Consider the following 181,740-nt stretch of genomic DNA (forward strand, 5'->3'; position numbering starts at 1 on the left):
TGATCTTTTTCGACAAACAGCACCGATTTGGCGTGACGGGACAGAGCTTCGAAACCCAATCCACCACTGCCGGCAAAGCCATCCAGGCAACAGCAGTCCGTCACATGGGGGGCCAGCCAGTTGAACAGGGTTTCCCTGGTGCGGTCCGTAGTGGGTCTGAGGCCCTCAAGATCCAGCACCGGCAGTTTTCTGCCCCGCCATCGTCCGGCAATGATCCGAATCGAACCCATGGCTGCGGGGCGGCTTTTTACGGCTCGCTTCATTTGTCAATTCAAGAGATGCTATGATTGCGCACAGTCTAATCGGCTTGATCCGATAACCCAACGATTTTCAAAGGATTCCCAATACCCATGTCAAAGTTTTTCGGCTGGTTCAGCAAAGACAAATCTGCACCAGAGCGTGACAGAGAATCAAATGACACCGAGCAGCCTACCGAATCCCCGCAGGAAAACAGTCAGGATTCCAACGAATCAGAACAGCGTACAGCGCCCTCCCCAAAAAATACTGAACAGATTGGGGAAGTTCTGACAACAGAGCCAGAACCAGAGCCAGAGCCAGAGCCAGAGCCAGAGCCAGAGCCAGAGCCAGAGCCAGAGCCAGAGCCAGAGCCAGAGCCAGAGCCAGAGCCAGAGCCAATCAGTAAAACCGGTTTCTTTACCCGGCTCAAGGAGAGTCTTTCCCGCACCAGTTCCAATATTGGTTCAGGCATCACCAGCCTGTTCAAGGGTAAAAAAATAGACGAGGAACTGTTCGAGGAACTTGAAACCCAGTTGCTGGTAGCCGACGTGGGAATCAATACCACAGGCAAAATCATCGGTCAGTTGACCGACGTCGCTAACCGCAGCCAGCTTAAAGATGGCGAAGCCCTTTATGAGCTGCTGAAGAAACAAATGAGCGACATGCTGGCCAGGGTCAGTGAACCATTGCAGGTCGGTACCAGCCATGGCCCCTTCGTCATCCTGATGGTGGGGGTAAATGGGGTGGGCAAGACCACCACCATCGGCAAGCTGGCAAGGCAACTCCAGCAGCAGGGCAAGTCTGTGATGCTGGCTGCAGGGGATACGTTCCGGGCCGCCGCGGTGGAACAGTTACAGACCTGGGGTGAGCGCAACAGAATACCCGTCATCGCCCAGCATACCGGGGCCGACAGCGCCTCTGTTATTTACGATGCATTGCAGTCAGCCAAGTCCCGCGGGGTGGACGTGCTGATCGCAGATACTGCCGGACGCCTGCAGAATAAAGAGCATCTTATGGAAGAGCTGAAAAAAATTGTCCGGGTCATGAAAAAACTGGATGAAAATGCACCCCATGAAGTGCTGCTGACGCTGGATGCCGGCACGGGGCAAAATGCTATCAGCCAGACCCGTCTGTTCCAGCAGGCAGTGGGAGTGACCGGTCTGTGCCTGACTAAACTGGATGGTACAGCAAAGGGCGGGGTTATATTTGCCCTGGCCGATCAATTTGCTCTGCCAATCCGCTATATCGGTGTGGGTGAAGCCATAGAAGATCTGCGGCCTTTCGACGGACCGCAGTTTGTCGAGGCCTTGTTTGCCGAGCCGGAAACGGCATGATCCGCTTCGAGCAGGTAAGCAAGACCTACCCGGGCGGCCAGCAGGCCCTCAGGCAGGTCAGCTTTCATATCACGCCGGGAGAGATGGCCTTTCTGACCGGCCATTCCGGTGCCGGCAAGAGTACTTTGCTTAAGCTCATCAGCATCATGGAGCGTCCCACGGTTGGCAAGGTGCTGATCAACGGCCACGATCTCAACCATATCCAGCGGCGGCAGATCCCCTACATACGACGGGACATTGGCATGATATTCCAGAGTCACCAGTTGCTGATGGATAAATCCGTTTTCGACAATGTGGCCTTACCACTGATTATAGAAGGGTACTCCCACAAGGAGATTGGCAAGCGGGTCAGCACTGTTTTGGAGCGCGTGGGCCTGGCCGACAAGGCCAGAAGCCTGCCCATCGCCCTGTCCGGCGGGGAACAGCAACGGGTCGGCATTGCCCGGGCTGTGGTCAATAAGCCGCCATTGTTATTGGCTGACGAGCCCACCGGCAACCTGGATCCTAAACTGTCCATGGAAATCATTAAACTGTTTGAAGACTTCAATCAGGCAGGGGTTGCCGTGCTGATCGCTACCCACGACTTGGGACTGATAGCCAGGATGCGCTATCGCACCCTGACCCTTAAAAAAGGACAGATGATCACGGATGGACTGACTGAAGACTGGCCTGGAGATCTGGATGAGCCTGTTATTTAAAGGGCGCAGCCAGGGAGCTGAGCGCACCAGCATTTCCGCCACCCAGCGTCTGATGATGTTTTTTGTCAGTCATGTTCGCCAGGCGCTTGCCAGCCTCGGAGAACTGTGGCGTAGCCCCGGCGCTTCGATGATGACCATCGCTGTGCTGGGCCTGAGCATCACCCTGCCAAGCACCCTGTATATCCTGCTCAAAAACACAGAGCGGGTCAGTGCCGGTTGGGAGCAGGCCTCTGAAATCACCCTGTTTCTGCATCGAGATACCCAACCTGCCGATATTCAGCAACTGGTAACCCGGCTGAGTGTGTGGCCGGAGATCGACAGCCTGACACATATCGATAAGAACCAGGCGATGCAGGAGTTCAAGGAGATTTCCGGCTTTGGCGATGCACTCAACTATCTGGATCAGAATCCTCTGCCGGATGTCATATTGGTGACTCCCACCAGCAAGCACACCTCACCGACTGCGGCCGGCGTTCTGCTGGACAAACTGCGCAATGAGCGGGAAGTCGAGGTGGGACAACTGGACATCCAATGGCTGGAGCGCCTGCATGGTCTGGTCGCCATCGCCAAGGAACTGGTCACTGTGGTAGCCCTGTTGCTGTTCCTGGCCGTGGTCCTCATCATAGGCAATACCATCAGGCTGAACATCCTTAACAAAAGGGATGAGATTCTGGTGATGAAGCTGGTCGGTGCCACCGACGCGTTTATCCAGCGTCCTTTTTTGTATACCGGCTTCTGGTATGGACTGCTCGGCGGATTGATGGCCTGGGTGACCGTCGCCCTGCTGCTCTGGTGGATGGAGGACAGTATCAATCAGGTAGCCCAGCTTTATCAGACCCAGTTCAACCTCAGCGGCCTGCAGGGCGAGGCCCTGCTGATCATGCTGGCGTTGTCGGTATGCCTGGGTCTGGCCGGCTCGCTGCTATCCGTCTATAAGCATATTCGTGCCATCGAGCCGAAATAGTCCATCGGTTCTCATGGGCCACAGACTGCGGTGCGCTGACGTGGCCCAGCCCGCTGACGAGGTCGGTCCGCCTTACCTTTTCTCATTATTCCCGGAAGGCATCCGGGGTCAGGTGATGCTTGTCCAGCAGCTTGTAAAACTCCGTGCGATTGCGTCCGGCAATCCTGGCTGCCTGGGTCACATTCCCCTGGGTGGCCTTGAGCAGATCCGCCAGGTAGCGCCGCTCAAACTCATCCCTCGCCCTGGCAAAGGAGGGCAGCGCACTGGGTTTGTCACGCAAGGCCTTTTGCACCAGTTCTGCGGGGATAAGGGGGCCGTTGCACAGCGCTACCGTTTGTTCCACCACATTCTGTAACTGGCGGACATTGCCCGGCCAGGGGGCGGCAATCAACAACTCCATGCCCTCATCAGAATACCCTGTGACCTGCTTGCGACTCCTTGCCTGGATTTGGCTGAGGAAGTGATTCACCAGCAACGGAATATCCTCCCGCCGCTCTGACAAGGGGGGAAGCCTGAGTTCGACCACATTCAGCCGGTAATACAAATCCTCCCTGAACTCCCCCTCGGGAATGGCTTTTTCCAGGTCCCTGTGGGTGGCACTGATAATTCTCACGTCGATGGGAATGGGCTGGGTAGCCCCCACCGGCCTGACTTCACGCTCCTGCAGGGCCCGCAACAGCTTGACCTGGAAAGCGACCGGCATATCACCCACTTCATCCAGAAACAGGGTGCCGCCGTTGGCCGCCTGAAACAGGCCGACATGCTCCCGGTTGGCGCCCGTAAAGGCTCCTTTGGTATGACCAAAGAGTTCCGATTCGAATAAGGTTTCAGGGATGGCGGCGCAATTCACCGCAATAAAAGGACCGTCCTTCCTGTCACTGACCAGGTGGATAGCCTTGGCCAGCAACTCCTTACCTGTGCCGCTCTGGCTGTGGATCAGAATGCTGACGTCGCTGTCAGCCACCTGGTGGGCCTGCTGCAAAAGCTCCTCCATCTTGGCGCTGCGGCTGATGATCGCTTCACGCCAGTCACTGTCCTTTTTGTCTGCCTTGTCATTACCGGTGGTCGGATGCAGACGGATAGCATCGGCCACAGTGGTCAGTAATTGCTGGCTGTCAAAGGGCTTGGTCAGATAAGAGAAGACCCCTTTTTTGGTGGCTTCGATGGCATCGGGTATCGTGCCGTGGGCGGTCAGTATAATGACGGGTAAACCCGGATATCTTTCCCGTGTAGCGGCAAACAACGCCATGCCGTCCATGCCTTCCATACGCAGGTCACTGATCAGTAGATGCGGATTGAAGGTCTCCAGTATGCCCAACGCCTGCTTCCCACTGTCGGCGTTCTCCACCTGATAACCCGCGCCGGTCAGGCGCATGCTGATCAGTTTGAGTAAAGAAGGGTCATCATCGACCACCAATACGCGTTTTGCCCCTGCTTCAGTTGCCATTGCCTACCACTTCCCTCTTTAAGATATTCTGTTCAATTGCCTTAAGCTGCTGCAATTGTTGTTCCAATGCGTTTATTTGTTCCTTCAGGGACAGATTGTCGTGCTTCTGTTCCTTCAACTGCTGGGTTTGCTGCTGAAGCCTGGATTGCAAGTCGGCCAGTTGCTGTTGCAACCCCATTCGGGCTTCCAGTTGATCCATCAGCAGTTTCAGCAGTCCGGCCAGTTGGATTTCGCCATCTTGAGACAGGGCTCTCAATGCCTTTCTCGCCAGCGCCGGGTCACCAACCGCCGACTCCGGAAGGCTATAAAGTAATGCCAGATGCAGTCGGGCCGCCGACCCACCCTGAGCCTGCAGCTTCTGCTGGTTAGCCACCTCATCCCGCAAGCTTTGCTCATCCATTGACTGTATTGCCAGATAATACGCCTGCCAGCCTTCGGTGCTGTCCGTCATTCCGTCGATCACAGGCGCCCGTTCACCCAACGGCAAAGTCTTACATCCTGATAGCAGCATCAGGGCCAGAAGGACAAGGGTCAAACATCCCTGCTTACACATCGTTATTTGGCTCCACTGAGTCGGCGGGCAGGCGAATCTCAAAGGTACATCCTGTGCCGTTTTGCAATAAATGAATTTGGCCCTGGTACTTCTGCACCAACTCCCGGGTAATGGTCAGTCCCAGGCCACTTCCTTTGACTTTGGCTTCAGCTTTCAGGCTACCCTGGAAGAATGGCTCAAATACCTTTCCCTGTTGCTGCTGTGGAATGCCCGGCCCCTGATCAGAAATGGTCAGGATCCAGATGTCATCCACATAAGCGGCCCGCACTTCAATCTGTCCGTCGGCAGGCGAGAACTTGAAAGCATTGGACAACAGATTGTCAAGTATGACCCGAAAATGCTCTGGATGCATTGCCAGTTTGCAGTCCCGCTCCGGCAACTCCAGGGCCAACCCCTTGGATTGTATTTCCAGCCGTCTTTCACCAAGCACTTTATTGATGGTCTCAAGCAAGCCACAACTCTGGGGTGCCAGAGCCTGAGAATTGTCCAGTACCATATTGAAGTTAAGCAAATCTTCTATCAGTTGCTGCAGGCGGCTGACGCTGTCACGGATAATGCCACTGACTTCTTTTTGCGCCTGGTTCAGTTGGCCTGTGGTGCCATCATAGAGCAGCTCCGTGCCCTCGCGGATTGCGGCAAGAGGCGTTTTCAGCTCATGAGAAATATGGCGGATAAAAGTGGTTTTCTGCATTTCCAGCTCCAAAAGCTGCAAACGCATGGCATCCAGAATTCTACCCACCTCCTCAATGTCCTTTGCGCCGCTGACAGAGACCTTCTGGTTGAAATCCCCTTCCTGCAACTTCCTGATCTGGGGCTTCAGTTGATTGATGGAGCGGGTAATCAGGCGGACAAACAGAAGGGCGATCATCAACGAAATGGGTATGACCAAAGCGGATTGCATCACCGCCCTGCGCAACTCATCCGCACTGGCTTTGATAGCCTGAACTTCATTATCGATAACCTGCCGGTTAAGGCGAAACAACTCATTACTATGGTCGTAGAGTTGACTGTATGCCCGCTGCAGCGCGCTGATTTCAAGAGAGTCCGGGCTGGAAGAAAGTCTTTGATGAATGCTCTGTTCCATATCAAACATGACCTTGACCTGGTTGGATATCATGGTGTTTTCCGGCATGGAAAATTCGGGAGCCAGGGCCTTAAAGTCACTGCGTAGAGTCAGATAGCTCTTCCATAAGCCAGGGTCTTTGAGGACCAGAAATTGACTGGCGCTACGCTCCATATTGTTGAGTATCTGGTTAGCCTGACGACTGACATAGACCAATTGGGAGACCTGCTGGACCGCATCGGCTCCCTGGTTGGAGAGGCGGTCCGTCCTCGCCAGTGCCATCCCAAGCGCCAACATCAGGGGCAGACTGACCATGGCAAAGCCCATCAGCGTCAATGTTCGCAATGACAATGGCTTGAGTCTGGGCAACGGCGCTTCCTTAGTGCAACTGAGAATCACAATCTTCTAATAATGCCCCAAAACGCCCTCATCGCTAAGCCCAAAGTGCCCAAGAACCGCACCTATTTATCGCTGTCTTAAATACACGACAATCTTACTTTCCTGCAAGGAACCGTCATATACCCTTGTATTTAGTGTATTTTATTATAATTCCTGGCCTGTCCCAGGCAACTCATCCCACCTCCCGGGCAACTATTGTCGCTTTTTTGAGACAGAATTTGACCCGAAATTTGTGTTTTTCAGATTAATAATCCCCTTTTCTCCAATTAAAACGCGGATCTAGCTAACTGGCATGATATCCGCTTGTGTCCGTCGCTGACGCCAGGAAGGTGTGGGTAAGCTCCCTAGTTAGTCAAGATGATATCCATGGGATCCAAGTCATCTTGAGGGACCATCATCAGGAGAGAGGCAGAAATCCTGATGAGTTTAAGCAAACTGACTTGCAGCTCGGAACCTACTGAGTAAGAATGAACATGTTGTGGGTTCAGGTGTCACTGCAAGTGGCAGCAAACCTGAAAGATATTACCGCTACCAGGTTCAGGCACGTCAATGTATTCCCCCCGGCTGGAGGCCGACAGCCCTTCGAGTGACACCGCCAGGTTCAGTGAAGAACCTTAAGCGTTTCGTTTGGCAGTACTCGTTGTAGGCATTTGTTACCTGACATTTTTTTTAATCTTTGGGGACTTCCCACACTCTTTCTATGGGGGAAAGATGAAAAATAATACCAACCGCTTTATCAAAGTGGGCCGCTGGATTTTCGAAGTCAAGATGGTGCGCGCTATCAGAGTCGAAGAATATGGCGAACCATACGACGCCGTTGCGCATATGACCTTCAATGGTGATGAGGTCTATGTAGACAGCCAGCTCAGCAGTTGCCAGGAGAATCTGAATCGTGAAGATCTGGATGCCTTCCTGGATTTTTCCAAAATGATGAAAGCCAACAGCTTTCGCTACGACAGATTCCAAAACGGACAACGCAGAGCCAGGAGTATCAGTCTGGCCGAGAATGTTACCGATCAGGTTGAAAACACCGAAGTCCGTCCCAATATCAGGCTCGTGAAGTAGCGGAACTAATAACAATACAAACTGGTCAAAAGAGCGTAATGAAGCAGGTCTGGTGATCAATATGGCCTGATGCTAAACTGATTCGCACTTTTGAATTGTGAGGTAAAGGATGAGCAACAACGTGCATTCGATGGCATTAAGCGTTCCTCAGTCAGGTAGTCTCGACGCCTACATGCAGGCCGTCAGCTCTATTAATATGCTGACTGCTGAAGAAGAACGTGAACTGGCTGAACGCCTTTATCAGGAAGGGGACCTGGAGGCAGCTCGTAAGCTGATCATGTCGCACCTTCGTTTTGTTGTACATATTGCCAAATCCTACTCCGGCTATGGTCTGCCACAGGCCGATCTCATTCAGGAAGGCAACATCGGCCTGATGAAGGCCGTCAAGCGCTTCGACCCGAATGTGGGTGTGCGCCTGGTGTCTTTCGCTGTTCACTGGATCAAGGCCGAAATCCATGAGTTTGTATTGCGTAACTGGCGCATTGTCAAAGTGGCGACCACCAAGGCCCAAAGAAAACTGTTCTTCAACCTGCGTAAAGCCAAGAAACGTCTTGGCTGGTTCAGTCATGAAGAGGTACAGCAGGTAGCCGATGAGCTGGGCGTCAGCACCAAAGAAGTATTGCAGATGGAAGCCCGCATGAGCAGCCAGGATCAGGCATTTGATCTGGCCGCTGACGACGATGAAACAGGCAACTTTGCGCCTGTCCAGTATCTGGAAGACAAAAGCGCCGATGTTGAAACCGAAGTGATGGATGCGGACTGGGATGAGTCTGCCACACAGCGTCTGTATTCAGCCATCAAGACGCTGGATGAGCGCAGCCAGCATATTATTCAGTGCCGCTGGCTGACCGACGACAAGACCACTTTGCAGGACTTGGCCGACAAATATCAGGTGTCTGCCGAACGGGTACGTCAGATAGAAAAGAACGCCATCAGAAAACTTCAGGCTGCCATGGTCTGAGAATAGAAAGACAGAATAAAGGCGCCGTTGGCGCCTTTATTGTTTCTGCACGTCATTCTCGGAGCTGGCGGGAAGCAACCAGTAAACGCCCTTGAATTCCGCCACGGGCTGTTGTCCGTCATGGATATCCACCTGCAACCTGAATGGACTCTTCTTGCCTTTACCCAATAACTCGAACCGGCCGTTCACCGACTCAATATTGCAGATGGCCCTCGGCTGCATGCTGATAGGCTTGTGATAATGGATATCCGCGTCACCCAGGACGATCTCCCCCGCCAGCCCTTTTTCTTTCAATAACAGAAACAGCATACCCCACCCTGTCAGCGTGGCCAGGGAAAAAATGCTGCCGGCAAACATAGTGCCATGCAGGTTGATGTTCCTGTTCAGGGATGCCCTGACTTCCAGGGTTCGGCCACTGAATTGGTGCAGTTTGATTCCCATTTGTTCACTGATGGGGATCGTTTCGTACCAGGTATCCTGCAGCTGTTTACACCATTTGGGATGCAGCATCACCGCATTGAGCTCTGTGAGCTTCTTGACCATCTGCTCCCGTTTGAGGTGACCGAGCTCGGTGGTCGCTTCGCCGACCACTTCAAACCCACAACTCTTGAAAAAGGGTGTTGAGAGTTCACGGCTGTTGGTCACGATACGTTCAATACCTTCACTGCGCGCCACGGCTTCCAGGGCAGAGACAATCAGCTTGCCCAGGCCCTTGCCATGATGGTCAGGGTGCACGGCAATATGGCGAATCTGCGCCTCTTCAGGAGTATTGAAATGCAGTCGGCCTATAGCAATCACCTGCCCCTGGCCATTGCGCACCATCTTATGAATGCCCACCTGCTCGTACTCGTCTTTTTCTGACCCCGGCGGATAATTCCAGGGCTTTCGCAGCATCAGCCAGCGAAAATGGAAATACTGCTCGAAATCTTCATCCGTGCTTGGCGTATCGACTTTATACATTTAACTTATCCACAGCTTGTTGTCCTCGAACAGCCCCACGGCCGTTTTTTATCTGGCTCATTCCGGGTCGGCAGCAGTATATTAACCCAACCACTCATTACTCTATGACGCTATCAGGAGCGACTCTGTTCCATCTGCAAAATGAACTTCGAGGCGGCTCAATGCTTTACTGGCATGCAGACCAGCAACTCACCGTCCATCAGAATAACAGATACCGCTGGCTCAACCTGGGTCAGACCGTACAGACGGTAATGGACCTCGGCAATCCCGCCAGGCCCGTGCTGCCCCACCTGCACGCCATGCTGATGGCCTTGTACCTGCGTCCTGAGCCACGCTCCGTGCTGGAGTTGGGTCTGGGAGGCGGCGCCCTTTGTCGCTGGTTTGCCCACCAGCCAGAACCGCCAGCTTATCATTGCATAGAATACAGCGACCCCATCATTCACTGCTTCCATGAATATTTCAATCCCGACGCCTTAGCGCCCCATCTGCAGAAGGCGGATGCCAAACTGGCGATCAGGCAACACCAGCATCAGGATCTGCTGCTGGTGGATCTGTTTGGAGAGGGCAGACAGCCAGAATTCCTGTCCCGCAGTGAGTTTTATCATCACTGCCTGGAAAGCCTCTCACCGGATGGCGTCCTGGTGGTCAATCTTCTCAGTCATTCCCAGTTGCAGATTAACCACATCCGCCAGAAACTGGCGATCCTGTCCGGCCAGGCCGTGCAGCTTATTCATGTGCCCGGCTATCACAATCATCTGCTATTGGCGTCTCCTGCAGGCTTACCTCCATTGCGCTACTGCTCCGAGCTGGAAGACTTTGCCGCGCAACATGGCCTGAACCTGGAAGCCTTGCGGGTAATTGACTGAAAGGTTACAGACCTGTCCGGAGTCGGTCAGAAGCAATCAGGTCTGAAGCCAGAACGTGACCGGGCCATCATTGGTCAGGCTGACCTGCATGTCCGCACCAAACTGACCGGTTTCACACACCACACCACTGTCCCGCACCTGTCCTACAAAATACTCATAGAGCTGTTCACCCATCTCAGGTGACGCACCGTTTGAAAAGCTTGGCCGGTTTCCCCTGCCCGTGTCGGCCACCAGGGTAAACTGCGAAACCACCAGCAAAGCGCCGCCGGCCTGACGGACGTTCAGGTTCATCTTGCCTTGCTGGTCAGCAAACAGGCGATAATTCAGTACCCGTTCACACAGCCGTCTGGCTCTTGCCAGACAGTCATCTTTCTCCACCCCCAGAAAAACCAGTACGCCCCGGTCAATCCGTCCAGCGACGCCTCCCTCAATGGTCACTCTGGCTTCACTCACTCTTTGTAACAATGCAATCAAGTAAAAATCCCCGTCAGGGCTGTTTCATCCCCCAGATTGTGACAAAGTTTGCTAGGCTAACCAACTGAATTACATTAGTCTTTACAGGCATTCCAAGCAGATAAAGGAGAGTTTCATGCCAGGTCAGGGGTCAGGCGGTAATGTACTTGCCGCCATATGCAGTTTCTTTATTCCGGGTTTGGGCCAGTTGGTACAAGGTCGTATTCTGGCCGCGCTGATCTTTGCCATTATCGCCTTTGGTGGCTATGCCCTGTGGTTTCTGGTCATCCCGGCCATCATCGGCGGGCTTGCCCATTTGTGGTCAATCATCGACGCGGCAAGATTCCGCGGGGTGGGGCCATGAAAAGGCTGGCTGCCTGCTTCGCCGGAATCCTGCTGCTGTCGGGTTGTCAGTCAGCCTACTATTCGGCAATGGAAAAGGTCGGCATTGAGAAACGCGAAATCCTGGTGGACAGGGTCGAGGAGGCCAAGGATGCTCAGGAGGACGCCCAGCAGCAGTTCAGTTCTGCTCTGGAGAGATTCAGCCAGTTGATTCAGTTTGACGGCGGCGAATTGCAATCGGTGTACGATGATTTGCGCGACCAGTACGAGGCCAGTGAAACATCGGCGAAGCGGGTCAGTGACAGAATAGACAAGGTCGAAGACGTTGCCGGCGCCCTGTTTGAAGAGTGGCAGGATGAACTGGAACAGTACAGCAATGACAACCTGCGTCGCGACAGCAAACGCAAACTGCTGGAAACCCAGCGCCGCTACCGGGATCTCCTCGGCTCCATGCGAAGGGCAGAGTCAAAGATGGCACCCGTCCTGTCTGCCCTGCAGGATAATGTGCTGTATTTGAAGCATAACCTTAATGCCAGTGCGATTGGCGCCCTGCAGGGGGAGTTTGGCAATATCAAACGGGATATCAATCAGCTGCTGGAAGAAATGAATGCCGCGATTAAGCAATCCAACGAGTTTATCGCCAGTATGAACTGAGCCGGGACACAGACAGGCCCGGTCAGTTCGCCGGGCTGTTTTTGTCCTGCTCAGGCGGGCCTTCTTCGTCCTCCACCAACAACGACTCCACCTGCACAGTAAACTCGGCGCCAAGCAGTACAACAATCCAGGACAGGTAAATCCATACAAACAGAATGGGTACTGCTGCCAGAGCGCCGTAGATGACCTGATAGGAAGGAAAACTGCTCACATAGAGAGCAAAACCCTTCTTGCTCAATTCAAACAGGCAGGTTGCCAGAAATGCCCCCGCCAGTGCGTTCCTGGCCCGGACAGTCTTGTTGGGCACTACCATATAGAGAATAAAAAAGGCCCCCAAGGACGTTAAAAACGGCACCATCTGCAGCAACAGGGTGGTGATACCCGGGGTATATTCTTCGGCAAACTCAGCCAGACCCACCAGGTAAGAACTGATAGCCAATCCCGTCCCCATCAGCAGCGGGCCCAGCGTCAGCACCATCCAGTAGATGGCGAAGGTAAAGATCGGCCTTCGCTCACTGGACGTGCGGAAAATGTGATTTAGGGTTTTATCCACGTTGGAAATCAACAAAAGCGCCACCACCACCAGGAAAACAATGCTGATGGCACTCATCTCTGAGGCATTGGCCACAAACTGTGACACATACTTCTGCACTGTTCCGCCGGCGTGGGGGACAAAATTGTCAAAGATAAAGGACTCCAGCTTGGCCCTGGCCGAGCCAAAAGCGGGGAAGGCCGATAAGATGGTGAAAAACACCATGATAAAGGGTACCAGGGACAACAGTGAGACATAGGCAAGATGCCCCGCCGTGACAGTGATCCTGTCCTCGGCACAACGGCTTAGCATGCCGCCGGCAAAACGCCTTATGGAATCGAATGAAATGTTTCCCAGCTTTTTCAGCCACTTGTTGACCAACACCCAGGCGTCCTTCCACTTTATATCTGACAATCAGTCTAACCTAGAGTGCCGGATGGATAAATCATGTACACCAGCGGAGGCTGAAATTTTTCCAGGCAATGCAGGTCATTTTACGGGTCTAGTGGGACTAAACCCTACAATGCCTGGAGCAGGCGGGGAAAATTTCACCCCCCCCACTTGGAAGCCGCCTTAAACTAGCCCATTCTGCGTGGTGACTGCTTGAAAGATAGCCGATATTCCTGCGCAGCCGAGTCCTGACTGGGCGAACTTCAGGCAGCGGTCATGACTTATCCTTTTGCCACTCTTTAGGTGGCCCGCAATCCCAACATATGACAGATGGCGTAGCTGAGTTCGCAACGATTCAGGGTGTAAAAATGAAAGTTGCGCACCCCTTCCTTGGCCAGTATTCGCGTCATATCCATGGCGATACTCGCACCAAGCAGATTTCGGGTGGTCTGATCATTGTCGGCCAGCCCATCATACATCCTGTGCAACCAGCCGGGGACATTGACATTGGTCATGCCGGCAAATCTGACCAGGGTATTGTAATTGGTGACCGGCAGGATACCGGGAATGATCTCCAGATCGATACCGGCTGCTGCAGCCCTGTCCCGGAAACGCAGAAAGACTTCGGCATCAAAGAAGAACTGGGTAATGGCCGCGGAGGCCCCGGCTTCGGCCTTGCGCTTCAGATTGAGCAAATCGAACTGGCCGTTGGGGGCTTCAGGATGGATTTCCGGATAAGCGGCAACGGCGATATCAAAGTCGGCTACCTCTTTGAGCAACGCCACCAGATCCGCGGCGTACAGATCCGTTTTTGCCACCCCTGCGGGCAAGTCACCCCGTAATGCGACGATTTTGCGGATGCCCGCCTGCCAGTAATCCCGGGCAATCTGCACCAGTTCATCACGAGTGGCATCCACACAGGTCAGATGCGGCGCTGCAGCGACCCCTGTTTCAGCCTGGATACGTTTGACCACATCATGGGTCCTGTCCCGCTCGCCACTATTGGCACCATAAGTGACTGACATATAGGCTGGTTTCAGCGGAGCCAGGCGCTGTACTGAATTCCACAGGGTCGTTTCCATCTGCTCGGTACGGGGCGGAAAAAATTCGAAAGATACATTGATGTTGCGCAACTCTGACAATGAGTTGTTCAGTGCATCGATACCTTGCGCATAAGACTGCATAGAGACTCCTGGGAACTGAAATCGAACATTTTAGCCGTTTAGACGTCCAAATCTAACCGGATTTACACTGGACATCAAGATGTTTGGACATCCCTGATTGACTGGATGCCGGTAACGGTTAGAATTTTGCCATCTAACTTACAATAAAATGAGCAACCAAATGGCTAAATGGAACGGCGATTACATTCATCCCTACGCCGAGCACGGCAAGAAAAGCGAGCAGGTAAAGAAGATTACCGTGTCCATTCCCCTGCGGGTTTTGAAGGTGCTGACCGATGAACGCACCCGTAGACAGGTCAAGAACCTTCGCCATGCCACTAATTCCGAACTGTTATGTGAGGCGTTTCTGCACGCTTTTACCGGCCAGCCCCTGCCCAACGACAAAGACCTGCAAAAGGACAATCCCTACCGGATCCCTGCAGAAGCCAGGGCTATCATGGAGAAGATGGGCATCGACGTCGACGAAGTGGAAGCCCAGGAAGACTGAAAACAGGTTGGGCGGGCCAACCTGCCCAATTATTCGGCTGCCTTGACCTCCAGCACGCCCACTGCCACCCGAACCACTTCCACTTCCTGATTGGCAGCCAGGTCCTGGCTGCTTCTGACCTGCCAGAGAATGCCAGAATAACGAAAGGGGATGCTACTGCCCGAATTCAGATCTTCGGGCAGGTTAAAGCGGTAACCGACCATATCATTGGTGACATCCTTCTTCTCCACATAGCCCTGGTAACGCTTCATGGGCCGCCACAACAGCATGGCCAGCACAGCACTGAGGATCGCTACATTACCAATGGCGCTGAACAGGCTGATGGGAAGCCAATCCATATTCATCATGCCCCCCACCACCAACGCCGAGAGGCCGATGTATAGAAGGACAAAAGTCGAAAAACCCAATACCAGGATTTCGATGGCCAACAGCAGCAGGCCAAGGATCATCAGCGCTTCGGGCAGGTGTGATGCCATATCGTCCATCAGGAAGCTCTCTCTTTATTCAGGCTTTGGATAATGCTGGTGGCTTGGGCCACGATGGACGCAGCGTCAGTGCCATTATCCGGCAGCAACACCACGGAGGACTCCCTGGCAATAGCATGCTTGGCTTCAATGGCCTTGGTAGCCAGATCCAACTGGATGGCCTTCTGGCCCTGTTCTGTGTTCGCCGCGTCTCCCACCATGCGCAGGGCACCGGCCTGGGCTTCGGCCACCGCCAGAATAGCCTTGGCTTCACCCTCGGCCCGCAGGACTTTCTCTGCCTTGTCGGCCTCTGCGGCCAGCACTACGGACTGTTTTTCACCTTCTGCCCTATTAATGGCTGCCTGCCTGTCCCCCTCGGATTCCAGAATCTGTGCCCGCTTGACCCGTTCGGCTTTCATTTGCGCTTCCATGGCTTCCATCACCGAATGGGGCGGCACGATATCCTTGATTTCGTAACGCATTACCTGAATGCCCCAGGGACCGGCTGCCTCATTGATGGCGGTGACAATATTGGTATTGAGCAGATCCCGCTCTTCAAAGGTCTTGTCCAGTTCCATTTTGCCCAGTTCTGAGCGCATGGTGGTTTGGGCCAATTGGGTCACGGCAAAAACATAGTCGTCCACTCCATAGCTCGCTTTGTAGGGGTCCAGGACACGGAAATAGAGCACGCCGTCCACTTTAAGAGAGATATTATCCCGGGTAATGGCGCTCTGTTCGGGTACATCCACTGCCTGCTCTTTTAAGGAACGGTCGGCCGCCACCCGATCGATGAAAGGCATCAGGAAATTCAGGCCTGCTTCCCGGGTGGACTGGTACTTGCCGAATCGCTCGATCAGATAGGCACGATTCTGTGGTACAAACAAAATGGCGGATTTAAGCAGTACCACCACAAAAATCAGCAGGAAGGTTTCGATTCTCAGTACATAGTCAAACAGGATATCCATATACATCTCCGGGAATATGAGGAACTTACCTTAAGACAAGCGGGGGGACCCGACAACAGAAATTTACCGTTATACTTTTATCCGTTGATTCAACCGGCAAAAGGAGCGCAGCTTGCAGTCATTGATAGAAAAATTCGATCTCAAACCCCACCCGGAAGGCGGATATTACCGGGAAGTCTACCGCGGAAAACTGCAGATTGACTCGCCGGTGACCGGCGACCCCAGGCAAACCCTCACCCATATCTATTTTCTGCTGACGGCGGGGGATGTCAGCCGCTTCCACCGGGTGTTGCATGACGAGGTGTGGAATCATTATGCCGGCGCCCCACTGCGCCTGATCGATCTGCACGAGGGCAAAGTCAAAGAGATCCTGCTTGGCCCTCAACAGAGTGAGTTTACCCATGTGATCCGCGGTGGACATTACCAGGCCGCCGAGAGCCAGGGAGACTACAGCTTGCTCGGCTGTACCGTGGCGCCGGGATTTGATTTTGCCGATTTCAACTTTATCGAGCCGGGTAGCGACCTGGCCCGGTTTATCCGGGAAAAACAGGCCGATTTACGCAAGTTTCTCTGACAAGCCGTCTGCTGAGAGCTAAAAAGTGCTCAATCGAGACGCAAGTAACGCCGTTCATCTCAACAAGTCGGGAGCAACCCTGAGTAAGCGTTCTTTGGCTTCAACCCTTCGGGCTGGCACTATTTCGTCACCCACCCGCGTCATCCGTCGCTTATTTAGCCCCACTAAACCGCGCTTCTTCTTCCTTGCCGGGCAAGGCAATGGCCTGCAGCAGAGCTGTCAATATGAAAGACAAACAGGTACTAGGAAGCCAATGGCAGGCTGACGCTGACGGTGACGCCGGTACCGTCGGGCTGGTTCTGCAACCTGATACCGCCCTGGTGAAACTCCGTGATCAGCCTGGCAATGTATAAACCCAGCCCCAGATGAGGCTGGCTGCCTGTTTGACCAGAGTGCCTGACCGACACCATAGAGTCGAACAGACGCTCCTGCATCTGTTGCGGCAAGAGGGGACCCTGATTGCTGATATGCAAGGTTAACCGACGGCCCTCACGCAACAGCCGGATCCTCACCGGGCTGTCAGGGGAGGAAAATTCCACCCCATTGGCCACCAGTTTGTCCAGTAACTGGGCGCATAGCTCGGGGGCACCGTTGATGCGCAGTGGCTGCTCACTGATGTCCAGGGAAAACTGCTGGTGGGGATAGGCCATTTTATAGCCCTCTACACAACCTTCCACCACCTGCGCCAGATCAAAGATCTGCCGCTCGGCGCTTTGCAGGCTCTGTTCCAGCCGGGTGGCCTCGCTCATATTGGTCAGTATGGTGGAGAGCCGGTTCAAGCCCTCCTGGGCCCGTTGCATGTACACGGACTGGGCGAGCTGCTCTTCTTCCATGGCCAGGGTTTCCAGGGAGCTTCGCACCACCGCTACCGGGGTGCGCAACTCATGGGACAGGCGAGAGGACATGTTCTCCAGATAGTGGTGGTATTGACCCAGGCGCTGGACCATCTCGGCAAAACTGCGCGACAGATCGCCAATCTCGTCATTCACAGTGGAGGCCTTTATCTCGCCACAGATACGTCCCTGCTCATCAATGGCCTGCTCTGTCTGGTCTCTTAGGCGGCGGATACGGCTGGAAATCCTTGAGGCCAGCAACAGCAGGGCCAGCGTACCCAGCAACATCACCCCGAGCATCAGGGTAAAGAGTTTTTCCAGGGCCAGGTTGCGCAGACTGCGTATGCCATTGGTGGTCTCCTCTGCTATCACCGCTCCCATTACCTGTTCGTCGATGAAAATGGGATAAGCGGCGGCCAGAACCACTGCCTTATTGTCAGGGGTCAGCCGCCAACTCGAACCGGGCTGACCGCTAAGGGCTTGTTCGATATGGCTGCCCTGCAGGTTGGCCACATCGTACAACTCGTCGATAAAGTCCTTTGGGGGACGGGTCAGAAACTGATAGTAGAGCGGGTGCAGCCAATCGCGCTGGATTGCCCCCCACCAACCACTGTCCTTTTCGCCCTCTACTGTGCGGCTCCAGATACCGTCGGAGTTTTTGATGTCGCCAGAACGGGCCAGCACACGCTGATGCTGATCCACCACCCAGATCCGCGAGTTGGTATGACCAAGACCTTTGATAATCTGCTCAATCTCGGGAGAGGGCACCAGGACGGTGCCCAGCTTCTCCACATCCCAGACATCTGAGGTGCCGATGGTCGCCAGGGGTGGCTGACCGGCCCGGTCCACATCGGTAATGGCAAAACTCAGTTTGCTGCCCAGTAACTCCAGGGGGATGCGCAGCTCTACGTTATATCCCCGGGACGTTTCCCGCCAGGCCCCCTGGATTCGGCTTTCTGGTCGTAGCGGCTTGTTTTGCTGCAGGGCCTCTATATCCATTTCATAGGGCGTGAGCCAGCCAGGTTCGGCGGTGGTGATCAGATAACGACGGAAATCGCCGGCCGGCGTGGTAAAGGCAATCTGCAGATAGTCGTTCAGGTCCACCCTTAAGCTGTTCGGTGGCCGATAGACAACCTGATCGTCGAAGACCTCAAAATAGGCGTACAGATAATTGCGAAACTTGCCGACCAGATGATTGAAGCTCAGGGTGACGGGGCGATCATCCTGCCTGCCCTGTATGAGGTGAGTCTGGTCATAATGCAGGGCATGGTGTTGCTGGCGCCAGTCACCCAGGTTTCCATCCAGCCGGATAGGGTCGACGATGGGATAAGCATAAAGATCCCGGCCTTTTTCCACGCTTAGGTAGCTGGCCTGCTCATCGAATAGCTTGGGCCTTTCATGCAGGGCGGTGGCTACCGCGCGCACCGTGCCCAGCAGGGTTTTTTCCTGGCCGGCACGCAGGTATTTTTCCATCTCCCACACGTATTCATAACCCAGCCAGGGAATACTGAACAAAAAAACCGACAGCAGCAACAGCTTGAAGCGCAGGCCAAAACGTAAAGGGGAACGGGTCAATTAACAGTCCTTATCCGCCGTCCAGCGATAACCCATGCCATACACGGTGTCGATACAGTCAAATCCCCCGTCCAGTTGAATAAATTTCTTCCGGATCCGCTTGATATGGGAAGTGATGGTACTGTCGTCCACCACTACCCTGGCGTCCTGCATCAGATGCTGACGGCTCTTCACGTGCCCGGAAAAGCGTGCCAGGGCATGCACCATCCAGAATTCGGTGACCGTCAGATCAACGGACTGCGCCTTCCAGCGGGCCTGCATACGCGCCAGATCCAATTCCAGGCTGCCACAGAGCACTTTCTGTTCTCTGTCCTCCGGTTGTGCCAGGGCTTCCATGCGCCTGAACAAGGCCGAAATACGCGCTGTCATATGCGGCATGCTGATGTCTTTGGTCAGGTAGTCGTCGGCCCCCATACGCAGGCCAGACACTGTGTCCAGATCCGAATCCCGGGCGGTCAGGAATATAATGGGCAGGGTGGGCGACATACCGCGCAATGACTGGCAAAGGAGAAACCCGCCGTCGATTTCATCCTCCAGGCCGATATCAATAATGGCCAGATCCGGCAGGCGCTGGTCAAAGCCCGCCATGGCCTGCCTGCGGTTGCTGTAGGTGGCCACCTGGTAGCCCTGACGGCGCAATACAGCCGCATAGTTCTCACGCAGGGCGGCTTCATCTTCAACTATGGCAATGCGACGACTCATGGCAAACCTGTGAACTCCTCAATCTGTGGCGACTATACCCCAACTATTTACTGAAACTAGTTCAGCAGGGCAAATGCCATCTTTTCGCCACAATTGATCGGCGGATTGCCCTTTTTGTTCCCCTTTTGCGCCAAACCGGAGCGCTTTAATCGGTAGTGTTGAAAACAAACCACTTCCCATCAGGAGAACCAAGATGAAAAAACACATTATTACGTCCAGTCTGATTCTGGCCTTGTCCAGCCCCGTTGCCCTGGCTGAAGAACAGGACATCAAGAATGCGCAAAATATCGGCCTTGGCTCAGGCTTTGTGCTGGGTGCCCTGGCCGGCGGCCCTTTGGGCGCCATGATCGGCGCCGTTAGTGGCATTTTTGTCGGTCACTCGGTGGCGGCAGACAAGGAAATGACCGAGATGGAAACGGCCCTGGCCAGAAATGAGGCGGAGATCAATCAGTTGCTGGCCTCAAACCAGCAACTGCTGACCCGTCTGCGCAGCAGTGAACAACAGATGCAGTTGCAAACCGTATCTGCGCACGATGATGAACTGGCCACCGACAAAGGCCTGAGTATGAACGTGCAATTCAGGAGCGGTTCAAGCGAACTGGAGTCCATTTATCAGCAACAACTCAGTGAACTGGCCCAGGCGGTAAAGCGCAACAAGGCGCTGCGTATCGAATTGTCCGGTCATGCCGACCGCCGGGGCGACGAACACAGCAATCAACAGTTGTCGTTGGAACGGATCAACGCGGTCCGGCAGCTACTGACCCGACAAGGGATTGGCGAAGGCCGTATCAGTGCCCGCGCTCACGGTGAAGCCATGCCACTGGATCGGGCGCCCTCGCTGGACGGGGACGCATTCGATCGCCGGGTATCCATCAGGTTGACCAACGAAGGTCCCCAGACCGCACAGAACCAATGAGGAGCAGCTTGTCCGGCCAGGCCCCTTATGGGGTCTGGTTAGGCGCCGACCCGGCCAAGGTAGTCCAGCTTACCCAGCTCCACACCTACATGTCTGAGAATGGCGTAAGCCGTGGTCACATGAAAATAAAAGTTCGGCAATACGAACTGGGTCAGATAGTCCCGGCCATTGAAATTCAAGGTGATACTGGGAAAATTTAACTGAATGGCTCTCTCTTCGCTGCCAGCGAACTGTTGCTCTTCCAGCTTTTGCAGGAAGGTGAGGGTCTTCTCCACCCGGCCTTTCAGTTCGCTCAGCGTCTTCTCGTCATCTTCAAAGCGTGGATTATCTATTCCCGTCAGGCGAGCCCCACAGCCCTTGGCGGTGTCACAGGCGATTTGCACTTGTTTGATCAACGGCAGCATATCGATGGCCAACCTGCTGTTGACCAGCGTTTCAGAAGCAATCTTCTTCTGCTCTGCAAAAGATTCCGCCTTGCTCAGTATACCAAGCAGGTTATTCAGGGAATGGGTCAGCAAGGGGATAGAGGCCTGATACATGGAAAGTGACATGGGATGCTCCTGTGTATTGTTGCAATCTGATGCCCTGATTTTATTGCAGGGACCTAAGTTGTTGTTGTAACCATTGTTGGAACTGGCTTTTCGGTAAGGCGCCCGACAAGCGGGTCTGTTCCTTGCCCTGATAAAATAGTGCCAGAGTCGGAATTGAGCGAATCTGCAACCTCGCAGCCGTATGGGAATTGGCCTGGGTATCCAGCTTGAAAAAACGCACCGGCGTCGGCCAGTTCGCCGCCACCTGTTCGAATACCGGCGCAAAGCTCAGGCAGGGTCCGCACCAGGGTGCCCAGAAATCCACCACCACCGGCAGCTCAGAATGCTGAATATGCCGATCAAAATTCTGATCCGTCACCTGGACCGGTTTTGCAGGCAACAGCTCTGCTCTGCACTTACCGCAGAGGGGAGTTTGTTGCAGCCTGTCTGCGGGAATTCTGTTGATGGCGACACATATTGGACATGTGAGTTGGATAACATCGGCCATAAAAATCTCGGCATGACACTTTCCCCTTATGTTGGCGCTGATTGGTGTCTTTCAAGTCACCCGGCTGGAATTAATCGGCATTATTATCTTGCAGGCAAAGACCTGGCTTGCTAATTAGGAACTGAGACCCAACTGCAGATGGAGAATATGGCGCAACCCAACAGACCCGACAGTGCTGCCGGAACAAGAGGCGGCGCCTTTTTGCGCCGGCTGAAAAGACTCAGCCCCTACGCCCTGCTCACCCTGGTCATGCTGCTGATTGCCCTGTTGCTGGGAGGTTATGCGGATCACCTGAACAACCAGCGCGCCCTGCAGACCAGCCGGACCAATGTCTCCGATCAACTGGGCATGCTGCGGGCCAGGCTGGAAGGGGTGCTGAACAGCAACCTGCAAATCATCCAGGGCCTGATCGCCGTGATCCGCACAGAGCCGGATATGGATCAGGCCCGCTTCACCGCCATTGCCGAACATCTGTTCGGTGAAACCAGTCAGCTACGTAATATCGGTGCCGCACCGGATATGGTGATCCGCATGATCTACCCATTGCAGGGCAATGAGAAGGCCCTGGGGCTGGACTTCCTGCAACGGCCGGAGCAACGCGAAAATGCGTTACTGGCCAGGGATACCGGACAGATGACCCTGGCTGGTCCCATCGAACTGGTACAGGGCGGCCAGGGCTTTGTCAGCCGGATTCCGGTCTACCTGCCCGATGAACAGGATAAAAACTTCTGGGGCCTGATATCCGCCGTGATCGATGTGGAACGTCTTTATCAGGCAGCCGGTTTTCTTAATCCACAACTGGAACTGAACATTGCTTTGCGCCGGGTGAATGACTCAGGACAGGCTGAGGTGTTCTTTGGCGATCCCGCCTTGTTCGACAATCAACCGGTCATGCAAAGTATCCAGCTGCCGGCCGTTGAGTGGCAGATAGCCGCCATCCCCCGTCAGGGCTGGCCACCGGTAGCAGACAATGCCCCGCTGTTCAGGACCATTGTGGTGGCCCTGGCGGCCCTGTTCCTGGCACCTGTGCTGATGCTGGTCAGCACCGCCAGAAAACGCCGTGACAACGAGCGACGTCTGAAAGGCCTGTTCCACCTCTCCCCGGTAGGAATTGCCCTGAATGATTTTGAAACCGGCCGTTTTCTCGACGCCAACGAGGCACTGCTCAGGGTTACCGGCTTCAGCAAGCAGGAACTGAAAGAGCTGGACTACTGGCGTCTCACGCCGCGCAGCTATCAGAAACAGGAACAACAGCAACTGGAAAAATTGCACGAAACCGGCCAGTACGGACCCTACGAAAAGGAATATATCCGTAAGGACGGCAGTCGATTTCCGGTATTACTCAACGGGATGCTAATTCATGACAGCCAGGAAAGGCCGCTGATCTGGTCCATTATCGAAGATATTTCCGAACGTAAACAAACCGAGAAGACGCTGCAGGAACAGCGCCAGCAACTGGAGTTGGTACTGGAGAGCACGGCGGTGGGGATCTGGGACTGGAATATTCCCTCTGGAGAAATACGTTTCAACGAGCGCTGGGCCGATATCGTGGGCTACAGACTGGACGAGTTGCAACCAATAAGTATCAACACCTGGCTGTCGCTGGTGCATCCGGACGATCTGGTCGAGTCCGATGCGCAAATGGAAAAGCACTGGCGGGGGGAGGCGGACTACTACATCTGCGAGTCCAGGATGAAACACAAGGATGGCCACTGGGTTTGGATACTGGACACCGGCAAAGTCGTGGAGTGGACCGACGATGGCAAGCCCAAACGCATGGTGGGGACCCACCTGGACATCAGTGTACAGAAACTGGGCCGGTTGGAACTGGAAAAATCCCAGCGGGAGCTGCAGAATTTCTTCGATTTATCCAGCAACCTGCTGTGTATCGCCAACACGCGGGGGTATTTCGAACGCATAAACAAAGCCTTTATCAGGGTGCTGGGTTTCAGCGAGGCAGAAATGCTGACCCTGCCCTTTGTCGAATTTGTCCATCCAGACGATGTCCAGGACACCCTGAACGAAATGCGCCAACTGAATGCGGGTAAGACCACAGACTCCTTTACCAACCGTTATCGCTGCCGGGACGGCAGTTATGTCTTCCTGCGCTGGAACACCACCCCTGATCAACGTACCGGCAAGCTTTATGCCTCGGCGGTGGATGTCAGTGAGCAAATACGTCAGGAGCAGGAGCTGACCCGCCAGCGGGAACTGCTGGAAAACATGAGTCATCAGGGCAGGATTGGCGCCTGGGAAGCGGATCTGAATGAAAATAACGTTATCTGGTCCAGAACCACCCGGGAGATACACGAGGTACCCGAGAGCTTTGAACCCGATCTGGAGAACAGTATCGCTTTCTACAAGGAAGGCAGCAGCAGGGAGCGTATGCAAAGTGCCCTCAACCGGGCCATTGAGAAAGGCACCCCCTGGGATATGGAGCTGCAACTGCATACGTTCAGAGGCCGTGAAATCTGGGTACACGCCACAGGCCAGGCGGAGCTCAGGGAGGGTAAATGCGTTCGTCTGTTCGGCTCATTTCAGGATATCGACGTCAGAAAACGTGCAGAGCTGGCCGATCAGAGTATTGCCAGGCACAATCAGGTGCTGGCCCGGTTAACGGTGCATCCGGCCATTCTGCAGGGGGAAATGAACAGCGCCAAACATACCCTGGTCGAACAACTGAGTCTGGCCTTACAGGTGGAACGGACCAGCCTGTGGCTCTTTTCACCGGATCGGGCTGTGCTGTATTGCATCGCCATGTACCAGCGTTCAACGGGTCGGTTCAGCCAGGGACAGGAACTGAAGCGCTCAGACTATCCAAAGTACTTTGCCGCCTTATATCTGGACTCCCATATTACCGCTCACGATGCCCGTCAGGATCCCAGAACCGAAGAGTTCACCGACGCATACCTCAAACCCAACAATATCTGCTCGATGCTGGACACGGTTATCACCAGCGGTGACAGCATCATCGGCGTACTTTGCGCCGAACATACCGGGGAAATACGCCAGTGGGGTAAGGCCGAGGAGACACTGATCGGCTCCCTTGCCACCCTGGCCGGCAATGTCTATGCCTCTGAGCAACGGAAGAAGGCCGAACGCCAGTTGATTGCGGCGAAGGAAGCGGCCGAGAAGGCCGCCAGGGCCAAGAGCGAATTCCTGGCCGTCATGAGCCACGAAATCCGTACGCCCATGAATGGGGTACTGGGTATGCTGGATCTGATGCAGGACAGCAAGATGCCGGAGGATCAGCAACGACGGGCCGCCATTGCCAAGCGCAGCGCCGAATCCCTGCTCAACCTGCTCAATGACATTCTGGATTTCTCCAAGGTGGATGCGGGCAAGCTGGAGCTGGATGAGATTGAATTCGATCTGTTCGAATTCCTGTCCAGCGTGGCGGAGAACAAAGCCTACCAGGCCAAGCACCAGGGACTGGATCTGGTGCTGGATCTCACCGGTGTGAGGCACCGTTTTCTCAGGGGCGATCCGGATCGGCTGCGTCAGATCCTGGTGAATCTGCTCGGCAATGCCCTGAAATTTACCAGGCAGGGACACATATGTATTCGCTGTCAGACGCAAAAGCAGCAGGACGCTGTTCAGCTACTGGTGGACATTGAAGATACCGGTATCGGCATTCCCCTGGACAGGCAAACAGAGCTTTTTACCCCCTTCACCCAGGTCGACGCCTCAACCACCCGACACTACGGCGGCACAGGGCTGGGCCTGGCCATCTGCAAAAAACTCTGCGAGATGATGCGAGGCAGTATCCAGGTGCAGAGTGAACCCGGACAGGGCAGTTGCTTCTCCTTTAACGTCAGCTTGCTGCCAGAGCACGGCAGACAGCCCTGTGACTGGCCACCACTACTGCCTGAACAGCGGGTGCTGATTGCCGAGAGCCAGGCATTGCACAGAGAGGTTTTGCAGAGCCAGTTGCAAGACTGGGGGGCTGAGGTGGCAAGCACGGATACCCTGGCGCAGATCGGCTCCCTGCTCCTGAAGCAGGCTCCCCATAAGGTACTGGTGGAGACCCGGCTGCTGGACGACCCTGACAAGCTCAAGGAACTGGTGGACTGGGCCCGAGGTGAAGGCCGCGATATGGTTGGCTTAATCGATGTCAGTCAGTCCCATGCCGACGAGCTTGCGCGGGGTCTGACCGCCACGCTCAGCAAACCTGTCTCGCCGTTAGATCTGGCCCGGCTGTTCAGGACGGAACATCATTACCCCCCATTACCACCCGGCCCCCTGCAAGCCGGGGATGCCGCCCCCGGGTCCCATGGCACCAGCACAGACAGGGTGCTGTTGGTAGAAGACAATATGATTAATCAGGAAGTGGCCAAATCCATGCTGTCACGGTTGGGCCTGAGTGTGGAGGTGGCCGAAAACGGCATCGAGGCATTGGAAAAGCTCAGGCAACAAAGTGGACAACCTCCCTTCCGGCTAGTCCTGATGGACTGCCAGATGCCCCAGATGGACGGCTACGAAGCTACCCGCCGGATCCGTCTGGGTCAGGCCGGGGACCAGCATCGGAACATTCCCATTCTGGCCATGACCGCCAATGCCATGCAGGGCGATGAGGAGGCTTGTCTGGCAGCCGGTATGAACCGCTATCTGAGTAAACCCATCAACCTGCAAAAACTGCAGGCCTGTGTGAGGGAGCTACTGCCTGAACTACCGCTCAACCTGCCCTGAATCAAAACTGGCGTACTCCCTGACCAGGGACTCTGCGGCGCGGGCGATGATTTTTTCTCCGGCTTCCACGCTGGCCTGGGCAGGATCCGAGCCGATGCGCCCGTCTGCGAAGCGCTCCCGGTAGGCATGGGCGTGGCTGATTCTGCCGGTGGGCGCAATTCTCGGCGACATGCTGACCTGCTTCTGGGCCTGGGGATAAGCCGCATAGGTGACCGCCACTTCAGACGCCGTGGCATGCATGCCGTCCCCCTGGGGATAAATTTCCCGGCACAGCTCTGCCACCCCAGGTAATTGCCACCAGTTCTGCAGTTTAAGTTCCAGGGGGGCGGGGGGCTCGGCGGAAAAGCTTATTCCGGCATAGATCTCGGCAAACGCCGCCTGGATGGTCGCCACATTGCCGCCATGGCCATTGAGAAAATAGAGTCGCTCGAACCCATGACGCCGGAGCGAAGCCACCCAGTCCACCAGCGACTGGATCATGGTGGAGGGTCTCAGTGTAATGGTCCCGGCAAAACCCAGATGATGCTGGGCACAGCCCACCGAAAAGGTCGGTCCAATCAGCATGGGCGTGAGGCTTTCTGCCTCACCGGCAATGATTTCAGGACACAGGGCATCAGTTCCCAACAGACCGTTGGGTCCATGCTGCTCAATGGAACCTATGGGGATCAAGATACTTTTTGACTGTGTGAGGTAACTGTCGATTTCCATCCAACTGGCGGTAACAAGTTTCATTCTGTCGGCTCTCCCGGATTGCAGACGCTTCGTATGTAAATTTTTTCAGATTCCACTATAATTCGCGCCCTTTTGTAAAAACAGAGTGGTCCTGTCGTGGCAGAGAAAAAATTCATCACCTCCCAGGCGTTGCTGCAGGATGCATTTCGTCTTGCCTCTATCGTTTTTGAAGACGGGTTTCGCCCCGACTACATAGTGGGTATCTGGCGTGGCGGCGCTCCCATAGGCATTGCGGTACAGGAATTTTTTGAGTTTAAGGAAGTCAGGACAGACCATATTGCCGTGCGCACTTCTTCCTACTATGGCATTGGCAAGCAGTCCAAGGAGATAAAGGTCCACGGTCTGCATTACCTGATTGAGAATGCCAATGCCGACGATAAGCTGTTGATTGTCGACGATGTCTTTGACTCGGGACGCAGTATCGAGGCCCTGCTGCTACAGATTCGCAAGCTGTCCAGACTCAATACCCCCGGGGATATCCGTATCGCCTGCCCCTGGTACAAACCGGCCAACAGCAAGGTTGATATCGTGCCTGACTATTTTGTCAACCAGAGTGACGAGTGGCTGGTGTTTCCCCACGAACTGTCCGGTCTGACTCCCCAGGAACTGGCCGAAGGCAAGACCGAGCTGGCTGAAATTATGGACATTCTGGTCAGATAGCCTGCCGGCTACCGTAAAACAGGCTGTTCAGCCAGGAAAAGCCGGTTAAGGCTGTGGCAAACGGCGATGCAGCTGCATTTCCTTTTCGGCGCGGAGCATATCGGGATCGGCAACGGCCTTCACCGCGGCAATGAAATCGATCTGTCGTTGCGGCAGATTATTTTCCATTGCCCCGCTAAGGACATGCTGCACATACCAGGCGAAGGGCAGCAGGTTGTCATCGGTACGGCTGGCAATAAAGCTCTGTACCTCCAGACGCTGATGCTTTTTATACACGGCCAGGGTGCGTCGCTGGTAGCCGTCCCCTTCAATTTCATCCAGTTTAGCCAGGCCATCTTCCGGCAGTTCATAGATAACCCCCCAGATCACATCCCGTTCATTGCCGGTTCTTCTGGCGTTGGCCTTGGCCGACCCGTCCTGGCCCACCTTATTGAAAATCAGTTCGTAGCCTATCAACTCGGCCGTGCCAATTTTAAGCGCCTGGGGAAGTCGACTGCGCAGTCGCGCCGATGACATATTGGATCCATAGGCAAAATAAAGCCTGTCACTGTGCATGTGGCCTCCTGTTCAACCTGTGACTATAGCTAAAGATCCTGTCCCTCGCCTGTCCATGGGGAACGCTGCCAGCCAAGCTTCACCCGCAACGGTCCGGAAGCCTGAGGCATATTTATCCGCCCATGTCGATGGAAGCGCCCCTTAGACGACTAATAATGCAGTGCAATAAATGGATTTCATTTATTGTCTTGACCTGAATGAAGCTTGAGGTTTTATCCTCCCGACTCGTTTCATAGTAATGGCAATGGAGAGAAAAATATGAACAATGGCCAGTATCTTAAGTCCGATCCGTCGTTGGATCGGCCCTTCAATCACGGGCAGTGGCCCACCAGCGCTCAGGGAGGGCATATGCAGCCAGTTATCAGTGTCAGGCATTTGGACAAGGCTTACACCTCGGGCCACCAGGCTCTCAAAGATATCAATCTGGAGATCCGTCGTGGCGAGATCTTCGCCCTGCTTGGCCCAAACGGCGCCGGCAAGACCACCCTGATCAGCATTATCTGCGGCATTGTCAGCCCCACTGGCGGCGAAGTGATGGTCGACGGACATAATATTCTCAGCGACTATCGCGCCGCCCGGGCGCAGATAGGACTGGTGCCACAAGAGCTGTTTACCAACACCTTTGAAAGTGTGTGGGCCACGGTCGCATTCAGCCGGGGTTTGTTCGGCAAGCCCAAGAATCCGGCTTATCTGGAACAGGTATTGCGTAGCCTGTCCCTGTGGGACAAGAAAGACGCCAAGATCATGGCCCTGTCCGGCGGCATGAAACGCCGGGTGCTCATCGCCAAGGCCCTTGCCCACGAGCCCAATATCCTGTTTCTGGACGAACCTACTGCCGGAGTGGATGTGGATCTTCGCCGCGATATGTGGGAGCTGGTACGTCGACTCAGGGAGCAGGGCGTAACCATTATCCTTACCACCCACTATATCGAAGAAGCCGAAGAGATGGCTGACCGGGTCGGCGTGATCAGCAAGGGGGAACTGATCCTGGTGGAGGACAAAGCGACCCTGATGAACAAGCTTGGCAAGAAGCAGCTCAAGCTGCAGTTGCAGACTCCCCTGTCCGAATTGCCCGGCGGCTTGACCGCATTCCAACTGGAGCTTTGCGACAACGGCCACCAACTGGTTTACACCTATGACACCCACGCCGAGCAGACCGGCATTGCCGAGCTGCTCAGAGCCCTGAGCGGGCATCAGATAGACTTCAAGGACCTGCAGTCTTCGCAAAGCTCCCTGGAGGAAATATTCGTCAACCTGGTGAGGGAAAAAGCATGACCATCAACCTCTACGCCATTCGCGCCATCTACCAGTTCGAAATGGCCCGCACCTGGCGCACCCTGCTGCAGAGCATCGCCTCGCCGGTTATTTCCACCTCCCTGTACTTCGTGGTATTCGGCTCGGCCATCGGTTCGCGCATGGTGGAAATCGACGGCATCAGTTACGGCGCTTTTATCGTTCCCGGCCTGATAATGCTGTCCCTGCTGACCGAAAGCATTTCCAATGCCTCCTTCGGTATCCATATGCCTAAGTTTACCGGCACTATCTATGAGGTGTTGTCGGCGCCGGTGTCGCCCCTGGAGATCGTCACCGGCTTTGTCGGCGCGGCAGCCAGTAAATCGATTATCCTGGGCATTCTGATCCTGGCCACCGCCAGATTGTTTGTGCCCTTTGAGATCGTCCATCCCCTGTGGATGCTGGCGTTTCTGGTCCTGACCGCCCTGACGTTCAGCTTGTTTGGTTTTATTATCGGCGTCTGGGCCGACGGTTTCGATAAGCTGCAAATCATTCCGGCCATGATCATTACACCACTGACCTTTCTGGGCGGCAGCTTCTATTCCATCAATATGCTGCCGCCCCTGTGGCAACAAATCACCCTGTTCAATCCGGTTGTCTACCTGATCAGCGGTTTTCGCTGGGCTTTCTACGGGGTGTCTGATGTGAGTGTCGGCATCAGTCTGGCAATGACACTGGCGTTCCTGCTGGTCTGCCTGCTCGGTGTGTGGTGGATATTCAAGACGGGTTACCGGCTGAAAAGCTGAACCTCCCATAGCCGGCCCTTGGCACCAGGCCGGCAGCCTCGTCTGTTCACGCCAGGCAAAATGCGCTAGCTTGGTCCGCTTCAGCCAGATTGAGAAGCGAAGATGAGAATACCCCCGATTATAGGTATTGCCCTTTTTGGCATACTGTTAAGTTTACCGGCCGGAGCCAAGCAGGCCGGCGAACAGTTCCGGCAATTGCTGGCCACCCACTGGCAACAGGCCCGGCAGGAACAGATTTTCTTTCGCAAGGATCCTGATACGTTTCGCCTGAACGGGCAGTTACCCGATGTCTCCCCTGCCGGTCGGGAAAGGCGCGCCGCCTTCAATCAAAAAATACTGGATCAGTTGGCAAAGATAGAGATCAATCAACTCAGTCCGGCCGACCAGTTAAGTTACCGCCTGTTCAGGTATGAGCGCCTGACTGAGGCGGCCAGCCACCAGCAGTTCGATCATCTGTTTCCCATGCACTATTACAGCGGCTATCACAGTTACTTTGCCGCCGCCCCGGAGAATATGTCGTTTTTGACCAGGAGGGACTACGAGAACTATCTGGTCAGCCTGGCGGATTTCCCCCGATACAACCAGCAGCATATCAGCAACCTCAGGGCAGCCATCGAAAAAGGCTATACCCACTACTGCCAAAGCTTTGCCGGTTATGAAAAGTCCATCAGTCAACATCTGGTCAGGAATGTGCAGGACTCGGCCTTGTATGCGCCATTTGCGCAGATGCCGGAGCGCCTGAGCCAGGCGGATAAGGACAGATTCCGGACAGAAGGCCAACGGCTGATAAAAGAAAAGGTCATCCCTGAATACCAGATGTTGTATGACTTCTTTACCAGGGAATACATGCCGAATTGCCGCACAGTGGTAGGCATTACTCAGCTTGAAGACGGCAAGGCGTATTATCAGTACCTGATCCGTTTTTACACCACCACCGATCTGAATGCACAGCAGATACATCAAATGGGTCTGGAGGAGGTTCAGCGGATTCGTCAGCAGATGGAGCAAATTATCCGTCAGGTGGGTTTTGACGGCAGCTTCAGAGAGTTTATCCAGTTCCTGCGCACGGACAAGCAGTTCTATGCGCAATCCGAACAGCAGTTACTGGAGCGGGCCAGCTATATCACCCGTAAAATGGCCGGTCAGTTACCCAAGTGGTTCAGAACCCTGCCTCGTACACCTTTTGATGTGAAGGCCAGTGCCAACGGCGGATCCTATTATGTGGCCTCCGGCGGCAGCGGCACCACCTCCGGCACCTATTTTCTCGGTACCAGTGACTTACAGGCGGCCCCCTTGTACAACCTCGAAGCCCTGACCTTTCATGAGGCAGAACCCGGGCATCACCTGCAATCCGCCCTGGCGGCTGAAATGGACATGCCTGAATTCAGAAAGACGCTGTATCACTCTGCCTACGGCGAAGGATGGGGCCTGTATGCAGAAAGCCTGGGCAAGGAAATGGGCTTTTACCAGGATCCCTACAGTGACTTCGGCCGGTTGACTTATGAAGCCTGGCGAGCCTGTCGTCTGGTGGTGGATACCGGAATGCACGCCCTGGGCTGGTCGCGCCAGCAGGCCATTGACTACCTGGCAGCCAATACCGCCCTGACGTTACCCGAGGTAACGGCTCAGATAGACCGCTATATCACCTGGCCCGCCCAGGCCCTGTCATACAAGATAGGTGAAATGAAGATCCTGGCGCTGAGAAAGCTCGCCGAGCAGCGCCTGGGTGAAAAATTCGATATTCGCGCATTCCACGAGCAGATACTGAAGACCGGCAGCCTGCCCCTGGATTTACTCGGGGAACTGACCCTCGAGTGGATCGAGGGCCAGCGCTGAGCGTATTATACCAATCGGATTACTGCCGGTTAAGGCAGGGACGCCTGGCATAGGGCTTGGAGGTCAGACTCTGTTCTGGCGCTTCAAGGTGATAATACAGGGATTGGATCGCCCAACCGTTTTCCCCCCGGTACCACTGGATGCTGTTGATGCCGGTAAAATCGGGCTCCGGTTGCAAGGGATCGGTACGGGATTCCACAATACTGACCACGGCGGCAAATCGGTCAAACACTTCGGCCTGCCGACTCACTTCGCATTCGTAGAACCCATATTGTTTTTCCCTGTCCTGGCTGTGAATAAAGTCACTGGCACTGGTTTGACTGAACAACGGCTGACCATCCCGGTAGCGGCCGCCCATTACCTGCGCCTTTTCGCCAAACAGGCTGCGCAGGGTACTGATATCTGGTTTCTTGCCCGGCTGATTGGGCAGACTGTTCCACAAGGCATCATTGGCCCTGTCAAGTGTCTGTTGGTCGGCTGCCGCCGACAGACTCAGCATTCCCAACAGCATCAGGCGGAGACTTAGTGGCATGATTTTCCCTGGCTTTAGTGAAAGCTGCAGCCTAGTCAAATTCAAAGGGGGTCACCAGAAGTTTCAGACCAGCTTACCGCATTTTGCGACTGTCAGGACGCGTCCCCTGTACCGGCCAGATAGTCCTGCAACGCGAGGGTCTGCGCCTGGTCAAATTGCAGGCCCAGCTTGGTGCGCCGCCATAATATATCCTCTGTGGAGCGCGCCCATTCCTGTTCACAAAGATAATCCACTTCCCGCTGGTAGAGTCCATGGCCGAAATGCCTTCCCAGGTCCGGCACCGAACGGCAGTCCTGCAACACCCCCTGGGTCAGGGTGCCATACTGGCGCGCCAAACGGGCCACCAGGTCACCTGGGAGCCAGGGATAGTCTTGTTGTAGCTGGCAAATGAGGATCGGTAAGTCACTGAAGTCCCCTCCGGGCAGCAGACTGTCTGCCGTCCAGGGCCTGCCCATACCGGGAAACAAGCCAACCAGATGATTAACGGCGGCCTGGGCCAGCCGCCGGTAGGTGGTAATCTTACCGCCGAAAACGGTCAGTAAGGCAGCCTGATCGTCGCCATGACTGAGTTCCACCCTGTAATCCCGGCTGACCTGGCGGGCTTCTAGCCGATTATCCTCAAGCAAAGGCCGGATACCTGAATAGCTGTGCACCAGATCAGAAGGGGCCAGCTGGGCGCAAAAGTAGTCATTGACTGTATCAAGCAGATAGCGGATTTCAGGGTCGCTAATGCTGACCTTGCCAGGCTCTCCATCAAACTCCACTTCTGTGGTGCCAATCAGGGAATATGCCTGCTCATAGGGAATCACAAATACGATCCGCCCATCCCGGTGTTGCAGGATATAGGCATAGCCGTCGTCCTTGATTCTGGGCACCAGAATGTGACTGCCTTTGACCAGCCTGATCCGGTTCTGACTTTGCAGCTTCAGATCGTCTTTAAAAAAACGGCCCACCCAGGGGCCGGCCGCATTAGCCAGCACCCTGGTCTGCACCTGCCTGACCCGTCCTGTGCCGGCATCCTGCAAGGTCACCCGCCAATAATCCTGATGGCGCTGTGCACCGGTGCAACGGGTGTGGGGGAGAATACTGGCGCCGTGGTTCCGGGCCTGTCTGGCGACCAGGATGACCAGCCGCGCATCATCCACCCAGCCGTCAGAGTACTCGAAGCACTCCCTGATATCCGCCTTTAAGGGGCTGCCCGGTGCCATTCTGACTCTGGCAGAGGGAGGCAGGCTGACACGCCGGGCCAGGTGATCATACAAAAACAGGCCGGTGCGAATCAGCCAGGCAGGACGCAGGTGGGCACGGTGGGGCAGCCGAAACCGTAACGGCCGGATAATATGCGGGGCATTTTTCAGCAACACTTCCCGTTCCGCCAGTGCCTGATGCACCAGCCGGAATTCATACTGCTCCAGATAACGCAGTCCACCATGGATCAGCTTGCTGCTGCTCGATGAGGTGGCCCAACCCAGATCCTGTTGCTCACACAGCAGTACGGACAACCCCCGACCGGCCGCATCGGCGGCGATGCCCACCCCGTTGATGCCCCCTCCCACTACCAGCAGATCCACTTTATCGGTCATATACCACAATCCCGGTCACAGCCTTGAGTTGAATTTAGTCCTGTGTACCCGACCTGTCAGGCGGGTCGCAAAAATTCCTTTGCTGGAATATGGTTATACCAATTGGATTAATCTTTAGTGCAATCCGATTGGTATTAGAAGCATATTCCAGCCGGAGCATTGTTATGAGCCGTTACCTCCTCGCCATCGATCAGGGCACCACCAGCTCCAAGGTGCTGCTGGTAAACAGACTGGGCCGTATCGAAGATATGGTTCAGCACGACTTCATGCAGCATTACCCCCACCCGGGGTGGGTGGAGCACAATCCGGATGACTTATGGCAGACGGTGCTCAGCGGTTGTCGTCAATTAATGCAGGAGCACCAGCTCAACGCCAGCGATATCATTGGTATCGGCATTACCAACCAGCGGGAGACCAGTCTGGTATGGGACAGGCAGTCCGGTGAGCCCGTTTACAAAGCCATTGTCTGGCAGGACAGACGCACCGCCGATTACTGCCAGCAACTGGCGCATCAGGACCCCACCCTGGAAGCCCAACTGCAAGCCAGAACCGGCCTGCTGCTGGATCCCTATTTTTCGGCCAGCAAGATCCGCTGGTTGCTGGATAATGTTGAGCATGCCAGAAACCGGGCCGAAGCGGGCGAGTTGTTGTTCGGCACAGTGGACAGCTATCTGTTATGGAAACTGACCGGCGGCAGACGTCACGCCACCGACGCCACCAATGCCTCCCGCACTTTGCTGTTTAACATTCACGACCAGCAGTGGGATCCCTTCCTGCTGCGCCTGTTTGGCATACCGCCGGACATGCTTCCACAGGTGCTGGATTGCGCAGCCGATTTTGGTACAACGCAGCCCAATTGGCTGGGTGGCGAGATCCCCATTCTGGCCATGGCCGGTGACCAGCAGGCTGCGTTGGTTGGACAGGGCTGTTTTAAGTCCGGCATGGCTAAAAGCACCTATGGCACAGGCTGCTTTCTAATGCTCAATACCGGCAACCGGGCCCTTAATTCACGCCATCGTCTGCTGACCACTCTCGCTTACCGGTTGAATGGACAGGTCACTTTCGCCCTGGAGGGCAGCATCTTTATGGCCGGAGCGACCATCCAGTGGCTGCGCGACGGCGTACACTTTATCCAGCAGGCTGATGAATCAGAGCAACTGGCCTGTATCGTCCCCATCGACCATGGCGTGACGCTGGTGCCCGCCTTTACCGGCCTGGGTGCGCCTTACTGGGATCCGGATGCCCGGGGCGCCATTCTGGGCCTGACCCGGGACACCGGCATTGGTGAAATCGTCAGCGCCGCCCTGCAGTCCGTCTGTTATCAGACCAAGGATCTGCAAAAAGCCATGGAGGCGGACGGCGTCCGTCCGGTGGCGCTGCGGGTCGACGGTGGCATGGTGGTCAACAACTGGCTGATGCAGTTTCTGGCCGATATGCTGGGCGCCCCTGTGCAGCGCAGCCAGCACAAGGAAACCACGGCCTTGGGCATAGCCTACCTGGCTGGTCTGCAGGCTGGCGTATTCGACTCACTGGAGCACATCGACAAACTCTGGCAGTCGGATCGGGAGTTCAGGCCCCTCTTACCTAAACAAGAACGGGACAAGCTTTACCAGAAATGGCAAGAGGCAGTTAAACGCGTACAAACATAATCCTCTGGCCTTAGGGCGTGCTTATCTTTCATATTGACGCTCTGCTGGAGGCCATTTGTTTTTCCAGCAAGGAAGAAGGAGTGCGGTTTAGTGGGCCTAAATAATCGACTGACCAATGGGAATGGAACCCATTGGAACAGCGAAGCTGGCCGCGAAGCGGTGAAATATAGGGATATATTTCATATCACGCAGTTGGACGAAGAAATGGCCCCAGCCCGAAGGGTTGAGGCCAATATGAAAGATAAACACACCCTAGATTTTTACAGTGGATTAGCGGGTCATTGCCAGTAAATCCAGAAACCGACAATATATAAGCGCATCAACAATGGAAACCTGGAGTAAATAAGATGGATCTAAGGCAGGCACAACAGGATATGCGTCACGGTTACCTCAGCGGCTATCCCGGCCTGGCGATTTCGGGGCTGGTCTGGTTGGCAGCAGGTTTTGCCGGCTGGTCTTTCTCACTCCAAACAGGTGCTTTGACCCTGTTTTTCGGCGGCATGGCGATTCACCCCTTAAGTGGGTTAGTTGCCAGGTTATCAGGCCGGCCTGGCACCCATAGCAAAGAAAATCCGCTGGCGGCCCTGGCGCTGGAGTGCACTATCCTGCTGTTTATCGGTCTTTTTATCGCCTATTCCGTGTTTCAGTTAACACCCGCCTGGTTTTTCCCCATCATGCTGATGACAATTGGTGGCCGTTATCTGGTGTTTTCCACCTTGTACGGCATGCGGATTTACTGGGCAATCGGCGCCGTTTTGGCCTTGCTTGGTATGAGCTTTATCCAGCTTGGTCTTAACCCACTGTGGGCGACAGTGTCGGGGGGAGGTATTGAATTACTGGGAGCCGTCCTTGTCTTCTTGCTGACCAGGAAAGAACCGGCTCCACTGAGCAATACGGCAGATTGACGCATTCATAGACGAGGCTGAATTGAAAAACCTGATGCTAAGCGATGACAAACGCCTGCTGGACAGACCCAGAATCCATCAGTTCCTGACTAGGGATAGCTCCTGGGCCCGGGGCATAGACCGGGCAACAGTGGATCGTTCCATTGAGCATTCTGTGTGCATTGGAGCTTATTTTGGCGAGATACAGGTGGGATTTGCGCGAATTGTTACTGACAGAGCCACTTTCGCCAACCTGGTCGATGTGATTGTCTGGCCCGAATTCCGTGGCCAGGGCATCTCCAGGCAGTTGATGGAGGCGGTGTTGGCACATGCCTCGGTCAAAGGCATACGCCGCTTTACCCTGGCTACGTCAGACGCCCATGGTTTGTACAGTAAGTTTGGATTTACGGCCCTTAACAAGCCGACCACCTTTATGGAACGCTATGAGCCAAACATATATCGTGCTGCTAAGTAGCGGTTGAGTTTAGCCAATTTAAGCGGCCTGGCACCGGCATCCGCTGCCTGGCTGCATCAGGTGGGCATCGATTCTGTCGACAAACTGCACCTAACCTGTGCCCTGCCGGCCTTCATCCGGCTGCAACAAGCCGGACTGAAACCCAGCCTTAATTTCCTCTATGCCCTGGTGGCCGCGACAGAGGGCCGTAACTGGCAAGAGGTGGCGGCTAACGACAAAGGCGCTTTGTTGATTGCACGGGAAGGCCACCGGGAAAATCAATCCAGCGCAGACCAACAGTCTCCTCACTCTTCCTGACGCCTGTCAGTTTGATTCCCCGCCCTCCCCTGACTATGGTCAATAGTTCCCTTGGCAACTAATGCAGGAGTGACGCACCATGCTGGTATTTGGCAACCAACCTGAGACCCTGCCGGTCAGCGTCCAACAGGACGCCACCACCGGCCTGCCGCTGCTAAGCGAGCGGGATTCCATCATGCAGGTGATTCTCGCCTACCTGGCCCTGCCGTACTCGGTCGTCGCTTATGGCTGTGGTAAAAAGACCAGTCTGATTATCGACCAGCTCATTGGCATGGGTATTCCACCCTATGCCATCTCCCGGGGGCTGGTGCTGGAATACGATATGTCGCCAAACGCCCTGGAACAACAGGATTACCGGCAGCGGCCGCACTCGCTGGTGGTGAAAAATCCGCTCCATCAGTTGGGCCAGACCCGCGACCCGGTGCTGCGGGACATGCTCAGGCAAAATTGCCGGGATGCGGAAGTACTTGAGGACAACAGCGTCAAGTTGGGCCGCTTTATTCTGCGCACCGAAGCCGAGGTTCAGCTCGGTATCACCCGCTCCCATGTGTTTGCCCGTCTGACGTTCTGGGATGAACAACAAGCCCGCGTTGTCGAGCAGGTCATAGATCCCGGCCTGAATGCCAGCGAAGGCTTTGCGGTGGAAAAGATTCGCGACTATCTGCATGCCCCCCAGGGACTGATTTTTGAGGCCCCGCTACTGGCCAACTTTCATCTGGATGCCCGTTACCTGACCGGGACCCAGCAACAGGCGGTTGAATCTCTTCTTGGCGACCAGCCACTGGCGGACCTCAGCCTGGAGCAACACGCCAGGCTGGTGCAGGGACTGACCGGGGCCGAGCCAGGATCCCTTGGCGATCCGCTGACCTGGACCTATGCCAATAACCTGCCGGCCAAAGAGGAATATAGCCAGGCCGACAAGGATCACTTTCAGCAGCAGAAATATTACACCGGTCGCGGCGACGGGCTGTTTAGCGCCCGCCGGCAACTGTGTAACGCCAGGGAGCAGCGCAGCGGCGACGCACCAATCATCCTGGCACAACTGCGTGATATTATCGAAAACTCGGATGCCAGGCGCATTGCCAAGAAAGACGCCCGCTGGTCCCTCCGGCAACTGGTCCCCCTGGCCGACGCCGCCACAGTCTTTGTTTACTACCATTCGCTGAAGAAGATGGCCGGTTGCCTCAGGCAAAAGGGTAACCTGCTGGACTTTCTGCATGACCCGCAAAGCCTGCAGGACATGCGGGGGATTGGGGCCCGGTTGCGTCGTCGCATTGACTGGCTGGGCAGGGTGTCCCGTGAGGAAGACGGCCGCATCGATGCCCGCGCCCTGACTCCCGGCTTTACCCGCGCCACCATTGAAACCATCCGCCAGATTAATGTGGCGGGGCTGGAGGCTTTTATCGACAAGGTAGGGAATGTGCACGGGCTGCTGCTGAGTGAGTCACAGCGCAAGGCCCTCAGCCGGGGGGAAGTGAGACTGGCGGATCTGACCGCCAATGGCATCTGTCACGGCTCGCATATCGATACGGTCAATGATGCCGGCAAGTTTGACGGTCGTCTGGGCGTGTTGTCTGGCCTGGAGACCCTGCACGTGCTTGAAGATCTCAGGCGCTACTTTGACTTACCCTGGGAAGCCGACGGCGGTGTCTGTGCTTATATGTCCGCCTTTATCGGTGAGGAGATGACCTTCACCGGCGAAGGGGTCTCCATGCCCGGCAGCGCCGCCGTGGCAGGGCGGGGTGATCCACAGGCCATCCACAGAATGCGCAATCAGGAAGGACAGCGCTGGGGCGAGTGTCTGCAGCGCATGCTGCAAAGCCTCAAAGCCGCGCAATCGGCGGGTGATATCCGCTTGTTCAACCGACTCGACAAGGCCGAAGACGATGGGTTGGTCCAGGCCTGTTCCGACCCTCAGGATTTCTACAGCCGCCACAGCTACGAGCGGCACATAGAGCAGGGGCCCCTGCTGGACAGAGCCAATGTACCCATTGTGCAGGTGGGCACCATCATGGGTATCTACCAGGAGGACTTCAGTTTTGAAGGGGACCTGGCCGAAGCCGCTGCACTGGAGCTGAACCGGCAACTGCGTCGCCTCACCCGCCAGGATCAGTTCAATGATGTCAGGATCACCGTCGGTATCCTGCAGGGTGAAGGTGAACCCAACAGCCTGGAAAATGTTTATCCGGCACTGCGCTGGACACTCAATGGTGAGATGAATCACGCCGGAGCCACCCCCACACCGGACCGCCGGGATCCAGGGGTAGCCGCGGCGCGCCTGGTGAGAGAGTTTCTCGACTGGTTCGATAAAGTCATCCGGCCCGGCGAGCGCTTCAGTGGGGTCAAGCCGGTGGTGGGCAATATCCGTCTCACCCCTGGGTGTAATCGCAACGTCATTCCGGGGTCCGCCAGTGTCACTACGGCCCTGACCTGTGAAAATCAGGCTGTACGGGGACTCATAGATGAACTGACCCGCGAGGATCTGGCGCAAACCCTGGAGGGCTATGTTATTGGCTCGCTGGCCAGGCAGGTGGTCGGCGGAGGTGAAGGCATACGCCTTTGCCGGGTAGACCCTGTCAGCTACGTGAGCACGTACAGACGGGCAATAATGAGTATTGATCTGCGCTCTGACGAACAAGAGATTACCGACCGGTTCAGGACAGAAATTGACAGGATCCTCAAAGGAATCAGTGAGCGCTACGGGGTAAGCGTGCGCGGTGAGCTGCAACAGAAGCTGCCCCCTTCGTTGCTGAGAGAGTCGGGCCAGGCGCTGTTGATGGAGCGCAGCTATGGGGGCAGCCATAACCCCAGGGAAACCGAGCTGCTCAGCGACATCGTGCGCGGCAGCCTGCTGCAGGTGCATGTGACCCGCCAGGTATTGAACCGCCCGGATCTGCATGGCTTCAACCTGTTTGAACAGCTCGAGCGGACCATGCCCGGTGTCTGGCGTGACAAGATGGACAAATTCACCAGTGGCGCCCTGCATGACACCTGCAATATTGCCGCCCGGGCCAGGGAAAGTTGACACATCTCCACCCGGTCGGCGGGGGCGGTTAATTTCCACTGCACAAAGGGTTCAGGCTGATGATATCCTGCCCTGTCATCGGGTTGAGAATCACATAAAAGGGAGTTGATAACATGAAAAAATATCTTTGCCTCTTGCTGCTGGGACTGAATCTACAGGTTCTGGCCGCTGGTGAGCCAGAATCCCATGACGGCGCTCGTGGGTGGCTGAAACTGGTCGACAGCGGGGACTATGCCCAAAGCTGGCAGCAGTCGGCCGATTATTTCCAGAAACAAATCTCAGCAGACAAATGGCAGGCTGTGGTGTCTGATGTGCGGGATCCCCTCGGTCCCCTGGTGTCCAGAAACCTGATCAGCGAATCCTACCGTGATCAGATGCCCGGCGCCCCGGACGGACAATACAAGATCCTGGAGTTTGAATCCTCTTTCCTCAAGAAGGCCCGCGCCCAGGAAACTCTGGTGATGATCAAGAAAGATAAAGACTGGCGTGTGGTGGGTTACTTTATCAAGTAGCTCCCTTGGTTTTCGTCCACAACCATCGTCAGGAGGGAAGCATCATGATCACCAACATACTGCTGGGCAGCAATGACCTGAAGAAGGCTGAGCGTTTCTATGATGCGTTGCTGACCGAGTTTGGCGCCAGGCAGGTGATGAAAAACGACCGTTCGATTCTGTGGAAAACGCCGGATAGTCCGGTTGGCATCGCCCTGTGTGTCCCCTTCGATGGTCAGCCCGCTTCCAGCGGTAATGGGACCATGATTGGACTGAAGGGCAAATCCCCACGAAATGTCACGGATATTTACAATAAGGCCCTGGCCATGGGCGCGAGCTGCGAGGGCCCGCCCGGGGAGCGGCGGCCGGGGGTGTATGCCGCCTATTTTCGTGACCCCGACGGCAACAAGTTCGGCATTTTTCATACTGCTACCTGACCTCCTGCCAGCAGTTTTGCTATTTTAAGAATGTCTGAGAGCAGCAAGGAGAGAAAATCATGAATGAAGCCACCATGGCCGCATTGGTTCTGTTTCTTGGCGGGGCACTGCCGGCCTATCTGTTTGCTTATGCCATAGGGGTCAGGCAAGCAGTGCATCTGATCGCCGGCTGGCACGAAAACAAGGTCACGAATGCCAAAGCCTATGCCCAGGTGATAGGGGCCAGTCTGTTTGTGATGGCAATCGGCATGACCCTGGCAGCATTGCTGCTGTGGGCACAGATGATTTCCGGCAACGAACTGCTGGTGTTGCTGTTAAGTGCCTCTACCCTGCCGGTTATCGGTGCGGTATACGGTTGGCTGAAGTACCGTCCGCGCAATTAGCTCCAAGTTAGGGGCCCGGACGCGGGCTTTTCCGGCCTGACAGCTATGGCCCCATGGACGGGCTTGGCTTGAAACTGATATAAGTTTGACTCCGCCACCCTGAGAGAGCCCCTATGCAACTCGAGTCCCCCTTGGTCAGCACCGATTGGCTGGCCGCACATTTACGTGAACCGGATTTGATCATTCTGGATGCCAGTATGGCGCCACCCGGGGAACAGCTGAGCCCGGACCTGGCCTGTATTCCCGGTGCCCGGCGTTTCGATATGGATCGGCAGGTTTGCGCCCCTCACAGCCCCTTGCCCCATACCCTGCCCTCACCTGAGCACTTCGCAGCACTGGTGGAAGATATGGGGATAAGCAACCACAGCCAGATAGTGGTCTATGACCAAGCAGGTCTCTACTCCGCACCACGCGCCTGGTGGATGTTCAAAATCATGGGTCATGACCGCATCCATATCTTGGACGGCGGGCTACCCCTCTGGCAGGAACAGGGCCACTACACAGCCCCCACCCATGGCCTGAGTAAGGAAAAGGGCCATTTCCGGCCAAACTTCAGGGGCCATTTAGTGGTGTGTGCCGAAGACCTGCTGGCAGCCGCTCAAACGGGTTCGCCAAAGATCGTTGATGCCCGTTCCCGGCCGCGATTCTGCGGGACACAGGCAGAGCCGAGACCAGGTCTGCGCGGCGGCCATATTCCCGGCTCATTGAACCTGCCCTTCAGTGAGCTGATTCAGGCAGGGCGGCTGTTGGATCAACCCGGTTTGCAACAGGTATTCACCGCGTTGAATCTGCATAAAGATCAAGCCCTGGCCTTCAGTTGCGGGTCAGGGGTCACAGCCTGTATTCCCCTGTTGGCGGCCTATATCTGCGGCTTTCACAGACTGGCTTTGTATGACGGTTCCTGGGCCGAGTGGGGGGCCAGAAGCGAATTGCCCGTCCAGACAGATTGAGCAAGAATTATCAAGTCAGCCCCACAGGTTAGGTGCTAGTCTGCTCCCCTGACTCATCACTGGCTCCTGCCATGCAGTTACAACGCGTGCTTGAATACATTGCCGGCCACCTGGACGACGACCTCTCCCTGCAGGTGCTCAGTCGGGTTGCCTGTGCTTCCCCCTATCATTTTCACCGTCAGTTTTCCGCCCATACAGGTGTGGGTACAGGGGCCTACATCCGGGCTTTGCGGCTTAAACGGGCGGCCCAGAAACTGGCTTTTCGACCGCAACAGTCCGTCACTGACCTGGCCCTGGAAGCCGGCTACAGCAGTGTCGAAGCGTTCAGCCGGGCCTTTAGGCAATTATTTGGCGAATCACCCAGTGCCTTTAGGAACGAGCCTGATTGGCAGGCATGGTATGGACAGCTTTTACAACACAACTCAGGGAGCATTAACATGGCTTTACAAACCGTCAGCGTAGTGAACTTTCCAGCCACTTCCATTGCCCTGCTGGTCCATACCGGGCCGATGCAACAGTTGGGGATGTCCCTGCAGCGCTTTATTGCCTGGCGCAAGGCCTTCGGCAGCCCACCTGACCGCAGCGCCACCTTCAACCTGTTATACGACGATCCCCACCAGGTGGAGCCGGGGGCATTCCGTTTTGGTATCGCCTCAGCCCATCAGGAGGTGGCGCCAAATGAGCAGGGCGTGGTGCCGTCGACTCTGCCGTCCGGGCCGTGCGCCAGGCTCGAGCATCAGGGCACGGATACAGAACTGTTTGCAAAGGTTGAATGGCTGTACGCAAAGTGGTTGCCGCAAAGCGGTCATTCCCTGCGTGATTTTCCCGCTTTTTTGCACCGCCGTACTTTTTTTCCTGACGTGCCGGAAAACCAGGCCAGGACAGATATTTACCTGCCACTCAATTCCATCACCCAACCTCAGGGTGAAGGCCTATAGCCGAGAGGCGCCGGTAGACAGGGCAAAAATGCCCGGGATTATTTACGAGTTGAAATATTCCTGGGTACCATGGGCTTCCAGTGCCTGACCGATGCGCTGAAGAGCCAGCACATAGGCGGCATTGCGCAGGCTGCAATCCAGTTCTGCTGCCTTGTCCCAGACCTGCTCAAAAGCGTTTTGCATTCTGTCGTTCAGCCGATCCCGCACGGTGGTTTCCTGCCAGCGGTAGCCCTGGCGGTTCTGTGCCCATTCAAAATAGCTGACTGTCACGCCGCCCGCATTGGCCAGGACATCCGGGACTATGATGCAGTCCCGCTCCCGCAGGATCCCATCGGCTTTGGACGTGATGGGACCATTGGCCACCTCCACGATGTGGCCGGCCCGGACGCGCCCGGCATTTTCCTCTGTTATTACGCCTTCCAGGGCAGCGGGAATCAAGATATCCACCTCCAGCTCCAGCAGCTCTTCATTAGTGATCTTGTCATGCTCTACCTGCTCGCAGACTGACTGATCACAATAGACCGCTTGCAGCTTTCTGGAACGCTGTTTTTCCTGGTAGATGCTTTCCACATCGAAACCGCCCTGGCAATAGATGCCGCCTTTGGAGTCGCTGATGGCCACCACCTTGAAGCCTGCCTGGAATAACAGTCTGGCCACCACAGCGCCGGCGCTGCCAAACCCCTGCACGGCCACTGTGGTCTTTTCCGGCTCAAGATCCTGCCTGTTCGCCAGGGCCCGGGTACAGAGATATGCCCCGCGTCCGGTGGCATCTTCCCGACCCAGGCTTCCCCCCAGGCTGACCGGCTTGCCGGTAATGACCCCGGGCGCCTTGAGGCGATGAATCGCTTCGTACTCATCGGCCATCCAGCCCATGATCCTTGCGTTGGTGTACACGTCCGGGGCGGGAATGTCTGTCTTGGGCCCGATAAAGTCAGCCATGCTGCGGATATAGGTACGGGCCAGGCGCTCCAGCTCCATGGGGGACAGCTTCTTGGGATCGACGCGCACTCCCCCCTTGGCCCCGCCAAACGGAATATCCAGCACGGCGCACTTGATGGTCATCCACAGGGCCAATGCCTGAATTTCATCGCGGCTCACATCCGGATGAAAGCGAATCCCGCCTTTAGTGGGTCCCAGCTTGTTGTTGTAATGACATCGATAGCCGGTAAAGTAACGTGTCGAGCCATCACCCATACGCACCTGCAATGAGGTAGTCAGGGTCGATTCCGGCTGCATCAGATTGTCGATGACCTCTTTGGACACGCCGGATTGCTCCGCACAGCAGCGGATCTGCTCCAGGGCGTCTTCAAGAATGCTTCCTGACATATTGGCCTCCGTTATCGCTGTTGCTCTTACTATTTAGGGCGTGTTTATCTTTCATATTGGCCTCTGTTGAGAGCTAAAAACCACTCAATCAAGGCGCGAGTAACGCCGTTTAGCCATCTAAACAAGTTGGGAGCAACGCTGAGTGAGGGATTTTTAGCCTCAACCCTTCGGGCTGGGGCCATTTTTCCGTCCAGCAGCGTGATATGAAATTATATCCCTATATTTCACCGCTTCGCGGCCAGCTTCGCTGTTCCAATGGGTTCCATTCCCATTGGTCAGTCGATTATTTAGGCCCACTAAACCGCACTCCTTCTTCCTTGCTGGGCAAAAAAATGGCCTCCAGCAGAGTGTCAATATGAAAGATAAACACACCCTAGTCCCGCCAGTCTATAAGGATCATTTTCATCACGCTTCCAACTGCATCAGGTGGACGCTGAACAATCCCTCGTCGTCCTGCCAGCAGTGCAGGGCCTTCCACCCCGCCTGGCCCGCCAGTTGCTGAAAATCTGCCACCCGGTATTTATGCGAGTCCTCCGTATGGATGGCCTCGTCGGCTTCGAAGTGAAATCTGTTGCCATTGATACGAACCGTCTGCGGCTTGGTACTGATCAGATGCATTTGCACACACTGGTTCTGATCATTCCAGGTGGCGCGATGCTCGAAGGCATTGAGATCGAAATTGCCTCCCAGCTCGTTATTGATGCGTCTGAGCAGATTCTTGTTAAAGGCGGCGGTAATCCCCTGGCCGTCGTCATAGGCATTTTCAAGCAGTTGGCTGTCCTTGACCAGGTCCACTCCGATCAGCAGATAATCTTTGGCGTGCAGGCTTTCGGCAAAAGATGACAGCAGGTTGCAAGCCTCATCGGGACAGAAGTTACCTATGGTGGAACCCGGGAAGTACATCAGATTAGCGCCACTGGGCGGCAGCTTCAGGTCCAGGCCATCCAGTTGAGTAAAGTCACCGACCCGGGTCTGCACACAGAGCCTTGGATACTCACTTTGCAAACGCCGGGCGGACTGCTTCAGGATCTCACCCGAGATATCCACCAGTGTCAGGCTGGCAGGCTGATTGAGATTGTCCAGCAGGATGCGTATTTTCTCTCCGGCGCCGGACCCGGGTTCGACCAGATTGGCCTGCTCACCCACCTCTTCAGCCACTTGTGGCGCCAGTTGCTGCAACATGTGGGTTTCGGTTCGGGTGATGTAGTACTCCTCCAGTTCACAAATCCGGGTAAACAGGATCGAGCCTTGTTCGTCATAGAAATACTTGCAGGGAATCGCCTTGTCTTCCCGGGACAATCCTTTGATGACATCGTCGAAAAAGACGTTGTTTTTCATTGCCAATGCTCCTTATGCTGATTTGGCCAGTCTGATACCACAGAACTGCCAGGCCTGATGGGGATAGAAAAAGTTCCGGTAGCTGATTCTGAAGTGGCTGGCGGGCGTCACACAGGCACCGCCCCTCAGCACCAGTTGATTGCACATGAACTTGCCGTTGTACTCGGCCGCCTCACCCTCAAAAGGCTTAAAGCCGGGATAGGGCCCGTAGGCGCTTTGGGTCCACTGCCAGACGGAGCCAGACAATGGGCTATCCCGTCCAACTCTGGTGATGGGGTGAAGATGATTAAGATCGAGAAACTGTCCGCCGGCTGCAGTGTCAGTGGCGGCGGCTTCCCATTCGGCTTCGAAGGGCAACCGGCAGCCCGCCCACTGGGCGAAGGCCTGGGCCTCATAATAGGTCAGATGCACCAGTGGCCTGTTGTCCTCCAGGGGCTGGCACCCATGCAGGGTAAATTCCTGCCAGCCCTGCTCCGTCTGCAACCAATACAGGGGGGTGGTACGCCCGCTCCGCTGGCGCCAGGCCCAGCCATCCGACAACCACAGCAGGGGATTGTCGTAGCCGCCGTCCCGGATAAACTGGCGGTACTCGCCGTTGGTCACCAGTCGGGAAGCCAGCTTGAATGTTTGCAGGTACTGCTGGTGTCGCGGCTGTTCATTGTCAAAAGCAAAGCCATTGCCGTCATGGCCGATGGAATACAGGCCTTCGTCAACGTCCAGCCAGCGCAGCTCTGACTGGGGTGCGGGTTCGGGCAGCGCCCTAATACTGTATGCGGGATACAGGGGGTTGTGGAAAAAAGCGTGCTTGATATCCATCAGCAACAGCTCCTGGTGTTGCTGTTCATGATGGATGCCCAGCTCGATAATCGGTGCCAGTTGGACGCCCTGATCGCCACTGAGGACCCCGGCCATGTGACAATCCACATGCCGGCGATACTGCAGAATCTCCTCCAGCGAAGGACGGGACAGCAGGCCCCGTTGCGGCCTGGCGTACTGGGCGCCGATCCCCTGGTAATAGGAATTAAACAAGTAATTAAACTGAGGATGGAAGGGACGGTAGCCTGGCTGTCTGGCCAGCACCAGGGTCTCGAAGAACCAACTGGTATGGGCCAGATGCCACTTGGCGGGGCTGGCATCCTCCATGGACTGGATCTGGGCATCGGCTTCGGACAGCCCGCTGACCAGTTCTTCGCTCAGCGCTCTGGTATGCTGATACGCCTTCTGCAATGGGGTTTCAGACATGGCCTCTCCCTTTATCGGTCATTTTCTTCTCCCTGATCCCGGGAACAGATAAACACCAAGTATAATACAAGGGAAAAAATGTCATCCCGGTGACAAGGCGAACAAGAAGGAAAGGACCCATGCTAAAAACAACCCTGGGACAGTGGCGGATGTTCCGCGCCGTAGTGGAGCATGGCGGCTTCAGTCAGGCGGGGGACGCCATCCATAAAAGCCAGTCCACCATTCACCATGCGGTGCAGAAACTGGAAGATGCCCTGGGTATCAAGCTGCTCAGGGTCCAGGGGCGGCGGGTCAGGCTGACTGAAGCGGGGGAGTTGATGTTACGGCGAGCCAACTACCTGCTGGACGAGGCGGCCAAACTGGAAGCGGTGGCGACCGGTTTGGGTGCCGGAACGGAGACCCAGTTGAAGATAGCCGTAGACGAAGTCTTCCCCCAGGAACTGCTCTACAAAGTACTGGATACCGTCTCTTCCCAGTTTCCCTTACTGCGTATCGAGCTGATGGAAACGGTGCTCAGTGGCGCCAGGGAACTGCTGGAAAGCGCCCGGGTGGATATAGCCATTTCCCCCCTGGAGCTCAGCAACGGCTTTAATGAGGAACTCTGCAATATTGAGTTCCTGGCGGTTGCGCACCCTTCCCATGCACTGCACCAACAGGAGCATGCGCTGACCTTTGAGGATCTTAAATCACACCGCCAAATTGTCGTGCGGGATTCAGCCAATGACCATCGTAAGGATGAAGGCTGGTTGGGCGCCAACCAACGCTGGACGGTCAGCCATATGCGCACCTCCATCGATATGATCAGCAAAGGCTTCGGCTACGCCTGGCTGCCTACCCCCGGCATTGCCGGACAGCTCCGGCAGGAGACGCTCAGGGCCCTTCCACTGGAACAAGGCGGTAAGCGCACGGCCAGGTTGTTCCTGTCTTTTGCCGATGGCGACAGACTGGGCCCGGCGGCCAGAACCTTTATTGGTGAGCTTCGTTATCGATCCCAGCACTTGCCTACTGCAGAGGATTTAATTCGATAAAAAAGAACATGAAGCGGGAATATATCTAATTTTAATTCGAATATGTCTTTTCTATAGTTGCCCTGTTCAGTATCAGACTTAATCAGGAGCACATCATGGACTATATCCGACATGCACAATCCCGTGGCCGGGCCAACTTTGGCTGGCTGGACAGTCGTCACAGCTTTTCGTTCGGCCAGTACTACGATCCCGCCCATATGGGTCTGTCCGCCCTGCGGGTGATCAACGACGACCGGGTGCGGGGCGGCGCCGGCTTTGACACTCATGGCCACCGGGATATGGAAATCATTTCCTATGTACTGGAAGGAGCCCTTGAGCATAAAGACAGCACAGGCAATGAGTTCATCATTCCGGCCGGCGATGTGCAGTTGATGAGCGCCGGCAGCGGCATCATGCATTCGGAGTACAATGCGTCCAGAACGGACCCGGTGCATTTCCTGCAGATCTGGATCCAGCCCAATGTCCGGGGCGTCAAACCCGGCTACCAGCAGGCCACCATCGAACAGACAGGCAGCCTCACCGAGCTGGTCACACCGGACGGCCGCAATGGGACGCTGTCAATTCGCCAGGATGCGGTCTTGTCCAGGCTGGCCCTTGTGCCCGGCGAAGAAATCCGGTTGGAAGTAGGCAGTCGCAACGGATACCTGCACCTACTCAGCGGCAAGATCCAGGTGGCGGACCAGACCTTTGAGGGCGGCGATGGGATAGGCCTGACCCGGGCTGAGGGGCTGGAGCTGACAGCTATCGAGGCGGTGCAGGCTCTGTGGTTCGATCTGCCCGGACAGGGCGCCTGAGCAGACTGTGTGGACCCCGGATCCGCTCAGCCTGGGCATCTGGCTGCGTAACCTTATCGAGCCGGGGCGCTTTCTGACCGCGCTGCATGGGCTGTTGTTCATCATGGGAGTCAAATTGCTAATGGGCTAGCCATGCTTGACTATGGCTAGCCTTTGCGCCGAATTGATATAAGATTCAGTCAGTAACCCGGAGCTAACATGACAGAACAACAACCGCAGACAGACAGTTCCCCCTTGTCGGCCTATGACGAGGCGGCCAAGACCAATGCCCTGATCGCTTATTGTTTAATGGCTGCCGGGCTGTTTACCGGTATTTTCTGGTTTATCGGCGTCTTCTGGGCCATGGTCAAGCGCGCGGAGGCCAGACAAAGCCGGTTTGCCGATCACTACGAGAATATCACCACCACCTTCTGGTGGGCGCTTGGCCTTGGCATTGTGGGCTTAGTGCTGGCCATAGTCCTGGTGGGCTATGCCGTTCTGTTTGCCGTCTGGCTGTGGGTTATCTACCGGATCGTCAAGGGCCTGGCCAGGCTGACGTCGAACAAGCCCTACAACGACGCAGAGGTGTTGTGAGCAGTCTTTGGCTATGGATGCTGGGCGGCCTGGGCCTGATCGGCCTGCTGTACTGGCTGGGCCCGGTGAACCGGATAGGTCCGCATCCCTACTATGCCGGACAGGGCTTTGAGGTCATTGCCCACGGGGCGGGTCAGGGCCTGCGGCCCAAAAATACCCTTGAGGCCGCCCAGTTTTCCGCCACGCTCGGCGCCGACGCCATTGAGCTGGATATCCATGCCACCAGTGAAGGCATTCTGGTGGTCCGCCACGATGACACGGTAGATGCCACCACCAACGGCTCCGGCCAGATCCGCCTGCTGACCCTGGAAGAACTCAAGCGTCTGGATGCCGGGTACTGGCACAGTCAGGGTGAGGCCTATCCATTCCGGGAACAGGGCATCCGCATTCCAGCCCTGGAGGAACTCTTTACCGCACTGCCAGATGCCCGGTTCCTGATCGAGATTAAACCGGATTCGGAACGGATCGCCGGCGACCTCTGTGCGTTGATCAATCAGTTCGGGCTGCAAAGCCAGGTGATGGTGGCCTCTTTTCATGACAAGGCGCTCAAGGCCTTCCGCCAGACCTGTCCGCAGGTGGCCAGCGCCATGACCAAAAGTGAAATTACCTGGTTTGTGTTACTGGATAAAATAGGCCTGTCACACCTGCTGCCGGTCCACGGCCTGGCGATGCAGGTGCCGGTGCACTCAGGGGCAATTGACGTGGTCACGCCCTCGCTGGTCAAGGCGGCCCACCGGCGTGGCATCCGGGTCCAGGTCTGGACCATCAATGAAACGGATGAGATGGCAGAGCTGATAGAGATAGGCGTGGACGGCATCGTCACCGACTTTCCTGATCGCCTTATCCGCCTCAAAGGCCGGGTGTCAGGGTAGCAGGATGGCCGAACCGGTGAGTTCCCTGCCTTCCAGATCCCGGTGCGCCTGCTGGATATCAGACAGGGCATAACGCCGGCCTACCTGCGCCTCGAGGCCGCCGCTGAGTAATTGCTCAAACAGCAGGCCGCTGAGGGCATTCAAGGCCTCCCGGCTGGCCACATAATCGAACAGCCGGGGGCGGGTGACAAACAAAGAGCCCCTTTTACTCAGATCGAGCAGGGAAAAATCCTCCACTGCCCCGGAGGCGTTACCGAAGGAAACCATCAGCCCCAACGGCGCCAGACAGTCCAGTGATCCGGTGAAGGTGGCCTTGCCGACACTGTCATATACCACGGGTACGCCCTGTCCGTCAGTCAGTTCACGCACACGGCTGACAAAATTCTGGGCATTGTAATTGATCACTTCCCAGCAGCCATGCTCCCGGGCCATGGCCACCTTCTTCTCCGAACCGGCGGTGCCGATCATCTTCACCCCCAGGGCCCTGGCCCACTGACAGGCAATCAGGCCAACCCCGCCGGCGGCGGCATGGAAAACCATGGTCTGGCCAGGTTTGAGCGCATAGGTGCGGTGAAACAGATAAGCCACCGTCAGTCCCTTTAGCATCACTGCAGCAGCGGTTTCAAAATCGATGGCATCCGGCAGCCTGACCAGCACAGAGGCGGGAATGAGGCGGTAGGTAGCGTAGGCACCGGTGGGGCCGCCGGCATAGGCCACTCTGTCCCCAGCCTGGAATTCGCGCACATTGTCCCCGACCGCCTCAACAATACCCGCTCCTTCCAGCCCCAGCCCGCCGGGCAGTGCCTGGGGATACAGTCCGGTGCGAAAATACACATCGATATAGTTAAGGCCAACGGCATACTGGCGCAGCAGCACCTGATCAGGCCCGGGCCGCTGCGGCTCATCCTGTATCAGTTGCATCACCTCTGGCCCGCCTGTGGTGTTTATCCGGACTCGCTGATTCATTTGTCGCTCCCTGATTGCTGACTAACAGACCTAGTCTAGTCGAGGTTCCAGTTCCAGATCTGGCAGGTGGTAATACCGGTATCGCGAATGGCATGGCGATCCTTCTCGGCCTCGCGCTTGCGCTCATAGGGACCGAGGATGACCCGGTACCAGCGGCCGTTGCTGCCGTCGCTGGGACGAACCTGGGATTCCAGGCCGACAAAAGCAATCCTGGCACGCATTTCCTCCGCCTGGCTGGGATTTCTGAACGAACCGCACTGCATCAGCCAGCGGATACCGTCATCCTGAGCGTCGGGCACGTCCACCTCCACAGTCTGATTGGGCAGTACTTCGATAAATTCCCACTTTTCTTCCGGCGGTTTGGGCAGCGGTTGAGGCTTGCCGGAGGGTTGTTGCTGGGCTGCCCCCTGGGGATCGGCCGACTCCGCACTGTCCTTAATGGTCCAGAGGAAGAAGGCAAACCCACCCAGCAATGCCAGGGTGATAATAATTCGAAGCCAGGGTAAGGGAGGCTTGGGTGGCGGAGCCTTGGGGGCCCGGCCGCGGGAAACATAGTCTTTCTGTGCCATAAGTCAGCGCTCTGATTAGATGAATGCACGATGCTCTTAGCGTATTGCCCTTCAGCGGGCTGTTGTTGTCGGCATCGGAACGACAGATTCTACCTATTGTGCTGGTAAGGACAATGGATTCAGGTGAAATCCTGCGGATCCAGGTCCAACGACCAGCGCACCTTGCCTGCCAGGGGCAGTTTCTCGATCTGACTCATCAGGCCATGCAGATGCTGCTGGATGCCGGTGCGATGTTCCGACTGCAGCAGCAACTGCATCCGGTAGCGCCCCTGGCGTTTTTCCATCAGGGCCGGCAGCGGGCCTATGCTGGTCAGGCCCTGCCTGCCGGCAAGGAGGCCTTTGACTTGCATCAGGAATTCATGGGCCTGTCTGGCCTCGTTGGCCTCGCTGCGAAACAGTGCCTGGTAGCTGAACGGAGGCAGGGCGGCGAAGCGGCGTTCCTGCAGGGCAAGCCGTGCAAAATGCTGATAGCCGTTATGCAGCAGATCCTGCAACAGGGGATGCTGGGGATGATGAGTCTGCAACCAGAGTTCTCCCTGGATATGGGCCCGGCCTGCCCGGCCGGCCACCTGAGTGATCAACTGGGCCAGTTTCTCCGCCGCTCTGTAATCAGCGCTGTACAGGGCGCCATCCACATCCAGTATCACCACCAGCGATACATTGGGAAAATGATGGCCCTTGGCCAGGATCTGGGTGCCAATCAGCAACTGATGGGCGCCCTGGTTAATCTCATCCAGCAGGCTGTGCAGTTTGTCCTTACCTCTGGCCGAGTCGCTGTCGATGCGCACTGTGCTGATACCGGGAAACAGGCTGCTCAATCCCTGTTCCAGTTGCTCGGTGCCCAGGCCCACGGGTTGCAGGCCCACATGACCGCATTGGGTACAGTGGGGCGGCACTGTTTTAGCGTCGCCACAGTGATGACACTGTAACTTGTTCAGGCTGCGGTGCAGGGTATAGCTTCGGTCACAGCGACGACATTCCTCCACATGGCCGCACTGATGACAAATCAGGGCAGGCGCATAGCCGCGCCGGTTGATAAACAGCATGACCTGGTGTCCGGCCTGAAGGTGCTGGCGGATCCGTTGCTGCATGGCCGTCGCCAGACCAAATTCCAGCTTCTGACCCTTTAGATCCAATAGCTGATGACGCACGGCCTGGGCCCCCCCGGCGCGGCTTTTCAGGCTCAGATGCTGGTATTTTCCACTCAGGGCATTGTTCAGGCTTTCCAGTGAGGGGGTGGCACTGCCCAGCAGCAGGGGAATGCCTTCAAGCCTGGCGCGCACCACGGCCATGTCCCGGGCGTGGTAGCGCCAGCCGTCCTGCTGCTTGTAGGAACTGTCGTGTTCTTCATCCACTATGATCATGCCGGGGGATTGCAGCGGCGTAAAAATTGCCGAGCGGGTACCGATGATGATGCCCAGTTCCCCCTCCCTGGCCTGCTGCCAGACCAGCATGCGCTCATTGTCGGTCAGGCCCGAGTGCAGCACCCCCACGGGCAGGCCAAATCTGAGTTCGAAACGCTGCACCGTCTGCGGGGTCAGGCCGATCTCCGGCACCAGGATCAGTACCTGTTTGCCTTCGGCCAGCAGCGGCTCAATGGCCTGCAGATAGACTTCCGTCTTACCGGATCCCGTTACCCCTTCAAGCAGAAAACAACTGTACCTGTCACTGCCATGGGCAATGGCCGTCACCGCCAGGGACTGCTCCAGATTAGACTTAGGTTTGTCCGCAAGCTCAATCCGGGCCGGCCAGTCCGGGTCCGGGAGGTGTTCGAGGTATGTCTCTTCCACCAGGCCTTTTTCGGTCAGTTTCTTTATCAGGGAGGAGGTAAAATCCTGTAACAACAGGGCATGTGGCTGGGGAGCGCTGGCCAGTCTTTCCAGCAGAGCTCTTTGCCGGGGGGATCGATTCAGGCTGGCAGGTTCGGTGTCGCGCCCAGCATCAGTCAGTTGCCAGGCCTTTTGCTGGCGTACCGCGGGTTGCCCCTTACGCAGGCTGACCGGCAATGCCGTATGGATGACCTCCCCAAGGGGATGTTGATAGTACTGACTGGCCCAGTTCAGCCATTCCAGGGTGAGATCGCTCAGCACACAAGCATCATCCAGCAGAGTTTCCAGCGTCTTGATCTTTTCTGCGGCCAGCTCAGTGTCAGGGCTCAACCCCAGCACCACCCCCACCAGCTTGCGCCGGCCGAAGGGCACCAACACCCGCATCCCCAGGGCAATACTGCACTGCAGGGAGGACGGCACCTGATAATCAAACAGGCTGCGCATGGGAACGGGCAGTGCAACTTGGGCAAACAACTGATTCATCTGACCTTTTCGGATTTATGCAGGGTGCGGATGTCGGGTTTCTGGTGAATAATTCGGCAAACACTGCTTGAATCGCCAGGGGGGATACATTAATATGCGCGCCTCCCGGCGGCAAGCCGCCATTATTAGTAATTCACGTATGGTGCCAGTCGAGGCCAGCAAGGCTTTGGATTGGAGAGCGATACGGCCTGTTGATGAGGTAACCCATGAAACAAGGTATCCACCCAGACTACCAGGAAGTGACAGCCACCTGCTCTTGCGGCAACAAAATTGCTGTTCGCTCCACCCTGAAAAAAGACATCTTCCTGGACGTATGTTCAGAGTGTCACCCTTTCTACACCGGTAAGCAGCGTAACGTTGACACCGGCGGCCGTGTTGATCGCTTCAACAAGCGTTTCGGCGTACTGGCCAAGAAATAAGCAGCAATGCTTGTTTGAGAAAAGGCGCTACGGCGCCTTTTTTGTGTCTGTTTTCTGCCGCTGCGACTCCAGGCCACTGAACAGTTTCTCAGGCTTAGGCGCAGAGAAAGATCTTTAGGTGAGACAATGCCTTCCGATCATTCCTCAACACGTTAAACCCTTCGGCTTTGCATTTAGACCACCTGGAAAGCGGTGGCTCATGAAAGTTCGCTCTTCACCTTATGACAGGTGAGAGACAGGAAATCGGCCGGGCGCCAGAAGCAGTTACTTTCCGCAGAGCCGCGATTGGCAATCCTTGCTTGTTTATACTTATGGCATTTAACGCCCGTCATACCGGCAACTTGTTGCGAGTCGAGCGCCAAAGGCGCAGTGCACTGGCATTTGTTAGCCGTCATTACGGCTGCTCCGCTATAACACCTTGTATCCATTTTTGATAATGACTTAACCGAACATTACAAGTGACTTGGCCGTATCGCCCTGGCGTTCTGTTGGTACTTTGCAGATCCGTCCAAGAAGTCAAACCAGCTAACAGCCATCCCGTTTTATCCTCAATCAAAACTGGTCCACCACTATCGCCATTTCCCGATCCTCCTTCAAGAGGTAAGGCATCCACCGAGTTGTCAAACAGATAGCAGAGCCATCGGCCATCCGCGCTCGTAACCTTATTGTAAGCACGACGAAGTTCTGTACGATGGGGATCGCTGAATCCATAACCACTCGCACCATTGCCTGTAGCGCCTTTTCCGATAACCTTAACGGTTTGTCCAAATTCGCGATTACCACTAAAAACAGACACAGGTGCGACATCGGGGATGGGCTTAGCTAATTTCACCAGAGCGATATCATCCGACGATGCGAGCAGAACCCTGAAAAGCGTCCAATCCCAGGTCGCCAGCGCTTGCTCGAGTAGCTGTTTCGGCGGCGCTTTATAACCGGGATGTATCTCAATACGCTCAACAGCTCTGGATGTACCGCCTACCATAATTTGTTTGATTTCATCTTGCCATGTGACCGCATGAGCAGCAGTAACAACCCATTGCGGCGCAATTAATACGCCATGCCCCTCACCAGGCATGTCAGCAAGTGCCGGAAACTCTGTAGTCTGAATTCGATACTTTGAATCGTTAACGTCATGTCGAATGACGATGGCGCTTACGCTGAAAGAGAGTACCAACAGGGTGCAAAGCAAAACTCGGGGCATTTATCTTTCCTTTGACCCTCTTCACAAGGGCCGGTTAATCTTCCTTGTTGGGCCGCCGCTAGCGGGCTATGGGGATCCGATTGCGTGGATTGGCAATACTATGCCCCGGTTGGCGGTAGGCTGCAATCTTCTGATAGCTTGTGGTGGTCGCCATCGGTTATTTCAGGTGGCAGAACAGGTGCAGAGACAAGTTTCAGCAGCCGTCTTCCCAAGCAGGCCATCTGCCTGCAAACCACTTACTTACAGGTAGAGAAAAGGATGTCGGAGTGAAGCCTCCATGGAAGGATGCATGACGTGTCTTCGAAGGCCGATCCGGCGCTGCCTTTTATCTTCTTTATTTGATTCCACATACCTCTGGGCGCTTTAATCAGAGATCCTGAAATACGGCCAGGATAAAAATCGCCATTCAAAGAAAATTCCTTCAACTGCATGATTACCCAGACGGTTTATCCCCAATTTGTCTGATTAATTCAGCCTTGGCCAGCTTGCCGCCGGATAGACTTTCGGCCATCTTGCATAATTACTCACCTACCCTAAGCCCTTATTCAGACTGGTTTTTTTATAGAGCAAATTGGCGCTGCACCGGGCACTTCTGATCTGATATGTTAGGCTTATGGGCCGTGTTACATTGCCCGCCCAAAATAACAAGAATCCCGGCCAGGGATCATAATAACCAGAACCCGTTACCCGTACCCAACTCAATCAGAGGCAATCATGGCCGATTTTCGTCAAAAAGCACTGGACTACCACGCCAAACCCGTCCCCGGGAAGATCAGTATCGAACTCACCAAGCCGGCCGAAAGCGTCGGCGATCTGGCCCTGGCCTACAGCCCCGGCGTGGCCGAACCCGTCAAGGAGATTGCCGCCAACCCTGATGCGGCTTATCTGTACACCGGCAAAGGCAATATGGTAGCGGTGATTTCCAACGGCACCGCCATCCTCGGCCTGGGTAATCTCGGCCCACTGGCCTCCAAGCCCGTGATGGAAGGCAAGGCCTTACTGTTTAAGCGCTTCGCCGGCCTGGACGCCATCGATATCGAGGTGAAGCACCGCACCACAGAGGACTTTATCACCACGGTGGCCAATATCGCCGACACCTTCGGCGGTATCAACCTGGAAGATATCAAAGCTCCCGAGTGTTTTGAGATAGAGCAGGAACTGATCAAGCGCTGCAAAGTACCGGTCTTCCATGACGACCAGCATGGCACCGCCATCGTCACCGCTGCCGGCATGCTTAATGCGCTGGAAATCCAGGGTAAGAAACTGCACGACGTCACCATCGTCTGTATGGGCGCCGGTGCCGCTGCCGTGGCCTGTATGGAGCTCTTGATTAAATGCGGCGCTCAGCGTGAGCGCATCTATATGCTGGACCGCAAAGGGGTGATTCATACACGTCGCGACGATCTGACTCCCCATAAACAGTTGTTTGCCAATAACACCGACAAGCGCACCCTGGAAGATGTGATGGAGGAAGCGGATGTGTTTGTCGGCGTCTCCGGCCCGGACGTGCTGCCGCCGGAAGCCCTGAAGCTGATGGCGCCCAATCCTGTGGTCTTCGCCTGCTCCAATCCGGATCCGGAAATCCGTCCCGAGTTGGCCCATGCGGTACGCGACGATCTGATTATGGCTACCGGTCGTTCCGACTACCCCAATCAGGTCAACAATGTACTCTGTTTCCCCTTTATCTTCCGCGGCGCGCTGGATGTGAGGGCCTCGGCCATCAATGATGAGATGAAAGTGGCGGCGGTGGATGCCATCCGTAATATCGCCAGGGAGCCCGTACCGGACACCGTGCTCCGGGCCGCCGATGTCAAGGAGCTGAACTTCGGCCGTGAGTATATTATCCCCAAACCCATGGATCCCCGCCTGTGCCAGCGGGTGGCCAGGGCTGTGGCCCAGGCCGCCATCGATTCAGGGGTGGCGGCACTGGAAGAGCTGCCGCCCGGGTATATGGAGTGATCTGAGTAAGGGTTGAGGGACTTTGTTACTTGTCCCTCGTCACTTGTCACGAGTTACCTGTCACTTATGCAGCTTCATATAATCCAGTGTCAGGTTAGTCAGCAGCTTCACCCCCAGTTTCATCCCTGACTCGTCAATTTTGAAGTCAGGGGTATGGTGGGGTGGGGCTTCTTCCTTGGGCAGGTCCAGGGGCTTACCACCGACAAACAGATACAGACCCGGCACTTCCTTCTGGAAGAAAGAGAAATCCTCGGCGCCGGTCACCGCCTTCACTTCCTCCACGTTTTCCTCACCAGCGGTACGCTTCAGGGTTGGCAACATCTTGTCCATCAGGGCAGGATCGTTGTACGTCACAGGGTAACTGTAATCCAGCGGCAAAGTCACTTCGGCTTCGGCACGCATACTGTCGGCAATGCCCTTGGCTTTACGGTGTACCGCGGCATGCAGATCTTCACGCATGTCTTCGTCCAGGGTACGTATGGTGCCCACCAGTTCCACTTCGCTGGGAATGATATTGGAACGGTTACCGCCATGGATAGAGCCCACCGTAATCACCGCCGCATCATCCACCAGCGGCAGCTCACGGCTGACGATGGTCTGCAGGCCCATGATTACCTGGGCCGCAGTGGTGACAGGATCCACGCTCAGCCAGGGGTAGGCGCCGTGGGCCTGTTTGCCCTTAATAACGATCTTGAAGGGATCGACCGCAGCCATAATGCCGCCATGACGGTATTCCACTACACCGACGTCCGTATCCGAGCTGATATGCAGGCCGAAGACGGTGTCCACGCCCTTCATGACTCCTTCCTGTACCATGACTTCGGCCCCGCCTGTCTCACCGGCTGGAGCCCCTTCCTCGGCCGGCTGGAAGATAAACTTGACCTTGCCGGTCAGCTCTGACTTCATGTCGGTTAGGATTTTGGCAGCCCCCATCAGCATGGCCATATGGGTATCGTGACCGCAGGCATGCATGACCGGCACTTCATTACCATTGTATTCCCCCTTTGCCCTGGAGCGAAATGGCAGGTCGTTCTGCTCGGGCACCGGCAAGCCATCCATATCCGCCCGCAGTGCCACCACCGGGCCCGGCTTGCCCGAATCCAACACCGCTACCACCCCGGTACGGGCAATACCGGTTTGCACCTCAAGCCCCAGGCCTCGCAGGTACTTTTCAATATATTTGGCAGTTTCGAATTCGCGGTTGGACAGCTCGGGATGTTGATGGAAATGGCGTCGCCATTCGATGACCTTTGGTTCGATCTGATCGGCCATCTGGCTCACTGTCTGGCCATTGACCGGACCGGCGATAATGCCGCTCAGTCCGAGCAAACTTATGAGGGTTAAGGCTTTTTTCATTGTTTTTTTACCTGGCGAAAGAATGTGCTACCACTCTAGGGCTAAGTCCAGTGCAGCGTCAATGTCACTGGACCGGATTATTGGCTAATACCGACCGATAGAAAAACTAATCGGCTTGGACCTTGATTCCTCTCCGATCATCCCTAACCCTTATATGGGAAGGCAATCAATAAGAAACGGGAATAAGATGTCGCAGAAACAGGAAAACAAACCTCCCAGTTTCGCAGTCGTGGCCGAAGGCGGAGGCCAGAAAGGGATATTTACCGCAGGCGTACTGGACGCCTTTATCGAGCAACAATTCTGGCCGTTCGAGCTGAAGGTGGGGGTCTCGGCCGGAGCCCAGAATCTGGCTGCTTACTGCACCAGGTCCGGGCAGTATGCCAGTCAGGCTATCCAGAAACTGACCACCACCCAAACCTTTTTCCGGCCGGCCAAGTTCTTTACCGGAGGCAATGTTATCGATCTGGACTGGTATTTTGATCAGGTACAGGAAACCGGTTCCCTGAGATTTCCTTCAGATTTACGCTATCTGGATGCCAATGCCAACTTTCATGCGGTGGCCACTGATGCGGACAGCCTGGATCCCATCTACCTGCCTACCGACAAACAAAACCTGTTTCTGCACCTGAAGGCCTCCAGCGCCATTCCTTTCCTGTACCGCCCGGGGGTGAAAATCGGCGGACGGCATCTGATCGATGGCGGGGTAGCCGATCCCTTGCCGGTCCGTTGGGCCTACGCCCAGGGTGCGCGCAGGATCCTGGTCATCCGCACCATGGAAGCGCATTTCAACGGCCAGTCCCCGCTTCTTGAGCGGCTCAGACCTTTGCTGAGGCGGATTCGTCAGTCCCCCCGAATGTATGAAATGTACCTGCATTACCAGCAACGTTATGCCGAAGCCATCGAATTCATCCGCCAACCTCCTGACGATCTGGAGGTACTGGAGATTGCGCCACCGGAGAACCTGCACAGTATGGTGCTGGGCTCACCGCCCCACGTACTCAGGCACGACTACCTCCTCGGCATGCGGGAAGGACGTAAGTTCCTCCGTCACTGGCACCGCAGTCAACGCCGCCTGGCCTGACGCGGTGAAACCGATGCGGTCATCAAGATCGGCAGAGTGCAGTACATAGGGCGCCCAGTAGTATGGGTTGCGGTATCTGGGATTGGCTCTGAGCTTCAGTTGCGCGTCTCTGAGCGCCTCCCCGGCTGAGCCTTGTTGCAACAGACTGGCATAGAAATACTCCATGAACTGCGCCGATGCGCGGTCAGCCACCGGCCACAGAGTCGACAGCACCTGCCTGGCTCCCTGGGCCAGGAAGCCTCTCACCAATCCGACCATCCCCTCGCCAGCCTGCTGCTTGCCCATGGCCGTATCACAGCCGTTGATGACGACCAGTTGGTTGGCAAAGGGATAAGCAAACAACTCAGGTAAGGTAACAAAACCAGCGATGGGCTGTCCGGTCTCGTCCACACCGGCCAGTTGCAAGCCCATGTTGTCGGGCTGGTCAGGGTTGAAATAACCATGGGTGGCAAAATGCAGCACCCGGGCCTGTCGAACCTGTTCCAGGTGCAGGTTGCGCCGATTCGCCCGGGTACCGGTGAAGCTCAGTACCTGACCGGCCGGGAAGAGGCTTTCAATCCGCTGTGCTTCTATGCCGGTATAGTCCAGGGGACGAAGTGTCTGTGCCCAGGTACGAACCGTTTCCTGTCCCTGAATGGATTGACCACCCGGGCTATTGAAGGTGGGGTCGGCGAAAATCACCAACTCACTGCCATGCAGGGAGGCTTGCCCTGACTTGGCCATCAACAGGGTATTGATGGAGGGGGCCCCCCGGAGTTTGAATCGCTCGACAAGCGCTGTACCGGCGTCGTCTATCGGCAAGGCTGCAAACGGCAACTGATGCAGGCTGCGATGTGCGATCAAGATCAATTCATCGAACTGCCCATTGGCCAGAAGCGGCCTGGGCAGCAAAGATGCCAGACTGGCCAGATCTTTCCTGCCGGGGGCTTTTCCGTCCACCAGCGTTTTTCGTAACCGCTCTGCCCTGTCCTGCAATGTTGCCGCAGTCATCGGGATGGCCTGAATATCTATATCTTGCTGACTGATGGCCAGCAGAATCAGTCTTTGATCCAATACCAGATAGTTGAGAATAAGCTGATTGCTGCCAAGACTGGCCTGTATCTCTTGCACGTTCAGGAGATCGGGGGCCGGTTGCCGGATATCCTTAAAATATCTGCCGGACTGCAGCGTCTGGATGAGGTAGTAGCTGAGTGGCAGGCCTTGCTGCTGTTGACCTGCGGATTGATTGGCCAACTGGCTGATCTGCTCAAGTTGTTCCAGATCCAGATCGTCCTGCGGATCACGCTCCGGCCGCGACAGATGCTGGCGAAGGCTGACTGAACGCATCCGCTCACTTAAGTCCAACAGGGCCACCTTGATATCTTCGGGCTTTTCCGCCTCTTGCCAGAGCGCTTCTGCCAGTTCACGATAGATGCGATTGGTCAGATTGCTCCAGGCGGGGCCATACCGCTGGGCTTCCAGATGCTGGTGCATGGTTTCAATCCGGGAAATAGCTTCAAAGCCCTTTTTAATGGCCAATGATAACTTACCTTGCCTGACAGCCAATTGCATAGCCTGGTGCAAAACTTCCACTTCGATCGTGGGATCTCTGGTGGTGAGGGCCGCGGCCTCTGCCGCTCGCATAGCTTCTGCAGATTGCTGCCAATCGGCCCGTTGGGACTGATCACTTGCCAAAGCCAGATATAGACGGGTTGTAAGATCGGGATCCCGCAAACGGGGTAGCTGATCCAGTGCTTTGTGCAGGTAGTCATGTGGGGAGGGCGCCGTGTGCATAAGACCAATACTGGCAGCAACAATCAGCTCTGCATCATCCAGTTGCACACCGGTATCAAGACATGCCTGAAAATAGCTCTGTGCCTCCAGAACACGTTGCTGCTTATGAAAGTTCTTTGCCAGCCGGCATCGAATCAGGGCGCTTTCCCGTCGGTTATCCTCATTGGTTATCCTTAATGCCGACAGCAGAAAACTGGCAGCCTTATTGTGATCTCCCAGAGACAAGTTAACCGTACCAAGATTACGCAGCAGCAATAGATTGAATTCAGGGTCATCCATTTGACTGACAATAGCTAGTGCCCGGGTGTAATAGTCAAGCGCTGCGCGCAGTGCGCGGTGCCGTTCATTGACGTAGCCGAGATTGTTGAGGATCTTCGCCAGCGTCCGACGGTCCAGCGCCAGTTCCGCCAGAGCTGCGGCTTTTTCTTCCAGGAGAAGCGAACGGCCAAGAGCTCTGTTCTGTTCAGCCTCAGATGAACCACGACTTTGAAGAATCTCCACAAAACTGCGATTGCTGTTGATCAATGCCAACAGACGGTTGTCTCCTGATGCATGCTTCTCAGCCTTACCCAACCATACTTGCCCTTCGGTCAAATTTAAATCCAGCAACTCAATCAGACCAGCAAGAGTAAATAGTTCCGCCATTTCCAGAGGTAGCTGGCCGGACTGTGCTGCCTCGATCGCCTTGAGAATCTGCTTGCGTGCCGCATCAAGATTGCCCTGCTCCATCTCGATCTTGGCCCGGGCACCTAGCAGCAAGTGGCGGTAGGGTGTCCACCGGTCCTCTGATAGGGATATATCTGCAAGGAGAGCTTTGGCTGCGGAAAAGCTGTATCTGAAGACATTGGCCAGAATGGCCGAGGAGAGTGCCATCTCTTGTATACCTGGTAAGGTTGAAGAGGCTCTGGCCAGTCCTTGATAGAGTTCAATGGCCCTGAGGCGGGATGGCGCGTTGTCCCTATTCCAATGTTTGCCGGCATCCGAGATCCACTGGGCATCCTGCATCTGAGCGTCAGTAATCAAAGTATGTTCAATAAATTCCCAGGAACCCAGAGCACCATTGGCATAATAGGGGTATAAACAGGCCAGAGCTCCTTTCGCGGATGCAGGTAGATAGGCATACTCGCTGCCACTTCTTCCCAGAGGTTGATTGACGATGAACGCCGTGTCGCCGGAATGGATTTGCACCAGCAAATCCATATCGTGCTGTTGCCATTCCAAAAGTCTGGCAGCGGAAGAAGCTCCGATATGATATTGCTGAAGAAGCGGCTTACCCTCTAGTTCTAGAGGGCAATCAGTCAGAGCAAAGGCGGTGGATGTGAATAGAAGAAAGTAAGTGGCCGAAAATCGGCCACAAAGGATACTTATCAGTCCGGACCACACTTCCAGGAGCCCAGTTCGCCATCGGACCATAACAGATAATGATTCATGTGATATCTGGTTGAGGTCCATTCTACTACTTCTGTGAACGAGAGTCCCGGTTGCACTTCAATTGGTGTGGATACCAGCCGGTTACCCACCAAGAAATAGTAGGCTTCCGCTAAGGCAGAATTAACGCTCGGGTCACTTGATTCAATCTTAGCTACCCAGCGCCCCTGATGCTCTACCTTACTGATACTGGTAATGGTGCCTTTTGCGGGATAATAAGGCTCCTTACCGGGGTCGCTGGTATCAGGTAAATCCCCGAAGGCCTTAAACTGTCCGCAGAATTCCTCAAGTCTTGCTTCGACGCTCATAATGGCTCCTGTCAGTTGTTGTTATATCTCACTCGTCACTTGTTTCTGGTTACTTATCATTCCTGCTTCAATAAATCGGCAATCCGGTAGGTCGGGCGGTTAAAGAACCTGCCGCTTCTGGGCAGAAACGGAAAGTCCTCTGGAACAGAGTCGAACAGCACCGAAGGACGGCTCTGGATGGCGAGGGCGTGGAATACTTCCACCACAATCAAACTGCCCAGCGGACCCAGTCTTACGCCTTTTCCTATGACGTCGGCCTCTGCCAGCAGGTAGTACCATAGCGGTGTTTTATGGCCGAATCCGTGGTGGGGAAAGTGCCTGCCCACCTCGTCCAGCAGGCCGATATGGTTACCGTGGTCGTCACGCAGGATGGCCGGATTCAATTCATCCGGGGTCAGTTCGCGTAAACCGATCTGTTCAGCCAAAGGAGCGTGATTCTGCAACAGGTGACGGACCACAGCCTGTCCATGAGGGAGACCCACCTCATTGCTGCGTAACAGGTTAAGCACGGCCAGGTTGATCTGGTCGTCATCCTCCTCCGACAGGCGGATATCCACCGATGGATCCATGGCCAGGGCAAAATTGAAGAAGCGGGGCAGCGGTTTGTCCGCCTGCTTGAAGAACAGCGACCAGTCCACCAGGAATTCGGCGGGCAGGTAGGGGCGGCCGCCAAAGCCGCCCTTGCCGGTCATCTGCAACATTTCCTGCAGGCTGGTGGCCTTGTCACGCTTGTCATTGATAGTGTAACGGAAACGCACCATGGAATGGCCGAACCTGTAGGCGGCGACGGAAAACTCCACTGGAATACGGGGCTCCTCGGCAGCCACGGGATACAAGAGACCGTGACTCTTATCCAGCATGACGGCCTGCAGAACCCTGGCATCGGTCAGGGTGGGTAAAAAATCGTATAACACGGCTTCCTGATAACACAGGGTCAGGGCATGTCTGGCCATCTGATACCAGGCACGGGCTTTTTTGCAGGGGAACGCCTCCCGGTAATGACCGATCAGACGGTTGTGCAGCTTGAGAAACTGCAGGTGAAGCTGGGCTACAATCAGGTTCTCGTCATTCCTGTCATCGCCTATCAACGGCCTTTTGCTGGCCTCTTCCCTCGGCAGATCCAGGCCTGGAATCAGCCGTCCATCACTGTCCATGCAATAGCCGAGCATCATCTCACCGGTATTGCGATCCAGGGGGATTTCGGCATCATCGAAGCCCAATCCATACAGGGCATCCATATCCATGGCAGGGGTGCGCATCTGCACCAGTTGATCCAGCGGCACCTGTTTGTCACCGGCAGGCTCCACGCCCCGTCTCAGGCGGGTAATGTCATGATCGAGAAACTGGCCGAAATACACATAACCGGCCTCGACTTTTTGTTCCCGGCCGGCGGGGGAAGCCTCCTTCATGGCCCGTCCCAGGGCAATCAGTGCGGCCTTCTGGTAACGGGTCGCCGGTAGCCCGAACAGGGAATAGAAACTGCCGTGAAGTGCCTGACCATGTTTTGATTCCATCATTTTCCCTTTCTGCTGGTTGTAAACTTGGGTCAGGCTACGCAGACAGGGATTATCCCTTATCTGCGATCCTGACAGTATATCTCTGCCACTCGCCCTGCCCGTCCAGCGGTCTGATACCCAGCAGGTAATCGCCGTTGGTCAGTGTCGCAGTGGGGATGGAAAGTGTCAGTTCACCATCGCGAATCCTGGCCGGCGGGAACGACACTTCCTTGCCAATCTGTTCAATGGAACGAAATACCACCTCGAATTCATCGCTCTTATACTCCCGGGGTTGGATGGACAACACCAGTTGCTGCTGGGCTTCGCTCATGTCCACCAGGATCAGATCCGGCTCCTCGCCGCGTGTGGGCTCAATGTAAATGATCTGCACATTGGCCAGTCCCTGAGGGGGCGTCGGGGCCAGCACAAATTGCCAGGAGAATCCAAATACCAGGCTGCAAGCCGCCAGGGTGACCAGGCTGGCGCGGGTCGGCGTTTTAAACCAATGCTGCATGCCTCTCCTGATTAGCGAAAGTCTGGGCTGCTTTTGCCTTAAACCTTCCATCATCAGTTGATCCAGAGCCAAGGTTTCAATCACCTGTGGTTTATCCATAACCCAGGCTTCAAACCGCGCGGCGTCCTGCTCAGACAGCTCTCCACGCAGATACTGATTGATGGTTTCCTGGTTGGCAAAGTCCATTGTCTGCATATTTCTCTCCTCACTCTTTCCCTTGTGACGTGGCATTGGCGTCTGCTTCCTCTGCGCTTGTCGCCACCTGACTGACGGCCCCGTAAAAGGGTGTGTCAGTGACAAAGTGCCGGGTTGAAGTGCTTTCTCGCACCTGAGTCGAAAATTTATGCAGATTATTTAATTCAGGGGTCAACAGGGGACTAAGCAACAACGCCATCAGCAGCAGGCTCTGCAGCTCTTTGCCTGAATCAAGCGGATCTTGCTCCGCCAAGGCTTGCACCACCAGTTGCCTTAGCCGTTGGCGGGCCCGGGACAATACCCGATCAAAATTGTCAGGACTCAGCGCAAGTCTCCGGCACAGCTCTGTCTTGGATTGATTTTGCAGGAAATACCCTTTGAGTAATTCCCGATCCCGCTTTACGGACAATTCATTCATCAGGGTCGTGACCAGAATTAACGCACGCTCACCGTGCAACTGAATCAGGATTTCCGGACCGGTATCCGGTGCCTCGAACACGACCTCCGAGGCCTCAGTTCTGCGTCGGCGTTCCTTACGATAATGTGCACTAAGCAGGTTCACACCGGTCTGGCGAATGTAGGCGGATAATGCCTGCGGATTAGTGATCAGATTCTGCCTGGCCTTTTCCAGGCAGATCAGCAGGGCATCCTGGGCCAGGTCGGCGGCCAGCTCAGGATCCTGACATTGTCTCAACAATATATACCTCAAGCCCCTGGCATAGCGTGTCACCAGTTCCTGCTCTGCGCTTTTACTGCCTGTGGCAATGCGCTGCAACAGTTCAGCAGAAAGTGTGGTGTCGTCAGTATCAGCCATGGGAGACGTCTTTCATTTGATTCTGTTCAACCCTTTACCGGATTACTCAATCGATCTTCAACCAATCTGAGCATACGGGATCCGTCCACCTCGATGCAGATTTTCTGCACAGGAAGATCGTCCCACCCAGCATAGGGAAACTTTCTGTCACCTGGTGCAAAGGTGGTCTGGCCGGCAGCCAGTCCTTCCGTAATCACACGCAGCCGGCCCTCGGCCATGCCCAACAAGGAAGGATCCAGCAGGTACGCAATATTGGTTGGGTCATGCAGCATGCAACCGCGCTCCCCCAGAATGGGCTGATAAAAATCCATGTAGAAATTGCAGGCTTTTTGCAGCAACTCACCCTGTGCAGGATTGGCTTTGGCGACCCGCTCCATCAGATCCGGTTTGAGGATCACCTTGCTGGTCACATCCAGGCCGACCATCACCACCGGCCAGTTGGCGGTCATCACCATATCGGCCGCATGAGGGTCACCCATGATATTGGCTTCCGCCACCGGCGACACGTTGCCATTGGTATAGACGGCACCGCCCATCAGCACGACTTCGGCCACTTTGCCGGCTATATCGGGAGCCTTCTCCAGTGCCCGGGCAATATTGGTGAGGGGGCCCAGGGGCACCAGGGTAATCTCGCCCGGGTGCTGGCGAATCTGCTCAATAATAAAGTCCACCGCCGACTGGGACTGGGCCTGCTTGTCGGAGGCCGGCCAGTCTATATTGCCGAAACCGTCATCCCCATGCACGAAATCAGCGTAGGGGGCGGGCGTTCTGACCATGGGCACAGACTCGCCCTGATAAACCGGAATAGGGTAGCTGGCCATATCCGCCAGGATCAGTGCGTTATGGGTGGCCTGCTTAACCGACACATTACCGAAGATAGTTGTCAGTCCGATAACGTCCAGCTCCGGAGAGTTCATTGCCAGGGCAATGGCCAGGGCGTCATCTACGCCGGGATCCGTGTCGATAATAATCTTTTTGCTCATGCTTGTTCCTTGTTTAAATGCTGTCTTTTAACCGGCCTGACCAAGCAGAAACTGCTCGGCTTCCTGGCGGGTGGGAATGGCGGGGATGGCGCCGGGCCGGCTGACACATAGTGCTGCGGCAGCACCGGCCAGCTTCAGTGAATCGCTGATGGCCGCGCCCTGGACCCGGCTGGCAAGGAAAAAACCGATAAAGGTATCACCCGCAGCCGTGGTATCCACTGCCTGTACGGGACAGGCTGAAACCTGTTCACGTTGTTGAGGGTCCTGGTAGCAGGCGCCTTTGGCTCCCAGAGTCACCAGTACGGCCAGCTCAGGCGCCTGTTGGCGAATCTGGACAAGGGCCGTTTCCAGCTCGTCTGTACCGGTCAGATCCTGCAGCTCCACCTCATTGACGATCAGCAGGTCCAGCTTTTCCAGCAGGGCCAGGGTCAGATCTTTATCCATGGGCGCCGGATTAAAGGCCACCTTCAGGCCCCGTTTGCGGGCCAGTGCGGCCGTTTCCCGGATAAGGTTGGTTTCGTTCTGCATCAGCAGCCAGTCGCCGCTGACGGCAGTGGCCAGTTGCCTGTCGATCCAGTCTGCGCTCAGGGCGCGGTTGGTCCCGGGGTGCAGGATGATGGCATTTTCGCCATCCTGATTGATCTGGATAATGGCGTGGCCGGTGGCATCGACGGCAAGCTCGTTAATGCCGCCTGTATCTATACCAATCTCCTTCATCAGGCTGAGAATGCTGCTATCTCCCAGGCCAATGGCACCGATATGTCTGACTGTGGCGCCAGCCCGGGCCGCTGCGGCAGACTGGTTGGCGCCCTTCCCCCCCAGGTTGCGCTGATAGGCGCTGGAGGTCAGGGTTTCACCCGGTCGGACAAAATGTGTGAGTCGATAACAATGGTCCCAGTTGATGGACCCCAGGTTGTATATCTTCATCTTAATGCTCTGATGGTCATGAAACGACAATTTACCAGTGAATTCCGTCAATTATAAGTGTCGTATTGGGTTAAGGCCTGTTAACGCAAAGATTAACCCTTTGCTATCTGATCCTGACTGACTATGTTGTTCAATGCAGGACAGATTATTCTCTCAAGGAGTCTCTATGTTAGGACTGAATGACGACGCGTTGGTCAGGACCGACGCCTTTATCAATGGCCAATGGCAATCCAGCGACCAGAAATTTGCCGTGACCAACCCGGCTAACGGCGAGACCCTGGTACTGGTGGCTGATGTCGGCGCTGACGGGGCTGAGCAGGCCGTGCAGGCGGCGCACCAGGCGTTCAGGGACTGGGCGGGTAAACCTGCGGTAGAGCGGGCCGGCCTGATGCGAAAATGGTTTGAGCTGATGATGCAGCATCAGGACGACCTGGGCCGGCTGCTGACCCTCGAACAGGGTAAACCCCTGGCCGAAGCCAAGGGAGAGATCGCCTACGGGGCAACCTACATGGAGTGGTTTGCCGAAGAAGCCAAGCGGGTGTACGGCGATACCATTCCAGCACCGTCAAACGACAAACGCATCCTGGTGATCAAACAACCGGTGGGCGTGGTGACGGCGGTGACCCCCTGGAACTTTCCCAACGCCATGATCGCACGCAAGGCAGCCGCGGCCCTGGCGGCCGGCTGCACCTTTGTGGTCAAGCCGGCAGCCGAGACGCCTTTATCGGCGCTGGCGATGGCTGAGCTGGCCAGGCGGGCAGGGATCCCTGACGGCGTCCTGAACGTGGTGACGGGGAAAGATTCCAAATCCATCGGTAAGGTACTGACCGAACATGAACTGGTGCGCAAGTTCACCTTCACAGGTTCAACAGCAGTGGGTAAACAACTGATCGCCCAGTGCGCGGGGACTGTAAAAAAAGTCACCATGGAGTTGGGCGGCAACGCGCCCTTTATCGTCTTTGACGATGCCGATCTCGATGCTGCGGTGAAGGGCCTGATGGCCTCCAAGTTCCGTAATGCCGGCCAGACCTGTGTCTGTGCCAATCGCATTTTTGTGCAGCAAAGCGTCTATCAGGCATTCAGCGACAAACTGTCTGAGGCGGTGGCACAGTTGAAACTGGGCAATGGCCTTGAAGAGGGCGTGACTATCGGCCCGTTGATCTCTAAAAGTGCCGTGGACAAAGTCCGTGAACTGATCGATAAATCGGTCAATCAGGGAGCCAAAGTCAGCCGTGGCGGCCAGGCTTCCGGTCTGGGAGAGCTGTTTTTCGAGCCGACCATACTGACCGACGTATCCAATGACATGCCGCTCGCCCGGGAAGAAATCTTCGGCCCCGTCGTACCGCTGATCCCCTTCGAAGACGAACAGCAGGCGTTACAGCTCGCCAACGACACCGATGTGGGTCTGGCGGCGTACTTCTATGCCCGAGATATAAGCCGCATTTGGCGGGTCAGCGAAGGACTCGAATACGGCATGGTGGGCATCAATGAAGGGGGGATATCCAATCCCGCCGCCCCCTTTGGCGGCGTCAAGCAATCCGGGTACGGTCGCGAGGGTTCAAAATACGGCTTGGATGACTATCTGGAAATCAAATATCTGTGTATGGGAGGCATTTAAGGTGACTGAACAGAGTCGTAACGTCGAGTTACAGGCCCGCAAGCAACAGGCCATTGCCCGCGGACAAGGCAATGTGTATCCCGTGTATGTGGCCCATGCCAAGAATGCCGAACTCTGGGACGAGGACGGCAACAGGTATATCGACATGGGCACCGGCATTGCCGTGTGCAATACCGGCCATGCCCATCCCAAAGTCGTGGCGGCAGTCAGGGAACAGGTGGAGAAGTTTTCCCATACCTGTGTGATGGTCAATCCCTATCGGTCTGCCGTTGAACTGGCAGAACGGCTCAATAAACTGGTGCCGGGAGAGTCGCAGAAGAAAAGCATATTCGTCAGCACCGGCGCCGAGGCTGTGGAGAATGCCATCAAGATAGCCCGAGCCCATACGGGGCGTCGCGGGGTGGTGGCTTTCAACGGCGGATTCCATGGCCGGACCAATCTGGCCATGGCCCTGACCGGCAAGATCACCCCCTACAAATATCAGTTCGGCCCGTTTCCGGCCGATATCTACCATGTACCCTTTCCTTCCGAACTGCACGGCGTCTCGGTGCAGGACTCTGTCAAGGCCCTGGCCAACCTGTTCAAGGTGGACATTGCCCCCCAGGATGTGGCGGCCATTATACTTGAGCCCATTCAGGGCGAAGGCGGCTTCTACCAGGCACCGACTGAATTACTGCAGGCACTGCGAGAGCTGTGCGACCAGCAGGGTATTGTGTTGATCCTCGATGAGATCCAGACCGGCTTTGGCCGCACCGGCAGAATGTTCTGCAGCGAATATGCCGGGGTCGAGGCGGACCTCATGACAGTGGCCAAGGGGATTGCCGGTGGCTTTCCCTTAGCTGCCGTGGTGGGCAAAGCCGAGATTATGGATGCGCCCCTGCCTGGCGGCCTGGGCGGGACCTACGGCGGTTCGCCGGTGGGCTGTGCGGCGGCGCTGGCGGTACTGGAAGTGATTGAGGAAGAGGATCTGTGCAACCGCGCCCTCTTTGTGGGTGAAAAGGTGGCCACCGCTCTGTCAGCCCTGAAAGCCAGGTATCCGCAGATTATCGGTGAGATCAGGATCAAAGGGGCCATGATCGCCCTCGAGCTGCTGGAGGAAGGCAACCCGGATAAGCCCAATACAGCCCTGACCCAGGCCATCATCGCCCATGCGGCACAAAGCGGCCTGATCCTGTTGTCCTGTGGCTTCTACGGCAACGTGATTCGCCTGCTGCCGGCCCTGACCATAGAGGAGTCAGTACTGGATGAGGCGCTGGGCAAACTGTCGGGTCTGTTCGATCAATTGCTGTCTGCAGCCCCGGCGGCCGCCAACCAGTAAGTAGGGTCAGTCTTTCGGTCCCTGATAGCCCCAACGGGCTATCAGGGACTGATCCAGTCCGATATGGTCGAGGATTCTGGCCACCACGAAATCCACCAAATCCTGAATTGAACTGGGATTGTGATAAAAACCCGGGCTGGCCGGCATAATGGTCGCGCCCAGGTTGGAGAGCTTGAGCATGTTCTCCAGATGAATACTGGACAGGGGCATCTCCCTGGGCACCAGGATCAACTGACCCTTCTCCTTCAACACGACATCGGCGGCCCGCTCGATCAGGTTGTCGCTGGCCCCCACGGCGACAGCCGATAAGGTCCCCGTGGAACAGGGGCATACGACCATCTGTTTGGGCGCGGCAGAGCCGGAAGCCACCGGCGAAAACCACTCGTCCTTGCCGAAGACCTTGATCTGCTCCTCGCCGGCGGAATATCTGTCCCTTAACCAGGCGGTGGCTGCAGCCGGACTGGCAGGGATCTGCAGGTTTTCCTCCGTGGCCAATACCACCCGGGCAGCGGAGGAAATCAGCACATACACCTGACAGTTGGCCTGCACCAGCACCTCCAACAGCCGCAAAGCATAGGGCGCGCCGGATGCGCCGGTGATGGCCAGGGTCAGTTGCTTGTCATACGCCATATTTATCTTCCAATGCCTGTTGCAGTTTCTGGTGAATACCGCCGAAGCCGCCGTTGCTCATCATCAGTATATGATCGCCGGGTTTCGCCTGCTCAACCAGACGCTCAATCAGCCTGTCCAGTTCGCTGGTGAGCCAGGTGGGGGTCTGGCTTTTGTCCACCAGTGCCTGCATGGACCAGCCCAGCCCCGCCGGCTCCAACACAAAGGCCGCGTCGGCCCCCTGCCAGGACGCAGCCAGACTGTCCTTATGTACGCCCATCTTCATGGTATTGGATCTGGGCTCCAGTACCGCCAGGATACGCTCGTCACCCACCCTGGCCCGCAGGCCGGCAATGGTGGTGGCAATGGCCGTGGGATGGTGGGCAAAATCGTCATACAGGGTAATGCCGGCCACCCGGGCCCGGGTTTCCATCCGTCGTTTAACGTTTCTAAACTGATTCAGGGCCTCAATGGCCACGCTGGTCGGCACCCCTGCATGACGGGCTGCGGCAATGGCCATCAGGCCATTGTTACGATTGTGCCCGCCCATCAGCGACCATTCCACCCGCCCCTGCAGTGCATTCTGGAACAGTATATCGAACTGTCGGCCATCCGCGCTGACATTGACTATTTGCCAGTCCCGGGCGGTCTTTTCCACCGGCGTCCAGCAACCCATTTCTAGGGTCCGCTCCAGATTGGCATCGTCAGCCGGCGACAGCACCAGTCCAGTCCCCGGCATCATACGCAACAGATGATGGAACTGCTTCTGGATGGCGGCCAGATCCTCGAAGATATCCGCATGGTCGAATTCCAGGTTATTCAGCACCAGGGTGCGGGGACGGTAGTGGACAAACTTGGAGCGCTTGTCGAAAAAGGCGCTGTCGTACTCATCCGCCTCAATAACGAAAAACGGCGCTTCACCCAGACGGGCCGAAATGCCGAAATTTTCCGGAATACCGCCAATCAGAAAGCCCGGATTGAGGCCGGCATACTCCAGCACCCAGGCCAGCATACTGGAGGTGGTGGTCTTGCCATGGGTACCGGCCACTGCCAGTACCCATCTGTCCTTAAGCAGATTTTCCAGCAACCATTGCGGACCGCTGGTATAAGGCAGGTTTCTGTCCAGCACGGCTTCCACCGCCGGGTTACCCCGGCTCAGGGCATTGCCGATCACCACCAGGTCAGGCGCCGGCTCCAGTTGCGAGGGGTCAAAGCCCTGGGTCAGGGTGATGCCAAGCTGTTCAAGCTGGGTGCTCATAGGCGGGTAGACATTAGTGTCTGAACCCGTGACCCGATGGCCCATGGCCTTGGCCAGGGCGGCAATGCCACCCATAAAGGTGCCGCAGATGCCTAGAATATGAATATGCATAGAGAAAATGTGATAACTGCTTTGCCGGCAAGCCTATCAATAAACGGGCCGGGCCGGTAGCAGAAACCCCTTCAGGCTGGCCGCGGGCATTGCTCTTTCCCGGGCGGCGACATAAGAATCGATACGGGTTACAATAAAACCACAACAATAAGAACAAGATAAGCCGCCAGCAACAAGAGGGCGGCGTTCCCTACATCCAATAAAAAACACACAAGGTCTGTCTGATGAAACGACTCAATACCCAATTACAGGAAGACGGCTGTCCACTCGAGCTGATCCTGCTGATCCGTACCCTGCTGGCCGCCTGTAAAGAGATCTCCTTTCGGGTCAGCCAGGGCGCCCTGGCCGGCGTGCTGGGCTCCACCCTGAGCGATAACGTGCAGGGCGAGCGGCAAAAGAAACTGGATGTGATCTCCAACCAGATCCTAAAGGATATCCTCAGCGAATCCGGCTATGTGAAAGCCATTTCCTCGGAAGAGGAAGACAGTGTCATCGGCTGTAACCCGGAAGGGAAATACCTGATCAGTTTCGACCCCCTGGACGGTTCATCCAACACGGATATCAACAGCCTGATCGGAACTATCTTCTCGGTATTCCACGCCCCCCAGTGGATGGAACCGGACGATCCGTCCGCCTTTTTACAGCCCGGCACCCAGCAGGTCGCGGCCGGCTATGTGCTGTACGGCCCTTCCACCATGCTGGCCATGACCACCGGACGGGGTACCCATCTGTATACCCTGGACAAGACCCACGGCGGCTTCCTGCTGACCCGCGGCAATGTACAGGTTCCCAGGGAGACCCAGGAGTTTGCCATCAATACCTCCAACCAGCGTCACTGGGAACCCTGTATGCAGAAGTATGTGTCTGACCTGCTGGCCGGTGACCAGGGCCCGAGGGGCAAGAATTACAATATGCGCTGGGTGGCAGCCATGGTGGGGGACATACACCGGGTACTGTGCCGCGGTGGTATCTTCGCCTACCCCTGGGACAATCGTGAACCCAAGAAACCGGGCAAGCTGCGGCTGATGTACGAAGCCAATCCCATGGCCTTTCTCATGGAGCAGGCTGGCGGCGGGGCTTCCACCGGTCGCGGACGGATTCTGGAAGTCATGCCCACCGATATCCACCAGCGGGTGCCGGTGCTTCTGGGCTCAGCCGAGGAAGTGGAAGTCTGCGTCAGCCATTACAAGGACTGATAGTCAGGGGAGCCCCGCCCATGACCGGGCTCCCCATCAGCCTACATCAGGCCTGCTTCTTTTCCAGCCTGACCACTTCGGCTTTTTCTTCTTCCAGCAACGATTTGGCATCCGCGCCTTTGAACAATTTGGCCACCACGTCCTTGTTCTGCGCCAACAGCACCGACAGTTCTTCGAGCATCCCTTCGTCCAGCTTCAGGCCCTTGGCCTGGATGTAATCGGCCAGGTTATCCGCCACATCCAGCATCTTGTCGTATTGATCCGCCTCTTTCTTGTCGGTTGTCACCAGCTTCTCTACCCCTTTGTGCTCTACCACATAGCGTACGATGATGGCCATCACAGCCTCCTTTATTGAAAGTGTAGGATCAGGCTAACACAAATACTGTATATTTAAACAGTTATTTTTAAAACAAAAGGACTGTCGTACAGGCTCCCTACACTTAGGAGATCTTCTTAAGGGGTTCTGCCGACTCGATTGGCAACGGCGCCGCCGCCCGACTATCCTGACACTAAGGAATTGACGCCAGATACAGGAGGAAACATGGCAAATCTCACTCCCACCCAGGATGCAAAGATGAATCCCATCGCCAATATGGAAGGGCTGCAGGCCGCCATCGTCAATGGCGAAGCCAAACGGGTCAAACAGCTGCTGGCCAACCAGGTTCTGGACGAGCTGCAGAAAAGTTACCTCATCGAGCTGGCCGAACTGAACGATAAGCCCCAGATCGTCAAGCTGTTGCAAGACGCCCCGGCTAAACCCTGACAGTCGGAACGAGACTGCAAAAAGTAAAGGCGCCGCGGCGCCTTTTTTATTGTTGCCGTCCGTCCATTAAAGCAAAGGTGCAATCACCAGGCTGACAATGGCCATCACATTAATCAGGATATTCATGGCCGGACCCGAGGTGTCTTTGAAGGGATCGCCGACTGTGTCGCCTACGACAGTGGCCGCATGCACTGACGAGCCCTTGCCGCCGAAGTTTCCTTTTTCCACATACTTCTTGGCGTTATCCCAGGCGCCGCCGGCATTGGCCATCATCAGCGCCAGCAATACGCAGCCGAGCAGCGCACCGCCCAGCATGCCGCCCAAGGCGTGGGGGCCGATGCCGAAGCCAACGACAGGCGGCACCGCCACTGCCAGTACACCGGGCAGGATCATTTTCTTCAGCGCCGCGGTCGTGGCGATATCCACGCAGCGGGCCGTATCCGGCTGCGCGGTGCCTTCCATCAGGCCCTTGATTTCACGGAACTGACGGCGGATTTCATGGATCATTTCGAAGGCCGCATCCCCCACCGCCGTCATGGTGATGGAGGCAATCAGAAATGGCAGCAGACCACCGATGAAGAGCCCGGTCAGCACTTCGGGATCACCCAGATGCAGGGTGAAGTTTTCGTAGTGCAGACTCATGGTTTCCACGAAGGCAGCAATAATGGCCAGGGCCGCCAGGGCCGCAGCGCCGATGGCAAAGCCCTTGCCAATGGCCGCAGTGGTGTTACCCAGTTCATCCAGCGAGTCGGTAATGGCGCGGGTTTCCTTGCCCAGCCCGCCCATCTCGGCGATACCCCCGGCGTTGTCCGCCACGGGACCATAGGCGTCGATGGCCATGGTGATGCCCACCGTCGCCAGCATGCCCACGGCGGCAATCCCCACACCGTAGAGGCCAGAAAGCGAGGTGGAAATATAGATAATGGCGCAGATGGTCAGCACCGGTATCACTACCGACTGCATGCCTACCGAAAGACCTGTGATCATCACCGTCGCCGGACCGGTTTCACCGGATTTGGCAATCTTGCGAATAGGTGCCGACGCGGTGTAATACTCCGTCACCAGACCAATGATGATGCCCCCAACCGCCCCGGTCAGTACCGACCACCAGACATTGTTGGAAATCTCTACATACTGAATCACAAAGTGGGCGACGATAATAAACAGCAGCGCCGCGGACATGGTGCCGGCACGCAAAGCCGTATCCGGCTTTTTCGCCGACATGGCGCGCACCAGCAGAATACCCAGTACCGAGCAAATCAGGCCGGCCGACGCCAGGGCCAGGGGCAGGAACATCAGGGATTCACGACTGCCCAGGGCACTGACTGTCATGGTGGCGGCGATGGCGATGGTGGCAATCATGGACCCGCAATAAGACTCGAAGATATCCGAGCCCATACCGGCCACATCGCCCACGTTGTCGCCCACGTTATCGGCGATGACGCCCGGGTTGCGAGGATCATCCTCAGGAATGCCCGCTTCTATCTTGCCCACCAGGTCGGCCCCCACGTCGGCACTTTTGGTAAAGATACCGCCGCCGACCCGTGAGAACAGTGCCACACTGGACGCCCCCATGCCAAAGCCATGGATGGCATGGGCGGTAGCCGGATCGCTGCCGAAGAACCAGTACAGGGAGCCCAGCCCCAGCAAGCCCATGGAGGCCACGCACAACCCCATGATGGAGCCGCCCATAAAGGCGATGGACAAGGCAGCAGCGGCCCCTTGGTCGTGGGCGGCCTGGGTGGTTCGCACATTGGCCTTGGTGGCGGTAAACATGCCGATATAGCCGGCCAGGGCCGAACAGACTGCGCCAACCACAAAGGCCAGTGTGGTATTGGTTCCTAACGAGAAGTACAGGGCAACGGCCAGCACCAGGGCAAAGATAAACAACATCTTGTATTCCCGGTGCATAAAGACCATGGCGCCAAGGTGGATCTGATCGGCAATTTTGCTGATGGCCTCATTGGTCACCGGCACTTTTTTGATCATGAAATAGATAAACATGGCAATCACCAGGCCTGCCAGGCCCAGTGCAGGTGGCAGATAAAATAGTTCAGTCATAGGCTCCCCAACAGTTACTCAGAGCGAAGTCCTGGCCATGGGGCCGTTACTCCGCAGTATTATCAGGGGCTGGCTTCAACCTCGACAACATGGGGCATATGCAAGCATACGCCAAGCCTACCCCTTTGTTTTTGCTTTAGTTTTCAGCAACTTCTCAACCACTATAGACCCAGTGGATCGGGATGTCAGCAATTAATTGGAGAAAAAATATCCAACCTCGCACGCCGTCTGTTACAGGGCCGTTTACATTCGCTAACACAAGCAAAATGCGGCAAAAGGGGATTTGGTTTAGAGTGCGGGTTTGGCCAGAGGGCCTGAGCATACTTCGGCAAAATTAGGACAACAGAATGAAAAAGCACCTGATCGCGGCAGCCCTGTCGGCGGCCTTATTGCAGGCCTGCGGCACCACCGCAGCTACCCAGAACTCAACCCCCGATCCGGCATTGGCGGCCGTATTGCAAGCGCAGGAATCACAGAGTGCCCGCCTGGTGGCGCTGACCGATAATTACATCGAGGAAACCCTGCCCCGTCAGCCTATCAACGCCCTGTTCAACGGCGACAACAGATTCAATCATCTTTGGCCAAACAGCCTGGCGGCCGACTTTATTGCCGAGGGCGAGGCCATTGATCGCAAGTACCTGGTGGCTCTGCACAGCATCGACAAGGCCAAACTGAGCGGACAGGATCTCTATACCTATGAGATCTTCGAAGGCAACCTGCAACGTAGCCTGGCCGGCGGCCAATATCCCTTCGAACTGCTGCCCTTAAACCAGTTTATCTTCAGTCCCCATAACTTCTTTATGCAGCTTGGCAGTGGTATCAGCGCCCAGCCGTTCAATAATGCCCAGGACTTCGACAATTTCCTTGCCCGCGCCGAAGGCTTTGTGGTGTGGATGGAGCAGGCCCAGAAGAATATGCGCCAGGGCATCAGGCAGGGCGTGGTCCAGCCCAAAGCCGTGGTGGACTCCATGATCCCTCAGTTTGAAGCGCAGATTCTGGATGACCCCACGAAGAGTATGCTGTTCACCCCCCTCAATCAGGCTGGGGACAAACTGAGCGATGAAGATAAGCTCAGGCTGACCCGGGCCTATACCCAACTCGTGGATAAACGCATGACCCCGGTGTTTAGGGAGATGACCCGTTTTCTCAAGGAAGAATACCTGCCCGCGGCCAGGGAGTCTGACGGCATGGCCGGACTGCCCAACGGCGTCAGCTGGTACGAGTACATGATTGAAGTGAACACGACGTTACCGGTCAGCGCCGAGCAGTTACATCAGACAGGCCTGAGTGAAGTAAAGCGCATTCATGGCGAGATGATGAAAGTGGCCGGAGAAGTCGGCTTTGATGGCGATCTGCAGGCCTTCTTCGAGTTTATCAAGAACGATCCGCAATTCTACTTCGAGTCTGCCGACGAGATCCTGGCCGCCTATGAGGCGGTCAAGGCCCGCATGGAGCCCAAGGTGGACAAGCTGTTCAGCGTGATCCCCAAGGCGGACTATGTCGTCAGGCCATATCCGGAGTCCCAGGCCAAGTCGGCGCCCGGCGCCTCCTATATTCCAGCCGCCAAAGACGGCTCCCGTCCGGGCGTGTTTTTCGCCAACACATACAACCTCAAGGGTCAGCCCAGGTATGGTGTGGAAACCCTCTCCATTCATGAGGCCGTACCCGGTCATCACTTCCAGTTGAGCCTGCAGAACGAAGTGGAGGACCTGCCCAAAATCCGCAGCCAGAACTTCTACACCGCCTATGCCGAGGGCTGGGCCTTATATGCCGAAAGCCTGGGTAAGGAACTGGGCTTCTTCACCGACCCCTACCAGTATTTCGGCAAGCTGAACGCCGAACTGTTTCGCGCCATGCGTCTGGTGGTGGATACGGGCCTCCATTACAAGGGCTGGAGTCGCGAACAGGCCATTGAGTATATGTTGAATAATTCCACCATGGTGGAATCGGATGTGACCTCAGAGATTGAGCGCTATATGGTGATGCCCGGCCAGGCCCTGGCCTACAAGACCGGGCAACTGAAAATCCAGGCTCTGCGCGAAAAAGCCGAAAAAGCCCTGGGCGAGCGGTTCGATATCAGGACTTTTCATAACCTCATTCTGCTGGATGGTCCCTTGCCGTTGCCCCTGCTGGAGAAAAAGATCGATGAGTGGATCGCCTCCTGAGCCAATGCGTTCTTTCATTGCATAGACATCGCGCCGGCCCTTAGCCGGCGCGGCTTTTTCGACCAAAGCGGGATGTCCTTTTGTGACAAAAACCCCTATAATCCGCCGCACTTTATTTGTTTCTCTCCAGAAGCGGGCTCCTGCCCTTATTCTGGATCGCATCCCTGCGTCGCCCCGATGCCCGTTTTTTTAGGACGGGCACTGGTTATTAGCAAACTCAAAAGGACCATGCCATGAGCTTGAATGCCGTACCTGCAGGCAAAAACCTGCCAGACGAAGTCAACGTGATCATCGAAATTCCGGCCCATTCTGACCCGGTGAAATATGAAGTGGATAAAGAATCCGGCGCCATCTTTGTCGACCGTTTCATGGCCACCTGTATGCACTACCCCACCAACTACGGTTATGTACCCCATACCCTGTCTGAGGACGGTGATCCGGTAGACGTGCTGGTGATTACCCCTTTCCCCCTGCTGGCCGGCTCCGTGATTGCCTGCCGTCCGGTAGGCGTGCTGAAGATGACCGACGAATCCGGCACCGATGCCAAGGTATTGGCAGTACCCAAGGACAAGCTGTCCACTATTTACCGTGGCGTGAAAGAAATCGACGATGTGCCAGAGTTGCTGCGCCACCAGATCGAGCATTTCTTTAAACACTACAAGGATCTGGAGCCCAACAAATGGGTCAAGATTGACGGTTGGGACAATGCCGCCGCTGCCCGGGACGAGATTGTCGCCAGCGTCAAGCGTTATGAAGAAGCACCAGAAAAGCCGGCTTTTTGAACCACACAACACTCCACAAGGGCCAGCTTCTGCTGGCCTTTTGCTTTACAGGCATTAGGGTTAATATTCACTCCCCTTCTGCCCGTTGGATTGATATGTCTTCCCGTTTCTCTTTACAGGCTATCCGTCAAAGCCCCCAGATGTTATTGCTGGCCATGGCCTTTGTCATGCCGCTGACATTTTCCGTCTGGCATGTACTGCTGAATAATTTTGTTATTGAGGCGGCCCGCTTCAACGGCGCACAGATTGGCATACTGCAGAGTCTGCGTGAGGTGCCGGGTTTTCTGGCCTTTACCGCCGTGTTCGTATTGTTGGTGCTCAGGGAACAGACCTTTGCCCTGCTGGCCCTGGCACTGATGTCCATTGGTATCGCCATGACCGGCTGGTTCCCTTTTGCCGTGGGCCTGTATTGCACCACGGTAGTCATGTCCGTCGGCTTTCACTATTTCGAGACCCTCAACCAGTCCCTGACCCTGCAATGGCTGGATAAGCGCGACACGGCAGAATTTATGGGCCGGCAACTGGCGGTCAAAAGCTGTGCCTCGCTGTTGGCCTTTGGGGCCGTCTGGGTGCTGATGGACGTTCTGAATGTCGGCTATAACAGCATGTATATGCTGGCAGGGGGTGCAGGGTTCCTTATCGTGCTATTGCTCTGGTGGTTGTTCCCCCGCTTCGAACAGCCTTCTACCCAGCACAAGAAATTACTGATGCGCCAGCGTTACTGGCTTTATTACGGCCTGACCTTTTTCGGCGGCGCACGCCGGCAGATTTTTGTCGTGTTTGCCGCCTTTATGATGGTGGAGAAGTTTGGCTATACCGTAGGGCAGATCAGTCTGCTGTTTATGCTCAACTACATTTTCAACCTGTTGTTTGCCCCTGCCATTGGCCGCTTTATCGCACGGGTGGGCGAAAGGAAGGCGTTAGTGGCAGAATATACGGGATTGATTGTCCTGTTCATCGGTTATGCGTTTGTGGACGCCGCCTGGCTGGGAGCAGTGTTGTATGTGGTGGATCACCTGCTGTTCGCTCTGGCCATTGCGATGAAGACTTACTTTCAGAAAATCGCCGACCCCAGGGATATTGCCGCCACCTCAGGGGTGAGTTTCACCATCAACCACATTGCCGCGGTGGTAGTCCCGGCACTGCTGGGGGTGGTCTGGCTGACCTCACCGCCGCTGGTATTTTTTATCGGTGCCGGTTTTGCGTTTTGCTCCCTGATCCTGGCGACGAATATCCCCGCCCTGCCTGCGCCAGGCAACGAAGTGCGCAGAAATCCCTTTGGCTGGGCAAACATGCCGGCCTCGACATTAGAGAAGGTGTAGTCATGAAAAAATATTTGCTCCTGCTGGCAATCCTGCCCCTCATGGGCTGGGCACAGCCCAAAGACCTATACTGGGAGGACATGGTGCCCGAGGATTACCAGTTACCAGAGCAACCCGTAGCCCACGAGGGCAGCAACAACATGGTGCAGATGAATCTGGATGCGCCGGTGGTGCAGGCGCTGGATGGTCAGGAAGTGCGTATCCCGGGTTTTGTGGTGCCCCTGGAAGGGGACGAAGACACCCTTACCGAGTTTCTGCTGGTCCCCTATTTTGGCGCCTGTATCCATGTACCGCCACCACCACCTAACCAGATAGTCCATGTGAAATTCGCCGACGGGGCGCCGGTGGACAATCTGTTCGACGCAGTCTGGATCACCGGCAAGTTGTCCACCCAAGGCTGGACAGGGGACATTGCCACGGTGGGCTATACCATGCAGGGGATTAAAGTGGAGCCTTACGAATAACTCGGATCACTAACCCGTATAAATCTTCTCTGCCGGGTTAAACAATACCCAGGAGGTGAGGATATATTTGTCGTTGGACACCGGCACATTGCCCCGGTGGGTATGGGTAAAATAAGCCGGGGCGATGACCATTCGACCGGCCCTGGGCTTAATGCTCAGGTCCTGATAGTAAAAGTCCGTTTCCCCTCCTTCGGCGACATCATTCAAGTAAAACATAAACAACAGGATACGGTGCAGGGCATCGTTGCTGCCGGTCTGCGGATAGACCTCTGAATGCCAGTACGGATAGCCGCCCCTACCGTGGGGATATTTCTGCGCGTTGATATCGCCAAGCCGGAACAGATACTGCACCAGATTCTGCAAATTAGGCCTGGCCACCTCCTCGAAGTTGTCTTGTGTCACCTTAACCGGCTGACCGGTTTGGGGATGTTTAACCGTCAGGCCTATGGGCCCGATGAGGGCAAAATAATACCTGGCGAAATAGTCCATCAGCCGCGCCGTGGTGTGCTGCAAAACCTGTGGCAGCAACTGGCCAAACTCCGGATGGCGCATAATGGACACGTCTTCACTGACTTTTTTGTCCGTATCCACTCCCCCACCGGTGCGGCCGGCCTGGCGGTTGGGGCTGCTGTCAATCTGGCCGATCAGCGCCTGGCACAATGCCGGCGGCAACACATTGTCGATTACCTCCACAAACTGGTTCATGCGGCCTCCACCTGCAGGCTTCTCAGTTGCTCTTTTACCTTGTCGCTGATGGGGGCGGATTGCTGGCTCTGGTAATCGAAATGGACCATGGTGGTAATGCCCACTGCGCAGCGCTGACCCTGCTGCCAGACTTCCTGGTGCACTTCGAAAGAGCTATTACCCACCCGGCTGATACCGGTGCGCACCTCCACCTGGCTGCCGAAGTAAATCTGACGCAGAAAATCGATCTTATAGCTGGCCAGGATCAGCGGCCAGTTATCCAGATCCAGCTCTGGGGTGAACAGGCGGAAGATGGGCTCCCGGGCCGCCTCGAACCAGCCTGCCAGCACCGTATTGCTCACATGCTTTAAAGCGTCGGTCTCATAGAATCGTACATCGAAGGTTTGTTTCAGCATCTTGTTTACATATCTAGTAACGGCTTAAGGAAACGACCGGTATGGGACGCGGGGGAGCCGGCCACCTGCTCGGGGGTACCCTCTGCAATAATCTGTCCGCCACCCGAGCCCCCTTCGGGGCCGAGATCCACCAGCCAGTCAGCGGTCTTGATCACATCCAGGTTGTGCTCGATCACCACCACAGTATTGCCGTGGTCCCGCAACCGATGCAGTACCTGCAACAGTTGCTTGATATCATGGAAGTGCAGGCCGGTGGTGGGTTCATCCAGGATATACAGCGTCTTGCCCGTATCCCGTTTGGACAGCTCCCGCGCCAGCTTGACCCGCTGGGCTTCCCCGCCAGACAAGGTGGTGGCGCTCTGGCCCAGGCGGATATAGGAAAGCCCTACATCCATCAGGGTTTGCAACTTGCGTGCGAGGGCCGGGATCACATCGAAAAACTCCCGGGCATCCTCCACCGTCATATCCAGCACTTCATTGATGTTCCTGCCTTTGTATTTGATTTCCAGGGTTTCACGGTTATAGCGCTTACCCTTGCACACATCGCAGGGTACGTAGATATCCGGCAGGAAATGCATCTCCACCTTGATGACCCCGTCACCCTGGCAGGCCTCGCAGCGACCGCCCTTGACGTTAAAGCTGAACCGGCCCGGCTTGTAACCCCGGGAACGGGCTTCCTGGGTGCCGGAAAATAGTTCGCGTATGGGGGTAAAAAGGCCCGCATAGGTAGCCGGATTGGAACGGGGGGTGCGACCGATGGGACTCTGATCGATATCCACTACCTTATCCAGATGTTCCAGCCCCTGAATGCTTTTATAGGGGGATGCCTCACCCACGGTAGCGCCATTGAGTTCCTTATGAGCCAGCACATACAGCGTATCGTTGATCAGGGTGGACTTTCCCGAGCCTGACACCCCTGTGACACAGGTCATCAGGCCTACCGGAATGCGCAGGTTGACATCTTTGAGGTTGTTGCCGGTGGCGCCGCTCAGTTCCACCCACAAATTGTCCTTATTCTGGGTTCGCTGGGCAGGCACATCAATCTTCTCCCTGCCTGACAAGTACTTTCCTGTCAGTGACTGCTCACTGCCTTTGATATCCTCCAGGCTGCCCTCGGCAACGATTTCCCCCCCATGGACCCCGGCGCCGGGACCGATATCCAGGATGTAGTCGGCGGCACGGATAGCGTCTTCGTCGTGCTCCACCACAATCACTGTGTTACCCAGATCACGCAGATGCACCAGGGTGCCAAGCAATCGCTCATTATCACGCTGGTGCAGGCCGATACTGGGCTCATCCAGGACATACATCACGCCCACCAAGCCAGCGCCTATCTGGCTGGCCAGCCTGATACGCTGAGCCTCCCCGCCGGACAGGGTATCGGCGCTGCGGGACATGGACAGGTAGTTGAGCCCCACATTGACCAGGAAGCTCAGCCGGTCACGGATCTCCTTGAGGATTTTTTCGGCTATCTGCGCCCGCTGACCACTCAAGGCGAGGGTCTCGAAAAACTTCAGGGCATCGGCAATGGACATCTCAGTGACCGTGGGCAACTGGGTCTGGTTGATAAAGACATTGCGGGCCTCCAGGCGCAGACGGGTGCCACCGCAACTGCCGCATGGCTGCTGGCTCAGGTACTTGGCCAGCTCCTCACGCACCGCATTGGACTCGGTTTCCCGGTAGCGCCGCTCCATATTGGGCAGGATCCCCTCGAAGGGATGCTTGCGCTCCATTACATCGCCACGGTCATTGATGTAACGGAACTTGATGGACGTGCCCTTGCTGCCGTACAGCACCACATCGCGGGCCTTGGCATCCAATTCCTGGAACGGCTTGCTCAGATCAAACTTGTAGTGATCGGCTACTGCCTGCAGCATCTGGAAGTAATAATAACTGCGCTTGTCCCAGCCGCGGATGGCGCCCCCTGCCAGGCTCAGCTCGGCATTACTGATTACCTTGGAGGCGTCGAAAAACTGCTTGGTACCCAGCCCGTCGCAGGTCGGGCAGGCCCCCGCAGGGTTGTTGAAGGAAAACAGCCTGGGCTCCAGCTCAGCCATGCTGTAACCACAGTGGGGACAGGCGAAGTTGGCGGAAAATACGATTTCCTGTTTGCCCGGCTCATCCATCCAGGCAATCTTGGCTGTGCCGCTGGACAGCCCCAGTGCCGTCTCGAACGATTCGGCCAGGCGCAGTTGCAGATCGTCACGGACCTTGAACCTGTCCACCACCACTTCGATGGTGTGTTTCTTGTGCAAATCCAGGGTCGGCGGATCGGACAAGTCGCAAATCTCACCGTCGATGCGGGCGCGGATAAAGCCCTGGGCGGCGAGGTTCTCCAGCATCTTGATATGCTCACCCTTACGCTCCTGCACTACAGGCGCCAGCAGCATCAGTTTACTGCCTTCGGGCATCTCCAGCACCTTGTCGACCATCTGGCTGATGGTCTGGGCATCCAGAGGGACCTTGTGCTCCGGGCAGCGGGGCTCGCCAACCCGGGCAAACAACAGTCGCAGATAGTCATAAATCTCGGTGATGGTTCCCACTGTGGAGCGAGGGTTGTGCGAGGTGGACTTCTGCTCTATTGAAATGGCCGGTGACAAGCCCTCGATATGATCCACATCCGGCTTTTCCATCATGGACAGAAACTGGCGGGCGTAGGCCGACAGGGATTCCACATAACGGCGTTGCCCTTCGGCATACAGGGTATCGAAAGCCAGGGACGATTTGCCCGACCCGGACAGGCCGGTAATGACAATCAACTTGTCCCTGGGCAGGGTCACATTGATATTTTTCAGATTATGGGTACGGGCACCACGAACTTCTATTTTGTCCACTAATCGACACCTGAGCCTGAGTGAGGGAAACCCCTAGTATTGCATATCCAGACGACTCGACACAGAGGTAAATAGCACCGGCTTCTGTCCATGGCGGGCCTGTGGTACACTGCCCGGCCTGTCCGGGACCCTAGCCGGATGGGGCAAGCAACGCCTTGTTTTCAATTGTTTTTTCAGATTAACGCAGCGGATCGTTTTGAATAATACAGAAATTCGCGGCGCCGCCTCCCTGGCAGCCGTTTACGTACTGCGCATGCTCGGCCTGTTTATGGTGATGCCGGTGCTGGCTGTGCTGGCGATGGAGTTCCCTGACTACTCACCATTGCTGGTGGGTCTGGCCATCGGCGGGTACGGCCTGACGCAGGCCCTGCTGCAAATACCCATGGGATTATTGTCAGACCGCATTGGCCGCAAGCCGGTCATCGTGCTGGGGTTGGTGCTGTTCGCCGCCGGCAGTGCCCTGGCAGCCTGGGCAGACAGCCTGACCTGGATAGTGATAGGCAGGATTATCCAGGGAGCGGGCGCCATTGCCGGCGCTGTCATGGCCCTGGCCGGCGACATCAGCCGCGACAGCCAGCGCCCCAAGGTGATGGCTGTCATTGGTGTAGCCATAGGATTTTCCTTTTACCTGGCACTGATTCTCGGCCCGCTGCTGGCCAGACATTTCGGCCTGCAGGGTATTTTCCTGGTCACCGCCCTTCTGGCCGTCGCCTGTATTCCGCTGGTGCTCTTTGTCGTGCCGACAGCCACCAACCTGGCGCCCAGCGGCGACACTTTGCCTAGAGCCGGTGATCTGAGATCCCTGCTGCGCACCCCGGCGCTGCGGCGCCTGAATCTCAGCGTCTTTGTGCTGCACCTGCTGATTACGCTGCTGTTCGTGCAACTTCCCAACCGTCTGGTCCTGACAGGCTGGCCGTTGGCGGATCATTGGCAGCTCTATCTGCCTGTGTTGATCTTATCTGTGCTGGGGATGGTTTTTCTGATGCGCCATCTGGGCAACCGGATGGAAGCCGGCCTGCGCTGGTCCATCGCCCTGATGGGTCTGGCCCTGGCGGGTATGCTGCAGGAGCCTTTGGCTTTGCCAGCCCTGTTGGTTTTTGTCTGTCTGTTTTTTACCGGCTTCAACTACCTGGAAGCCAATCTGCCGGCCCTGGTGTCCAGCCTGGCCCCCGCCGGCAAGAAAGGGTCGGCCATGGGCGCCTACGCCAGTTGTCAGTTTCTCGGAGCGTTCGCCGGGGGGGTACTGTCCGGGCTGCTCAATCAGTACCTGTCGGCTGAGTGGATCTATCTGCTGGCCATTGGCCTTTGCCTTGGCTGGCAATTCTGGATCAGGGGCATCGTCAGTGGCGCCGGCCATCTGAAAAGGTATACACTAGCCCTCAATACTCAGATACGGCCGGTGCAGGAGAGCCTGGAACAGCTTAAGCAGCTCGCCGGCGTGCGTGATATTACCCTGGTGGAGGAAGAGCAAGCCGTCTACCTCAAGGTGGACAGCAGCCAGTTCAGCCTGCAACAAGCCAGGCAGATAATGAACCCCTGAACAGGGCAGTATAGACATAAACTAAATGAGACGAGTCTGTCCCACCGACTAAAATTCAAGCAGGGGCAGTCAGGGTCAGCGTTAGGAGCGAAGATGGCAAGTAGAGGCATAAACAAAGTGATTCTGGTGGGTAACCTGGGTCAGGATCCGGAAGTCAGATATACGGCCAACGGCAAAGCCGTGGCCAGCCTGAATCTGGCCACTTCCGAAAGCTGGAAAGACCAGAGCGGTCAGATCCAGGAGCGTACTGAATGGCACCGGGTCTCACTATTCGGGAAGCTGGCAGAAATCGCCGGTGAATATCTGCGCAAAGGCAGTCAGGTATATGTGGAAGGCAAGCTGCAGACCCGTAAATGGCAGGACAAGAGCGGCCAGGACAGGTACACCACCGAAATCGTGCTGGATCCTTTTACCGGAGTGATGCAGATGCTCGGCGGCGGCAGTGGTGGCGGTGGCGGTGGCCGCAGCCCGCAACAGGGAGGCTACAATCAGGCCCCTGCCCAGCAGGATTACAATCAGGCGCCCCAGTACCAGCAACACCCCAAACAGGGTGGCAGCCCGGGGGGCAATCGTCCGCCCCAGAACCAGCCCCAGCAGGCCAATTCCATGCCGGAGCCCGACTTCGACTTCGATGACGATATTCCGTTCTAGTCCAGCAAAACCCGAAAGCCCGCCCAATGCGGGCTTTTTTCTGACCTTCAGGGCTGGTTAAATAACGGATTGTCTGATGTAATTGCTACAAATTATAACAATTAATACCCGGGTATAAATGCGCTTAGGCTGGTGGGACCTGGTAAAACGCAAGCTGAGAAAGCCGGCGGCTTACCATTCTCTTGGAATCGAATTTGGTCAGCGAAACCTTAACCTGTCCCTGCTTGGCAAGCAGAAAGGGCTGCCATTGTGGCTGAAACAGCACCGTATCGGCATTGACAACTGGGTTAAAGATCTGACTGCCTGGATCAAAGATGAAGGCGTGGCTTCCACCCCCTGTCATGTGGTTTTTTCCACCAATCGCTATCAGTTATTGCAGGTAGAAAAACCTGCGGTCCCAGCCGAAGAGCTGACCCAGGCCCTGCGCTGGTCTGTCAAGGATCTGCTGGCTTCTGCCGATGACATGGTGGTGGAATATTTCGATTTGCCGGCCCAGCCCACCGGCAGCAATAAGATCAACCTGGTGGCAGCGCCTAAGAGTCTGATTGAATCGGTCGTGACAGGTATGATCCAGGCCGGGGTTGAACTTAAAAGCATCGGCATAGAGGAACTCAGCCAGTGTGACCTGCTGGACGCCCAACCTGCAGCACAGATTACCCTGGTGCAGGAACCCGGTGAAGAGATTTGCCTGAGCATCATCAAGGATGGGAACATCTATTTTACCCGTCGCCTCAAAGGGTACGAGCAACTGAGCAGCTATGGCCTGGAGCAGATCCACCAGGGAGTGGCAGACAGCCTCAGTATAGAAATCCAGCGCTCCATGGACTATTTTGACAGTCAGTTGCGCCAGGCGCCGGTGAAGCGTCTGCTGATCTGTATCGATACACCTTTTCTTGAAGAGCTCAGCCAGGTACTTGAACAGAATACCCTGGTCAAGACAGAAATGTTTACTCCACAAATAGCCACTTCCCAGGGACTGAGGTTTTCCTCAGAAACAGTGACCAGTCTGGGCGCCGCCATGCGCCAGGTCCGTGAGGCAAATGCATGAAGAACCGGGTAAACCTCTATCCGCGGGAATTGCGGCCGACTTACGATTTGCTGACACTTGGTTTCGCCCTGGGCCTATGGCTGGCGGCGGCCCTGATTATTGGTTTTTGGCAGTGGCAGATGCATCAGCAATGGACAGTGCTTCAGGCGCAGGAACAGGCCACAGCCACCCAATTGGCCGGCTTGAGGACGCAGGTCAAAAGGCAGGTACAGCAACTGGATCGGGAACCCAGCCAGGCCTTAGTTGAACAAATCCAGCTTCTGCAGCGCCAGATTGCCGCCCAGCAAGAGGTCCTTGCCATGCTGGCGCAACGGGAACGGACAGATAAGCCCGGCTATGCCTCACTGATGGACGATCTGGCCAGACTCCATCATCCGGATATCTGGCTGACTCACATAAACATGACGGACGACAGGATACAACTGGAAGGCGGAACACGCACAGCCGAAGCCCTGCCGCAGTGGCTCAGCCTACTGAGCCGGGGCAACAGCCTCACCGGCACCGAGTTTGCAACCGTGCAACTGATCCGGGACGAGCAGGAAAACCTGGGTTTTGTCCTCAGCTCCACTGCAGCGGACACCATCAGGGAGAGCCGGCAGTGAGTGCTTATCAGAAAATGCATCAGGCCTTTGCCCTCAGGAAGCCAAGAGAGAAACAACTCTTATTGTTTGCAGGACTGTTCCTGATCCTCTATGGAGGTTATCTGCTTTTGATTGAGCCGACCCTGGACGGCCTGGCTTTATCAGAGCGCAAGCTCAATCAACAGCAGCAGGAACTGACCAGCCTGAACCTGCAGCTCCAGGAACTGGCCACAGCGACCACCAATCCCGATACGCCCCTATTGATTCGCCGGCAGGCACTGGAGTCAGAAATAGCAGCGCTGCGCCAGGTCATGTTGCAACAAACCAGTGAACTGATCCCTGCCGCACGAATGAAGAATGTGCTGCAGCAACTGCTTGCACATCATGACCAACTCCGGCTGGTGGAACTCAAATCCCTGACTCCGACAGCCATCACGGCGGAGCCGCAGCAGGAGGATCAGCAGGCCGGTCTCTATCAGCACGGCATGCGATTGGTACTGGAAGGCAGCTATTTCGATTTACAGGGCTATCTGCGGCAGTTGGAAAGCCTGCAATGGCGCTTCTACTGGAAAACCTTTGATTACCAGGTGCTGGAATATCCCACCGCCAGGATGAGCCTGGAAATCTATACCCTCAGTACCGGCAAGGCATTTTTGGGAGTCTGAGATGAACAAGGCAAGTGTGGTCGCCCTAATCACAGGCCTGGCATGGTCCGCCCTGGCGGGCGCTCAGGTTGACCCTACGCGTCCTCCTGCCACAATACAGGAACAGTCGGCGGGACAGCCTCAGAACGGGGGCCTGCCCAGAGTGTCGGCAATTTTCGTCGGGCAGGCTCAACGTTATGTGCTGGTGGAAGGCAAGGTTCTGCATCCGGGTGAATTCTGGGGCGCCTGGCAATTATTCTCCATTGGCAATGACAAGGCGACCTTCCGGGACGGGGATCGGCAGGTGGAAGTGAGGATACTGACAACAGGCTCGTTGAAAAAAGGCAACTTTGATGGTTTATAGACACACATTTATCCTTTTCCTGTCAGCCTGGCTGACGGCCTGCCAGACCAATGATGCCGGACAGACCGTATCACGCAAGCTGGACGAAGCCGTTGCCCAGCAACAGTTGGCAGAGCAGCCCAAAGCTCCTTTGCAGCAGGTACCGGCAGATATCAGCCAGTTGCTGAAGGATGAGGGCAGCCTCCTCGCCCAACAGGAGGGCGGTCTGTTTGGCGAAGAGCGATACGACATCAGGGCCGACCAGACTGAAGCCGGCGCCTTTTTCGCGGGCCTGGTGGAGGGGTCGCCGTTCAGTGTCGCCATCCACCCGCAGGTCCAGGGGCGCATCTCACTGGATCTCAAACAGGTGACACTCAATGAAGCCATGGATCTGGTCAGTGAATTGTACGGCTATGATATCCAGCGCAGCGGCAGTATCTTCCGGATTTACCCCGCCGGTATGCGCACCGAAACCTACTCAGTCAATTACCTGCTGATGACACGCGACGGCGCAACCCAGACCAGTATTGTCTCGGGCGGTGTATCGCAAAAGGACCAGCAGAACAACCAGAACGGCCAGAGCAGCTTCGGCGGCAATCAGATGACCGGTGCCGGGCAGTACGGTAATGCCAGTTTCGGGGCCAATAACATCAATGGCACCAATATCTCCACCCGCACTGAGACGGATTTTTGGAAGAATCTCAAGGAAACACTGCAAAGCCTGGTGGGCAACGAAGCGGGACGCAATGTGGTAGTCTCTCCCCAGGCTGGATTGGTTACCGTCAGGGCCATGCCGGACGAATTACGGGTGGTGCGCAATTTCCTCGAACGTTCAGAAAGTACGGTGCAGCGCCAGGTGATTCTGGAAGCCAGGATCGTGGAGATCTCCCTCAACGATGAATACCAGCAGGGCATCAACTGGAGTCAGGTACTGGCTCACACCGGCAGCACCGATTTTCGCTTCTCCACCAGCGGTTTCAGCGCCGGTAACAGCATCTCTGCCACCCTCGGCGGCGTAACCAGTCTGGCCTTCGTCAACCAGGATTTCAGTGGCGTATTGAATCTGCTGTCCACCCAGGGCAACGTACAGGTGCTGTCCAGCCCCAGGGTCACCGCCACCAACAACCAAAAAGCGGTAATCAAGGTGGGAGACGATGAATATTTCGTCACCGATGTATCCAGCCAGAGCACCATCACGGCCGCCACCACCAGTACCGGACCGAATATCGAACTGACCCCTTTCTTCTCCGGTATAGCCCTGGATGTGACACCGCAGATAGACGACAAGGGCGGGGTACTGTTACATGTGCATCCCTCGGTGATCGAAACACAGGAGCAGGAGAAGGTTGTAACCCTCAATGAAGAACGCTTTGTGCTGCCGCTGGCGCAGAGCAATATCCGCGAATCGGATACGGTTATCCATGCCAAGAGTGGCGAAATCGTCGTTATCGGCGGGCTGATGCAGACCATCATCAACGAGGTGCATTCCAAGACCCCGCTGCTTGGCAGCATTCCGCTGCTGGGTGAACTGTTCAAGAATCGTCGCGAAGTGGAGCAGAAAAAGGAATTGGTGATACTGCTCAAGCCCTCGGTAGTGGGACCGGATACCTGGCGCAAGGAGCTGATGCGCAGCAGGGACCAGGTCCGCGATTGGGTTGATTCGAACTGACCATGTACCTGTATCATTTCGGCCTGCGTGAGCTGCCATTTACCCTGACCCCCAATACCAGTTATTTCTTTGGTCTGCCCAGTCATAAGCAGGCCATCGAAGTGCTGACCCTGGCGTTGAAGACCGGCGAGGGTTTTATCAAGGTCACCGGCGAGGTGGGCACCGGCAAAACCCTGCTGTGCCGGAAATTGCTCAACGAATTGCCGGATCATTTCGTCAGCGCCTACATTCCCAATCCCTACTTGTCGCCGCAGGAGCTGCGCATGGCGGTAGCCAGGGAACTGGATGTCAGCCTGACCGAGCAGGCCGATCAGCAGGAATTTACCCAGCGTATCCAGCAGCGGCTGATTGGGATCCACCAGCAGAATCGCGCCGTGGTGCTGATCATCGATGAAGCCCAGGCTCTGCCGGTAGAGAGTATCGAGGCCCTGAGACTCTTTACCAACCTGGAAACCGAGTCCCGCAAGCTGCTGCAGGTAGTGCTGTTCGGCCAGCCGGAACTGGATGAAAAACTGGCTCTGCCCGAGCTTCGCCAGCTCAAGCAACGTATTACCTTCAGCTACAAGTTATCCAGCATGGATTTTCCGCAGCTTTGCCAGTATGTCCGCCATCGCATGCAGGTAGCGGGCTACCGGGGTGGTGAGGTATTCAGCAACGGTTGTTGCAAGCTGCTCTATCAGGCATCAAAGGGTACACCCAGGGTGGTCAATGTACTCTGTCATAAGGCGCTGATGCTGGCCTTTGGCGAGGGGAAAATGCAGGTCAGCCGGACACATGTGAAGCTGGCCATACAGGACACTGAAGCGGCCCACCGGGTTGCGCACCGTATCGGCTGGTGGCTGACCGCCTCTGTGCTGTTTGTGATACTTGTCCTTGGCAGCTACTACTTTTATCCGCCGGGCAGCTTATGAGTGTTGTCAACAAGATGCTCCAGGATCTGGAGAAACGCCAGCAACAGCCACAGTCGGCAGACTACCAGCCACCGGCTAAAAGCCGTCACGGCTGGTGGCTGGTAGGCGTTTTGCCACTGGCCATGCTGGCCTTTGCCGGCTACTGGCTGCTGCCCGACTGGCTGGAAAAGATCACCCATCAAGAGTCTCTCGATACCATCAATGAACAGCAACAGAGCACAGCCGCGGTCAAGGCTGATCCGGCATCTGCCAAGAGCGGCAGCAAAGATACCGAGTCTGTCCGGACAACAGAGCCAAGCACAACACAGACGACCGGGGAGCCTGAGCAGGTTCCCGTAGCGGCGCCGCCTGATTTGATGGTGCCCGAACCCCGGACGCCAGGGCTTGCCCCTTCGGCCCGGGTCACAGGCTCCACCGCTCAACAGCAGGTTACCCCGACGCCTTCAGCGGCCCTGACTATCAAATCAGCCGATACCGATACCCCATCGCAGTGGGCTTTGCTCAAGGTCAGGGTTCAGCAGGCGATTGCCGACAAACGGCCGCTGGACGCTGTGGCCGATCTCAAGCGCATGCTGGCCATACAGGGCGACAGCCACCAGGTCCGGCTGAAACTGGCGGCACTGATGCATGACACAGGTATGCGGGCTCAGGCTGGCCTGCTGCTCGAAGAGGGGGTAAAACTCTACCCCGAACAGGCAGAGCTTCGCCTGATGCTGGCACGCTGGTTACAGGGCAACAACAGCCAGGAACAGGCCTTGTCTGTACTGCAGGAAATACAACCCGAGCTGCTCGGCCACCCGGATTTCTATGCGCTTCGCGCCCAGCTTGCCCAGCAACAAAATCAGTTGGAACTGGCCATTTCAGACTATCTGCTACTCTCACAGTATCAGCCGGACAGATTCAAGTGGCGGCTGGGCCTGGCCGTAGCGCTGGACAGAGCCGGTCGGCTGCCCGCCGCTCTTGAGCAGTACAACTGGCTAAAGGGGCAGAATCTGCCGCCCGAAGCGCGGCAATTTGTGCAGCAAAGACTCCAGGTTCTGGGAGGTTAATGTGCAGCCTAAACTGAAAATGCGTCTGGGTGACCTGCTGGTCCATGAAGGAATCATCTCCCAGGAACAATTGCAAAGCGCACTGGATGCCCAGCGCCAGTCAGGCCGTAAATTGGGTCAGACCCTGACAGACCTGGGCCTGGTCTCTGAGACTCAGTTGCTGACCTTCCTCTCCCAGCAGTTGAACGTGCCCCTTATCGATGTCAACCAGCACAACCTGGACCCCAATACCGTCAAGCTGTTACCCGAGGTGCAGGCCCGTCGTTACCGGGCACTGGTGCTGGAAGACAACCCGGATCATATATTGCTGGGCATGAGCGATCCTGCCGATTTGGCGGCCATGGACACTCTGTCCGGCCTGCTGAAAAAACCGGTGCAGGTGGCTGTGGTCCGGGAATCACAACTGCTGACCGCTTTTGACAGGCTGTACCGTCGTACCGAAGATATCGCCTCTTTTGCCCATGAGCTGGCCAGCGAACACCGGGACAGTGCCGATTTCGATTTTGCCGAAGTGGGTGCCGGTGAGGAAGACACCGCAGTGGCCAAGCTGCTCAAGTCCATCTTCGAGGATGCGGTGCAGATGCAGGCTTCGGATATCCATATCGAGCCGGATGAAAACCTGCTTCGCATCCGGCAGCGGGTTGACGGCGTACTGCAGGAAAACCTGATCAAGGAACGCAATATCGCCTCGGCGCTGGTACTGCGCCTCAAACTCATGTCCGGCCTGGATATCTCGGAAAAGCGCCTGCCCCAGGACGGACGCACCCATGTGCAGGTCAAGGGCCACAGCATCGATGTGCGGGTTTCGACCATGCCGGTCCAGCATGGCGAGTCCGTGGTCATGCGTCTGCTGGACCAGTCCGCCGGATTGCTCAGCCTGGAACAAACCGGCATGCCACAGGCCATGCTCCAGCGCTTTCGCCACCTGCTGCAACGACCGCACGGCATGATTCTGGTTACCGGTCCCACGGGATCGGGTAAGACCACTACCCTGTACGGGGCCCTGAGTGAGCTGAACCAGCCAGGCGTGAAGGTGATCACGGTGGAAGATCCGGTGGAGTACCGGCTGCCCAGAATCAATCAGGTGCAAACCAACAACCGCATCGGCCTGACCTTTTCAAACGTGCTGCGCACCACCTTGCGCCAGGATCCGGATATCATCATGGTGGGTGAGATGCGCGACAACGAGACGGTGGAAATCGGCCTGCGTGGCGCCCTGACAGGTCACCTGGTCCTGTCCACCCTGCACACCAATGACGCCATCAGCAGCGCCATCCGTCTGCTGGATATGGGTGCACCGGGCTATCTGGTGGCCAGTTCTTTGCGGGCCGTGGTGGCCCAGCGGCTGGTGAGGCGCATCTGCCATCGCTGTGAACAAGCCTACCAGCCGGACAGCGAAGAGCTGTTCTGGCTTAAGTCCCTGGCATCTGATATCGACAGTATTCCCTTCAAAAAGGGTAAGGGTTGCGACGAATGCCATCAGACAGGTTATCGCGGCCGAATCGGGGTATTTGAGTTGCTGGAAATGACCGAAGGCATGATGAACGCCCTGAAGGCCGATGACACCAACAAATTCAGCCAGATGGCCCGTCGCAGTGCCGGCTACCAGCCTCTCTCACAGGTTGCCTTGCAGTACGCAAGGGAAGGGATGACCACAGTGGAGGAAGTGCTGCGTCTGGTGGAAATGGTCGCCGAAGAACCGGTCCAGGTGAACGACGATGCCTAAGTTCAACTACCAGGCAAGGAGTCGCAGCGGCGCCCTGCAGACCGGCGACCTGGAAGCCGCCGATCAGAATACGGCCGCGCAGATCCTGCTCAATCGCGAACTGGTGCCGGTGGATATACGCCAGGCTGCAGAAGGCAGTGGTAACCGTTCGCTCTCCCGATTCTTTGTACCGCGGGTCAGCCTGACTGAACTGGTCATCTTCGCCCGCCAGATGTATTCCCTGAGCAAGTCCGGCATTCCGATCCTGCGCGCCATCGCCGGACTGGCCGAAACGGTCAGCTCCAAGCGCATGCAGGAAGCACTGGAAGACGTGGGCGATCAACTTGAACGGGGCAGGACCCTGTCCAGCGCCCTGCACCGGCATGGGGATGTTTTCAGCCCCTTGTTTGTCAGCGTGGTCCATGTGGGTGAAAACACCGGTAAGCTGGACGAAGCTTTCAGACTGCTGGGCCAGTACCTGGAGCGTGAGCAGGAAACCCGCAAACAAGTCAAAGCCGCCACCCGCTACCCCATGTTTGTGGCGATTGCCATAGTGATTGCTCTGGTGGTGATGAACCTGCTGGTCATTCCGACGTTCTCCGGCATGTTCGCCAAACTGGGCGCCGAGCTACCGCCCATGACCCGTTTTCTGATCGCCATGTCGGATTTTTTTGTCCATCAATGGCCGTTGCTGCTGGTCGGCATAGCCCTGAGCATATTCGGCATCAAGCGCTATCTCAGTTCCGAGCCGGGCCGGTTAAAATGGGACCGCGTCAAGCTGCGTCTGTATGCAGTGGGCAACATACTGGAGCGCTCGCTGCTGTCCCGCTTCGCCCGCAGTTTTGCCATGATGCTCAAGGCCGGGGTGCCCCTGACCCATGCCCTGAATCTGGTGGCGGAGGCAGTGGACAACAAGCATATGGCCGGACGAATTATCGAGATGCGTCGCAATATTGAAAAAGGCGAGAGCCTGTCCAGGGTCTGCGCCTCAAGCAAGCTGTTTACCCCCCTTGTGCTGCAAATGATCAGCGTAGGCGAGGAAACCGGCAGGGTCGATGAACTGCTGACCGACGTGGCGGATTTTTACGAGCGGGAAGTGGAGTACGATCTGAAAAGCCTGACCTCCAAGATAGAGCCCATACTGATTGCCGTGGTGGCCGGCATGGTGCTGGTGCTGGCGCTGGGCATCTTTACCCCCATGTGGGACATGATGAACGCCTACCGTGGAGGTGGTGGATGAGCAAGCAATCTGTCAGCGATAACAATCTGCTCAGATGGATTATGCAGATTGCCGTGGTGACGGTTTTTGCCGTGTTAATGGCGGTGTTTATCTGGTATCTGCAGGACAGCGAACCGGATATCAAGCAAGCCACCATGGATCTGCTGGCCGATGAAATGGCCAAGTCGGTGGTCAGCGCCAAGTGGCAATGGGAGGCGGAAGGCCGACCGGCCAGGATCGTTCAGGTACGCTACGACAAAGTCACCGGCAAAGAGGTGGACAGAAGCCCTATTCCCATGAGCCACCTGGGCTGGCCGAGGGTGGAACCCAACGCACAGGGCTGCGGGGATTTATGGCGGGCGGTGCTCAACCAGCCCTTGCAGATCCATAGTTTTAAGGTATACGCCGAGTATTTCGACGGGGTGGAGATGTCGGGTAAGGCCCTGGACAGCACCTGTCGCTTCAGGCTGTCCACCGGACCGTCATTTGACTACAGAATCTATATGGGACAGGTCGTGAAATGACCTGCAAGGAAACGGGAAAACACTTATGAGCAGACAATTGATGCAGGCGGAAAAGGGCTTCACCCTGATTGAACTGGTGATTGTAGTGGTGATCCTTGGCCTGCTGGCCGCCGTGGCTTTGCCGAGGATGCTGGAGGTGACCGAAGATGCCGAAACCGCCACCGTTGAAGGGGTGGCAGGGGGCTTTGCCACCGGGGTCGGCCTGATTCGCGCCCAGTGGGAACTGGAAGGCCGCCCCTCTGAGAACGACGGCACCAACTCCACTTTTGTGACCGTTGGCGGCATCCAGGTGGCAATTGACAAGGATACCGGCTATCCCACCGGCGAGCTGGCCAACGATTCGAGCACCGAGGACACGGCGCTGGTGGATCTGGACTGCGTGAGCATTTTCAATCTGATTTTGCAGAGTTCGCCGACTATTACCTCCGATTGGGGGTTGCGTCCGTTCAACAGCCATCGCTATTTTACCCAGGCCAGAAGCGGCGTGGCGCCTGCCGGAAACGATGTCTGCTATTACTATCTGACGCTGACGGTTAAGAATCAGCAGAATGAGCCGATTGATAACAGCACCGGAGAGGGCTTTGTCTATGATCCCAGAATTGGCCAGGTCATTGTATTCAGCAATAACTAAGCCGGGATACGGATACTAAAAAACAGTTGCTTTCAGGGGTGAGGGCAGCAGAATGAACTTAGGGAATGGCAAACAACTTACTTCTTGGTTTTGAGGATAGCTTATGCAACAACGTGGTTTTACATTAATCGAGCTGATCATTGTGATCGTGATACTGGGTATTCTGGCGGTGACTGCGGCGCCGAAGTTTATTGATATCCAATCGGATGCCACCAGCTCAACACTGCAAGGTGCAAGGGCCGCCTTACAGGGTGGTGCGCAGCTGGTCTATGCCAAATCCGCCATTGCAGGCGAACAGAATAATGCTGCAGGCGCAGTGGCAGGCTCTGAAGTGGATATTGGTGGAGTCTCGGTTGAGACACATCGTGGTTATCCAGATGCCGACTCTCAAGATCAGGCTATGCTGAATGCCTGGGTCGATTTACCAACCGCCAATTGGACCTTTGTTGCGCCAGTGGGAGCGGCAGCCACCGCCGCAGGCCCTGCTGACGGCAGTTTCGGTGTCCATCCTGTTGGGTCAACAGTAGATTATACAGTGACGGCCGCTGACGGAGATAGCTGTCACGTCCTGTACAACAATTCTGCAGGTAATGGTGTAGCTCCGGTAGTCAATGTCGTTTCTGGTGGTTGCTGATAAACCATCAGAAATGAAAACCGCCGGCTTTACCCTGCTTGAATTAATTGTCGTAATTATTCTGATCGGGGTGCTGGCGGTCACCGCCTATAGCCGTTTCCAGGGCAAAGACGGGGTGGTGGAATACGCCTATCAGGCCCGCCTGGTATCGGCCCTGCGCAATATGCAGACCCGCGCCATGCAGGACACCCGTCCCGGCTATTGTTTTTTGATTAACCTCAATGCCGGCGACTTCGGGCCGCCGAGTCTGGCCTATGATACGACCACAGGTAACCCGCCCCTGACCTGTGGCACCAGCATCGATTTTTCCACCCCCGATTATCTGCGCACCGATGCCGGCGAGCTGACCGGCGAAGGACTGGTCCTTTTAGCTCCAGTGAATCATGTGGGTTTCGATGATATGGGCCGCCCGGTAGACAACAGCGGGGCCAGCATTTGCCAGAATCAGTGCCAGTTGACTATCCAGGGATCAGTCAGCGTGCCTGTGTGTATCGAGACTGAGGGCTATATCCATGCGGCAAGCTGTTAGCCCCTCTGGTCGGGGCTTTACCCTGGTGGAGCTGGTGATCGGCATAGTGGTATTTGCCGTGGCCCTGGCCTTTGCCGGCAGCTTTATCCTGCCGCAGGCCAAGCGCAGTATTGACCCCATTTTTCAGGTACGCGCCACCGAGCTGGGCCAGTCTTTGCTCAGTGAGATTCAGGCCAGATCATTCGATGAACATTCCGATCACAGCGGCGGCCAGATGCGTTGTGGCGAGGATATGGACGGCGACGGCAATACAGATTTTTGCACCGATGCGCCAGGCCTAGGCTGTGAAGAGGCGGGCCTGAATCGTGATCTTTATGACGATGTGGATGACTATCTTTGCCTGACCGGGCGCAATGCCGTTGAGGTGATGAATACCCCGGACCGACCCATGACCGACTCCGACCAACCCCTTTACCAGGGATTCATGGTGGCGTTCGAGGTGTTCTACGATGCCGATATGGATGGCATCAATGACTTCGATACGGACGGCGACGGGACCATCGGCAGCGGAACCGCCAACCTTAAACTCATCCGGGTGCATGTTACCACACCCAACCAGGAGACCATCAGCTTTGCCACCTACCGGGGTAATTACTGATGAAGCCTGTATTGAAATCGCATCCGGCAGGACGCCGGGCAGCGCCAGCGGCGAAGCGAAGCCGGGCCGCGCCCCGGCACAGCGGCTCAGGCGCGGCACCAGGACGGTGCGCGCCGATCCCCCCGGCAGGACGCCGGGTGGCGCCAGCGGCGAAGCACAGCCGGGCCGCGCCCCGGCGTAGCGGTTTAGGCGCAGCGCCAGGACGGTGCGCGCCGATCAAAGGCCCCACCAAAGGCTTCACCCTGGTGGAACTGGTAACCGTCATTATTATCCTGGCCGTGGTGTCGGTGGGCATTTTCAGTTTTATCGGTCTGGGGGCGCGTATTTATGTGGATGTGTCCGAGCGGGATCAGGTTTTAAGTGAAGCCCGCTTCGTGGTGGAGCGGCTGATCCGGGAACTGCGGGCAGCGGTACCTAACAGCGTGCGTTTGCTGACATCCTCCTCAGCCCTGTGTCTAGAATTTGTGCCGGCCAAATGGAGCAGCTTTTATCTGGATATTCCGGTGGCGCCGGAGCCAGCCTCCGCCAGCGTCGAGGCCGTTGAACTGCAGGACAACCTGGGCCAGGCTTACAGCTTTGTCCCTGGCGACCGGGCCATTGTTTACCCCCTGATCCCCGCCGATGTCTACAATGCCAGTCGCAGCCGGCAGTTCCCCATCAGTGAGGCCCCTTCCTCGGCTGACGGTATCGCCACCCTCACATTCAGCCCTGGGGTTTTGTTTGCCGAGGACTCACCCGCCTCGCGGATCTACATCGGCGGCGCGCCGGTGAGCTATTGCCTGGCTGACTACCGCAGCGGCAATCTGACCCGCCATGAGGATTATGGCTATACCATCAGCTCTGCTGCCAATCTGGGTGTACTGTTCAGTGCCAGCAAGATATCCCTGATGTCCAAATATGTGGCCAATAATATAAAGGACGCCAACGATTTACCCTTTCGGGTGGTGGCGCCCACCCTGACCCGTAATGCGGTGGTGCAATTGCGACTCAGATTCAACTTTAACGAGGAAGTGGTAACCTTCAATCATGAAGTGCAAATCCCTAACTCACCCTAGTCCTGCCGGGCAGCGCGGCAGCATGCTGATTATCAGCCTGTTTGTACTGGTGGTAATGGCAGTGTTGGCCGTTGCCATGAACCGCATGCTGTCCTCGGCCAGTGACACCCTGGTGTATGAAGTCTATGGGCTGCGGGCCCTGCAGGCAGCCAGAAGCGGGCTGGAAACCAGGCTTATACAGATTTTTCCACTGGGCGGGGCGGTAAATGGCGCCAGTTGCGATAACACCCCCTCCACCCAGGTCCTTGGCGGAGAAGGGCTGGAGCATTGCGAGTATCGTCACCAGTGCAGCCAGCAGGTTTATGACGTGGACAAAGACGGGGTGGTCGATGATCCGGACGATGTAACCTACTTTCGTCTGACCAGCACCGGCATCTGCCAGGCCGGTGAGACGGTGGCCAGTCGCACCTTATCGGTGGATGCCAGGGTGGGCAGTTGATGCGTTATCTTTGGCTGTTACTCGTTTTGATTGGTGGGCAGGCCTGGGCAGTCAATTACAAGCTACCCAACGGTCAGTTGCCCCCCACCTGCTCAGCCAACGGCAATATTGTAACCTGCAGCTCCCTGAATCTGGGCTGGAACGACAGGATCACCGTGAACAGCGCCACCACCATAGAGGTCAGCGGCAACGCCAGCCTGCAAAACGGCAGAATCAATGAAGGGGGCGGGCCCAACCTGCTGACGCTGAACATCCAGGGCAATATGACCTCCAATACCGGCTTTTATGTGGAAGCCAACCTCAGCATCACAGGCACAGCCTACTTTGGCTACCAGAGCCGGGTTTACGGTAATGTCAGTGGCAGCACTATCACCACAGACTCCTCCAGCCTGTTCAACGGCAATATCGTCGCCAGCAACGCCTTCACCCTGCAAAGCGCCGGCCTGGTCATTGGGAATATTACCGCGCCCACTGTGAGTATTCTTGCCGCCAACAGCCGGGTGTTTGGCTCCATTGAGGCCAGTAACAGCTTTACCCTGGGCAGTGCCGGTACCATCACGGGCAATGTCACTGCCGGCAGCGTTGACATGCAGGACTCAAACGGCAAAATAAGTGGCGATATTGTTGCCACCGGCACAGTGAGGGTCGGCTATGGGGGGCTTGTTGAGGGCAGTATCACCGCTAACCATATTAACAACTACGGCAGTATCAGCGGTTCGACCTTTTGCAATTCCTCCGGGGGTTCCAACCCCCCAACCTGCCAGTCAGCCGGCGCCTGGCAATGGCTGAGTTTCGAGGCGCCATTCTGGCTGAACGATATGTCAGGCAATAACCGCCACGGGTCTTCAGTGGGCAATACCCAGTTCCTGCTGCCGGATCCACAGGTCTCCTGCGAAGCCGTGGACATCGCCAATAACCTCAATCACACCAGCCAATCCGCCATCGATACCGGGGTTGATCTCAACAGCCTGGGCAACAAGGGAACCATCTCGTTCTGGTACCGCAGCGATCAGGCCTGGAACCAGCTCAACCGGCACAAAGTACTGTTTGATGCCTCCACTGCCAGTGATGCCCAGTTTATTCTGGTATTGGACCAGCAAGGGGGCATCAGCTTCAGGCTGTCCGAGTCTGACGGGGATAGCCAAACCCTGGGCAGCAGCAGTCTGTACAGTTTTGCCGCGGATGAATGGGTGCATATCGCCTTTTCCTGGGATATGGGCAACGATATCCTGCGCCTGTTTATCAATGGTGCCCAGGTCAGTATTATCGGTTTTGGCTCCAGTCCGGTAGCGTTCGACGAGGGCTTGCCCCAGTTAAATACCCTGTTTGTTGGCGACAACCGCAGCACCAGCAGTTCGGTATCCGCTGCAGGTAACTCGGCAGATGGACTGTTTGACGAGCTGCGCCTGTATCCTTATGTACAGTCCGGCAGCCAGGTTACTGCCGATATGGAGGAAGTCACCACCTGCACTCCACCGCCGCTGCAATGCCTGAATGATGATTTTCAGTCCGATACGGTGTTTGCTGACAACTGGCAGGTGGCCAAAAGCTATGGTAGCTGGACTCCTGCGTTGGTGGGAGGCCGGGTCAGGCTGACCGAGGCCGCCAATAACCAGGCCAACCGCATCACCTTCAAGCAACAGTTTCCGGCCGCCGACAACAAGGTAGTCATCGAATTCGATTACTATTCCTACAATGGCAACAGCGCCGATGGCATCAGCATAGTGCTGTCCGATGCCACTGTGCAGCCCCAGTCCGGCAGCTTCGGCGGCTCACTGGGCTATGCACCACGCAATAACGGTGACGCCGGCTTTGCAGGGGGATGGTTGGGTATCGGCCTGGATGAATACGGTAACTATTCACTGGCCACAGAAGGGCGCAACGGCGGCCTGGGCGGGGGATTGAAACCGGACAGGGTGGCTTTGCGCGGTGCCGCCCAGAATAATTATCCTTTTCTGAAAGCCTCTGCCCAGCTTAGCCCTGGTCTGGATGTGCCGGGTGCTTCACCCGCTCCGGGACATCGCTATCGGATTGTGGTGGACTCGCAAATAGAGGGAAAATCTTTTATCAGCGTCAGCCGGGATACCGGCAGCGGTTTTGTGGACCTGATTGCCCCTTTCGATGTATTTGCCGAATTCCCTGGTCAGCAACCCGTGGTACCTGAGGACTTTCTGCTCAGCATTACCGGCAGCACCGGCGGCTCGGTCAATGTCCATGAACTGGACAATATTGAAATCTGCGCCCTTAAATCAGAGCCGGCCAACCTTGGCCCTCATCACTACCGCCTCGAACATCAGGCCACCGGCTATACCTGCGGCGCCAGCCAGATAACCCTCAAAGCCTGCGCCAATGAGGATTGCAGCCAGTTATACGGCGCCGAAACCTCCCTGCAACTGACCAGCTCGGCAGGCAGCATACAGCCGGCAAGTGCCGTATTTACCGGCACTACCTCGGCCGAACTGACCTCCCCGGATACGGGTATAAGTGTTATCGGTGGTCAGGACCCTGCCCCCGAAGCGCCCATCAGTTGTTATCTGGACGGCCAGGTCTCAGACTGCAGCATAGACTTTGTGGAAGTGGGGCTGGAATTTTCCTGGGCCGGCACAACGCCGGTCATTCCCCACCAGATCTCCCAGTTGGCTTTTGCTGAAGACATCCATGTGAGCCTGACCACAGCACAAAGCTGTCAGGCGGATCTTCAAGGTCAGACCCTGCAACTGGCCGTAAGCTGCATTGATCCTGCCAGTTGCAATGCCAGTCAGTTCCAGGTGGGAGGGACCACCCATGCCAATCCTGGTGACTATGTGGATACTGGGATTGAGTTTGATGCCGACGGCAAAGCGGTGATTCCGGCTGCAGCGCTGAACTACCTGGACGCCGGTAAGGTGCGCCTGCTGGCGCGTAACAGCCAGGCCAATGCGGTGGGATTGAGTAACGAGTTTGTGGTCAAGCCGGCCACACTGGAGCTGAGCTCCGATGCCGCATTGGAACTGGACGAACTGCACCTGGCGGGAACCTCTTTCAATCTGACACTGAAGGCTGTGGGTGCCAATGGGGCTACTACAGCCAATTACCGGATGGGGGATTTGTATGCCAGGCTGATTAAAACCGCACCGCATAACACTGGGGTGCAAGGCCTGCTGGGCATCGGCGACACCAGTCTGCAAAGCCAGGACAACGCGGGGGCGATCTTTGTCTCTGTTGACGATAAAAACGCATTTAGCTTCGACAAGGGTGTGAGCGCCATTTCCAGCCAGTATACCGAGGTGGGCACTGTCCAACTGGCCATCCAGGATGCAGACTATTTAGGAGCCGGATCAGTGAGTTCCGACACCTTGCCTCTGGGCCGCTTTATTCCGGCTTATTATGAACTGCAGGGCGGTGAGCTGGACCTGAACTGTCCGGCCGGGACTTATTCCTATTATATGGAAGAACCCTTCAGTGTCAGCGGCACCCTGTTTGCAAGAAACGAACAGGGCAATCAGACCTACAATTACTTTGGCGACTTGGCGACGGCCACCCTGTTTGCCAGGGTCAGTGAGGGTACCAACCTGTCCAACCGGCTGGAACAGGCCGATGGCTTTGCCTTAAACTGGCAGGCGGGACAGGCCGACTTCACACAGGGGCTGACTTTTAACCGCATCGAAATGCCGGACGGACCCTTTGAGGCCCTGCGTGTCGGCGTAGGGGTTGCAGATGAAGGTGGGATCAGGGTCCAAGATCCCACAGCCGGGCTATTCGGCGCTGTCGAGATGGAGACGGGCTCTCCCCTGTCCATGCGCTACGGCCGGGCAGTGCTAACCAATGCCTATGGGCCGGAGACCGATCCTTTGTCGATACCACTGGAAACCCAGTTTTTTAACGGCAATGGCTGGCAGCGCAATCAGGATGACAATTGCACCGACTATGACGCTGCGGATCTGAGTCTGACCACCTCGCTGACCACCTCTGCCAGCGGCAGCGGCGAAGTCACTGGCGGTAGACCTCTGTTGCCGGCCAGCAGCTTTATCCTCAGTGCCCCCGGCAGCCAGGGCGAGGTCCAGTTGCAATGGCAGGTACCAATTTGGTTGCAATACGACTGGACCCCGGCAGCAGGTCTGGAAAACCCCGCTGCCACGGCCACGTTTGGCGTACACAGAAGTAATGACCGAATTATTCACCTGCGCGAAATCACTCACTGAGAGTGTTTTCACCGCACTTTGCAAACTATTGAGGCACAAAGGGGAAAGCAGCGAAAATTTGACCTTTGCCAGGTTTAGCGGCCGGTGACTAACCAAATCGGTTTTTTTACCTTTTTTATACCTATGTTTCCACCTGTCAACTTGTGCAGCGGCGGGGGCATTGGTAAAGTTAAGCCATTTTCCCATATCGCTAATTTCACCCGTATTTAGGCCTAAATACGGGAATTAAGGACCGGGTCTGTTCATGTTCAAAAAGCTCCGTGGAATGTTTTCCAATGATTTATCCATCGACCTGGGTACCGCCAACACCCTGATCTATGTAAAAAACCAAGGCATAGTGCTGAATGAACCCTCCGTGGTGGCCATTCGTCAGGAGCGCGCCGGCGGCCCCAAGAGTGTGGCAGCGGTGGGGCACGAGGCCAAGCGCATGCTGGGTCGTACCCCTGGCAATATTAAAGCCATCCGCCCCATGAAGGACGGCGTGATCGCCGACTTCTATGTCACTGAAAAAATGCTCCAGCACTTTATCAAGCAGGTGCACGACAACAATTTCCTGCGTCCCAGTCCCAGGGTGCTGGTCTGTGTTCCCTGTGGCTCCACCCAGGTGGAACGCCGGGCTATCCGTGAGTCCGCTTTGGGCGCCGGCGCCCGTGAGGTGTTTCTGATCGACGAACCCATGGCTGCCGCTATCGGCTCGGGCCTGCCGGTCTCCGAAGCCACCGGTTCCATGGTGGTGGATATCGGTGGTGGTACCACAGAAGTGGCGATTATCTCGTTGAACGGCGTGGTGTATTCCTCCTCCGTGCGCATCGGTGGTGACAAGTTCGACGAAGCCATTATCAACTATATCCGCCGCAACTTCGGCTCACTGATTGGTGAGGCCACCGCCGAGCGGATAAAACATGAAATCGGCGCCGCCTACCCGGGTGAGGAAGTGCGTGAGATTGAGGTACGTGGCCGCAACTTGGCCGAAGGGGTACCCAGAAGCTTTACCCTTAACTCCAACGAAATTCTTGAAGCCCTGCAGGAGCCACTGACCGGCATCGTTTCGGCGGTGATGGTGGCCCTGGAACAGTCACCACCTGAACTGGCTTCGGATATTTCCGAACGGGGTATGGTGCTGACCGGCGGGGGCGCCCTGCTCAAGGACCTGGATCGCTTGCTGATGGAAGAAACCGGTATTCCGGTGGTCATCGCTGACGATCCGCTGACCTGTGTGGCCAGAGGGGGCGGTAAAGCGTTGGAAATGATCGATATGCACGGTGGCGACCTCTTCAGTTACGAGTAAGGCGGCGCAAGCCGCCTCTTCGTTTTTGGGCATTAGCATTTGGATACTATCTTCACCCGAGGTCCCTCACTGCTCAGCAGGCTGATTCTGGCTTGCCTGCTGTCCGTGCTGCTGATTATTCTCGACGCCAGACTGGACAGTTTCAGTCGGGTGCGCGTCTACCTTAATTCGCTGGTCAGTCCGCTGCAGTATATGGCCAACCTGCCCGGCGAGATGCTTAACCAAGCCTCCAGCGCCCTGACCACCCAACGTCAGTTACTGGATCGTAATGCCCAGTTGACCCGGCAGAATATTCTGATGAGCGAACGGCTCCAGCGCTTTGACCTGCTCAGAAGAGAGAACGACAAGCTTCGCACCCTGCTGGGATCCCCGGTCAGACCGGATGTGCGCAAGATGGTGGCTGAGCTGATGGCGGTGGACAACAACCCCTACAGTCATCAGATCATGATCAATAAGGGCACTTTGCAGGGCGTCTATGAAGGCCAGCCGGTGCTGGACGACAGAGGCATTGTCGGCCAGGTGATGCAGGTGGGGACCACCACCAGCCGGGTATTGCTGATTGCCGATGTCACCCATGGGGTGCCTGTACGCATCATGCGTAACGACGTGCGCCTGGTGGCGTCGGGTTCGGGTACCCTCAATCGCCTGGTGATCAACCACGTACCGCACAGTACGGATATAGAAACCGGCGACATACTGGTGACCTCAGGACTGGGAGAAGTATTTCCCGAAGGCTATCCGGTAGGCAGAATCACCGCCGTCCTGCGGGACGAATCCAGGCCCTTTGCCCAGGTTCAGGCCGAGCCTGCGGCACAGTTGGACAGGCTCAAGTACCTGCTGCTGCTGTGGCCCGCCGATGCACCGCAGCAACCGGTCAGCGAAGAGGAAGAAGATCTTGAACCTTAGCCTGCGACAGCATGCCATCACCCTGAGTCTGCTGGTGGCGCTGATGCTGCAAATCATGCCCATGCCCATCCTGGTTGACCCGTACCGGCCGGACTGGGTGTTGCTGGTGCTGGCTTACTGGACCCTGGCACTGCCGCAAAGGGTCAACGTCGGTGTGGCCTTTCTCAATGGCCTGGTGCTGGATGTCCTGCTTGGCACCGCATTGGGGGTGCACAGCCTGGCCCTGAGCCTGGTGATCTTTATCCTGGCCGCCAACTACCAGCGATTGCGTAATTACTCGGTGTGGCAGCAGGCCTTTATGGTCGGACTGCTGGCCGCTTTGTACCATCTGGTCATCTTCTGGTTGCAGCATCTGCTCACTGACATCTATTTTTTGTTTGATTACCTGTGGCCGGTGCTGACCACCATGTTGTTCTGGCCCTGGTGCTTTGCCATTCTGCGCAAGATCCGCAGACAACTTAAGGTGAGTTGACATGTTGATTCTGGCCTCTGCCTCCCCCCGTCGTGCCGAGTTGCTGAAGCAGCTGCAGGTGCCGTTCAGGCAAGTTTCCGTCGATCTGGATGAATCCGTTAAGTCAGGGGAGGAACCGCGTGACTATGTGGTACGGCTGGCCCGGGCCAAAGCTGAGGCAGGCTGGCGCCAGGAGGGCCATGTGGATCCGGTGCTGGGCGCCGATACCGCCGTTATCTGCCAGAACCGCATTCTGGGTAAACCGGCTGACGAGAACGATTTCAGGCGTATGCTTACCCTGTTGTCCGGCGCCACACATCAGGTGATGACTGCCGTGGCGCTGCGCAATGACCGGGGGCTGCAACACCGACTGGTGCTGACCGATGTCAGCTTCAAGGTATTAACCAGAGCAGAAATGGATTGGTACTGGCAGAGCGGCGAGCCGACCGACAAAGCCGGCGGCTATGGCATACAGGGGCTGGCCGGACGCTTCGTGACACGCATTCAGGGCAGCTACAGCGCCGTGGTGGGCCTGCCGTTGTATGAAACCGCCGAATTGCTGAGGGAACAGAATCTGTTATGAGCGCCGAGTTGCTGATCAATGTCACCCCTTCCGAGTCCCGCGTTGCCCTGATTGAGAACGGCATCCTTCAGGAGATCCACGTGGAGCGCCACACCAAACGTGGCCTGGTGGGCAATATTTACCGGGGCAAGGTCAGCCGGGTGCTGCCCGGCATGCAGGCGGCCTTTGTGGATATCGGCCTGGAAAAGGCCGCCTTTCTGCACGCCTCCGACATTGTGATTCACAGCGAGGTTATCGGTGAGGTGTCCGAGAGCCACCTGTCCAAACAGGATATCCGCGAGCTGGTAAGAGACGGCCAGGACATCGTGGTGCAGGTGGTCAAAGATCCTATCGGCACCAAGGGGGCCAGACTGACCACCGACATTACCCTGCCGTCCCGCTATCTGGTCTTTATGCCCAGCGTCTCCCATGTGGGGGTATCCCAGCGCATCGAGGAAGAGCAGGAACGGGAGCGGCTGAAGGGACTGGTGCAGGATTTGTGCAACGAAGAAGGCGGTTTTATCCTGCGCACCGCCGCCGAAGGGGTGGGCGAGAACGAACTGTTGCAGGACGCCGAGTTCCTCCGCCGGCTGTGGGCCAAGGTCCAGCAGCGGATGAAAAAGCGCAAGTCCCATGTGCTGTACGAAGACCTGCCGCTGGCCAGACGGGTGCTGCGGGATTTTGTCGGCACCAAACTGGACAAGATCCGCATCGACTCCAAACTGGCTTTCAGCGAACTGCAGAGCTTTACCCGCGAGTACGCCCCTGAGCTGCACTGCCTGCTGGAGTATTATCAGGGCGAACGACCCATATTCGACCTGTACGACGTAGAGAACGAGGCACAACGGGCGCTGGAGCGGCGGGTGGATCTGAAGTCAGGGGGCTATCTGATCATCGATCAGACCGAAGCCATGACCACCATCGATATCAATACGGGTGCCTTTGTCGGCCACAGGAACCTGGAAGAGACCATCTTCAATACCAATACCGAAGCCACCCAGGCCATTGCCCGCCAGCTCCGGCTGCGTAATCTGGGCGGTATCATCATCATCGATTTCATCGATATGACCGATGCGGATCACCAGCGCCGGGTGCTGCACAGCCTGGAAGTGGCGACCAGCAAGGACAGGGCCAAAATCAATATCCACGGCTTTACCGCACTGGGTCTGATTGAGATGACCCGCAAACGGACCCGCGAAAGTCTGGAACATATCCTGTGTGGCGAGTGTCCAGTATGTAAGGGGCGCGGCTCGATCAAAACGGTGGAAACCATCTGTTTCGAGATCATGCGCGAGATAGTGCGGGTCAACCGGGCCTACGATGCCGACAAGTTTGTGGTCTATGCCTCCCCCACAGTGGTGGAAGCCCTGATGGGTGAAGAGTCGCATATGCTGGCGGAACTGGAAGTCTTTGTCAGCAAACAGATCAAGGTACAGACCGAACCACTCTACAACCAGGACAAGTACGACGTGGTAATGATGTGAAGACAGGGATGAGTGACAAGTGACAAGTGACAAGTGACAAGTGACAAGTGACAAGTGACAAGTGACAAGTGACAAGTGACAAGTGACAAGTGACAAGTGACAAGTGACAAGTGACAAGTGACAAGCAGTGTGTTTAATCACCCTTGTTTAAGGCAACCTCCCTGAGCAGATATAGTTAACTGAATTGAAAAGTCCTCTTTTTTACCTGTCCTACCTGCTGAGGAAGCTGTGGACACTGAGCGCCATCGTTCTGGTCACCCTGGCGGTGCTGCTCAGTGTGCTGCGCTACGCCCTGCCGCAAATGGACAACAAGAAGCACTGGTTGGAGGACTATATCAGCCAGGAGTACGGTGCCGACCTCAAAATAGGCAGTATCAGCGCCGACTGGAAAGGTTTCGGACCTGCCATTGTGCTGCGCAATGTGTCACTGAACAATCAGTCAGACTCTCCCATCCAGTTAAATATCGAAGAAACCCAGATAGAACTGGATTTCTGGGCCTCCCTGGTCAGCCGCAAGGTTCACTCCCAGCGTTTTAATCTCAACGGCCTGACCCTGTCACTGGATATTCCCCGCCTGGAGGCTGCCGGTTCAGATTATCCGGTGGTGGATGCCCTCCGTGAGTTGTTTCTGGAACAGTTGCAGCGCTTTTCGGTCAACGACAGCGACCTGTTTCTGGCCACGGACAAAGAACGCCAGCACATCCAGATCCAGCAGTTGAGCTGGCTCAACCAGGACTTGCGCCACCAGGGCGTGGGCATGATGCGGGTGGAAGAACTGGCCAGCAACTCGGCCCGTTTTATTCTGGATCTGCGTGGCGGCAGTGAAAACCTGCAGGGCATATTCTACGCAGACGCCAGGGATCTGGATATTTCCCCCTGGCTGCAGGAATTCAATCCCAGCCAGCGCCAGGTCGCATCAGCCAGACTCAATTTTACCTTCTGGGCCGATATCCGCGATTCATATCCGGTAGCCGTACAGGCCAATCTCAGCGACAGTCAGTTCAGTTGGCTGGGCAAGCCCGAACAGACCCTGGCTCTCCAAGGGGGGATATTTACCGCCCGGCCCGCCAAACAGGGCTGGAATTTTGCCCTGCAGGATTTGCAACTGCTGACCAACAACAAGGATAAGCTGCATCTGTCGCTCATCGGCAATCACCGCAACGACGGCGTAACACTCAGAAGTGCCAACCTTAATGTCAATGAGCTGCTGCCTGCCCTGGCGCCTTTTATGGAAGATGAGGACTTCAGCCGGCTGCAGGCCATGGCCCCCCATGCGGATCTCTCGGAACTGGCGTTTTACATGGATCCACGCCAGTTTGCCGCCACCTTGTCCTTCACGCAACTGACCTTGGCAGAAACTCGCCATGTGCCGGGGGTCACTGCCCTGCAGGGAAGACTGGACTGGTACGACGACCAGGCCAGTATAGAAGTAAGCGGACTTGGGGGAGAATTGCAAACCGATAGCCTGCTCGGCCATGTCCTGCCTTATGACAGCCTGTATGGCCGGCTTTATCTGAGGCGTGACGAGCAGGATCTGACCGTTACGCTTCCCAGGCTGGAGTTTGTCAGTGAAACCCTGAGTTTTATCCAGGCCATGGAATACCGCCAGGCCGACGACTTTCTCTCCCTGGCCACCCAGATCAAGCCCATGCAGGTTCAGCAGGCCAAACGCCTGTTTTCCGCTGATCTGATGGGTGAACAAACCAAGCGTTATCTGGATCGCGCATTGATTGAAGGCGACATCACCTCGGCGGCCCTGCTGTGGTACGGCCAGCCTGCCGCGTTCCCCTTCGGGAAAGGGCAGGGCATTTTTCAGGCTGCAGTGACGGTCAACGACAGTGAGTTCTCCTTCGATGCAGACTGGCCCTCCCTGACCGAACTGGATATGCAGTTACTCTTTGAAAACGAAGGGCTGTGGATGCAAAGCAGCCAGGGCAAGTTGCGCCAGCTCAGTGTCGGCCAGGTCAATGCGGTTATTCCCAGCCTCACTGAAGGAGCCACACTGAGCATCGATATTCAGGCCCAGGCAAGCGGCCCAGCCGTAACGGATTTAATGCTCAACAGTGAACTGGCCGGCTCTGTAGGGGCGGCACTGACCCAACTGCAGGTAAAGGATAATCTCGACGCCGACGTCAATCTGTCCATCCCTCTTAGCGGCGAAAATGTCGTGGCCAGCGGCAAGGTGCGTTTCAGGGGTAACCCGGTACATATCCCCAGTCTGAACCTGGACGTGGCCAGCCTGCACGGGCAGTTGAGCTTCAGAAACGACCAGATCAGTGCCAGCGACTTGCAGGGTCAGATTTTCGGTCAGCCCCTGACCATTGATTTAAAGGGGCAGCAACGGGACGACTATGAAACCCGGATCCAATTGCGCGGCCAGTGGGATCTGTCCGCCTTGCTGGCCAGCAAACTGCCCGCCATGCAGGATTACCTTACCGGCCAGGCTCCCTGGCAGGCGGATCTGGATCTTATCCTGCCAGAGGAGGGCTACCGCTATGAGTTTGCCCTGACCTCCAGTATGGAGCCAATTGTTTCCACCCTGCCCCCGCCCTTTGCCAAGCCGGCGGGCAGGAGTCTGCCGCTGCATCTGGATGTCAGCGGCGACAGCCAGGTATCCAATGTGCGCATGCAACTGGGTAACGGCGCCAGATTCAACGGCCTGCTGCCCCATCAGGAGATGCGTTTTTCCCGTGCCCATTTAGCGCTGGGCGAGAGCAGCTTTGCCGGCATGGGCAACGGCTTCAGTGTTTCCGCCAACCTGCCCACCATCAGGGTGGAGGCATGGCATCAGGTGCTCGGCGACCTGCTCGGCGAAATACCCACCGGCCAGGGATCCCTTCTGCCGGCCCCCGAGCGCATCTTCGTCAGTACAGACAAACTGGAACTGCTGGGCCTGACTCTGGACAAGGCTGAGGTCCAGGTCAAACATTCAGATCTGGCCTGGCTGGCCAGTATCAACAGCGAGCAGAGCCGTGCAGAGCTGGAGTTGGCCCATGACTGGCTGGGACGGGGCATTCGCATCAACGCAGACTATCTGAACCTGCCGGAATGGCAGGATCAGGACCTGCAGCAAAAACCGGATCTGAGTGACCTGCCGCCAGTGATACTGGAATGCAAAAGATGCCGTTATCAGCAGTACGACCTGGGACGGGTCAGTCTCAAGCTGGATCGTGCCAGCCACGGCATGCATATTGATCGACTGGATATCCAGCGCACCGGCAGCCGTCTCAGTGCCACCGGCGACTGGTACATTGGGGCGGACAGCAACAGCACCCGCATGAGGGGACGCTTCGAAAGTGACGACTTTGGCGATCTGCTGCGCGATTTCGAGTTTGATGCCGGGGTACGGGATTCAGCGGCGCGGATGGACTTCGATCTGAGCTGGCAGCAGGCCCCTTACCAATTCAATTTTGCCAGCCTGAACGGGGACGTGGACTGGCGCTTGTCGGATGGTTATCTGACCGAGGTCAGCGACAAAGGTGCCCGTCTGTTCAGTATTCTCAGCCTGGAATCCCTGGTGCGTAAACTCACTCTGGATTTTCGCGATGTCTTCGCCAAGGGCTTTTTCTACGATGAGATGCAAGGTACCTTCCAAATCGCCGACGGCCGGGTGCATACCCAGGATACCAGCATAGACGGGGCCGCGGGTAAGATGTTGCTGGCAGGCTATACTGACCTTAACAATAAGACCCTCAACTACAAGATAGGCTTTACGCCAAAAGTCACCTCCAGTCTTCCGGTGATTCTGGCCTGGATGGTCAATCCCGCCACGGCCATTGCGGCCTACGCGCTGGACGAGGTACTGACCTCCGCCAAGGTCATTTCCAATATCGAATATTCCCTGTCCGGTACCCTGGACAGTCCGGTGCTTGAGGAACTGGGGCGGGACAGCCGCGAAGTACAGTTGCCGGCCAAGGTGCAGCCTCCGGTCAACACACAACCGGACGCAGCAATTCAATATGAGGATAAGGAGCAATCCAATGGTTAATCTGGTCGCCGTACAATTGGTCTCCACGCCAAAGCCAGAGGAGAACCTGGCCCAGGTGGAACAGCAGTTGAAAGGGCTGGAAAATAAAGGCCCCCAGTTGGTGGTGTTACCTGAGTGTTTTGCCTGCTTTGGCGGCAGCGACAAGGCCCAACTGGCCATTGCCGAAGAGGAAGGGCAGGGCCCTGTGCAGGACAAACTGGCGGCACTGGCCAAGCAGCATGGCATCTACTTGGTGGCCGGCTCCCTGCCCATTAAAGCCGGAGACGATAAGTTTTTTGCCACCAGTTTGCTGTTCAGCCCCGCTGGCGAACAAATCGCCCTGTATCGCAAGATCCACCTGTTTGACGTGGAAGTGGAAGACGGCACCGGCACGTATCTGGAATCACGCTATACCCGTCCCGGCAACCAGGTGGTGGTGGTGGAGACAGACTTTGGCCGGATAGGCATGGCCATATGTTATGATCTGCGTTTTCCCGGTTTGTTCCAGGCCATGGGCCAGGTGGAGTTTATGGTGCTGCCGGCAGCCTTTACCAAAGTGACCGGCCAGGCCCACTGGTGGGCGTTGCTGCAGGCAAGAAGCATTGAGATGCAATGCTTTGTGGTTGCTGCTGACCAGGGCGGACGCCATGCCAATGGCCGCGAAACCTTCGGCCATTCAGCTATCCTGTCACCCTGGGGGGAAACACTGATCAGCCTGCAGGAAGGCCCCGGGCTGATTCAGGCCCGGGTCGGGCTGACAGAGCTCGAGAAAATCCGCCAGCGCATGCCTGTCATGCAGCATAACCAATTCAGGAGTCTTTTGATTGAACCAAGTTGAACAGAATCTGCTCCATGCCTCGGATCTGCAGGCCTGTGACCTGCAAAAGGCCCTGGGCCTGATATACCAGCATGACAACGACTTTGCCGACCTGTACTTCCAGTCCAGCCAGCACGAGAGCTGGGTACTGGAAGACGGCATTATCAAGGACGGCAGTTACAACATCGAACGGGGCGTCGGAGTACGGGCGGTCAATGGTGAAAAAACCGGCTTCGCCTATTCCGATGAAATCTCCAGGGAGGCCCTGAACCAGGCCTGCAAAGCCGCCCGCAGTATCAGCCATTCTGGTGGAAAACATGGGGTTAAGGCCTTCGTGGCCGGTTCTAAATCCCGGGATCTGTATGGCCCGCAGAACCCCATCCTCGGCCTGTCGGATCAGGACAAGATCGACCTGCTCAGGAGCCTGGACAAATATGTGCGCGAACAGGAACCGCAGGTCAGTCAGGTGGTCGTCAGTCTCAGCGGCGTCTACGAAGAAGTGCTGGTGGCCGGGACGGACGGGACTTTCAATACGGACATCCGTCCCCTTATCCGCCTCAACTGCTCCGTCCTGCTCGATCAGAATGACCGACGCGAGCGGGGCAGCGCCGGTATGGGCGGACGCCATGCCTATGCCTGGCTGCTGGAGCTGGACAACGGACGGCCCCGGTATCTGCAGTTGGCCGACGAGGCCCTGCATATGGCCAGGGTCAACATGCGGGCCATTGAGGCCCCTGCCGGTCTGATGCCGGTGGTATTGGGCAGCGGGTGGCCGGGGGTCCTGCTGCATGAAGCCGTAGGTCATGGCCTGGAAGGCGACTTCAACCGCAAAGGTTCCTCCACTTTCAGCGGCCGTATCGGCCAGCAGGTGGCGGCCAAAGGGGTAACTGTCGTGGATGACGGCACCCTGAGCCAGAGACGCGGATCACTGAACATGGACGATGAAGGCGTACCCAGCCAGTACAATGTGTTGATCGAGGACGGTATCCTCAAAGGCTACATGCAGGACAAGCTGAATGCCAGGCTGATGGGGGTACCGGTCACGGGCAATGGACGACGGGAATCCTATGCCCATTTGCCGATGCCCAGAATGACCAATACCTATATGCTGGCGGGGCAGTATGAGCCGGAAGAGATTATCGGCTCCATCAAAAAAGGCATCTACGCCCCCAACTTTGGCGGCGGCCAGGTGGATATCACCTCGGGTAAGTTCGTCTTTTCTACCTCAGAGGCCTATCTGATCGAGAATGGCAGGATCACTACCCCGGTCAAGGGCGCCACCCTGATTGGCAACGGCCCCCAGGTGATGCAGAAGGTCTCCATGATTGGTAATGATATGGCGCTGGATCGCGGCGTCGGCGTCTGCGGCAAGGATGGGCAGAGCGTGCCTGTGGGCGTGGGACAACCGACCCTGAAAGTGGATGAACTGACCGTAGGCGGCACCGCCTGACCTCTTTCCCTCCGGCCTGGTGATGACTGGGCCAGGGGGTAAAAGTTTGTTATTTTTCATGCACAAAGCTTGATACTCGGCTAATTTAATAGTTGGCCGTCAGTCATTGACAGGATCGCAGCATCTCCATGTCCATCAAGATATCGTCTGATACCCTATTCGGTGCGTTCGCACTGTTGTTCACCTGCCTTTTGCACGCCCAGCAGAATGAGCAGCCAGAGCTGTTTGAACTGTCCTTCGATGAACTGCTGGAAATGTCCGTGTCGGTGGCTACCGGTGATGAAGAGCGGATCGGTCTGACCCCCGCGGTGGTCTCCAGTCTCAACTACGAGCAGATGCAGAGCATGGGTCTGCGCAAGGTGGAGGATGTGCTTAGTTTCCTGCCGGGGGTGCAGGTACAAAAGACGGCCATCGGCACGACCACGGTAGGCATCCGCGGTCTGGTCGAGCCATTCAACCAGAAAGTGCTGTTTATGCTGGACGGGGTACCCTACTGGCAGCCTTCCCACGGTGACAATGCCCTGTTGGGGATACCGGCCTCTGCCATCGAGCGGATTGAGGTTATCCGCGGTCCTGGCGCCGTAATCTATGGCACCAACGCCTCGGCCGGCGTGATCAACATCGTTACCCGCAAACGGCAGGAGAAAACCCTGCAATTGCATGCCGGCTCAGAGAATGAGCAGGGCGTTCAGGCATATGGGCGTTTTCAGCTCAAGGAAGGTTTGCACCTGGAACTGTCCGGCCAATGGCTGGATAGAGATGGCTTTACCGCTTCTTATACCAACCGCCCGCAACCGCCCTTCTTTCCCTCAGTACCGCCCCCGAATGCGGAATTTGAGCGGGGCTTTGAAAAGCGCAGCGCCATGTTGCAGTTGCACTGGCAGGATCTGGACCTGACCTTGCAGAGCTTTGAAACCCTTACCCAGGGACTGGCCGGACCCGCCGCCAGCACCAATCTGAGCGAGCTGAGATACCGCGGCGACCTGCTGGCCCTGAATTATTCACTGGACACCGCCTGGGGAGAGTTGGAGTGGTATACGGACTACAACCGCTTCTACCTGGAAATTGCCAATGACAACCTGTTTGCCGGCCGGGAATTTGGTACACAGACCTTTAACGAGGGGGACAATAACTTTCGCTGGCGACTGGGCGGACAGTGGCGCGGACGATATAGCGACAACATGAATCTGTTGTTGGGCGCAGAATGGGAACATCGGCAGACCGGCCCCTACGAACAGCAGGATCGCCAGGGCCAGGTGCGGGTCACGGCTATGCCAGCGGCCAGTGTCCATGAGTCATCCCTGTTCGGCCAGTTGGATTACCACCGCGGCAACTGGCGCTGGTTGCTGGGCACCAGACTCGTCGACAATCAGAGTGCCGGCAGCAAGTGGTTGCCGCGTCTGTCGGTGGTCAATCGTCTCAGCCAGCACTCCTCACTGAAGTTCCTCTATGCTACAGGTTACAACGCGCCCAATCTGTTCCAGCAATATATCAATATCCCGCCCGGGGTAGTGTTGGGTTCAGAGGATCTGGTGGCTGAAAAGGTGGACTCCCTGGAGTTGGCGTACAGCTATCAGACCGATACCCAGTTGCTGGTGATCAACGCCTACTACCTGAAGGCGGAAGACTTTATCCAGCGGGTGAGTAATGCCGCAGGCACCTCAGCCCAATACCGGAATGCGGAAAACTTTTCCCGCCACGGAGTGGAAGTGGACTGGCAACGCAGCTGGCCCAGCTTCACCTTGCTGGCCAATGCCGCCTATCAGCCCGATGCAGGCGATCGCAAGGAGGATGATCTCAGCGCCTATTTCTTTGCCGATCTGACCGCCTCCCTGGGAGTCAATTACTACCTGGACGCCAACAGCCAACTGGGCGCTTCGTGGCGTTATATCGCCCAGCATGCCGCTGCCTCACAGGCTTATTTGCTTAACGTCAGTTATCAGTACCAGTGGGATGGACACAGCCTGACACTGAGTGCAGAGAACCTGCTGGGAGAAACCCTGCAATATGCAGATGTGCAGGATTTTATCGACAACCGGGTCATCCCGGGCAACGACGGCAGCCGCCTGTGGTTCCTCCGCTACGGCTACCGCTTCTGAGGGATCCGGGTTATTGCAGATTCACTGCCAGGGCGAGTTCCGATTCAATCCCTTGCGGGGTGACTGCGTGGATCAGGATACTGGCCTTTGTCGCGCTGTCGGATTGCTGGAGATTGTTGAGCAACTCGAACCTCAGGCTGACCCCTTTGCCACGTTGTGGGGTATTGGGTACGGTAAACGCCGTTGTGCCGTCCAGCAAACCTGCATCGGTGCTGATCTCAATCTGAGTTTGGGCTGGCAGGGGGTTGCCGGCCTGATCAGTCATCTGCAGGACAAACTCCCGTTGTTCCCCTCTGGCAATAGTCAGTTCAGGCTCAGTGCCCATACCAAAGTTGCTGAATAATATACTGTCGCCTTCCACTATGCTCAGGTAAGCATCAGAACCCGACAGAGTCAGAACCAGTGCCTTGCGGATTACCGCATTTTCCTGCTGCCCGGCACACAGGTCAGAGTGGAGACAGGGAAAACCGTTAAATAACCCATCCGCCGGATCAAATTGCTGATTGCCATTGTTATCGACAAACACCTCTCCCGCCTCCCACTGGCCATCTTCATCGCTATCCAGCCAGGCTTCACTCATGTCGATAAAACCGGTACTGGCCATCTGGGGGGTACAGCCTGGGAAGATCCCGTTAAAACCATGATCCAGGCAGTCGTATAGGGCCTGACCATCAACGGTATCGAATACGTTGTTGCCGTTGGCATCGAGCAGGGTTTCGCGCCCCACGGCATAAGCCAGTATCGTGACCCTGCCATCCTGAGGCTTGGGATGCGTACTCAACCAGGCCACGGAGCAGCCGCCGTCCTGAGTCGTGCAGTGGCTCTGGATTTGGCCGCCTTCGGCAGTAAAATTTATCACCGTGCCATCGGGGACCGGATTATTGAAACTGTCAGACAATCTGACCGACAGACTGGCCTGGGCGTCGTTAAAATCCCAACCCTCCAGGTTGAAGCTGTCGGTGGCCAGGGACATACTGTCCTGATCGGCAAGCCCCGTATTTACGCTAAGCAGGTCAGACTGAGTGCTGAGCTGGACACCGTCCTGACCGGACGTAGTGGCGGTAATCCGCACCACTGTCGGGGTTGTACCGGCAACGACCCGGGTGCTGACCAGTCCTTCTTCATTGCTCAACGCCTGTTCAGGATCAAGATACAGCCCCCCTGCAGAAGTGCTGCTGGTGAAGCTGACCTGTTGCTGGGCGAGTGAATTACCCAGTTCGCCTGTGACCTGGAACTGCAGCACGGCACTGGACTCATTGCCCTGCCCACCGGTGCCCTGAATCAGGATATTCTGTGGCGTTGCCGACACAAAGCTGATGGACCCCAGCCCTTCGGCAGCAATACTGATACTTTGCTGCAGGCTGAGCGTCTCATCCTCCAGTTCCAGTGTGGCGCTGATAACATCGGTGCTGCCGTTGGCGCCGGCACAACTGATGTCCTCATAAGCAGCATTGGCAACGCCGTTTACTGTCTGCACCTGGGTATCCAGCACTGCGTCGCCGGCTGTCACGCAAGGGGAGCTGAACTGAACAGTGGCGGCTTGGCTAACGGGATCACCGTTTTCATCCGCCACACCGACGCTCAGTCCCAGGGTGCCACCGGCCGAGATCTGTACCTGACCGTCCACCGGAGCCAGGCTGATGCCCATCTGCCCATCCACAAACTGTCCCTGTTCATTGAAATGCCCCAACCTGACAGACTGCACGTCCGTGCCGGGGTTAAAAGGATCCGGGCCGTTGTCTCCCGAGGTGCCATTACAGCCGGACAGGGCCCACAGGCAAAAAAGCGGCAAAAGGCGGATAAGCATAAGAATTCACTCCTGAATATTGTCTTTCAGGTACTGAAAGATTTCCCTGGCAGATTTGGGCGGTTTGTTCTGCGTTTGTTCCTTTTGGGCCTGGCGATGAAGCTGCCGAAGCTTCTGGCGCTCGATAGCGGGATATTGCTCCACCAGCCGGTCAATGACGGGATCGCCCTTGGCCACCAGTTCGTCGCGCAGTTTCTCCAGCTTGTGGAATTTGGCGGTGGCCTGCTGATGTTTGTTCTCCAAGAGATCCAGCGCCTGCTGTATGGGCTCCACATCGCGGTTACGCATCAGCTTACCGATAAACTGCAGTTGCCGGCGAAAACCTTCTTTCTTGCGGTTGATGCGTCTGGCCAGCACCACCGCATCCTTCAGCTCCTGGTCCATGGGAATTTTGGCCAGGGCGGCCGGGCCCAGATCGACCAGCTTTTCGCCCAGTTTCTGCAAGTCGTGGCTCTCGTTTTTGAGCTGCGTCCTGCTTTTAAAATCTAAATCCTGTTGGTCCGATTCGGTCATCTTATGGTCTTTAATGATAAACTAACGGTTCAATTGTAACCTTTTGAGCAAAACCAATACCACATGAATGCAGAACAAACGCTAGCAGAAGTCCAATCAGTGGTTGACGATGTGCTGGGTCTGGCCAGAAAACTCGGCGCCAGCCAGGCTGAAGCCAGTATGAGCAAGGTGCAGGGGATCGCCGTATCCTCGCGTATGCAGCAGGTCGAAACCCTAGAATTCACCAACGACGGCGGTCTGGGTATTACTGTCTACGTGGGTAAGCGCAAGGGCAGTGCCTCCACCGCCGATCTGAGCCCGGCGGCGCTGAAGCTGACGGTGGAAAAAGCCATAGAAATCGCCCGCTATACCAGTGAAGACGACTGCTCAGGTTTAGCCGATGCGGAACTGATCGCCACTGAATTCCCCGATCTGAATCTCTATCACCCGGTCGAGCTGGACGCCGAGGCCGGCATCGCCCAGGCCATTCTGGCCGAAAAAGCCGGTTTTGAGTCAGATCCGCGCATCCGTAATTCTGACGGAGCCTCCTACAATGCCAATCTCGGCGTCAAGGTCTATGGCAACAGTCATGGTATCAACGCCGGTTATCCCAGCAGCCGCTACAGCCTGAGTTGTGTGCTGATCGCCGAAGAGAATGGCGATATGCAGCGCGACTATGCCTACAGCATCAGCCGCGAAGCGGACAGGCTCAGCAGCCCTGAGCAGATAGGCCGGGAAGCGGCCCAGGCAACTTTATCCCGCCTGGGGGGACGCAAAATTAAAACGGCCAGAGTGCCGGTCATTTTTCACCGTGAGATCGCCTCCAGCCTGTTTGGTCATCTGGTCTCCGCCATCAGCGGTGGCAGTTTATACCGCAAGTCCTCTTTTCTGCTGGATCATCTGGGCAAACAAATCCTGCCAGACTGGAGCAGAATAGAGGAACGCCCCTATCTGCCCAAGGGACTGGCCAGCTCAAGCTTCGACCATGAAGGGGTCCAGACTCGGGATCTGGATATTATCGAGCAGGGCGTATTGCAGCATTACCTGCTGACCAGTTACTCGGCCCGCAAGCTCGGCTTGCGCAGCAACGGCCATGCCGGCGGCATCCACAACTGGCTGGTCGGGTCATCAGGTCAGGATTTCGAGCAGTTGCTCAAAGAGATGGGCAAAGGTCTGCTGGTTACCGAGCTGATGGGTCAGGGAGTGAATATCGTTAATGGAGACTACTCCCGGGGGGCGGCAGGTTTCTGGGTGGAAGACGGGCAGATTCAATACCCGGTACACGAAGTCACCATCGCCGGCAACCTCAAGCAGATGCTGCTGGGTATTCAGGCCATCGGCACGGATACGGAGAAGCGCGGTGCCGTGCAGACTGGCTCAGTGCTGATTGACAATATGCAGGTGGCGGGCGATTGAGAAGTGAACAGTTGTCAGTTTTCAGTGAACAGGGTTCTTGCTGATAACTGACAACTGCCGTCTGATAACTTCTCAGGCGTCGACAGCGCCACAGAAGCGATAGCCCTCACCATGGACGGTGACAATCAGTTCTTCCGCATTGGGCTCGGATTCGAAATGCTTGCGGATACGACGAATGGTCACATCGACGGTTCTGTCGTTGGGACGCAGTTCACGACCGGTCATTTCCATGATCAGCTGTTCCCGGGTCAGTATTTTACCGGGATGACGCAGGAACAGGTGCAGGGCCCTGAATTCACTGCGCGGGAGGCGAAATTCTGTACCCTTGGGGCTGATCAGGCTGCGGCTGTCTCCGTCCAGTACCCAGCCGTTGAAGCTGACCTTGCTGGGCAAATCATCATCTTCATTGGAGTTCAGAGTCCGCGACAGCAGGTTTCTGGCCCGGATGGTCAGTTCTCTCGGATTAAAAGGTTTGGTCAGGTAATCATCGGCACCGATCTCCAGACCCAGGATACGGTCCACATCATTGTCCCGTCCGGTGAGGAAGATCAGGCCCACGTTCTTGCGATCCCTGACTTCCCTGGCCAGGATCAGGCCGTTCTTACCCGGCAGGTTAATGTCCATGATCACCAGGTTGATGTTGTGATCGGCAAAGGTCTGGTGCATTTCTTCACCATTTTCCGCTTCAAACACCTGATAGCCTTCAGCTTCAAACAGGCTTTTCAGGGTCGTCCGGGTGACCACCTCGTCTTCTACGATCAGAATATTTGGAGTCTGCATCTTTTCAATTCCACGCTTTGTTTTTTGAATACCAATTAGAGTAACAGATAATGATCATTCTCATAAGTCGCTGTTTGGCCTGGGGTTCCTTGCTTCTATTAGCGTAGTGCGTCAATTGTCCATTCTGACAGCGCCAGTCAGCGAAAATTCACCCGTTTCAACAGTGCCGAACTGAACTTGAGCTCTGTACTCTGGTACACCTCTTTGTTGAAAAAAATTTTCATCTTGGATTGCAGGGGCAGGATGGCCATCATGCCCCCCTTCTCGATGAAGTTCATGCTTTCGCCTATGGAGATGGTCTGCTGATTCAAGCCGGCCAGGGTCAGAAACAAGGCATCACTTTCCTGCTCCTGACTGACAAACAGCAGATGGCAATACTGCTCTTGTAATTGTTCGAGATCGGTTAGTTCCAGCAACTGAATGCGCCGGTTCTTCACCATCTGCCGGGCGGAATTGCGAAACACCCTGGCATGACCGAATCCATTGTCCTCCATAAAGCAAAAATACACCGGCGCCGTCTGACTCTGTTCGTCGGCAAAGGTGGTGAAATTGACAATATGGAACAGAAAAGGTGCTCTGAGCTGTTCGGTGCTGAATCCCTGGGATGCCGGGACAAACCCTGCCCATATCAGCAGGAGCAGGCCAGCCAGCCGCACCGTTGTTGTCTCATTCATGAACTTTTCGCCATCCCTGAAGCTTCGACGCGCCGGACCGGAAAGACGATCTGGAACTCCACCCCTTTGCCTTCCTCGCTGGTCACAGTAATCGAGCCGTTCAGAGCCTGAGTGACCAGGTTATACACCAGGTGCATACCCAGGCCGCTGCCCCCCTGTCCGCGCTTGGTGGTGACGAAGGGGTCGAAGATACGCTTGCACAGATGTTCGGGGATACCTTTACCGTTGTCCACATAGCGGATGCACAACTTGCTTTCGCCCTGCATCTCCACATAAATATCCACCAGGCCTTTTTCCATAAACTCGAAACCGTGGATAACAGAATTCATGATCAGGTTGATCATAATCTGGTTGATGGGCCCTGCCTTGCTTTCTATATACAATTCGCGGCTGCAATATACCCGAATCTCGTGAGGCAGCTTCTTCAGCCTCGGACGCATGGAGAGCAGGATCTCATCCATCAGTTGGGTAAAGCAGAATACCCGGGTGCTCTCGCTGGTCTGGTCTACCGCCACCTGCTTAAAGCTGGATATCAACTCGGCCGCCCGATTGAGGTTACGGTAGATGATATTGAGGTTCTCTTCTCCCTCGTTGATAAATTTGGCCAGGGAACTGGCTTTGAGATTCTTGCTCTCAAAGTCTTTCTGCAGTTGGGCCAGCCTGTCCAGCATCATAGTCGAGGCCGTGACCCCAAGGCCAATGGGTGTGTTGACCTCGTGGGCGACGCCGGCAACCATATCCCCAAGAGAAGCCATTTTTTCGTTTTGCACTATCTGCCGCTGGAACTGGTGCAGCTTCTCCAGCGTCTGGATAAGTTCTTTGTTGGCTTCTTTGAGGGCGATGGTACGTTGATTGACCTTCTCTTCCAGACTCAGGTTCAGCCGTCGATGTTCTTCCTCGGCCTCTTCCTGACGGCAGATATGCTCTTCGATTTTCTCTAACATGCCGTTGAAGGCGTTGGCCAGGATATCCAGTTCCTTGAGGTTGGACTTCTGCGCCCGGCTGGAATAACTTTTCTTGCGGGAAATTTGCTGGACCAGGTCCACCAACCCTTCGATGGGGTGGGTAATGGATTTCTGCAGCCTCAGGGTCAGCAGGAAGCTGAAGACCAGTACCAGCAACAGCACAGACAGAGTGATAAAAACGGTATTGAGGGTCAGCTTGTTCAGTGCCTCTAATGAAGCGCGCAGATAGACGTAACCCACCAGGATGCCATCCTGTCTGATGGGCTGGATCAGCTCCAGCGCGTCAGGGCCGAATACGGGCACAGAGAGAGTTTCAATTCTGTCAAACATGGCGCGCACCGGGGCCTGCCCGGTCTTATTGTAACTGGCAAAGAACTCCAGCTCATTGGCGGGGTTCAGCTTGTAAATATGGACATTGTGGATAAAGCCTGCGGCCGACAAGGCTTTGAGGTTCTGTTCCTCGGTAACATTGTCATTAAACACCACGCCACTGGCAGCGTTGTGGCTGATCAATTCGGCGAAGGTCGTGGCCTCGTCGATCATCTCTTCTTTGTAGTTGCTGATTTGCACGTACAGGGAAATGGCGGAGGCGAACAGCAAGGCAACAGTCGTGATGGACATCACAACCCAGATAAACAGGCTCTTTATGGAAAGGACTCGCTTATATTCCGCCATCGAATCGGGGTCAGCCTTGAGTTGCTTATATCGTTTTCTTATTCAAGCTTATCACCATATTGATACAATCTTCCGAAAAAGGAAAATCTTTGCAGGCAAATAGGCCTGAAACGCCAATGAATACGATGGCAAGGCATTCCTTAGAAGGAGAGTCTGTTCATCGTCTGTTGCAAAAAGACCGGTCAAAAACTGGCCCGTGACTACCGCCAAAACACCTTCTATCACCTTTGCAAGGGGAGCTGTTTCTTCCCAGCCTGAAGGGTTATGAAAAGACCTGTCCCGGCCCCTTAGCACACCGAGTTGCAAGATCTCAGTAACGGACGATTTCGAGTAGCAGGCTTTCCTCAATACCAAGTTCAGCGGAAAGGCGACGCAACTCCATCTGTCTGGCAGTCCTTTCACTTGCAGTTTGCGGCTCCTGCAGGAGGGGTTTGAAGTCGCTAAGGCATACACACAGCAATTGCCTGGGTTGGTCCTTGTCCAGCCTGGCCATCTTGTATATCAGATGCGGACAGGGCTGGCTTCGCTGTGGCGCCTGGATACATTGGTCCGGCACCGCCAGTGTCTGGGCGCTTAGCAACGCACCGAGCAGAAACACCCGCATTCAGTTATCCATCGGCAGGCAATTCTGATAGAGAGCCTGGTAGTTGAGAGCTGCGTCATACCAGGTAAAACGATGGCGCATGGCACGCTTTTGCATCTGCACGAACTCATCCGGATACTCGTGGTAAAACAGCAGGGCACGGCGTACGCAGTTGAGCAGCGCCGAACTGTCCGGCGCTTCAAACATAAAGCCGGTGGCCTGTTCAGGCAGCATCTGCAGATCCAGCACAGTGTCGCGCAGCCCCCCCACCGCCCGCACTATGGGGATGGTGCCAAAGGCCAGACTGTACATCTGGTTCAACCCGCAGGGTTCAAACAACGATGGCATAAGAAAAAAATCGCAGCCGGCCTCCAGCATATGGGCAATCCGGGTGCTGAAATCGTCTCTGAACACCAGTTTGTCAGGATGCTGGGCAGCATTGAACTGCAACACGTCACTGATAACCGGGTCGCCGGTGCCGATGACCAGCACCTGGACATTGTGTTGCAACAGCTGGCCCAGGATGGGCAACAGGTAGCCAAAGCCTTTTTGCTCGGTGAGGCGGCACAACATGCCGATCAGCGGCACCCCGTCTTTAACCGGCAAGCCCACCTCTTCCTGCAGCGCCTTTTTGCAGACTTTTTTGCCTTTGAGGGACTCAGAGTTGTAATTAGCCGGCAACCAGGTATCGGAGGCGGGGTCCCACTGCTGGTAGTCACAACCGTTGAGAATGCCGGTGACATCATTGGCGCGGCTTTGCAGTTCATGGTACAGATTATGGGAGCCCAAGGGGGTCAGCAGTTCCCTGGCGTAATTGGGGCTGACCGCATTGATTTTGTCGGCATACACAATGCCCATCTTCAGAAAGTTAAGGTTGCCATGACTGTCTATCTGCGCCGCCAGCTCGCTATGCGGACGCAAAAAGGGAATATCGGCAAAACGGTAACTGCCCTGGTAAGCGCCATTGTGGATAGTCAGCAATGATTTGGTGCGGGCGAAGAAACCGCTCTGATCCCGCTTGATGAAATAGCTGCACAGACTGGTATGCCAGTCATTGCAATGAATGATATCGGGCTGGAAATCCACCGCCCTGGCAGTCTGCAAAGCCGCCAGCGAGAAGAAAGCAAAACGTTCAGCATTGTCCCCAAAGGGCTGGTAACCGTCGGAATACAACCCGGCCCGGTGAAAATAGTCGGGATAATCCACGCAGTACACCGGTACGGATTCCAGCTCCAGCCGCTTGATATTAAAACGGTATTCTTTGTCGCCGGCATGAACCTGCTGTTCATCTGACACATTTTCCAGCTTGAACTTGTCCGCCAGTTGCTTGTAATAGGGTTTAACGATGCGTACATCATGGCCCAGCGATCTCAGGGCTATTGGCAGGGATTTTGCCACATCGGCCAGGCCACCTGTTTTGGCCAGATCTTCCACTTCAGAAACAACAAAGAGAATTTTCATCAACATCCAACCTTCATGCCCTTGGCCACCACGACCAGCCCTTCATCCGTTACCGTCAGCCCCCTGGCCCTGTCCTGCTGAGGATTAAAGCCAAGCTCTGTGCCTGGCGCAATCACCACGCCCTTGTCGGTAATGACCCGTTTCAGACAGCAGCCCTCACCGATTTCGGCCCTGCCGAGCATAACGCATTCCTGCAGCCTGGAGCCAGCCCCCAATTGCACGTTGAATCCCAGCACCGAGCGTTCAACCCGCGATCCCACTACCCTGCATCCGGAAGAGATAATGGAATTGAGTATGGAAGAATGGTTACCCTGTCGATCCGCCAGGATACGTGCCGGCGGAACAGGCGGATGATAGCTGCGCAATGGCCATCTGGGATTGTTCAGCTCAAACGCCGGCTCACAGGCCAGCAAATCCATATGCGCCTGCCAGAAAGAGTGCAGGGTGCCCACGTCCCGCCAGTAATGTTGATTTATTTCGCCGTCAATGGTGTTTTGCGTGAAATCATACACGTAGACAGGCTTGTCACGGTAAAGACCGGGGATAATGTCGTGGCCAAAATCATGGGTGGATAGTTTGTCTTCAGCATCTGCGTAAAGCGACTTGTAGAGGACCTTGGCGTCAAACACGTAATTGCCCATGGAGACCAGGGCAGTATGGGGATCATCAGGCAGGGCTTTGGGCTTGTCAGGCTTTTCCTCAAAGCCCACCATGCGGAATTTCTCATCCACCTCAATAACACCGAAACGATGAGCCTGGCTGACGGGCACCCGGGTAGCGCAAACTGTCAGAGCGGCCTGCTGCTTTTCGTGGAACCGCAGTACCTGGCGTACATCCATTTTGTAGATATGATCGCTGCCGAAAATGCAGACATGATCAGGATCATGGCTCTCAATCAGGCGGATATTCTGGTAAATAGCATCGGCTGTACCCTCGTACCAGCGTTTGCCCATACGCATCTGCGCGGGAATGGCATCGATGAAATTGCCGGTCAGGCCGGATAGATACCAGGCCTGGCGCAGGTGGATATTCAGTGACTGGGATTTGAACTGGGTCAGCAGGTAAATCTTCAACAGGTCGGAATTAACAAAATTGTTGAGAACGAAGTCCACCAGCCTCAGGGCGCCGGCAAATGGCACGGCGGGCTTGGTTCTTGTCTGGGTCAGGGGATGCAGGCGGGTACCGGCACCGCCGGCCAGGATCATTGCAAGGGTTCGGGCCATTTTCTCTCCGGAGGTTGATCGTTACGGGGTAACACCAGGCGCCGCCGGCAAGGGCCCATGGCGCCGGTCACCGGTGGAATGGCAAGTATAGTCAAGACGGCCCGTAACAAGGTCCCGGCTGCCTGATCCAGATCAGCTTCCAGCGGTTTACTCTTCTGTCCCCGGATATCCTGCCGCGGGTCAGGCGCTGCGTCTGAGCGACGGCTGATTCAACCTGCACAGGTCGAATTGATGCTCGCTGATCTGACGAAGCAACCAGTCACGCTCCAATTCGTGCTCATAGCGGAATTCAGGTTCTTCGAGCATCAGTTCGTTGCAGAGTGTGACCCTTGCCTGAAGTTCACACAGACGTTGTTCAACAGCCGCTACGGCAGCACTGCGGCCAAACCGGACAGGGATAGTATCGAACAGCACATTTGCATCTGACATGGGGATCTCCTCCAAGCTAATTCCAGTAAGGCTAATCAATTTCGATGCCAGTTCTGATGGGACGGCGGACAGCGCCCACCAGCCCAGTCGAACAGGGTGGCCAAGGCTAAACATGAGGTGTGACAAGGGTATGACGGGTTGGGGAAGTCAGCAGCTTGCTGCAAGGATTTGAGCGCAAAATGGGCGGGTTTGCACCAAAGGGATGCACCCGCCTGATCCGTCAGCGTTGGCAGCGATAGACCCGGAACTTGGGTGTGTCAGCCAGGGTGGTGACCTTACCCAGACTCTGTTCCAGTATCGGGGGATATTTGAGGAAACTGTTGGCCACCAGATACAATGGCGCGCCTGGCGTCATCATGGCCGGCGCCTGACGAATAAAATCCTCAACGACCTGATAGTCGGTATTCAGACCGGTATGAAAGGGTGGATTGGTATAGATGGCGTCGAACTGGCCTTCCAACTGCCTGAGGCCGTGGGAGGCAACCACTTCGGCCCGGATGCCGTTTATGCTGGCACTTTGCTGGGCACAGTGCAGAGCCAGGGCACTGACATCAGACATCAGCACCTTGGCCACGGGGTTCTTCAGACCCAGGAAACAGCCGATAACACCCGCCCCGCAGCCGAAGTCCAGCAATCGACCGGTAGGGACCTTTTGCACTTGTTCCAGCAACAACCGGGTAGCGGGATCCAACGCGTCCTGACTGAATACACCCGGCAGACTGACGACCTGATACTGCAGATCGGCCACAGAAATCTGTATCTTTTTCTGCCATTCATCCAGCCTGAATGGCTTGCCCTGCGTCTCAACAATGGCGCCAAACAGGGCGCAATGACGTGCCGAGTCGAGCTTGTTGCACTGAGTAGCGTAGGGCGCCAGCAGTTTGGGGGCGCTTTTGACCCCGCCCTTGTTGTCACCCACCAGCAGCAACTGGCCGCCAGGCTTCAGGCAGTGAACCAGGTTGGCAATCAGCATCTGCGCCTGTTCTTTGGCCTTGGGCATATAGATCACTATACCGTCAAACTGGGACCCGGCCGGGTAACCGGCGGCAAACTTATGCAACTTGCCGTTGCCCGACTGACAAGCCTGTTGATAGATATCCAGGTACTGGTGGAAACCCTGCACTTCCCCCCCCAGCTCGCGGAAAATCTGGGCGTCCAGTGGGTTGACCAGCAACCAATGCCCCTGACTGAACAGGTCGCGGCTGCGCAGCAATAACTGACTGGCGGTACTTAGGGCGTGTTTATCTTTCATATTGGCCTCTGTTGAGAGCAAAAAAAGTATTCAATCAAGGCGAGTAACGCCGTTTAGTCATCTAAATAAGTTGGGAGCAACGCAGAGTGAATGCTTTTTAGCCTCAACCCTCCGGGCCGGGGTCATTTTTACTCGTATCATCCGTAATACTCTCCGAAAAGCGGCCAGCCAAACTGTTCCAATGGGTTCCATTCCCATTGGTCAGTCGCTTATTTAGGCCCACTAAACCGCACTCCTTCTTCCTTGCCGGGCAAAAAAATGACCTCCAGCAAAGGGACAATATGAAAGACAAACACGCCCTAACATCAGGCAATCCTTTCGAATAGTAAATCCCAGACTCCATGACCCAGCCTGTGGCCCCGTTGCTCGAATTTGGTCAGCGGACGAAAATCCGGTCTGGGCACATAGTCTCCGCTTTGGGACAGATTGCGGTAACCTTCGGCCTGGCCCATCACCTCAAGCATGTGTTCGGCATAGTTTTCCCAGTCGGTCGCCATATGCCAGACACCTCCCGGGGCCAGTTTCTGACGAACCTTTTGGGCAAACTCCGGCTGCACGATACGACGCTTGTGGTGACGCTTCTTGTGCCAGGGATCGGGGAAATACAGCTGCAGCCTGGTCAGGCTGTTATCCGGGATGCACTGGGCCAGCACTTCCACCGCATCATGCTCAAACAACCGCAGATTAGTCAGGCCGGCTTCTCCGGCATCCATCAGACAGACACCGATACCGGGTCGGTGTACTTCGATACCGATAAAATCTTTGTCCGGCTCGGCCATGGCCATTTCCACCAGCGATTTGCCCATGCCAAACCCTATTTCCAGCACTACCGGGGCCTGACGGCCAAAGACCTGGCCGAAATCCAGCATGCCCTGTTCTATGGACAGACCCATGGCCGGCCAGTGGCTTTCGATGGCGCGGGCCTGGCCCCTGGTCAGCCGCCCTTCGCGCTTGACGAAGCTGCGGATCTTGCGAATATAGACGCTCTTCTCAGGCGCCTGGTCATGCTGCTGTTCGCTCATGTGGAACTCTCGGTCAATTCAATTGGGAAGCTGGTGCCCGCAAAAGGCCGCGTATTATGCCCTGTTTGCCGGTTCAATGCTAAGGCTCCTGCAGCAGCCGGGTGAGGGAGGCGGCCAGGGCCTGAGGTTGCTCCAGAGGTAACATATGGCCCGCTCCGGCAAAGATCTCAAACCCCCTTGGGCCAATCTCCTGTTGCATGGCCTGCAGCCTGGCCAGCGGTGCCACCCGGTCTTCGGCGGCGGCCAGAATATTAATCACAAACGGAGCCCCTGCAAGGACACCGGTCAGATTCGGACGCTCGGATGCCGCACAGAGATGGTATTTTAACACCGCTGCGCCCAGATCCTGCTCCATCTCCCGTACTGTCTGTTCGGCCAGCTGCCGGTTGGGGCTGTCCGGGTTGACCAGCATGGCCAACCGTTCGGCTGACATGGGGCGGAACTGGCCTTTTTCGAGTGCGCGGATAATTTGCTTACGCTGTTTAACTTCCTCAACTGTCAGGCCCGTTGAGCAGAAACCAATCAACGTCAGAGAAGCCACCTGCTGCGGATTGTCTAAGGCGAAACGGCTGGCGATATAACCGCCCATGGAAAAGCCTACCAGGTGCGCCTTGTCGCCTGCCGCGGCATGGTCGGTCAGGCCCAGCATCTGCTCCAGGGTCTCGGCCCACTGCAGGGGCACATAACGGCGATCGGCCAGTTGCATCTGCCGCCACACAGGCAACCACAGCCGTTCGTCACATTGGGTGCCGGGAAAAAAAATTACAGGTAACTGACTGGACATGAGATTCAGGACTTTTGTATTCAGCTTGGTATGATAGCAGCCTAATATGCCTAGCTGTAATCAGGACAACAAGTTGCCCTTACCCCATTTATCCTTTGCAGACAGGATCCTCGCCTGGTTTATGCGCCATGGCCGCAAGGATTTGCCCTGGCAGCAGAACAAGACCCCCTACTCCGTATGGGTGTCGGAAATCATGTTGCAGCAGACCCAGGTCAGCACAGTGATTCCTTTTTACCAGAAGTTTATGCAACGCTTCCCGGATGTGGTCAGCCTGGCCGATGCCCCCGAGGACGATGTACTGCATCACTGGACGGGCCTTGGCTATTATGCCCGGGCCCGCAATTTGCAAAAGGCCGCCCGGCAGATCCGGGACCAGCACCAGGGACAGTTTCCCCTGGACAAGGAAGCGGTAATGACCCTGCCGGGTATCGGCCGGTCCACGGCTGGCGCCATCCTGTCGCTGGCCTGCCATCAGCCCCATGCCATCCTGGATGGCAACGTCAAGCGTGTACTGGCGCGTCATGGGGCCATAGCAGGCTGGCCGGGTGAGAAAAAAGTCGAGACCCGGCTCTGGCAACTGGCCGAAGCCCTGACTCCCGCCACAAACACGGCAGATTACAACCAGGCCATGATGGATATGGGTGCCACCCTCTGTACCCGCAGTAAACCCAACTGTCTGCACTGCCCGGTACATCAGGACTGCCGGGCCTTTGCCCTGGACAGTCAAACGGAATTCCCGGGTAAGAAGGCCAAAAAAGCCCTGCCTGAACGCCACACCATCATGCTGTTGCCCAAATGGCAGAATCAGGTGCTGATATACAAGCGTCCGCCAACCGGGTTATGGGGCGGGCTCTGGGGATTTTATCAGGCAGACAGCGAACCACAGGTGGAAGAGCAGATACGGGCGCTGGGACTGGGCCAACACCGACGGCAGGAATTGTCCGGCTTTCGCCATACCTTCAGCCATTTCCATCTGCACATCCGCCCGCTGGTACTGGAACTGGCCAATGCTCCGAAGGTCGATGCGGTGCATGAAGATCAGCAGCTCTGGTATCAACTGGACCAGCCCGCCAATGTGGGATTAGCCGCGCCAACCCAGACACTTTTTAGTACACTGAGAAAACATCAGGCCGACAATGCAGGAGCGTTTTAATGGCACGTAACGTATTTTGCCAGTACTTCAACAAAGAAGGCGAAGGGCTGGACTTTCAGCTCTACCCGGGCGAGCTGGGCAAACGGATTTTTGACAATATATCCAAACAGGCCTGGGCTGAATGGCAAAAAAAGCAGACCATGCTGATTAATGAAAAAAAGCTCAATATGATGAATGCGGAACACCGGGCCTTTCTCGAGGAACAGATGGCCAAGTTTCTGTTTGAAGGCCACCAGGTGGACATTGAAGGCTATGTGCCGCCAAAAGATTAACCTTTATGAGAGCCCCCGTCGGGTCCTTGTTAAAAGACAGAAAAGCGCTGACTGACACTTTTCACGTCCTTTTGATTATTCCTTGTGCAAAGGCACCAAAAGCATAAAAAAGAGGTTGACTTAACCGGTCGGAATCCGTTTAATACGCACCCACGACGGCGCAGGCACCAGTTGCCAGCCAGTCAACCGAATTTTGCCCAGATAGCTCAGTCGGTAGAGCAGAGGATTGAAAATCCTCGTGTCGGTGGTTCGATTCCGCCTCTGGGCACCATATAAAAGAAAAGGCCCTGTCATCTGACAGGGCCTTTTCTTTTATATGGTCCAAAGCAGGTTGGATGAGAATCACCGCCTGGTTCGACAAAAATTTCTGGAAAATTTTTGGACGCCCATAGGGCGGGCCGCAGGCCGAGCCCCACGGACGGGGCGAGCATTCCGCCTCTGGCAGCCTTCAGCAAATCTCTTTCTGATATATGCTTATGCGCGAAAAGAAGGAGTCTTTTTGTTTTACGTGCCTCACAGGCCGGATGAGAACCACCGCGGTTCGACCAACTTGTCTGGAACAAGTTGGAACATCGGAGGCAAGACGATGGCCCGAAGGGCGAGCGCCAGGGAAGGGGCGAGTATTCCGCCTCTGGTAGCCTTCAGAAAATTCTTGCTTGGCAACTCTACTGAAACTGAAACCTTTGGACCTCTTCAACGGTAACAGGCATCGTCAAACTATCCCCGTCCTCCAGGTAAACCAAAGTCAGCTCGACAGGATATGGCGACCATTCTTCAAGAAATTTGACCTTAGTGATCCGCATGGGTGTGTTATCCCAGCTAAGGCGGACAATATCCCCCGGCCCATAGTTGAATTTCACTGCTCGAACCTTCCATTACACGCAACTATGAAAGATAGCCCAGTAAAAGCGAGAAGGTACTTCCAAAGGTCGGGCCATGCGGGTTCTTAGCGGCCCGACGAAAGCAATGTGCAAGACCCTGAAAAGCGTTCTTGTTGTTTTCTTCGTAGTCCACCAGCGTTGGGTCCTTACCGTAGTCTTACCGTAGCGGGTAATTCGGACCCCGGTTATAGGCAGCCTGAGATGAAAAATCGTTTTTGGGCTTGTCCAGTCCAGTTAGCGGTGGGCATTGTTTTGCAAGGCTTGGTATTAAAGGGCTTCAGTCAATCAACCGGATATAGGCTAACTGGACAAAGCTGGGCAAGTTGCGGCACCGGCAGTAGGATAGGCAAAAATGGAGCTTGGAGAAACCGAACAGATGGACGCAGCAAAACAAGCTATGCAAAACGTGACCGATAATGTCTTACTCTTTGTGGTGGTGCTTGTTGGCCTCTACGCTGTGAGTGGAGCACTGACCCTGGCAATGGAAAAAGGACTGGGAGTATCCAGGACTCTGAGAAGTGCCATTTGGGCATTGCTGTTTATTGGCTCGCTCTACCTGGTGGTAACTAATGGGCTGCTCCCCAGGGGGTAAGGGGGGCAAATCCTGCCGTCTGCTGGTGGCCGGCACCGCCGCTTAAGGTTGATTTTTTTCTGTGAGAAATAAGAAACTTTTTTTGGCTGCGGTTAATTTTCTTTGAGTTCTGTAAGGTGTACCATGTACACTATCTGTCTTAGGGACAAGAGCTGTCCAATGAGTAGAGCAATAGAGTTTGTTGAAACCTCAATCTTTACCAAGCAGATTAAAGAGTTAGCAACGGACGACGAACTGAAGGCGCTCCAGGCAGAACTGATTGCACAGCCTGAAAAAGGCGATCTGATTAGGGATACCGGGGGCTGCGCAAAGTAAGGATGGCTGTTGGCGGCAAGGGGAAAAGCGGAAGTGTGCGGGTGATTTATTTCCTGGCCCATGCCGAGAAAATTCACCTGATACTGCCGTACCCCAAAAACGTCAAAGATTCTTTATCCAAGGGCGAGAAAGCCGAATTGAGAAATCTGGTTAAGAAACTGAAAGGAGAGGACAAATGAGTATTTTTAATGACCTGAAGACCTCCCTTGAGGAAGCGGTAGAAATCGAGAAGGGGCATAAGAAGCCATCCCGGGTCACTCGCTATGAAGTGGCCGATGTTAAGGCGATTCGCGCCCAGTTAAATGTATCGCAAGCAGAGTTTGCTGCTGTGCTGGGCACAAGTGTGGACACCATCAAAAGCTGGGAGAAGCGACGTCGCAATCCCACCGGACTGGCAGCCAAAGTGCTGGCTACGATCAAAGACAACCCGGCTGTTTACAGGGAGCTTGCCGCTCACTAATTAAAGCGCATTTCTAATGGCGCTTTGGGTTTTAGCAGTACCCATAGCAATACCAAGCCGTTTTCAGACTATTAAAGCCACATATAAACAATTAGTTAAGAGCATTTTTCGATTCCGCCTCTGACCAAAACTCATCACCGAAAGAAGGGGCCTTTTCTTTTATATGCTTTGGGGTAGCCAGCCCCGCCTGTTCAGTGATTCTTATGCTGGAGAAATAAGAAACTTTTCTGCCCGGCGGTTTGTTATACTCAAACAAGCGAATTGACCGTAAACGGATAGCAAGGTACGTTATCGGTCAGAATCTGAACTTCAGTGGAAGGTTAGTGATGAAAGCACTTCTTGGCAGAATAGCGGCAGAGGTATTGAAAGATCAGCGGGGTTCCGATGAACTGACTCGTATTGTTGCCAGCGGTAAAGAAGTGGATGAAGTCACCCTTTCCAACGGTAAGAAGTACATTATTTCCACCCGCCCCATGACTGATGCTGAACTGAGAACAGCGACTCAGTAGCACAGTCCCAAGCGTGAACATTGCGCTTCCAGCACTCCTAATCATCCTGCTCATTATGCCGGGTTTTGTATTTCTGGGCGCTTTTGAACGCCGGGAAAACACGGTAATTGACCGCAAGCCGTTTGATATGTCTTTTGGACTTGCCGTATTTCTGGCTGTCTTGGTTCATACACTTACTTTGCACCTAAGCTCATTAATCGGTAATGCCGCACAGCTTTCTTACGCGGTGAAGCTACTAACGGGAACCAAACTGACGGATGAAGATATACAGGTCATCACACAGAACATCGACTGGATAACCGCTTACTTCCTGGTGACCATGGTCGGCTCTTACGCTCTGGGTAAATTTTCCCAGTACCTGGTTTTGAAATACTCGCCCTACAAGAACTCCCTATATTCTTTTGATACGCCCTGGTATTACGAGCTCAAAGGGATGTTGTCTTCCAAACAGGATGCCCAGCTAATCAAGGCATCTTGCCTCTTGGATCTCAATTCCGGGAGCTATCTGTATTACGGTATCGTCGATGCTTTCTACCTGACAAAAGACGGCCAGCCCGATCGACTGGTGCTTGAAAATGCCAGCAGGCGGAAGTTAGACAATGACGATACTGGCAGTAAGCCTCAGGAGCTTGAAGGTGATCCTCCTGCGCCTGCCGAAGATACAAGTTCACCGAAAGACAGGTTCTATCAGATTAAAGGTGACCGGCTGACGTTGAAATACTGTGAGATCAAGAATCTCAATCTGGAGTATTACTACGTCTACGAAAAACCCATTCAATAGTTGGGCAGAACAGGTTAGCACCCATAGCAATAACCTCCCTAAGACCAAGCCCAATACAAGCAACTGGTTACAAGCCATTTTCGATTCAGCCACCAACTGAACGCCAGGATGGGACAGCAGGCTGTCAGAAAATTTAAGAAGATTTAACTGCCATTTCAGGGGTCCGTTTTCCAAAATCATCGGAGTTTGCAAACCACAAGAGACTCCCCAATGCTTACTCAACTTCGTCTTTGCTTATCGCCCACAGCAAGAAATGTCTTTTCTCTACGCTGCACTGATGGAATTTCAACAGCAGCATTCGGTATTGCTGCACTAGTTCTATTGGTGACAGATAAGTATCAGGCGGCCAGATCAGGTTTGGTCACTTGGGACTAAGCGTTAGCGAAAAAAACGTTTGGAAGATGGCGCTCTCGCCAGGAATCGAACCTGGACCTTGGCCTCCGGAGGGCCACGTGATATCCATTTCACCACGAGAGCGAGACAGTCTGTCTGAAGGCCGCGTACTATGCCTTAAAGCCTCATCGAAATCAATCCTCTGCAACGGACTCATGGGACTTCTAAAAAATATCCTCAGGGATTATTGGCACCTGGCGGGCAGAAATGGTTGTCGGGCATCCATTTACCGTTATAATCTGTGCTCCAAAACACTAACGAATTCAAAGACCAGAAGGTGCGGGAGTAGTTTGTGAAATTCAGAGCATTGCTAGTATTGAGTGTGAGTCTGCTGGTGGCCGCTGCCGGTCAGGCTCAGGATATGTCCGAGGAAGCTATTAAAGACCGCATTAAACCTGTTGGCCAGGTGCGTGTTGCCGGTGCTGAAGCTCAGACCGCTGCCGCCTCAGGCCCCCGTTCAGGCGCCGACGTGTACCAGGCTTCCTGTTTTGCCTGTCACGGCACAGGGGCGATGGGTGCTCCCAAGGCTGGGGATGCCGCAGCCTGGCAGGACAGAATAGCCAAAGGCATGGACACTTTGCTGGATCATGCCATCAACGGCTTCAACGCCATGCCCCCTAAAGGAACCTGTGGTTCCTGCTCTGATGAAGAGATCAAGGCCGCTGTCGAACACATGATAGAAGGCATCTAAACCACTCTGAAACAAAGCGTTTTCCGACTTAGCCAAGACCACCTTTCGGTGGTCTTTTTGTTTGATTTGGGTTATTTTTGTCCGGTTAGCGACCAGAATAACTCAAAATAGAAACTATTCGCTTACAATAAGGCAACATGACAGCGGAAAATAATGCTGGGCAGATGAGCATCGAAGAGCTTCGCGCTTTGGTGCCTCAGTTACAGCAGCTTACCAACAAGTACCAGCAGGCAGAGGCGTTGCAAAAGGCCCTGTTTGACATCTCGGAACTCGCCAACTCAGTGAGCGAGTTGCCTCGTTTGTACCCCGCCGTCCATGACATTATCAGCGGCATGATGAATGCCAGGAACTTCTTCGTCGCCCTCTATGATCAGGGCACCGAACTGGTTGAGTTCGTTTATTTCGTCGATGAGTTCGACGAGTTGAGTGTCCGGCAAATGCCCTCCTCCGTATTGAAAAAAGGCCTGACGGGCTATGTACTGCGGACCGGCGAGCCCCTGTTCCTGACCAAGGAAAACTACCGCGAACAACTGAAGAACATCGAAGTGGCCGAGCTGGGTTCGGATCCGGTCGACTGGATTGGTGTGCCCCTCAAGCGAGGTTCGCAGGTGATCGGCGCCATGGTGGTGCAAAGCTATGACGACTCCATCCGTTATTCCGAACAGGATCTCGAGCTGCTGGTCTTCGTCTCACAGCATATTGTCAACGCACTGGATCGGGTGAAGAGCCGCGAGATTACCGAAAAAACCATTCGCGAGCGTACGCGCCAGTTGCGATTGATGAACGAGGAGTTGCAGGAAGAAATACAGGAACGGCAGAAGATCGAGTCCCTGCAACAGGCGCTATTCGAGATTTCCGAACTGTCGGCCAATGTCGAAGGGGACATGAAGGATTTCTACTCCAGCCTCCACGACATTTTGTCCCGGCTGCTCAGTGCCCCCAACTGTTATATCGCCACTGTCGACAAGAAACGCAATTATCTTGAATTCCCCTATTTCAGCGATGAGCTGGATCAGACTATCGAACCGCGACCTATGGGCCGGGGACTCACGGAATATGTGCTCAGGACCGGCCAGGCTGCCCTGATCAATGCCGAACGGGCCACCACATTGATGGAGGAAGGTCAGTTGGAGCCCCTTGTCAGCGAGCGTATGGTCAGGCGTGACAATTCCTGGCTGGGCTCCCCCCTGGTGGTTGAGGGTGAAATCTCAGGGGTCATCGCCATTCAAACCTATGAAAGCACCCAGGCTTATTCTCTGAAGGATCTGGAGCTGCTCAAGTTCGTGTCCCACCACATTGCGGTGGCCATGGAGCGTAAACGGGTAGCCGATGCGGTGCAACAGATTAACCAGCAACTGGCGGAAAAGGTCGAAGAACGCACACAGGAGCTTTACAAAACCAACCAGCACCTGAAGAAACAAATTGAAGAGCGTAAGGAAATCGAACTTAAGCTGATCCACGATGCCCATCACGATGCCCTGACGGATCTTCCCAACAGAGTGATGTTCAGCAATCGTCTGGAACTGGCAGTGGCCAACAAAAAGCGCCACACAGAGCATAACTTTGCCGTACTGTTTATCGATCTGGACAGGTTCAAACTGATCAACGACACCATAGGCCACCATGCCGGTGACATGTTTTTGATCGAAGTATCCAAGCGGATCGCGCAATGTATCCGGGGCCATGACCTGCTGGCCAGACTGGGGGGCGACGAGTTTGTGATACTGCTGGACAGTCTGGAAGAGGAAGACGACGCCGAGGAAGTGGCCGGTCGTATTATCGAACTGCTGGCCCAGCCTTTCATCCTGGAAGACAAGGAGATGTACTCAGGTGCCAGTATCGGTATCGCCTTTATACAAAGCTGGTATGGCAGCGCCGAGGAGGTGATACGGGATGCGGACGCCGCCATGTACCATGCCAAGTCACTGGGACGGGGCCGATACGTCACTTTCGACAGCAGTATGCGCGAACGCCTGCTCGAGGAAGTGGAGCTGGAGGCAGAGTTTCGTCGCATGCTCAAGGAGGAGTTGTTCGAGTGCTACTGCCAGCCGGCGGCTAACTTACTCAATAATGAATGGGTCTACCTGGAATGCTATATCCGCTGGCAGCATCCGACCCTGGGTAAGGTTAAGCGGGAACAGTTCTGGCAAGTTGCAGAGCACAGCGGACTGACCATAGAAATGGACAACTTCATGCTGGAACGGGCCTGTGAATGCCTTAGACAGATGAACCGTGACGCCGACAAACCGGTGCGGATTGCCCTGAATCTGAGCATTAACCACCTGTTGCAGAACAAGCTGGTCAATCAGTTGCTGGAGCAAATCCAGCAGGCGGGCATCGATCCGCAGCAACTGGTGCTGGAGTTCGACGAGAACGATCTGAACAAACGCTCACAGCATATACTTCCGGCCCTGAAAAAGCTTAAAAAGGCCGGTATTACCCTGGTACTGGACAATTTCGGCAGCGGACTGGCCTCGCTCAGCTATCTCTACTCCTATCCTTTCGATTATGTGAAAGTCGACCACAGGTTTGTCAAATCCCTGCCACGCTCGGACAAGAACCTGAAAATGATCCAGTCAGTGCTCAGTATCGCCGAACACCTGGGCTTCAAACTGATTGCCGAAGGTGTGGAAAACCAGGCGCAACTGGAGGCCCTGCTGGAGATTGGCTGTGAATTCGGTCAGGGCAGCTATATTTGCCCGTCAAAACTGCTGAATTTGGTTAAGGCCGATGAGCAGAAACTCAGCCAGGCTTGAATCATAGCCATTTGACTCACTATTTTTTCAGCAGATTACGCAGGTTAGCGATACCAACCTGGCCTTTCTGCTGTCGTACCTCAGCACTGTCCTTCACCTTTTTGTGTTCCCAGACCAGATCATCCTGAGGCAGTTCGTATAGGAAGCGACTCGGTTCCGGGTTCATCACTTCACCGTATTGCCGCCGCTCTCTGGCCAGGGTAAAAAACAGCTCCCGCTGGGCACGGGTAATACCCACATAGGCCAGCCGCCGTTCCTCTTCGATATTGTCTTCGTCAATGCTGCTCTGATGGGGCAATAGCCCTTCTTCCATACCCACCATAAAGACAAAAGGAAATTCCAGGCCCTTGGAAGCGTGCAACGTCATCAACTGCACCTGATCCGACTCATCGTCGCTTTCTCCACGTTCCATCATATCCCGCAGAATCAGGCGATTGACCACCTCCGGCAGGGTCATGGGGGCATCCAGTTCGTTGCCTTCCAGCATGTCGGTGATCCAGCCGAACAGCGTGCTGATGTTGCTCATGGCCATCTCTGCCGCTTTGGGGCTGGCGCTGATCTCATACAGATACTCCTCGTATTGCATGGCCTTGATCATCTCGCGTATGGCCGCCACGGTATCGCCCCGTACCGCCCGGTCCGAGGTTTCGACTATCCAGCGGGCGAACCCCTCTACCGCCCCATGCGCCTTGCCACTTAGCACATTGTGCAGTTGCCCGTGGCAGGCCGCACTGAACAGGGGCTGGTGCAATTCGTTGGCAAAGTTACCCAGCTTTTCCAATGTGGCGCGGCCAATGCTTCTGGCCGGCACATTGATAACACGCAGCAGGGCGTTGTCATCGTCCTGATTCACCAGCAGACGCAGATAAGCCATGATGTCTTTTACCTCAGCCCGGGCGAAGAAAGACATGCCACCGCTTATTTTGTAGGGAATACGGTTGCTCATCAGGACCTTCTCAAACAGACGGGACTGATGATTACCCCTGTACAATATTGAATAATCTTTATACTGGGTGCCATTCATAAACTTATGTGCCATAAGCTCAGCCACCACCCGCTCTGCCTCATGCTCCTCGTTCTTGGCTATCAGCACTTTAAGGGGATCGCCGTAACCCAGCTCCGAGTAAAGCTTCTTCTCAAACACATGGGGATTGTTCTGGATCAGGATATTGGCGCTATGCAGGATGCGCCCGGACGAACGATAGTTCTGCTCCAGCTTGACCACTCTCAGGGAGGGGAAGTCTTTTTGCAGCAACACCAGATTCTGGGGTCTTGCCCCCCGCCATGAATAGATGGATTGGTCGTCGTCGCCCACCACGGTGAAGCGCGCCCGCTCACCCACCAGCAGCTTGACCAGTTCATACTGGCTGGTGTTGGTGTCCTGATACTCGTCCACCAGCAGATAGCGGATTTTACCCTGCCATTTTTGTCGCGCCGTCTCGTTCTGCCTGAGCAGCAGGGTCGGCATCAGGATCAGGTCGTCGAAATCCAGGGCATTATAGGCTCTGAGGTTCTGCTGATAACGCAGATAAAACTGGGCGAATTCCTGCTCCCCTGTCGATTTGGCCTGCCTGAGCAGTTGTTCGGGCAGGATCAGATCATTCTTCCAGTTGGAGATGCAAGACTGCAGCAAAGACAGCTGATCCTTATCCCCATCCAGTTGCTCCATGGTCAGATCCTTGAGCAGCGCCAGGCTGTCCTTGTCATCAAACAGAGAAAAGCCGGGTTTGATGCCCAGGGCCTTGACCTCGGATTTAATGATATTCAGGCCCAGGGTATGGAAAGTGGAGACCTTAAGGCCCCTGGCCTCCTGTTTGCCAAGGGTCTGCGCCACCCTTTCCTTCATTTCCCTGGCCGCCTTATTGGTAAAGGTAACGGCAGCGATGTGCCGGGCCGGGACGTCGCACTCGCGTACCAGGTAGGCAATTTTATTGGTGATCACCCGGGTTTTGCCGCTGCCGGCACCTGCCAGGACCAGACAAGGGCCGGCAATATAGGTGACCGCCTGATTCTGAGCCTCATTAAGCCGCATCAGGCGTTCCCAACATCGAAACTGATCACGTCACTGATTCGCTGTGTATCCATGGCCAGCATCAGCAGTCTGTCCACCCCTACAGCAACGCCTGCACAGTCCGGCAACCCAGCTTCAAGCGCTGCAAGAAGATTCGGGTCGATGGGGCGTACTGGCCGGCCTTGTACTTCACGCTTTTGGTTGTCCTGGTCGAAACGTTGTTTTTGCTCCAGGGGATCAGTCAGCTCATGGAAGCCATTGGCCAGCTCCAGCCCACGGAAATACAACTCAAAACGCCGGGCCACCCGGCTGTCATCCGGGTTCAGTCTGGCCAACGCCGCCTGGGAGGCGGGGAAATCATACACAAAGCAGGGGACATGCCTGCCAATCTGCCTTTCCACTCCGTCACAAAACAGTAGCTGTAACAGGGTATCACGGTCCGCCTCCCGCTCAGCCAATTCCCCATGTCCCAGATTAGCCGCGACTGTGCGTAATGCCTCTAGGGTGGCGGTCAGGGGATCCAGACCAAGGCAATCGATAAAGACCTGCTGGTAACTGATTCTGTCAGCCTTTTCTGTATGGCAAACCAGCTGCATCAGGGCATCCAGTTCATCCATCAGATCGAAATGATCAAAATCCGGCCGGTACCATTCCAGCATGGTGAATTCAGGGTTGTGACAGCGCCCGGCCTCTTCATTACGAAAAGCCTTGCAGATCTGATAGATGGGACCACTTCCCGCTGCCAGTAGCCGCTTCATGGCATATTCGGGCGATGTCTGCAGATACAGGGTCTTGCCACCGGCTGCGCCTGGTCCGACAAACTCAGTGCTGAAACTGTGCAGGTGCTCATCGGTCACTGTGCCGTTGGACAACACAGGGGTTTCCACTTCCAACACATCACGTTCGGCAAAAAAAGTCCGGACCTGGGCGAGTACCCGGGCACGGGCACGCAGGTTGCCGATTGAAATGGTGGGTCGCCAGGTGGCAGAAGAATTCATCTTAAATCTCAAAAAAGGATCTGAAACAAATAAGCCCACCGAAGTGGGCTTATTCATTAAGCAACTTGCTTATTTCTGTGCCCGGGAAACGTATTCGCCGCTGCGGGTATCCACCTTGATGACCTCGCCCGTCTGGACGAACAAAGGCACTCGCACCACGGCACCCGTGCTCAGGGTTGCCGGCTTGCCGCCCGTGCCGGCTGTGTCGCCTTTTACCCCAGGATCCGTTTCGGTGATTTCCAGTTCAACGAAATTGGGTGGAGTAACCGTAATGGGTGAGCCATTCCACAGGGTCAGGGTACAGACATCATTTTCTTTCAGCCATTTGATCGTATCACCCACCGCAGACTTGTCAGCGGCAATCTGTTCGAAGGTGTCATTGTTCATGAAATGCCAGAACTCGCCGTCCGAGTACAAGTAGGACAGTTCAATATCCATCACATCGGCGCCTTCCACTGTATCGCCTGATTTGAAAGTCTTTTCCAGCACCTTGCCGGAAATCAGCTTGCGAATCTTTACCCTGTTGAAGGCCTGGCCTTTGCCGGGCTTGACGTATTCGTTTTCGAGGACGTTGCACGGCTCACCGTCGAGCATGATTTTTAGTCCAGCTTTGAATTCGTTTGTGCTGTAAAATGCCATCTTTTCCTCGTTACCTTTTTGGACGCACAGTACTGGCGCAGATGATACCTAAAATTGTTACCCCTGTAGAGACTTCCTGGCAAAAAGAATTGGCGCAGGCTTACCGGGATCCCGCCAGGCTGCTGGCCGATCTGGAAGTGGATCCACTGGCCTTTTCTGCCGGTTTTGCTGCCCGCAAACTCTTCCCGGTGATGGCGCCAGTGCCTTATGTGACCAGGATGAAAAAAGGAGATGCCCAGGACCCCCTGCTCAGGCAGGTGCTGCCTCTGCAGCAGGAATTCGAGCAAGTCGCCGGTTTTGGTCCCGATCCCCTGCAGGAACAGCAGAGTGCCGTGCCTGGATTGCTTCACAAGTATCAGAGCCGGGTCCTGATGATTGTCCGGGGGGGCTGTGCCATCAACTGCCGGTACTGCTTTCGCCGCCATTTCCCCTATTCTGACAACACGCCCTCCAAAGCCGGGTGGCAACAGGCCCTGACCCATATCCGCGAAGATCAGAGAATCAACGAAGTGATTTTATCAGGCGGCGATCCGCTGATGGCCAAAGACGACTTCCTCGCCTGGCTGACGGCCCAGATTGCCAGCATCCCCCACATCAAGCGGCTGCGCCTGCACACCCGCCTACCGCTGGTGATCCCATCCAGGATTAACGCAGAGCTGATGGAATGGTTAACCGGGACCCGCCTGAAACCTGTGATGGTCTGGCATATCAATCATGCCAATGAAATTGATGCCGCTGTCGAAATGGCCGCCCGGCAGCTTCGGCTAGCCGGCGTCACCTTACTTAACCAGGCCGTGCTGTTGAGAGGAGTGAATGACTCCATTGAGGCCCAGGTGGCCCTGAGCGAAAGATTATTTGAAACAGATATTCTTCCCTACTACCTGCATTTGCTGGATAGAGTACAGGGAGCGGCGCATTTTGATCTACCGGAAAGCCGGGCCAGGGAGATTATGGCCGGAGCAATAAAGCGCCTGCCAGGTTACCTGGTGCCCAAACTCGTCAGAGAGATTGGAAACCAGCCCGGCAAAACGCCCATTGACTTACATCTTCAGCCCTGATTTCCCTTTTAGGGAAAGCGGCAGGGCCAGGACTCAGGCGAAGGTATCGATACTCGATCCCAACGACGGATTCGCTGATGAAGATTTTGGTACGTCAGCGGCTGAATCCAGCAACTGAAGCGCGGCCTTGCCTTCCTGCTCCTGCTGGCTCTTGGCCAGTTTCGCAGCACGCAATTCTGCCGACACGTCGGACGTTCCAGAGGTGCTTGCACCTTGTAGTTCCATACCGATTCCTCTTACAGCTTGTGAGTGAAGTGAAAAACAGGCAAAATTGCCCGCCTTCGAGAGCTTATCGGCTCATCTTGACCAACCTTTAGCAATTTATTCAAAAAAATTCATGCAAAGCATACTCGACAAGCTCAAAGAAAACCTGCAAGTCATTTACAGGCGCGCCTTGGACGCCGACGAAGCGTTGGCCAAATTGCAGCAGGGCGGAAAGGGCAAGTTCCAACAGGTGTTTGCTGAAGACGCTCCCTTCACAGTGCAAAGCAAACGCTTCGCACCCTATGTGGAAGAATTAGCCAGGGACATTCTCGCCCTCGAACAGGAACAAGACGAGTCCCGCCAGCAGACAATGCTCCAGCCTGTAGTGAGGAAGATGGAATTGCTGTTTGTGACCCTGGCCAACTTACAGCAAAGCCTCAAAGACTGAGCCGTAGTCCACAGCCTCTCCCAGAAGGTTGTTTTTTAACCTGCTTGATTCATACTTTGAAGGTTATACCAAGGGGTATCAAGCAAAGGGGCTGCCATGGAAATTCAGACTACCGGTACCGCGCTGAATAAGACCTTTTCCACTACCGCACCTGCGACGCAAAGCGGAGGACCACCCAACGCCTATGGGATAGGAGTGGCCAACCAACCCAAGGTTGATCTGTCTCCACAGGCCCGGATACTGCAACAGACAGAGCAGCAACAACCCGTCAGCCAAACCGGCGGGCGACAGCAGCAAAATCCCGGTGAAAAAGAAAGTGCAGTGGAAATCCAGGCAGACTTTGTCCGTGTCTCCAGCAGCCTTGGCAGTGCAGCCCAGAGCAATAACCTGACCAGTGAAAAGGCCACAGAGCTCTATCGTTCCATCGAAAAAATGCTGTAAAAAAACGCCACGCAAAGGCGTGGCGTTATACTCGGTAACTCAGCAGCTTTGACTGAAGCCCCGCTATCAGTTGCTGGCTTTAGCCAATTGCGCCGAAAAGCTGTCTTCAAACCATTGGCGAATCATATTCTTTTCATACCGCAGGCTTTCGCTGTCAAACAAGGGGTTGACCCGATCCTGGAATGACATGTCCTTCAGCTCCACCTGCTCGGCGCGCAGCTCATTGCCATCCTTTCCCATCAGCTTGTAGTTGAACGTCATACGCGGAATATCGACCCGCTTGATCAAGCGTACATCCGATCCGGTACTCAGGCCGACAAAGCTGCCCGGCCAGACCTGGCCTGCCAGATCCAGGTTGGTCACATTGACCACCAGTTTCTGATCATCCGGCAGATCTTCCGCCAGCTTATTGAAATACTCTTCCAGATCCTTGAAGGTCCTCTCCTTGAACCGGCTGCGTGACTCATTGGCGGCACGGACATCGGTGTAATCATCCGGATTAAGCCAATTGACCTCGACTTCGGCTTTAGCCATAGTATTGCCACTGAAACCTGTCATCAGGGCCAGCGACAAGAGAGAGAGAGTCAGCTTTTTCATAGGGCACCTCAGCATCATTTAATGTAAATTCTGATCGTTAGTGTAGGCGTTGCAACTGAATTGATGCTGAATCGAAATTAATAACACACAGAAGCGGATAGGGACCTGACAGAAGAACCGGCAGGCGTTGGCCAGGCAGAATCAACGCCTTCTTTTCGTTGTTGCCAGTATTGCCTGCCCCTCCGCAGGGCCGGGATGGACAGATCGAAATTGACAGCATTTGTGTAAAATTGTAATTCCCGGATGAGCATCGCCTGCTGCTCTGATAATCTTGAGGTGTTGTGTCTAGAGTACCAAGTGGTTAAATGATGGCCGCCAGAACCTGCATGAAATTTTCCCAGCCTGTCCCAGGCCTTTCAGGATTTAGCACCACTAAACCCGTAAAAGAACCTGGATTGCCTGGAAAAATTTCAGTCTCCGCTGGTGCTCATTATTTAACCACTTGGTGCTCTTGGAAACCCCTATGAAATCCCTAATAAGGCCGTTAGTTCCTGCTTTCTGGCTTTTCCTGCTCTGTGCTTTGCTGCCCGCCCAGGCCTGTGATCAGTCTGTTGACTGCATCGAAAAACAGTCCTGGCAGCTGGGTGTTGCATTGGGTGCAGGCCTGCGCAGCAATCCGCTGGTGGACGGAGACAATATCCCGCTGTTTATTCTGCCGGACATTGCCTGGTATGGAGACAAGCTGTACCTGGACAATGATGAGTTTGGCTATCAGTGGTCCCAGTCAAAACACCTGGCGGTGGAAACCTTTGTCAGCCTGAACAAAGAAGCGGCCAATTTTACCTTCTGGCACCCTTCCAACATTCTGACCGGCAGTAGCATCAATACCGGATTGATCGGCCCCTCCCAGGTGCCAGAGCGACGTGTTTCCAAGGATGAGGTCGCCAGCAGGAAATGGGCGCTCAATGCCGGTGTCAGGATGCACATTCGCGGGCACAATAGTGACTGGCAGATTGCCCTGCTGACAGACGCCTCCGATGTGCACCGCGGTCAGCAGTTTGAGCTGGGCTATCACTACAGAATGGATGTGGCAAGCTGGTCGTTGAGCATCGCACCCGCCCTGATTTGGAAGAGCAGCGATTTGGTGGATTACTATTACGGTCTGGACGGACGGGACGAGGTGGAAAGAAGCCTGTATTATCAGGGCAAGGCAGGATGGCAACCCTCACTTTCAGTGTTGGCCATCCGTCCACTGACAGAAAACTGGCAACTCTTGATCAAAGCCAGTTGGACCAGACTGCACAAGGGTATGACCGACAGCCCTCTGGTTGAAGAGAACAGCATTCAGGGAGTTTTCATTGGCACCGCCTACCGTTTTTGACAGGAGCCCGTGTTGAGGCGCATCTTATTCTGGCTTCCTTCTTTGTTGATAAGCACATCGGCACTGCAGCAGGCCCAAGCTGAGGATCTTGGCTGGCGAGTCAGACCGAATGTGTGCATCGTCACGGAAATAGGCGATGCCTGTGAGATGCAGCTGGATATAGAAGTATGGGGGGAGGTACCCGCCCATGTTTGCCTGTTCATGCGAAATGCCGAGCTGGGCTGCTGGCAGGATATGCAAAGGGTGCAACTGGTACTGGAATACAGCGAGCCTTCTGTCCTGAGTATGCGGGATACGGAAGATCGTCAGTTACTGATGGAAAAACTGGAAATCAAAGCCTTGACGGACTTTCGCCAAAGGGTCCGTAAACCGTGGAGCCTGTTCTGATGGCAAAAGTATTTTTGGTTGAAGACGATGAGCGCCTGAGCCAGCTGACCGCAGACTTCCTGCGCAATCAGCAGTTGGAAGTTGCACAGTTTGCCGACGGCAAGGATTTATTACCCCAGGTTCGCCAGCAGAAACCCGACATCATCCTGTTGGACGTGATGCTGCCGGGAGAGGACGGCTTTATGCTGTGTCGCTCACTCAGGCAGATCTACAACGGTCCGATTCTGTTCCTGACCGCCCGGGATACCAATTTTGACCAGGTCCTGGGTCTGGAGCTGGGCGCCGATGACTATGTGATCAAACCGGTGGAGCCCAGGGTCCTGCTGGCCCGGATCCACGCCCTGTTGCGGCGGGTCAAACCAGCCCCCCAGAACCAGAGTTCCAGCAAGCTCAGGTTTGGCCGGCTGACCATCGACAGCGCTTCCAGGCAGGTGATGCTGGGCGACGAAACCATACAGTTAACCAGTCATGAGTTTGATCTGCTCTGGATGCTGGCCGAAAACGCCTCCCAACTGGTCGACAGGGAACGTATCTACAAGGAACTGATCGGCCGTGAATATGACGGTCTGGATCGTTCAGCGGACGTGCGAATCTCCAGACTGCGCAAGAAGCTCTCGGACAATCAGCAAAACCCGCAGCGGATCAAGACCATCTGGGGAAAAGGCTTTTTCTTTGTCGCCGATGCCTGGGACTGATATGCCCGGCTTTATTCCCCTTCTCTGTATGCGGCCTGCCTGAATATGGGCAGGCTGTTTCTCAGTCTGTACCTGTTTATAGTCCTGACCCTCATTGGTCTGGCTGCCGTACTGGATCACCTGTTTCTCGACTCGGACGTCAAAGAAGCCCCCTGGATCACCGCCAGCGCCAGCCTGATCCGCTCCCACTTACACCAGCCTGAAGTAATGGAACGCCAGTTGTCTGAAGCGGGTCTGGCTTATGACTGGCTGGATCGAGACTCCGTCGCCTGGCCTGATGACTTGCGCGGCCAGCTTGAGTCAGGTCAACCCCTTGTGCTGCATGATCCCGACACCGGCCAGCAGCTTGTTATGCTGGCGCCAGATCACAGGGTACTGCTGATTCACCATCCACAAGGACGGGGCCCGGTTAATTTCTGGTTGTACAGCGGCCTGTTTTTTGGTGCCCTGGCAGTCTTGCTGTCATTGTGGATCTGGCCTTTGTGGCGTGATCTGTCCAAACTCCGGGACGCGGCCCACTCGTTACGCCAGGACGGTTCATTACCCGAGTTGTCTGTCAGCACCACCTCCGCCCTGTCGGGGATCCTGCAATCTTTTAATCAATTGGGATCTCAAATCAAACAGTTACTGCAGAGCCAGCGGGAACTGACCGGGGCGGTGGCCCATGAGTTTCGCACCCCCCTGTCCAGGCTGAAATTTGCCCTGGCCGTAGAGCCGAAACCCGGCACCGAACCCTGGCAGGAAATGAGTCGGGATGTGGACGAGCTGGAGAGATTGGTACAGGAAATGCTGGACTACACCAGCATGGAGAGTTCTGCACCGGAGATGGATTTTGCGCAACTCCCCATGGCCGAACTGGTGGACAACCTGGTGACCAGGATGCGCGGGAATTGTCCGGCCCATGTGCGGGTGGAAACCAGTCTGGCCGATATATACATGCTGGGAGACGGTCACTTTGTTCAGCGGTCCCTGCAAAATGTACTGCAAAATGCCATGCGCTACGCCCGCTCCCTGATCCGCATCAGTATTGAACGGGTTGACGACAATATTCTGCTACGGGTGGATGATGACGGTCCCGGTGTCGCCGAAGCCGACCGCGAGCGTATATTCGAGCCGTTTTTTCGTCCCGACGCCAGTCGTGACCGAAAGAGGGGCGGCGCAGGCCTTGGACTGGCTATAGTGCGGCGTATTCAGCAGTGGCACAGAGGCAGCTGCAGCGTAGAACGTTCGCCGATGGGGGGAGCGCGTTTTATTCTTAGCTATCCGGTTCAGTAGTAGTGGTCACCGGGATGAGATCAAAAACGGCCCTTTATGGGCCGCTTTCGGATGTTTTTATTCGCTCTTTTCCCTGGCAATGGCTCGCCAGGCAATGTCCTTACGATAAAACATTTTTTTCCAACTGATATGTTCCGCCAGCTTATAGGCATTGGCCTGCGCTTCACTGACTGTCTTGCCCAGTGCGGTTGCGCACAGGACCCGTCCCCCGCTAGTGACCACCTCACCGTCCATCAGTTTGGTCCCCGCGTGGAAGACCTTGGCTGAATCGCTTTCCCCTTCGCGAAGACCCGAAATCACATCGCCTTTGACGTACTCACCGGGATAGCCGCCGGCAGCCAGGACCACGCCTACTGCAGCACGGGGATCGAAACTAATCCCGACCCTATCCAATTGCCCATCCAGGGCACTGTTGCACAGTTGCACCAGATCCGACTGCAGGCGCAGCATGATGGGCTGGGTTTCCGGGTCACCAAAACGGCAGTTGTATTCGATAACCTTGGGTGTGCCATCGGCCATAATCATCAACCCGGCATACAGGAAGCCCACATAGGGGTGTCCTTCTTCGGCCATGCCTCTGACCGTGGGATAGATCACCTCGTCAAGAACCCGCTGATGGATGGAGTCTGTCACCACCGGTGCCGGGGAATAAGCGCCCATGCCACCGGTATTGGGGCCCGTATCGCCATCGCCTACCCGCTTGTGATCCTGGCTGGTGGCAAATGGCAGCACATTCTTGCCATCCACCATCACGATAAAACTGGCTTCTTCCCCGTCAAGAAACTCTTCGATGACTACCCGGCTGCCGGCATCGCCGAAGGCATTGCCGGCCAGCATATCGCGGATGGCCTCTTCAGCCTCGGCTTCGGTCATGGCGACGATGACGCCCTTACCTGCCGCCAGGCCATCGGCCTTTACCACGATGGGGGCGCCTTTTTCCCGCACATAAGTCAGAGCTGGCTCAACATGGGTGAAGGTCTTATATTCGGCGGTGGGAATATTATGCCGGGCGAGAAAATCCTTGGTAAAGGCCTTGGATCCTTCCAACTGGGCAGCGGCCTGGCTCGGCCCGAATACCCTTAGCCCGGCATCCTGAAATTTATCAACCACCCCCAGGACCAGGGGCGCTTCAGGACCGACTATGGTCAGATCGATCTTTTCCTGTTGAGCAAACGCCAGCAGGCCGCCAATATTCTCCGCGCCAATGGCAATATTGTGGATAGCCGGTTCCAGTTCGGTGCCGGCATTACCCGGGGCCACAAAAACCTGACTCACACCTGCAGACTGAGCCGCCTTCCAGGCCAGGGCGTGTTCGCGGCCACCGCCGCCGATAATCAATACTTTCATCTTGTTACCTTCTCGATTGCCAAACTAGTGGCGGAAGTGACGCATACCGGTAAAGACCATGGTCATGCCATGCTCATCCGCTGCCGCAATCACTTCTTCATCACGCATAGAGCCGCCCGGTTGGATTACCGCTTTAATCCCGGCCGCCGCCGCCGCATCGATACCGTCACGGAAGGGGAAGAAGGCATCGGAGGCCATTACCGAACCTGCTACCTCAAGATTCTCATCGGCCGCCTTGATCCCGGCAATCTTAGCCGAGTATACCCGGCTCATCTGCCCCGCGCCTACTCCGATTGTCATGCTGTCTTTGCAATAAACAATGGCATTGGACTTAACGTATTTGGCCACCTTCCAGGCAAACAGCAGATCCTTTAATTCCTGCTCACTGGGCTGGCGTTTGGACACCACCTTGAGGTCGTCCAGCTCCACCATGCCAAAATCCCTGTCCTGTACCAGCAAGCCGCCGTTTACCCGCTTCAGATCAAAGCCCTCGGTAAGCTGACCATGCCAGTCGCCACATTCCAGCAATCGCACGTTCTGCTTGGCCTTGACCACATCAACGGCGCCTGCAGACACTTTAGGGGCAATGATAACCTCCACGAACTGGCGCTCGATAATGGCCTGGGCTGTTTTGTCATCCAGTTCCCGGTTAAAGGCGATGATGCCGCCAAAAGCCGAGGTGGGATCTGTCTGGTAGGCCCGGTTATAGGCCTCCAGCAAGTCATTGCCCAGTGCCACACCACAGGGATTGGCATGCTTGACGATGACACAGGCGGGCTGGTCAAATTCCTTGACACACTCCAGGGCGGCATCGGTATCGGCGATGTTATTGAATGACAGGGCCTTGCCCTGTAGCTGGGTGGCTGTCGCCACCGAGGCTTCCTGCACGTCGCTTTCCACGTAAAAAGCGGCGGACTGATGGCTGTTCTCGCCGTAGCGCAGATCCTGCTGCTTGATAAACTGCATATTCAGGGTGCGGGGAAACTGCGACTCGTCGTCTGACGCTTCACCATAGGACGGCACCATGGTACCGAAATAGTTGGCAATCATGCCGTCGTACTGGGCTGTATGCTCAAAGGCAGCGATGGCCAGATCAAAGCGGGTTTTCAGGGTCAGGCTGCCGCCGTTTTCCTGCATTTCCTCCAGCACCCGGACATAATCCTGGCTGTTGACCACAATCGCCACATCTTTGTGATTCTTGGCTGCCGCACGCACCATGGTTGGTCCGCCGATATCGATATTCTCAACGGCATCTTCCAGCGTACAGCCTTCTTTTTCCACGGTTTTGGCAAAAGGATAAAGATTGACCACCACCATATCGATGGGCTGGATATCATGCTGTTCCATCACGCTTTCGTCCTGGCCCCGGCGACCCAAGATACCGCCATGCACCTTGGGGTGCAGGGTCTTGACCCGGCCATCCATGATTTCAGGGTGACCTGTGTAGTCAGACACTTCGGTCACGGACAGGCCGTTGTCGGCCAGCAGCTTTGCCGTTCCGCCAGTGGAGAGGATTTCGATATCCATGGCGGCCAGAGCCTGGGCAAACTCCAGGATACCGGTCTTGTCGGATACACTGAGCAGGGCGCGACGAATGGGTTTAGCATTTTCCATCAGGAAGTCCTCTTGGGAATAGGGAAATGTCAGGGAGAATAAGCGAAAAGAGCACCATCAGGTGCTCTTTTTTGTGGCCTGTCGGCCTTAGTTCATTCCGTACTGCTTCAGCTTCTTGCGCAGTGTGCCACGGTTGATGCCCATCATAATGGCGGCCTTGGTCTGGTTGCCACGGGTGAAGGTCATGATCTCTTCCAACAGTGGCGCTTCCACTTCGGCCAGAACCAGCTCATACAGGTTCTCGATGTTGGTGTTGTCCAACTGCTTCAAGTATTTGTTGACGGCTTGCTTGACGGAGTCACGCAGGGGCTTCTGGGCCTGGGTCTGAGAAGGAGTCGTTACCGTTGTGGTAAAAGGAGAAGTCACGTTTTGATCGAACATAATACTATCTTGCTCTTTGGTTAATGATACACGGCAACCGCTTCGGCCTGAACCGAACCGATCAACTGTTCAAAATACTGATTCAGGGCATCGAGTTGGGCTTGCGCCTCCCCAATACCGTTGAACTGACTGCGAAACTGACGATCTGTGTCATGTTCCGATAAATACCAGCCCACATGTTTGCGGGCAATACGGGTGCCTGCAAACTCACCGTAGAACTGGTGCACATTGCTGACGTGTTCCAGCATTACCTGCCGGACTTCAGTCAATGTGGGCGCGGCCAAAGCCTCACCTGTTTTCAGATAATGATCGATTTCACGGAAGATCCAGGGACGGCCCTGGGCGCCCCGCCCGATCATGACTGCATCGGCTCCCGTCAGTTCCAGCACCTGCCTGGCTTTCTGAGGGGAACAGATATCACCATTGGCCACAACAGGAATAGAAACCGCCTGTTTGATGGCCCGGATGGTGTCGTACTCCGCTTCGCCCTTGTACATGCAGGCCCGGGTACGACCATGCACGGCAAGAGACTGAATCCCCAGGTCTTCGGCAATTCTGGCTATCTCGACGCCATTTCTGTTGTCGGGATCCCAGCCGGTGCGAATCTTCAGGGTAACGGGGACCGCTACCGCCTTTACTACTGCCTGGATGATCTCCCTGACCAGATCCGGATATTGCAGCAGTGCGGAGCCCGCCAACTTTTTATTTACCTTTTTGGCCGGGCAACCCATGTTGATATCGATGATTTGCGCACCCGTCTCAACATTATGAATGGCTGCCATGGCCATCAGTTCAGGTTCGGAACCGGCAATCTGCACTGAGCGGATACCGGTCTCACCCTCATGATTCATACGGTGTATGGACTTGTCCGATTTCCACACATCCGGATTGGACAACAGCATCTCCGATACCACCAGTCCGGCACCCATGCGTTTACAGAGTTGCCGGAAGGGCCGGTCGGTCACGCCTGCCATGGGCGCCAGAATCAGATTATTTTCCAGTTGATAAGGACCAATCTGCATAATGCCGCTGTGCAAAAAACGTTCAACCTGTCCAAAAGGGCGCTAAGTTTACGGTTTTTTTGCAGGGATGAAAAGGCTAGAAATTAAACAAAATGTCAGTTTTTTTACCATTTGGGGCTTGACATGCCGCAAGCCTAACAGCAAGTGGGACGTGGCCTGGAAACTTGTTTGTGGGTTATTTGCGTTTACCACTTACCCTGGCCCAGTCGCCTTCAACGACCACAGGATCCATATGGAAATCCTGGCTGTACAAGGCACGGATTTCCTCCGCCTGTTCGGCAAGGATCCCTGACAGGGCCAGCAGGCCACCAGGCATGCAATAGGCAGTAATGACTTCACGTAACTCGCGCAGGGGGGCGGCGAGAATATTGGCCACCACCACATCAGCTTCCAGTACCGGCTGCGTCCTGGGCAGATAGAGTTCGATCTTGTCGCCGACCCCATTGCGGTCAGCATTATCCTGGCTTGCCTGGATAGCCTGGGGATCGATGTCCACACCGACCACCCGTCGGGCGCCCAATTTAAGGGCGGCAATACCGAGAATCCCGGAGCCACAGCCAAAATCCACCACCAGGCTGTCTGTCAGTTCCAGACTGTCCAGCCACCTCAGGCACAAGGCTGTGGTGGGGTGCGTGCCTGTGCCAAAAGCCAGCCCCGGGTCCAGCATCACATTGACCGCCTGGGGATCCGGCACTTCCTGCCAGCTCGGACAGATCCAAAGACGCTGGCCGAACTGGGTGGGATGGAAATTGTCCATCCACTCGCGCTCCCAGTCCTTGTCCTCCAGTTGCTCCTGCTTAATCAGCGTCTCGGCCGGTAATTGTTTCCTGAGGTGCCTGATCAGCAAGGTGAGATCTTCCTTGGCATCAAAAAGCCCCACCACCTGGGTATCCGGCCACAGTTGCACCTCCCCCGGCTTGGGTTCATACCAGGGGGTGTCTTTGGCATCGACGAAGGTCACCGCCTGGGCTCCCCATTCACTAAGCTGTTCACCCAGAGACTCGGCCATTTTGGCGTGGCTGTTGATACGAAGTTGGATCCAGGCCATCTATTGCTTCCGGCAAGAATTTTGCCGGGAGTATACCAGAAAGCCGGCAAGGTGCCGCCAGCGAAACCCTATAAATGAGATGGTCAGAGAAATGCCCGAATCAACAGATTGCGCGGCGTCACAGATCGGGAGCAGAACTCAGTCAGCTCGACCCGGTAGCCGGCTTCTTCAAGGTACAAACAACGGTCCAGTACCAGCCAGAGTTCCAGATGACGACGAAACAGATGCTGCACCAGTTCCAACCTCGCCATCATGCCCAGCTTTTGCTCAGCCTGCTGCACATGCCGGGCCAGATCCCGTTCTTCGGGCCCGGTTAGTCCTTTCTGAGCCGCTGCCCAGGCACAAAATGCAACCGGATTCTGACGAAAGAGCGCATCGGGCGCAGAGGGCACCGGAAGATAGCAATCCTGTCCTGTGGCCTCGCGCTGCCAGCTATCAAATATCAAGCGGTAACGTCTTTCGGTCAGACGTTTTTGCCGGTCCCGCTTAGGCGCAGTGACCGTTTCCTGCACGGCCAGTCTCAGTTCCTGGCGACTGAGGCGCAGTTCACTGTCCTGTGCCAGGCCACTGAGGGGCTGATACACTTCCTGTTCAATAAGCTGATAACAGCAGGGACACAGGCATAACTCCCCTATTCGCTGCTCCACTGCCAGTTGCAGCATGCGGATATGCAACTGGCCACAGGCATGCAGGGCAACCAGTTGCTGATCGGGTCTGAGCTGGTCTCTCAGATCCTGGGCCAGTACATCGGCGCACAGAAATTCCTGCCGGAGACCTTGCCTGTCAGACTCCTCCCTGCCTTGTTCACACAATCCGGCCTGCCATTCGATGGACAGCACCGGCTTATCCTGCTGCCAGCCCAGCAGTCGTCCGAGATGGCCTTTGCCTGCACACCACTCCACAATCCGTCCTTGCTTCGTGGCACATTGGGCGGCGAAATGACTTATCTGCTGCCATTTTCTTCCTTTGATGCCGTTTGTGAGCCAGAAAGGAGCAGAGATCTGACTGGTACGGGAAGAAATGTCCAGCCAGCCGTCTGCCTGCCTGAACCAGGGTAAGTGCGGTCCACTCTGTCGCGTAAGCATATCCGGTTGCTCTTCAAAGCTGGCAACGTCATCGTCTGTCAGTGATTTCAGCCAGTTACTGAGAGGGTGATTATCCCAGGGATAGCTGTCCTGCCTGAAGGGCATAAACTGCCAATACTGCCGGTGACAGAACAGATACTGATCGAGTGAAGCAAATGCTTGTTGGAACATGCCGGAGGAGATAAAGAGGCGTTAGGGCGATTTTACGACCCGGCGGCGCCATGCGCCAGACCTTGTAGCGGATGCCAGGCATTGAAGGCCGGCCAGAAGAAAACAGGCGCCAAAGCGCCTGTCCATCTTCTGTACCTGCCTGGGCAGGGTTTATTTTTTCTGCATACCCAGCTTCTTTTCCAGATAGTGGATATTGGTGCCACCATTTCTGAAATTCTCATCAGCCATGATCTTCTGCTGAAGCGGCACATTGGTCTTGATGCCTTCGATCACCAACTCGTTAAGAGCATGACGCATACGGGCAATGGCCACATCGCGATTTTCACCATAGGTAATCAACTTACCGATCATGGAGTCATAATTGGGCGGTACACTGTAACCGGCATAAATATGTGAATCCCAGCGTACTCCCAGCCCGCCCGGCGGGTGGAACATTTCGATCTTGCCCGGGGAGGGAATGAAGCGCTCCGGATCCTCGGCATTGATCCGGCATTCGATGGCATGTCCCCGGATCTGGATTTGCGACTGTTCGATGGCCAGTGGCTGGCCAGCGGCAATACGCAACTGCTCCTTGATCAAATCCACGCCGGAAATCATCTCGGTTACCGGATGTTCCACCTGGATACGGGTGTTCATCTCAATAAAATAGAACTCGCCGTTTTCATACAGGAATTCGAAAGTGCCCGCCCCCCGGTAGCCGATTTCGATACAAGCCCGTCGGCAACGGTCACCGATTTTCTCACGCATCTCTGCCGTGATGCCCGGTGCCGGGGCTTCTTCGACGACCTTTTGGTGGCGACGCTGCATGGAACAGTCACGTTCACCAAGGTGAATAGCGTTACCCTGACCATCCGCCAATACCTGGATTTCCACATGGCGCGGATTCTCAAGGAATTTTTCCATGTAGACCATATCATTGCCAAAAGCGGCCCCCGCCTCGTTCTTGGTCATGGCGATGGCCGACTGGAGTTCCGCTTCGCTGCGTACCACCCTCATACCACGACCTCCGCCACCACCGGCAGCCTTGACGATAATGGGGTAGCCAATGCGTTTGGCGATGGCCTTGTTTTTTACCTCATCCTCACCTACCGGGCCGTCAGAGCCGGGTACGCAGGGCACGCCGGCTTTCTTCATGGCACTGATGGCTGAGACTTTGTCACCCATCAGGCGAATGGTATCGGCCTTGGGACCGATAAACACGAAGCCGCTCTTTTCAACCTGTTCGGCGAAATCGGCATTTTCTGACAAGAAACCATAACCCGGATGGATGGCAATGGAATTGGTTACTTCGGCAGCGGCGATTATGGCCGGGATATTCAGGTAACTCTGCGTCGAGGACGGCCCACCAATACAGATGGTTTCATCGGCCAGCAATACATGTTTGAGATTGCGGTCAGCGGTGGAATGGACTGCCACAGTCTTGATGCCCAGCTCCTTACAGGCGCGCAGGACGCGTAGGGCGATTTCACCCCGGTTGGCTATCAGTACTTTATCCAACATATCCTTTGCCCGCTTATTCGATCACGAACAAAGGCTGGTCGAACTCAACCGGTTCCTGGTTCTCCACCAGGATCTGTTTGATTACGCCTGCCTTGTCCGCTTCGATCTGATTCATCATCTTCATGGCTTCTACGATACACAGGGTATCGCCCACCTTGACCTGGCTGCCTACCTCGACAAAGTTCTTGGAACCCGGAGAGGAAGCCCGGTAGAAGGTACCCACCATGGGGGACCGGACCACGTGGCCCGCCGGCTCTTCGGGCGCGGCGGGGGCAGCAGCCGGCACGGGTGCCGGGGCAGGGGCTTGCATGGGGGCATGCATCTGCACAGGAGCCGCATAGTGCACTGGGGCGGCGGCTGCCGAACTACCCCGGTGAATGCGTACAGACTCTTCTCCCTCGGTGATCTCCAGCTCGGCGATGCCGGACTCTTCCACCAACTCGATCAGTTTCTTTATTTTTCGAATATCCATCGTCAGATCTCTCTTGTTATCCGCTGTTATTTTGAATGTTCCTGGCAGTATTGCTTGGCTGCCGCTAATGCAAACTCATAACCCTGGGCACCCAGCCCACAAATGACGCCTTTGGCCACATCAGACAGGTAAGAATGACGTCTGAAAGGCTCCCGGGCATGGACATTGGACAAATGCACTTCAATAAAGGGAATATTGACTCCCAGTAATGCGTCCCTCAGCGCCACGCTGGTATGGGTAAAGGCACCCGGGTTGATAATAATAAAGTCCACCTGACCCATAGCCTGGTGGATATGCCCGATCAACTCGTGCTCAGCGTTGGATTGCACGTGATCCAACTTGATACCTGACTTTCTGGCCTGTTTCTGCAACCCCATCACCAGCTCTTCGAGGCTCTGATGACCATAAATATGGGTTTCTCTTCGACCCAGCAGGTTAAGGTTGGGACCATTAATCAGCAAAAAGTTCACGAAAATGCGCCTATCTGTAGGTAAAAACTTATGTTCGGCTAAACTCAAAAGAATTTCGAGCTTAATTTACCTTGCCTGTCTATTTTTCAGGCAAAGTCTCGCGCCGTCCTGCCCATTATAGAGGTCAATGACGAAATCTCAGCAAAATACTGGTCTTATCAGCGACGTTTGCCTCAACTTTCTATGTTCTGGGTCGGTTGAGGTTATCTTTGTCAGGCTTGCGATACAACCATCGCAGGATCTTGCCCATTTTTTGTGCACCCGGCATTTGTTAGACGTTACAAAGCTGTTAAACTCTGCGCCTCCTTGGGGCCACTATCATGGTAGATTGTAGTAACTGTGATGAGACCTGCTTATCCATATCTGTTTAGCCTGTTGCTGGTCTGCGGCCTGCTTCGCAGTGCCGTTTTATTTGCCGCCCCCCTGATTGAAATTCCCAATATCTTCCGAGTCTCGACAGAAGAAGGTTTGTCGCAGAGCACGGTCAACAGTCTGCTGCTTGATAAGGCAGGGTTCCTGTGGCTGGCCACAGATGGCGGACTGAACCGCTTCGACGGTTACCGGATCCGGCGCATTGCCGGCAGCGAAGGGGAGCTATCGGAAAATTCCGTCTATGAGTTATATCAGGACAGCCAGGGCCTGATTTGGGCAGGTACCGCCGATATGGGTCTGTACAAAATAAACCCTGACAGCGGTGATATTAGCCAGGCACTGGTTCACTACTATAAAGAAGAACCCACCCTGCCCCAGGAAGTTGAGCTGGTCCGGGAAGAGCAGACCGGTAAGTTATGGGTGGCGATGACAGAAGATCTGCTGTTGTTTGAACCTGATACGGGCCATCACCAGGTAGTCTTCGGCCTGAGCGAGCAGGAAAGAGCCGCCCATCATCTGATCCGCGCCTTTGCGCAGCATGGTGATTATCTTTATATAGGCACCTCGGCCGCCCTTTATCAGTTGAATACGCGAACCGGACTGCAGCGGAAAATATTATTCGAGCCTGAGGGTGAGTACAACGACAGTAATAACGTCAAGCAACTCCATCTGGACGGCCAGGGCTACCTCTGGGCCGGCACGGTCAAGGGGTTATTCCGGCTGTCCATTGCCGACTTTGAATCCACCCTTGATCTGGAAATTCGCCCCCTCCCCCTGCTGGAAGGACGCAACATCTGGAAAATTCTCCCGGATGGCGAACATCTGCTGCTTGGCACCGATGACGGTTTGTTCCGCCTGGACTCCCTTACCGGTGAGGTGCAGCACCTGCTGCGCCTGACCGATTCCCGCTTCCAGATCTCCGATGGCAGCATTATCGACATCCTGCGCGACAACCAGGGAAATCTTTGGCTTGCCACCTGGGCAGACGGCGCGTTCCGCTGGTCACCCCACTCTCTGAAGTTCAGGAATCTGCATCGCAGTACAAGACAGGGTAAGGGACTCAGCCACGATGTCATCTGGAGTCTGCACCAATCCGAAGACGGCCGGCTGTGGATAGGCACCGAAGACGGTCTGAGTGTTTACCTTCCCCGGGAAGACAGGATCGAACCGGTGCCGCTGGCCAAAGGGCCATTGAAACCCTACCACTCGGGCGGCATCCTCAGCATACTGCCAGCCACTGAAGGCAGGCTGTGGCTGGGATCCTATGAAGGGATTAAGCTGTTTGACCCGGCCAGCGGAGAAGTCCGTTCCCCCCTGGCTACTCGACCCGAGTTGTCCGAGATCCTCGCTGGCGATGTCTGGGGGCTGCAACAGGATAATGAAGGCAACCTGTGGTTTGCCAGTGCCGAGGGGTTTTTCCGTTATCAGCCGGAGGACCAGCGCCTCGTCCACCTGGAGAGCATCAATGAGAACCTGGATCCTGGCTGGTCCAACGGCTTTGTCGGGGAGATGCCAGGACAACCGGGAAAGATGCTGGTCAGTATGGCCGGCGCCCTGTGGCAGTATGACAAAGAGTCGGCCGAACTGAGCAAACTGCATCAGTTTGACCAGATTAATGCTTTGCGTTTCCAGACTCCCAACAGCGTGGCGCTGGATAATCAGGGCATCCTGTGGATTGCTTACTCTGGACTGGGGCTGGTGGGAATCGATGCCAATACACTGGAAACACGCCACTACTTTGACAAGAACAGCAAACTGGGTTCGGATTCTGTTTATGCGCTGCTGCTCGATGAGCAGGACAATCTGTGGATGAGCTCTCATGCCGGTATTGCCAGGCTGAATACCCAAACCCTGCACCTGCAACGTTTCAGTCACCTGGATGGACTGGCAACCAATGAGTTCAACGATACGGCCGTCGAACGGCTCATGGACGGCAGGTTTGCCTATGGTTCGGTAAAGGGTCTGACCCTGTTCGATCCGGCCAGCCTTTCGCCGCCCGTGACTGCAGCCGACAGTGTGGTGATCAGCCATATGGATCTCATGTCCAATCCGCTTGACATGCCCTTCTCGGACCTGAATGGCCGGGAGATCCTTCTTGAGCATGATGATATCGGCTTGTCCGTACACTTTTCCACCTTGCAGTACGGGGAACTGCGCAGCACCCAGTACCAGTACCGGCTCTCAGGCACCGAACAAATCAGCTATCCCGCCTCGTCGGACTCCGAGCTGATAATCCCCAAGCTGAACCCCGGCCGGTATCAGTTGCAGATACGGGCCCTGGATCCGGAAACTGGTGAGCTGAGCAAACCGGCCAGCGTCGGCATCAGGGTAAAGTATGCACCACTTACTTCGCCCTGGGCTTACGCCCTGTATGCGCTGGCAGCACTGGGTCTGCTGGCCTGGTGGCGGCATTGGCAGAACAGACAGGCCAGAGCCCTGATGTCTGCCCATGAACAGAGCAAAGCCAGTGAAAAACGTCTGCAACTGGCCCTGCAGGGCAGTAACAGCGGTGTATGGGACTGGCAAAGTGATTCGGATCAGATGTATCAGCCCCGGCTGATTCGTGAGCTTGGTTATGAAGAAGGCGAGAGCATCCACCCTTCCCACTACCTGGAACTTATTCATCCTCAGGACAGGCTGGTTTTCGAGCGTGACTGGATGCGATTTATCCAGGGGCAAATGGAGCAATTCGATCTGTCTTACCGGCTAAGGGGGCAGGATGGCCAGTGGTACTGGTACCGGGATCTGGGCAGGGTAGTACAGACAGAAGATGATTCCATCTCCCAGATCAGTGGTACCTATACCAACATCACCGATACCCGGGCCAGCGAGGAAAAAGTCCGCCTGTTCGGGGAGGCCTTCCGCCATACCCGTGACTGGGTGCTGATTCTGAACAGCCAGCAATGGCCCATTGCCGCCAACCAGTCTTTGTGTGAGGCCCTGGGGCTTGAGGCCGACAAGGATTTATCGGGCCAGTTGGAAAGCTGTTTCAGCACCCAGCAAATCCTGTTCTACCGCCGTATGATGGATATTCTGGGCCCCGGTGAGCACTGGCGCGGCGAGCAGGAAGTGCTGGGTAACGACAAGCAACTGCATCATGTGATGGTAAACATCAACGCAGTAGGCGGCAGGGCCGAACTGGAATCGGACGAAATCGATTATTACATCATGGTGATGACGGACATCAGCGAGCAAAAAGCCGCCCAGAAGGAACTCCGGCAGTTGGCCAACTATGACAGTCTGACGGGCCTGCCAAACCGTAACCTGCTGCTGGACAGGATCCAGCATGCCATGGAGCATGCGGTAAGAAGACGCAGCCATGTGGCAGTGTTTTTTATCGATCTGGATAAGTTCAAGCAGGTCAATGACTCCCTGGGTCATGAAGCCGGTGATCAACTGCTGCTTGAAGTAGCCCGACGGCTGAGGGGCAGTCTGCGCCTGGATGACACTGTAGGGCGCCTGGGGGGCGATGAGTTCGTGGTGATTCTGGAAGATTTGGGCGATGAGATTGAGCTCGGCAGGCTGGCCAGCAAGATCATCGAGGAGATCGATCAGCCTATACAGATTGGCAACAATCAGGTCAGTGTGTCGGCCAGTATCGGTATTGCCATTTATCCCCAGGATTCGGACAACCCCAGCGAGTTGCTCAAGTCTGCCGATATCGCCATGTATCATGTGAAGGCCACCGGTAGAAACCGGTACCAGTTCTTCACCGCCGAAATGAACACCCAGGCCAGGGCAAAACTGGCATTGGAGACACAGCTGAAAAGTGCGTTCAAGGCCGGTGAGTTCGTCAATTTTTATCAGCCCATCGTGGATATGCGCAAAGGCGAAGCCATAGGTTTCGAATTGCTGTTGCGTTGGCAGCATGAAGAGCGGTTAATCCCGCCTGCCGAGTTTATTCCCCTGGCCGAAGAACTGGGCCTGATCATTCCGATGACCTGGCAGGCCATGGATCGGGGCCTGCGGGATTTGTCCGAATGGTACAAATCAGGAAAAACGCCCTATCTGAGCGTAAATCTCTCAGCCAGGCATCTGGAAAAGGGCCTTAAGCCGGCAGAGATATTCAGCCTGCTGGTCAAGCATGGTTTACCGGTCTCGGCGCTGCGTCTGGAGATTACCGAAAGCGCCCTGATGGAGGATTACGGCAAAGCCAAGGATTGTATGGGAAGGCTGCACGAGTCGGGCATCAAGTTCTCCCTGGATGATTTCGGCACCGGCTATTCCTCCCTCAAGTATCTGAAGGCGTTTCCCATCCAGACAGTCAAGATAGACAAGAGCTTTGTGCAGGACATCGGCCTGGACGCCAACGACGAAGCCATTATCCGCACCACCCTGCTGATGGCCGAAAGCCTGCACATGAATTGCGTGGCTGAAGGAATTGAAACCACCGAACAGATTCGTTTCTTTGAGCAGCATGGCTGCCATCTGCTGCAGGGCTACCTGTTCTCAAGACCGGTGCCGGCAGACAAAGTGCCGACGCTGCTTAGCCGTGACTGGCTCAGCCTCAGGAGCTGAGCAGGGCGGGTGAATTCACAGCTTGTTGCAAAATGTTTTACCAGGGTAACGGATCGGCCCTGGCGGGGCGGATTAGAATAGGCTATCCCAGTTTTATCTGACCACTCCCCTATGAAAATCATCCTACTGCCTCTTTTGTTGGGACTGACGCTCGTTCCTGCCGACAAACTGCAGGCCGCACAGTCGCCGGAGCATGTCACGCCCACACTACTGATTCTTGAGAAATACAGGGGTGATAAGCCGCCACCGGAGCAGCAGCAAGGCTCCCTGATGCTACAGTTAGCCGACGTCAGCCCCCTGACCCAAGCCATCGAAGCACAACTGAACAGTCCGTTCGGCCGGCTAATCCGCCAGTTGGATGGCCTGGCAGCACAGATTGCGGGCAATCAGGAATCCTGCGCCGCCTTGCAGGGCAAAACCCTGCTGTATCTGTCGGATGAGGACGGGGGCTACGCACGGCAGGGATTCTGGTACAGGCCGGCCAACGACGAGGCCGTCTTTTGTGACGCCCTGTTTGTCGACATGACTGTGTCGGAGCAGGATTTGCAAAACGGCAGCTTCCTGGAAGTCTTTGCCCATGAGATGGGGCATGTCTATTTGCGCCGGCTGATGGGTCCACAGCCCGCGGCGCCGTCCAGCCGTTTTCACAATGTGTTTGCTGTGACCGATTATCAGACCGCCTTCGATGAAGGTTTCGGCATTTATTTCCAGGCTCTGGCAGCAGTCCTTTCCCGGCATCCTGGCCTGCAGGCCAGATCTGAGGGCCGGCTGGCGGCCAGCGGTGCGGATCATTGGTTCTCAAGGCTGGATGGGCAGTACCGTCTGGACGGTGTGATGCACAATCTTTTTGCCTTTAAGACGTTGCCCAACCCCGATTTTTCAGGGTTGGCGGCCTACCAGCAAGAAGGAATCTCGCCGGCAGTCGGATACCAGTTGAAAAATGCCCAGGCCATGCTTTCCTCAGAAGGATTACTGGCCACCCTGTTCTATCGTCTGTCGACCGCCCCCGGGCTGTCGGCGCTCAATCCGGACGATGCCGACTGGCAGGAAAACGCGGTTAAACACCATACAAGATTATTCCGCGCCCTGGCCGGACTGTCCTGGTCCAATCAGACCAACCCACCCTACACCGCCTTGCTGCAAGTCCTGCAAAGTTCGGATCCTGATTTTGCCGCTGCCGCCATCGGCTCATTTTTACAAACCACCTACGCCAGCCCGGTAGACCCGGCGCTGACGTCCGACCTGCAGATGATGATCCAGGCCGGCTCTTTGGGTCAGATGCAGGAGTTTCTGCCTTTGTACCGCCGCACCACTGAGGCCCTGCAGGTTCTGACAGATCAGATAGTCAAAGGTGAGAAGAGCCTGACCGGAGCGCTGGGACGCCCCATCTGGCTGTTGCAACCGGATATACTGATTCCCCAGGCCCCCTGGAGCAACGCGCAGGTGCCTCTGGCAGTCAATCTGAATATGGCCGGGGCGGCCGAACTGGCTCTGCTGAACCTGTTCGACAACCGCTTGGTCACCAATCTGCTGGAGGAACGGACTAAACAGGGGCCCTTTGCCGATCTCGCCGAGGTTCAGAAACGTCTGTCTCTGCCGCCGTCTTTGTTAGCGGAACTGGAACGCCTGCAGCAGTTGCATCGGCAATCGGGACGGCGACACCGGGAATAAAAACCGGTCTACGCCGGCCTTCCTTTTACAGGGGTAACCGGCGCAGGTGGGCGGCAAATTTGTCTGCGTTCATAAACCCTGTGACCCTGGCCTGGGTCAGTTCGTTGCCCTGTTTGTCGAAAAACAGAATAGTCGGCAGACCCAGAATGAAGAATTCTTCCTGGAATTCCAGGCTCTGGGGAGTGTTGTCAGTCAGATCGATCTGCATCAGTACCGTATTGCGCAGCGCCTCTTTGACCGCCGGATCCGGGAAGGTGTATTTCTCGAATTCTTTGCAGGCCACGCACCAGTCGGCATACAGATCAATCATCACCGACTTGCCCTGGGCATTGGCAGCGGCGAGCTTGGCGGCAAAATCCCCCAGATCCTTGACCCTCACAAAATCGACCTCTCCATGGTCTGATGCCTTGGCAGTGCTAACCCCCGGTGCCGGAACTCCAGATCCTGACACCACACCACGCAGGTTAGCCTCCACCACCGCCTGATAGCCGTACAGGGCCGAACCGAACAGGCCCAGGAAAATCAGCAGGCTGCGCAGCCCCTTAAAGAAACTGGCCCGGGTGTCCTGGTTCATTACCTGCCAGTAACTGAACGTTGCCAGGCCCAATACCGCCCAGGCCAGATCGGTCCATAAATTCTCCAGCATGCGCTCCACAAACAACAGAGCCACAGCCAGCATCATAAAGCCGAAGGTGACCTTGATCACATTCATCCAGTTACCCGCTTTGGGCAGCAGTTTGCCGCCGGTGATACCAAAGAGGATCAGCGGTATGCCCATGCCGATACTCAGGGCATAGAGGGCAGAAAAACCCAGCACCAAATCGCCGCTTTGCGCCACAAACAGCAAAATGCCCGTCAGGGGCGCCGTGGTGCAGGGCGAGGCCACCAGCCCGGAAATGGCGCCCATGAGGAAGACGCTGCCATAACGGCCGCCTTTTTGCTGATTACTCAGGTTGTTGAGCTTTTCCTGCCATTTGGATGGCAATTGCAGCTCCCACAAGCCGAACATCACCAGGGCCAGCAACAGGAACAGGACAATCAGGGTAATGAGGATAGCAGGGTGCTGCAGGGCAGCCTGGAACTTCACTCCGGCCGAGGCCACAATCAAGCCCAGTACAGAATAGGTAATGGCCATGCCCTGCACATAAACAAAGCTCAGACTGAAGGCGCGGGAGGTCCTGATCCCTTTGCCCTGGCCGAGAATAATGCCGGACAGAATGGGATACATGGGAAATACACAAGGGGTGATAGCCAGTCCTGCTCCCAACAAAACAAACAGGGCCAGGGTCAGACCCAGATTCTGATCACCAGAGAGCAAATCAGCCAGCTCAAACTGTTCCGACTGGCCGGTGGAAGATGTCTGTGGGTCATTCTGGATGCCGCTCACTTCTTCCAGATAAGCCACCTTCACGGTTGCGGGATAGCAGAGTCCTGCCTCGGCACAGCCCTGGTAACTGACTTTGACGGCGGCGTCCTGTTCGGCGCTGTGGATGGGATAACGAATCTCCACCTGCTCATAGAAGACGTCGGAAACACCGAAATACTCATCTTCAATCTGCCTGGACTCAGGGTAGAGGGGTTCGCCCAGTTCGGCACCCTTGACCACTGTCTTGAACTGCTTCTTGTACAGATAATAGCCCTCAGCAATCTGCCAGCTCAGAATCAGCTCATCATCCTGCTGGCGAAAATCGAAACGAAAGGCTTCGTCCACCGGCAAAAAGGTCGGTTGATCGTCCAACAGGCCAGCCAGCGGATCCTGGGCATGGGCCAGACTGCTAAACAAAACGATTAAAAAGAGGGGAAAAAAGCGCAGGGTTTTCATCATCTTAAACTACTTCTCATCCATTCCAGATAGGTACGGCTGCCACTTTGTATATCCACAATCAGCCATTCCGGTTCATCGTATGGGTGAATGCTTAACACCAGCTTATGCAGTTCGTCGACTTTCACCTTGGCGGTTTTAAATACCAATTGCACTTCGCTGTCCTGTTCGACGGCGCCCTGCCAGGCATAAACGGACTCCAGGCCCGGGATCAGATTGACGCAGGCAGCCAGCTTTTTTTCCACCGCCAGGCGAGCGATATTACGACCGGTTTCCGGATTAGGACAGGTACAAAGTACCAGGCAAAATTCTGACATGCTTGAGGGACCTCTTTACTCAGAAAAAAATTTCGTCCAGCCAAGGTCCCGTCAGCCCTGTTTACAAGCTATCAAGATAGGACATGGCCTTTTCCACGCTGTCAGTACGATACAGTATTTCCGTGCCACGGGTCACCAGGAGCGTCGGCACCTGCCGGATTTGACTGGCAAAGAACTGTTCTCCCTGCTCGTCGATGACCACCGGCATGGTCAGATTGTACCTGTCGGTGAACGACTTTTTGTCCTCGTCCGTTGTCCAAAGATGATTCACCACCACCAGCCAGTTGATGCCGGTTCGCTGACGGGCAGTTTCAGAAAGTGCCTGCTGCTGCTCCTTACAATACTCGGACAACTCCGGACGGGTGTCGGCCAGATACCAGTCACACCAGGTGGCGGTATAAAAGATCAGGTTAATATCATCGGTCAACGGCAAACTGGCCGGATCCCCGGGCCGATCGAACAGGTTGGTTTCAGACAAGCGGCCATCCCGCTTCAGCAGAAAGGCAAATTTATTGTCCAGCGTCTCATTGGCCTCATTGCCTTTGTGCACCACCCGGCTGTCTGCATCCAACAGGATATGGTAGGGAGTGCCGATCATGTTGAAGGCCTTGGCCAGTTGTCCCTGGCTGTCCCTGACCACCGGCATACTCAGTTGGTGGGCTTGAATAACCTGCTGGATAGCCTCATCCGATTCGTTTAAATCAATATTCACTGCCACCACACTGATCTTGTCTCCATATTGCTGCTGGATATGCTGCAAATGAGGCATCTCCGCCATACAGGGTTTACACCAACTGGCCCAGAATTTGAGGTACATCGGCTTGCCCTGCTGCCATGCCTGAATTGGCAGGGTCCTGCCGTCCAGTGTTTCCACCTCCTGGTTCAGCTCTACGGCCTGCGCCATAGCTGCATAAGCCAGCAGCAAGCCGCTTACCGCCAGTCGCATAAGCCTGGCCAGATTTGGTATCCATAGGTCTTTAGATTGCATAGGTTGTTCCTTGGCAGGCACTGCCTGCGGTAAAGGTTGATTAATCATTGAGCTGAAGCCAGTATGCTTGCTATTTTGGCCCTATAAAAGTTCCACTTCAGATAGAATCTATGGATCCAATTTTTGAGCTGGCTATCGATCTGCAACGGACACAACCAGGCCAGACCCTGGTACAGATCCTGACCCGTACCTTGCGTGAAGCCATTGTCGAAGGGCGGTTGAATGCGGGGCTAAAGATGCCGTCCAGTCGTTCGCTGGCGAATCAGTTGGCCGTGTCCCGTAACACGGTGATCAGCTGTTATGAAAACCTGACCCTGCAAGGCTATTTGCTTACCCGACAGGGTGGAGGCACTTACGTATCCACACTCTCACAAGACTTACCCGCCCTGGAGGACAGCCGGCAGCAATCTTTCCGGCTGGCCAGGTACTGGCGCGACAAGTCTGTAAAGCAACTCTTGCCTCATCAGCCTACCAGACGGTTTGACTTCAGGGTCGGAATTCCGGAAACACGCCAGTTTCCCTTTATGATCTGGCAACGGGAACTACGCACCGCCGCAAGAGAGATCTCAAGGCGTCTGTCGGCCGGCCTGCCAGTTGAACAAAGCAGTGCCCTGTGCAGCCCTATTGCCGATTATGTATCGTTATCCAGGGCCGTGGCCTGCAAGGAAACAGACATACTGGTCACCCAGGGAACCCAGCAATCCCTGAATCTTCTGGCCCAGGTTCTGATTACGCCGGGTAAGACCAGAGTCGGCATGGAATGCCCCGGCTATCCCATGGCCCGCGAGGTATTTGCTGCCCACGGGGCAAGGATCATCGACATTGCAGTGGATGAGCAGGGCATTCGCGTGGGGCAGATGCCTGAGGACTTAGACCTGGTCTATGTCACCCCTTCCCATCAATTCCCCCTGGGGATGCCCATGTCACCAGCCAGACGGATAGAACTGCTGGATTTTGCCCACCAGCATCAAATCACTGTGATAGAAGATGATTACGATGGTGAGTTTCGCCTGGCCGCCAAGCCCCTGGACGCCCTGAAATCGCTGGACAGACATAACAATGTGTTTTATCTCGGCACTTTTTCCAAGATTCTGTTTCCCGATCTACGCACAGGTTTTGTTATCGCTCCAACCTGGGCCACAGAAGCGCTGCACTGTGCCAGGTTTCTGCATGACTGGCAGAACTCCAGTCAGGCTCAACTGGCACTGGCAGGATTTATCCGGAAGGGTCACCTCCACCGATACTTGCGAAAAATGCGTCTGCTGTACCGGCAGCGACACCAGGCATTGCAAGAGTCAATTGCAGAATATTGCGCTCCCTGGCTTTCGCCTATTCCCGTCTACGCTGGTGTACACATGTCGGCACTACTGGATCCCGGGCTGGATTCCAGCCGGTTGGTAGAAGAAGCCGCTGAGCAACAGATAGCCATTAACTCTATTGCGAGCTTCAGCAGGACTCAGCCGGCACCCGCCGGATTGATCTTTGGACTTGGCAACATTGAAGCTGAGCAGATCCCGGAAGCAATTCAGAGGCTGGGGCGGGTACTGCACGGGCTGGCACCCTTGTGAATTGCCCCACCGCCCCCAGATCATGGATTTGAGCGTTCCACTGGTCGGGTTCTTATGCCGTTATTTTTGCTGTTCGTTGCCATGCCCATTATCGAAATTGCCTTGCTCATTGAAGTGGGCGAACGCATCGGCGGTTGGTCCACTGTCGGCCTGGTCATCCTGACCGCTGCCATCGGCGCCTTTCTGGTACGCCAGCAGGGGCTTGCCACCCTGATGCAGGCCAGACAAAAAATGGAGCAGGGGCAAATCCCGGGCCAGGAAATGCTCGAAGGCCTGATGCTGGCGGTGGCCGGGGTACTGCTTTTAACACCGGGCTTTATTACCGACACCTTCGGGCTGCTGCTGGTATTACCCCTGACCCGGCCGTTCATCGCCCGTTGGCTGATGAAGCGGGTGAAAGTCGTCAGTCCGGGCCAGATGCATGGCCAGTTCCGTTACCGTGAAACCCGCCAGGACGGCTCCAGCAGCACCATAGAAGGGGAATATGAGGTCAGGGACGACGATGCAAAAGATCGCGACAGGTTGCCACCGGACAGATGACCCCATAAACCAACAAACTCAGACCATACTCGACATCCGCGAATCACACAGATAAGTTAAGGGGCACACTGCCAACCAGGAAGCCCCATGTTAAGACTCACCAGTTGTATCCTCATCCTTCTGTTCAGCCTGCCCCTCAATGCGGCGCAACAGGCCGCCGTAGCCATGCCGGACAGTTACAGCGCCGAGGCCGCCGCCAAAGTGCTTAAAGACGGCGGCAATGCGGTGGATGCGGCCGTCACCGCCGGTTTCGTACTGGCAGTGACCCTGCCTGAAGCCGGTAATATAGGCGGCGGCGGCTTTATGCTGGTGTACAAGGACGGTAAGGCGGATTTTCTCGACTACCGGGAAAAAGCGCCCCTTAAGGCTCATCGCGACATGTATCTGGATAAACAGGGCAAGGTGATGACCGAAAAGCCCCTGTACGGCATTCTCGCCTCAGGCGTGCCCGGTTCGGTGATGGGCATGTGGCAGGCCCATCAGAAGTACGGAAGCAGGCCCTGGAAAGCGTTGCTGGCTCCCGCCATCCAACTGGCCGAAGAGGGCTTTGTCCCCCATGAAAAGCTGGTGCGCTATGTGGAACGCTATATCGAACGGGTCAAACAGGACAGGCACGGGCGTAATTTTGACCAGTACTTTTCCGGCATGGTAACAGACCAGCCGTTTAAGCAGCCGGAGCTGGCAGCCACGCTCAAACGCATCGCCGAAACCGGTCCCGACGATTTCTATAAGGGCGAGACGGCCAGGCTGCTGGCCGGGTTTATGCAGAAACACGGCGGCCTGATCAGCCTGCAGGATTTGGCTCAGTATACGGCGGAGTGGCGCCAGCCCCTCAGCGAGGGCTGGCAGGGCTATCAGGTATTGTCGGCGCCCCCGCCCAGTTCCGGCGGCCTGGTGTTGCTGCAAATGCTGAAGATGCAGTCGGTGCTGCAGGATCACTTCGCCGGCCTGGAGCATAACTCCGCCCGGTATGTGCATCTGCTGGCCGAGCTGGCCAAACGCGGCTTCGCCGATCGGGCCGAGTATATGGGCGATCCGGACTTCTATCAGGTGCCCACCGACAAACTGCTGGCCGATGACTATATTGGTCGCCGGGCAATGGAAGTCAACGTTGAGCAGATTTCCGAAACAGCGAAGATCCAACCCGGTCTGAAGGAAAGCGAGGACACCACCCACTATTCCATCATCGATAAATGGGGCAATGCGGTTTCCACCACCACCACCATTAACCTAAGCTTTGGCAGCGGCGTGGTAGTAGAAGGGGCCGGATTCTTACTCAACGATGAGATGGACGATTTCAGCGCCAAGGCAGGGGTGCCGAATTATTTTGGCGCGGTGGGCAGCGAAGCCAACGAGATCGTGCCGCAAAAGCGCATGCTCTCATCCATGACCCCCACCATTTTACTGAAAAACGGCATTGTAACCATGGTCACGGGTTCACCGGGCGGCACCACCATTATCAATTCGGTGTTCCAGTCCATCCTCAACCGCCACCTGTACCAGATGACTGCACAGCAGACAGTCGATGCACCCAGGGTCCATCACCAGTTGTTGCCCAAAGATACCCTACGTCACCACCCTGATTTGAATGAGCAGACCCGCAAGGCGCTGGAAAAGATGGGCTACACCCTGGATGGCAGGCGCTTCGGCGATCTACAGGTTATCAGCCGTGACGAGCACGGCCAGTTACAGGCGGCCAGCGAATCCAGCGGTCGCGGCAGGTCGCTGGTGTTCTGAGCCGGCTGCCTGACACTGAATTGGGTAGGAGCTAGCCGGCGATGGACTTGAGGCGCTGCCGCACAGCCCGGCTCAGCTCTGCCAATACGGCCTCCAGGTCTGTGAGCACCTGCAGTTGATCGAAACGCAGTACCTTGATCCCCATTTCGGTCAGCCTTTGCTCCTGATCCTGCATGGTCCGATAAGCCTCTGGCTGGTGATCATCTGTCCTTTCCAGCTCCACCACCAGCCTGGCGGCCGGACAGTAAAAATCAACCGCGTGACCCAACAAGGATTTCTGATTGTAAAAGGACAGCCCCAGTATCTGTTTTCGCCGGATCCGCTGCCAAAGACTGTTGTGGGCGTCGGATAACTGACTGGGCTGGACTTTGGCGTTTTTCCTGAGCCTTCGCTGATATGGATGCATTTGCTTCTCCCTGGCATGGACCTCATTAAACAGTTTAGTCCAGATACGCTCCCCTCATGGTCAAGGCAGGGTATTGCACTAACCGTTATATAAGACAACGTCCTGTCGTTCCGGGCACATCGGCAGAAAAATTTTTTAAATTTTTTTCTTTGCAGGCTTGAGATCCTATTCCACAACCCCATCTAGGCTGGCAGACAGTTTCTGATGGGACGGTTTTCCGGCCCGTCAATCTTTACCCGAGACATCGGGACCTAACATCCCAGTAATGGAAATTTCAGGAGATTTAGCATGAAAATCCGTCCTTTACACGACCGCGTGATCATCAAGCGCCAAGAGCAGGAGAGCAAATCTGCTGGTGGTATCGTTCTGACCGGTTCAGCGGCCGAAAAATCGACCCGTGGTGAAGTCATTGCCGTGGGCAATGGTCGCATCCTGGATAACGGCGATGTGAAAGCGCTGGACGTAAAAGTAGGTGACATCGTGATTTTCAACGATGGCTACGGCGTTAAGACCCAGAAAGTGGATGGCGAAGAAGTGCTCATCATGAGCGAAAGCGACATTCTGGCTGTGGTTGAAGCCTGATATCCATTCGATTAACTGAATTTAGAGGAAAATAAAGATGGCAGCTAAAGAAGTTCGTTTTTCTGATGATGCACGCACAAGAATGCTCAAGGGTGTCAACATCCTGGCCAACGCCGTAAAAGTCACCCTGGGTCCAAAAGGCCGCAACGTGGTACTGGAGAAGTCCTTCGGTGCCCCTACTATCACTAAAGACGGTGTGTCCGTCGCCAAAGAGATCGAACTGGAAGACAAGTTCGAGAATATGGGTGCACAGATGGTCAAGGAAGTGGCTTCCAAGGCCAATGACGAAGCCGGTGACGGCACCACCACTGCCACCGTACTGGCCCAGGCTATCATCACCGAAGGCCTGAAGTCTGTTGCCGCCGGCATGAACCCAATGGACCTGAAGCGCGGTATCGACAAAGCCGTGGCCGTGGCAGTTGAAGAACTCAAAGGCCTGTCCGTACCTTGCTCCGACAGCAAGGCCATTGCCCAGGTAGGTACCATTTCCGCCAACTCTGACGAAGAAATCGGTAAGATCATCGCCGACGCCATGGACAAAGTGGGCAAGGAAGGCGTCATCACCGTTGAAGAAGGCCAGGCCCTGCAGAACGAGCTGGACGTGGTTGAAGGTATGCAGTTTGACCGCGGTTACCTGTCTCCTTACTTCATCAACAAATCCGAAACCGGCACCGTGGAACTGGACAGCCCTTTCATCCTGCTGGTTGACAAGAAAGTCTCCAACATCCGCGAGCTGTTGCCCGTCCTGGAAGGCGTTGCCAAGTCTTCCAAGCCGTTGCTGGTGATTGCCGAAGATCTGGAAGGTGAAGCACTGGCGACTCTGGTAGTCAACAACATGCGCGGAATCGTTAAAGTGGCCGCGGTTAAAGCTCCTGGCTTCGGTGACCGCCGCAAAGCCATGCTGCAGGATATCGCCGTACTGACCGGTGGTACCGTGATCTCCGAAGAAATCGGCCTGGATCTGGAAAAAGCCACCCTGGAAGACCTGGGTACAGCCAAGCGTGTTGTGATCAACAAAGACAACACCACTATCGTTGACGGCGCCGGTGAGCAGTCCGCCATCGAAGGACGCGTGGCGCAAATCCGTGGCCAGATCGAAGATTCCACTTCCGATTACGACAAAGAGAAGCTGCAAGAGCGTCTGGCCAAGCTGGCTGGCGGTGTTGCAGTCATCAAAGTCGGTGCCGCCACCGAAATGGAAATGAAAGAGAAGAAAGCCCGCGTTGAAGACGCCCTGCACGCCACCCGCGCTGCGGTTGAAGAAGGTGTGGTCCCTGGCGGTGGTGTTGCCCTGGTACGTGCTGCTGCCAAGGTAGTAGACCTCAAAGGCGACAACGAAGATCAGACCCACGGTATCAAGCTGGCCCTGCGCGCCATGGAAGCACCGCTGCGTCAGATCGCATCCAACGCCGGTGCCGAAGCCTCTGTCGTGGTTAACAAGATCAAGGCTGGTGAAGGTAACTTCGGTTACAACGCCGGTAATGACACCTACGGCGACATGCTGGAAATGGGTATCCTGGATCCTACCAAGGTCACCCGTTCTGCCCTGCAGTTTGCCGCGTCTGTGGCCAGCCTGATGATCACCACCGAAGCGATGATCGCCGAGCTGCCTAAAGACGATGCCCCAGCCATGCCTGATATGGGCGGTATGGGTGGCATGGGCGGCATGATGTAATATGCCTGCCTGAAGCTTCTCAAGCTTTAGCCAATAAAAAACCCGGCCTGGTGCCGGGTTTTTTATTGGCCGTATCAGTGGTAGCGGTTTTCGTTGCCAAGCGAAGGCAAAGGACTAGGATAAACAAAGCTTGTACCAATCGGATTTATCCGGAGAACTTATGCCTGTTGTTTCTATTAGATCCTTGCTGACCGGGTCGGTTATTTTTGGCCTTGGCACGGTGACCGGCCTGATGGCTCAGTTGCCGTCTGACTCCGCCAACCGGGTAGAGCTGCACCGAGCCGAACTCTCTGGCGCAGAGCATATGGAAATGATTATCTCCAGTGCAGAATATCAACCCGGTGAGCTGTTGCGTCGCCACAGCCATCATGGGCTGGAGGCAGTTTATATAGTGCAGGGGGCAGAGGTGCAGGCGCCGGATAAAGCGCCCATGACGCTTGCCACCGGTGCCTCACTGCTGAACCTGCGTGATATCCCCCATGGCGGTTTTATCATTGCCGGCGACCAGCCACTAAAAATATTCACCGTCCATGTAGTAGATAAGTCTGCTCCCTTGTACCAGTTTACCGACAGATAGCCCTCAGTCGTGCTGTGTCACCGTCGCATCGCCGTCAATTGTCGACAATCGCCTGGATACCGGCCACATTAGTCCAGAGTCTAATGCCGCATCACCAGATAATTGTCTACAGTTGAGGAAGATCTAATCAGAACGGACAAACCAGTTCGTTCTACTGAAACGGACAAGCCCATGGCATATCAAGACGAATATCTGCGCTCCCTGACGCATCCAGAGGCCTTCTGGGCCGAAAAAGCCGCCGCCCTGCCGTGGTTTGTCCCCCCCAAAAACATTCTCAGCCAGGATGAGCAGGGCATTCATCGCTGGTTTGCCGACGGCCAGATGAACACCGCCTATATGGCCCTGGATCATCATGTAAACGAGGGGTGCGGCGAGCAAAAAGCGCTGATTTATGACTCACCGGTGACAGGCGCCAAGGGCTATTTCACTTATCAGCAATTGCGCGACCAGGTGGCCCTGTTTGCCGGGGTGCTTAAACAACAGGGCGTGGAAAAGGGTGACCGGGTGGTGATCTACATGCCCATGGTACCGGAAGCCGTGATTGCCATGCTGGCCTGCGCCCGCCTGGGCGCCATTCATTCGGTGGTATTCGGCGGCTTTGCCCCTCATGAGCTGGCCCTTCGCATTGACGATGCCAGGCCCAAACTTGTGATCAGTGCCTCCTGCGGTATCGAGGTGAACAAAGTCATTGAATATAAGCCGATGCTGGATGCCGCCATCGAGCGTGCCAAACATAAGCCTGAGCGCTGTATCCTGTTGCAACGACCCGAGGTACCAGCAGATCTGATGCCCGGCCGGGACCTGGACTGGCATGAGGAAATGGCTCAGGCCAGCCCGGCAGAATGCGTACCAGTGGCGGCAACAGACCCTTTGTACATCCTGTATACCTCCGGCACCACAGGTAAACCCAAGGGCGTGGTGCGGGATAACGGCGGTCATGCCGTGGCCCTGCACTATTCCATGCAGGCAATCTATGCCATGCGCCCCGGCGAGGTGTTCTGGGCCGCCTCCGATGTGGGCTGGGTAGTGGGCCATTCCTATATCGTCTACGGGCCGCTGCTGGCCGGTTGCACCACGGTAATGTTTGAGGGCAAGCCGGTGCGCACCCCGGATGCAGGCGCCTTCTGGCGTGTAGCCCAGGAGTACGGGGTAAAAGCCCTGTTTGCTGCCCCCACGGCGTTTCGTGCGATTAAAAAAGAAGATCCCGACGGCAAACTGATTCAAAACTATGACTTAAGTCGGCTCGAAACCATTTTTATGGCCGGTGAGCGGTTGGATCCCGCCACCTTTGACTGGACAGTAACCCACACCGGCAAGCCGGTGGTGGATCACTGGTGGCAAACCGAAACCGGCTGGGCTATCTGCGCCAATATGATGGGCCTGGAGCCTAAACCCATCAAACCCGGTTCCGCCACCCTGCCGGTGCCCGGCTTCGATGTGCAGATACTGGATGCCCATGGAAAGCCGCTAGCCGCCAATCAACAGGGCGCCATAGCCATTAAACTGCCGCTGCCGCCGGGCTGCCTGCCCACTATCTGGGGTAATCCACAACGTTTTGAGGCAGGTTATCTGCATGACTACCCCGGTTACTATTGCTCAGGAGACGGCGGCTACAAGGACGAAGAAGGCTATGTATTTGTAATGGGCCGCACCGACGATGTGATCAATGTGGCCGGCCACCGCCTGTCCACCGGCGAGATGGAGGAAATCCTCGCCGCCCATCCGGCCGTTGCCGAATGCAGCGTTATCGGTATTCAGGATGACCTTAAAGGTCAGGTCCCTATCGGCTTGGTGCTGCTTAAAGACGGGGTTCAGGTAGACGAAAACGAACTGCAACGTGACCTTATCGCCAGGGTACGGGGTGAAATCGGCCCCATTGCCTGCTTCCAGCAGGCCATTGTGGTTCAGCGCCTGCCCAAGACCCGCTCAGGCAAAATCCTGCGAAAGCTGCTGCGCCAAATCGCCGACGGCCAATCCTATCAGGTGCCCTCCACCATCGATGATCCCGCAAGCCTGCAGGAAGTGGAACAGATTATGGCCGACAAAGGCCTGGTCAGGCGCAGTGGCGGTTAAGCAGGGCCAGTTCTGAATCGCCCGAATGCTGCGGCTGATAGCCCGGAAGATCCTCGGCTATGCCAGCCGGTAAGGCATCCAGCGGACTGGTAGTACCGGCCCGGCGATTGCCCAGCACATGGGTATAGATTTCGGTAGTACGCAAATCCGTATGCCCCAGCAGCTCCTGTACCGTGCGAATGTCTGTGCCAAGCTGCAAAAGGCGGGTAGCGAAGGAGTGACGAAAGGTATGGGCGGTGACCCGCTTGGCCACCCCGGACGCTATTACCGCCTTGCGCAGTTGTTTGGTATAGGCACTGGGATGCAAATGATGCCGACAGACATAACCATCATGAGGATGGACACAGCGGGTTGTGGAAGGAAACAGATACTGCCAGGCAAAATCCTTCAGAGTACCCTGGTATTTACGAAACAAAGACGCCGGCACCGAGGTTAAGCCATGGCCTAGGCGTAAATCTTCCTGGTGCAACTGCCGTACTTGTTCAATCTGCCACTGCAACGACGGCACCAGACTTGCCGGCAGCAAAGTATAACGATCTTTACTGCCCTTACCACGAAACACAAAGACTGAACGGCCAGACAAATCAATATCCTTGACCCTAAGCATCAAGGCCTCCTGAATACGCAGGCCACAGCCATACAGCAGGCTGGTGATTAGACGAATCTTGCCACGCATCTGTCCGAGAATAGCCGCCACCTCATCGGCACCCAGTACTGTGGGTAGGTTCTTCGGTGTGCGAGTATAGCTGTAGTTGAGGTCGGCAATCTCCCGATTCAGCAGATGGCGATACATAAACACAATGGCGCATAAAGCCAGATTCTGGGTCGCCGCACTCACTTGTCGCCGCACAGCCAGGTAACTTAAGAAGCGCTCAATCTCAGCATTGCCCATCTCAGAGGGATGCCGCTTTTCATTAAAGCGGATAAAATTGCGAATCCAGAACAGATAAGTCTTCTCAGTACGAAGACTGTACTGGCGGGTGCGCAACTCGCAGCGCACCTGCTCCAAAAAAGCTGACTTGCCCATGGCGATCCCCAATTAACTGTATGGATATACAGTTATAATGCAGATCCCAAAAATTTCAACAAAATGGCAATATAAATACAGAAATCGCCATATTGTTTATATTGCCAACCACATGGCTAACCTACTGATTTATTTGATTTATTGAGGTCTGACCTGAGTGCTTATATAGGTCCCTATAAACACAATGGCTCACTTTCCACAGCAAGAACTATGGTTCTGCTGCCTAGATGCAAAGATAAGTGCTTGTCTGCCTGCGAGAAATCCGGGTACAGTGACACTATGTAAGAACAGGCGGTTTCGGAGTTATACGGAATTCCGTCTAATACACTGTTGAACCCGCCGAGGCAGGCCTCGGAGAAGCCTGAAATAAAGAAATTGCTGGTTGAATATACAGTGGTTTGATTCTATACCTAGATCCATGAAATGGACACTGCAAACTCTTTTCCAGCACCACTT

General features: G+C 55.6%; 169 protein-coding genes and 2 tRNA genes (1 of these 171 only partly in view). 99 read left to right on the top strand and 72 right to left on the bottom strand.

Going from position 1 to position 181,740, the window contains the following annotated elements:
* A protein-coding gene (gene rsmD, locus J0A66_RS12095) for a 16S rRNA (guanine(966)-N(2))-methyltransferase RsmD (protein ID WP_206574082.1) crosses the window boundary here: on the bottom strand, positions 1-263 show its start. It extends 322 nt beyond the left edge of the window; 263 of the gene's 585 nt are visible here — the first part of the coding sequence; its start codon is at positions 261-263; the stop codon falls past the left edge of the window.
* Positions 264-350: 87 nt separating this feature from the next.
* On the opposite strand from rsmD, the gene ftsY reads away from it, so the two are divergent.
* Genes ftsY through ftsX form a run of 3 tightly spaced genes read left to right on the top strand, consistent with a single transcriptional unit; the run spans position 351 to position 3,233 of the window.
* Positions 351-1,571: a signal recognition particle-docking protein FtsY gene (gene ftsY, locus J0A66_RS12100; RefSeq protein WP_206574083.1), complete on the top strand. Its 1,221-nt coding sequence runs from the start codon at positions 351-353 to the stop codon at positions 1,569-1,571.
* Positions 1,568-2,269, top strand: a complete 702-nt coding sequence (gene ftsE, locus J0A66_RS12105) for a cell division ATP-binding protein FtsE (protein WP_206574084.1) — start codon at positions 1,568-1,570, stop codon at positions 2,267-2,269. The genes ftsY and ftsE overlap by 4 nt, the downstream gene beginning before the upstream one ends.
* Positions 2,253-3,233 (top strand): permease-like cell division protein FtsX, encoded by a 981-nt coding sequence (ftsX, locus tag J0A66_RS12110; RefSeq protein WP_206574085.1) that lies wholly within the window; start codon positions 2,253-2,255, stop codon positions 3,231-3,233. The genes ftsE and ftsX overlap by 17 nt, the downstream gene beginning before the upstream one ends.
* 85 nt (positions 3,234-3,318) lie before the next feature.
* On the opposite strand, the gene J0A66_RS12115 is transcribed toward ftsX, so the two are convergent.
* From J0A66_RS12115 to J0A66_RS12125, 3 genes are read right to left on the bottom strand one after another with little or no spacing between them, the layout of a single operon-like run.
* A complete protein-coding gene (locus tag J0A66_RS12115) occupies positions 3,319-4,680 on the bottom strand; it encodes a sigma 54-interacting transcriptional regulator (RefSeq protein WP_206574086.1) in 1,362 nt (453 codons plus the stop codon).
* Positions 4,670-5,215 (bottom strand): hypothetical protein, encoded by a 546-nt coding sequence (locus tag J0A66_RS12120; RefSeq protein WP_206574087.1) that lies wholly within the window; start codon positions 5,213-5,215, stop codon positions 4,670-4,672. The genes J0A66_RS12115 and J0A66_RS12120 overlap by 11 nt, the downstream gene beginning before the upstream one ends.
* 10 nt (positions 5,216-5,225) lie before the next feature.
* Complete coding sequence (locus tag J0A66_RS12125) at positions 5,226-6,665, bottom strand: HAMP domain-containing sensor histidine kinase (protein ID WP_206574088.1); 1,440 nt, start codon at positions 6,663-6,665, stop codon at positions 5,226-5,228.
* Positions 6,666-7,406: 741 nt separating this feature from the next.
* Here J0A66_RS12125 and J0A66_RS12130 point away from each other — a divergent pair.
* Together J0A66_RS12130 and rpoH are read left to right on the top strand one after the other, a co-directional pair.
* Positions 7,407-7,760: a hypothetical protein gene (locus J0A66_RS12130; RefSeq protein WP_206574089.1), complete on the top strand. Its 354-nt coding sequence runs from the start codon at positions 7,407-7,409 to the stop codon at positions 7,758-7,760.
* Positions 7,761-7,869: 109 nt separating this feature from the next.
* Positions 7,870-8,721 (top strand): RNA polymerase sigma factor RpoH, encoded by an 852-nt coding sequence (gene rpoH, locus J0A66_RS12135; RefSeq protein WP_206574090.1) that lies wholly within the window; start codon positions 7,870-7,872, stop codon positions 8,719-8,721.
* 36 nt (positions 8,722-8,757) lie between these two features.
* On the opposite strand, the gene J0A66_RS12140 is transcribed toward rpoH, so the two are convergent.
* Complete coding sequence (locus J0A66_RS12140; protein ID WP_206574091.1) at positions 8,758-9,681, bottom strand: bifunctional GNAT family N-acetyltransferase/hotdog fold thioesterase; 924 nt, start codon at positions 9,679-9,681, stop codon at positions 8,758-8,760.
* A 161-nt stretch (positions 9,682-9,842) separates the two neighbouring features.
* Between J0A66_RS12140 and J0A66_RS12145 the strand changes: the two genes are divergently transcribed.
* Positions 9,843-10,547 carry a class I SAM-dependent methyltransferase gene (locus J0A66_RS12145; protein WP_206574092.1) on the top strand — a complete coding sequence of 235 codons (705 nt, stop codon included), beginning with the start codon at positions 9,843-9,845 and terminating at the stop codon, positions 10,545-10,547.
* 36 nt (positions 10,548-10,583) lie between these two features.
* On the opposite strand, the gene dtd is transcribed toward J0A66_RS12145, so the two are convergent.
* On the bottom strand, positions 10,584-11,021 hold the full coding sequence (dtd, locus tag J0A66_RS12150) for a D-aminoacyl-tRNA deacylase (RefSeq protein WP_206574093.1): 438 nt from the start codon (positions 11,019-11,021) through the stop codon (positions 10,584-10,586).
* A 115-nt stretch (positions 11,022-11,136) separates the two neighbouring features.
* On the opposite strand from dtd, the gene J0A66_RS12155 reads away from it, so the two are divergent.
* A complete protein-coding gene (locus J0A66_RS12155; protein ID WP_206574094.1) occupies positions 11,137-11,364 on the top strand; it encodes a hypothetical protein in 228 nt (75 codons plus the stop codon).
* A complete protein-coding gene (locus J0A66_RS12160) occupies positions 11,361-11,996 on the top strand; it encodes a DUF2959 domain-containing protein (RefSeq protein ID WP_206574095.1) in 636 nt (211 codons plus the stop codon). The genes J0A66_RS12155 and J0A66_RS12160 overlap by 4 nt, the downstream gene beginning before the upstream one ends.
* Positions 11,997-12,018: 22 nt before the next feature.
* Here J0A66_RS12160 and J0A66_RS12165 read toward each other — a convergent pair whose 3' ends face one another.
* Together J0A66_RS12165 and metF are read right to left on the bottom strand one after the other, a co-directional pair.
* The gene (locus J0A66_RS12165) at positions 12,019-12,876 is read right to left on the bottom strand and encodes a virulence factor BrkB family protein (protein ID WP_338143891.1); all 858 of its coding nucleotides are present in this window, start codon (positions 12,874-12,876) and stop codon (positions 12,019-12,021) included.
* A gap of 341 nt (positions 12,877-13,217) precedes the next feature.
* Positions 13,218-14,102, bottom strand: a complete 885-nt coding sequence (metF, locus tag J0A66_RS12170) for a methylenetetrahydrofolate reductase (RefSeq protein WP_206574096.1) — start codon at positions 14,100-14,102, stop codon at positions 13,218-13,220.
* 160 nt (positions 14,103-14,262) lie between these two features.
* On the opposite strand from metF, the gene metJ reads away from it, so the two are divergent.
* Entirely contained in the window at positions 14,263-14,589 is a 327-nt protein-coding gene (gene metJ, locus J0A66_RS12175; protein WP_206574097.1) for a met regulon transcriptional regulator MetJ, read from the top strand.
* Positions 14,590-14,618: 29 nt separating this feature from the next.
* Here metJ and J0A66_RS12180 read toward each other — a convergent pair whose 3' ends face one another.
* The gene (locus J0A66_RS12180) at positions 14,619-15,074 is read right to left on the bottom strand and encodes an NfeD family protein (protein ID WP_206574098.1); all 456 of its coding nucleotides are present in this window, start codon (positions 15,072-15,074) and stop codon (positions 14,619-14,621) included.
* Positions 15,074-16,018 (bottom strand): SPFH domain-containing protein, encoded by a 945-nt coding sequence (locus J0A66_RS12185; RefSeq protein WP_206574099.1) that lies wholly within the window; start codon positions 16,016-16,018, stop codon positions 15,074-15,076. Before J0A66_RS12185 ends, J0A66_RS12180 begins: the two co-directional genes overlap by 1 nt.
* 112 nt (positions 16,019-16,130) lie before the next feature.
* Here J0A66_RS12185 and J0A66_RS12190 point away from each other — a divergent pair, with 112 nt between their 5' ends.
* Positions 16,131-16,592: a cupin domain-containing protein gene (locus J0A66_RS12190; RefSeq protein WP_206574100.1), complete on the top strand. Its 462-nt coding sequence runs from the start codon at positions 16,131-16,133 to the stop codon at positions 16,590-16,592.
* A 242-nt stretch (positions 16,593-16,834) separates the two neighbouring features.
* Here the strand turns inward: J0A66_RS12190 and pdsS are convergent, their stop codons facing one another.
* Positions 16,835-19,000 carry a proteobacterial dedicated sortase system histidine kinase gene (gene pdsS, locus J0A66_RS12195; RefSeq protein ID WP_206574101.1) on the bottom strand — a complete coding sequence of 722 codons (2,166 nt, stop codon included), beginning with the start codon at positions 18,998-19,000 and terminating at the stop codon, positions 16,835-16,837.
* A complete protein-coding gene (gene pdsR, locus J0A66_RS12200; protein ID WP_206574102.1) occupies positions 19,001-19,702 on the bottom strand; it encodes a proteobacterial dedicated sortase system response regulator in 702 nt (233 codons plus the stop codon).
* A gap of 193 nt (positions 19,703-19,895) precedes the next feature.
* On the opposite strand from pdsR, the gene pdsO reads away from it, so the two are divergent.
* Entirely contained in the window at positions 19,896-20,618 is a 723-nt protein-coding gene (pdsO, locus tag J0A66_RS12205) for a sortase-associated OmpA-like protein PdsO (protein WP_206574103.1), read from the top strand.
* Between the two features lie 38 nt (positions 20,619-20,656).
* On the opposite strand, the gene J0A66_RS12210 is transcribed toward pdsO, so the two are convergent.
* Both J0A66_RS12210 and trxC read right to left on the bottom strand, forming a co-directional pair.
* Complete coding sequence (locus J0A66_RS12210) at positions 20,657-21,169, bottom strand: DUF1993 domain-containing protein (RefSeq protein WP_241264166.1); 513 nt, start codon at positions 21,167-21,169, stop codon at positions 20,657-20,659.
* 40 nt (positions 21,170-21,209) lie between these two features.
* On the bottom strand, positions 21,210-21,656 hold the full coding sequence (gene trxC / locus J0A66_RS12215; protein WP_241264167.1) for a thioredoxin TrxC: 447 nt from the start codon (positions 21,654-21,656) through the stop codon (positions 21,210-21,212).
* A 147-nt stretch (positions 21,657-21,803) separates the two neighbouring features.
* On the opposite strand from trxC, the gene J0A66_RS12220 reads away from it, so the two are divergent.
* Complete coding sequence (locus tag J0A66_RS12220) at positions 21,804-26,345, top strand: PAS domain S-box protein (protein WP_206574104.1); 4,542 nt, start codon at positions 21,804-21,806, stop codon at positions 26,343-26,345.
* Here J0A66_RS12220 and J0A66_RS12225 read toward each other — a convergent pair.
* Positions 26,325-27,077, bottom strand: coding sequence for a creatininase family protein (locus tag J0A66_RS12225; protein WP_206574105.1), 753 nt, complete (start codon positions 27,075-27,077; stop codon positions 26,325-26,327). The genes J0A66_RS12220 and J0A66_RS12225 overlap by 21 nt on opposite strands.
* Before the next feature lie 96 nt (positions 27,078-27,173).
* Between J0A66_RS12225 and J0A66_RS12230 the strand changes: the two genes are divergently transcribed.
* Positions 27,174-27,737: a phosphoribosyltransferase family protein gene (locus tag J0A66_RS12230; RefSeq protein ID WP_206574106.1), complete on the top strand. Its 564-nt coding sequence runs from the start codon at positions 27,174-27,176 to the stop codon at positions 27,735-27,737.
* Positions 27,738-27,782: 45 nt separating this feature from the next.
* On the opposite strand, the gene J0A66_RS12235 is transcribed toward J0A66_RS12230, so the two are convergent.
* A complete protein-coding gene (locus J0A66_RS12235) occupies positions 27,783-28,292 on the bottom strand; it encodes a gamma-glutamylcyclotransferase family protein (protein ID WP_206574107.1) in 510 nt (169 codons plus the stop codon).
* A gap of 258 nt (positions 28,293-28,550) precedes the next feature.
* Between J0A66_RS12235 and J0A66_RS12240 the strand changes: the two genes are divergently transcribed.
* The 3 genes from J0A66_RS12240 (at position 28,551) to J0A66_RS12250 (ending at position 32,167) form a co-directional block, all read left to right on the top strand.
* On the top strand, positions 28,551-29,567 hold the full coding sequence (locus J0A66_RS12240; RefSeq protein ID WP_241264168.1) for an ABC transporter ATP-binding protein: 1,017 nt from the start codon (positions 28,551-28,553) through the stop codon (positions 29,565-29,567).
* A complete protein-coding gene (locus tag J0A66_RS12245) occupies positions 29,564-30,331 on the top strand; it encodes an ABC transporter permease (protein WP_241264169.1) in 768 nt (255 codons plus the stop codon). Before J0A66_RS12240 ends, J0A66_RS12245 begins: the two co-directional genes overlap by 4 nt.
* A gap of 102 nt (positions 30,332-30,433) precedes the next feature.
* Positions 30,434-32,167 carry a DUF885 domain-containing protein gene (locus J0A66_RS12250; protein ID WP_206574108.1) on the top strand — a complete coding sequence of 578 codons (1,734 nt, stop codon included), beginning with the start codon at positions 30,434-30,436 and terminating at the stop codon, positions 32,165-32,167.
* Positions 32,168-32,186: 19 nt separating this feature from the next.
* On the opposite strand, the gene J0A66_RS12255 is transcribed toward J0A66_RS12250, so the two are convergent.
* On the bottom strand, positions 32,187-32,699 hold the full coding sequence (locus tag J0A66_RS12255) for a hypothetical protein (RefSeq protein ID WP_206574109.1): 513 nt from the start codon (positions 32,697-32,699) through the stop codon (positions 32,187-32,189).
* A gap of 92 nt (positions 32,700-32,791) precedes the next feature.
* Entirely contained in the window at positions 32,792-34,282 is a 1,491-nt protein-coding gene (gene glpD / locus J0A66_RS12260; protein WP_206574110.1) for a glycerol-3-phosphate dehydrogenase, read from the bottom strand.
* Between the two features lie 164 nt (positions 34,283-34,446).
* On the opposite strand from glpD, the gene glpK reads away from it, so the two are divergent.
* From glpK to J0A66_RS12310, 10 genes are all read left to right on the top strand, one after another.
* Positions 34,447-35,931 carry a glycerol kinase GlpK gene (glpK, locus tag J0A66_RS12265; RefSeq protein WP_206574111.1) on the top strand — a complete coding sequence of 495 codons (1,485 nt, stop codon included), beginning with the start codon at positions 34,447-34,449 and terminating at the stop codon, positions 35,929-35,931.
* A 347-nt stretch (positions 35,932-36,278) separates the two neighbouring features.
* Positions 36,279-36,836 carry a DUF7010 family protein gene (locus J0A66_RS12270; protein WP_206574112.1) on the top strand — a complete coding sequence of 186 codons (558 nt, stop codon included), beginning with the start codon at positions 36,279-36,281 and terminating at the stop codon, positions 36,834-36,836.
* 22 nt (positions 36,837-36,858) lie between these two features.
* The gene (locus tag J0A66_RS12275; RefSeq protein ID WP_241264170.1) at positions 36,859-37,290 is read left to right on the top strand and encodes a GNAT family N-acetyltransferase; all 432 of its coding nucleotides are present in this window, start codon (positions 36,859-36,861) and stop codon (positions 37,288-37,290) included.
* A 3-nt stretch (positions 37,291-37,293) separates the two neighbouring features.
* Positions 37,294-37,587 (top strand): TfoX/Sxy family DNA transformation protein, encoded by a 294-nt coding sequence (locus J0A66_RS12280; RefSeq protein WP_206574113.1) that lies wholly within the window; start codon positions 37,294-37,296, stop codon positions 37,585-37,587.
* Positions 37,588-37,666: 79 nt separating this feature from the next.
* Complete coding sequence (locus J0A66_RS12285; protein ID WP_206574114.1) at positions 37,667-40,612, top strand: zinc-binding metallopeptidase family protein; 2,946 nt, start codon at positions 37,667-37,669, stop codon at positions 40,610-40,612.
* A gap of 113 nt (positions 40,613-40,725) precedes the next feature.
* Positions 40,726-41,124: a DUF4019 domain-containing protein gene (locus J0A66_RS12290; protein ID WP_206574115.1), complete on the top strand. Its 399-nt coding sequence runs from the start codon at positions 40,726-40,728 to the stop codon at positions 41,122-41,124.
* Positions 41,125-41,168: 44 nt separating this feature from the next.
* Positions 41,169-41,540: a VOC family protein gene (locus J0A66_RS12295; RefSeq protein WP_206574116.1), complete on the top strand. Its 372-nt coding sequence runs from the start codon at positions 41,169-41,171 to the stop codon at positions 41,538-41,540.
* A gap of 59 nt (positions 41,541-41,599) precedes the next feature.
* Positions 41,600-41,923 carry a DUF3784 domain-containing protein gene (locus J0A66_RS12300; RefSeq protein ID WP_206574117.1) on the top strand — a complete coding sequence of 108 codons (324 nt, stop codon included), beginning with the start codon at positions 41,600-41,602 and terminating at the stop codon, positions 41,921-41,923.
* A 113-nt stretch (positions 41,924-42,036) separates the two neighbouring features.
* Positions 42,037-42,873 carry a 3-mercaptopyruvate sulfurtransferase gene (sseA, locus tag J0A66_RS12305; RefSeq protein ID WP_206574118.1) on the top strand — a complete coding sequence of 279 codons (837 nt, stop codon included), beginning with the start codon at positions 42,037-42,039 and terminating at the stop codon, positions 42,871-42,873.
* A 71-nt stretch (positions 42,874-42,944) separates the two neighbouring features.
* Entirely contained in the window at positions 42,945-43,811 is an 867-nt protein-coding gene (locus J0A66_RS12310) for an AraC family transcriptional regulator (RefSeq protein WP_206574119.1), read from the top strand.
* Positions 43,812-43,853: 42 nt separating this feature from the next.
* On the opposite strand, the gene J0A66_RS12315 is transcribed toward J0A66_RS12310, so the two are convergent.
* From J0A66_RS12315 to egtB, 3 genes are all read right to left on the bottom strand, one after another.
* Positions 43,854-45,137: a Glu/Leu/Phe/Val family dehydrogenase gene (locus J0A66_RS12315; protein ID WP_206574120.1), complete on the bottom strand. Its 1,284-nt coding sequence runs from the start codon at positions 45,135-45,137 to the stop codon at positions 43,854-43,856.
* Between the two features lie 405 nt (positions 45,138-45,542).
* A complete protein-coding gene (gene egtD / locus J0A66_RS12320; RefSeq protein WP_206574121.1) occupies positions 45,543-46,475 on the bottom strand; it encodes an L-histidine N(alpha)-methyltransferase in 933 nt (310 codons plus the stop codon).
* A gap of 12 nt (positions 46,476-46,487) precedes the next feature.
* Positions 46,488-47,717 (bottom strand): ergothioneine biosynthesis protein EgtB, encoded by a 1,230-nt coding sequence (egtB, locus tag J0A66_RS12325; protein WP_206574122.1) that lies wholly within the window; start codon positions 47,715-47,717, stop codon positions 46,488-46,490.
* A 119-nt stretch (positions 47,718-47,836) separates the two neighbouring features.
* Between egtB and J0A66_RS12330 the strand changes: the two genes are divergently transcribed.
* The 5 genes from J0A66_RS12330 to J0A66_RS12345 all read left to right on the top strand — a co-directional run bounded on the left by J0A66_RS12330 (position 47,837) and on the right by J0A66_RS12345 (position 50,984).
* A complete protein-coding gene (locus J0A66_RS12330) occupies positions 47,837-48,745 on the top strand; it encodes a LysR family transcriptional regulator (RefSeq protein ID WP_206574123.1) in 909 nt (302 codons plus the stop codon).
* Between the two features lie 95 nt (positions 48,746-48,840).
* On the top strand, positions 48,841-49,539 hold the full coding sequence (locus J0A66_RS12335; protein ID WP_206574124.1) for a pirin family protein: 699 nt from the start codon (positions 48,841-48,843) through the stop codon (positions 49,537-49,539).
* A 7-nt stretch (positions 49,540-49,546) separates the two neighbouring features.
* Complete coding sequence (locus tag J0A66_RS23590) at positions 49,547-49,669, top strand: hypothetical protein (RefSeq protein WP_277603553.1); 123 nt, start codon at positions 49,547-49,549, stop codon at positions 49,667-49,669.
* Between the two features lie 68 nt (positions 49,670-49,737).
* Positions 49,738-50,112 (top strand): DUF4870 family protein, encoded by a 375-nt coding sequence (locus tag J0A66_RS12340; protein ID WP_206574125.1) that lies wholly within the window; start codon positions 49,738-49,740, stop codon positions 50,110-50,112.
* Positions 50,109-50,984: a glycerophosphodiester phosphodiesterase family protein gene (locus J0A66_RS12345; RefSeq protein ID WP_206574126.1), complete on the top strand. Its 876-nt coding sequence runs from the start codon at positions 50,109-50,111 to the stop codon at positions 50,982-50,984. The genes J0A66_RS12340 and J0A66_RS12345 overlap by 4 nt, the downstream gene beginning before the upstream one ends.
* Here the strand turns inward: J0A66_RS12345 and J0A66_RS12350 are convergent.
* The 3 genes from J0A66_RS12350 to priA all read right to left on the bottom strand — a co-directional run bounded on the left by J0A66_RS12350 (position 50,976) and on the right by priA (position 54,831).
* Positions 50,976-51,950 carry a quinone oxidoreductase family protein gene (locus J0A66_RS12350; RefSeq protein WP_206574127.1) on the bottom strand — a complete coding sequence of 325 codons (975 nt, stop codon included), beginning with the start codon at positions 51,948-51,950 and terminating at the stop codon, positions 50,976-50,978. The genes J0A66_RS12345 and J0A66_RS12350 overlap by 9 nt on opposite strands.
* 35 nt (positions 51,951-51,985) lie before the next feature.
* Complete coding sequence (locus J0A66_RS12355) at positions 51,986-52,519, bottom strand: SPOR domain-containing protein (protein WP_206574128.1); 534 nt, start codon at positions 52,517-52,519, stop codon at positions 51,986-51,988.
* 119 nt (positions 52,520-52,638) lie between these two features.
* The gene (priA, locus tag J0A66_RS12360) at positions 52,639-54,831 is read right to left on the bottom strand and encodes a primosomal protein N' (RefSeq protein WP_206574129.1); all 2,193 of its coding nucleotides are present in this window, start codon (positions 54,829-54,831) and stop codon (positions 52,639-52,641) included.
* A 206-nt stretch (positions 54,832-55,037) separates the two neighbouring features.
* Between priA and rpmE the strand changes: the two genes are divergently transcribed.
* The gene (gene rpmE / locus J0A66_RS12365; protein WP_206574130.1) at positions 55,038-55,250 is read left to right on the top strand and encodes a 50S ribosomal protein L31; all 213 of its coding nucleotides are present in this window, start codon (positions 55,038-55,040) and stop codon (positions 55,248-55,250) included.
* 394 nt (positions 55,251-55,644) lie between these two features.
* Here the strand turns inward: rpmE and J0A66_RS12370 are convergent, their stop codons facing one another.
* Positions 55,645-56,451: a trypsin-like serine protease gene (locus J0A66_RS12370; protein WP_206574131.1), complete on the bottom strand. Its 807-nt coding sequence runs from the start codon at positions 56,449-56,451 to the stop codon at positions 55,645-55,647.
* A 714-nt stretch (positions 56,452-57,165) separates the two neighbouring features.
* Here J0A66_RS12370 and J0A66_RS12375 point away from each other — a divergent pair.
* Positions 57,166-58,410, top strand: coding sequence for a malic enzyme-like NAD(P)-binding protein (locus J0A66_RS12375; protein WP_206574132.1), 1,245 nt, complete (start codon positions 57,166-57,168; stop codon positions 58,408-58,410).
* 60 nt (positions 58,411-58,470) lie between these two features.
* Here the strand turns inward: J0A66_RS12375 and J0A66_RS12380 are convergent, their stop codons facing one another.
* Positions 58,471-59,682, bottom strand: coding sequence for an amidohydrolase (locus J0A66_RS12380; RefSeq protein WP_439098870.1), 1,212 nt, complete (start codon positions 59,680-59,682; stop codon positions 58,471-58,473).
* Positions 59,683-59,953: 271 nt separating this feature from the next.
* On the opposite strand from J0A66_RS12380, the gene J0A66_RS12385 reads away from it, so the two are divergent.
* On the top strand, positions 59,954-60,847 hold the full coding sequence (locus tag J0A66_RS12385) for a patatin-like phospholipase family protein (RefSeq protein ID WP_206574134.1): 894 nt from the start codon (positions 59,954-59,956) through the stop codon (positions 60,845-60,847).
* On the opposite strand, the gene J0A66_RS23710 is transcribed toward J0A66_RS12385, so the two are convergent.
* The 7 genes from J0A66_RS23710 to J0A66_RS12420 all read right to left on the bottom strand — a co-directional run bounded on the left by J0A66_RS23710 (position 60,749) and on the right by J0A66_RS12420 (position 69,285).
* The gene (locus J0A66_RS23710; protein WP_206574135.1) at positions 60,749-63,808 is read right to left on the bottom strand and encodes a CHAT domain-containing protein; all 3,060 of its coding nucleotides are present in this window, start codon (positions 63,806-63,808) and stop codon (positions 60,749-60,751) included. The two genes, J0A66_RS12385 and J0A66_RS23710, sit on opposite strands and share 99 nt — an antisense overlap.
* A 179-nt stretch (positions 63,809-63,987) precedes the next feature.
* Entirely contained in the window at positions 63,988-64,356 is a 369-nt protein-coding gene (locus tag J0A66_RS12395) for a hypothetical protein (RefSeq protein WP_206574136.1), read from the bottom strand.
* A 56-nt stretch (positions 64,357-64,412) separates the two neighbouring features.
* Positions 64,413-65,870, bottom strand: a complete 1,458-nt coding sequence (locus tag J0A66_RS12400; protein ID WP_206574137.1) for a peroxidase family protein — start codon at positions 65,868-65,870, stop codon at positions 64,413-64,415.
* A 52-nt stretch (positions 65,871-65,922) separates the two neighbouring features.
* Positions 65,923-66,561: a hypothetical protein gene (locus J0A66_RS12405; RefSeq protein WP_206574138.1), complete on the bottom strand. Its 639-nt coding sequence runs from the start codon at positions 66,559-66,561 to the stop codon at positions 65,923-65,925.
* Between the two features lie 10 nt (positions 66,562-66,571).
* Positions 66,572-67,375, bottom strand: coding sequence for an RNA polymerase sigma factor (locus J0A66_RS12410; RefSeq protein WP_206574139.1), 804 nt, complete (start codon positions 67,373-67,375; stop codon positions 66,572-66,574).
* Between the two features lie 26 nt (positions 67,376-67,401).
* Positions 67,402-68,358, bottom strand: a complete 957-nt coding sequence (locus tag J0A66_RS12415) for a nucleoside hydrolase (protein WP_206574140.1) — start codon at positions 68,356-68,358, stop codon at positions 67,402-67,404.
* A 27-nt stretch (positions 68,359-68,385) separates the two neighbouring features.
* Complete coding sequence (locus J0A66_RS12420) at positions 68,386-69,285, bottom strand: ribokinase (protein ID WP_206574141.1); 900 nt, start codon at positions 69,283-69,285, stop codon at positions 68,386-68,388.
* Between the two features lie 166 nt (positions 69,286-69,451).
* Here J0A66_RS12420 and J0A66_RS12425 point away from each other — a divergent pair, with 166 nt between their 5' ends.
* Both J0A66_RS12425 and gabT read left to right on the top strand, forming a co-directional pair.
* Positions 69,452-70,903 carry an NAD-dependent succinate-semialdehyde dehydrogenase gene (locus J0A66_RS12425; protein ID WP_206574142.1) on the top strand — a complete coding sequence of 484 codons (1,452 nt, stop codon included), beginning with the start codon at positions 69,452-69,454 and terminating at the stop codon, positions 70,901-70,903.
* 1 nt (position 70,904) lies between these two features.
* Positions 70,905-72,221 carry a 4-aminobutyrate--2-oxoglutarate transaminase gene (gabT, locus tag J0A66_RS12430; protein ID WP_338143887.1) on the top strand — a complete coding sequence of 439 codons (1,317 nt, stop codon included), beginning with the start codon at positions 70,905-70,907 and terminating at the stop codon, positions 72,219-72,221.
* A 6-nt stretch (positions 72,222-72,227) separates the two neighbouring features.
* On the opposite strand, the gene J0A66_RS12435 is transcribed toward gabT, so the two are convergent.
* Together J0A66_RS12435 and mpl are read right to left on the bottom strand one after the other, a co-directional pair.
* Positions 72,228-72,851 (bottom strand): flavin prenyltransferase UbiX, encoded by a 624-nt coding sequence (locus tag J0A66_RS12435; RefSeq protein ID WP_206574144.1) that lies wholly within the window; start codon positions 72,849-72,851, stop codon positions 72,228-72,230.
* A complete protein-coding gene (mpl, locus tag J0A66_RS12440; protein WP_206574145.1) occupies positions 72,841-74,199 on the bottom strand; it encodes a UDP-N-acetylmuramate:L-alanyl-gamma-D-glutamyl-meso-diaminopimelate ligase in 1,359 nt (452 codons plus the stop codon). Before mpl ends, J0A66_RS12435 begins: the two co-directional genes overlap by 11 nt.
* A 224-nt stretch (positions 74,200-74,423) precedes the next feature.
* Here mpl and J0A66_RS12445 point away from each other — a divergent pair, with 224 nt between their 5' ends.
* On the top strand, positions 74,424-75,395 hold the full coding sequence (locus J0A66_RS12445; protein WP_206574146.1) for a class 1 fructose-bisphosphatase: 972 nt from the start codon (positions 74,424-74,426) through the stop codon (positions 75,393-75,395).
* Between the two features lie 46 nt (positions 75,396-75,441).
* Here the strand turns inward: J0A66_RS12445 and J0A66_RS12450 are convergent, their stop codons facing one another.
* Positions 75,442-75,732, bottom strand: a complete 291-nt coding sequence (locus J0A66_RS12450; RefSeq protein WP_206574147.1) for a YebG family protein — start codon at positions 75,730-75,732, stop codon at positions 75,442-75,444.
* A 204-nt stretch (positions 75,733-75,936) separates the two neighbouring features.
* Between J0A66_RS12450 and J0A66_RS12455 the strand changes: the two genes are divergently transcribed.
* Positions 75,937-76,158 carry a hypothetical protein gene (locus J0A66_RS12455; RefSeq protein WP_241264171.1) on the top strand — a complete coding sequence of 74 codons (222 nt, stop codon included), beginning with the start codon at positions 75,937-75,939 and terminating at the stop codon, positions 76,156-76,158.
* 66 nt (positions 76,159-76,224) lie between these two features.
* Here the strand turns inward: J0A66_RS12455 and J0A66_RS12460 are convergent, their stop codons facing one another.
* Positions 76,225-78,219, bottom strand: a complete 1,995-nt coding sequence (locus J0A66_RS12460; RefSeq protein WP_206574148.1) for a sodium-translocating pyrophosphatase — start codon at positions 78,217-78,219, stop codon at positions 76,225-76,227.
* Positions 78,220-78,566: 347 nt separating this feature from the next.
* On the opposite strand from J0A66_RS12460, the gene J0A66_RS12465 reads away from it, so the two are divergent.
* The 4 genes from J0A66_RS12465 to J0A66_RS12480 all read left to right on the top strand — a co-directional run bounded on the left by J0A66_RS12465 (position 78,567) and on the right by J0A66_RS12480 (position 82,952).
* Positions 78,567-80,384, top strand: a complete 1,818-nt coding sequence (locus J0A66_RS12465; RefSeq protein WP_206574149.1) for a DUF885 domain-containing protein — start codon at positions 78,567-78,569, stop codon at positions 80,382-80,384.
* Positions 80,385-80,617: 233 nt separating this feature from the next.
* On the top strand, positions 80,618-81,166 hold the full coding sequence (gene ppa / locus J0A66_RS12470; protein WP_206574150.1) for an inorganic diphosphatase: 549 nt from the start codon (positions 80,618-80,620) through the stop codon (positions 81,164-81,166).
* Between the two features lie 95 nt (positions 81,167-81,261).
* On the top strand, positions 81,262-82,488 hold the full coding sequence (locus J0A66_RS12475) for an MFS transporter (RefSeq protein ID WP_206574151.1): 1,227 nt from the start codon (positions 81,262-81,264) through the stop codon (positions 82,486-82,488).
* 2 nt (positions 82,489-82,490) lie between these two features.
* Positions 82,491-82,952 (top strand): DUF3299 domain-containing protein, encoded by a 462-nt coding sequence (locus tag J0A66_RS12480; protein WP_206574152.1) that lies wholly within the window; start codon positions 82,491-82,493, stop codon positions 82,950-82,952.
* 9 nt (positions 82,953-82,961) lie between these two features.
* Here the strand turns inward: J0A66_RS12480 and J0A66_RS12485 are convergent, their stop codons facing one another.
* The 3 genes from J0A66_RS12485 to uvrA are packed head-to-tail and all read right to left on the bottom strand — an operon-like array spanning position 82,962 to position 86,886.
* Positions 82,962-83,657, bottom strand: a complete 696-nt coding sequence (locus J0A66_RS12485) for a 2OG-Fe(II) oxygenase (protein ID WP_206574153.1) — start codon at positions 83,655-83,657, stop codon at positions 82,962-82,964.
* The gene (locus J0A66_RS12490; protein ID WP_206574154.1) at positions 83,654-84,052 is read right to left on the bottom strand and encodes an acyl-CoA thioesterase; all 399 of its coding nucleotides are present in this window, start codon (positions 84,050-84,052) and stop codon (positions 83,654-83,656) included. Before J0A66_RS12490 ends, J0A66_RS12485 begins: the two co-directional genes overlap by 4 nt.
* A gap of 5 nt (positions 84,053-84,057) precedes the next feature.
* A complete protein-coding gene (uvrA, locus tag J0A66_RS12495) occupies positions 84,058-86,886 on the bottom strand; it encodes an excinuclease ABC subunit UvrA (protein ID WP_206574155.1) in 2,829 nt (942 codons plus the stop codon).
* Between the two features lie 196 nt (positions 86,887-87,082).
* On the opposite strand from uvrA, the gene J0A66_RS12500 reads away from it, so the two are divergent.
* From J0A66_RS12500 to J0A66_RS12640, 29 genes are all read left to right on the top strand, one after another.
* On the top strand, positions 87,083-88,426 hold the full coding sequence (locus tag J0A66_RS12500) for an MFS transporter (protein ID WP_206574156.1): 1,344 nt from the start codon (positions 87,083-87,085) through the stop codon (positions 88,424-88,426).
* A gap of 93 nt (positions 88,427-88,519) precedes the next feature.
* Positions 88,520-89,077 carry a single-stranded DNA-binding protein gene (ssb, locus tag J0A66_RS12505; protein ID WP_206574157.1) on the top strand — a complete coding sequence of 186 codons (558 nt, stop codon included), beginning with the start codon at positions 88,520-88,522 and terminating at the stop codon, positions 89,075-89,077.
* A 118-nt stretch (positions 89,078-89,195) separates the two neighbouring features.
* Entirely contained in the window at positions 89,196-90,125 is a 930-nt protein-coding gene (locus tag J0A66_RS12510; protein WP_206574158.1) for a type IV pilus biogenesis protein PilM, read from the top strand.
* Positions 90,122-90,727, top strand: a complete 606-nt coding sequence (locus J0A66_RS12515) for a PilN domain-containing protein (RefSeq protein ID WP_206574159.1) — start codon at positions 90,122-90,124, stop codon at positions 90,725-90,727. The genes J0A66_RS12510 and J0A66_RS12515 overlap by 4 nt, the downstream gene beginning before the upstream one ends.
* Positions 90,724-91,371: a type II secretion system protein GspM gene (locus tag J0A66_RS12520; protein ID WP_206574160.1), complete on the top strand. Its 648-nt coding sequence runs from the start codon at positions 90,724-90,726 to the stop codon at positions 91,369-91,371. The genes J0A66_RS12515 and J0A66_RS12520 overlap by 4 nt, the downstream gene beginning before the upstream one ends.
* Position 91,372: 1 nt before the next feature.
* On the top strand, positions 91,373-91,714 hold the full coding sequence (locus J0A66_RS12525) for a hypothetical protein (RefSeq protein ID WP_206574161.1): 342 nt from the start codon (positions 91,373-91,375) through the stop codon (positions 91,712-91,714).
* Positions 91,704-93,362, top strand: a complete 1,659-nt coding sequence (gene mshL / locus J0A66_RS12530) for a pilus (MSHA type) biogenesis protein MshL (RefSeq protein ID WP_206574162.1) — start codon at positions 91,704-91,706, stop codon at positions 93,360-93,362. The genes J0A66_RS12525 and mshL overlap by 11 nt, the downstream gene beginning before the upstream one ends.
* Before the next feature lie 2 nt (positions 93,363-93,364).
* Positions 93,365-94,273, top strand: coding sequence for an ExeA family protein (locus tag J0A66_RS12535; protein ID WP_206574163.1), 909 nt, complete (start codon positions 93,365-93,367; stop codon positions 94,271-94,273).
* Positions 94,270-95,322 carry a tetratricopeptide repeat protein gene (locus J0A66_RS12540; protein WP_206574164.1) on the top strand — a complete coding sequence of 351 codons (1,053 nt, stop codon included), beginning with the start codon at positions 94,270-94,272 and terminating at the stop codon, positions 95,320-95,322. Before J0A66_RS12535 ends, J0A66_RS12540 begins: the two co-directional genes overlap by 4 nt.
* Position 95,323: 1 nt before the next feature.
* Entirely contained in the window at positions 95,324-97,048 is a 1,725-nt protein-coding gene (locus J0A66_RS12545; protein WP_338143888.1) for a GspE/PulE family protein, read from the top strand.
* A complete protein-coding gene (locus tag J0A66_RS12550) occupies positions 97,041-98,267 on the top strand; it encodes a type II secretion system F family protein (RefSeq protein ID WP_206574165.1) in 1,227 nt (408 codons plus the stop codon). The genes J0A66_RS12545 and J0A66_RS12550 overlap by 8 nt, the downstream gene beginning before the upstream one ends.
* Entirely contained in the window at positions 98,264-98,770 is a 507-nt protein-coding gene (locus J0A66_RS12555) for a hypothetical protein (RefSeq protein WP_206574166.1), read from the top strand. Before J0A66_RS12550 ends, J0A66_RS12555 begins: the two co-directional genes overlap by 4 nt.
* A 25-nt stretch (positions 98,771-98,795) precedes the next feature.
* A complete protein-coding gene (locus J0A66_RS12560; protein ID WP_277603554.1) occupies positions 98,796-99,401 on the top strand; it encodes a type II secretion system protein in 606 nt (201 codons plus the stop codon).
* A gap of 103 nt (positions 99,402-99,504) precedes the next feature.
* A complete protein-coding gene (locus J0A66_RS12565; RefSeq protein WP_206574167.1) occupies positions 99,505-100,035 on the top strand; it encodes a prepilin-type N-terminal cleavage/methylation domain-containing protein in 531 nt (176 codons plus the stop codon).
* A complete protein-coding gene (locus J0A66_RS12570) occupies positions 100,013-100,564 on the top strand; it encodes a type IV pilin protein (RefSeq protein WP_206574168.1) in 552 nt (183 codons plus the stop codon). Before J0A66_RS12565 ends, J0A66_RS12570 begins: the two co-directional genes overlap by 23 nt.
* The gene (locus J0A66_RS12575; protein WP_206574169.1) at positions 100,548-101,162 is read left to right on the top strand and encodes a type IV pilus modification PilV family protein; all 615 of its coding nucleotides are present in this window, start codon (positions 100,548-100,550) and stop codon (positions 101,160-101,162) included. The genes J0A66_RS12570 and J0A66_RS12575 overlap by 17 nt, the downstream gene beginning before the upstream one ends.
* Complete coding sequence (locus tag J0A66_RS12580; RefSeq protein ID WP_206574170.1) at positions 101,137-101,343, top strand: hypothetical protein; 207 nt, start codon at positions 101,137-101,139, stop codon at positions 101,341-101,343. The genes J0A66_RS12575 and J0A66_RS12580 overlap by 26 nt, the downstream gene beginning before the upstream one ends.
* Positions 101,300-102,217 carry a prepilin-type N-terminal cleavage/methylation domain-containing protein gene (locus tag J0A66_RS12585; protein WP_206574171.1) on the top strand — a complete coding sequence of 306 codons (918 nt, stop codon included), beginning with the start codon at positions 101,300-101,302 and terminating at the stop codon, positions 102,215-102,217. Before J0A66_RS12580 ends, J0A66_RS12585 begins: the two co-directional genes overlap by 44 nt.
* Positions 102,218-102,239: 22 nt before the next feature.
* Entirely contained in the window at positions 102,240-102,656 is a 417-nt protein-coding gene (locus tag J0A66_RS12590; RefSeq protein WP_241264172.1) for a type II secretory pathway protein, read from the top strand.
* Positions 102,656-106,837 (top strand): DUF6701 domain-containing protein, encoded by a 4,182-nt coding sequence (locus tag J0A66_RS12595; RefSeq protein WP_206574173.1) that lies wholly within the window; start codon positions 102,656-102,658, stop codon positions 106,835-106,837. The genes J0A66_RS12590 and J0A66_RS12595 overlap by 1 nt, the downstream gene beginning before the upstream one ends.
* A 244-nt stretch (positions 106,838-107,081) precedes the next feature.
* Positions 107,082-108,125 (top strand): rod shape-determining protein, encoded by a 1,044-nt coding sequence (locus tag J0A66_RS12600; RefSeq protein WP_206574174.1) that lies wholly within the window; start codon positions 107,082-107,084, stop codon positions 108,123-108,125.
* Positions 108,126-108,164: 39 nt separating this feature from the next.
* On the top strand, positions 108,165-109,031 hold the full coding sequence (mreC, locus tag J0A66_RS12605; RefSeq protein ID WP_206574175.1) for a rod shape-determining protein MreC: 867 nt from the start codon (positions 108,165-108,167) through the stop codon (positions 109,029-109,031).
* Positions 109,021-109,503 (top strand): rod shape-determining protein MreD, encoded by a 483-nt coding sequence (gene mreD, locus J0A66_RS12610; RefSeq protein WP_277603555.1) that lies wholly within the window; start codon positions 109,021-109,023, stop codon positions 109,501-109,503. The genes mreC and mreD overlap by 11 nt, the downstream gene beginning before the upstream one ends.
* 1 nt (position 109,504) lies before the next feature.
* On the top strand, positions 109,505-110,065 hold the full coding sequence (locus J0A66_RS12615; RefSeq protein WP_206574177.1) for a Maf family protein: 561 nt from the start codon (positions 109,505-109,507) through the stop codon (positions 110,063-110,065).
* On the top strand, positions 110,062-111,528 hold the full coding sequence (gene rng / locus J0A66_RS12620; protein WP_206574178.1) for a ribonuclease G: 1,467 nt from the start codon (positions 110,062-110,064) through the stop codon (positions 111,526-111,528). The genes J0A66_RS12615 and rng overlap by 4 nt, the downstream gene beginning before the upstream one ends.
* A 184-nt stretch (positions 111,529-111,712) precedes the next feature.
* Complete coding sequence (locus J0A66_RS12625) at positions 111,713-115,516, top strand: YhdP family protein (protein WP_206574179.1); 3,804 nt, start codon at positions 111,713-111,715, stop codon at positions 115,514-115,516.
* The gene (locus J0A66_RS12630) at positions 115,509-116,333 is read left to right on the top strand and encodes a carbon-nitrogen hydrolase family protein (RefSeq protein WP_206574180.1); all 825 of its coding nucleotides are present in this window, start codon (positions 115,509-115,511) and stop codon (positions 116,331-116,333) included. The genes J0A66_RS12625 and J0A66_RS12630 overlap by 8 nt, the downstream gene beginning before the upstream one ends.
* Positions 116,320-117,762 carry a metalloprotease TldD gene (gene tldD, locus J0A66_RS12635; protein ID WP_206574181.1) on the top strand — a complete coding sequence of 481 codons (1,443 nt, stop codon included), beginning with the start codon at positions 116,320-116,322 and terminating at the stop codon, positions 117,760-117,762. The genes J0A66_RS12630 and tldD overlap by 14 nt, the downstream gene beginning before the upstream one ends.
* Positions 117,763-117,890: 128 nt before the next feature.
* Positions 117,891-119,861 carry a TonB-dependent receptor plug domain-containing protein gene (locus J0A66_RS12640; protein ID WP_206574182.1) on the top strand — a complete coding sequence of 657 codons (1,971 nt, stop codon included), beginning with the start codon at positions 117,891-117,893 and terminating at the stop codon, positions 119,859-119,861.
* Between the two features lie 10 nt (positions 119,862-119,871).
* On the opposite strand, the gene J0A66_RS12645 is transcribed toward J0A66_RS12640, so the two are convergent.
* Together J0A66_RS12645 and yjgA are read right to left on the bottom strand one after the other, a co-directional pair.
* The gene (locus tag J0A66_RS12645; RefSeq protein ID WP_206574183.1) at positions 119,872-121,668 is read right to left on the bottom strand and encodes a hypothetical protein; all 1,797 of its coding nucleotides are present in this window, start codon (positions 121,666-121,668) and stop codon (positions 119,872-119,874) included.
* Between the two features lie 6 nt (positions 121,669-121,674).
* On the bottom strand, positions 121,675-122,181 hold the full coding sequence (gene yjgA / locus J0A66_RS12650) for a ribosome biogenesis factor YjgA (protein WP_206574184.1): 507 nt from the start codon (positions 122,179-122,181) through the stop codon (positions 121,675-121,677).
* 63 nt (positions 122,182-122,244) lie between these two features.
* Here yjgA and pmbA point away from each other — a divergent pair, with 63 nt between their 5' ends.
* Positions 122,245-123,576, top strand: a complete 1,332-nt coding sequence (gene pmbA / locus J0A66_RS12655) for a metalloprotease PmbA (RefSeq protein WP_206574185.1) — start codon at positions 122,245-122,247, stop codon at positions 123,574-123,576.
* 72 nt (positions 123,577-123,648) lie between these two features.
* On the opposite strand, the gene arcA is transcribed toward pmbA, so the two are convergent.
* From arcA to J0A66_RS12705, 10 genes are all read right to left on the bottom strand, one after another.
* Positions 123,649-124,356: a two-component system response regulator ArcA gene (gene arcA / locus J0A66_RS12660; protein ID WP_206574186.1), complete on the bottom strand. Its 708-nt coding sequence runs from the start codon at positions 124,354-124,356 to the stop codon at positions 123,649-123,651.
* Between the two features lie 137 nt (positions 124,357-124,493).
* Positions 124,494-125,030 (bottom strand): YfiR family protein, encoded by a 537-nt coding sequence (locus J0A66_RS12665; protein ID WP_206574187.1) that lies wholly within the window; start codon positions 125,028-125,030, stop codon positions 124,494-124,496.
* Complete coding sequence (locus J0A66_RS12670; protein WP_206574188.1) at positions 125,027-126,616, bottom strand: ATP-binding protein; 1,590 nt, start codon at positions 126,614-126,616, stop codon at positions 125,027-125,029. The genes J0A66_RS12665 and J0A66_RS12670 overlap by 4 nt, the downstream gene beginning before the upstream one ends.
* Positions 126,617-126,980: 364 nt before the next feature.
* A complete protein-coding gene (locus tag J0A66_RS12675; RefSeq protein WP_206574189.1) occupies positions 126,981-127,274 on the bottom strand; it encodes a hypothetical protein in 294 nt (97 codons plus the stop codon).
* Complete coding sequence (glgA, locus tag J0A66_RS12680) at positions 127,275-128,714, bottom strand: glycogen synthase GlgA (RefSeq protein ID WP_206574247.1); 1,440 nt, start codon at positions 128,712-128,714, stop codon at positions 127,275-127,277.
* Entirely contained in the window at positions 128,714-129,937 is a 1,224-nt protein-coding gene (gene glgC, locus J0A66_RS12685) for a glucose-1-phosphate adenylyltransferase (protein WP_206574190.1), read from the bottom strand. The genes glgA and glgC overlap by 1 nt, the downstream gene beginning before the upstream one ends.
* 180 nt (positions 129,938-130,117) lie before the next feature.
* A complete protein-coding gene (locus tag J0A66_RS12690) occupies positions 130,118-130,366 on the bottom strand; it encodes a hypothetical protein (RefSeq protein ID WP_206574191.1) in 249 nt (82 codons plus the stop codon).
* A gap of 220 nt (positions 130,367-130,586) precedes the next feature.
* Positions 130,587-131,618, bottom strand: a complete 1,032-nt coding sequence (locus J0A66_RS12695; RefSeq protein WP_206574192.1) for a methyltransferase — start codon at positions 131,616-131,618, stop codon at positions 130,587-130,589.
* Positions 131,619-131,923: 305 nt separating this feature from the next.
* Entirely contained in the window at positions 131,924-132,640 is a 717-nt protein-coding gene (gene trmB, locus J0A66_RS12700; protein WP_206574193.1) for a tRNA (guanosine(46)-N7)-methyltransferase TrmB, read from the bottom strand.
* Positions 132,641-132,719: 79 nt separating this feature from the next.
* Positions 132,720-133,424 (bottom strand): alpha/beta fold hydrolase, encoded by a 705-nt coding sequence (locus tag J0A66_RS12705; RefSeq protein WP_206574194.1) that lies wholly within the window; start codon positions 133,422-133,424, stop codon positions 132,720-132,722.
* A gap of 46 nt (positions 133,425-133,470) precedes the next feature.
* Here J0A66_RS12705 and mutY point away from each other — a divergent pair, with 46 nt between their 5' ends.
* The 9 genes from mutY (at position 133,471) to J0A66_RS12745 (ending at position 138,387) form a co-directional block, all read left to right on the top strand.
* Complete coding sequence (gene mutY / locus J0A66_RS12710; RefSeq protein ID WP_206574195.1) at positions 133,471-134,577, top strand: A/G-specific adenine glycosylase; 1,107 nt, start codon at positions 133,471-133,473, stop codon at positions 134,575-134,577.
* On the top strand, positions 134,577-134,849 hold the full coding sequence (locus J0A66_RS12715) for an oxidative damage protection protein (RefSeq protein WP_206574196.1): 273 nt from the start codon (positions 134,577-134,579) through the stop codon (positions 134,847-134,849). Before mutY ends, J0A66_RS12715 begins: the two co-directional genes overlap by 1 nt.
* 195 nt (positions 134,850-135,044) lie before the next feature.
* A tRNA-Phe gene (locus J0A66_RS12720) sits at positions 135,045-135,120 on the top strand.
* Positions 135,121-136,082: 962 nt separating this feature from the next.
* Complete coding sequence (locus J0A66_RS12725) at positions 136,083-136,322, top strand: hypothetical protein (protein ID WP_206574197.1); 240 nt, start codon at positions 136,083-136,085, stop codon at positions 136,320-136,322.
* Between the two features lie 159 nt (positions 136,323-136,481).
* Positions 136,482-136,637, top strand: coding sequence for a hypothetical protein (locus tag J0A66_RS23945; RefSeq protein ID WP_439098867.1), 156 nt, complete (start codon positions 136,482-136,484; stop codon positions 136,635-136,637).
* A gap of 2 nt (positions 136,638-136,639) precedes the next feature.
* The gene (locus tag J0A66_RS23950) at positions 136,640-136,816 is read left to right on the top strand and encodes a type II toxin-antitoxin system RelE/ParE family toxin (RefSeq protein ID WP_439098868.1); all 177 of its coding nucleotides are present in this window, start codon (positions 136,640-136,642) and stop codon (positions 136,814-136,816) included.
* Entirely contained in the window at positions 136,813-137,097 is a 285-nt protein-coding gene (gene nadS, locus J0A66_RS12735) for a NadS family protein (RefSeq protein ID WP_206574198.1), read from the top strand. Before J0A66_RS23950 ends, nadS begins: the two co-directional genes overlap by 4 nt.
* 326 nt (positions 137,098-137,423) lie before the next feature.
* A complete protein-coding gene (locus tag J0A66_RS12740; protein WP_206574199.1) occupies positions 137,424-137,606 on the top strand; it encodes a hypothetical protein in 183 nt (60 codons plus the stop codon).
* Between the two features lie 13 nt (positions 137,607-137,619).
* The gene (locus tag J0A66_RS12745) at positions 137,620-138,387 is read left to right on the top strand and encodes a hypothetical protein (RefSeq protein WP_206574200.1); all 768 of its coding nucleotides are present in this window, start codon (positions 137,620-137,622) and stop codon (positions 138,385-138,387) included.
* A 402-nt stretch (positions 138,388-138,789) separates the two neighbouring features.
* Here the strand turns inward: J0A66_RS12745 and J0A66_RS12750 are convergent.
* Positions 138,790-138,864: transfer RNA gene (locus tag J0A66_RS12750), tRNA-Arg, on the bottom strand.
* 208 nt (positions 138,865-139,072) lie between these two features.
* Between J0A66_RS12750 and J0A66_RS12755 the strand changes: the two genes are divergently transcribed.
* Both J0A66_RS12755 and J0A66_RS12760 read left to right on the top strand, forming a co-directional pair.
* On the top strand, positions 139,073-139,471 hold the full coding sequence (locus tag J0A66_RS12755; RefSeq protein ID WP_338143889.1) for a c-type cytochrome: 399 nt from the start codon (positions 139,073-139,075) through the stop codon (positions 139,469-139,471).
* A gap of 137 nt (positions 139,472-139,608) precedes the next feature.
* A complete protein-coding gene (locus tag J0A66_RS12760) occupies positions 139,609-142,227 on the top strand; it encodes a bifunctional diguanylate cyclase/phosphodiesterase (RefSeq protein ID WP_206574201.1) in 2,619 nt (872 codons plus the stop codon).
* Between the two features lie 19 nt (positions 142,228-142,246).
* On the opposite strand, the gene rep is transcribed toward J0A66_RS12760, so the two are convergent.
* From rep to efp, 3 genes are all read right to left on the bottom strand, one after another.
* Positions 142,247-144,259, bottom strand: a complete 2,013-nt coding sequence (gene rep, locus J0A66_RS12765) for a DNA helicase Rep (RefSeq protein WP_206574202.1) — start codon at positions 144,257-144,259, stop codon at positions 142,247-142,249.
* Complete coding sequence (gene epmA / locus J0A66_RS12770) at positions 144,259-145,236, bottom strand: elongation factor P--(R)-beta-lysine ligase (protein WP_206574203.1); 978 nt, start codon at positions 145,234-145,236, stop codon at positions 144,259-144,261. Before epmA ends, rep begins: the two co-directional genes overlap by 1 nt.
* A 69-nt stretch (positions 145,237-145,305) precedes the next feature.
* Positions 145,306-145,875 (bottom strand): elongation factor P, encoded by a 570-nt coding sequence (gene efp, locus J0A66_RS12775; RefSeq protein WP_206574204.1) that lies wholly within the window; start codon positions 145,873-145,875, stop codon positions 145,306-145,308.
* Positions 145,876-145,907: 32 nt separating this feature from the next.
* Here efp and epmB point away from each other — a divergent pair, with 32 nt between their 5' ends.
* On the top strand, positions 145,908-146,933 hold the full coding sequence (gene epmB, locus J0A66_RS12780; RefSeq protein ID WP_206574249.1) for an EF-P beta-lysylation protein EpmB: 1,026 nt from the start codon (positions 145,908-145,910) through the stop codon (positions 146,931-146,933).
* Between the two features lie 33 nt (positions 146,934-146,966).
* On the opposite strand, the gene J0A66_RS12785 is transcribed toward epmB, so the two are convergent.
* Positions 146,967-147,158 (bottom strand): hypothetical protein, encoded by a 192-nt coding sequence (locus J0A66_RS12785; protein WP_206574205.1) that lies wholly within the window; start codon positions 147,156-147,158, stop codon positions 146,967-146,969.
* A gap of 112 nt (positions 147,159-147,270) precedes the next feature.
* Here J0A66_RS12785 and J0A66_RS12790 point away from each other — a divergent pair, with 112 nt between their 5' ends.
* Together J0A66_RS12790 and J0A66_RS12795 are read left to right on the top strand one after the other, a co-directional pair.
* On the top strand, positions 147,271-147,585 hold the full coding sequence (locus J0A66_RS12790) for a hypothetical protein (RefSeq protein WP_206574206.1): 315 nt from the start codon (positions 147,271-147,273) through the stop codon (positions 147,583-147,585).
* Between the two features lie 96 nt (positions 147,586-147,681).
* Positions 147,682-148,026, top strand: a complete 345-nt coding sequence (locus J0A66_RS12795; RefSeq protein ID WP_206574207.1) for a hypothetical protein — start codon at positions 147,682-147,684, stop codon at positions 148,024-148,026.
* Positions 148,027-148,092: 66 nt separating this feature from the next.
* Here J0A66_RS12795 and J0A66_RS12800 read toward each other — a convergent pair whose 3' ends face one another.
* Positions 148,093-148,623 carry a DUF3016 domain-containing protein gene (locus J0A66_RS12800; protein WP_206574208.1) on the bottom strand — a complete coding sequence of 177 codons (531 nt, stop codon included), beginning with the start codon at positions 148,621-148,623 and terminating at the stop codon, positions 148,093-148,095.
* Positions 148,624-149,086: 463 nt separating this feature from the next.
* On the opposite strand from J0A66_RS12800, the gene J0A66_RS12805 reads away from it, so the two are divergent.
* Genes J0A66_RS12805 through J0A66_RS12820 form a run of 4 tightly spaced genes read left to right on the top strand, consistent with a single transcriptional unit; the run spans position 149,087 to position 152,301 of the window.
* Entirely contained in the window at positions 149,087-149,944 is an 858-nt protein-coding gene (locus tag J0A66_RS12805) for a MipA/OmpV family protein (protein ID WP_206574209.1), read from the top strand.
* A gap of 12 nt (positions 149,945-149,956) precedes the next feature.
* On the top strand, positions 149,957-150,331 hold the full coding sequence (locus J0A66_RS12810; RefSeq protein ID WP_206574210.1) for a DUF3019 domain-containing protein: 375 nt from the start codon (positions 149,957-149,959) through the stop codon (positions 150,329-150,331).
* On the top strand, positions 150,331-151,026 hold the full coding sequence (locus tag J0A66_RS12815) for a response regulator (protein WP_206574211.1): 696 nt from the start codon (positions 150,331-150,333) through the stop codon (positions 151,024-151,026). The genes J0A66_RS12810 and J0A66_RS12815 overlap by 1 nt, the downstream gene beginning before the upstream one ends.
* 45 nt (positions 151,027-151,071) lie before the next feature.
* On the top strand, positions 151,072-152,301 hold the full coding sequence (locus J0A66_RS12820; protein ID WP_206574212.1) for an ATP-binding protein: 1,230 nt from the start codon (positions 151,072-151,074) through the stop codon (positions 152,299-152,301).
* A 57-nt stretch (positions 152,302-152,358) separates the two neighbouring features.
* On the opposite strand, the gene purD is transcribed toward J0A66_RS12820, so the two are convergent.
* The 9 genes from purD to aroQ form a co-directional block, all read right to left on the bottom strand.
* A complete protein-coding gene (gene purD / locus J0A66_RS12825) occupies positions 152,359-153,648 on the bottom strand; it encodes a phosphoribosylamine--glycine ligase (RefSeq protein ID WP_206574213.1) in 1,290 nt (429 codons plus the stop codon).
* Positions 153,649-153,672: 24 nt separating this feature from the next.
* Positions 153,673-155,262: a bifunctional phosphoribosylaminoimidazolecarboxamide formyltransferase/IMP cyclohydrolase gene (gene purH / locus J0A66_RS12830; protein WP_206574214.1), complete on the bottom strand. Its 1,590-nt coding sequence runs from the start codon at positions 155,260-155,262 to the stop codon at positions 153,673-153,675.
* Positions 155,263-155,349: 87 nt separating this feature from the next.
* Complete coding sequence (gene fis / locus J0A66_RS12835; protein WP_206574215.1) at positions 155,350-155,643, bottom strand: DNA-binding transcriptional regulator Fis; 294 nt, start codon at positions 155,641-155,643, stop codon at positions 155,350-155,352.
* Positions 155,644-155,663: 20 nt separating this feature from the next.
* Positions 155,664-156,665: a tRNA dihydrouridine synthase DusB gene (gene dusB / locus J0A66_RS12840; RefSeq protein ID WP_206574250.1), complete on the bottom strand. Its 1,002-nt coding sequence runs from the start codon at positions 156,663-156,665 to the stop codon at positions 155,664-155,666.
* Between the two features lie 175 nt (positions 156,666-156,840).
* Complete coding sequence (gene prmA / locus J0A66_RS12845) at positions 156,841-157,713, bottom strand: 50S ribosomal protein L11 methyltransferase (protein ID WP_206574216.1); 873 nt, start codon at positions 157,711-157,713, stop codon at positions 156,841-156,843.
* 83 nt (positions 157,714-157,796) lie between these two features.
* Positions 157,797-158,969 (bottom strand): methyltransferase, encoded by a 1,173-nt coding sequence (locus J0A66_RS12850; RefSeq protein ID WP_206574217.1) that lies wholly within the window; start codon positions 158,967-158,969, stop codon positions 157,797-157,799.
* Positions 158,970-159,119: 150 nt separating this feature from the next.
* A complete protein-coding gene (accC, locus tag J0A66_RS12855) occupies positions 159,120-160,469 on the bottom strand; it encodes an acetyl-CoA carboxylase biotin carboxylase subunit (protein ID WP_206574218.1) in 1,350 nt (449 codons plus the stop codon).
* A 13-nt stretch (positions 160,470-160,482) separates the two neighbouring features.
* The gene (gene accB / locus J0A66_RS12860; RefSeq protein ID WP_206574219.1) at positions 160,483-160,941 is read right to left on the bottom strand and encodes an acetyl-CoA carboxylase biotin carboxyl carrier protein; all 459 of its coding nucleotides are present in this window, start codon (positions 160,939-160,941) and stop codon (positions 160,483-160,485) included.
* 26 nt (positions 160,942-160,967) lie between these two features.
* Positions 160,968-161,411 carry a type II 3-dehydroquinate dehydratase gene (aroQ, locus tag J0A66_RS12865; RefSeq protein WP_206574220.1) on the bottom strand — a complete coding sequence of 148 codons (444 nt, stop codon included), beginning with the start codon at positions 161,409-161,411 and terminating at the stop codon, positions 160,968-160,970.
* A 342-nt stretch (positions 161,412-161,753) separates the two neighbouring features.
* Here aroQ and J0A66_RS12870 point away from each other — a divergent pair, with 342 nt between their 5' ends.
* Entirely contained in the window at positions 161,754-166,301 is a 4,548-nt protein-coding gene (locus J0A66_RS12870; RefSeq protein WP_206574221.1) for an EAL domain-containing protein, read from the top strand.
* A 111-nt stretch (positions 166,302-166,412) separates the two neighbouring features.
* Positions 166,413-167,972, top strand: coding sequence for a ComEA family DNA-binding protein (locus J0A66_RS12875; protein WP_206574222.1), 1,560 nt, complete (start codon positions 166,413-166,415; stop codon positions 167,970-167,972).
* A 25-nt stretch (positions 167,973-167,997) separates the two neighbouring features.
* On the opposite strand, the gene J0A66_RS12880 is transcribed toward J0A66_RS12875, so the two are convergent.
* The 3 genes from J0A66_RS12880 to J0A66_RS12890 all read right to left on the bottom strand — a co-directional run bounded on the left by J0A66_RS12880 (position 167,998) and on the right by J0A66_RS12890 (position 171,099).
* Positions 167,998-169,794 carry a protein-disulfide reductase DsbD gene (locus J0A66_RS12880; protein ID WP_439098871.1) on the bottom strand — a complete coding sequence of 599 codons (1,797 nt, stop codon included), beginning with the start codon at positions 169,792-169,794 and terminating at the stop codon, positions 167,998-168,000.
* On the bottom strand, positions 169,794-170,111 hold the full coding sequence (cutA, locus tag J0A66_RS12885) for a divalent-cation tolerance protein CutA (protein ID WP_206574224.1): 318 nt from the start codon (positions 170,109-170,111) through the stop codon (positions 169,794-169,796). Before cutA ends, J0A66_RS12880 begins: the two co-directional genes overlap by 1 nt.
* Before the next feature lie 61 nt (positions 170,112-170,172).
* Positions 170,173-171,099, bottom strand: coding sequence for a TlpA family protein disulfide reductase (locus tag J0A66_RS12890; RefSeq protein ID WP_206574225.1), 927 nt, complete (start codon positions 171,097-171,099; stop codon positions 170,173-170,175).
* A gap of 110 nt (positions 171,100-171,209) precedes the next feature.
* Between J0A66_RS12890 and pdxR the strand changes: the two genes are divergently transcribed.
* The 3 genes from pdxR (at position 171,210) to ggt (ending at position 174,944) form a co-directional block, all read left to right on the top strand.
* A complete protein-coding gene (pdxR, locus tag J0A66_RS12895) occupies positions 171,210-172,667 on the top strand; it encodes a MocR-like pyridoxine biosynthesis transcription factor PdxR (RefSeq protein WP_206574226.1) in 1,458 nt (485 codons plus the stop codon).
* A gap of 54 nt (positions 172,668-172,721) precedes the next feature.
* Positions 172,722-173,207 (top strand): FxsA family protein, encoded by a 486-nt coding sequence (locus J0A66_RS12900; RefSeq protein WP_206574227.1) that lies wholly within the window; start codon positions 172,722-172,724, stop codon positions 173,205-173,207.
* A gap of 87 nt (positions 173,208-173,294) precedes the next feature.
* Entirely contained in the window at positions 173,295-174,944 is a 1,650-nt protein-coding gene (ggt, locus tag J0A66_RS12905; protein WP_206574228.1) for a gamma-glutamyltransferase, read from the top strand.
* 31 nt (positions 174,945-174,975) lie between these two features.
* On the opposite strand, the gene J0A66_RS12910 is transcribed toward ggt, so the two are convergent.
* Positions 174,976-175,350, bottom strand: a complete 375-nt coding sequence (locus J0A66_RS12910; protein WP_206574229.1) for an endonuclease domain-containing protein — start codon at positions 175,348-175,350, stop codon at positions 174,976-174,978.
* A 288-nt stretch (positions 175,351-175,638) separates the two neighbouring features.
* Here J0A66_RS12910 and J0A66_RS12915 point away from each other — a divergent pair, with 288 nt between their 5' ends.
* From J0A66_RS12915 to J0A66_RS12930, 4 genes are all read left to right on the top strand, one after another.
* Positions 175,639-175,932 carry a co-chaperone GroES gene (locus tag J0A66_RS12915; RefSeq protein ID WP_206574230.1) on the top strand — a complete coding sequence of 98 codons (294 nt, stop codon included), beginning with the start codon at positions 175,639-175,641 and terminating at the stop codon, positions 175,930-175,932.
* Between the two features lie 37 nt (positions 175,933-175,969).
* Positions 175,970-177,607 (top strand): chaperonin GroEL, encoded by a 1,638-nt coding sequence (gene groL / locus J0A66_RS12920; protein ID WP_206574231.1) that lies wholly within the window; start codon positions 175,970-175,972, stop codon positions 177,605-177,607.
* Between the two features lie 160 nt (positions 177,608-177,767).
* On the top strand, positions 177,768-178,184 hold the full coding sequence (locus tag J0A66_RS12925) for a cupin domain-containing protein (protein WP_206574232.1): 417 nt from the start codon (positions 177,768-177,770) through the stop codon (positions 178,182-178,184).
* A 126-nt stretch (positions 178,185-178,310) separates the two neighbouring features.
* Entirely contained in the window at positions 178,311-180,257 is a 1,947-nt protein-coding gene (locus tag J0A66_RS12930; RefSeq protein WP_338143892.1) for a propionyl-CoA synthetase, read from the top strand.
* On the opposite strand, the gene J0A66_RS12935 is transcribed toward J0A66_RS12930, so the two are convergent.
* Complete coding sequence (locus J0A66_RS12935; protein ID WP_206574234.1) at positions 180,238-181,284, bottom strand: integron integrase; 1,047 nt, start codon at positions 181,282-181,284, stop codon at positions 180,238-180,240. The genes J0A66_RS12930 and J0A66_RS12935 overlap by 20 nt on opposite strands.
* Between the last annotated feature and the right edge of the window lie 456 nt (positions 181,285-181,740).

This window comes from Bowmanella dokdonensis, assembly GCF_017254865.1.
GTDB classification, from domain to species: Bacteria; Pseudomonadota; Gammaproteobacteria; order Enterobacterales; family Alteromonadaceae; genus Bowmanella; species Bowmanella dokdonensis.

Coding starts and splice junctions, on each gene's coding strand:
- ftsY (WP_206574083.1), top strand. CDS start 351: ATGTCAAAGTTTTTCGGCTGGTTCAGCAAAGACAAATCTGCACCAGAG.
- ftsE (WP_206574084.1), top strand. CDS start 1,568: ATGATCCGCTTCGAGCAGGTAAGCAAGACCTACCCGGGCGGCCAGCAG.
- ftsX (WP_206574085.1), top strand. CDS start 2,253: ATGAGCCTGTTATTTAAAGGGCGCAGCCAGGGAGCTGAGCGCACCAGC.
- J0A66_RS12115 (WP_206574086.1), bottom strand. CDS start 4,680: ATGGCAACTGAAGCAGGGGCAAAACGCGTATTGGTGGTCGATGATGAC.
- J0A66_RS12130 (WP_206574089.1), top strand. CDS start 7,407: ATGAAAAATAATACCAACCGCTTTATCAAAGTGGGCCGCTGGATTTTC.
- rpoH (WP_206574090.1), top strand. CDS start 7,870: ATGAGCAACAACGTGCATTCGATGGCATTAAGCGTTCCTCAGTCAGGT.
- J0A66_RS12140 (WP_206574091.1), bottom strand. CDS start 9,681: ATGTATAAAGTCGATACGCCAAGCACGGATGAAGATTTCGAGCAGTAT.
- J0A66_RS12145 (WP_206574092.1), top strand. CDS start 9,843: ATGCTTTACTGGCATGCAGACCAGCAACTCACCGTCCATCAGAATAAC.
- J0A66_RS12155 (WP_206574094.1), top strand. CDS start 11,137: ATGCCAGGTCAGGGGTCAGGCGGTAATGTACTTGCCGCCATATGCAGT.
- J0A66_RS12160 (WP_206574095.1), top strand. CDS start 11,361: ATGAAAAGGCTGGCTGCCTGCTTCGCCGGAATCCTGCTGCTGTCGGGT.
- metF (WP_206574096.1), bottom strand. CDS start 14,102: ATGCAGTCTTATGCGCAAGGTATCGATGCACTGAACAACTCATTGTCA.
- metJ (WP_206574097.1), top strand. CDS start 14,263: ATGGCTAAATGGAACGGCGATTACATTCATCCCTACGCCGAGCACGGC.
- J0A66_RS12180 (WP_206574098.1), bottom strand. CDS start 15,074: ATGGACGATATGGCATCACACCTGCCCGAAGCGCTGATGATCCTTGGC.
- J0A66_RS12185 (WP_206574099.1), bottom strand. CDS start 16,018: ATGGATATCCTGTTTGACTATGTACTGAGAATCGAAACCTTCCTGCTG.
- pdsR (WP_206574102.1), bottom strand. CDS start 19,702: ATGAGTCGTCGCATTGCCATAGTTGAAGATGAAGCCGCCCTGCGTGAG.
- pdsO (WP_206574103.1), top strand. CDS start 19,896: ATGAAAAAACACATTATTACGTCCAGTCTGATTCTGGCCTTGTCCAGC.
- J0A66_RS12210 (WP_241264166.1), bottom strand. CDS start 21,169: ATGTCACTTTCCATGTATCAGGCCTCTATCCCCTTGCTGACCCATTCC.
- trxC (WP_241264167.1), bottom strand. CDS start 21,656: ATGGCCGATGTTATCCAACTCACATGTCCAATATGTGTCGCCATCAAC.
- J0A66_RS12220 (WP_206574104.1), top strand. CDS start 21,804: ATGGCGCAACCCAACAGACCCGACAGTGCTGCCGGAACAAGAGGCGGC.
- J0A66_RS12225 (WP_206574105.1), bottom strand. CDS start 27,077: ATGAAACTTGTTACCGCCAGTTGGATGGAAATCGACAGTTACCTCACA.
- J0A66_RS12235 (WP_206574107.1), bottom strand. CDS start 28,292: ATGCACAGTGACAGGCTTTATTTTGCCTATGGATCCAATATGTCATCG.
- J0A66_RS12240 (WP_241264168.1), top strand. CDS start 28,551: ATGAACAATGGCCAGTATCTTAAGTCCGATCCGTCGTTGGATCGGCCC.
- J0A66_RS12245 (WP_241264169.1), top strand. CDS start 29,564: ATGACCATCAACCTCTACGCCATTCGCGCCATCTACCAGTTCGAAATG.
- J0A66_RS12250 (WP_206574108.1), top strand. CDS start 30,434: ATGAGAATACCCCCGATTATAGGTATTGCCCTTTTTGGCATACTGTTA.
- J0A66_RS12255 (WP_206574109.1), bottom strand. CDS start 32,699: ATGCCACTAAGTCTCCGCCTGATGCTGTTGGGAATGCTGAGTCTGTCG.
- glpD (WP_206574110.1), bottom strand. CDS start 34,282: ATGACCGATAAAGTGGATCTGCTGGTAGTGGGAGGGGGCATCAACGGG.
- glpK (WP_206574111.1), top strand. CDS start 34,447: ATGAGCCGTTACCTCCTCGCCATCGATCAGGGCACCACCAGCTCCAAG.
- J0A66_RS12270 (WP_206574112.1), top strand. CDS start 36,279: ATGGATCTAAGGCAGGCACAACAGGATATGCGTCACGGTTACCTCAGC.
- J0A66_RS12285 (WP_206574114.1), top strand. CDS start 37,667: ATGCTGGTATTTGGCAACCAACCTGAGACCCTGCCGGTCAGCGTCCAA.
- J0A66_RS12290 (WP_206574115.1), top strand. CDS start 40,726: ATGAAAAAATATCTTTGCCTCTTGCTGCTGGGACTGAATCTACAGGTT.
- J0A66_RS12295 (WP_206574116.1), top strand. CDS start 41,169: ATGATCACCAACATACTGCTGGGCAGCAATGACCTGAAGAAGGCTGAG.
- J0A66_RS12300 (WP_206574117.1), top strand. CDS start 41,600: ATGAATGAAGCCACCATGGCCGCATTGGTTCTGTTTCTTGGCGGGGCA.
- sseA (WP_206574118.1), top strand. CDS start 42,037: ATGCAACTCGAGTCCCCCTTGGTCAGCACCGATTGGCTGGCCGCACAT.
- J0A66_RS12310 (WP_206574119.1), top strand. CDS start 42,945: ATGCAGTTACAACGCGTGCTTGAATACATTGCCGGCCACCTGGACGAC.
- J0A66_RS12315 (WP_206574120.1), bottom strand. CDS start 45,137: ATGTCAGGAAGCATTCTTGAAGACGCCCTGGAGCAGATCCGCTGCTGT.
- egtD (WP_206574121.1), bottom strand. CDS start 46,475: ATGAAAAACAACGTCTTTTTCGACGATGTCATCAAAGGATTGTCCCGG.
- egtB (WP_206574122.1), bottom strand. CDS start 47,717: ATGTCTGAAACCCCATTGCAGAAGGCGTATCAGCATACCAGAGCGCTG.
- J0A66_RS12330 (WP_206574123.1), top strand. CDS start 47,837: ATGCTAAAAACAACCCTGGGACAGTGGCGGATGTTCCGCGCCGTAGTG.
- J0A66_RS12335 (WP_206574124.1), top strand. CDS start 48,841: ATGGACTATATCCGACATGCACAATCCCGTGGCCGGGCCAACTTTGGC.
- J0A66_RS12340 (WP_206574125.1), top strand. CDS start 49,738: ATGACAGAACAACAACCGCAGACAGACAGTTCCCCCTTGTCGGCCTAT.
- J0A66_RS12350 (WP_206574127.1), bottom strand. CDS start 51,950: ATGAATCAGCGAGTCCGGATAAACACCACAGGCGGGCCAGAGGTGATG.
- J0A66_RS12355 (WP_206574128.1), bottom strand. CDS start 52,519: ATGGCACAGAAAGACTATGTTTCCCGCGGCCGGGCCCCCAAGGCTCCG.
- priA (WP_206574129.1), bottom strand. CDS start 54,831: ATGAATCAGTTGTTTGCCCAAGTTGCACTGCCCGTTCCCATGCGCAGC.
- rpmE (WP_206574130.1), top strand. CDS start 55,038: ATGAAACAAGGTATCCACCCAGACTACCAGGAAGTGACAGCCACCTGC.
- J0A66_RS12370 (WP_206574131.1), bottom strand. CDS start 56,451: ATGCCCCGAGTTTTGCTTTGCACCCTGTTGGTACTCTCTTTCAGCGTA.
- J0A66_RS12375 (WP_206574132.1), top strand. CDS start 57,166: ATGGCCGATTTTCGTCAAAAAGCACTGGACTACCACGCCAAACCCGTC.
- J0A66_RS12380 (WP_439098870.1), bottom strand. CDS start 59,682: ATGGCCGATCAGATCGAACCAAAGGTCATCGAATGGCGACGCCATTTC.
- J0A66_RS12385 (WP_206574134.1), top strand. CDS start 59,954: ATGTCGCAGAAACAGGAAAACAAACCTCCCAGTTTCGCAGTCGTGGCC.
- J0A66_RS12395 (WP_206574136.1), bottom strand. CDS start 64,356: ATGAGCGTCGAAGCAAGACTTGAGGAATTCTGCGGACAGTTTAAGGCC.
- J0A66_RS12400 (WP_206574137.1), bottom strand. CDS start 65,870: ATGGAATCAAAACATGGTCAGGCACTTCACGGCAGTTTCTATTCCCTG.
- J0A66_RS12405 (WP_206574138.1), bottom strand. CDS start 66,561: ATGCAGACAATGGACTTTGCCAACCAGGAAACCATCAATCAGTATCTG.
- J0A66_RS12410 (WP_206574139.1), bottom strand. CDS start 67,375: ATGGCTGATACTGACGACACCACACTTTCTGCTGAACTGTTGCAGCGC.
- J0A66_RS12415 (WP_206574140.1), bottom strand. CDS start 68,358: ATGAGCAAAAAGATTATTATCGACACGGATCCCGGCGTAGATGACGCC.
- J0A66_RS12420 (WP_206574141.1), bottom strand. CDS start 69,285: ATGAAGATATACAACCTGGGGTCCATCAACTGGGACCATTGTTATCGA.
- J0A66_RS12425 (WP_206574142.1), top strand. CDS start 69,452: ATGTTAGGACTGAATGACGACGCGTTGGTCAGGACCGACGCCTTTATC.
- J0A66_RS12435 (WP_206574144.1), bottom strand. CDS start 72,851: ATGGCGTATGACAAGCAACTGACCCTGGCCATCACCGGCGCATCCGGC.
- mpl (WP_206574145.1), bottom strand. CDS start 74,199: ATGCATATTCATATTCTAGGCATCTGCGGCACCTTTATGGGTGGCATT.
- J0A66_RS12445 (WP_206574146.1), top strand. CDS start 74,424: ATGAAACGACTCAATACCCAATTACAGGAAGACGGCTGTCCACTCGAG.
- J0A66_RS12450 (WP_206574147.1), bottom strand. CDS start 75,732: ATGGCCATCATCGTACGCTATGTGGTAGAGCACAAAGGGGTAGAGAAG.
- J0A66_RS12455 (WP_241264171.1), top strand. CDS start 75,937: ATGGCAAATCTCACTCCCACCCAGGATGCAAAGATGAATCCCATCGCC.
- J0A66_RS12460 (WP_206574148.1), bottom strand. CDS start 78,219: ATGACTGAACTATTTTATCTGCCACCTGCACTGGGCCTGGCAGGCCTG.
- J0A66_RS12465 (WP_206574149.1), top strand. CDS start 78,567: ATGAAAAAGCACCTGATCGCGGCAGCCCTGTCGGCGGCCTTATTGCAG.
- ppa (WP_206574150.1), top strand. CDS start 80,618: ATGAGCTTGAATGCCGTACCTGCAGGCAAAAACCTGCCAGACGAAGTC.
- J0A66_RS12475 (WP_206574151.1), top strand. CDS start 81,262: ATGTCTTCCCGTTTCTCTTTACAGGCTATCCGTCAAAGCCCCCAGATG.
- J0A66_RS12480 (WP_206574152.1), top strand. CDS start 82,491: ATGAAAAAATATTTGCTCCTGCTGGCAATCCTGCCCCTCATGGGCTGG.
- J0A66_RS12485 (WP_206574153.1), bottom strand. CDS start 83,657: ATGAACCAGTTTGTGGAGGTAATCGACAATGTGTTGCCGCCGGCATTG.
- J0A66_RS12490 (WP_206574154.1), bottom strand. CDS start 84,052: ATGCTGAAACAAACCTTCGATGTACGATTCTATGAGACCGACGCTTTA.
- ssb (WP_206574157.1), top strand. CDS start 88,520: ATGGCAAGTAGAGGCATAAACAAAGTGATTCTGGTGGGTAACCTGGGT.
- J0A66_RS12510 (WP_206574158.1), top strand. CDS start 89,196: ATGCGCTTAGGCTGGTGGGACCTGGTAAAACGCAAGCTGAGAAAGCCG.
- J0A66_RS12515 (WP_206574159.1), top strand. CDS start 90,122: ATGAAGAACCGGGTAAACCTCTATCCGCGGGAATTGCGGCCGACTTAC.
- J0A66_RS12525 (WP_206574161.1), top strand. CDS start 91,373: ATGAACAAGGCAAGTGTGGTCGCCCTAATCACAGGCCTGGCATGGTCC.
- mshL (WP_206574162.1), top strand. CDS start 91,704: ATGGTTTATAGACACACATTTATCCTTTTCCTGTCAGCCTGGCTGACG.
- J0A66_RS12535 (WP_206574163.1), top strand. CDS start 93,365: ATGTACCTGTATCATTTCGGCCTGCGTGAGCTGCCATTTACCCTGACC.
- J0A66_RS12540 (WP_206574164.1), top strand. CDS start 94,270: ATGAGTGTTGTCAACAAGATGCTCCAGGATCTGGAGAAACGCCAGCAA.
- J0A66_RS12550 (WP_206574165.1), top strand. CDS start 97,041: ATGCCTAAGTTCAACTACCAGGCAAGGAGTCGCAGCGGCGCCCTGCAG.
- J0A66_RS12555 (WP_206574166.1), top strand. CDS start 98,264: ATGAGCAAGCAATCTGTCAGCGATAACAATCTGCTCAGATGGATTATG.
- J0A66_RS12560 (WP_277603554.1), top strand. CDS start 98,796: ATGAGCAGACAATTGATGCAGGCGGAAAAGGGCTTCACCCTGATTGAA.
- J0A66_RS12565 (WP_206574167.1), top strand. CDS start 99,505: ATGCAACAACGTGGTTTTACATTAATCGAGCTGATCATTGTGATCGTG.
- J0A66_RS12570 (WP_206574168.1), top strand. CDS start 100,013: ATGTCGTTTCTGGTGGTTGCTGATAAACCATCAGAAATGAAAACCGCC.
- J0A66_RS12575 (WP_206574169.1), top strand. CDS start 100,548: ATGCGGCAAGCTGTTAGCCCCTCTGGTCGGGGCTTTACCCTGGTGGAG.
- J0A66_RS12590 (WP_241264172.1), top strand. CDS start 102,240: ATGCTGATTATCAGCCTGTTTGTACTGGTGGTAATGGCAGTGTTGGCC.
- J0A66_RS12595 (WP_206574173.1), top strand. CDS start 102,656: ATGCGTTATCTTTGGCTGTTACTCGTTTTGATTGGTGGGCAGGCCTGG.
- J0A66_RS12600 (WP_206574174.1), top strand. CDS start 107,082: ATGTTCAAAAAGCTCCGTGGAATGTTTTCCAATGATTTATCCATCGAC.
- J0A66_RS12615 (WP_206574177.1), top strand. CDS start 109,505: ATGTTGATTCTGGCCTCTGCCTCCCCCCGTCGTGCCGAGTTGCTGAAG.
- rng (WP_206574178.1), top strand. CDS start 110,062: ATGAGCGCCGAGTTGCTGATCAATGTCACCCCTTCCGAGTCCCGCGTT.
- J0A66_RS12630 (WP_206574180.1), top strand. CDS start 115,509: ATGGTTAATCTGGTCGCCGTACAATTGGTCTCCACGCCAAAGCCAGAG.
- J0A66_RS12640 (WP_206574182.1), top strand. CDS start 117,891: ATGTCCATCAAGATATCGTCTGATACCCTATTCGGTGCGTTCGCACTG.
- J0A66_RS12645 (WP_206574183.1), bottom strand. CDS start 121,668: ATGCTTATCCGCCTTTTGCCGCTTTTTTGCCTGTGGGCCCTGTCCGGC.
- yjgA (WP_206574184.1), bottom strand. CDS start 122,181: ATGACCGAATCGGACCAACAGGATTTAGATTTTAAAAGCAGGACGCAG.
- pmbA (WP_206574185.1), top strand. CDS start 122,245: ATGAATGCAGAACAAACGCTAGCAGAAGTCCAATCAGTGGTTGACGAT.
- arcA (WP_206574186.1), bottom strand. CDS start 124,356: ATGCAGACTCCAAATATTCTGATCGTAGAAGACGAGGTGGTCACCCGG.
- J0A66_RS12665 (WP_206574187.1), bottom strand. CDS start 125,030: ATGAATGAGACAACAACGGTGCGGCTGGCTGGCCTGCTCCTGCTGATA.
- J0A66_RS12670 (WP_206574188.1), bottom strand. CDS start 126,616: ATGTCCATCACGACTGTTGCCTTGCTGTTCGCCTCCGCCATTTCCCTG.
- J0A66_RS12675 (WP_206574189.1), bottom strand. CDS start 127,274: ATGCGGGTGTTTCTGCTCGGTGCGTTGCTAAGCGCCCAGACACTGGCG.
- glgA (WP_206574247.1), bottom strand. CDS start 128,714: ATGAAAATTCTCTTTGTTGTTTCTGAAGTGGAAGATCTGGCCAAAACA.
- glgC (WP_206574190.1), bottom strand. CDS start 129,937: ATGGCCCGAACCCTTGCAATGATCCTGGCCGGCGGTGCCGGTACCCGC.
- J0A66_RS12690 (WP_206574191.1), bottom strand. CDS start 130,366: ATGTCAGATGCAAATGTGCTGTTCGATACTATCCCTGTCCGGTTTGGC.
- J0A66_RS12695 (WP_206574192.1), bottom strand. CDS start 131,618: ATGAAAGATAAACACGCCCTAAGTACCGCCAGTCAGTTATTGCTGCGC.
- trmB (WP_206574193.1), bottom strand. CDS start 132,640: ATGAGCGAACAGCAGCATGACCAGGCGCCTGAGAAGAGCGTCTATATT.
- J0A66_RS12705 (WP_206574194.1), bottom strand. CDS start 133,424: ATGTCCAGTCAGTTACCTGTAATTTTTTTTCCCGGCACCCAATGTGAC.
- mutY (WP_206574195.1), top strand. CDS start 133,471: ATGCCTAGCTGTAATCAGGACAACAAGTTGCCCTTACCCCATTTATCC.
- J0A66_RS12715 (WP_206574196.1), top strand. CDS start 134,577: ATGGCACGTAACGTATTTTGCCAGTACTTCAACAAAGAAGGCGAAGGG.
- J0A66_RS12725 (WP_206574197.1), top strand. CDS start 136,083: ATGGAGCTTGGAGAAACCGAACAGATGGACGCAGCAAAACAAGCTATG.
- J0A66_RS23945 (WP_439098867.1), top strand. CDS start 136,482: ATGAGTAGAGCAATAGAGTTTGTTGAAACCTCAATCTTTACCAAGCAG.
- J0A66_RS23950 (WP_439098868.1), top strand. CDS start 136,640: ATGGCTGTTGGCGGCAAGGGGAAAAGCGGAAGTGTGCGGGTGATTTAT.
- nadS (WP_206574198.1), top strand. CDS start 136,813: ATGAGTATTTTTAATGACCTGAAGACCTCCCTTGAGGAAGCGGTAGAA.
- J0A66_RS12740 (WP_206574199.1), top strand. CDS start 137,424: ATGAAAGCACTTCTTGGCAGAATAGCGGCAGAGGTATTGAAAGATCAG.
- J0A66_RS12760 (WP_206574201.1), top strand. CDS start 139,609: ATGACAGCGGAAAATAATGCTGGGCAGATGAGCATCGAAGAGCTTCGC.
- rep (WP_206574202.1), bottom strand. CDS start 144,259: ATGCGGCTTAATGAGGCTCAGAATCAGGCGGTCACCTATATTGCCGGC.
- epmA (WP_206574203.1), bottom strand. CDS start 145,236: ATGAATTCTTCTGCCACCTGGCGACCCACCATTTCAATCGGCAACCTG.
- efp (WP_206574204.1), bottom strand. CDS start 145,875: ATGGCATTTTACAGCACAAACGAATTCAAAGCTGGACTAAAAATCATG.
- J0A66_RS12785 (WP_206574205.1), bottom strand. CDS start 147,158: ATGGAACTACAAGGTGCAAGCACCTCTGGAACGTCCGACGTGTCGGCA.
- J0A66_RS12790 (WP_206574206.1), top strand. CDS start 147,271: ATGCAAAGCATACTCGACAAGCTCAAAGAAAACCTGCAAGTCATTTAC.
- J0A66_RS12795 (WP_206574207.1), top strand. CDS start 147,682: ATGGAAATTCAGACTACCGGTACCGCGCTGAATAAGACCTTTTCCACT.
- J0A66_RS12800 (WP_206574208.1), bottom strand. CDS start 148,623: ATGAAAAAGCTGACTCTCTCTCTCTTGTCGCTGGCCCTGATGACAGGT.
- J0A66_RS12805 (WP_206574209.1), top strand. CDS start 149,087: ATGAAATCCCTAATAAGGCCGTTAGTTCCTGCTTTCTGGCTTTTCCTG.
- J0A66_RS12815 (WP_206574211.1), top strand. CDS start 150,331: ATGGCAAAAGTATTTTTGGTTGAAGACGATGAGCGCCTGAGCCAGCTG.
- J0A66_RS12820 (WP_206574212.1), top strand. CDS start 151,072: ATGGGCAGGCTGTTTCTCAGTCTGTACCTGTTTATAGTCCTGACCCTC.
- purD (WP_206574213.1), bottom strand. CDS start 153,648: ATGAAAGTATTGATTATCGGCGGCGGTGGCCGCGAACACGCCCTGGCC.
- purH (WP_206574214.1), bottom strand. CDS start 155,262: ATGGAAAATGCTAAACCCATTCGTCGCGCCCTGCTCAGTGTATCCGAC.
- fis (WP_206574215.1), bottom strand. CDS start 155,643: ATGTTCGATCAAAACGTGACTTCTCCTTTTACCACAACGGTAACGACT.
- dusB (WP_206574250.1), bottom strand. CDS start 156,665: ATGCAGATTGGTCCTTATCAACTGGAAAATAATCTGATTCTGGCGCCC.
- prmA (WP_206574216.1), bottom strand. CDS start 157,713: ATGGCCTGGATCCAACTTCGTATCAACAGCCACGCCAAAATGGCCGAG.
- J0A66_RS12850 (WP_206574217.1), bottom strand. CDS start 158,969: ATGTTCCAACAAGCATTTGCTTCACTCGATCAGTATCTGTTCTGTCAC.
- accC (WP_206574218.1), bottom strand. CDS start 160,469: ATGTTGGATAAAGTACTGATAGCCAACCGGGGTGAAATCGCCCTACGC.
- accB (WP_206574219.1), bottom strand. CDS start 160,941: ATGGATATTCGAAAAATAAAGAAACTGATCGAGTTGGTGGAAGAGTCC.
- J0A66_RS12870 (WP_206574221.1), top strand. CDS start 161,754: ATGAGACCTGCTTATCCATATCTGTTTAGCCTGTTGCTGGTCTGCGGC.
- J0A66_RS12875 (WP_206574222.1), top strand. CDS start 166,413: ATGAAAATCATCCTACTGCCTCTTTTGTTGGGACTGACGCTCGTTCCT.
- J0A66_RS12880 (WP_439098871.1), bottom strand. CDS start 169,794: ATGAAAACCCTGCGCTTTTTTCCCCTCTTTTTAATCGTTTTGTTTAGC.
- cutA (WP_206574224.1), bottom strand. CDS start 170,111: ATGTCAGAATTTTGCCTGGTACTTTGTACCTGTCCTAATCCGGAAACC.
- J0A66_RS12890 (WP_206574225.1), bottom strand. CDS start 171,099: ATGCAATCTAAAGACCTATGGATACCAAATCTGGCCAGGCTTATGCGA.
- pdxR (WP_206574226.1), top strand. CDS start 171,210: ATGGATCCAATTTTTGAGCTGGCTATCGATCTGCAACGGACACAACCA.
- J0A66_RS12900 (WP_206574227.1), top strand. CDS start 172,722: ATGCCGTTATTTTTGCTGTTCGTTGCCATGCCCATTATCGAAATTGCC.
- ggt (WP_206574228.1), top strand. CDS start 173,295: ATGTTAAGACTCACCAGTTGTATCCTCATCCTTCTGTTCAGCCTGCCC.
- J0A66_RS12910 (WP_206574229.1), bottom strand. CDS start 175,350: ATGCATCCATATCAGCGAAGGCTCAGGAAAAACGCCAAAGTCCAGCCC.
- J0A66_RS12915 (WP_206574230.1), top strand. CDS start 175,639: ATGAAAATCCGTCCTTTACACGACCGCGTGATCATCAAGCGCCAAGAG.
- groL (WP_206574231.1), top strand. CDS start 175,970: ATGGCAGCTAAAGAAGTTCGTTTTTCTGATGATGCACGCACAAGAATG.
- J0A66_RS12925 (WP_206574232.1), top strand. CDS start 177,768: ATGCCTGTTGTTTCTATTAGATCCTTGCTGACCGGGTCGGTTATTTTT.
- J0A66_RS12935 (WP_206574234.1), bottom strand. CDS start 181,284: ATGGGCAAGTCAGCTTTTTTGGAGCAGGTGCGCTGCGAGTTGCGCACC.